Source organism: Bacillus cereus group sp. Bce041 (genome assembly GCF_052646455.1).
On sequence record NZ_JBQXON010000003.1, the window covers coordinates 115343 to 346028 of the forward strand.

Consider the following 230686-nt stretch of genomic DNA (forward strand, 5'->3'; position numbering starts at 1 on the left):
TGTATTGTAGGAGCAAACGTATATGTTGTTGTCCGGCATAGCGCATAAAATATATTGCGAATCATTGGATCTTTTATTTCATTTTCTGCCCATGTAGTTAGACTCATTTTCGGAACTTCTCCTACATCTAAATTTCCTAAACGAATCATAAGACGTGAGAATTGTACTTTTGCAGACCAAGAAAGTAGTGGTGTTGATAAAATTGAGCGAAAATCTGTTGGGATGGTGAATATATCCCCTTTCCATATTCCATGTGCTTTTGTAGATGGTATTCCACCTGGAAGAGTCATACCGAGCTCATTAAAAGTTATAAACGCTGCCCCGCCTCTATATAAAGCATGTGCACCAAGATTCATGCAGATTCCATTTTTATTTGTAGTCATCCCTCGGCCACCGAATTGACTGGACTTTTCTAATACAATCACTTTCCTTCCAACTTTCGCTAAATATATAGATGCTGTTAATCCAGCAAGCCCACCGCCAACAATTGCTATATCAAATGTATTCATAATAAAATCCCTCCTTAATCGTTCTACATACAAGACGAACGATTAAGGAGGGATGTGACATAAAAATAAATCTTTATTATCCTACTTTGTTTCTTTACTTTTTAATTCGATCATATTGCATACGAAATAACTCAATTGCAAATGGAATATCCTCTTCACTCTTTAAATAATAACTGATCCATCCTGATTCAGGTAATACGTGATGTGGTTTTACCAATCCTTGCTTCACTAATTCATCTCGCTTTAACTTCGGAAATGGTAAATCAGCTAATCTATCACCATGAAGATGCCCAAGTTCTTTCTTACCATAATTTATTTCAATACCACCAAATCGATGCGGTTTTTCAGAAACACCCGCCCAGCTGAGTACTTCATTTCTAATCATTTCACTAAATGACATGAACATTCACTCCTTATAAATGATTGATGTAATTTTAAATTAACATTTTCATTACTTTTTTCCATCAATCCAAAGTATGAATGGGAATACGAATATAGTTTGGTATTAACACCTTATTCTTTATGGAATAAGTGAATTTATTAAGCTACCGATAACAGCACAAAACAAAGACTAGACACATATCCTAATTTTGTAACCTAACTTACCTATAGAAAGGCGGGTAATACAATTGACTGCCAACATCGACTATACTTCCCCCTCAACCAATTTTACTTATGATGTAAATAAAAGTAATTTTTTTCGGAAAGATGCCCAAAATTATATAAATGTACTTGGTATTAAACAATTAAATACTTTAGAAAATACTTCTTTATTAGATATTTATTTAAGTACAGGAAATGTTGTAGAACCACATATTCATCAAAATGCAGCTGAACTTGTTTATTGTATTTCAGGGTCTGCTGTTGTTTCTTTACTTAATCCATTTACGAATCAAATATTAAACTTACCGATAAAACCCGGGCAAGTTGCCAACATTCCACAAGCGTGGTGGCATTATGAAATTGCTACAGCAGATAATACTCATTTATTAGCTATTTTCAATGCTCCAACTCCAGAAGTTATTTTCGGTTCTGACATTTTAAGGTTAACTCCAGCTCATATGATGGCCCATACTTATTGTCTCAATGAACAACAATGGAAACAAGCGGTTTCCCCTATCCAATCAACTACCGTAATTGGTCCTCCGGCAAACTGCAATCAAAACCGTGAAATGAAAAATTATCCAACCCACCCCCTCGCTCAACAACAGAATCCGTATCACCAAGATTCTTATTACTTTCCTCTTTACTGGGGCTATTAATTTGTAAATTTTCAAAAGAATCATCATTTATCTCCTAGGAAAATACCAAGGAGATTTTTTTATTGTATCTTCTCTTCCTATTAAAAATAGTAACAATTAATAGTGTACATACATATAATATTTATATATTAAATTGGAGGTGATAGTACTATGAGTAATTATAACTATCGAAAAAACTACTCTTATAATAAAAATAGTAGCTCTTCAGCATCCTCTCAATCTTCCAATTCTCAATCTTCCAATTCCCAATCGCAAAGAGACTTAGCCGAGCAAGGCTATGTAAAGAAAAAAGGATGTAACTGTAATAAAAATAAATAGTTTATTTTATGGATGAATTCTTTTAAAAGAATTCATCTTTTTTTGCTGATCAGAAACTTTTAAAGTTACATAACTTATTCCTTAAATGAGAAAGGGTAAATTATACTTTTTTATACGAACTTAACAAAGAGTAATTGTTCAATGGATTTATTACTTATTTCTCAAAAAAATATAGTCCTTCCTAAATTTATTAGGAAGGACTATATACAAACCCCTGTTTAATTTCCTACTAAATGTAACAAATTAAACGATATTAATACCTGCACTTACAAATCCAGCAACTGCAGCTATTGGACTTGCTGCTGTTAATGAAACATATAACAGTATTTTGTCCCCAGCCGCTACTGGAATAGCTTCAGGTATGATTCCTGATGCTGTAGAACCAATTGCTATTAAAGCAAATGCTGGTGTTAATAATAGAGGTGCGCCTTGTACTGTAAACGTATTGCTTGCTGCAGGTGCAGTTAATATTTGTATTTGCACTTGAACAGGTGATAATGGAGCTAATGCAGCTGTTGCACTAAAGAAACCTGCTAATGACGTAATAACCCCTGCTCGTGGTGCTACAAATGCATAATCACCTACACCTAATGCTAATGTGATACTTGTTCCACCCGTTAATGCTATACCAGGCTGACTAAATCCAAATCCAAGAAGAGTTCCTGTATTAGCTACTAACGCATTAACTAACGCTGCTGGTGTTGTACCTGAAGCAAACGGAATAATAGCTCCGCCACCAGTTGCACCCGTTGCTCCTGTTAAGCCTGTTGCTCCTGTTAAACCTGTTGCTCCCGTTGGGCCTGTTGCTCCTGTTGGACCTGTCGCTCCTGTTAAGCCTGTTGCTCCTGTTAAACCTGTTGCTCCTGTTAAACCTGTTGCTCCCGTTGGGCCTGTTGCTCCTGTTAAACCTGTTGCTCCACCAGTACCTGCTGGACCTGTCGCTCCTGTTGGGCCTGTTGCTCCTGTTGCTCCTGTTGCTCCTGTTGGACCTGTCGCTCCGCCTCCTGGACCTGTTGGACCTGTTGGACCTGTTGCTCCGCCTCCTGGAGTAGCACCAATTAATTGAGTTAATAAGTTTAATAAAAGTTGTAAACTTGCAGGGTCAATAATTAAAGAGAAGAAGAATGGTGCAAGAGCACTGTAGAATTGTTGTAATAAAGAAAGTAATTGACTTAGATTTGGGTTAGGAGATTGTAGTAAATTAATAATACTTTGAATTAATTGTTTTAAGAAATTCCCTTCTGGAGAAGGTGCTAATTCATTTAGTAAGTTCAATAGTTGAGTAAACAAATTGAGTAAAGCTAATCTGTTTGCATCACTTGGATTTGCAAAAAACGCTGCAATAGCCGAAATTAAAGAGTTTAGTAAAGTAATTAATCTACCTAATTGCTCACTAGTAATCGGAACTGTTTGTGGATTGTTACAACAATCTGGAGTGAAAACAATCGGATTATTGCAGTGGTTATGACCGAAACAATTATTACTTGTCATTTATGTCCTCCTTACTTGTTTTATATTTGAGTTTTTCCTATTATAAGGATCATAAAGTTGTAAAAGAGTATGTGTTATATATTGACTTAAAATAGGAAACATGAAATATAATTAAACTTAAAAACGTTATTTAATTATGTTCATGACTCACATATTAATTATATGTTTTTAATAATTGACTGCTTAGATTAAATACCTAAACTTACGGGTTTATTTTATTTTTCCACGTTTATCTCTTAGGTTTAAATACACATATTAATTTGAATATACTCAACAATTAACAGTGCCATTTTTTCATATAAATATACATTATTTCTTTACTAAGATTGTGTTCTCTTTTTTAACATGAAGCCCTTTGTATTATAGAGAACTCTCATATACTATATTGAAAAATTCATTTTATATTTTATTCCAATACACTATGAAAAGAATTGAAGTTAAAATTCCTATCATTCAACCATTTATGACAGCTAGAAATTGAATGTACCTTCACTTAATTTTAACTATTTAAATATAAAACAAAAAGGACAGATTCCTTTTCATTAAGGATCTGTCCTTTTAATTAATAATAATAAATTGTAATATAATTGAAGATCCTTGCGATGGTGGTTGCGTATCCAATAAAGTTAATTTACCAGTACTCACTTCATATAATGGTTGTGGCTGCAGTATTCCATTAACAAACAAATTAATATAAGAAACTTCACTAGGAGACAAAATATTCGTTGTACCATATTGAGGTATCCCGTCAGCATCTGTATATATAAGCTTCTCTCCATCCGCAAAAGTGTAATATAACAAATTGGTGGTTGTTATAGGGCCAATCCCCCCGGTAGGACCTGTTGCTCCGGTTGGTCCCGTTATTCCAATTGGTCCCGTTTCTCCGGTTAGCCCGGTTACTCCGGTTAGTCCCGTTATTCCAGTCGGGCCTGTTGCTCCGGTTGGGCCTGTTATTCCAGTCGGGCCTGTTACTCCGGTCGGGCCCGTTTCTCCGGTTGGTCCCGTTATTCCAGTCGGGCCCGTTTCTCCAGTTGGACCTGTTGCTCCGGTCGGGCCCGTTATTCCGGTTGGGCCTGTTGCTCCGGTCGGGCCCGTTATTCCAGTCGAGCCTGTTGCTCCGGTTGGGCCTGTTATTCCAGTCGGGCCTGTTACTCCGGTCGGCCCCGTTTCTCCGGTTGGTCCCGTTTCTCCAGTTGGACCTGTTGCTCCGGTCGGGCCCGCTATTCCGGTTGGGCCTGTTGCTCCGGTTGGTCCCGTTATTCCAGTCGGGCCCGTTTCTCCAGTTGGACCTGTTGCTCCGGTCGGGCCCGTTATTCCGGTTGGGCCTGTTACTCCGGTTGGGCCTGTTATTCCGGTCGGCCCCGTTTCTCCGGTCGGCCCCGTTATTCCAGTCGGGCCAGTTGCTCCGGTTGGAATATAAATTGGTGGAAGAATCGGAAATGTAGGTCCAATATTTTCTGGGCCTATCATCCCCTTATTCAATGATAAATTGTCATTGCGTTTCAATTTAATACCTCATTCCACATGTTTTTTAATTCATACACATCATTATGACCCTATCATTAAAGAATAACTTTATAACTATTCTCTTTTTTCTTCCCAAAGAATTATTACATATATTAAACATTTTACCGTTGCTATAACCGCTTTAATTAATATAATAAATTAATCATTCTATTTAAAAAGTACTAAATCTATTACATTCTTATTTAAAAAGATGAGGTGATTTATATTCAAGATAATAATGAAATTAGAAAAAAAGAAATAATGTCAATGGCCCTTGACATTATTTTCCCTTACAGGCTTACTGGACCTACGGGGCCTACTGGAAGTACTGGGCTTACCGGGAGTACTGGATCTACCGGAAGTACTGGGCCTACCGGAAGTACTGGGCCTACCGGAAGTACTGGGTCTATCGTTACAACAAACTCTATGTTCGCTAATAATACATCAGGTGGTCCTGTTTCAGTCATATTAGGAGGAACAAACATTCCACTTTCAAATAACCAAAGTCTTGGTAATTTTACAGTTAACGCTTCAAATGACGTATTTACAATTCCTGTAACTGGAAGATATCATTTAACCTATCAAGTTAATACGACAACCGCTCTACTTGCTGGAACTAGACTACTATTAAACGCTTCTACGCCAATTCCTGGCTCTATTTTTTCTCCCGCTTTATCAACTTCAAATTATAGTAATAATTTAATTACTAATTTAAATGCTGGTAATACAATTTCACTACAATTATTTGGTATATTATCTGTCGTGAATTTAGTTGGAGGTGGATCAACAGGTGCCTCTCTTACAATTATACGAATTGATTAAAAAATGATTCATTCTTTTTATAATAAACAATCTAAATACTCAATTGGTAAATATTACGAGAGTGATGACGTAATAAAAATAAATTGTACTATATCCATAGTAGAAAACATCTATACTAAATTTTCCGTATATATATTATCAATTTACACTTCCCCCATGTCGGTGTTACATTAAAGATGAAGATCGTTTCTTCTTTACAGACCATCTCAATATGTATTTGAGGAACATCTCCAATCCTATACGCGAGAGCAATACTATATTGACACTCAATTGAGTGTCTTTTTTTATATTCAAAAAATAAAACCATCTCTTATAGATGGTTTTAACAATACACATTTACTCTTTATATTATTGCCAGCTTATAAAGCTGGATAATAAATAGTCATACTTAACCGCGTTAATGTTCTTCCTGAATTAGTATAAGTATGCGGTCTATCCGCCTTAAAGCGAATTGAGTCTCCATTATTTAACGTATATTGACAATCGTTTATGTCAATTGTCAATTTCCCTTCAAATACCGTTATAAACTCTTCTGTTCCTTCTTTATGCGCTTCTGAACTTAATTTCCCTTCTGTATCAATTTCAACCATATAGATTTCAAAATTCCTATTATCTTGGAAAGGAAATGAGGGATACACCTTATATCTCCCATAGTCTTCAGACAATACTTGAACATCATTTCGTAAAACTACTTTCGTATCAGGCTGTGGATTATTAATTAAAGAGGTAAATGATACTTTCAAACCATTAGCAATTTTCCATATTGTTGTTAGTGTCGGGCTTGAATCTCCTCTTTCTATCTGTCCAATCATTGTTTTACTTACACCTGTTAATTGAGAGACCTTTTCTAAACTTAATTTTTCTTTTTCACGTATTGATTTTAAATTTTTTGCCAGAATAAGTTGAATTTCTTCCATAAAAAACACTCCTACACTGTATACAATATAACGACCGTTATGTATAATAAAAAGCGCACGTTATATTGTTCTTTTCGGTCATTATAACACACAAAAAATAGGGGGTTTTGAAATGCCTATATTTTCTTTTTTGTTATTTGTATTTATAAGTAGCTTCACACCTGGTCCCAACAATTTCTTAGCTATGACATACGCAAATCAACATGGATTAAAGAGAAGCATAAACTTTTGCTTTGGAGTGGCATTCGGTTTTTTCATCCTCACTTCTTTATGCAGTTTCTTTAATATTGTATTAATTAATATTATCCCTATAATTGAATTTCCTTTAAAAATTTTAGGTGTCGCGTATATGCTATATTTAGCCTTTAAAATAATTACTAGTAAAGGCGGTGCCGGTCACAATGAAAAAAATAATAAAAACTTATTTACAGTGGGTATTTTCCTTCAATTTATTAACCCTAAAGGAATATTATTCGGACTCACAGTAGTCTCTACTTTTATACTCCCTTACTACAATTCATATTCAAGTTTTCTACTTTTCTCATTATTTCTAGGTATAGTCGGTTTACTGAGTACATTTAGTTGGAGCCTTTTTGGTTCCATGTTCCAAAAACTTTTATTAAAACATAATCAATTATTTAACATCATTATGGCTGTTTTATTAGTTTTCAGTGCCGTTTCAATCGTTATACACTAATTCGATGCTCATTTTAGATTTTGTACTTTTTAATACCACTCTTTATCATTCAGACTACTTTACATACTAATCCATCCACATACCCTATGTGGTTTAAAACTTTTAAGAGGAAACCTTCTAACAATAGGTTTCCTTCCATATTATATTAAATAAGAAGCAGGTTAAATACGGAGGTGATTTTGATTAAGACTACTTTAATTTCTCATTTTTACAATGAAGAATATTTACTTCCGTGGTGGTTAATGCACCATACAAAGCTATTTGATCATGGCATTCTTATTAACCGTGGATCCACTGATCGTTCAGTTGAAATCTGTAAAACATTCGCTCCTAATTGGGAAATACGAAACTCAAAATCATTCGAATTTGATGCTTATTTAGTTGATCAAGAAGTTATGGAAATTGAAAGAGAAATTACAGGATGGAAAATGGTATTGAATACGACAGAATTCCTGTGCTGTTATAATAAAGAACAATTTTTCAAATCACTTAACACTATGGGCGGCAATATGTTTTCAATAAGAATGATTATGATGATTGATGAACCGACTCATGGCTACACTAATCCAAGATATAGCTCTCCGCTTGTTAAACAACGTTATCACGGCATAATAATTCAACCTAATCCAAACCAACTATATCTTAACGGTAGATTAATTCACAATAATTCGCACGGGAACTATAGAGTCGGGAGACATGGTTCGCATTATCCTTATAGCATTTACATGGAACCTGCTTTTATTTTTAAATTTTTTTATAGTCCATGGAACGATGCAATGAAAAAACGAAAATTACAAATCGGGCCTACTCTTTCTCAACATAGTGTACGACGCGGATTAGGTTCTCATCACTTAACAACAATTGAAAAATTAGAAAAAAAATACAAATACTATGCAACCTTAACTACGGATCTCCGGTTATTCCCAGAATACCAAATTATATTTCCTGATCTTTGTCCTTAATGTCATGAATATTTAGTTTCGACATCCATCCGTTTTTTATTAACATACCAACTCCAACTAAATACTTTTCTCTAGTAGAAATCTGAGCTAGAACTCTTGCTGCACGGAAATTCCTCTTATTTAATCTCGTATCACTAGCCTATAATCTTTCATACCATTTCATTAAGCACTTGATGTTGGATCAGAAATAAAAAATGGTAGTTCATTTGGAAAATTTTCAATTTCAGATTTTATACCTTCTAAAACAAAGAATTCAAACAATAGAACCTAAACTAAGATTTTAAGTTATGGCTTTATTTTTTTCTTATTATTCACTTTAAAATCTTTTTATAATAATATTGAAAAATACGATATAATATAAATTACTGTTCTTTAGGAGGATCACAATGGCTGATAAGTATAAATTTTTTATTCTCATTGTTACCGCATTTTTTTCATTCTTTTCTTTAATAAAAGATTTCCGCAACACTTCAAAAAGTTTCTTTTGGGGTAGTTTTATCATTCTTACAAGCTTCATGATACTATTAATACATGCTCTAGATTTAACTCAAATACTTTTTTATCCAAAGCAAATTGCACTTGAATTTATTACAATACCACGTAAATTATTTCTACCATCTGTCACTGAGGCCGCCAGTTCCCTCCAACACTAAGATAATAATTTGATTAAGAGCTCTTTCTAAAAGAGCTCTCTTTTTTAACATAAACATACGATATACAAAATCCAACCTTAACCACTTAATTACTTATAAGAACCTAACTTATAAAACGCATAATAATTATATTTATTTACTAGTATACAAGCCGTATCTCTTAGTAGAAGCACAGCATAATATACGATACAGGACAAAACTTTCAAAAAACTTGTCTAAGTTAATTCTCAAAAAGGGGTGAATATAAATGCCTATCGTTAAACCTTTTATAGCAGGAAGACGATTTGTAAGTACAGCAGCAACAGGAACTGCTGCTGGAGCAGATTTAACTTTTGCTAACACAGACTTCACTGATGACACTGGTGCTGTAACAACATTCCCTGCTTCTTATGCCTTTTTAACACTTTATATTAATGGTGTTATTCAAACAGGTGATACTATTACTGGTGTGACTACTACAGCTGCTACTATTGTAGGAGGAGCAGTCCTAGATGGAGGCACTCCTATCGCAATTGAATTTACTATAACGTAAATTTAGTTGTCTTTTTAGAGGTTTCATTGAAAGAAACCTCTAATTTTAAAAATTCACATCAATTTTAGTAGCAACTACATAATACAGTGCACATACTAGATAGAATGATAGAATTTTATACTCACTCTCAAAAAGAGCACTTATCTATAGCGATCTTTTATATAGCGCAATAATTTTTCGCCTATTTGCTCTTGGAGAACCGACTAAGCAGTTAGTTAAATTAGCTAACTGCTTTTTCCATATAGTATTTATTATTATTCATAGCTTTATCCGTAATAGTAATGCTTGTGCACTATCTACTATAAATTTTCATATATTGTATTATGCTTGTCCAAAATGTGAAGTTAATACTCACGAAATCTAAATACAAGAAAGGAGTGAAAATATGCGCTCATCCATTCGTAAATTCGCTAATTTTAATTGTGAAGCACAAGCACCTAGTTCACTACCTGCCCTAGGTTTTGCCTTCAATGCTACTTCACCTCAATTTGCAACATTATTTACACCACTACTATTACCTAGTACAGGCCCAAATCCTAACATTACTGTCCCTGTAATTAATGATACAATTAGTACTGGAACTGGTATTAAAATTCAGGTAGCTGGTATTTATCAAATTAGCTATACATTAACGATTAGCCTTGATAACGTCCCATTAGCCCCGGAAGCAGCTCGCTTTTTCTTGACATTAAATTCATCGACTAATATTATTGCAGGATCCGGATCCGCAGTCCGTTCTAATATTATCGGAACTGGTGAAGTCGATGTATCAAGTGGGGTCATTCTAATTAACTTAAACCCTGGTGATTTAATTCAAATTGTCCCCGTTGAAGTAATAGGTACAGTAGATATTCGTTCTGCAGCGTTAACAGTTGTGCAAATTCGTTAATAAAGTGAAACTTTAATCAGCCCTCACCAATGGGCTTTTATGGGCAGTCCAGCCCCCACCTAACTTCTTTGCTTCCGCTAAATTTTAAGGTGGGGGTCTTACTGTCCGGCAAATAGCAGGATAAAAACAAAAGACTTAGCTAATTAATATTTATTGTTCCTTATACACAATATCTTTTTATAGATTTGACACACATTTATATTAAACAAGCATATTTTATTGTATGACTATATAGTCATACAAATCTAAAGCGTTCATAAAAGCACACTTATATGTGTGCTTTATTTTTAATTAAAACCTACAACATCCTCACACAATATCCATATATTATCTTGATTCCTCTCTAAATGTATGGTTTGTCTCAGAGCGCTTTTAACAGCGCTCTTTTTATTTAAACTCCGATTTTTAAAGTTCGATTTTATGATTTACGTTATTATACACATGCTACGCTACTTTTGAAACAAGGTATACATCCAAAGACTGTAAGTGAACACTTCAGTTATAAAGATATGTTCATAACATTAAATCGCTATTCACATGTTTTGCCTGGAATGCAGGTGGATGCTGTTAAAATATGTAGTGAAAGACCATTTGGATAGTAATATTTGCAAATATAAAAAATGCGGTTTCTCCTCTCAAGAGAAACCGCAACATATCAATGCTTTTACTATATTTTAAACTGACTCGTATACAAATCAAAATAAAACCCTCTATCTTCCATGAGAGATTCATGATTCCCTCTTTCTAAAATATTTCCATCTTTTATAACAAGAATTTGATCTGCTTTTTCAATTGTTTTAAGTCGATGAGCGATCACAAAACTTGTGCGACCTCTCATTAAATTATTTAGTCCTGCTTGTATTTGTAATTCTGTTCTTGTATCAATATTTGATGTCGCTTCATCGAGAATTAATATATCTGCATCTGCTAAAATTGCTCGTGCAATCGCTAGAAGTTGTTTTTGTCCTTGACTTAAATTCGATCCTTCTGAAGTAATTTCTGTTTCATATTGATTTGGCAAATGCTTAATAAAAGAATGTGCAGATGCTGCCTTAGCTGCAGTGATAACTTCTTCATCAGTAGCATCTAAGCGTCCATAACGGATATTATCCATAATCGAACCAGCAAATAAATACGTATCCTGTAAAACTACTCCTATTTTACTTCGTAAAGAATTAATATCATAATCTTTTATATCTTTTCCATCAATATGAATTTGTCCTTGCTGTATATCGTAAAAGCGAGTTAATAAATTAATGATTGTTGTTTTCCCTGATCCAGTCGGACCAACTAAAGCAATTGTCTCTCCTGGCTGCGCTTTAAGACTCACTTCTTTTAAAATCGTTTTATTTTCTGCGTAGCCAAATGAAACATTCTCAAGTACAACATGCCCTTGTAAATTTTGTACAACGAATGCGTCTTTTTTATTTTGAATTTCTGGTACCTCATCCATAATTTCAAAAACACGTTCTCCACCAGCAACTGCCGCTTGAATTGTATTCATTAAAGTCGCAAATTGACTTAGCGGTCTTGAGAATTGACGAGAATAATTAATAAAAGCCGCAATAACTCCTACTGTTGTCATTCCGTTTAAGACCATAACTGATCCAGTCCCAATGACAAGGCCCATACCTAAATTATTAATAAAGTTCATACTTGGAAAAATAAAAGCTGAAAATGTATCAGCCTTCGTAGCTGAAACTCTTAGCTGTTCATTAATTTTATTGAAATTTTGTACAGTTTCTTTTTCTTTTCCGTACAACGTTGTAACATCCGCACCTGTAATTGCTTCCTCAATAAATCCATTTAATTCACCTAAATCTTTTTGACGCTTCGCAAAGTTTTTACCACTATATGCAACTAGTTTTTTTGTAACGTAAAACATAATAGGTACTGTAATTAAAGTTACAATTGCTAAAATCCAATTTAAAGCGAACATCGCAATCGTTACACCTATAAAAGTTAACGCTGATGAAATAATTTGTACAACACTTTGTGTCAAAGCTTGATTCAAATTATCTATATCATTTGTCACACGGCTCATTAAATCACCTTGGGAACGCACATCAAAGAACCGTAAAGAAAGCGTTTGGATTTTCTCAAAAATATCTTGTCGTATTTTTTGAATTGTTTTTAATGCAACGTTAATCATGACAAATGTTTGTAACCATGTTAAAAGTACAGTTACACCGTAAATTGCGATAAGTAACATACACATTCTTGCTGTACCACTTAAATCTTTCGGTACAATATATTGATCAATAATGACCCCCATAAAATAGGGACCTAATAATCCAAGTAAAGTAGTAACAACGACTAGAAATATAACAAACATAAGAGCAGCTTTTTGGTAGCCCATATAGTTCCATATCCGCATTACAGTTCCTTGAGCATTTTTAGCTTTCCCCATCTTTGGCGTGTTTCGTCCACCTTTATTAGCAAATTGCCCTTGAAAATTACGCATGTTCTTCCCCACCTTCTTTATGCAAATTACCACCTTGGGAAAGATAAATTTCCTGATAAACCTCACTTCGTTCTAACAATTGTTCATGTGTACCATTGCCAACTAATTCACCATTATCTAATACAAGTATTTTATCCGCATCCATTATGGAAGAAATTTTGGACGCGATTAATAAAGTCGTTGTGCCTTTATATTTTGTTTTTAAAGCTGTTTGAATAGTAGCCTCTGATTTTGCATCAACTGCTGATGTAGAATCATCTAATATGAGAATCGGTGGTTTTCTCACAAGTGCCCTTGCAATTGATACACGTTGTTTTTGTCCACCTGATAGATTTGTCGCACCTTGTGTTAAATTATATTGATAAGATTCTTCCAGCTTATTGATAAACTCAGTCGCACAAGCTGATGCAGCTGCTACTTCCAGCTCATCATGTGTTGCATTTTCTTTACCATAACGTAAATTCTCTTCTATACTACCTGAGAACAACAAAGCCTTCTGAGGTACAAACCCTATTGAAGCACGGAGTTTTTGCAAATCATATGTTTTAACATCTATTCCATCTATACATATTTCACCTTGATCCACATCATATAGACGTGGTAACAGTTTCGCTAAGGTAGATTTACCACTTCCAGTTGATCCAATAATCCCTACTTTTTCACCTTTTTGTATGTTAAACGAAATATCTTTTAAAACGTATTCATTATTTTTCGTATAGCTATAACTAACATTTTTAAATTCGATATTCCCCTCGATTTTCTCAGGTTCGATTGCATTCGCTTCGCTTATTATATCAACCTCGGTATTTAACACTTGCTGTACACGATCCGCAGATGGAAAAGCTCTCGCAATTTGAATAAATACCATGCTAATCGACATAAGTGACATTAAAATGATATTCAAGTAATTAATAAATGCCAAAATCGCTCCTACTTGAAGCGTTCCATTGAATACTTTTTCTCCACCAATCCATAATGTTGCGACAATCCCGCCACTTACAACTAGCATAATGATTGGCATCATTAAAGAAATAAGCTGCACAGCTCGAATATTTATCTTCGTTAAATTTGTATTTACACTTCCAAATTGAGCGATTTCATATTTTTGTCTTACATACGCTTTTATAACACGTACACCAGATAAATTTTCTTGTAACTTTGTATTCACTTTGTCCAATGCCTCTTGCACCTTTTTAAATGTACCACTTGCTTTACTTGCAATTAAAATAATCGCAAGTAATAAAATCGGAACAACTACAAGTAATATTGGAAATAACTCTCTTGCTGTTACAAAAACAATAATTATACTTCCGATAAATAACAGCGGACCACGAACGAGAACACGTAATGTCATCGTCATTGCTGATTGAATGGAAGTGATATCATTCGTCACGATCGTTAATAATTTACCTGTTCCAAATGAATCACGATTATTACTAGAAAATGTTTCTATTTTCGCAAACACATCTTTTCGTATGTCAGTAGCGAAATTAACAGCTGCTTTTGTAGAATACATCATACACCCAAGCCCTCCAACTAAACCGAGTGCTGCTGCTCCTATCATAAGAAGCCCCATTTTTATTACATAATTTAAATCCCGATTTGCAATCCCAACATCAATGATATGTTGCATAATAGTCGGTTGAATTAAGTCCATCGCAACCTCAAGTACCATAAATAGCGGTCCAATAATAGCGAAGAACATGTATGGTTTTAAATACTGTAATAACTTACGAAATGATTTCATACATAGTCTCCTTTTCCCATGAAATTACCACTGAATAATTCATATCCCTCCTTATTTAAGCGATATTTTTTGTAATTTCTTCATTACTTCTATTATATTATGTAAATTAATATTTAACATTATTAAATGATAAGTATTAATGACTTTCTGGTCAATACATATGCTTTATATTATGTAAATACAAAAACCGCATTCTTAATGAAAAGAATACGGTTTTTCATCTATAATTCTTCAATTGTAAAATGTAAAAACTCAGTCTCAAATCCCTTATTTTTAGAAGGACTACACGTGTAAAAACCTATTTTAATAGGCTCATTTCCTATATCCTCCATTAAATGAGCGATTCTTATTTGTTCCCATTGATGTCTCTTTTTCACATATATTGTATAATCACCGCGTTTTCGAATAATTCGAAAACGAAGTTGTTGCTTAGCTGCTTCAGTTGGATAATCTTGCGTTGACCAATCAGAATATCCATTATTCGTTACGACAGCACCTAAGTGAGATGGCCCTTCGGGGATATATTCTAAAGATGTTTTTAGCCAACAGTTCTCCGAAATCATAACAAAAAGACCTGCTTGATCGAATTTTGAATTTGGATTCATACGTAACTGAACTTCAGCTTGAAAGTCTGTCATCATCTCATTATAAAATACATGACCATTCATTACTTCAAAACCATAATGTGTTTTAAGCCAAAAATCAGTTTCTGCTTTCGAACGGACAATAAACGCATGATTATCATTAATTTTATAGTATTCAGGTACATTCATTATAGTGAGTTGCTCAATATGTTCTGGTATATACGATATATTCATAGCTCCTCCATAATAAAGCATTTATATAGACATTTAAAACTCCGCTAATACTGGGAATTTATAACCTTTAAAATCTAACTCTTTATCACTTCGAACCATTAAATACTTGCTAGACTGTACTTCTGTAAACTGTACTTCCTCAACCCCTAATTGATCCGGAGAAAAATAAAATTCGATTTCCGTAAACCTTTCATTGATTTCTCCACATAATTCATCTAAAACCGGAAGTACTGGCGCAAATACTCCAAATAATTTCAACTTTTCATTTTCTACTTCATAAACGATTAGAGCATCTAGTTTCTCTGAATAATACAATTTCTCATTCCATTCCGAATCATACATATTCAAATAAAATGAAGGATGGAAGTTTAAAGTTGAAAAACTATTTGAAAGTCTTTGGCTACTATCAATAGTTTCATGTATTAACTGTCTATTCTCTATATTATAGTAATCTAACTTTTTAAGTAGTGAATCGTTATTATTAATATTTTTATCATATGGTATAGTCATCAAATATTCCTGCACAACTTTAAATCCAAATGCTGTATATAGTTCAGGGTTTTCCGTAAACAATAATGCACATTCACATTTCTTATCGATTTCTTCTATCATTTTACCCATTAATTGTGTCATTAACCCTTGTCTACGAAAATTAGGGTGTGTCATTACTGATTGAATACCCGCTGCATTTATTTTTTCACCATTAATTAATAATGGGAGTGAAAATGCCGCAACATTTGCAATCACTTTATCTTCTTGTAAAAATGATAAAGCTTTATATGTATCATCCCAATATCCTTTATCCGAAAAATCATTCAATGTTTGAGTTGTAATTCCAAACACTTCTTCAAATAAAGGAAATAACTGCTCTCTTTTCGGTTCTTCTATTAGAAGACTTGCCAATTTTTCAACATTCCCCATGTTGTACCTCCAAATGTTAAATTCCATTAAATTAGATATACTTATATGACCTACTCTTAAAAATAGAGGTCTTACCAATCAATATACTATCACAAAACATAAAAAAAAAGTCTAATTAATTTTATGTTTTGACTATTTGAAAATAAGTCGAATAAAACGATATTAAGATTTTTGGATATTAATTAGTTTATTATACAAAAATAGCGCTTTCTAATTAGCTTTTACTAATAGAAATACACTATTTATAATAAAATATTTTTAGTCTTTTATTCCTTCAAGTCTTTCCTTCGTATTAATTTCTTCTCCACTTATACGCTTTTCAAAAGACTTTCTCCAACTACATGAAAGTGCATTTACTTCTAATATCCTTTTTACCCCTTCAATATTTTGTTTTTCCTTATGCATGATACGATTAGCAAACGCTACTGAAACACCTTTTGGATCAGACTGTAGTTTTTTTAAGGTATCGACTGATGATACCCATCCTTCTTTTAATACACGAAAATAAAATCCTGTATATCCTGTTTCTTGAAAATATAGTGGTAACTTTGGAATATTATATTTTTTTGCTAATTTAAAACAAGGTTGCCTTGGTTGTGTTACCTGTACGATTGCCTGTCCTAGCTCAAACGTATCACCAATACAAACATCCTCTTCGCGCATACCACTAACTGTTATATTTTCTCCGAAAGCCCCATATACAAAATCTTGATTCAATTCTTTTTCCCAATATGGATAGTGATCACCAGTATAAACACAAACTGCTTTATCTACTCCTCCATGATGAACTAAGTCAGCTTGTCCATCCCCATTAAATTTTACAAAGGATAAATATACCGGTTCCTTTACTTGTTTCTTATTTATGCCTGTATGAATTACTTTTCCGCCGTATGTAACCTCTTTTGGTAATCCTATATTTAAAGATAATAATTGATATTCATTAGCCATTCTATTTCCTCCTTTAAAGGTGTTACATGTATTTTCTCTCGATTAATTTTTACAAACCTCTCTGTTATATAAAGATGATTATAAAACCTCTAAAATCATTGTTCAATTCAATTGTTTATATAATAATGATAGGTATAACCTATTATTATTCTTGAGGTGATTCCAATCGAATTACGACAACTTGAATACTTTTTAGCTGTTTCAAAAGAATTACATTTCACAAAAGCAGCTGAGAAATTAAATATTTCACAGCCTTCACTAAGTCAACAAATACGTGCATTAGAGCATGAAGTAGGAATGCCACTTTTCGATCGAATTGGTAAAAAAATATCTTTAACTGAAGCAGGGAAGGTTTTATTATCACATAGTAAAACCATTTTTCATGAAGTCGAACAAGCTCGTTCAGCTATTCAAGACCTAAACGGATTACAGCAAGGTTCCTTAACAATAGGGGCTTTGTTAACCGTCGTAAATTATTTACTACCACCAGCTATTTTAAATTTTAATAATTTATATCCTAATATAGAGCTTTCTGTATTAGGGCTTCGTACAGGAGATATTCGTGAAAAATTATTACAAAACGAACTAGATATTGGAATTACATTTCTCCCGGTGCAAGATAAAGAGATTATCTCCATCCCTCTATACAAAAGCGATCTTACATTGGTCGTGCCCACTGGTCATCGATTAGCTGAACGTAATCATGTATCTATTGCTGAATTACAGAACTACCCTTTAATTCTTTTACCTAAAAATTTCTTTTTAACCGAACTAATTACATCTCATTGTCAAAAGTTAAACTTTAAACCAAGGCCAATTTTAGAAATTAGTACGATGGAATCTTTAATCCAAATGGTTTCCAAAGGAATGGGAATTACAGTGTTACCCAAACCATATATAGACTTTTTACAAAATAAAAACATTCAAGCTATTAAAATAGAAAACCCTACTCCAATAATTGAAATAGGGCTAATTTATAGAAAAGATAAATATATGTGTGCTGCAACTCGAGAATTTATTGAGCAACTAAAAATCACAGTACGTTCTTTCCAAAACTAAACAAAAGAGATTATCCTATGAAACCGTTTCACAACAATTTAGTAGAATAATCTCTTTTCAAAACAAAGTAAACATTATATTTAACTCTTATAAACTTTAATGTACCTTTTTAGATATTGGAATATATTTAGTAAAATATGCACCAACTAGCAATAATACAATTGAAAATAACCAAGTAAAAGCACCGCCAAAATGAAACCAATATGCAAACATATTTAAGATTGCAAGTGAAAAGAAGCAAATAGAAGTTACCGCACTTTTCAATCCTTTTATCCCAGACTTTTTTCTCTTTTGATAAGCAATATACATCGCAATGACAAGAAAAAAGATAAGAACAAATGGTAACATAACCTTTAGTATTGATAATCCCTCCAGTATAAATGCACTCTTTACATCACCATCTTATCCCATTTATCTTTTAGGTATCAATTCATTCTTATCTTCCTTCCAAAAGTCAGTATAAGTTTTATTTTTAAAGTTCACGTTCACCTCAGAAAACGGCATACTTCCTCCAACTTTCAATGAATACCAGTCGTTTAAAAGTGGTGATCCGAAACAAATCTTCATTGTACGATCATGTAAATCGAATAATACAGAATGTAAAGTTCCAAACCATTCTTCATAGTTATGCACAGTAAGTCCAGCAGGATATTCTTCTTCTACTAACTTTTTTAAAGACTCTATGCTTACTTGTTCACATCTATTTAAATGCTCATGTAAAAGGTAATATCTCTTTGTTGATTGTTCTAATTTCCTATTATTTAATTTCTGAATTGATGAACTAACTGCATGGTTTGTTGATACAATAAAAGCTTGTTTTTCATCATCAATCATTATTGTGGATTTATGACCGTCAAATATTTCAATATATGCTGCATTTAAAGGATCAGCTATTATTAAATTAATATTACTAGCAATTGGGATTTCTTCTATTAGTAACTTAGCTTCCTGCACATTTTTACATTTCTCCAACAACAATCGAATTACCGCAAAACATTGTAAACCACTCACCATTGGCTTTCTTAAACCTGCAATATTTCCTACTGGTTGACCACATGCTGAAAATGTAACAGCTAATCCATGCTCGTTTATCCCTTCCGTTCGGCCAAAATATTGAGTAGAAAAGCCACTATGTGCATACGCACCTTCAACATGAGTTGAACAAAAACGCATATCATCTATTACTGGTGACAAATCATAATTCCTTAATACATATGTGTGCTCTAAATCGGTCTTTTTAGGTAATACTGCACAATGACTACAACCTGCTTTCAATAGTGTTTGATAGTAATACATCATATTTTTTGAAGGAATTTTTAACACTTCACAAAACCCCTCAATTTCTTCATTTATGCCTGGACAATGTTTGTTTAGTATATTTCTCGATTCTGTCCAATGGTTATTAGATATTACATTTTCTTCGTGTATAAATTGCGGGATGAGATACGGATTTTGTTTCACGAATTCCCCTTGTTGCTTTCCAATCTCATAATAACTTCCTTTTAATGATGAAAAATACCCCTTTACTTGATACATCAAACTCCCCCTCACATTGGATATATCCATATCGTACCAAATGGATTTCATTCATCCTTGATGTTTTTTACTATCTTTCTTTAACACCATCCCATTTTAATATCTCCACTAATAATTATTTACTAGACAATTAAAGTTTTGTTAATATTGCTGTAATAGCTTTATTTCAAAATAAAGTAGTTTGGATATCAAATGAGCAAAATACTTTGTTAAACCCACTTATAAGCAATCATCTAATTCATGAAATCAAAAAACTTATTTATCAAAATAAAAGGAGAATTTATGTATGAGTAGTTGCAAACCAATTGATAAATTAACTATTGAGGACCTAAAACAAAACCCCATTTGGGAATGGGCAATAGATGAAGAGGAAAACGAAGAACATGACGAAACATGGGTAAAACCAGCGGCAACTACTAATTTTACAGAAGAATTAAACGGTTCAATCGTACTAGGCGAATTATTCTTACATAATGGTGAAAAATTCCCTATGATGTGTGAAATTGATATTGAAGGTGACGAGGCCGTAATTCGTTCTGTTGTTTATTATAAGGAAGCAAAAAATGAGTATATTGCTATAGAAGATATTGTGAAAACGGTCGAAATGCCGTTATCGATTATTATTAATCTTACAATTCATGCAGAATCAAAAACCTTACGCTTCACTGCACATAAAGTAGACATTTATAAAAATTCAATAACGACTAATTTTAATTAAAGTCGGCCGAAATAAAGAAAACAATTATGAAATACAAACTGGGGAGTCATTAACGATTCCCCAGTTTTTTAAACTATATTAAAGTATCCCCTTTTCCACTAAAGTCTCTGCAATTTGAACTGAATTCCAAGCCGCACCTTTTAATAGGTTATCGGAAACAATCCAGAGGTGGAATCCGTTTGGCGTATCAGGATCTTTACGTATTCTTCCGACAAATGTATCTATTTTCCCTTCTGCATATAATGGCATTGGATACAGCTGTTCACTAGGGTTATCCTGCAAAATAACACCTGGTGCATCCATTAGTATTCCCTTGATTTCCGCAACGCTTGCTTCTTTTTCCAGTTCTATATAAACCGATTCTGAATGCCCCGATACAACTGGAACACGTACACAAGTAGCTGCCATTTTCAAGTTTTCATCTTCTAATATTTTCTTCGTTTCTTGAATCATTTTGACTTCTTCAAAAGTAAAATCATTGTCTGTAAATATATCTACTTGAGGCAGTACATTAAATGCTATTGGATAATGTTTTTTATCTTTTTTCACCGGTAATATATCACTCTTCACTTCTTCACCTGCAAGTATAGACTTAGCCTGCTCTCGTAATTCATGAATCGCATGAATGCCAGAACCCGATACAGCTTGATATGTTGAAACGATAATTCTTTCTAAACCAAATGATTTTCGAATCGGCTGAAGTGCTGTTACCATCTGTAGTGCTGAACAATTTGGAACTGCAATGATACCTTTATGCTGTTTTAAAGTGTACGCATTCACTTCCGGAACAACGAGCGGTACACCTTGTGCCATTCGGTACTCACTTGTGTTATCAATTACAATCGCACCACTAGAAACTGCATGAGTTACAAATTGTCTAGATACTTCTCCCCCAGCGCTAAAAAAGGCAATATCTACACCTTCAAAGCTAGTTGTTTTTGCCTCTTGTATAATTATCTCTCGTCCTTTGAATCTTACTTTCTTACCAGCGGATCGTTTTGACGAAAGCAATGTAACTTCAACTATATTAAACTTCATTTCATTCTCTAACAGTTCAATAATTTTTTGCCCTACCGCACCTGTAGCCCCAACAACAGCTACATGATAGCCCTTTTTGATCATCTTTTCTCCTCCAATATCACCTGAATGAATATTTCTACAATTTCATTTTATACAGAATTTAATCATTTGGAAAATTAAAATACATGATATAATCATTCACAAATCATGATAATAAAAGAGGGATCGCTTATGGAAATGAGACATGTTAAAACATTTTGCGCCATTGTGAAGTATGGTAATTTTTCTAAAGCTGCGCACGCGCTAGGTTATGCGCAATCTACTGTTACAGCACATATGAAAGCTTTAGAGAACGATTTACATATTCCTCTTTTCGATCGGTTAGGGAAAAAAGTGCTACTTACAAAAGCCGGTCATCAATTTCATCCTTATGCATTAGAATTACTTTCAATATATGAAAAAGCGCAAGAAATCCCCCAAAATACAGATTATTTAGAAGGTACATTAAGTATTACATCTAATGAATCATTAGCGGTATACCGATTACCACAATTATTACGTACTTACAAACAGAAAAATCCGAAAGTAAATATCGTACTTGAAACGAACACAAATGAACAAGCATTACAAAAATTACGTGAAGGAGAAACAGACGTTGTCTTCATAATTGGAGAAAGTATAGAACATAATGATTTTATTACGCGTACTTTTAGTAATGAAACATTTGGATGGATTTTACCAGCTTATTCCGCTGCACATACAAATCCATTCCAGTTATTACAGGAAACCCAGTTCATTTTTACAGAACAAAGCTGCGGCTATAGGACAATGGTAGATCGTTTTTTACGTCAAAGCGGAAATATTCCAGCTAAAACATTTGAAACTTCCAATGTTGAAGTCATTAAACAATCCGTTATGTGTGAGTTAGGCATTTCAATTCTTCCTTATATCGTTGTACAAGAAAGTTGTCAAAAAGAACAACTATGTTTTCAGCCTATCGAAACTCCAACAGTTATTCAAAGTCATGTAATCTATCATAAATCTAGATGGATTTCCCCGGTGTTACAGTCGTTTCTTTCCTTACTTGAACGAGACTAAAATATTAAGACGTACATATAAAAAGAGTAATTGCCTAATAAGCAATTACTCTCTTTCATTAATTAGTATACTATTTATTAGTCTGTCCCCCACCTGCAATTAATTTACTACCTGAATATGTACCTTTGTTCATAAACAATTGATTAATTAATTCTTTTTGCTCAGCTTCCGACATTACTCCTTTTCCTTCTCCTAAATTCCCACTTTGTAATTTCCAAATCTTATTGTGATCCCCATCAACCTTTTCATATTTCCCTTGTTTCCATCGTTCTAAAATTTCTACATATGTACTTCCCTGCACAAGATCATTACTCTTTACAATATCAATTAAGCTTTCAATCCGCTCTTGTGTAATAAAAATATAGCCCCACTTTTGATCAGCTTTCGCTTTTTGATGTGCCATTTCATGTAATGCTGTCTGTATGTTCTCATCTGTCCATTTAAAATTTTTATTAAAACCACTATTTGGCAATGAATAATTGCCATTTTCTAAAAGCTTTGCATCTTCTGCTTTTACGTTACTATCAGCTAATACTTCTACTGCTGGAGCAGCTGGTGATGCCTTTTTCGCAGCTGGTTTACTATTATTTAAATAATGCAGCATACCATATGTTAAACCTACTCCGATTACCGCCATACCAGCTATAACACCTATTATTTTCAAAAATGTTTTCATCTCGCTTGTTTCCTCCCAAATATCTCTGTTCTGACTACCTAATTATTTCTTATATAAAAACTGTTACTTCATTCAAAATATCGCATCGCATCCCCTATCATATTATTTATATATACTTCCTCATATTGTATTTCTTTTTCTTTAAAATTGAAAGATTATTCTGTTAAATAATGAAAATATTCTACAAATTTTTCCTTTATATTTATAAAGAAACAAAAAAACAACGAGCGCGTTCTACAACACTCGTTGTTTTTACTTTATGCACGATTTTCTTTTAACCACTTCGTAATAGCATCTAACCTCGAAACATCAAAACGTCTTTCTTCACACACATTCAAATTTTTTGAGTTTCTCACTATTTCTAATTCATTATTTCTTACACTTTTCGCCTCAATTAATTTACAATACCCATCTGTAACAGTATTTAAATTTTCATAATAACGTTGAAACGATTTTGATATATGTAAATGTTTTTCAAAGTTTCTTCTTCTTTTCGTCTCATCAGATACTTTCCGCTTTCTAAGTTCTTCATCGTTCGTATATAAATAAAAATATTGATCCGGAAAACCAATTTCCCTATTTATCATCTTTTCTTTATAAAAATTTTCTATTAAAGATAATGGCTGATTAAATATATCAAAATGAAAGCACCAATTATAACTAAGTGGTTGATATATATCCCCATCGAATATTACTAATTCATATTGCTCTGACTTCTGAACAGCTATATTCCAGCGCTCAACTTGTTTTTCAAAATACCATGTTCTATGTTCATTTTTTGGCCTTTCAAATAAAGAATTCACTTCAGGTATTATATAAGCACCATAATTCTTTTCTAATTCACGGCACGTGGTACTTTTACCAACAGCGCTTGCTCCCTCAAATGCTATTATCCCCATAGTTTCCCCCTCTTTCATTAACTAAAATTTCGTTGTTTCGCTTTTCTTCCCCATAACTTTCTCCATAAAACAATTGAAGCGATAGTGAGCATGATTGTTGTAATGATACTACCTTCAATTCCGAACGAGCCTCCATGAAGGAATTCAGGGCCATTTGTTGCAGGTTTAAATAGCGGAGTTGAATATATGGTCATCCCGCTAACTGCAAAACCGTAGACGTTATATTGTGCCCAATTCCAAATGGAATGCCATGCGCAAATCCCCCACAGACTACTGTCTTTTAAAACGTAAAAAGCTGCAAATACACCAACTAATATTATATTCGATATTGAAAGAATTGTAATACCTGGATTAAGTAAATGAAGAAAACCAAATAAGAAAGACGTCACAACAATCCCAACCCATATACGACTTCTAACAGAAAGAACCGGGAATAACCAACCTCGTACAATAATTTCTTCCGTTGCCCCTTGTATTAAAAATGCAACTAGAGATCCTACTATTCCTACTATTACTGTTGAGGTAATATGTTGTACTTGCAATTTCACACTCCCCATTAATAATAGTAGAATAACTGGCGTTGAAATAAATACAAACCCTATTAACGCACCTTTTAAATACTTTCTCATCCATTTCTCTTTCCAAAAGCCAATGGATGAAAAAGGTCTTTTTTCTACAAAACGAACCCATATAAATAAAATAAATATAGCTCCGCCAAACGTTAACACTATTCTAACATTGTCATAAATACCTTTCATGAATATCGTTTCAGCTTTTGGTAAAAATAACATAAATAACATAAAAAGTTCGCCTAAAGTCAAAAATATAATGGCTAATATTACAGCAAAGACTGGATGCACCTTTTTTCTCCCTGCTTTTGCTGCTTCAATTATTATAAATGAATTATTTTTCACTTTCTTTTCTCCTTTTATAATATTTAACTACTACCAGTCAACAACCATATTTTACCATAAAAAATGCAATATTAATATTTACTCTAAGTTTTTCTTACATGATTTTGCATAAATCCAAATTAGGAATAATATATAAATAAAAGAGGTGCCTTTGTGCCTTTACTATTATCACCCAGATTACTCAGTGGTATTACCAGCACTTGCTATTTCCAACCATTTGTTGTAAGATAGTAATTAAGGTCAATTTAACACTATATTTTCTTTGCATATTATCAAGTATCAATCAGGGACATTTTGTACTCCTTATGGATTTTTGATAATATGTGAACTTTTATTTTCATTCAAATAAGGCCGATCATATTGTAATTTTTCTACTTTTAGGAGGCATTACCATGACATTAACAGGTAAAGTAAAATGGTTTAACAGCGAAAAAGGTTTCGGTTTCATCGAAGTTGCAGACGGTAACGACGTATTCGTTCACTTCTCAGCTATCACTGGCGACGGCTTCAAGTCTCTTGACGAAGGTCAAGAAGTTAGCTTCGAAGTTGAAGAAGGTAACCGCGGACCTCAAGCTAAAAACGTTGTAAAGCTATAATTCAAACAATAAAAAGGTTGTTACCAGCAAGGTTAACAACCTTTTTAATATATAACTAAAATTTTTTACATAAAAGGAGTGGTTACATGTATCGCAATCGAAAGAACGATGTAGCAGAAGTACCACCAGAACAAACCCCTGTTTGGGAATGTGAATCAGAGGATTGTTTAGGATGGATGAGAAAGAACTTTTCATTTGAAGAAGAGCCTAAATGCCCTTTATGTAAAAGTAGCATGAAAAGCGGAGAACGTTTATTACCTAAATTAGGTTAATTTATAATAAAAAAAACCTCTTTTAATTAAGAGGTTTTTTTTATTATAAATTTATGTTCTCAATATCAGTTCGTACTATAGAATACAATAATGCATCGTGTTGCTTATTTCCTTGATGAATATATCCACGCAATAGACCTTCCTTTTGGAAGCCATTTTTAGATAACATTCTACAAGAAGTATCATTTTCAGGATATGTAATAGCTCCAATTCTAAACAAACCTAAATCTTTAAATCCATAATCAATAATTTCTCGAGCTGCTTCCGAAGCGTAACCATTTCCCCAATAACGAGGATGCAGATCATATCCAATCTCAGATCGTTTACTCCATAATTGTAAATTGTTTAGTCCAATTGTTCCTATTAAAACGTTCGTTTCTTTTAACACAATTCCCCATCGTATTGCCTTTTTCTCAAAGTAATTTTTTGAAAAAGATTCGATCATACGTGAAGCTTGTCCAAACTCCGTAAAAGAATTCATACCGTAATAACACGTCACTTCATCCAATGAAAAGATTTCATATATTTTTTGACAATAAGATTGTTCTATTTCAACTAAACGTAAGCGTTCTGTTTCTAATATAGGAAATGCCATAGGATCACTCCTTTCTCTCTACTCATTCATTATATCAGAAAAAATATGTATAATTAGTAAAGTCCTTATTGTTCCATAAGTCAAACATTTCTAATGGCGCATTCCCTCTTTATTCTATATACACGAATTGGATACCTTCTGATTGGGACTCAAACATGACGCTATAATTTCCATAAATCAAATTTTAAATTATCAAGAACTGTAAAGAATTTGTTTCTTCATTTTTCCCTTCTAAACAACCACCCTAACCCATACATTTATGGTAAAATATAGTTAATCCATTTTACGCTATGGAGGTGTAAAAATCTATGTATATATTCATCGGCTTATCCCTCTTACTCATATTACTTATTTTTTTATTCGCAAAAAAATTTACACCAAACTCATTCATGATGACTAGCTTTAAAGGCAATAGCTTTAAGACATTTTCAATCGGTATTTTAATCGCTGCCATACTCTCACTTTCATATGGAACTTATCATGCAGTAACATATCAACCTAGTTATTTAGATATTAAATTAAAAAATCAAAACTATACTGTTTTCGGTAATGTAGGCGAATTCGGTTATTTCTCCGAAGAATTATTAAAAAAAGATACAGAAGTACAACTATATTTCGTCTCGTGGAAAACAATAAAGTTAAAAAATCCGGTAATACTTATAGAATAACCTTCAGGAAAACAAGAAACATGGAAGCCAAATATCGTATCAATACCGGTAAATAAATTACAAGAAAAACTTGATATAAAAGATATTTATCAACTATCACCGTATTCATTTAAAGAGTCTGGAGAAATAATATTAACAATAAAAGAAAACAATGTAAAAAACAATACAATTTCCATTCAAATAAAATAAATAAAAACTGTTCCTCCATTTTGCTGAAGGGACAGTTTTTATTTATTCTACAGTATTATTTATTTAATGTATCCATTATTTCATTGGCTATATTCTTTCCATTTCCAATACACGCACCAATTCCAACACCATAATATGAGGCACCAGCTAAATATACATTTGGATAAAGATTCGTCATTTTTTCTTGTAATGCTTGAACCGCTTGATTATGTTCTAAATGATATTTCGGCATTAAATCTTTCCAATTTGTAACTTCAACTACTTCTGGTTCACCTTTAATTCCGAGACTCTTTTCAATATCATATAAAGCGACTCGTACTAATTCTTCTTCACTGTAATTCTTGATTGTTTCATATACCGGATTGGTACTCTTATAAAACATTCTAACTAATAATTTTTGTTTACCCGATGTATGTTTCCACTTTCGACTTGTCCATGTACAAGCATCACAATGTAAATCACTGTTTTCCGTTACAATAAACCCCGTACCATCAGCTGGTAGTTGTTCATCTAGTATGTCAAATCCTAAATAAATACTTATAAGAGATGAGTTTTTAAATGTATTAAACTGCTCATTTAACTCATTAGACTGTAATAAAGTTTGTGCAATATCATGTGGAGCTGCTAAAACAACATAATCAGCTTGTATTGTTTCATGATTTGCAAAAGAAATCTCATATCGATCTTTTTGTTTACTTACAGCCGTCGTTATAGCACCTTTTTTTACGACAGTTTCAGTCAGCACTTCTTCTAAGCGATTAATTATCGTAGATAGTCCACCTTTAAATGATACGAATTTTTTATTTCCTGCTGATTGAAATTGTTTTTTATTCTCTTCAAAACCTTTAATAATACTTCCATACTTATTTTTATAATCCAGTAAATACGGTAATGTAGATGCCATTGTAAGCTCATTCAATTTACCAGAATATACACCTGAAAGCACAGGAGCAATTTGTCTTTCCACTAACTCTTTCCCTAAAAAGCTTTCTAAAAATAAAGCAAGTGATGTATCTTTCGTAAACTCTTTATTTTTCGTTATGAAATCTTTTAAAGCTACGATTTTCCCCTTCGTTGAGACTAGCGTACTGCTAAACAACGACTGGGCGCTCATCGGTATCCCAAATATAGTATCAGAAGGAATCGGATGTAACATGTTTTCAGAATATATGTAAGAAATACCCGTTTCATTATATACCATTTCATTTTCTAAATTTAAATCTTTTACAAGTGGCATAACGTGTTCATTACGAGCAACGATTGAATCCGCTCCTGACTCCATAATGAAATCCTTTTCTTCCACACTATGGATTTTACCACCTAAATACTCTTCTTTCTCAATAAGAATTAAATTTAAATCGATATTATAATCCTTTTTTAATTTTTCTAAATAAAACATAGTAGAAAGTCCCGTTATACCTCCACCGATAACAACAACTGTTTTCATATGTGCTGCGCTCCTAACCGATACAATTAATAATTCCTTTTTATTATAACCAAAAGTCCTTATATTCGACTAGCAAGTTGCGCATTCTGTAAGAAATTAGACAATATATTTTAATATATTTTCAAATTACCTAATAAAAAAGAACTATAACATTTACAAACCCCGTCATAGTTCTCTTTATTTTAAAAACATAAAGTAATTGATTAATTTGTCTAGTTCTTGACTCAATGCCAATACTTTTTCATGTTGAATTCCATAATCCGATACTAAATATAAAAGTTCTTCTTTTTTTATTTCAATTACTTTTTCCAATTTCGCTAGTTCCATGTCGTTTTACATCTCTCCAAAAATAAAATGTATGTATTTCAGTATAGCCTACTTACATAATTAGTAAAAGTAAAATACGCATGTAAAATCTTACATATTTGAAAAAATAATATACTACTAACAAAAAAAGAAACTAGATTAAACATCCTTTTACAGATCATTAGCGTTCATTAAGAATGAATAACATAACGGAATTTTTCTAATGTGATATCTTTATAATTTGGAGCTCTCTGTATATGATTAAAATAACTATATGAGAATTTAAATACATGACCAAAATCCCAATCGAATTCACTATAGTCTTTTATCCAAAATATATTTTCAGTTGGTAAAATATTTGCACGTTTAGATTGAATTAAAGGTAATCGATCTATAGGTGAGTGTAAAGTTACTTCCGTATTCAGCTTGAGCTTTTGGCTAGCTCTTAGTACGTATACTAGTTTTAACAGCGGACGTATCCCTCGTTGAAATATATCTATATGTCCTAAATCGTACATTATATTAATTGCGTGGGAGTATGTAAGCAAATGCCCAATTAAATCATGATGTGATTCCGCTCGATAAATACTATTAAATTTCGATAACTCATTTAAAATGAACTGAGATACTTGTGTTGGATTACTCAATTCACTTTGTATCTCCTCTTCAAAACTTAATTGTTTTACTTCTTTCGTCGTATAACCAATCCACGATCTACCTGGAATTGTTTTTCGAAATGATAAAATAAGAGTAGTAATCCCTTCAATTGCTTGATTATCACCCCATTTTTGTAGCTCTTTCATAGCTAATAAACTTAATGACGCATAAATGACGTTATGCCCCACCCAATGAAGCTCATCAATCGTTTGTTCTAAAGATTTTATAATCATATTTTCCGCAATTTTAAAATCTATTTCTTTTTTATCATCAATCATCTCACCAATTTTTTTCTTGTTCAGCATCATCCTTGTTTGCGAATACATATTACGAGCTGTTTCTTCATCAATATTATTATCTTTCATAAAAAAATAACTAGCAATTGCAGCTGCTCCAAAATGTGCATGCCAAATATCATTTGTTTCTTTTTTACATTGAGAAATAATTGAAAGACCGCCTTTCAAAATACTTTTTTCCATTTTCTTTCTCCCCTATTAAAAATCACTATATTTTCATCCTAAAGATGGTGTCAGTACAAATAAAATGTGATTCGATTCATCACTTTTATTCAAAAATCGATGCTTCACATTCGGTGGAATACGTACAACATCGCCTTCTTCTAAATAATATTCTTTTCCCTCCAATTCCACATACACTTCCCCTTTCATAATAACAGCAATCTCTTCCTTATCTTCATGGGAATAATGGCTTTCTGTTGTGTTTGCTCGTTTATTTAAATCCATCATTAACATTTCAATACGTGCTTTCATAAAATCAGGTGTTAATACATCATATACAATGTGATCATTGTTTTCCCGATATACTTTTTTTCGATCTTTTTTCTTAGAAATGAGCGAATCTGTATCGATATCATTAATAAAAAGTGTAAACAGCGGTACATTTAATGCTTTTGCAATTAACTCCAAAACATTTAAAGAAGGATTAGCATGTCCTCTTTCAATTTGGCTAATTAGTGATGTACTAATTCCTGCATAATCAGCGAATTCACGAATTGTCATATTATTTTTCTTACGATAACTTAATACTGTTTGTCCAAGCCTATCATGTATCATAGTAAAACTTCCTTTCATCCATCATAATGCATATTTCATTGTCTTTGTGCTGACATACTAAACAAAGGCAAATAATCCTTTCCTATTATCTCCGGGACTTATATACTTACCTTTGTACATTATATCGTATTAAGTTTATTATAATAAACATTCTATAGGAGGGACAAACTTTGAAATCACCTATTCTTTCATATTTCATCTTATTTTTTGGTGTATTCGCCTTATCAACTTCAGCAATTTTTGTAAAATTGGCAGATGCTCCTGCGACAATCATTGCTTTTTACCGATTATTCTTTGCCACACTGATCCTGTTACCGTTATTACTATTTAATAAAAATAGTCGAAATGAGCTAAAAACTTTAACGAAAAAACAATGGACATTCGGATTCATATCTGGGCTATTTTTAGCTGCACATTATGTACTATGGTTTGAATCATTACAATATACTTCTGTAGCAAGCTCTACAGTTATCGTAACGTTACAACCTTTGTTCTCAATGATTGGTGGTTATTTTTTATTTAAGGAAAGATTTACGAAAGGAGCGGTTATTGGTTGCCTCATCGCTATTTCAGGTAGTATCATCATTGGCTGGCAAGATTTCCAAATTAGTGGAGAAGCTTTATATGGAGATATTTTAGCATTTATTGCTGCCGGTATCATTACTGCTTATTTTTTCATTAGCCAACACGTTCGTAAAGATTTGTCACTTATACCCTATTCAGTAATTAGTTATGGAAGTAGTGCTGGCTTTCTTGGCATATTTGCTTTCACGCAACAAGAATCTTTCATCCATTACTCTACACAAACTTGGTTGTGCTTTATTGGATTAGCTTTCATTGCTACAATTTTAGGACAAACCATTTTTAATTGGTTATTAAAATGGATGAGTGCTACTGTAATTTCAATGAGTATTTTAGGTGAAACAATTGGCACTTGTATACTAGCGTACTTTATATTACATGAGACCATTTCTTTACAACAAGGACTAGGAATTACCGTTATTTTTATTGGTTTAGTATTATTTTTATTGCAGCCAAGTTCTAATAAAAAAGCATGACAGTATACTGTCATGCTTTTAACTATTCATTATGTACAATTAAACCATTCGGTCTAAAACGACTCATCATAATTTCATTAATAAACTTTCCATGAGCTTTCAAATTCCCTATCTTTACTCCCTCTTCTACAAATCCAAATTTTTCATATAAAGCTTTTGCTTTTGGATTCGTTTCTAATACACCTAGTTCTACTCTCTCTAACATTAACCAATTATCAGCCAAATCAAGCATCTTCGTAAGAAGTGCTCTCCCAATTCCTTTATTATGATATTCACTGTCTACCCCAATGAATAAATCGCCTGAATGAGATCTTCGGCCCGGACTTTGTGTTAAACCTACAAACCCAACAACTTCTCCATCATATTCTGCAACAAATTCAAATTGATTTGGTGCTAAATTTCGAATTCTATTTTCCATAGCCTCTACACGCATGCTAGGTAAGAAAACCATATACGGTAAAACGTCATCCTGTATACATATACGATGAATTGCTCTAGCATCTTGTATTTCTACTGCTCTAACGTTGATTCCCATCTTTCTCTCCTCCATATAAATAACAATATATTTGTGTGTTATTCTAGAAACGTTCACGAATGACCTTCTCGCCCGGATTTCTTTATGTCATTTTTACATAATTATTTCGATATAATACTTAATTTCCAAAAAGATTAAAGACTATATGGATATGGATTTGGTTAACTTTTCACCTTGTTATATAAATCAAGCAAATTTTCAATCAAAATACCATTTAGTTTCATGCCGACTATATCACAATTTTCTATTTCAATATTTTTCAGATTACTATTACTTATAGTGCTACATTCCAAATCACATTTATCGAATACAATAGGTTCCTTCTCATCTCCAAGACTTGTATTTTTAAATTGCACTCCACCTAAAGTCACCAAATTAAATTTACTACCAGAAAGATTTAAATCTGCATATGATGACCATCTAAAATTTATATTTCTAAACTTGGATTGACTTACATTACAATTACTCATATTCATATTCATTATATTGCTACCAACAAATGAACTGTTTTTTAAATTCACTTGATAATACTCTGTATTTGCTAAATTACAGTTTTCGTATTGACTATTTTTCATATCTTTATTTGTAACTACACTCGCTTTGTTTGAGCTTGTTTTTATTCTTTTCACGTAACAATACTCATCTTCCGATTCAAAAATCATTTGGTAACCCATCTTTTTATAAAAGTGATGATTGTTAATTTGTCTACTAGATGTTTCGAGATCCCAAATCTTTATGTTCGGATATTCCTTTTCTATTAATTTCATAACATGTGATCCAATTCCTTTTCCTTGATAAACAGGATCTACAAAAATACGATCAATTCGACCGTACGACTTACCAGAAATCGTAACTATTATCCCTCCGATTATTTCTTTATCCATTACAACTTTGAAAGAATCCAATTCTTCAATGGAATATTCCATCATTTCAACTGAAGAATATCCTGGCGGTTGAATGTTATAATCAATGACATCATCTTGGCCATATAGCCATTGTTTTGCTTCTGCATCAAATGTTCTTTTCATTATTTCTGTTAATTTCTCAGCATCTAAAATTGTAGCTTTTTCTATAGATATTTTCGTCATTTTCGTTTTCCCCTTCATTATTACAAACCAACCATTTTTGTGAATGGCATAATTATCAATTCACTTTTGTTTTTAATGCTTTTCCCATTATTACATATGGAACATCATTTTTACTTGGATGAAATGGTTCTAATACATTTACCCAATCTATTCTTTCATATAACGAACGTGCTTTTTCATTGTTTATTTGTGTTGTTAAAACACTCGTTCTATTTGGAATCCCTTCTAGTAATTCATTATGTAATTTCGTTCCAAGACCTTCATTTTGATATTCTGGGTGGACTGCTAACTCTACAAATTCAAAACAATCTTGTAACCATTCGTATACTTGCTCTAGATGTAACGCTTCTCTCATTAATTGATTATAGTACTGTCCCTCCATTGAGCGATAACCATAAGTAAAACCAACTACTTCATTTTCATCATTTATTGCTACTATACCTTTAAAACCTGTATATTCTATATGCCTATTCATTCGCTCGATCATTTCATTGAAATTTGTTTTCTCAAATACTTTACAATACAAATTTGCCATATTCCCAATTAGGATCTCATCTTTTTCAATGCTTATGAATTTCACTTTATTACCCCCTATTAAAACATTTATATCCTTAAATTTTTAAAAACAAAGAAAATTAACACTAATCACCCTCTTTACTATTAAACTACAAATCACCCTATATTTTCCACGATTACTTAGTATTAATGAATAATAAAAAGAGACCATGTAATATAAACATGTTCTCTTCTTTTATTCATTTTCAATTTTATCCCGCTATTTGCCGGGCAGTAAGACCCCCACCTCAAAATTCAGCGAAAGCAAAGAAGTTAGGTGGGGTTCGGGCTAATAATCAGCGGGGGCTGACACCCCACTGATTAAAGTTTCACTTTATATAATTAAAAATTAGATATTACTTAAGCCACTCGTTGCAAGTATTACTTAACTGCTGTAAATCTTCTATAAATTGACTCGCATCATATCCATCACAAACCGAATGATGTACTTGTAATGAAACTGGTAGCATAACCTTGTTTCCTTCGTTAAAATATTTCCCACAAGTTATAATTGGCAATAGAAAATTTTCATCATTATTAATATTAAGATTAAATCCAGTAAAACTAGTCCAAGGTATGCTAGAAATTGGAAATACATTAGGCGGAATATTTTCTTTCGTGAAAAAACCATGAACACTAGCATAGCATCTCATATCGTCTTCATAATTTTTATAGAAAGTGCGGAAATCACCTGAATAATCCGTCCATATACTTGAAAAAGACTTATCATCTTTATGAAAGATTGTATAACTCGGTATCATTTCCTCCCAATAGCCTAAAACTCCTTCATCGTTAAAACATGTTCGAAATTTTTTATGATTATTTACTACTCTAGAAATTAAATATATAAAAACGGGATAAAATTTTATTCCCTTTTGATATACTTCCTCTAATAACATCGTGATATCAACATTCACAGTCATACTAAATGTACATTTCAACTTAAAATAATGCTCAAAATACCGCTCTCTATTCCAATCTTCTCTATCAATTACATGAAACTTCATTCTAATAGCCTCCTAAAATTTTCTTTTTATTTTAGAAGGCTAATTCCCTTGCTCTTACCATACTTGTTCACTCCTAACAGTTTACAACTCACCCTAATTATTCATTTAATTATATAACATATGTAAGAATCAATTCACATATTTCTGGAAATCCATCCACATACTATAGATAAATCAAATGAAATTTGGAGGATACATACATGAATAACAAAAATATGAATAAAAAAGAAAATGTTACTGAAAACACTACATCTATTCAAAATAATAATACTGCAAATCTTACTATCGAAGAACAAGCAATGAACGGCTTATACGGGATGCCCGAAACAACAATTGAAGATGCTGATCACGCTGCAGCTGATGGTTTGACTTCAAAAAATTAATTAACTACATTGAAAAAAGCCAAGGAAAATATCCTTGGCTTTTTTAACTATGCATCCACCTTTTGTATTTCTTCACTCTTTCTTGAAAGTTTACCTGGCCAAAAAGCAAATCGGCCTAAAACTACTGTAATCGCGGGTACAAGTAACGGTCTTACGATAAACGTATCTAGTAATACGCCAATTGCAGTTACAATGCCAAATTGAACTAATACTTGAATTGGAAGTGTACCTAACACTGCAAAAGTTCCTGCTAAAATTAAACCTGCCGATGTAATAACACTACCTGTTTGTATTACACCATTTTTTACTGCATCCAAGTGATTTTGTGTCTTTCTGTTTTTCCATATTTCTGAAACCATAAAAATATTATAATCTTCACCTAAAGCAACTAAAAATACGAATGCGTACAACGGTATCGCACCTTGAATGGCCGGCGCTCCCATACCGTAATGAAGTAATACCCATCCTGCTCCTAACGCTGAGAAGAATGATAAGACAACAGTTACAATTAAATAAACCATTGCAACAACCGATCGTAAATAGACAAGTAATAGTAAAGCGATAATGCTAATCATTACTGGAATAATTACTGATTCATCACGTTCCGTAATTTGCTTTGTATCATATAATGAAGCTGTTTCTCCACCAATCCACAATTGCTCTTCAGCATTACTAATCCCAGCATCTTTTAATACTTTTTCCACACTGTTTTTCAATTTAGGAATTTGATCTAATGCTTCAATTGCGTATGGATTTTCCGCTAAAGAAACTTCATACATTTGTATTTGCTTATTTTCTTTTCCCTCTTTTGGCTCTTTCACTGTATTTACGAAAGAAAATTTCTCTAGTTCTTGTTTAATAGGAAGCTCTTTGCCTTTCGTATCAACAACAACTTTTATTGGTGCTAGTTCACCAGCTGAGAAATGATCACTAATTAACGTAAACCCTTCACGAGAAGGCATATCCTTTGGAAACGACTCTAATAAGTCATATGTGTATTGAATACGTGGTACGAATGAAGCCAATCCGCCTAATACAAATACAGTTAGCATAATTATTGTCCATGGTCTTCGTACTACAATATCTCCAAGTTTTTTACTAAAGGAGCCTTTTGATTTTTTAACTTTTACAGCCCTCTTTTTCTTTCTTGCAAACTCCTCATTCATTGAAGTTGTTCTCGGTATAAACGGGAAAAATGCAATTCTACCGAAAATTAATAATAGTGCTGGTAAAATTGTTAAAGCCGCGATTCCCATTATAAATACAGCAACACTAAATGGTACTGCAAATCGATGAAAGGCACCATAATGAGCAAGTAGTAATGTTCCTAATCCAAGTACAACAGTTAACGCACTCATTATTATTGCACCGCCAGATGCTTTAATCGCAAGTTGCAGCGCTTTATATTTACTTTCTTCTTCTAACAAGTACTCTCTATATCTCGAAATTAAAAATAGACAATAGTCCGTTCCAGCGCCAAACAATAATACTGTCATAATTGATATCGCTTGGGCATCTACTTTAATCCATCCGTGATCAGCTAAAAAACCGAGTGTAGGACTAATAATACCGTATGCAAAGCCAACAACAAGTATAGGTAAAATCGCTAAAATTGGTGAACGATACAGTAAAATTAACAAAACTAACACTAGTAGTACAGTAGCCACTAACAATTTCACATCTGCTTGACTAAATAAACTAACTGCATCTGTTTGAATACCTACAGGTCCTGATAATCGAACATGTAAACCAGATTCACTTATTTTTTGTTTAAATGGATCTTCATCCACCTTACTATTCACTATTTTTCTAAACTCTTCAAGATTTCCTTTTAATATATCCGTACCAGCAGATTTATTAAAAAATACCGGTGTAACAAATGATGTACTATCTTTTGACGCACTTTTTGATAATACTTGTTCCGGGATTGTATCAAATGGTGGTAACGTTGATTGTTCCTTTAAAGGACTAGCTTTTAACTCTTTATAAACGTCTTGTATGAGTTTATAATCCTGCGACTGTAATCCACCATCTCTATACCATACTACTAATAAAGGATTCCCTGCATTATTCGGAAACTCTTTTTTCATAAGTGCTTCCGCTTGCTGCGACATAGCTGTTTCGGGTAAATTTTTCGGGTTCGGTTCTTTCGTACTATTTACTTGTGGTAACGTAAATGAAAGTAATAATGTAATAAGAATCCATACCGATAAAGTGATCCATTGCGTATTTTTACCTGCTACAAGCCTCCCTAACATATGTAACGGGTGCTTTTTCATAAAAAACCCACCTTCCTTTTTTCCTCCACTATTAATTATATATACTGGTCGGTTAATTAATCAAGAATGAATAAAAATTATGTTATAATTATCTAAACAATACATGTCAGGAGCGAATGGATTTGGAACAAAAACAACGCACTCTTGGAAGGCCTCGTCAAAATAAAAATACAAAATCTACAAAAGAAACCATTTTAGAAGTTGCAACTCGGTTATTTCTTACTCAAAATTATCAAGTCGTTTCTATGGAGGAAGTAGCAAAAGTTTGTGGTGTTACGAAAGCAACTGTCTACTATTACTATTCAACAAAAGCCGATTTATTTACCGCTACTATGATCGAAATGATGGTACGTATACGTGAGAATATGTCTCAAATACTCTCTACAAACAAAACTTTAGAAGAAAGATTATTAGACTTCGCTAAAGTTTACTTACACGCAACGATGGATATTGATATGAAAAATTTTATGAAAGATGCAAAACTGTCGTTATCTGAAGAACAATTGAAACAATTAAAAAATGCTGAAGATAATATGTATGAAGTACTAGAAAAAGCACTCGATAATGCTATGCACATCGGAGAAATTCCGAAAGGAAACGCTAAATTTGCGGCTCATGCTTTCGTATCTTTATTATCTATTGGGAATTTTAAAGATGAAAATCACAATCCTATTCTTGCAAATATAGATGAATTAGCACAAGAAATCGTTTCTTTTTATTGGAACGGATTAGGTCATTCATATTAAACAGATTTCCTTTAATAAAAAAGCATGTTTGAATTTTTTTCAAACATGTTTTTTTATAATTTAGCATCCATTATCTAAAAATTATTATCTTCGACTTTTATAAATTTTGAAGTTGAATCTTTATATTCCCCTTACTTAATCCCCCATGGTAACAAACTACAGATTCAATATCTAGATTTAAATACTTCTTCAAAGACTGCTGTGCTTCCTTAATATTTATAGTTGTTGGGGCGTGAATTCCTCCTAACATCCCATTCACACTATACATAGAGTCTCCTGCAACAAGAATTTTACTTTGTTTCAAATATAAACTAATATGACCCGGGGTATGCCCTGGAGTATGAAGAATTAGTATTCCACCGCAATACGGAAGTTCTTGCCCGTCAATCATAGTATCACTCACTTTTCCTTTTGGTCGGTTCTCTACATTTCCGTCCTTCAATAAAGGTAAATCCCCCTCGATATATGGCTTATCTAGTTCGTGCGCATAAACTTTAATATTACTTCGACAGCGCTGCAACAACTCCGGAAGACTACCTATATGATCAATATCCTGATGCGTCAAAATCACGACTTTTAACTTATCAAATGATACCCCAACCTTTTCCATCTCTACTTGTATATCTTCAATTTGTCCTGGGAAACCCGTATCTATTAATACTGCCATTTCATCATCCCATAAAAGAATTGGATGAATAACAAATTCTTGAAATTCAAGTTGTAACATTTCTATCCCTTTAGCAATCTCCATACAGCCATTCTCCTTTATGTTGAAGTTTGAAAATATGTACGAGTAAACTGAAAATATAAAGTGAAACTTTAATCCGTGGGGCTTTTACTACTCGGCAAATAGCGGGATAAAGCACCTCTATCTTATAATATGTTTTGTCATCCCAATAGAGAATGCTTCAAACCCTATAGATTCATAGTAAGATTGCAATTTTTCTACACACATAAGTTGTGGAATAACCTTGTTTTGTTCACAGTGTTGGATTAATCGTTTCACTATTTCTTTTCCGATGCCACTAGACTGATATTTTGGCAATACACCAACTCCACAAATAATGCCTGTTATGACTCCATCTGATATGACACGCCCCATCCCTACTAACCTCTTATCATCAAAAACATAAATTGCATACCAACTTTGCTTACACATTCGTTCTAACTCGTTAACCGTTAATTTAAGAGAATTCCATCCTAAAGATTCGTATAAGGATAATAATCCATTAAAATCTGTAGGATGTTCACTTATGTAGCGTATACTATTTTCCATGTCAATACTCCCTATTCTCTGGCTTGTTTATATTTCATAAAATTCCCTTTACACAAATCTGATTGATGTAAAAATAACTAGAACAAACTTCAATAAGAAAGATAGAATTCCTTCTCAATATAAAGTAAAAAGAAGTTATCTCACTTAAGATAACTTCTTTTATATAAGACTCTCATTATATTATCAACCAAAAAATATACAACTGCATACGATTAGCACAAACAAAACTAATAAACCATTTGAGAAATAACCCATTGAATACTACCCCTTTATTAAATTATGTAAAAGATTTTATCATAAAATGATTTACAACTTAATAACTGAAAAAGACATTGTATTCATTAGTTATATATGTTTAGTAATATTTTATTTTCGGTTATATTCTCGTTCCCTGAAAGTGCTTATCATACTCTTCTACTTCAGTTCATATAAGTTCAAAATATTAAATAATAAGTAAAAAAGACCTCCACCTTACGAGATCTTTTTTACTTATTTTCCAAATACACTAATTGATTCTTCCTCAATTACAAGTAAACAATTAGCATATTACATGATTTAATATCCCAATAGCCAATTCAACTCTATTAATTCGGTTCGACCTTAATATCCCCCTTTTGTTCCAAAAACTCAATAATCGTTTCACAGACTTTATCCATCTCCTCGATATCTGGGAAATGTCCACTATTTTCAAATATAACAAGTTTACCATTTTTCAATTGTCTCGTTATTCTATAACTCATTCCTACACCCGTGTTATAGTCATGCGCTCCAACTATGACACACGTATCAATTTCTAAACCTTTAATACGCTCAATAAGCGGTAAAGATGCTTTTGTTCCAAAAATAACTTTGCTCATCTTCCCTGTATTACTTAACTGACTTTCCTCCCAAAACCTTCTATTTAGCTTTGCAAATTCTTCATTTTTAAACAATAGTCGATCTACATTTTCTGTATCAACTATACTCCAAACTTGATTATATTTTTCTTTTAGCGCAATTTTCGACTTACTTATTTTCAATATTTGTTCTTTCATTTCCCCTTTCGTTACTTGTAGAAAACCTTCTATCTGCACAGTATACATATCATTAAAATCATCTAACGATGGTGCTTGTAATACCATTTGTTCAACATTTTTCGAATATTTCAAAGCATACTCTAAACAAAGTTGTCCACCAAAAGAGTAGCCTAACAAATTTATCTTCTCTACATGTAATTGCTTTCTTAATTCCTCTAAATCTTCGACTAGAGTATTGATTGAGTACTCACCGTCATCTTGTGGTGCCTCACTTCGTCCGCAACCTCTTTGTTCGTAATAAACTACAGTCATATTTCCTTCTAACTTCAAACCAAGCGTTCTTTCGAATACATAATGATTACCACCTGGACCACCATGTACTATAATAAGAGGGACTGTATTATGAGCTGTCCCTGCAACTTTACACCAATGCATAATCCCATTGATTTTCAAATAGTGTATACCATCTTGCAACATTAACTGATTCATTTATCTTCTCTCCTCATCGCTCACTTATTACTATCTAAATATATAAGTTCTGACCATTTACACTTTTTCCCTTTATATTCTTTAGACACTATCCTCATTTATAAGAATAGCTTTCTTATTCAAAAATAGATTTTTAAAAATTCCTACTCCCACAATTAATAAACCTATACCAACTAATTTATTTACTTGTAATGGAACACTCTCCATTCCAAATAATCCGAATGTATCAATGCATAACGCAACGACCAATTGAGTAATAAGACTAATTAGCACCGTATATGCTGGACCTAAACTCTTTATTGCACCCATTATACAAATAATTAACCCGATGCCAAACAGTCCACTTACATAAAACAAATAATTTGCAGTATACACTTTAATGCTAATACTGTTTTCTGTAATGATATAAAATAGAATAGAACTAATGAGACCTATTCCAAGGACACATGTAGTTGTTAACCACTGTCCTACATTTTCATTTACTTTTGCATTAAAAACAGATTGTACGCTAATTAATATTCCTGCTAATATAGCTAAACTAAATCCAATCAAAATCTTCCTCTCCCTTTCATTGCTCATATATATTATCTTTAGCGACTTCCTTCATTCTAGAAAAATCTTTAATTACAATAACTCCATTACTCTTTTCAATTAGTTTTTCATTATAAAATCTTTGTAATACCCGAATTACGTGCCTATAACTTACCCCTATAAAATCTGCAATACTCGTTACTGAAGTTGCATCCAAATCCCCTTTATACATATTCCCGTTACTATCTGTTGAAATTGAAAGCAAATAACTAGCTACACGTACTTCTACAGGATAAAGTAAATTAAGAGCAGTAAAACGAGTCGATATTTTTAACGTGTTGGCAATGTTTTCAAGCAAGAACTTCATAAATATAGGATCATGTAATAACTTGTTTCTAATAACCGTATTAGAAATAGAGATTGCTACAACATCTGAACAAGCCTCAACGACATTATGTGCTTTGCTATTTTGAATTAGTTCAATATCACCAACAATGGCCAATGGATTGATAAAGCGAAGAATTAGTTTCTTCCCTTCAGGTGTAATCGTATAAACTTTTACTTTCCCTTTAACAACAAAATATAAACGATCCATTTCGTCATCTATATTGCAAATAAGCTCGCCTTTTTCAAAGTGATTTAATTGAAAATATGCTGTATCTATTTCTGAAAAAACCTCGAGCGTTTTATTGATTTTCAAATAATGCGTAATTAAACTTGATCTATTCTCCATATTCATTTCCTCCTTTCATTTACATATTAAATACAACAATACCTATAATCATTACTATTGTTCCCACAATATGATATCTCTCCATCTGTATCTTTTTTATATGAAACAGTCCTTTCATTTCAATAACTGTTGCCGTTAACAATTGAGCAACCATTAGTGTGCCAGCTGTCAATGTAACTCCTAGTGAATATATCGCCATAGTTTCTGCGCAAATAATGAATCCACCAAATGCACCCGCTACTAAATATATTTTTTTTACACTCTTTAAATCCGTTACTTTCTCTTCTTTCTTTAACAAAAATACAGTTGTTGCAATAATGAATCCAATTAAATGGGTTATAATACTCGTCGACCATATACCGATATGTGAACTAAGTTTCGCATTAAAGGTTCCTTGAAGTGTTATAAATATCCCCGCAAAAACAGCAAATAGAATACCTTTCAAAAAATCATCTCCTCATCCTTTATTTCTGACTTAATTAAAAACCATCATCCTATAATGACAAAAGGACAAATGTCACATCACTATGAAAATAACTTGGAATGAAAAAAAAACACACCTCAAAAATGCGAGATGTGTTTTTTATTTATATATAGTGTTTTATAAATGAAAATTACGCTACATTAAAAGATTTCTTTTTCATAACAAACTTTGCAAATAAGAAACGTACAAGCGGTCCCATAATAATTAATTGTAATGGATATGCCATTATGAAATTTTTAATAAAAATCGAAAAATAAATTGAAACAAATGAAGCTCCTTGTAGTCCACCATGTAAATGCATCATAGCCATACCGAAAAATGACATAAAGAACACCATTCCGATTACCATAGTTGTCGCCATCGCAACGATAATATTTATTTTCTTAGATTTATCAAATGGCAACATGAATACAATTTTTTTCGCACAAGGTCCAACTATACTTATTTCAATTAATAGCGCAATAATAAAGCCAATTAATAGTTCTAATGCAATCTCTTTAATATAAATTGGTCCTCCTGTTTCATTCATTAGTAAATTGTAAAACGTCATTACGATAACCATTCCAAGGCACATCATCATGCCAAATTGGAGGTTTTCTTTTCTTGTTGTTGGCAAATTTCATCATCCTCTCTCTTTGAGTCTTTGTCATTATATCGACATTGGAACCCCCTTCGTAAGTGAACATTTTGTGAACAAATTTAAAACGTTTTCATGTATTTTCTTTACTTTCAACTCAAATTCTCACTTTTACTTATAAAGGTTTTATATATTTCAATGTTGAATTACTAAATTTAACATTGCATTACATTATTACTAGGAGGATAACCATGAATGAAACAGAATTTTACGCATATCACATCGTAACAAGGAAAAAAATGCATATCGGACAAATGATTCCTTTTAACAAAAATCAACACAATACTCTATATCACTTCTTTTTTGAAAGAGAACATTAAATGCTAATGGTGAAGATGGCATACAAATTTTAAATAATCACTATAAAAATGACGAATTACATATAAATAATGAAAATGCTAAAGTAGTTATAAGTTATATGGATCAAACAATTAGAGCAGCTAGAGAAACCATTGTAGAAATGGTTAGACTACAAGAATTCCCTGAATATCCTTCCAGGTTATCTTGTTTATACGCTGCAAAAAGCTATGAAGATGCTTTAAAATGGAAAGCATTATTTGATTCTTACAATCGAGAAGTTTTACAGATTGTTAAACTACGAGTAATCGGAAGTTCTTTTGAAGGTGACGGGAATCTTTTACCAAAAGAAGATGGTATTCCTTTTTCTCAAAAAATCGAACAAGCTAGAAAGTATTGGAAAGGAAATATTAGAAATGAACTTCCTGAGCTACTGATTAATGGAGAAATTGAAGTGGTGGAAATTATTGATGACTTCTCCTCAATTCATATTTAATTTCTAACTAAATCATATAGGATGGAGATTACAATGAAGAAAAAAGTGTACTTCAATCATGATGGCGGCGTAGATGATTTAATTTCATTATTTTTATTACTTCAAATGGAAAACGTTGAACTTACCGGTGTATCTGTTATCCCAGCAGACTGCTATTTAGAACCCGCAATGTCTGCAAGTCGTAAAATTATTGATCGCTTCGGCAAAGGTAATATTGCAGTAGCCGCTTCAAACTCTCGCGGGCAAAACCCGTTTCCAAAAGACTGGCGGATGCATGCATTTTATGTAGATGCTCTACCAATTTTAAATGAGTCTGGAAAAGTTGTAACACCCGTGGTGGCAAAGCCTGCACATCACCATTTAATAGAAACACTTCTACAAACGGAAGGAAAAACAAGTTTATTATTTACCGGGCCCCTAACTGACCTTGCTCGTGCATTATATGAAACTCCCATCATAGAAGATAAAATTGAACGTCTCGTTTGGATGGGTGGTACATTTCTTACAGCAGGCAATGTACATGAACCAGAGCATGATGGAACAGCTGAGTGGAATTCGTTTTGGGACCCTGAAGCAGTGGCTCGTGTATGGGATGCAAAAATTAAAATCGACTTAGTGACACTAGAAAGTACAAACCAAGTTCCGTTAACTATAGACATACGTGAACAATGGGCAAAAGAACGAAAGTATATTGGTATGGATTTCCTTGGTCAATGCTATGCAATGGTTCCCCCTCTCGTTCACTTCTCAACGAACTCTACCTACTATTTATGGGATGTACTAACTACCGCGCTTGTCGGAAACACTAACCTTGCAAAAACTGAAACAATTAATAGTATCGTTCATACATACGGACCAAGCCAAGGACGTACAGAGGAAACTGCTGATGGACGACCTGTAAATGTCGTTTATGATGTAAAACGTGATGTATTCTTTGAATATATTACTGAATTAGCAAAGAAAGCTTCTACTTGAACCACTATCTATACGAAAAATAAATAGAATAAAATCACTTCAGACGATGAACCCCTATATTTAGAATTTAGTTGAAACTACATATTTAACTATTGAAAAGAGTATTGAATTAAATTTCAATACTCTTTTTGTGCAATTTAATTATATTGGATTAATGTAGTGTCTTATTGATTATTCATTTCATAACCATTGACAAAATAAGTTATTGTTTCTAACTCATCTTCATTTAATTCTCTATCTAGTTCTTGTTTATACGCTGCCTTTATCTTCTCTTCATCGCCCTTATGAGCTTCTGTATAAGTTCCTACTGCTTTTAACATGCGAATCTCTTGTAAAAACTCCTCTCGATTTATCGCTTCCCCATGAGAAAGAATATATGTCTCAGCATCAAATTTTTCTAATTCATCTATTAATGCAAACGTTCTTTTCGTCGTATAGTTCCACTTCGAAGAAAAAATATCTGCATATATACAGTCTCCTAAAAATAATATCTTTTCTTCTTTCACGTAAATAACAACTGAATCATGTGCATGATCTCCGCCCACATGTTTTAACACGCATGTCACTTCACCAAGATCTAATTCCATTTGATTCTGGAACGTTAAGGTCGGAGGAATAATGTTAATATTTCTCGCTTTTTCTTCAAACTCTTTTTTTATGCAATCCGCACAAAATGCAATTTCAGTACCCTCTTTTACGCGTGCGTCCAAAGCTTCATCTGTCCATTCATAAGAAACAAGTGTACGCATCTCTTTTTTCGTTTCAGAATGTGCAATAGACAATGCATCTTGTAGTACAGGCAATCCAAAAATATGATCCCAATGCCAATGGGTTAGTGCTACGAAATCTGGATTCGATACATTTTGTTCTTTTAACATTTCTAAAAATAATTGTGCATGTTCTTCTGAATTCCCTGCATCAATCATTAACGTTTTTTCTTGTCCAACGACCATTCCTAAGATAGGTCTATCTGTTTCAGAAACAGGTGTCATATACCAAAATGAGTTTCCTATTTTTTTAATTTGTTGCATAACCAATTCCCCTTTTCATTTCCTCACTTAAGTTTAATATATAGATTATAACGAATCACTACTTTTTTCTCTATACTCAAACACAATTACTTGGACTATTCTAACTTTCCTTTTCGTAAGCTAAAAATAAGTGGAAGAATCGGAGTGTGATACTATGGAACGATTATGGATTCCAATGATTGTTACGTTTTTTTCATTTGGTGGATTACTATTAGGCGGTGCTGTTGGAGTAGCAACACGCCAACTCATTGAAGAAAAGATGCATCGTTTATACGCATTATGTGGCGGAATTTTACTTGGGCTTTTATCCCTTGAAATTATTCCTGAAACATTTTCAAGCTACGAAATGATTGGGCCTATACTTGGTATAGCCATCGGTATTTTAGTTATGAGCTTATTAGATAACTATTGTCACCATCCAATGATACATAAAAAAGATCAACAAGCATGGCAAACCTTCCTTTTTCTCTCTTTCGCTATATTTATTCATAATATACCTAGTGGATTTGCGTTAGGTACAGCTTTTATAAATCATAATGACTCTGCCATTCCCTTTTTAATAGCAATTGTCGTTCACCATATTCCAGAAGGATTAGCTTTAATTATTCCATTTCTTTTTACAAAACATAAATATATTTCCTTTTTATTAACGACTTTATTACTTTCGCTTATTCTCGGTACTGGCACAGTTTTTGGCATTTTGATGGAAGGAAAAGCTCTTCACCTGCAAGGGCTCATTATGGGAAGTGCTATTGGTTCACTTGGATATGTCACAATTCATGAAATGCTTTGGAAAGCTAAGAAACAGCTCTCTTTCCTTACATTTCTAATGTGGGCGACTAGTGGTTTTTTACTAATAACAGTGTTCACTTTATTCGCTGGTCATCATTAAAGTTGCTAAAGTAAAACTTTTGTTCCTCCCACACTGATTCTTAGATTACAAATAACCAGATAAATTTTCTTATTTGTATATTTTTCCTTTTTATCCAAAACATAATGTTATCTACCTATTATAAGGAGGAACACTTATGTTTGGGAAAACAGCCAGTGAAGCATTAGTTGATTTATTAATTGACTGGGGAGTAGAACACATATACGGTATGCCTGGAGATTCCATCAATTCTATCATTGAAGCTTTAAGAAAAAAACAAGATAAAATTAAATTCATTCAAGTTCGCCATGAAGAAGCTGGTGCATTAGCAGCGGCTGCCTATGCAAAATTAACAGGAAAACTTGGCGTTTGTATGGCAATTGCAGGACCTGGTGCTATTCATTTATTAAATGGTTTATATGATGCGAAACTCGATAAAGCCCCTGTTCTAGCAATTTCAGGTCAAGTAGAAACCGATTTACTTGGAACGGACTTTTTCCAAGAAGTAAATTTAGAAAGAATGTTTGATGATGTTGCGGTTTATAACCAGCGTATTATGTCAGCAGAACAGCTACCTGCTGTCGTGAATCAAGCGATTCGAATGGCTTATACGAAAAAAGGGGTCTCTGTTCTTACAATTCCTGATGATGTTCCGAAATTCGAAGTAAAAAGTGGTGCTCGAGTTACAAATACTTCCTTTACATTACCTGATTTATTTCCTCAAGAAGAAGATTTAGATGCTGCAAAACTCGCAATTAATGAAGCGAAAAAGCCTGTTATTTTAGCTGGAAAAGGTACGAAACATGCGAGAGAATCTTTACTTGCATTGGCAGAACATATTGGTGCTCCAATCGTACTTACATTGCCAGCTAAAGGAATTATTCCTGATGAACACCCTCTTTGTATTGGTGGATTAGGATTGATTGGCACGAAACCTTCTTATGAAGCAATGAAGCATGCAGATACTTTAATTATGGTCGGTACTTCTTATCCGTTCACCGGCTTCTTACCTGAAAAAGCAAAAACAATTCATATCGATACAGATCCTGCCCAAATCGGGAAACGTTATGCGACAGATATTGGTTTAGCTGGTGATGCTGATAAAACATTACGATGGTTAATTGAAAATGTTGAAGAACACACAGACCATTCCTTCTTAGAACATCACCAAGAAATGATGAAAAAGTGGGAAGAAAAATTACACGATCAAGAAGAAGACTCTTCCATTCCAATTAAACCACAACGCGTTATGCATGCTCTGCAGCAAGTAGCACATGATGACGCAATTCTATCAGTCGATGTCGGAAATGTAACAGTATGGACCGCAAGACACTTCCGTATGACAAACCAGCAATTTGTCATTTCTAGCTGGCTCGCAACACTTGGTTGCGGTTTACCTGGTGCTCTTGCTGGAAAAATTGCATTCCCGGATAAACAAGTATTTGCAGTTTGTGGTGATGGCGGATTTGGAATGACGATGAATGACTTCGTAACAGCTGTAAAATATAAATTACCAATCGTTGTCGTCGTATTAAACAATAATAAAATTGCGATGATTAAATTCGAGCAAGAAGTTATGGGTAATATCGAATTCGAAACAGACTTAACGAACCCTGATTTTGCAAAATATGCAGAGGCGTGTGGAGGTATTGGATACCGTGTTGAGAATTTAGATGAACTACTTCCCGCTTTCCAAAATGCAGTAAAACAAAATAAACCATGTATTATTGATGTAGTTGTAGATGCTAACGAAGCACCAATGCCAGCAAAAATCACATTTGGTCAAGCCGCTGGTTATACGAAACATATGATAAAAGAATTATTTGAAGAAGGTAAGATTGATTTACCACCACTTTAAGCGAAAAAAGATAGCTGAAAACAATTTGTCTTCAGCTATCTTTTTTATTTTTGTATCTCTCTATAAAAAGAAAAGTCATCCATAGTTAGTTGTACTTGTTTCTCTACTTGTAATTCTTTACTTTCCCTCTCTAGCTTTCTCACATTTCCTAACTTAATCGCATCTTGCATGCTATTACTAATTAGATTTCCAGCTAAAATTGTCATACTATAAAAAGCAATCGGTATAAGTACAATCCATGTATGAGTAGTTAAATGACGGAAGTTTTGACCAATTAGGCCGGTCCATTCTTTTGTTACACTATCTGCCTCTGTACCAAAGATAATTGTTCCGCCAAAAAATAACTCTAACAAGCCAAGATGCAAGAGAAGTAATAAAGTACTCACAAATTGTTGAGCAACAAGTAAAAAAAATGATGGTAATACGTGTGGCCATACGTGATTTTTCACTCTATGCCATTTACTGCCCCCAAGCACAGTTGCTGCCATCATAAATTCTTCTCTTTTTATCCGACGGACTTCCTGCGCTGTATATAACATAATTGTTGGTACCGCTAAACATGTAAGGATAACCATTTGAAATATTACCCTTAAATGAAACGGCTCTGGTACTGTCCCATTTTCAAACACTAAAACTTCCTTTAACACAAAAAAAGAAATCATAACCATAGGTACAATGCTGAACGGATCAAAAAAAGATGCTATAACTGGAAAAGAACGTTTGCTATACATACCAAGAAGCAAACCAATACCTCCTCCAACTATAACTCGTAGAATCGCTATAATTACGCTCGCACCAACTGTCCATTTCGCTCCTTCTATTATTAGCTGGAAAAGATCGCGTCCTTTCTCATCACTACCGAACCAAAATTTATTCGACGGTGAAAATGGAGCAGCCTCTAGTTCTCCTTTTTCGTTATACATCATCGTAAGTTCACGGATATTCCCATCGAAAAATAAAGTATTTCCAATACTAACAATCATAAGTACGCTTAAAAAAGTAACACCAAACCAAAATCTCACATCTCTTTTTACAACTTGCCACATGCTAAACACGCTCCTTTATTACATTTTGTAAAAACGTATGTAATAAACGAAATAGTATAAAAAGCGGTACGTATAATATAATTAAACTTACTGTAAATATTTCTAATTTCGAATTTTCTTTTACAAAAACAAACATACCGTACGTATTAAATATCCATTCAATAATATATAAATTTGATAACATAAATAAAATATTTGTTTTTGCATAATAGATTGTTGTTAACAAAACATTTCTTGAAATATGATTTGTTAAAATATGTCGTAAACTAAGCCCTTTACTTTTAGCAAATATACTATAATCTTTCTCTAATTCTTCTCTGAAACGTAATAGTAGTAGCTTAATAAATAATAGTGTTGTAGGCAAAGTTAGACATATTATTGGCAATAGGCGAGCCCTTTCCTCCCCAATCCCCGCTAGTTTTACTGGCATAAAGCCTGTCTTTTGAAAGATTATTACGACTAGAAGTTGCGATAATAAAATTATTAAAATATCTGGGATGCTTTCAAGTACGACAAAAATCCCATTCCACATTCGTTGCTTTGATTGAGACCGTTGTAATACCCACACAACGAGAACATACGCAATAAGTAATGACAGTAAAAATGCCGAAATATATACAAACATTGTCTCTAAATAATGAATCCATATTTGCGGAAATAATTTCCTCGAATCTCGAAATCCATATGTAATTTCCCAAGGTTGGAGTAACTTTCCTCCAATAAACACAATCGTGTTCCAAAAACCAATTAAATCAATTTGTAATCCCTTAAATAATCGAGGGAGCGCACCTAAACAGATTATACATAGAATTGTAGCGAATAATTGTAAACAAGTAATCCCACACCACTTAGCAGTTCGCATCAACATAACTATCACCCCTTTAAAAAAGAATATTCAGAAAAAACAAACCTCTTCAACCATACCTTGAATTCGCTTTTTCCCACTTAGTAAAATAGCTTGGAATAAACACGTAACAAAAAATAATCAACCAAACACGATAAATCCCAAAAGTAATTTTTTAAAAGTTTCATTTAGGTATATATACCTAATCCCTTCTTTAAACTCTGTTATTAACATCTTCAAATTAACTTCTTTCCATTTTGTTCTACCATTTGGTAAACAAACTTTTTCTGGAATGGAGATTGTTTGAATCAAAATACCACTCATAATAAAAGTGAGCGTATTTACTAAAATGCTCCCGTAAATTCCAAAAGTTCAGTACACCATCGTTGCAATTCCTACACCAAATAAAGCATACAAACTATTTACCATTTGATTAATACCCGCTGCTGCACCATATTGGTCTGATTCAACTACTCCCTGTATCATCGATTGTTCTGATGGAGAGGAAAATTGTATACATGCATTTTCCAAAAATAAAAATATAAAGACAAGTATAATCATCCCGTAATAAAGCGAAATTAGGATTCCAATATTACAGAGCGAACAACATATGTTACTTACTGTACAAATACGTTGTCTATCAAATCGATCCACTACTGTCCCTACTAATAGAAAAAAGATTAATGCAGGTAATGCAATCATAATTTTTGTCATCGTTGCGTAAACTGGTTGTTTTCCGTATTGATCTAACAAGTAAAACATTAAAGAAATTCCAGCAATCATAGAACCGAGTCGCTCTAAAATATTTGCTAGAAAAAACGTGCATACACTTTGTTGCGAAATAACTGTAGCATTTCTTTCATACTTCGTATCCTTCCTCTCGACAAAATAGTATTATTTTAGTCATTTCTTGGAAGTTACATTATATTTTTCGACCATTATCCAATCTTTTCCTTCTTTATAAAAAACATAAAAAAGAGCCCCTATTTTCAAAACAAGGACTCTTTTCATAAAATAAAACTTTAATCAGCCCTCACCAATCGGGCTGCCTGGCAAATAGCGGGATAAACTATTTAGCTACCTCTTCTTTCGGCATTACCATACCTTTATAAAGTTGAACAGTTATCCAGTAATAGATGAAATAAATGACTAAGAATATCCCAATTGGCACCCACACTTTTACAAACGGGTCAACTAATATAAAGCTGAATAAGTTAAGCCCTACTAAAACGTGAGAAATGCCAATGATTGCTGGGAAGATAAATAAATATGAAATTTCTTTATATATACTTTTCGTTAGCATACTGCGTCTCACACCAATTTTTCGTAACATTTCATAACGGCGTACATCACGAGAAGCACCTGTTAATATTTTGAACATAAGGGAACTCGCCATCATTGCTAAAAAGGCAATTCCGAGGAAAAATCCCATAAACATTGTTCCGCTCATGAAGCTGTTCATAAACTGATAAATTGTCATTTTCGTAAATAAGTCTACCTTTTCACCTGTTGCTTTTTCAATTTGTGCTTTTTGTCTCTTGTCTATTTCGATCAATAACGGTTTATATTTTTTCATATCATCTACTTTTGCTAATGTTACAGTGTGTTCTGTTCCTTGAATTCCTTTATAATGCTCTTCGTCTGCAATTCTTACTGGTTTTCCGCTAAATTGATTATGCGTAATTTGTATCTCTCTTACAACTGCGTCTTCCCAATCCTTTGGCATACGAGGGAATTTTGCTAATTCAGGAGCCTCTAAAGCTGAATATACAGGTTCAGTTAAAGGTTCAGTCACACGTTTACGAACAGGCTCTTTTAACGTTTTTGTATCAAAATGGTCTGAAACAAGTGGTGGTTTCGCAGTTAAGTCGTTACGTAAATAATAAACCGCTTCTCCATCTACTTTATAGTTGTACTTGCTTTCTTCAACAATTTCCATTTCTTTTAAGGCAGCTTTGTCTTGATCATTCGGATCATGAATTACAACATCATATACACGAGAAAAGTCTGTCATAATACCTACATTTTTTTGGAAAGCCATACCTGCCGTCATCGCACCTGCGCCTAATGCAATTAACATCGCTACAGTACCTAATACTCTCGATAAACTATTTACTCGAAAGCGTAGCTGTGCATATGTAAAACTATTTAGACCAGTTTCATTTCGTTTTTTATTCCCCTTAATTTTCATCACAAAAAATGGGAGTAATGAACTAAAGATAAAATATGTTCCAAGTGTTGTAACGATGGTTGCTATAATAAAACCTAATTCAGCATATATTTTTACATTGATCATAAAATAGTACCCTATACTTACTAGTAATACACCAAGTACTGTCATTATAATAATGCGAGTTTTACTTTTCTTTACTTCATCTAGTGTTTCATCTTCACGAATTAACTCTAGTTCAGTTTTACGTAACAATCGGACACTGTTCATTAAGCCAGTAATGAAAAATAGTATTAAGAAGAAAATAGCTGTAACTAAAATTGCTGGTGTGTATACAGATGCATAACTACCTTTTGCTGAAATTTCCATTCCATTCATTAAAAAGTTTCCTGCTACACTTGCAAGTAACATCCCTACTAAAATACCGATAATAATACTGACAATACCCATACCGAATGTTTCAATAAATAATAACTGTGCTACTTTTTTCTTTTTTGCACCAAGCATCATGTACATACCGAGTTCTTTTCTTCTTAACGTGAGTAAGAAAGAGTTGGCATATATAATATAAAATACAGTAATGAAAGATAATAGTATTGCACCTACCCAAAAGACGAGTCTAATACTACTAATTAGGCTATTATCTTTCGTAAATTCGCTATTCATCGCCATCGTTTGGAACATATAGAAAATACTAATACTAATAACGAGGCCAATAAGTAAAACCATATAATCTTTTAACATTTTTTTCATACTATGACGTGATAATTTAAATAACATAGTTTCGCCCCCTACTTAGACTCAGCAGCTGAGCCCATATGAGCGAGCACACCTAAAATGTCTTGATAGAAATTCTCTCTAGTGCCTTGACGATTTAATTCTTTATAAAGAAGACCATCTTGAATAAATAAAATACGCTCACAATAACTTGCACTAAATGCATCATGTGTAACCATCAAAATACTTACATTGTGATTTTCATGTAAATCTTGCATTGCTTCTAATAAACTTTTTGCGTTTTTACTATCAAGCGCACCTGTCGGTTCATCTGCTAATACAATTGCTGGATTATGTACTAAAGCTCTTGCCGCCGCTGTTCTTTGCTTTTGTCCACCAGAAACAGCAGTTGGATATTTTGTTAAAATTTCAGTAATTCCTAATTTCTTCGCAACGTCATTTACCTTTCCAGTAATCTCACTTGATGGTACGCCTTGCAGAGAAAGTGGTAAAGCTATATTTTCATAAATTGATAAGTTTTCTAGTAGATTAAAATCTTGAAAAATGAAACCTAATTTTTGAGAGCGAAAATCAGATAACGCATTGCCCTTCATAGAAGTAATATTTGTACCAGCTATCGTCACACTACCACCTGTCGCTTGGTCAAGTGTACTTATCACATTAAGTAAAGTCGTTTTTCCAGACCCAGAAGGACCCATAATCCCGACAAATTCTCCTTCTTTAATACTTAACGATACACCCCTTAATGCTTTTGACTGATTCTCATTTCTTTTTCCATACGTTTTTTCTACACTTTCTACAGTAACTACATTTGTTGACATCTCTTTCACTCCATCCCTTTTGTATAAAATTAATTTCTCACATATTTCTTATTATTTTGTCATGTAAATCCTTAAGATTTTTTTAATTATTCATTCAATAAGAGTTACACCTGTAACATGAACCTATTTCCTACTTCATATTCTCATTTTTCTACAACTCGTTCCCTCGATTTCGCTTACATTTACCTTACATTTTTGTAAGATAAAAAAGAAAACACACTAATTTCTAATAGTGTGTTTTCTTTACAATCAATATTTTCTATTCTTTATTTCTTCTTCAATAGTTGCCACAAATACATCTAGTGCAATAACTTCTGACTTCTCTTCCCCATATTTACGTACATTTACAGCTCCGTTTTCCATTTCCTTATCTCCAATAACAAGAACATACGGTACTTTTTGCATTTGTGCTTCTCTTATTTTATATCCTAATTTTTCATCTCGTGCATCTTGTTCAACACGAACTCCAGCTTGTGCTAATTTAAGTGCAATCTCATTGGCATATTGTTCATGTACTGCATTTGAAACTGGAATTACTTTCACTTGAACTGGTGCCACCCATGCCGGGAACGCACCTCCAAAGTGCTCAATTAATATTGCTAAGAAGCGATCTAATGACCCTAAAACTGCCCTGTGAATAACAACTGGTCTTTTCTTTTCATTATTTTCATCTATATAATTTAAATCAAATTTCTCTGGCATTTGGAAATCAAGCTGGATTGTTCCGCACTGGTGACTTCTATTTAAAGCATCTTTAATATGAAAATCAATTTTCGGCCCGTAAAATGCACCGTCACCTTCATTTAGTCTATATTTATAATTTAGCGATTGTAATACATTTTCTAATGCTGCTTCTGCTTGCTCCCATAATTTATCATCACCCATTGAGTCTTCTGGACGAGTAGAAAGCTCTACTTCATATTCGAATCCAAAAGTTTTATATACGTAATCAATTTGCGCCATTACTGATTTAATTTCATCTTCAATTTGTTTTGGAGTTACAAATAAATGTGCATCATCTTGGCAGAAAGTACGTACTCTTAATAATCCGTTTAAGGCACCACTAAATTCATGGCGATGTACTTGACCAAATTCACACATACGAATCGGTAATTCACGATAAGAATGCAATTTATTTTTAAACATAAGCATGTGCCCTGGGCAGTTCATCGGTTTTAATGCAAAACTTTTATTATCTACTTCAGAGAAATACATATTATCTTTATAATGTCCCCAGTGCCCTGATCTCTCCCATACTTCTTGGTTCATCATGAACGGAGTGCGTACTTCTTGATAATTGTACTCTTTTTGAATTTCTCTTAAAAATGCTTCCAATTCGTTACGAATCATTTGTCCTTTCGGTAAATAAAATGGCATTCCCGGAGCCTCTTCAGAAAACATAAATAACTCAAGCTCACTGCCTAACTTACGATGATTTCTTTTTGCTGCTTCTTCAACGAAATGTAAATACTCTTCTAATTCTTTTTGAGAAGAGAATGCAACACCATATATGCGCTGAAGCACTTGGTTATTACTATCACCTCGCCAATATGCACCGGAAACGTGAGTTAATTGAAATGCTTTCAAATAACCTGTAAATGGTAAATGTGGTCCTCTACATAAATCTACAAATTCACCTTGTTTATATAGTGTTACACTTTCCCCACTAGGAATTGCTTCTAAAAGTTCTAATTTCAAGCGATCGTTCATTTCTTGAAACAGTTTTGCTGCTTCTTCTCGAGAAACCTCAACTCGTTCTATCTTTATATTTTCATTTATAATCTTTTTCATTTCTTTTTCTATTTTCCGTAAATCTTCTACGTTTACACTACTTGGAAGATCCATATCATAATAAAATCCATTTTCAATAACAGGCCCTACTCCAAGATTTATATCACCATACAATCTTTTTACAGCTTGCGCTAAAATATGTGCCGCAGAGTGTCTTGCAATTTCTACACCTTCATTTGAATCTATAGTAATGATTTCTACTTCCGCATTTTCTTCAATCTTTCGGCGTAAATCATATAATCCATCATTTACTTTCCCCACGACTGCTTTCTTTTTCAAACTACTGCTAATGGATCCCGCAATTTCTTCTAAAGTAACTCCATTTACAAATTCTTTCACGCTACCATCTGGAAATTTAATTTCAATCATTTGTTCTTTCATTTTTCATCTCTCCATTTCATAATAAAAAGCACACTCATCCCTAACATAGGGACGAGCGTGCTTTTACCCGTGGTTCCACCCAGATTCCCATCACAAAATGCAATGGCTTCTTTTACGGTAACGTCGTTTATACGGCACTAGATACTTAATTTCCCCAGTGCAGCTCTAAGGTGGTAAGTTATTTTTCTGCGTTAGGAAGTTCTCAGCTTTCCTTCCTTCTCTGTATAACCGGGTAAAATAACTCGTGTCCTTTTCTTCGCTTATTATGAAATTGAATGCAAAAAAGCATATTCATCCCTAAATATAGGGACGAATATGCTTATATCCGTGGTTCCACCCAGATTCCCATCACAAAAAACATAATGGCTTCTTTTGCGATAACGTCGCATACACGGCACTAGATACTTAATTTCCCTAGTTCAGCTCTAAGGTGGTAAGTTATTTTTCTGCGTTAGGAAGTTCTCAGCTTTCCTTCCTTCTCTGTATAACCGGGTAAAATAACTCGTGTCCTTTTCTTTGCTTTTTGTAAAACATCCATTTATTGTTATTTAATATATCTTATTCATTTTATTTTTGCAAGTGTTTAAAAAAATTATTTATTTAATTAAAAAAGTGAAACCAAATTTTTTTGGTTTCACTTCACAATTTTACCAATCTTGTGGTTCGTAATTTAAGTCTGCAAATAGACGTCTTTTCTCTTTCTTTGTTAAATCTCTCCACTGCCCAACCGGTAAATTATTCAATTCAATATTCATAATTCTCGTACGTTTTAACGTGTATACTTGATAACCTAAAGCTTCACACATACGGCGAATTTGACGATTTAGCCCTTGTGTTAAAATAATTTGGAACTCATATTTTGATAACTGTGTAACCTCACAAGGAAGCGTTTTTGTTCCTAAAATTTTAACACCCGCTGCCATTTTCTCTAAGAAATCAGGTGTAATTGGCTTATCTACTGAAACGATATATTCTTTCTCATGTTTGTTTTCAGCACGTAAAATTTCATTAACAATATCACCATCATTCGTTAACAAAATTAAACCGTCTGAGTCTTTATCAAGACGTCCAATGTGACTAATTCGTAAAGGATGGTTCACTAAATCGATAATATTACCTTTTACTGATTTTTCACTCGTACATGTAATACCTACTGGTTTATTTAAAGCGATATATACGTGATCTCGAGCAATTCGAAGCTGCTCTCCATTTACTCGTACATCATCACCTGGGTTCACTTGGTCACCAATTTTTGCAACCTTACCGTTAATAATTACTCTTCTCTCATTAATTAGTTTATCCGCTCCACGTCGAGACGCTTTTCCAGCTTCACTAATAAATTTATTGATACGCAAATTAGGCACATCCTTTTCTAAAAAAATTTCAAGCTCACACTGCTTCTACCGTACAATACAAAAGGGTAAGCCTCCTATTATAACTTAAATATATTAACATGAAAGGGTATATAACGTCTTCTATTAATTACTTGTTTATAAGAAAATATCTTTATTATACATTCATTTATACACTTTTTCAGCGTTTAATATACAAGCCATTCTTCCTTACATACAGCTTGTTTTCCTTTTATCTCTTCTATATCTTCATGAATATTAGCTAATTTATATAAATCTAGGAAAATCTCTTCCACATAATTTTGATGCGTCTGTTCATCTTTCCAATACGTTAACACTATGTAACGATTTTCATTTTTTAAAGACTTCCCAACTACTCCACCTAACATTCCTTTTGCTTTTTCCATTCCTTTATTCCAAATTGTTTCTTGCTTCTGTAAAAAATACTTTTCCTTTTCCACCTTTACATCACATATAGCAACTCTTACGAATGATCCTTCTGTAACAACGTCTTTCAAATGCGTATCAGTTATATCATACAACGTTTGAAATAATTCAATTTCACACGAAAGAAACGTATCCTCTTGATTACTATTTAAATAAATTGTATCGTGAGCACCATTCATAAATGATTGATATGTACTTCTATCTTCCCATAAAGTAAATACACATGCCTCATCTTCATACCATCCACCAAATTGTCCATGAAAACCATCTAGATGCCGTATATCACTCCATTTTTCTTGCGCATTTGAAAACAATTTCTTTTTCTCTTCTTCCACCTTACAGTAGATTGTTTTTAGTAACATTTTTAATTCCCCCTTTAGCATATAATTTATCTTCTTCTCACAATAATTAGTTCACATAATATTTTTATAATCACCCTAATACTCTTTATAGACATATAGAACTAATCATATTTATCACTACATCTATCAAAACATCTATCGAATTTAATTTCAAATGATTCAGAATAAAAAAAGATGTAACTCTTAATGAATTACATCTTTAGCTAATCTCCCTTATTCATCTTTTTCTCAAATAAATAATACGTAATTTCTCCCGGATAATGTACTACTGCTACCTTCCTTTCCCCTTTTTTAAAACTAACAGTATGCCCGTTTTCCCCTAAGTTCTCCCATCCATTTGCTTTTGTAATAGGCATTACACTTATATATTGATAGTCCTCTTCATTATCATCGTTAATATAGATTGCTGACATTGGCACTGGAAAATCTTTAATTTTAGATTCTTTGTCTACATATATGAGTGCAAATAAACCAACTAATAACATAGCCATTGAAATACTTAAAACCAGTTTTCTTCTATTCATTTTCACTAAAAACCCTCTCTTCTCGCATATAACTTTCATCATTTTACTAAATTTAATTATTCATGTATAGAAAAGACATAATTCAAATTATTTCTAACCTATTTTCTCTACTTTAAACAACATTATTGTTATATATTATAATTATAAGTTTTTAAATTTTGGAGGCGTTACATATTGCAGAAATTACTTTTTACTAAATGGACAGTTGTTATTTCTATTTTCATCATTTTCGGTACGATTTTCTATGTTACTAATGTTAAAAATAACAACGAAAAAGCAACTGTAGAAACAGCGGAGACAAAAACTTTCAAAACGAAATTACAACCTAAAATTCATGAATTGACTACTCATTATAATGACATCATCGAAAAAGATTGGTTACCTGCCTGGGAAGAGATTAACACGAATGGAGATTCAGTAGATCGAAATAAACTATTAGTTACAATGAGTGCTGTTTCCAAACAGTACGAAACAATTATGAACGAAATAGACACGCTTAAAATTGAAGAAAACATAACAGATATAGATATACAAAAACAACTACTTCAATTCACAACTCAGTTTAAATCCGCATCAAATTTCATGAAAAATGCAGCAAATTTGATTATAGACGGAGCAAATAACTCTACTTCAACCAATGAAACTATTGAAAAAACAAAACAAGCTTTAGGACTTGCGGATCAACATATTGTCATCGCTTTATCTACTTTAAATGAAGTTGAAGATAAATTAGGACTTACAAAAAAATAAAACTATTTACTATTTTAAAATAAAAAATGATTGCAATTCACAATTTGTATGTCTATAATGTTTTTATTGATTTACAATCAATGTGTTTATAAATTTTATAATTCGGATGAACCATTCAGGAGAAGGTCTATTGATCTACCGACGGGGCAAAAAGTTGTTATACCAACTTTGAAACTCTCAGGTCTTGGTTACAAGTAGAACTGCATGGGGACGAATCTCTGGAGAGACTCCCTCTCGCTTTCATAGAGCGCGGAGGAAAACGAGCACCGAAGGAGCAAATCCGCTACTTTAGCGGATAATCTCTCAGGTAAAAGGACAGAGACAAGCGAAAGAAAAAGCCGATTGTATCGGTTTATTTTTCTATCCCTTGTTTCTCCAGAGACCATTTCATTTACTTGAAGTGGTTTTTATTTTTTCTAAAAAAGGAGAATAAAGATGGAGACAGTAAGTAAAGTATTAGAACAACTAAATCAATACGTGTGGGGATTACCAACTTTGTTGCTACTCGTTGGAACAGGTATCATTCTCACAGTGCGTTTGAAAGGTTTACAGTTTAGTAAACTATTATACGCTCACAAACTAGCGTTTAAAAAATCAGAAGATACTTCTTCTTCTGGAGATATTAGTCACTTCCAAGCACTCATGACAGCTATGGCCGCAACGATTGGTATGGGTAATATAGCCGGTGTTGCAACAGCGGTTACAATTGGTGGTCCTGGTGCAATATTTTGGATGTGGATTACCGCTTTATTCGGTATGGCAACAAAATATGCAGAGGCAATACTTGCAGTGAAATATCGTGTTAGTAATGAAAATGGTGAATATTCAGGTGGACCAATGTATTATTTAGAGCGTGGTTTAGGTAAGAAATGGCTTGCTATATTATTCGCTATATTTGGTACAACTGCTTCTTTCGGTATTGGTAATATGGTGCAATCTAACTCAGTTGCAGAGGCAATGCGAATTAATTTCTCTTTCCCTCCTGCTTTAACTGGTATAGTAATGTCATTTTTAATCGCAATTGTTATTTTAGGCGGTGTAAAAAAAATCGGGAAAGTGACGGGATATGTCGTTCCTATTAAAGCTTTCTTTTATATAATTGCTGGTCTTATAATTATTTTCTATCACTACGACCAAATTCCAGAAGCATTTTCACTTATTTTTTCTGGTGCATTTAATGGTACAGCAGCTGCTGGTGGTTTTATTGGGGCAACAGTTGCATCAGCTATCCAAATCGGAATGGCGCGTGGTGTATTTGCGAACGAAGCTGGTTTAGGGAGTGCACCAATTGCGGCGGCGGCGGCAAAAACCGATTCGCCTGCAAAGCAAGCTTTAGTTTCAATGACTGGTACTTTTCTAGATACGTTTATTGTATGTACAATTACAGGACTAGTATTAATTACTACAGGCGCTTGGAAATCAGGTAAAACTGGTGTTGAGGCTACAACACTTGCATTCCAATCTGTATTCGGTACTGCTGGTAGTATGATTCTCGGTATCGCAATTATTTTATTTGCCTACTCTACTATTTTAGGCTGGTCGTATTATGGAGAAAAATGTGTAGCTTATTTATTCGGAGAAAGTGCAGTTAAATATTATAAAGCAATCTTTATTTTCATGATTGCAATTGGTGCTAATTTAAAGCTAGGAATCGTATGGACATTTGCTGATATTGCAAATGGACTTATGGCAATTCCAAACTTGATTGGTCTGATTGGATTAAGTAGTATTGTTGTTGCTGAAACGAATCGCTTTTTACAAGCAGAGAAATTGAAAGAAAATAATAAAAAACAGGCAAGTTAATCTATGAAAAAAGGAATGACTCATACATGATGAGCATTCCTTTTTTCATCCCTTCTTTTACTTAATTACTATCATTAAAAATATATTTATATCAATATTTACTCCTTTTTATTCCTCCAAAAGTTTTTCACATAAATGTCATAAATCGTATGGTCTAACTATATAGTTGAAAAGGAATGCGACATTAAAGTGTCGCTGAAAAACTCATCCAAGAAAAGGGAGGAAAAATCTTTTGAAAAACAAAATCATTGTTTTCCTATCTGTTTTATCATTTATTATTGGTGGTTTCTTCTTTAACACGAATACTTCAAGTGCTGAAACATCATCTACTGATTATGTTCCTAACCAATTAATCGTTAAGTTCAAACAAAATGCATCTTTAAGTAATGTGCAATCTTTTCATAAATCTGTCGGAGCTAATGTCTTATCTAAAGATGATAAGTTAGGTTTTGAAGTCGTACAATTTTCAAAAGGTACTGTAAAAGAAAAAATAAAGAGTTATAAAAATAATCCAGATGTGGAATATGCAGAACCAAATTATTACGTTCACGCCTTTTGGACTCCAAACGACCCATATTTTAATAATCAATATGGATTACAAAAGATTCAAGCTCCACAAGCTTGGGATAGCCAACGAAGTGATCCGGGTGTAAAAGTAGCTATTATTGATACAGGAGTTCAAGGCTCACACCCTGATCTGGCTTCGAAAGTAATTTACGGGCATGATTATGTTGATAACGACAATACATCTGATGATGGTAATGGTCATGGTACACATTGCGCTGGAATTACTGGAGCACTTACGAATAACAGCGTCGGAATTGCTGGTGTTGCCCCACAAACTTCAATTTATGCTGTCCGCGTATTAGATAATCAAGGAAGTGGTACTCTTGATGCTGTAGCGCAAGGTATTCGAGAAGCTGCTGATTCGGGTGCAAAAGTAATTAGTTTAAGTTTAGGAGCTCCAAATGGTGGTACAGCATTACAACAAGCCGTTCAATATGCATGGAATAAAGGCTCTGTTATAGTTGCAGCTGCTGGAAATGCTGGAAATACAAAAGCTAATTACCCTGCTTATTACAGCGAAGTAATTGCAGTTGGTTCTACAGATCAATCAGATAGAAAATCTTCATTCTCTACTTATGGTAGCTGGGTAGATGTTGCAGCACCAGGTTCAAATATATATTCAACATATAAAGGAAGCACGTATCAATCATTAAGTGGTACATCTATGGCAACACCTCATGTTGCAGGAGTCGCTGCTCTTTTAGCAAATCAAGGATATAGTAATACACAAATTCGCCAAATTATTGAGTCAACTTCTGATAAAATTAGTGGTACAGGTACGTACTGGAAAAACGGTAGAGTCAATGCATATAAGGCTGTACAATACGCTAAGCAATTACAAGAAAATAAAGCTTCTTAAGAAAACTTTAATCAGTCGATCTACCATGAATGCGGAATAAAATAGAAGGAGAGACTTCTATAATTAAAGCCTCTCCTTCTTACAAACTATATTACTCTCCCTGCTTTTTAACCATATGTAAATACAGTACAAAATCCATCATTGTCGACGAATGACCAAGTTGACGGATCATCGCTGTTATATTTCCTCTATGATATGTACCATGATTTACGACATGTTGCACTAATTCTAAAATCGAAGTTTCTAATTTCCCTACATATGGATTCTCAATAACAAATACAGCATTCACATCTTGTATTGTAATTAAAAAATCTTTATATTGATTTGCCATGTTTTCAAACATTTTTTCTAATTCATGTAACGATTTAGTTTCAATTTGTTTTCGTAAATCTTCTCGGTCTTGTATTGCTTCATTCATACTTTTACCATGCAATATATGTAACCACACTTGATCTGTAATATAAATATGCACAAAAGTATCCTTAATGGATGGGAATACACTCTGTATCTGCTCATTAAAAATCGTCTCATAGTTTGGTAACTCTTTTAATCGATTGAATAATCTTGTATTGGCCCAAGCATGATAATCACACTGTTTTAATATATAATCTTTCAATTTATATTACCTCCTTATTGTATGAAACGAATGGTTTGTTTCTTCATTTCTGATTCTCTATCAGCCTTTGCAATCCCTTTTTCTTTCATTTCATGCTTATTTATCGTTTTATATTTTACATACGTATAAAATTCCGTTTGAAATGGAAATGGTGTAATCCGAATTGTTTCCTCGTCCACCCATTCAGCTTGAATAAGTTTCTCCTCTTCACTATTAAACATTTCTGTTCCTTCAAAACCATCTTTAAATAAATCAATTTCATCTTTCTTTTTGACACCAGGCTTATTCATACATACGTATAAAGAAAGTTCATCACAAAACTTTAATAATTTATAATGTTTATCGAACATCGCAAACTGTTCTTTTGTTAACGTTTTCAAGATTCTTTTTTGTCGTTCTAATTCATGTTTATAAAATGACATCATCTCTTCATCTTCCTCGTTTAGTGGAAATGATAAAAAATGTTTACTACAAAGCAATGCCCCGTATGGATTAGAATTTTCAATTTCATTCAAACCAATCGTATAAAAAACAAAACGTAATGGGCTTGGACAATCCATAAATGTATATGGAATATTTTTAGCATCATTCAAAATTGGTACTTTATCAAGCTCTATCCATCCTCTGTCATGCTCATATATTGCATCAACTGTTTCTTTTAAATATGTTTTACTTTCAAAAAAGTCTTCTTTTATATGTTTTGCAATCTCTCCAGCTAAAAAACCATGGTCATGTTGACGAATTAATATACTTTCCTTCTCATTTTTTTCACGAAAAATCATTCATATACTCCCCCTCATCCTCATACTAAAGCTTTTTATATGCATCGATTCTTAATTAATCCCTAAATAATAGAAGGGATTCAGTCTCTTGCAACGAAATTAACATAATTATATAGTATTCTATCTAATCATAGTGATAGCTTTATCTTTACTATCTATTATACTAAAACATTCATTCCAAAAATTTTTTTATGAGGTGAAAACATGAACAAAACAGAATTAATTAAAAACGTAGCTCAATCAGCTGATATTTCTCAAAAGGACGCTTCTGCAGCTGTACAATCCGTATTTGACACAATTGCTAATGCATTACAATCTGGAGATAAAGTTCAACTAATCGGTTTTGGAACTTTTGAAGTGCGCGAAAGATCTGCTCGTACAGGACGTAATCCGCAAACTGGCGAAGAAATTCAAATCGCCGCTGGTAAAGTTCCTGCATTTAAAGCAGGTAAAGAATTAAAAGAAGCTGTTAAATAAACAAGAAACCAGCCATTTTATAGGCTGGTTTCTTGTTTTTATTTAAGCAATTGCTTTATATTCTCTGCATGATACACTTCACAAATATAAAATACACATTTGCATTTACTTACAATTTGATACTTTCTAGTTGGATACACATTCGCTGTAACAGAACATCCATCAAACAATTCGATAATATTTCCAGATGGCTGATATCCTTCATATAATACATTTCTTCTTACTTCCATCTTTTCTATAAGCTTTTCAACAGGAATATTTCCACTCTCTAATTCACTCTTTATTGCGTCCGGTAAAAACGAAGTGTCTGCAAAAATTAGATTTTCAGATAACACCTTGCCTTTATAACTAACATTAGATACACGGTAAAGAAATGTTCCATCTTTATCAAAGAAATTCTTTGCTTCTTTCGGAATGTACTGTCTACCAAGTGCCTCTTGTTCAAGAACATCAAACTGAACTGTATCATTTAAAAGCTTTTCTAAAGCATGAATAGATGATGTATCTCCAGAAAATAAAATATTTTTAATTGCTTGTACGTTATAAGTGAATTCATTCTTTCTATTTTCCGCTACTAACATGAGGAACACCTCTTCTATAATTTTTTTATTTAAGATTTAAAAGTGCTGCCGCATCTAATTGCGTAATTTCAGTTACTTCCTTACTGAATATTGCAACAGAGGCCCTATAATCTAAACTAGGCTTTACATCTTCCATCATTGTATTATTTAATAACTCTTGTCTATCCTTAAAAACCAACAAGTTTGGAGGATCATTTGGAGCTGATACTGTAATATGTACTGGCGGAATCATTAGTCCTTCACCTGTCGCTTTCAGCACCGCTTCTTTTCGAGTCCAATATGTTAAAAATCCTTCTATTTTCTGTTCATTTGGCAGTTTCATAACTTGCGCTATTTCAATGTCTGTTAATACACCTTCTGCCATTTTCATAACATCTACATTTGGATTCATTTGTTCTACATCTATGCCAACAGGTGCAGATTTTGTAAAAGCAACGACAACCCACTCACCTGAATGCGAAACGGATAATTGCGGCATACCTTCTGGTAATTGTGGTCTTCCATGCTGCACTTTACATACTGAGCACATTCGATCAATTGGTACTTGGACTGGTGACATAGAAAGTATCTTACCGAGAACTAATCTACTTATTACGCAACCTATTATAAAACGAGCTCGATCTGCCGAATGATGATACGAATTTGCTTTCTCTCGCTCTATATCATTTAGTAAATTGTAATGCCATGATTGTAAATCCGAAATTCTTGCCCACCATATTTGACAATCATTCTCATTCAAAGTTGGAATAGAATCTACAACTTTACTTTCTATCATGTAAACTCTCCTTTATTCAACGAATATCAATTTTCATAAGAAAGCATGCGTATATTGTTATTCATTGACAAGTACTTTCTCTTTTTCTGATACAGATAATGTTTTTTCTTTCTTCTTTGACATTACCTCTTTATCGGAAATACGTAAAGAAAATAGTAGTGCTATGAGCAAAAATATTGCTGATCCAATTAATGCTGCTTGATATGGTAAAAAATCGGATTGAGCGTTATTACTTCCAAAACCAGCTAGTATACTAGCTAAAACAGCTACTCCTATTGCTGAACCTAATCGATTTTGCACATTGAATATAGTAGTAGCTCTCCCCATAGAAGGCGGCGTGATATTGTTAAAGGCAGAAAATTGAACCGCACCGACAGATTGACCTAAGAAAATACCGATACCAAACAATAATGCGCGGATTTGCCACGGATTCGTATCGTGATTTACAAAACTTAATAAAACAAAGATAACCACGGTACAAATTAATCCAATAGAAATTACCTTTCGCGCTCCTAATTTTTTATATGACCATGGCACAATTTGTGAAGAAATCATTAATCCAATCGCCTCTGGAAATGTCGTAAGTCCTGATTCCAGCGCGGAAACTCCTATCAAATTTTGATACATAAGTGGAAAAACAAATAACATTCCTAGTAAACCAGCTGATGAAAATAATGATATAAGACTCATCTTTCTAAACACTGGTTCTTTTAATAAACGTAAATCTAACATCGGTTGCTTTACTTTCAGTTCTACGATTATAAACAATGTAATGAATACCCCCCCAGCTATCCCAGTACTCATAATTTCTGGAGAAATCCACCCTTTTGATGGTCCCTGGCTGAGCGCATATATGAGCATCGCAAATCCTGGTGCTGATAAAATAAAGCCGAGCGAATCAAAGCGACCAGCTGATTTTTCAACATGCTCTGCTAAAAATAGAAGTCCAAATAGCAATGCAACGATTCCAAACGGTAGATTAATATAAAATGCCCAACGCCAAGACATTTGATCTACAAAGAAACCACCGATGATAGGACCAATTGCTGGTGCTACAGCAATTGGAAGTATAATGAACCGAGAAATCTTCGGTCTTTCCTCTGGTGAAAATGTTCGAAATAACATTGCCATTCCGACCGGCGTTAAAAGCCCTCCACCAGCACCTTGAATAATACGGAAAATATTCAATGAAGTAATATCGTTAGCCATTCCGCATAAAGCAGAGGCAATTGTAAATACGAAAAGAGCAATTAAAAATACTCTTTTCGTACCAAATCGATCTCCTAACCAACCAGAAATCGGAAGGAAAACAGCTAAACTAACTAAATACCCAACATTAACCGTCCCCATTGCAGATGCAGGTACTTGTAGTTCTCTACTTATCGTTTGCAGTGCTACATTTACAATCGTTGCGTCCATCGCAGCCATAAACATCGCAGTTATATAAACGATACTTACAACTACTTTTGGATTTAGTTTTTCTTTCATTATCGTTTTCCTGCTAATGTTTTTTCGCGAACTTGATTACTTTTTGGATTCAAATCTTTCCAGTTATATTCAACATATTCTAAGCAGCTCTGCCTACTAGCTTCTTCATATACGATATTCCAGCCAATAGGTACATCGAGAAAAGCAGGCCAGAGAGAATACTGGCCCTCCTCATTTATTAATACTTTATATGTGTAATTATCATTTTCAAATGGATTCGTCATACTCTACTTACCCCTTTCTTATTCTGCAAATATTTCGCTAATACTTGTCCAATTTCCGTAAGCGGACCTGGCTGACATAGATCTTTATGTCTACAATCAATATCGTGCTGCACAATTTGCCCGTCTAAATAATTTAGCCACGTATTTGGAGAAATAGGATCAAACCAGTCTGGTATAACAGTAGATCTAAAGAACAGGATATCTCCGTTATAAACTTTCGGTACATATTTCCCTAACAACCCTACTGAATTTACATATGTTTCTTTCAAGTTCAATATAGTCTCTTCTTCAAGACTTGCTAATGCACTTCCATCTTTACGAAGGATTTCAACTGCACTTTCCATTGTAAGTGGTTTACCATCCATGTTATCTGGGTCATATCCGCCTAAAGCAAGTAATGCAATTAACGCTTCCTCTTCAGTAGGCGCTTCCGTATTCGGTAAGAAGTGTCCAGGATAAGAGTCAAGCATAACGAGTAATTCTACTTCTTCCCCTTCATTTTGTAATTGCGCCGCCATTGCATGCACAACATTTCCTCCAAGCGACCAACCTAATAAACGATATGGTCCATGAGGCTGTACTTCACGAACGTGTTTCAAGTAATCCGCCGCCATCTCCTCTAAACTTTTTGGAAGTTCTTCATTTTTAGCAATACCACGTGCTTGCACACCATAAATTGGATAATCTGTTCCTAAAGATTTCATAAGTCCTGCATAGCACCAACTTAATCCACCTGCTGGATGTACACAAAATAGTGGTAATTGATCCCCGCTTGCTCGTAATGGAAGCAACACATCAAGTGCACTTTGACCATTCCCCATCTCAAGTCTTTCAGCTAACCCTGCAACAGTCGGTGCTGCAAATAAAGTACCAATGTTTAGTTCCACTCCAAGCTCCTCTTTCATGCGGCTCATAAGCTGCACTGCAAGGAGTGAATGACCACCAAGATCAAAGAATCCGTCATCAATTCCAATTTGAGATACACTTAGCACTTCTGTAAACAAGTCACATAACATTTCTTCTTGCGGTGTTCTTGGACCACGACTAGAAGATGATGCGATAAATGCTGGAGCTGGCAATGCCTTTCTATCTAATTTACCGTTTGGAGTTAAAGGTAACTCATTTACTACTACAAAAGCGTATGGAACCATATAATCTGGTAAACTACCACTAGCAAACTGACGCATTTCATTCGTATCAATTGCTTCATTATTTGATGCAACGATATAAGAAACTAACCGTTTATCCCCTGGTTGATCTTCACGTACAATAACGGCTACTTGCTCAGCTTTAGGGTGCTTCATTATGACTGCTTCTATTTCTCCTAATTCAATTCGGAATCCACGAATTTTGATTTGATGATCTGCACGTCCTATATAATCTAGCGTCCCATCATTACGCCAGCGAGCTAAGTCTCCTGTACGATACATTCTTGTACCTGGCTTGCCAAATGGATCTGCGATAAAGCGTTCAGCCGTTAATCCTGCTCTTCCTAAATATCCACGCGCAAGTCCTGCACCTGCAACATACATTTCTCCAACTACTCCAGGTGGGACTGGTTGTAAATAGTTGTCTAACACATACACTTTAAGGTCAGGTATACTGCACCCAATTAAACTATTTGCCCGTAAAGAGACGATAGTTTCATCTAATTCAATATAACTAACATGTACTGTCGTCTCTGTAATACCATACATATTAATAAGCTTTGGTGCGTTATGAGGATGTCGACTATACCAATCTTCTAAGCGACTTAGCTCAAGTGCTTCTCCTCCAAAAACAACATATCGTAAAGATAATTTTTGGCCAATCTCTTCATTTTCACGATCTGCTTGCATCAATTGGTAGAACGCTGATGGAGTTTGGTTTAAAACCGTAACCTTTTCTTTAACAAGAAGCTGTAAAAATTCTTTCGGCGAGCGACTTACAGTATGTGGGACTACAACTAAACGCCCTCCGTATAATAAAGGTCCCCAAATTTCCCAAACCGAGAAATCAAAAGCATATGAATGGAACATCGTCCAAACATCGTTTCCGTCAAACTGGAACCAATGATCAGTTGCTCCTAAAAGTCTCACTACATTTTGATGAGGTATCATAACGCCTTTCGGTCTGCCCGTTGACCCTGACGTATAAATAACGTAAGCAATATGTGATGGAGATAATGGCTTAATTCGTTCCACTTCATCAATATTGTCTTCACTATATTTCTCAACCTCTGCTATTACTTTCACATCATCAACTAAAACTTTTAGTGCCTCATTACATTCAATTTCCACTTCTGAATTCGTTAAAACACATGATGGTTTCGCATCGTGTAGCATAAATGAAATACGGTCTGCTGGGTAATCTGGATCTAACGGAAGGTATCCAGCACCAGCTTTAAGAACAGCTAATAAGCTTACAACCATGTTTAATGATCTTGGCATCGCTAAAGCAACGAGTTGATCAGGACCAATCCCTTTTGCTATTAGGAATCGAGCTATTTTATTTGCTTTTCTATTTAACTCTTCATAAGTTAATTTCTTATCTTCAAAGACAACAGCAATAGAATTTGGATTTATATGAGCCTGCTTTTCAAACAATTGTGGCAATGTCATTTCTGGTGCAATTTGAAAACCACCATTCCACTTTTCTAACACTGTATTTTTCTCTGCTAAAGTTAATATTTCTAATCTGCCAATGGATTGATCTGGATTTGTAGTTGCATCATCTAATAACAAAATGAATCGTTCTATTAGTTTTTGAACCGTTTCACGTTTATATAAATCGGTACTAAACTCTAGTAATCCATGTAAACCGTTCGGAGTACCATCAACCCCGTTACTCTCACTAATTTCAAATGTTAAATCAAATTTTGCAGAACCAACGCTTTGAATTTCAAGGCTCGCTTCTAAATCTGGTACATGAAACGTTGCTTCTGGTGTATTTTGAAAAGCTAACATAACTTGAAACAACGGATGGCTGTTTCGAGTACGTACTGGATTTAATACTTCAACAAGCCTTTCAAATGGAACATCTTGATTTTCATAAGCTGCAAGATTTACCTGCTTCACTCTATTTAATAATTCTTTAAAACTTGGATCTCCTGAAGTATTTGTACGTAACACTAATGTATTTACAAATAAACCAACAATATCTGAAAGTACATCATCATTTCTTCCAGCAATCGGACTTCCAATTGGTATATCAGTGCCTGCACCTAATCTTGTAAATAGTGCACTAAGCCCTGCTTGCAATACCATAAACAAACTAACTCCATTTTTACGTGCAAGCTCTACTAACCTACTATGCATACCTTCATCTATATGAAAATGAATTGTTTCCCCGCGGTAACTCGTCTCAATTGGACGCTGGAAATCTGTAGGTAACTCCATTTGGTCTGGTAAACCTTTAAGTTCTTCTTTCCAAAAATCTAATTGTGTTGAAATAAGACTCTCTTGTGTCGTTTCATCACCTAGCAATTGCTGTTGCCAAAGTGCATAATCTGCGTATTGAACTGGTAGTGTCTCCAGCTGAACTCTGTCACCTTGACTTCGCGCTTTATACGCCGCTGTAAAATCTCTCGTTAACGGCTGTAATGACCAGCCATCACCTACAATATGATGTAATAGAATTAATAATACATGTTCGTTTTCACTCATTGTAAAAAGTTGCAAACGAACTGCCGGCTCAAAATCGAGGTTAAAGCTATATCTTACCGCCTCTGAAAGTACACTTTCTAATTCATCTTTACATGTATTAGTTATAACCATTTCTAAATTTAAGTTTTCCATATCTAAAATTTTCTGATAGGAACTACCTAATACGTTAGGGAAAATTGTTCTAAGTGTTTCATGTTTCTCAACTACATCATAAAAAGCACCTTGTAATGCTTCCCGATTCAATATTCCATTCATACGAATGACTAGCGGAATATTATAAGTAGGACTTGGACCTTCTAAACAATTTAAGAACCATAACCTGCGCTGTGCAAATGAAAGTGGAACTTCATTTGGCCTACTTGCTTTCTGAATAGCTGGTCTTGCGCTTTTTGCATGGTTTAATTGTTTCGCCAGTTCGGCAACAGTTGGTGATTCAAATAGTTTCCCAATTCCTAATTCCACACTTAACGTTTCACGAATTCTTGCCATTAAACGAGATGCGAGAAGTGAATGTCCACCCATTTCAAAGAAATTATCATCAATGCCAATTCGAGAAACACCAAGTACTTCTGCAAATAAATCACATAATATTTCTTCTTTCGGATTTCTAGCAACTCTCTCATTGTTCATTCCATTAAAATCAGGAGCAGGTAATTTCTTTCTGTCAACCTTACCATTTGGCGTTAATGGTAATACTTCTAGCACAACAAATGTCGATGGTATCATATAATTCGCTAAACTTTCTGAAACATAAGAACGAATTTCTGAAAGATTAATCGGTTCCTTTTCTTCTGCAACGATATACGCAATGATGCGTTTATCATTTGCACGATCTTCTCGTACCATTACTACCGCTTGTTGAATATTTTCATGTCGTTGTAATACCGTTTCAATTTCAGCTAATTCAATTCGGAATCCACGAATTTTAATTTGATGATCTGCGCGACTAATGTACTCTAACGCACCATCACTACGCCATTTCACAAGATCTCCTGTACGGTACATGCGCTTCCCTGATTCTCCATAAGGATTTGCAACAAACCGTTCAGCTGTTAACTCAGGTTTTCCTAAATATCCGCTTGCAAGTCCTTCCCCTGCAATATATAATTCCCCAATAACTCCAGGTGGCACTGGTTGTAACCCTGCATCCAATACATACACTTCTGTATTGCAAATTGGTTTTCCAATAGGAGGTATGCCCTTTTCACCTTCATCAATGTTCATGAAAGTAGACCAAATCGTCGTTTCAGTTGGTCCATATAAATTAGTTATTGAGCAACCTAATTCTCGTAATTTATTTGCTAAATGCGCTGGAAGAGCTTCACCACCAACAAGTATGCTTAGCCCTTGTAGCTTCTCTGGATAATCAGTTACTAACGCCTGCCAAAGCGTCGGTGTAGCCTGCATAATGGTCACTCTTTCTTCATGTAAAAGTGTCGTTAATGCAGAAGGCTCTTGTATGTCTTCTTTTTGCGCAATTGTTAAACTTGCACCACTAATAAGAGGTAAATAAATTTCTAGTGCAGAAATATCAAATGCAAACGTTGTAACTGCTAATAAATGATCATTTTCATTTAATGAAAACTTTTGTTGCATAGCCATTAAAAAGTTACTTAAACCTCTCATAGGAACAATTACACCTTTTGGGTTTCCTGTTGAGCCTGAAGTATATATTGTATAGGCTGGGTTTAACAGTGATACATCATTCTTACATGCTATATTCATACGAGAATATGTATGTAACGCTAGTTTCGTTTCTTCGTCATCTAATACAATTTTTTTCATATCCTTTTCTATAACTAACTTAGATGAAACAGATGAATGTGTTATGATACAAACTGGTTTTGCATCATTTACTATATAAGTAACTCTATCTGCTGGGTATTCTGGATCTATTGGTAAATACGCTGCACCAGCCTTTAAGACTGCTAGCATACTAACTACCATTTCTATTGATCTAGGGAATACTAAAGCTACAAACTGATTTGGTCGTATTCCTTCTTCTACTAAATAATGTGCTAGTTCATTCGCTCGTTCATTTAGCTCTTTATACGTAAGGATTACACCGTCACAAGTAATCGCTAGTTTATTGGGATTTTTTTTCACTTGTTTTTCAAATGATATAGGCAGACTGATTAATTCATCGTCTTCCTTCGTTTCATTCCATTCCAATAAAACTTTATGATTTTCTTCAGGCAGAGTAATGTTTATTTTTCCAATCGACTCGTTTTTCTCATAATTATTTATTACTAATTCAAATAGATTCATAAATCTTTCTTTATGCAATGCTAGCTCCGCGTTATTATATACTTCAGGATTTGCATCAAAATGAATCATTATCTCATTTTGATCAAAACGTTTATATACATTTATCGATAAATCATCGACAGGTCCTGCTGATAAGTTATGCGTAATACCACGATTTCCAGCAAAATTAAGCCCGTAATCAAAAGGCATAACATTCACTAACGGTCCAAACAACCTTTGATTTTCACCTAGTAACTTTAAATCTCTTCTTAATTCCTCATGACGGTATTTATAATGGCGACGTACATCTCGGATTTCTTTAGAAACTTGCTGCAATAATTCCGCAAGAGTTATATTTGGAGTTACTGTAATACGAAGTGGAACTAAATTCATTACCATACTTGGTGTATGAATAGATACAGAACCTAGACGTCCCATCATCGGTAAACCTAAAACAATATCATTTTCACCTGTTAATTTATGCATATAAATACTTGTTACAGCCACAATGAATTCCGGCCAACTTGTTAACGAAATATTGATATCTTCTAGTAAAGTTTTCGTGCTAGAACTAGATAAATAAGCTGTTTCTCGTGAAAATCCATTTGATGTTCTCGGTGCTCGTTCTGCCAAACTTACAACTTCTGGGGCATCTGCAAACTTTTCTAACCAAAAAGTACGATCTTCCTGAAATTGTTTAGACTCACGATACTCAATATCTTCTTGCACGACTTTTGCAAGAGAACCAAATGGTTTTTCATTCTTGTTTGTTTCTTCTATAAGTGATGTATACTCATTCGCTACTTTTTGGCTAAGAAGTGAAAATCCATAGCCATCCATCACAATGTGATGGATGCGCTGATACCAAAAGAAACGATTATTTTCAACTTGAATAAGTGCTTCAGTAAATAAAGTATCTTTTTTCAAATCGACTGGCATAGATAAATCATTTTTCATCCATACTTTAGCAGCTTCTTCAGGATTTTCTTCTTTACGAACGTCAATAAAATGCATATGAAACTGTGATTCTTCAATAACTTGCCATGGGCCAATTTCATCCTCTTCGAAGCGAACATGAAGTGCTTCTGTTTCCATTACAACTTTACGTACAGCTAATTCAAAAATGTCTTGATGAATATTTCCGTTTATTTCTACATATTCCCCAGTATTATAAATTGGATTAAGCGGATCTAATTGTTGCGCAAACCACATACCAGACTGCGCAGATGATAACGAATGACGAATCTTTTGACTGTTAGGCATTCTTTACTACCCCTTTATTATGTAGTCTATTTGTTACAGCACCTGTGCTGTTTGTGAAGATAGTAAACTGTACCAACCTGCAACAGTTGGACGTTCTGCTAAATCTGCAAAAGTGATTTCTTTCCCTTCACGACGCCACTTCTCTACTAAACTCATAATTCTGACCGAATCAAGCCCTCTATTTAATAAGTCCTCATCAATATCAATACTCTCTACTGGCTCACGAAGTAGTTGTGCAACTAGTTCATGCACTTCCTGTATAGTGATTCCTTCACCCTCATCACCTTTTACACTTTGTAAATCTTTTAACAGTAGGTTTGTTGATGTCGTTACTGCACATCTATTAGATGCATACTCCAATGCTTGTTTATGATGCTCTAGTGAAAAATCAGCAACTGCATCTGCTACAAAGAACGGCTCTATACCATCCATAAATGCTTCACAAGCTGTTAAAAGACAGCCAATATGCGCATAAATACCGCAAATAATGAGTTGATCTCTTCCTTGTTCATTTAAAATTTCTAATAGATTTGTCTTTTTAAATGCACTATATCTCCATTTTGTTAGGAATATATCATCTTCATCAGGAGTAAGTTCATCAACAATTTTCTTTTTATCTGGTCCAGCAGGTATACCGTCACCCCAAAAGTCTTGTAATAAACCTCGTTGTTCTAACGTTTGCCCACCAGGTTGTGCTGTATAAACAACTGGTATACCAAGTTCCTTACATTTTTCTCTTATCATTTTAATATTTGAAACAAGTTCTACTTTTGGTGATTCTTTATCGCTATATGCATCAAGAAAATATTCTTGCATGTCATGAATTAAAAGTACTGCACGTTTCGGATCTGGTGTCCAATTCACTTTATTTTTCGGTAGTTCTGATTCAACTGGCATTTTATATACTGAAATAGATGGAATAGCCATCTAATCACTTCCTTCCGGTTTTTATTATTGTTTTACTGTAATAAGTTTTTCAGCAATGACTTTACGTAGTTCTTTTTTGCTGACTTTTCCGACTCCTGTTTGCGGAAATGATTCAATAAATTCAATTCGATCTGGAATTTTATAAGCCGCTATACCACGTTCTCTTAAAAACATTTTTAATTCACTTACTGCCGGAACTTGTCCGCGAGCTATAACAAAAGCACAGGTGCGTTCACCTAAATAATCGTCAGGCATAGATACAATTGCTACGTCATGGACCGCATCGTGTGCTAATAGATGATTTTCAACTTCTTCTGCAGCAACTTTCTCACCACCACGGTTAATTTGATCTTTATCTCTTCCTTCTACAATGATGTATCCTTGTTCATTTACTTTTACAAGATCACCTGTGCGATAAAATCCATCCTTTGTAAATGATCGTGCATTATGCTCTTCGGCTTTATAGTAACCACGAATTGTATATGGACCTCGTGTTAATAAACTACCTACTTCGCCCGGTTGTACATCGTTGTCATTTTCATCAACAACTCGTACTTCATCGAGTGCAGACATTGGTCTACCTTGTGTATGAATAATAATTTCTTCCGGATCGTCTAATCTTGTATAGTTCACTAATCCTTCCGCCATACCGAATACTTGCTGTAACGTACATCCAAATGTAGGGCGTATACGTCTTGCTACCTCAGCACTAAACTTAGCACCACCTACTTGAATAACCTCTAGGCTCGATAAATCGGTATTACGAGAAGATGCAGCATCAAGCCAAATCATTGCTAATGGCGGAACGAGCGCTGTAATTGTAACTTTTTCTTTTTCGATAAGAGCAAATGCCTCATCTGGACTACCACCAGTTGCCAATACCACTTTTCCACCCGCATAGAAAGTTCCAAATGTCCCTGGAGAACTCATTGGGTAATTGTGTGCTACTGGAAGAACTGCCATATAGACGCTTTCTGCATTCAAATTACAAATTTTAGCGCTAACACGTAAACTATAAATATAGTCATCATGTGTTCTAGGAATTAATTTAGAAAGACCTGTTGTGCCTCCTGATAATTGGAGAAACGCAACATCACTTGGCTGAACTTCTGGTAATGAGACGGGATCCATATACAGATCATTTATGTTCACAAACTCTTCTTCTTCTCCCACTACAATTACATGTTGTAAATTTGGCACTTTCTCTTTCACTTCTCTTGCTAGTTTTCGATAATCAAAACCGAGAGCCTTATCTGAAATAACGTAAGCGCTCGCCTCGCCAAAATCACAAAAACAACTAATTTCACTGCTTCGATGTGACGGCAGTGCAAAGACAGGAAGCGCTCCAATTCGAAATAGTGCAAAACATATTTCGAAAAACTCGATAATGTTAGGTAACTGGATTACAACTCTGTCCTCTTTCTTTATTCCTAAATTCAGTAAACCTGCTGCTAAACGATCTACCTTTTTATTAAGTTCACTATATGTTATATGCTTCTTACCACTTACAACCGCGATTTGATCTCCATATTTCTCAGCCCGCTCTCTTAACACTCCTCCAAATGTTTCACCAAGCCAACATCCTTCTTCTCGGTAACGATCGGCAAATTCTTTGGGCCATTCTGTATAACCTACTAGCATTCTTTCTTCCCCCTATTTTTCATTAAGTGAACTATCTCTTAACCCTAAAGCTTTTAGCATTGTTTGGAACTTAGCTGATGTTTCTGCTAACTCATCTTCTGGTTTTGACTCAGCAACAACTCCAGCTCCTGCATATAAACGCAGTGTATTTTCTTGTACTTCAGCACAACGAATTGTAACAATCCATTCTCCATCTCCATTTAAATCGCTCCATCCTAGCATTCCTGTAAAGAACTCGCGGTCAAATGGCTCAATATGCTGTATAGCCTCTCTTGCTTTTTCCATCGGAGTTCCGCAAACTGCTGGCGTAGGATGAAGGGCAATTGCTAATTGTAAAGAAGAAGTATTTGGATCCTTCAGTTCACCTTTCACTTCTGTAGACAAATGCCACATCGCTTCACTATGAATAACTGATGGCTTTTCTGGAACATGTAATGTATGACAATACGGACGAAGTGCAGCGGCAACCGCTTCCACTACTACCGCATGTTCATGTAAATCTTTTGGAGAAGAAAGTAATTCCTCTGCTCTTCTTTTATCTTCTACTGGGTCCTCACTACGTGGCCTTGAACCAGCTAACGGGTTAGAAATAACTTGCATACCATTACGTGAAACAAGTAATTCAGGACTTGCTCCAATTAGCGTCTTACTGTTCTCTTTTTCATCTTTCGGTAAATTCACAGCAAATGTATAACCATGCTTATTATGCTCTGCTAATTCTCGCAGAAGTTTTTGCTTATCAATCTTTTCCGAAGATTTAACATCTAACGATCTAGATAGAACGATTTTCTTTAAATCACCGTCCTGTATTTTTTTAATTCCTTGCTTCACACCATTCATATAAACTTCAGGGTCTGGCATTGGCGTCATTTCAAATGTTACGTTCTCATTTGTTTCAAGCTGATTTGTTGTATCCAATTGTAAACGCTCAGAAATCCTACTATATTCTGGTACGATAAGTTGGACTTCTTTTCTACGATCGAATGGCAAAGCACCCACAACGATAGGATTTGGATTTCCAGCTTGTTTCGCATTACTTAATGTCGCTTGCACAAGCTCTGGGAAATTTTCAATTTCACGATGCTTTACTGTAGTAAACTCTCCTTCTGCTAATATCGTTCGAGTTGGTGAAGCAAAAAAGAATGAAGATTCAGTCTTATAATCTTCTAAAAGTTTTTCTGACAATTCCTTTACAGCTATATGTTCATTCATAATATAATAACCTCCTGAATTTTGATTAAACTCCTAACGTAGCACCGCCATCGACACATAAATTGTGCATTGTAATATGACTTGCTCTATCTGAGGCTAAAAATAACACGGCTTCAGCAACTTCTGAAGGTTGTGCAATTTTTTGTAATGGAATTCCGAGTCTATATGTATTTTGAGAACCAGCAATTATATTTTTAGCTCCATTCTCATCAGCCCATAGTAATCTTTGCATCTCAGTTTCAGTAGAACCTGGAGAAACTAAGTTGCAGCGTATATTGTATGCCGCAAGCTCTAGTCCTAAACATTTCATAAACATCGTCGTTGCAGCCTTTGACGCAGCATACGCAGCCATCTCCATTCTCGGCGTATTTGCCGCATTTGAACCGACTGTAACAATTGCCCCTGATTTTCTTAACATCATATTTTTACTTACCGCTCGGGACATATTGAAAACCCCTGTAGTATTTACAGAGAATGTTTTATTCCAATCTTCATCACTTAACGAATGAATTGGTCCCATACGTAAAACCCCTGCAACATTTATTAAAATATCTATTGGCGCTATTTCATTTGCAATATGATTTACCATGTCTTCAACAGCAGCGCTATTACTCACATCTAAACGAAACGTTTTCATACGTGTTTTATTTAATTCATTTTGATTTAAGAGTACATTTAACCCCTCTTCATTTTGATCAACCGCAATAACTGTGGCTCCTCTTTCTAAAAACATTTTGGCAACAACACTGCCTATGCCTTGTGCTGCACCTGTTACTAAAACTGTTTGCCCATCAAATTCCCCTAAGTTCATTTTCTCTATCCTTTCACATAAACATTAATTTCATTAAGTAACATAAATGATATTGATTTTCATTATCAGTGATGTTGTAAAAAATAATACACTTACTAAACTAATTGGTCAAGTGCGCATTACTTTAAAATCCATTTTATTGATAATGTTTTTCATTTACTATCTTACACCGAAATGATAATGTTTCTCAATAAACTTGTCAATCTTTTTTTATTTTTCAGATAAAGTATTTTAATGCTTCTTAATAAAATCATACCTAAACGCATTAAATGTACTTATATTATAAATAAAATTCAAACTCCTCTTTTTAAAATTGAAGAAGATAAACTAGAGATACGTTCATTTACAATGCTTTATGAAAAACTCAAGTATATATTTTCTCAATATTTTTCTGAAAATATATCTTACAAATACTAATGAATGTCTTCTTTATCATTTAAGATTTAATATATATTTCGAATATGATGTATCAATTTATTATATTCCAAATGGGTATTCCACTCACTTTTACATCTATAAAAATCACAAAAGTAATTTAACCTTGTTAAAATAACTCATAAAAAAGCATCCTAATTAATAGAATAGGATGCTTTTTCGTAATCATAGTGTTATAGAAGATTTGTATACTTATGCTACGCTGCGATACTCTTCTTCTTGTTCTTTTTTCTGTTTAGGTGCTTGAATTAAAATTGCGATAATGAATGACACGACACATAATACACCGATCACCATGAACGTTGGTTTGAATCCACCTAGAAGTGCACCGATAAAGGAACCTGCAAGCGCCCCAAATCCAAATCCTTGATACACAATTCCGTAGTTCTTACTATGGTTTTTCATACCGAAGAAATCACCAACAATAGCTGGGAAAATAGTGATATTTCCACCAAAGCAAAACGCTACACTTGCTACACATACGAAGTAAATACCATAATTTAAATCTACAAAACTTAGAACTAAGACTGAACTCGCCATAACAACAAAAGTACCAGTAACGATTTTTAAACGCCCAATTTTATCCGATAACGGTCCTAAAATGATACGACCTAATGTATTGAAGATTGCAACCATAGCCACCGCATTAGCTGCTGTTGCTGCGCTAAGTCCTACAAGTTGAACACCAATGTCTTTTACCATACCAATTAAGTATAAGCCACTCATACATGATGTAAATAACATGATAAATAATAAGTATACTTGTTTTGTGCCTAACATTTCTTTCGTTGTGTATTCCTTAGTTTTTGTTTCATGAACTGCTCCTTGATCTGCAGCTTGATGGATTAAACAAGCACCAATTACAATCATAGCTGTAACAATTAAACCCCAGTATATAAATGCTTGCGATACACCAACTGATTCAATCAACTGTGCGTTAACGTATTTAAAGATTAAGCTACCTGAACCATATGCAGAGACAGAAATACCAGCAATTAAACCTTTACGCTCTGGAAACCACTTTATTAAATTTGATAGTGAAGTGATATATGCTGTACCATCTGCATAACCTACAACAACTCCCGCTAGTACATAAAGTAATATTAATGAGGACGCTTGTGAGCTAAGTATTAATCCTAGTCCTAATGCTAATCCAGCTATCATAATAAGTTTACGAAGTCCCCATTTTTCTTGCAATTTACTCGCAAATAAAGTTGAAAATGCTAAAGAAAGACTAGTAATTGAGAAAGTTATCGCAACAGCGTTAAGACTCCAACCGTATTTACTAACTAAGGGCTGATTGAATAAACTCCATGTATATATCGTCCCAAGCCCCATTTGTACTATAACTGTGCCAAGGACAACAAACCATGGATTAACAGTTGATTTTTTCATACCTTTCCGCCTCCACTTTCTATTTCAATGCTATTCGCTAAATTTACTTTTTTTATGTTCATTTTGGTCACCTCTTTTGATTTGACACCTTCATTGTATAAGATGTTTTCGTTTATGTAAGCACTTACAAGACAGAGCGTCAAAAACGTAGAATCAGTTACAAAAAACGAAGGATGAAATACAAAAACTACTTATTAAATACGTAACACTTATTTAATAAGTAGTTTTTGTATAAGATCGATTTACATTTATTTTTGAACTCTTTTTTAAAAAGTGAAACAATAAAACCGTCTCTTTACTATTTATTAAAGAGACGGTTTTATTAGCTCAATTCATAAGCCTGACTTTTTTTATACGTTTATAATTGTTTCTTCAAATGTAACAATTGGCTCTACAAATTCCATCATAATGAAAGCATTTTTAATACGTCTTGTTAAAACTTCTTTTAATTCTGCACACATTTCTTCTGTAAGTGATTTTACAAATACAAAGTTGTGATAATAAATCACACTCTTCTCTTTACTTAATGGGTTTAAAAACATCCCCTCTTTTGTAACGAGAGCATTAGAATGCCCCGATAAAGTTGAAAGAAACGTCTCTAAAATTTTTATTTCTCTTTTTGAAAACGATTCTTCACAAACTACTTTAATATTCATTTCTGTTATCATTTATATATTCCCCCAACCATTTTTTCACAAGGGGATACTATAATACTATTAAATTTTCACAAGACTCCCCTTGTCGTTCATAAAATTCACCAGAAAACTAAGTTGACTAACTTGTTTTTTCCCTTTATTCATATAAATCTCTCCTTTCGTATATATTACTTCTCCATTTGTAATTGATTACCTTTTTATATTAAAGTTTTTCTATGTTTTTAATTGGAATTCTACCAATTAGAGATCTTATTAATAAACGTATATTTTTCTTATACTCCTGAAAAAAACTTTACTTATCTACTTTACGTTTTGGGCTACATAGTGTCTGTTTTTTGAATAATTTGCTTCTCTGCAGTATTTACATAGAAATATTGTTTCGCTAATGCTGAAAACAATTTACTTATAATAAAGTGAAACTTTAATCAACCCTCACCAATCGGGCTTTTATGGGCAGCAGGGCCCCCACCTAACTTCTTTGCTTCCACTGAATTTTGAGGTGGGGGTCTTACTGCCCAGCAAATAGCGGGATAAACTTAAATAAAATATAACTTTTAACATAAGAGTACTTTATACTCTTCTATTAGAGAACAAATTTTTTCCCAATAAATAAAACTAAATATTCACTAATATATCTATCCGTGGTTTAATATATATAATAAAAAAATATTTCTGTCTTTAATAAGGAGGTACTATGAAAGCAAACGTAGGGGATACTATACTTTTTCAACGAAATAATTTAAAGATTACAGGATCTGTATTAAAACTTTATACTGAATCGGTCTTAGTTGAAATTACAAATGTAAGCGGTGGTACTTTTGAATTTGATCGAACAATTGTAAATCATAAAAACTATAAAGTTTTAAATACAAATACATAAAACAACACAAAATAGCCTCTGCTCAACAGCAGGGGCTATTTTATATAAAAATATTTCACTAGTTTATATACCCTAAAACATTAACAATCTTACTCGCTTTTAAATTGTTAATATGATAATAAATTTCTAAACCTCTTCTCTCTGCTCGTAACACTTTACCCTTCATTTTTGATAAATGTTGTGAAACAGTAGATTGCGGAATATTCAGTAACTCTGTTAATTGTGTTACATTACAAGTTTTTCTCGTACTTAATTCATTTACAATTTGCAGTCTGATTGGATGCGCCATAATTTTTAAAATATCTACATCTTCTTCTGAAACTAAAGTTTTTCTCATTTCACTCGTATATGTTGTCATAAGACATTCCCCTTTTATATGAATTCCATATTCATAAGATCTATTTCCAAATTTTTTAAAACCCTTGATTAAAACTTTCATATAGAAATAAAAGGATTTTAAATTTTTGAAAACAGAACTTACATTCACTTTATTTATTTATTTGGTACATATACATAATACAATGTTAATATGTGCTCTATGTGAAGTTCACATAAATTTGTGATGAAGATTTACTTAGCCACTCGCATCCTACTCATCTAATTACTCACTGCGTAAAATCATCAGTTATTTTAACACATTTTAGGCGTTTGTATATACTATTTATAAAACAACTTTTATAAAGGAGGATTCATATGCCTACAGCGTTACAAGAAGAAGTCGAAGAAGCACGGGAAACATATGTCAGTCGTATCATCTTAGTTGGAGGATCGACTTTATTTTTAGTAGGCGGGGTTATATCGGCAATTTCAGCTTTTAAAGCTTATAATCGTTTGGAGAATACGCCGCCTTCTACAGATAATTCATAGATATTTTATAAAATAAAACGTCGCCTCTAATATGAAGAGACGACGTTTTATGATTCATACATATGACACTAAAAGTATCGGTAGATTCCCTACTCCATTCTCTAAGCTTACTTCACCACAAACCTAGTCTGACTACACCCATCCTTCTGCTTCGTTACTTCTAATACAGCTGGCATTGCGTTTTTCAGCTCTTGTACGTGTGAAATGACACCGATAAATCGACCTGATTTTTGTAAGTCAATTAAGGCGTCTACTGCTTTCGTTAATGATTCTTCATCTAATGAACCGAACCCTTCATCGATGAACATCGTTTCGATGGAAATACCACCTTCATATGCTTGAATGACATCTGCCATTCCTAGCGCTAAGCAAAGTGATGCATTAAATTTCTCTCCGCCGGATAATGTTTTTACATCGCGCGTTTGGCCAGTGTATGCATCGTACACATCTAAGCCTAATCCACTTTGACGATTTCTCTTTTCAACTCGTTCACTTCGTTTTAAATAAAATTGTCCGTTTGATAATTTACGTAATCGTTCGTTTGCAATTTGAACAATTTGTTCTAAATACTCAATTAAGATGTAACGTTCAAATGATATACGGCTCTCGTTATCACCTTTCATTACTTCATATAAGTCAACAAGTTCTTGGAAGGCTTTTTCTTCCTCATGAATTTGCTCATCAATACGTCTAATGTTTTCATGTAAATCAGAAATATATGTTACCGCATTTTGCGCACGTTGACGTTTTTCTTTAATGATATCGAGATTAATTTGTAATTCTGTTATGTGTTCACCTAACGCTGTAATATCCATATACTCTTTATCTTTTAATTCAGCTTGTAACTCTTCAATTTGTTTTGCAAGCACTTCAAGCGATGAATAATAACCTTGAATTTCTTTTTGTAACATTTCCATCTCGTGATCGCTTAATTTGGCTTCTTTATACGTGAATTCGTCTGTAAACCCGCTTTGTTCTAGCTCTTTCATAAAGCGTGCGAAAGTCTCTTCTTTCTTTAATTTTGCACTTTCAAATTGATTAGAAGCACCTTTTTGTTCTGCTTGAATACGTATATTTTCATTTTGCCAATGCTGATACGCTTCCTGCACTTTCTTCCATTCGTCCTCCATTAACCTAAGTTCCTGCATAGCTTGGTCAAACTGTGCTTTCCAGGCTTGTACTGTTTGTAAGTTTTCTGGAATATTTCGTTTATCATGTTCATATGACGTACGAAGTTGCATACACTCCATTTCTGTACGGTGCTGCATTGTTTCCACTTCTCGTTTTTGTTTCTGAAGTTCTTCTATTTTTTCTTCTACGCTTTTCATGTTCGCAGCAATCTGCTTACGTGTTTCTTCACTTGCTTTTAACGTATTAACGTCTGCAGCTAATTGTTTTCCTTTTTGAACAAGTGCACTATATGTTTCAGCTAATTTTTCCGAGTTGTAGCCGCGCTTCACAACTTCTTCTATCACTTGCTCATATTGTAGTCGATAGAAATTCCATTTCTCCTCTACTTGCACATGTAATTTTTCAGCAATGTTCTTCTTATCTCTTAAATCGTTTAACTCTTTTTCATCGATCGCATTACTTTGTTCTGTAGCTTTTTGCGGATGATTCGTACTACCACATACCGGACAAGATTCACCGTCATGTAAATGAAGAGCTAATATACCAGCTTGTTCACTTAACCAGCGGCGCTCCATGTTTTCATATGCACGAACTGCCACTTGCATTTTATTATTTGCCGCTTCTTTTTCTTGCTCGAATTTTTGTTTTTCTTGCCAAACATCATATGCTTGCTTTAAAACTTTTGCATCTTCTCGCATATTCGTTAGTTCTTCTACTTTAGCTACATATTGCTCAAGTGCTTGTTCTAATTGCTGCAATTCATCAGACATTCTCTGTTTTTTGTTTGTATGCTCTTCTAGTTGTTGATCTAACTTTTGCATACTTTCTTTTAATTTCCCTATTTGGATTTCGGTATTTTGTAAATTCAGCTTTCTCTCAGCTAATGATTCAATAATCGCTTGTAACTCTTCTAATCTTTGAACAAGTTTTTTAGCCTCTTCTCGCTCAGCTTCTTTATTCTTTACTACTTCATACTTCTCCTGAGCAAGTTCAAAGCTATTCATTATCTGTTCTTGTTTGACGCTTATCTGTTTTAACAAACTTTCAGCTTTCTGCTCATTTTCCATCGCTTCTTCATACCATTGTTCAAATGGTAATAAGCGCTTTGCTTGTTCCGCACGTTTAAAGGATTTTTCTTTCCTTTCAATTGCTGCACGGTTCTCTTGTAAAGTGTTATATTTCTCATTCTTTTGTTGTAAATCTATAAATTTCTCATTTACAGATTTTGCTGCATGAAAACGTGTTTCTGCATCCTTTAATTGCTTCGTTTGAACATCTTGTTCTACTTGTAATTGCTCAACCTCTGCCTTATACACGGTTGTTTCTTGTTCTAACGCTTCTACTACTTGATGCGTATTTACATGTTCTTGTGCCACTAATGTCTCTAATAATGCTCCATCACGGATTGGTAATTTAAAAACATTACGGAAATAGAGCTCTCTCTCTTTTTGTTTTTCTTGCAAGACATCTTTCCATTGTTTTCTCTTTTGATCAAGTAACTCACGCATTAATTTATAACGATCCGTTTTAAAAATACGACGTAAAATCTCTTCTTTGTTTTCCGTCTCAGATGTTAATAGTTTTCGGAATTCCCCTTGGGGTAACATAACAATTTGGCTAAATTGATGTTTACTTAACCCAATTAAATCTTCCACTTTTTTGTTTACGTCTGTTACATGAAAACGATCGACGGCTGGAACGTTTTCTCCATCAATAACTTCATATAATTCTACTGCATGTCCTGTAATGGTCTTATTCCCTTGTTTTTTATGTCCAAGTTGTCGTTTTATTTCATAGCGTTTCCCTTTTAACTGAAAGGTTAATTCAACACTTGTATAAACATTATCATCAGCAAATTGACTTCGAAGCATGCTCGTATCACTACGTTCTTCTCCACTAGCCTCACCATATAACACATAACAAATCGCATCAAAAATCGTTGTTTTTCCAGCTCCCGTATTCCCAGAAATAGCGAAAATACGATGTTCTCCAAGATCTTCAAAATCGATTACTTCTTTCTGTTTATATGGCCCGAATGCTGTCATAATAAGCTGAATCGGTCTCATCCTCGTTCACCTTCCCGTTCTTGCACTGTTTGTAATACATCTATAAATAGGCGTTCTTTCTCTTCTGATAAATCTAACCCTTTCATTTCTTTATAGAAAGCCTTTAAAAGAGATAAATCATCCGTTTTATGTCTTGAAACCGTTACTTCATTTGTATCTGTGAGTTCTCGCCTTTGCATCGCTCTTTCAACGTGCATTGCATTTGGATATACAGATCGTATTTTCTCCATTGGCTGTAAGACAGGGTTTTCGTCTAATAATTTTACAAATACGTAATCTTCACTTACTGGGTGCTGTAATAATTCATCTATTTTCGCTTCTACTGTTCGCATTTTACGACGTGGTGAAAGTAACCTTTTTTCAATTGCTACTTCACCAGTTTCATTCAGTTCTACAATGTAATAACCTTTTTTATGTTTCTCTTCAGAAATTGAATAGGCAAGTGGTGAACCTGAATATCTAATGGTCTCATTACGTACGAAATGCGCTTGATGTAAATGTCCAAGCGCTGTGTAATGAAACTTATCAAAATAATGACTATTTACATATTCAGCACCACCAATTGAAAGTGGTCGTTCTGCATCACTTGTATTCTCCTCCGCTTCTCCTGAAGAAGTTACAAATGCATGTCCAACAAATACATGTCTAGCTTCTTTATCCATCGTTTCAGAGAGCTCATTCATAAAAATGCGCATCGCATCATCATGAGAACGTACGTCTTCATTTTTCAACACGTGTCTAACCATGCTTGGGTCTGCATACGGTATTAGATGGAAGTGAACCTCTCCATATTCATCATTTAGTACAACAGGTTCGTACGGGAATTGAAATTGACCTGCAATATGTAATCCTTGTTTTTTCATTAAACTACTTCCAAAATGGATACGATCCGGACTATCATGATTACCAGCTACTGCAATAACTGGTGTTTGTAAATCAATAACTATTTTTTGCAGCACATCATTTAATAAGTCTACTGCTTCTGTAGGTGGAATTGCTCGGTCATATAAATCCCCTGCAATAATTACAGCATCTGGTTTTTCTTCTTCAACAGCCTGTACAAACTGATCTAATACAATCTTTTGGTCTTCAGTCATATACACGCCATGAACAAGCTTTCCTAAATGCCAATCCGCTGTATGAAATAACTTCATATTTTTCTACTCCTTTTAATTTACTGATTTTAGTGAAACGAGTTGATAGTTTATTGTAGTTTTTCCGTTCTCCCACTCTAGTTTCAATATCGTTGCACTTCCAATTCTTTCTTCATTTGATTTATATAAAGGCAATATTTCTTTAATTGTAAATAAGTGGTAACCATCCAATATTAATTGAAATATATTTTCTTCAATATGTAATCTTACTTCTTTTTCATTTGAAATAATTTTTGTGTGCATCTCAAATTTCATGATAGATACAACCCCTTTTTATAATCTCTACATTTTAATAGTATAGTGGCTATGCAAGATTGACAAGTACATACACAGCAAAGTACACACTTTTCTATTGTTATATGCTTTATGTATTTTATATAAAATACGGTATGTGAAATTTTACATTTCCCCCAAAATAAAAATGCCTATTGTGACATCTTTATTTTTGTATAAAGTCTTTCATTACATAATATAAAACGGTAATTAAGACGATTGCGACGAAAAATGAGAACACTGCGACAATGTAGCCATCTTTATTTAATAAAATACAGAATGAAATAGATATTATAAAAATCGGAAATACGAGACGTACTTTATCCTTCACTTCTTCTGTCGTATCTGTATGATGAAAATACTGCGTTATTCCTATCATTAAAAAAGACAAAATAATAACCGACAATAGTAAAGGTCCTGGCATTCCGATTTCTCCTTTCTCTATTTCTAATTCAATGTAAAATTTTTTATTACAATTGTACGATTTATTTTTTCTTCAAACACACTTTTAGAATTGATAATGAACATTTCACACCTATATAATAGCGCTTTTATCATTATAACTTCAAATAATTACACTTACAGTAATGTTGTAATATTCCCCCTCAGTCTCTGAAATCCTGCAAAGATAACTCGTCAAAATATGCAGTGACCAAATTAATATTTACCGTCAACTTTTGACAAAATTTATAAAGGACATTTCAGTACATATCAAGAATTAAGAATAAGAAGATATGTAAGGGAGGATGCATTATGACTGAACAAGTTTTATTTTCTGTTAGTGAAAACGGCGTTGCGACAATTACTTTAAACCGTCCAAAAGCACTTAATTCTTTATCTTATGACATGTTACAACCTATCGGACAAAAACTTAAAGAGTGGGAACACGATGAGCGTATTGCACTTATCGTGTTAAAAGGAGCTGGCACAAAAGGTTTTTGTGCAGGTGGCGACATTAAAACTCTTTATGAAGCGCGTTCCAATGAAGTGGCATTGCAACATGCAGAACGTTTTTTTGAAGAAGAGTATGAAATTGATACATATATTTATCAATATACAAAACCGATTATTGCTTGTTTAGATGGAATTGTAATGGGCGGTGGTGTCGGTCTTACAAATGGTGCGAAGTATCGCATTGTAACTGAGCGTACGAAATGGGCAATGCCAGAGATGAATATCGGCTTCTTCCCAGACGTCGGAGCTGCATATTTCTTAAATAAAGCGCCTGGATATACAGGACGATTCGTTGCTTTAACAGCATCTATTTTAAAAGCTTCTGACGTATTATTTATTAATGCTGCAGATTACTTTATGACATCTGATTCATTACCAGAGTTTCTTACTGAACTTGAAAGTGTAAATTGGCATAAAGAAGATGATGTACATACTAATTTAAAAGAAGTTATTCGTACATTTGCAACTGCTCCAAACTTAGAAAGCGAGCTCGCTCCTTCATTAGAAGTAATCAATTCACATTTTGCTTTCGATACAATTGAAGAAATCATCCATTCATTGGAGAAAGATGAAAGTTCCTTTGCTCTAAAAACGAAAGAAACACTGTTATCAAAATCCCCTATTTCACTAAAAGTAACATTAAAACAGTTTATTGATGGACAAGATAAATCCGTTGAAGAATGTTTCGCTACGGACCTTATACTTGCTAAAAACTTCATGAGACATGAAGATTTCTTCGAAGGAGTACGCTCCGTTGTCGTTGATAAAGATCAAAATCCGAATTATAAATATAAACAGTTAAGTGACGTTTCAGAAGAAGATGTGAATCGTTTCTTTAACTTACTTAATGCATAAAATGAAATTGTCATGAGGGGATATTTTTTTCATCCCCCACCTAACTTCTTTGCTTCAGCTAAATCTTGTGTGGTGAAAATCTTACTACCCGCAAATAGCGGTATAAAATCGAGGCTATATAGTAGTGTAATTACAGCTACTATATAGCCTTTTTTATTTAATTATTTTTAATAAAATTTAATTTTATTAAATCCATTTTTGTGCTACACTGATTTTAATCAAATATTCTAAAAATAAAAAGGAGGGGCGGCTATGATAGAAAATTATCTTCTTTTCATCATTATGTCTATTTGCCTTATCATTTTACCTGGTCCAGATACAGCAATGGCTACGAAAAATACATTGGTTGCTGGTAAAGTCGGTGGAGTGAAAACAGTGTTTGGTACATGTATTGCACTATTAATTCATACTTTAGCTGCTGTAATTGGTCTTTCTGCACTTATTGTAAAGTCAGCTCTTTTATTTTCTATTTTCAAGTACGTTGGGGCTCTCTATTTAATATATATCGGTATTAAAGCCCTTTTAGCAGTAAGAAACAAAGAAAACTTAGATACAAATGATCTATCTTTGAATAATGAAAACGAACATACTTCTTGCTTTCGCCAAGGATTTCTTACAAATTTATTAAATCCTAAAGTAGCAGTCTTCTTTTTAACTTTTTTACCACAATTTTTAAATCCAAATCATAATACATTTATTCAACTTCTTGTAATGGGCCTTACTTACCTCGTTTTAACAGTCATTTGGTTTGCATTTTATATATTTTTAATTGATAAAATTAGTGCTTTTATGAAAAAACCGAAGACGCAACGTTATATTCAAGGGCTAACAGGAGTCGTCCTAATTGGATTTGGTATTAAACTAGCTTTTGAAAAAAATAATTAACAAGACGAAAACCACCACTATTAATAGTGGTGGTTTTCATCTAATAACTGATTTGGTTGTTTACTCTATATTAAAACCAGCGCTCAGTTACAACTTTTTTACGTGTATAGAATTGAACGCCATCTGTACCATTTGTACCTAAATCACCAAAGAATGAAGCTTTATTTCCTGCAAATGCGAAGAATGCCATTGGTGCTGGAACGTTTACGTTTACACCAATCATACCAGCATCGATATTATCACGGAATGTTTGTGCATGTTTACCATTTGACGTATAAATAACCGCACCATTTGCAAATTTAGATTGATTTGTTAGTTTAATACCTTCTTCTAAATCTTTAACACGTACAATACTTAATACTGGAGCAAAAATTTCATCTTGCCAAATTTTCATTTCTTGATTCACGCCATCAAAGATTGTCGCACCTACAAAGTAACCTTCTCCAACTTCTTCATTAATTTTACGGCCATCTACTAATAAAGTTGCCCCATCTGCTACACCGCTATTAATATAGCCTAAAACGCGCTCTTTATGAGATTCACGGATTAATGGTCCAACATAGTTATCTTCGTTAAAGCCATCGCCTACTTTTAATTTTTTCGTTTCTGCTACTAATACATCAATAAATTCATCAGCAATTTCATCCACTACTGCTACTACTGAGCATGCCATGCAGCGCTCTCCACTACTTGCAAATGCAGATCCAATTACACCTTGTACTGTTTTCTCAAGATTGCAATCTGGCATTACAATCGCATGGTTTTTCGCACCTGCTAATGCTTGTACACGTTTTCCGTGTTTCGTACCTGTTTCATATACGTAACGAGCTACCGGCTCAGAGCCAACGAACGAAACAGCCTGAATATCTTTATTTTCTAAAATGCTATTTACAACATCTTTTCCGCCTTGCACTAAATTTAATACGCCTTTTGGGAAACCTGCTTCATAGAATAATTCTACAAGTCGCTCCGCTAAAAGTGGCGTTCTTTCAGATGTTTTTAATACGAATGTATTACCGCAAGCAATTGCAAGTGGGAACATCCATAACGGAATCATCATCGGGAAGTTAAACGGTGTAATACCAGCAACAACTCCGATTGGGTAGCGCCAAATCGATCCATCAATTCCGCTAGCGATATTCGGAAGTGCTTGACCCATCATTAAATTTGGCGTAGATGTTGCAAGTTCTACCGCTTCAATACCACGCTGTACTTCACCTGTTGCATCCGTTAGCGTCTTACCATTTTCTAGCGTAATGATTTTTGCAAGCTCATCTTTGTTTTCTTGTAATAGCTGTAAATATTTATATAAATTTCTTGAACGATTTGGAACTGGTACTTTAGACCATGTTTCGAATGCTGCTTTTGCCGCTTCAACAGCTTTTTCAACATCTTCTTTTGGAGATAGTGGAACGTAAGCGATAATTTTTCCAGTCGCTGGATTTGGAACTGCTTCTACTTCCGTACCTGTCGATTCAACCCACTCACCGTTAATGTGATTTTTTACTCGTTTAATTTCAGTTGTAATCATTGTATTCTCTCCTTTGTATAATTTATTTTTGATTAGAAATTAATTGCTCGCTAACTTTCTTATATAAAGCAGCCATATCGTTTTCACCATATCCAGCTTGACTCGCTTCGTCATATACGTTTAATAACATTTCGCTTACCGGTAAATGGAGTTCGCTTTCCTTAGCTAAGTCAACTGCAAATCCTAAATCTTTCTTCAATAAGTTCACAGTAAATCCTGGCTCGTAGTTTTCAGGTGCTATAAAACTTTTATAATTACGTTCATAAATTCTACTTTGACCGTAACTTACATTTAAAATATCAAACATTTTATCTAAATCCATATTATTCTTTTTCGCTAATGTTAAAGCTTCACTCACACCAGCTGTATAAAAACCAATTAATAAGTTATTAATTAACTTAACAGTTGTACCACTATCAATCTGCTCACTAACGTGGAAAATGTTCGCGCCTAGTACGCCCATGATAGATTCCGTTTTCTCATATACGTCTTTTGATCCACCAACCATAAACGTTAATGTACGGTTTTCGGCTCCTATTACACCACCGCTCACAGGTGCTGCTAAAAAGTCTACTTTCTTTTCCTTTGCAGCTTCCTCTAACTGTTTGTTTAACTGCGGCGATACCGTACTTGTATCAATGAAAACTACATTCGAGTGACCATTTTCAAATAATCCTTCTGCTCCAAAATATACCGCTTCAACAGCGCGAGGTGAAGGTAAACTTGTAAAAACTACATCACATGTTTCTGCTAGTTTTGAGATTGATAGACCGATAATTCCGCCTTCTTTTTCAAAGGACGCTTCCGCCTCTTTATTTAAGTCCACGCCATATACTGTGTAACCTGATTTAACTAGATTTTTTGACATTGGAAGGCCCATGTTACCTAAACCGATAAAACCAATCTTTTTCATATCGCTTTCCTCCTATTTACACAATATATTTCCCGCGATTTATAATAGCTTTCGCAATTTCTCTCTTCTTCGTAAATACGTTCGTGTATAAAGGCACTAATAATTGACGGATTTCAGCTAAAATCACATGTCTATCTTGTTCTTCTGTGACAGCCGCTGAAAGTACAGAAATCGCCGCTTCTTCTACTTTACGGTATCCTTCTTCACAAATAACATCCGTTATTAATTGCTTCGTACGCTCTTTTTCCTCACCATTTTTACTTACCGCTTTTCTCGTACGTAAAAACGCTGATTCCATGACGTACACGTCCGTCAACATATTTGAAATTACACGTGAATATTCTTGTTCTTGGTCAATTTTTAGGCCTGGAGTTTTAGAGAGCGTTTTCAAAGATTGTTTCAACAATTTTTTCGCTAATAAAATGTAACGATGGTTTCTTTCTACATTTGCTACATCACTTTCTACTTCAGTATCTTCTAATTGTTCGATTTGCTTCATTAACATTTTGGCAACTGTTAATCTATTAATTTCGTTCGTTCCTTCAAAAATACGACTAATTCTAGCATCACGATATAATCGTTCTACCTCATACTCTTGCATATAACCGTAACCACCATGAATTTGTACAGCTTCATCTACGATATAAGCAAGTGTTTCAGAAGCATTTACTTTATTCAGTGCACATTCAATTGCAAATTGGGACATTTTCTTCATAAGATCTTCATCGCTCTCATGAATTGCTTCATCGATTACACCTGCCGTACGATAAGCTGCACTTTCGGCTCCATATGTAGCAATGATCATATTTGCAATTTTCTCTTGAATCATCGTAAAGTCTACTAATTCCGTTTGGAACTGTTTTCGCTCTTTTCCATATTGAACCGACAAACCAATTGCTTGTTTTGCTGTTCCAATATTTCCAAAAGCAAGTTTAAGTCTAGCAAAGTTAAGAATATTAAGGGCTACGTGATGCCCTTTCCCAACTTCCCCTAAAACATTTTCAGCAGGGATGACAACATCTTCTAAAATAAGAGTCGCTGTTGAAGAACCTTTAATCCCCATTTTCTTTTCTTCTAATCCAATAGATACACCTTCACATGTTCTTTCGACAATAAACGCTGTCATTCCTTTATTTGTCTTCGCAAAAACAACGTATACATCTGCCATATGAGCATTTGTAATCCATTGCTTCTCACCATTTAACTTCCAAGCTGTTCCCTCTTCATTCAATACGGCGCTTGTTTTTGCACTTAATGCATCCGAACCAGCATTTGGCTCTGTTAAAGCATAAGCCCCAATCCATTCTCCCGATGCGATTTTCGGTAAATATTTTTCTTTTTGCTCTTTCGTTCCATAATATATGTAAGGCAATGTACCGACACCAGCGTGTATATTAAAAGAAACGCTAAACGCACCAGCGTAACCCATTTTCTCTGCTACAAGACCTGAGACAGCCTTTCCTAACTCGAACCCGCCATAATCTTCTGGTACCTCAATGCCTAATAATCCAAGTTCCCCAGCTTTCTCAAATAATTGACGAGAAACTTTATAGTTATGTTGTTCAATATTCTCCATTTGTGGAACAATTTCTTGTTTAACGAATTGTTCTGTCGTTTTTGCGATTAAATCTTCATCACCTGAAAAATCTTCTGGTGTAAAGTAAGTATGATTTATATCTTTATTAAGTGAAAAGAATTCATCCCATGGTAACTTCGTTTTCTCCATATGTATCCCCCTATCATTCGGCTTTCATAGCTTTTTGCTTATGCTCGTCTACGATGAGTGGAATATCTTTTTTGAAAATAGAAGGCGATGATTTTTCACATCAAGCATTTTATTTTGCCAAAGATGTATTTTCATCGCCTTCGCTGCTTTATCTATTGATCTTCTGATAATACTGTTTTTGCAATACCAGTATCTAACTCTTCAAAGTCATGATATGAAATTGTTTCGTATAATTCACTTCTCGTTTGCATATTAGAAAGTGCATCTTTTTGAGAACCTGTTTCTTTAATTAAAGCAAACACATTTTCATACGCTTTCGCTGCAACGCGAAGTGAAGTTACAGGATAAATAACCATTTGGAAACCCATATTCGCAAATTCCTCTGCACTATAATATGGAGTTTTTCCGAATTCAGTCATATTCGCAAGCAAAGGTGCATTTACCTTACTATTAAATAGACGGAATTCTTCCTCTGATTGAAGCGCTTCAGGGAAAATTGCGTCTGCACCTGCTTTTACATATGCATTTGCTCTTTCAATTGCTTCATCTAATCCTTCAACGCCACGAGCATCAGTACGTGCTACAATGTATAAGCTCGGTGCAACTTCTTTAATCGCTTTAATTTTTTGAACCAATTCTTCTGTAGTAACAAGTTTCTTACCATTTAAATGTCCACATTTTTTTGGTAATTGCTGATCTTCAATTTGGACAGCTGCTACTTTCGCTTCCACCATTTCTACAGCTGTTCTCGCCACATTTAGTACACCACCAAATCCTGTATCAATGTCAACAAGAACAGGTAAGTCTGTAGCTCTTACTAAATCTCTTGCTCTCTCAGCCACTTCAGTAGACGTCACGATACCTAAATCTGGTAAACCTTTACTTGCAGTATAAGCAGCTCCTGATAAATAAAGAGCTGAAAAACCTGTATTTTTCGCAACAAGAGCTGCCATTGCATCATGAGCACCTGGAATTTGCAAAATTTCATTTGCTTCTACTAAAGCTCGGAATCGATTCGCAAGCTCCTCTTGTGTTGACTGTTTTTTCACAACCCAAGCCATTCTAAATTCCCCCCTATTATTAAATTAAGAATAGATCTACAAATTCGTTTACATTCATATTTTCTAGTTTTTCTTCATTTAAACAAACTTCATGAATTTGTTCTTGTTGCTTACTAGAATAATGACCTGCCATATTTGCAGTGAATTTTTGAACAACTTTTGGAATTGCTTCGTCTCTACGGAAGCGGTGACCAAGCGGATATTCACATTCCACATTTTCTGTTACTGTGCCATCTTTAAAGTGAACTTGAACAGCGTTGGCGATTGAGCGCTTGTTCGGGTCAAGGTAATCTAAACTGTACTGTTTGTTTTCAACAACAACCATCTTATTACGTAATTCATCTACACGTGGATCGTTTGCTACTGCATCTTCATAATCGTCTGCAACGATATCTCCTTTTAATAAACCAATTGCCGTAATGTATTGTAAGCAATGATCACGATCAGCTGGGTTATTTAATGGACCTTCTTTATCAATAATACGAATTGCTGATTCATGAGTTGTAATTGTAATACGGTCAATTTCATCTAATCTCTCTTTAATTTCCGGATGCAACTTCACTGCACATTCTGCAGCCGTTTGTGCATGGAATTCTGCTGGATATGACACTTTAAATAATACATTTTCCATTACATATGACTCTAGTGGTCTTGCTAATTTTAATTCTTGTTTATTGAATAATACATCTTGGAATCCCCATCCTGGCGCAGATAATGCTGTTGGATAACCCATTTCACCTTTTAGAGCAGTCATTGCAAGATGAACACCGCGGCTCGTTGCGTCACCTGCAGCCCATGATTTACGTGAGCCCGTATTTGGAGCATGACGATATGTACGAAGACTAGAATTATCAATCCACGCATGTGATAATGCATTAAAGATTTCTTCACGTGTTCCGCCAAGCATTTTCGCAACTACTGCAGTTGTTGCTACTTTTACATATAATACATGGTCAAGACCAACTCTGTTTAAGCTGTTTTCTAAAGCAAGCACGCCTTGAATTTCATGTGCTTTAATCATCATTTCTAATACTTCACGTACTTTTAAAGCTTCTTTTCCTTCTGAAATACGAACACGGCTAATATAATCTGCAACTGCTAAAATTCCGCCTAGGTTATCAGATGGATGTCCCCACTCTGCTGCAAGCCAAGTATCGTTATAGTCTAACCAACGGATCATACATCCGATATTAAATGCACCTTTTACTGGATCTAGTACATAAGACGTACCTGGTACACGTGTACCATTTGGCACGATTGTTCCTGGCACAACTGGTCCTAGTAATTTCGTACATTCTGGATATTGCAGTGCTAAAATTCCACATCCAAGTGTATCAAGTAATACGTAACGAGCTGTACTGAATGCTTCTGCACTAGTAACCTCTTTATTTAATACATAATCGGTAATCTCTTCTAATAATGCATCTTTTTGCTTAATTTCATTTGTTTTAATCATGCTATTCTTCCCTTTCTGTCGAAAATTCGTTATTATTAATGATGGGTGTCGGTCAAACACCCATCTGGCGGGCGGCGCTAACAACTCCCCAGTTGTTCTTATTTACTAAGTACATGTCGCTCGCCAATATAATTTACACGTGGACGGAACAAACGATTATTTGCATGTTGCTCAATAACGTGCGCACATAACCCCACTGTTCTAGAGCTAAAGAAGATTGGTGTGTAAAGTTGAATTGGAATACCTAGCATCCAATATACTGGAGCTGCATAATAATCAAGATTTGGATAAATTCCTTTTTCTTTTTCCATAATCTTTTCTCCAGCTTCACACATTTCATATAGTGTATAATCACCTTTTACATCACATAACTGTTTTAAAGCTTCCTTCATCATAAGTGCTCTTGGATCCATCTTCTTCATATAAACACGGTGTCCAAAGCCCATAATTTTTTCTTTGTTATATAGTTTCTTCTGTAATAACTCTTCAAATTTCTCAACATTACCAGCTTCTAAAAGCATGTACATAACCGCTTCATTTGCACCGCCATGTAAACTTCCTTTTAAAGATGCAACTGCACCTGTTAAAGCACCGTATAAATCTGATTGTGTTGATGCAATAACGCGAGCTGTAAATGTAGAGTTTGGCATTTCATGCTCACTATATAAAACAAGGGAACGATCAAAGATCTTTTCCTCAAGTTCAGTTGGTTTTTTACCAGTTAACATATAGAAGAAATTCGCACTATAAGATAATTCTTTAAGAGGTTCAATTGGCTCCTCATTATTTAAAATATGATAGCTATTCGCTACAATGTTTGGCACTTTACTTAACAGCTTGTACCCTCGGCTTTTATTCACTTCTAACGAGCGGTTTTCGATATCATTATCGTAACCAGCTAACGCTGACACACCTGTACGTAATCCATCCATGGGATGCGTCTCTTTAGGCAATGCCTTTAGTACGTTGAATACACCTTCTGGTACTGCATATTCTTCTTTTAATTTCTTTTCAAGTGTTACTTTTTCATCTTCATTCGGTAGGTGTTCCTCCAATAAAAGGTGCACAATGTCTAAATACTCTTTTGTTTTTGAGAGTTCGATTAAGTCATACCCTTGAATTACAATTTCACCTTTTACTGTGTCAAGAAACGAGATTTTCGTCTCCGCTGCCACTATACCATCTAATCCCGGGGAAAATTTCTCTTCAGCTTTCATCATTATTTCCTCCAATCCTAATAGATCTTCGTGCACATAACTGTAAGCCTTTACAATATTGTGAAACTACATTTCTATTTCAATGTATCAGAGTTTTTAGAAGATTTCAATTTATTTTATAATGATAAGTTTCCTACACTTTTCTTACTGTAACAATACAATTTTTTGAAAATAATTCTTATATTTTATAAAGAAAGGATAGACTTCTTTGCGTATTTTCAAAAACAAGATATAAAGATTTTTCATATAACACCGCCAAATATACAATTATTCTAATTTTATTTGAGAAATAGAAAAAACGAGCTGTACATAAATACAGCTCGTTACTATATGATATTTATTTCACTATCTCTTAAATATAATTTTTATATAAAACTTATTCATTTTTAATAAAGTTATTATTTTACATAATTAAATTGAATTTCTTCCATTTCCTCATGATAACTTACAAATAAATCATAGTTTTGAAAATACCAAAGATCATCAGAATCTACAAAAAATATAATACCTTCCTTCTCAACTGACACTATTTCGCCATCGGGTTTCTCAGCAACAACCCCTAAAGAATATCCGGGCTGAATTGAACTATCCCCTCCGTACCTTACAGTAAAACGTACAGATTCACCGTGCTTTATACGTAATTCTTCCTGGAACCATTGCAGAGCTTTACGATCAATTGAAATTCTCATCTTTATTCCTCCAGTTTACGCAAACTCTTTTTTTCCTAATCGTTGTTTTACAAAGAAGACGAAAATAATTAAGGCTATCAATGCTGAAATTGCACTCCCTGAAAATAAAATACGATAACCAAACATTTGTGAAACAACTCCAAGTAAAATAGCACCTAACCCGATTCCTAAATCAAACGCTGTAAAAAATGAAGCATTTGCAACTCCTCTTTTACTCGGATCGACAATTGTAAGCATTGCCGCTTGCAAAGCTGGCTGCGCTGAACCAAATCCAATACCGTATAATGTTGCTGCGATAATTACACCTATCAAACCATTTGAAATAGTTAAAACAACTATAGCTAAAATAGTAATACATAATGCTGGAAGTATAATGAATACTTCTCCATACTTATCTAATAGTTTCCCTGAAATTGGTCTTACAATTGTTAATGCAATTGCATATACAAGAAAGAAAGTTCCCGGGTTTACATGAATTGATGATGCAAATAACGGTAAAAAGGTTGTTATTCCTCCATATGCAAACGATAAAAAGAATACTACAATCGTGATTGTTAATACGGATTTCTCAAATAGCTGAATTTTCCCTTTTTCTTTTTGTGGCGTAAATGGGATCTTCGTTATTAATGATAATACGACTGCCATAAAAGATAACAACGTCGCTAATAAAAATAGACCATCAAATGAATAATTTTGCACAACCCATAATCCAATCATAGGTCCGATCGCCATTGCAATTGTCATCGCCATCCCGTACCAACCCATACCTTCACCGCGGCGTGAATCTGGAATAATATCCGTTATTGCTGTTCCAACAGCTGTTGTAGAAACAGCCCATGTTACTCCGTGAATAACACGTAAAACAGCTAAAAGGACAATAGTCGATGCTATATTATAGGAATACATCGTTAAGCCAAAAAAGATGAGTCCGAAAATAATAAAGGATCTTCTACCATATTGATCTAACATTCCTCCAATAATCGGTCGTATTACAACAGCAGCTATTGTAAACATCCCCATCATAAGTCCAACTTGCGATTCATTGCCACCTATCTCTTTAATAAAGAGCGGGAGCGTTGGAACAAGTAAATAAAATCCTGTAAATAAAAATAACATTGCGAAAGTCATTTGAATAAATGATTTCGTCCATAATCGTTCCATAAAAATACCTCCATACACTCGTAAAATATTACGATTAACACCCTCATTGTATATTTTTTTTATCTCTTTTCCCTCCGCAAATAGACGTATCTTTTCATATTAAATAGTCCACCATCAGCTTACATTAGTCTTAAGACTTTGTACGCATATTTTAAACGAAAGTCCTATATATGTACCTTTATACGTGTGAAAAGAATATACTAATTTATTATCACAACTTAGGAGTGATTATTTTATGTGGGTATTATCATCAAGAGTAACTGTCGCGGTTCCTTCGATACCCGAAATACATGCCCCCGCCGTTCATACAGCAAGTTCCGATGTCGGCATTGAACTTCCAGCAATTTGGCAACAATACCAATCACCAGGTCAAGCTACCCCTTCATTTTGGCATCATGGTGCCCATCCAAGTAGCACTACCTTTTATCATCCTAGCCACGCTCCACTACCTCAGGCTCAAGTCTTTTATCATTTCCCATCAATTTATTTTCAAAATTTCTATGGTACGTTTAACATTTAAAACACATCATTTCATAGCTACTACATTTAAACGAAAAAAGCACTTAAGATTGTAATTTTCACAAATCTTAAGTGCTTTTTAATATTTTTTATAAATTTTTCTTATTGCCCATTATTAGCAGGGGTCTCTCCTGCATTACCGCCAGTCTCTGGTTGTGTGGTCGCTGGTGGAGTTGTATTTCCTTGACCTCCTCCGTTATTTGCTGGAGGTGTCGTATTTCCTTGACCTCCTCCATTATTTGCTGGAGGTGTCGTATTTCCTTGACCTCCTCCATTATTTGCTGGAGGTGTCGTATTTCCTTGACCTCCTCCGTTATTTGCTGGAGGTGTCGTTCCTTGGCCATTTCCATTATTTTGTTCTTCTTGTTTCTTTTGTTCTTCTTGTTTCTTTTGTTCTTCTTGCTTCTTAAGTTCCTCTTGTTTCTTTTGTTCTTCTTGTTTTTTCAGTTCTTCTTGTTTCTTTAATTCTTCTTGCTTTTTCTCTTCTTCAGTTTTTTGCTGTTGATCTTGTTTTGGTTGCTCCGTTGTATCCGGTACGCTAGTATTTGGCGATGAATCACGTTTTTCACCTTTTATACGTAGCTCACTACCTTCTTGAATAACACTACTTGGCATTTTAAAGCGTGATTTATCTGTAGCCATTTCGCTCATCATTTCTTTAAAGATCAACTGTGCAATTTTCGTATTTTTACTACTAATATACTCGTCTTTACCATCTTTCATATACCCAGTCCATACTGCCATCGTATATTGCGGTGTATATCCAGCGAACCAACTATCACGAGTTGCACTTTCTGGAATTTTATATTGAGCTAATTGCTTTGATGAATAGTTTGTCGTACCCGTTTTACCAGCTACATCTAAAGAGCCTACATTTGCCGATGTACCAGTACCTGATGTAACTACAGAACGAAGCATATCAGTAATCATGTATGCTGTAGAATCTGTCATAACTTGTTTTGGTTTTTGTCCAAAACTTTGTGACTTACCGTCTGGATAAACGACTTTCTTAACAAAATGCGGTTTCGTATATTTACCTTCATTACCAAATGCCGCATAAGCACCCGCTATTTCAGTTGGCGATACTTCATTTGTACCAATCGCTGTCGATTCTGTCGGTGCTGTATTAAATGTAATACCTAGTTTCTCAGAGAATTCTTTCGATTTACTAATCCCTACTTCTTTTGCAGTTTTAATTGCAGGAATATTACGCGACATTTTTAATGCTTCACGCATTGTAATTGGACCCATATGACTTCTATCTGCATTTCGTACTTCTTGTCCCGTTGAATACTTAAATGGAGAGTCATCAATTTGATGGTACGTAGCCCATTTTAAATATTCAATTGCAGGAGCGTAGTCGAAAATCGGCTTCATCGTTGAACCAGCTGCACGATCTAATTCAATTGCCATATTATGCCCTTTAAATACAGCTTTATTTTCTCCACGGCCACTACCTATAGCACGAACTTCTCCTGTTTTCGTATCCATAAATGTGAATGCACCTTGGAATTTATCGTTCGGATAATCAATGATATTATTATTTAAAATATTATCTGCAAGTTTCTGTGCTTTCGGATCTAACGTTGTATAAATTTCTAAACCGTCAGAACCGATATTAGCATCTGGTAATTCTTTTTCTACTTCTTTCACAACTGCATCCATAAATGCAGGGTATGGCATTGTTTGTAGTTGAGCTGCAGGCTTAAGCCCCTTTTCTACGTCAACTTTTGATGCTTCTTCCATTTCCTGTTTTGTTATATATCCATGTCGGTTCATTAAACTTAGAACAACATTTCTTCTTTCTGTTGCTTTTTGAACATTTTCTTTTTTCGTTGGATCATAGTTATTCGGTGCTTTCGGTAAACCTGCAAGCATCGCAACTTCTGGTAATGTTAAGTCCTTCAATTCTTTACCATAGTAGTTTTGTGCTGCTGTTGCGATCCCATATGAACGGTTTCCTAAGTTAATTTTATTTAAGTACATCTCTAATATTTCATGTTTTGAATACTGTTGTTCTAGCTTATAAGCTAAATATATTTCTTGCGCCTTACGCTTTGGTGTTTTGTCCATTGATAAGAAGTAGTTTTTTATAACTTGCTGTGTTATCGTACTTCCACCTTGAGAACCATAATCCCCTTTAAGACTTACTAGAACAGCACGGGCAGTACCTTTAAAATCTACTCCGCTATGCTCATAAAAACGTGAATCTTCTGTCGCTAAAAATGCATTTTCTACTAATTTAGGTATTTGCTCATACGTAACATTCGTCCTTTTTTCTTTTCCATATTCATATACCAAATCCCCGTTTTTATCATAAATTTTTGAGGATAACGGATTAACAAGTTTTGCTTTCTCAAGTTTTGGTGCATCCTTAATCATTACGAAAAAGGTAGCAACCCCCGCCACTAAACCAACAATACCAAGTAATAAACAAGTAATTAAAAACTTGCGAAAGAATGATGTTTTACCTTTTGGCTTTTGTGTTTTAGAAGCTGGTTGTTTTTTCTTTTTAACTTGTCGTCGTTCCTCTCGAGAACGATAATTTTCTGACATGTTACTTTCTCCTGCCTTTCAATTCTCCCGTTGATTTACTTAAAAATATTGAGGTCACTTTCTAAAATAAATTTGATTAAGAAAGTATATTGACCTGGAGCATTCAATATTTTCCCAATTCACAGATTATAAATTTTAGAATACTTCTTATACAAACTATTTTCACTTCTATTTTTCCTAATAACGCTGCCCCTTGAAGCATAGAATGTAAAAAGTGAATTTTTAATACCTCGTATAAATAATATACCTTTTTTTCAAATGGTCAATATTTTCTTATTTATAAATCAAAGGTGAAATAAAAATAGCACAACGATATGTACTTCGTGTGAACTTCCTTATAATTACGTATAACAAACATTTAATATATTGCATATAAGTATAATACCTCTTAAATTATAAGGATTTCAACATCACAACCTCAACATCTACAAAAAAGTATTAAAAATAAAAAGTGAGGAGTTGCGTAATGATGAAGCTATCTCCCGTAATTTCAAAAAATATAGTTGCTGTTGGTTATAATCCTTTTTCTATGATTTTGCGAATCCAATTAAAGAATGGTATGTACGATTTCTTTAATGTACCAGAAAGTATTTATACTGGCCTATTACATGCACAATCTAAAAGTTATTATCATAATACTTACATTAAAAATTCTTTCCGCCACACAAAAATCTAAACTTAACACCCACTAAAAAAGAAAGGAGGTTAATCCTCCTTTCTTTTAAAAACATTTTGCAGATGAATTATCTTCGATTCCTCTTATTAATTTCATCATATGCTTGAATTTGTTTTTTCAAACGCCGATCAGCTTTTTTATCATGCACTACAAGAATTGCATGTATAACTCCTGGAACCCAAAATATTAATGTTAATATGAAATTTATGATTGCCTGAATTGGTTTTCCACAAAATAATACAGCAACAGGTGGAAGAAGAATTGCTAAAAAATACATCATCCCTTGAAAACTCCTTATTTTGTATTTTATATATCACTTTTCAAAATATACGCAAAAAAACCTACTACCATTTTAATCTTAACCTACCTCTAAAATCAATGTATCTCCTTCTATTTAAATAAGTATTTCAGACTTTTTATTGTTTTCTAGCCTATTTTCTTCCTCTATTGCAGTTACTCCAATTGCAGAAATTAACGTTCCTATCGCTTGTATCCAAATACCAATGAGTGCAATGATTCTCTCATCCTTCTTATCAAAAATACTATCTTCATTTTCTCTCTCATCTTTCAATACATTTGAAACACCTTGATACGCTTGTAATCCAGCCCCTAAACTTTGCATGGAGTTACCCAGTATAATAATTTTCTGTAATACATTTATATCCAACAAAGCTGCTTCTACTCCTAAAAAAGCACCGATCGATTGTAAACTGTTCCCTGTAATGATAAGATAATCATTTTCTTTCAATTGTTCATTTATATTAAAATATGTTCCTATTACATTTGATATATTGCCTAATGCTAATAACTCAATTCCTATTTGATCAAGTAATTTACTTTGATTCTCTAAGCCTATATTTTGATTTTCTCTTTTTTCTTCCCCATCATCATAATTGCTCGCAATGATTTGTAATATATATCCGAGGGCTTGTAATGAGCTTCCTACAATAACAAGATCCGATTCAACTTTCTCTTCTCCAATAAATCCTCTTGTCGTTCCAATAGCAGCTGTAAGATTCCCTCCCACTTGAAACCATGCCCCTGTCACTTTTAAACTGCTTGGATTCATTTTTATCACCTATTTAAATATTTTCTAAAGCTTTCAAAACAAACAAATCTCACACTTAATCTTTTATTTTATTTTTTAGATGTAATTTTGTGAATGATATAATGTGCTACTAATATAAAAGCACCTTAAAGGTGCTTTTTATATGCATGCTGGGCATGTCAATGAATCTCCATTTTTATCTATTGTTATATTCAATATATATTCAATTGCTTTATGTGACCAAGTTTCAGGTGTAGGCGATTCATTTATATATTGTGGCGCACATGACTTCAGCATTGGAGTACTAATATTCCCTCCAGGATCTAAAGCAACTACAGCCATGCCATGGGGTAATTCCAGGGCCATAGATTTAGTGATACCTTCAATAGCAAATTTCGAGGCACAATATGGCGCAAGCTCAGCCTCACCTTCTCTCCCCCAACTAGAACTCATATTAATGATAATTCCTTCTTTCCTAGCTACCATCGCTGGAACAAATGCTCTTATTACATTTACTACACCATTCACGTTTACATTCATTACATTTTCGAATTCTTGAGCCGTAATTTTCCAAAGTTGTGCATTTTGATTTACAATCGATGCATTATTTATTATCATATCGGGAGCTGTATGTGTATTAAGTATATAATTTGCCCAATTGTTAACTTGCTGAGAATCTGAAACATCAATTACTTGGAAATCATGTATTTTACTGTACTGTTTTTTTAGTTCTTCAATTTTATCTTTTGAACGTCCACAACCATATATGTTCCACCCTAATTCATGAAATCGATCAACCATCGCACGCCCTAACCCTTGTGTCACGCCTGTAATAATTACAGATTTACTAATTTCTTTTCGCTTCATTTCTCTCATCCTCCTTCCCTATATCTTACTCTCTTCATTTTTATTCAGCGATTTACTATAGTATCAACTCAACTCATACTTTAGTAATGGTTTTGATATTGTATACATAAACCAAAAAAGTAACCATCATGGTTACTTTTTGCTATATATCTAAAAATTCATTGTTTATTTCATTATTGTTTTTACATTTCAACTTCTCTTTTCCACATTTCTCACACTGGTAAATATAAACTACACCTAATGTACCTTTTTTAAAATCCTCATTATCCTGCATCTTAATAAAAACATATTTATGTTTACAATGCGATTCACCCAAATAATTTTTAAACCACTTTTTCAACACAACACATTCCACCTTTATGATAGAACCTTTATTTAGCTGCTTTATTACATACTTTTATTTAAATGTTCAATCTCATCTTGCAACTTTTTAAATTGCTCAAAATGCATGGTAATAGATTGGCTACTACCATAATCAACATTTTGTTTCACTAATATAACACCCGTATCATGAAAAAGCGCTTCAAGTTCTTTCCTAATAGACACTTTCGCAATATGAGCTGTTTTAATTGCAGATAAAATTGCAATTTCATTAAACTTTAATTTTATTTCATTTGGACAAAATGCGTCTTCAACTAATATAACTTCATTACTATAAATTAGTGCAACAAGATTACTTGATTTGGCATCTGTTAAATCAACTTTTTTCATAATATCTTTCATTACATTTTGCCTCCTTTATTTTCATATATATCGATTATACAAATTTTTTAAAAAAATTACTCAACTTTATTATATTAATTTTAACACACTTTTATTGAAATCCATGCTCCAAACGTTTTACTATTCCACAATTTTTATTATATGAACCATCTGGACTATAACTCCATATAGTAATGTTAACAACTTATTATAAAGCAGGTGAAAATTATGCCATCAGTTGTAGGAAATTTAGTTGTACAAAATAGTAATGGATCATTTAACTTAGGTGATTTCTACAACGTTTCTCCGAAAGAAAATACGAAAGCTTATAATGGTTCCGGCGCATCAAACGTTGGTTTTGTTGTTAATACTTTTAGCGGTGTTAGCGCGACCAATACATTTGATTCTGACCTTGCAGATCAAAACCAAGTGGGTACAGCCTAATCTTATGTTCAACTTTTTGTATAGAAAATTTTAATTTGTCTATACTATAATCAGGCTGTTTGACAGCTCTTATCGATTTTGGAGTACCCTATCTTTTTCTCCCTTTCCCTGGGGCTCAGCAGCTAGCACAAAGCTAGCTGCTTTTTCTTATATTATTTGTCTCATAAATCAGAAATAAAAAAAGCTGCCATTTAAATATTCAGCTTCTTTTACATTATTTCAATAATATCCATAGCGTTAAATACGTAAGTTTTATAAAAGGCGTCTGTACAAATTACAATTTGTTTTACCGGATTGATATGTACAACAGTCATGTAGCTTGTTAATATGTAACCATCTTCAAAATATGTTACCAATATTTCTTTCTCAGACAGTAATGACGTTAATAATTTATCAGAAATCCTCTCTTTTGCTTCATTTGTTAAAAGCGGTTTTTGTACTTTTAATTTCTCTCCAATAATCTTTCTCATATTTAAAAGTTGTTCGGACATTACTGTAAACGGAACCCACTCTCTTTCTTCTTTTTGTATCTTTACATCGTTCATTTTTTATCTCCTTGATCATTTATACATTTATTTATTCATGCTATCCCTTAGTTATTTTTAATACTTACTAAACTCGAATTTACTTCTAAACTATAATTAGGTTACCTCTCAAAAGAACATTCGTTCTTATTATACACGAACTTACGTTCCTTTGAGAAGAGCTATACTTATTATTTCTTAACAAAAAACATAATTTTATTTATCTCCATATTTTTTCCTTTATCAAATAAACTTTTCATTTCTTATATAAAATGCATATAAAAACTAAAAGGCGACTTCACACAAAGTGAAATCGCCTTTTTCTAAAAAATATTCAAAGCTTATTTTTCTATCCTAACTAATGTTCTTTCTGGAATACATAATTCATCTATATTAAAATGATTTATTTTTAAGTTCAATTCCCCTACTCGTTCCTTATCTTCATCACCAACCCAACAACTAAATAATTCGAAATAGTCTCCATCTTCCAAATAACTTTCCATAATCTTGCATAAAGTTAAAAGTTTTTCTTTCGCTTCTTTTTTTTCCTTTACATTTTGCCACTCGACAAGTTCAATTCCCCAATTAGTTGAAACCTCATATGTGTAATTTGTTTGGAATTGATAATCTTGTACAATTTCAAGCATACTTTCATCTGAAAAACACGGTCCAAAAACAATTACATCATTAGAATCTGGATCCGTTAACGGAATTTCTACATTACAGCCTGTGTAACTTGCTAAACTCATTTTATACTCCTTCAATATTCGTATAAAAAATACTTCATAGTATATTTATTTACTCAAATATAAAATCCCTGGCTAAACGAAAAAGTTTTAAATTTTTATCGTTTATTAACCATCTATAACTGAAAACATATACTATGATGAACGAACTCACAAAGCATAAGAAAAGAGAGCATTTACAACACTCTCTTTTCTTACATACTCTATGGAACTTTACAAAACTGAATCAGTGATTTTTATTATTATATTTTATTACATATACTTAGGTTGTACTATTATATGTAACTCTCTCTCTGTATCCGCTTTTTTCGGATGACGAAAATAATTAAGTTCGTACTTTAACACTTTATACTCAACCATCCCAATTTTAATCCCTTTCGTTTCTTTTAATATAACTAATAAATCACTTATATTTTCATCATATGACTCAAAAATTTTCGCTCCGCCCTCTCCTTGAAAGATTACTTTCATATATTCTCCCCACCTTAATTTATTGATGTGGTAAATGATGCGTTTAAAACGATTCATTCTTTATCCTAAAATTTTCACAACAAAAAGAACATCCTTTCCAATCGAATGCTCAGCTTTTTACTAATTATCCATGTTAAATATTTATTCAAAAACATTATATGTATTATTTTTTAAATTATGTTCGATATTCATTATTAAAGAGTAAATATATGTAATAAACTTGCATAATGAAAACCGTAAAATATCCACTTTCGTTGAAATAATTATAAACCATAATTTCCCATTGTAATTCTTAATATTTAAATGTAATATTGTATTGTCTTACTATCTATTTATAACTCACACACTAATTAGAAAAGGGAACTCTATATGAGTTCCCTTTTCTAATTATGATTACAGTCATTATTTCTTTTCTAGAAATTTAAATGTATCTTTAAATTCTTTATTATTCACTTTAATATCAGCATCTTTCAATAAATCATTGACTACTTGTTGTTTCCATTTACCTGTCGTATCTTGTAGTCTTTGTTGTTCTATATCTTTACGAATTTTATCCTTCACTTCATCAAATGGCTTCAATTCTTTTTTATCCGTCACTTTAATAATATGGTAACCGTAAGTTGTTTTAACCGGATCACTTACTTGGCCTGCATCTAATTTATACGCAGCTTCCTCAAATTCTTTCACTGTTTGCCCAGGAGCAAAACCAGATATTTCCCCGCCCTGTTCCTTTGAACCAGTATCCTCTGAATACTGTTTTGCTAAGGCAGCAAAATCTTCACCATTATTTACTTTCTCCTTTATTTCTTTAGCCGTTTTTTCATCTTTCACTAAAATGTGACTTACTTTCATTTCTGGTTTATAGTTATTTTTCACATCTTTATCTGTAACTGTTGCTTTAATCGCTTTCTCAAATGCAATTTCTGGCTTCATTTTTTCTTTTAATTCATCTTCGTTTTTCAATCCAAGTTGTTCTAAAGTCGATTTAAAGTTCTCACCCATTTTATCTTTTGCTTCTTCTACTTTCTTTTTTGCTTCCTCATCTGAAACTTTATATTTATCTAACAATGCCTTACTTAACATCATTTGATATAAAGTACTTTCTCCATATTGTTGTCGTAATTCTTTACTTAATTCTTTCTCTGTAACATTCCCTACTTTTGATGTTACTACGTTGTCTGAGGAACCACATGCAGATAATGCTAGCATCACGCATGAAATAATTGTTCCAATAAATATTTTTTTCTTTTTCAATTCAAATACCTCACTTTTATCATTATACAAATTAACTATACACAGTCATTGTGAAAACAGTGTGTTTTCTACATGTAATTCATTTCATATGAGTAGACTATGTATCATGTATTTTCATTTTTAAACGTAAAGAGTCTTCTTACTATTATGTATAGTAAGAAGACTCTTTACATACTTCTTAAAAACAATACTGCCGCTATAGTTACTTAATAATTACATGTTTTTCAGGTATCCAACTATTCTGCCCGATATCTACCGCATTTCCCACTCTACCCCACACTCGAAAAGATGTCGATCCATCTATATTCCCTTTATAATTCATACATTCAGGCTCTTCATAATAATTTACTCCGTAACCGACAGGATATTTCGAAGTTGCATAAAACCATTTCACATTAAAATGTTTTAAATATGCCCACTGCTTATCGTTCTCTAAACAAATCATATCTTGCTCACCGCCTCCCCAATAACCTGTTAAGATTAAATATGGAATTTTCTGAGTGAGTGCACCTGTAAATTGAGGGGTCATGGGAGTTTCATATAAATTTATTCCGTATCCATCAGGATATTTCGAAACTGCAATACCAATGCCATTCGATTGCTGTGTATACACTATGTTAGATTGATTTGCTTTGTTGGAATCTATAAACCAAGAAAGTGACTTATTTCCTACTAATCGATTCAGATCACATTTCCCAATCCCAGGAACATTCCCTGAATCCGTATATTGCCACATATCGCATGGATATGCTGGCTTATTCCCTCCATAACGAGGGATCCATACAAAATCAGCTTCAATATTACATGCTCCAAATGATAAATACGTGTGATGCCCTACGTATAATCCTACTTTTTCCGCACCTAAACGGCGTAATTCATCAATAAATGCCTGTATCCCGCCTTGCATATCTGCCATCGTTTGAACTTCTACGTCCGCCACCCAAAACTTAGCTGATTGATCACCACGATTCCAAAAATCTTGTGCCTCTTTCTTTGCATCAGCAATAGATATAAAACGGCAAAAAGCATAATTACCGAATGGGATACTATGCTTTTTCATTTCACTAACATAATTTTGATACATAAAATCCACCGTATTAGAGCCATCTTGAACTCTAGCAATCACTAAATCTAGCTGAGATGCTGCAATATCCCAATTAATAGTTCCATTCCATTTTGAAATATCTACAATATACCCCATACATTCCAGCTCCTTTTGAATGTCTTATTCATAGCTTGTTTTATTGTAAGCCTCCTCTCTCTAAAACTAGCTATCTATAATATAAATAAAAAGAATCTTTACTGTTTTTCAAAATATATTCTCTTTCAGAAATATTTCTATCAACTTTAACATGTATGCCACATAAAACATTCGAAATATACCCTACTATTCATTTATTATGTAATCTCGTCCTATCAATCATTTTTACAGATATTAAAAAAAATCTCCTGTATTATTAAATTATAACTTTCAGTATCGATTTCCTTTCAACTAAAAAATTTCATTCCTCATTTTCTATATATTCTTAAGTCAAAATTACTACCTCTACATGAAATTTGAGATTTAGAAAAATTTTAATTAATTGAAGTTTACTCCTATTAAATTGCAATTTTCCAACCTGAACACTATTGGTGCATAAAAAAGACATTTTCTATTACTGAAAATGTCTTTTTACAGTTTAATAAAACAACTTTGGTGCTAAATCTGTATTTTGTAATTGTGAGTTTTCACTGCTCATAACACAACTTGTGGAAAATAGAATTGGAATACCACAAACCTCATCATTCATTACATCACGAAACACATTGGCCGCAACACCTGTAAACGTTTGACATAAGTTAGAAATATCGTCATTGAAAAACTGAATGACTTCCGCAGCGAAAACCGGAAAAACAACATTCGGTCCGCCAGGGAACTGAGGCTGTACCACAACTTGTTCAAAATAAGGATTATTTTCTAGTGCTAATTGAAATAAATGAGCTATTTCAAATGCATCTAGTGGACAAGGAAATGGATTTACAATTTCCTTCTCATTATTCGTTACAATAACTGTCACACTTACATTCCCAAATTGTACAAAAGATTTTAAAAGCGTTGCTAATGCTCTCGCTTTTTCGTTGCTTAACGCATGCACTAAAATAATATAATTACCATCAACAGGAATAAGCGGCCCAACTGTAACAGTTGGATCAGCACCTATTGAATTTTTTAATTCATTAAAATATGTGATCCACGGTGGCGAAAGCTGAGCTTGTACATTTTCTTCCACTATTTTATACTACCTCCTTATACCATTCTTACTAACATAATATGTAACAAACAAAAAAATGCATTAGTTATATTAACCATGTGCGTATTTATTGATTATATTAATTAAACATTTTATTTCCCATTCTCAATTTCCCCTTTACATCTTTAAGCACTTTTACTACTATAAAATTCTTTATTATAAGCAAATCCACTGAAATTTCATATTATACTAATACGACTCTATATCCATTAAATTATAATACTCAATATTAGGAGCTGATTTCATGGAAAAAAAACCTATCGTGTTCAAAATCCCACCAAATTCAAAGCTAAAAATTACATTTTTCGGTCCTTGTAACGAAGTAATTACAAATGTGTCTATAATTAATCAACTATGCACCCCTAAATGTCAAACTATCACGCAATACCCAGACTTTAAGAAATATGTAACGGAAGTACGATCGCTATCCCGTTGTTAGTCCGCATAATGCACGATTTTCACAACTTTATTACCTAAAATAACCGAGAAAGAAAATAACTGCATTCCTACACTAAAATTACTCATGTTATGATATTCCATTGATAATTCATTGATTTTTTACACGTTTTTATGAAAAGAACATATATTATCGTATGGAGATTATCCACTCATAAAACCTATCTTTCTTTGGAGCGTACTTTTTATGTATGCTCTTTTTTTATGTAACCGTCCCCCTTCTAAATTGACCAACAATATATTAAAATTCTTTATATACTCAAGGAGGTCAAATATGTTCAAGTTGCATCCAATACTACTCATCTTAGGATTGATTTTGTTTTTATATAGTGTAATCGCCTTTATGCTATTCTTTTCAGTGTATTAGCATTCCCTACACAAATCTATGTTCAATATATAATTTCTATATAGTAAAGAAAAAACATAATGATACGATCTTTTATGTATTCCGTCTTTCTTGTTCTATAAGAAAACTAGTAAACTTACTAACAATGTGTTTTTACAAGCATGTTACTTATTATTCTGTTTATTATCTGAAGAAGGTTGAAGCCCCTACAAATTAAACTACGCTTTACCTATTTACTTATATATTTTAGAAAAACAATAATAATCCCCCACCATTTGGTAAGGGGATTAACTAACCCTACTAAAAAACATTTAATAATCAGTTTTATTTAGTTGGAGAAGGAAATCTTGCCGCTTCAAAGTGAACCGTATTTACACCATTAACATTTTGTACAATTACGCCAGCAATACTACTTTCTGCAAAAACTTCAACTAAATCTCCTGCTTCTAATTGAAGAATAGTAGTTACGGAAACATCATTATTAAAAAATACTCCTGTTCCAAAGAAATCATTATCTATCGCTATTGCCGGATTGCCATTTACACGAATTTCTACTCTAGCTCTGTAATTTACATTAAAATCATTTGGAGAAAATGTTATATTTCCTAATACACTATATACCCCTCTAGTTTTCGGAGTAAAAATCGACGTTACTGGATTATATTCATTCGCTAGATCAAATTGTTCATTTTGAAATAATACTTTAACAGGAGTATTTGCTAGAACAGGTTGATTAACTGTATTCACAGCTCTAAATGCCGATGCCCTTACAAGCTCCTCTTTCTTATCATCACAACACTTCACCTTTACATACTTCCTATCACATTTACTACTTTTCCTATAACAATCATGACTTTCCTTTTTGTAATCTTTACAATACTTACAGTAATAATAAGACATAGTGAGTCCCCCTTTACACTTATTTTTACATAGTATGCTATATAGATTAGAATAGCTTGGACGACCTGTTACTATTTTTAATAGATTAAAAAACCCTCACCATTTCGGTGAGGGTTTACCTTTAAGCTTCTGCAAACTCATTGTTTAATGACTTTATTTAATTGGAGAAGGAAATCTTGCTGCTTCAAAATGTGCACCATCTTCTAAAGGACTTAAAACTCCATCTATACTACTTTGTGCATAAATCTCAACTTCATCTCCTGCATTCAATTGAACAATCGTCGAAACACTTACGACATTTCCAAAACTTATTGGACCAAAAAAGTCATTATCTATAGCTATCGCTGCGTTTCCATTCACACGAATTTCTACACGCGCTCTATAATTTAAAGTTGGATCGTTTGGAAAGAAACCAATCGTTCCAATAATAGAATATACACCTTTAGTCTTCGGCATAAAAATAGATGTTGCTGGATTATACTCATTCGCTAAATCAAATTGTTCATTTTGAAATAACACTTTCACAAAAGTATTAGCAGGAACATTTTGATTCACAGTATTTCTAGCTCTAAATGCCGATGCTCTAACAAGATTGTCCTTGTTATCACGGCACTTACAAGTGTTCTTACAACAATCATGATGCTTCTTTTTATACTCTTTACAATACTTACAGTAGTAATAACAAGACATACTAATTCCCCTTTCAAACTTATTACTACATATTATGTAAGATTGATTTATAAGGTTTGGACTAGCTATTTTTATTATTCATAAGGGCGCTATTAACCTGCACCCTTATTTATATACACCACTTCATTCCTTACTAGTTATAAGTTGTATACAGTCCCATATGGAATAGTCAGAAAAGAACTTCCGTACGGTGTAACTTGATGTACTGGGTAAAAATACTCTACGGATGAATAATACGGTTGTACACCTTGCTGCTGCATTTGCAATTGTTGTTGCATTTGCAATGCTTGTTGAATAGCTTGGACTGTACTTTGTGCTCCACTATACGTTATAGATGTACCATACGCTGGTCGCATACCAGTTTCAGAATTAAAATATGAATAAAACATGATTTTCAACTCACTTCCGTATAAGTTATTACAAATTATATTATGATTCTTTATTTCAGTGGGTACTATAAAGCTAGTTCGCTCGCTTATATTCAAATGACAAAATAAAAAAGTAGCTGCTAGACTACTTTGACTCCTTCTTATCACCAAATGAAATGATATACATATTCTCCTGTTACGCGCTCATTAATTCCCGCAACCCTAACGAACCTAAGTAAATCCGCTCCTTGAAGGAAATATACCGAAATCGTAACCGGTACTTGTGACCACATGAATTGATAAAGCTCATTCACTCTCTGATTCGTCGTAACGATTAAATCATTTACAGGTCCATGATTCCATGCAGAGGTTTGAACTGAAGTGAAAGAAAGGTCTTTCCCATTAACCACTATTCTTGATACGCTTTGAGTTATGTCCACAATAATCCCCTCCAACATTACAAAAATTGGACCTTTTTTAGTTCATATTATTATAAATATTCTTGACTGTAATAAATGTTTAAGGCAAATCCCTAATAAAGTGAAACTTTAATCAGCCCTCACCAATCGGGCTTTTACTGGCAGCCCGACCCCACCTAACTTCTTTGCTTCCGCTGAATTTTGAGGTTTGGATCTTACTGCCCGACAAATAGCGGGATAAATTTTTTATCCATATCCCTTAATTCCCATTACAACCATATAATTTCTAACCTTATTCAATTTTTGTAATTAAAATAAAAAATAGCTAATTCACTACTTAAAAAGTAAAAAAAGCATCAGATTGACTAGTATGTAGATGGTTAAATGCATGTAAAATGTTTTTAAATTATCTACTCTTTTTTTAGTTTGGAAGTAACTCTCATCTCGTCCCATCTTTATACACCACTTTCTTAATCACACTGAACGCAATATTCAATTGATGAGTTTGTCATTTCGTTACCTCCAATTAACGCCTTTGTTCAATGTAGTAATTTTCTTGTATAATAAAAGTTAATTAATCTAGAAGGGATTCTGAGAAAGAGCGAAAAATCAGCTGGAAAGCTTATCGATTTAAATATCTATTCGAAATTAATAAGCGATTAATTTTAGTCCCTCTGCCCATACTCAATCAAAGTGTGGGCTTCTTTAATTTCTGTATAAAATTCAAAAGTTTGACACAATCCTGGAAAAAGCTTATAAAGAAAAGTGAGGTTCCATTATTTTCACACTTAGTAGCGCAGTCATGTTACATATAATTTTATAAGTGTGAACGAACTACAAAACTAAAAAACAAATAATAAGTTTGCAACATGTTTGCAAATACGAATTTTGCATATAAATTCGTGTGATATTGAAAGGAGTTTTACTTATGAAAGAAATTAAAACAGAACAAGAATTCAAAGACATCATCGCAAGCGAGGAGCCTGTAGTTGTTAAGTTCTTTACTACATGGTGCCCAGATTGCGTACGTATGGACAACTTTATCGGAGATGTAATGGAAGAGTTCAATAAATTTGAATGGTACTCTATCAATAAAGATGAGTTTCCAAGTATCGCTGAAGAGTATCAAGTAATGGGTATTCCAAGTTTACTTGTATACCAAAACGGTGAGAAGCTAGGCCACTTACATAGTGCTAATGCAAAAACAGAAGAGCAAGTTACTGAGTTTTTAGAAGCATACTAAAATGAAAGCCCTCTGGAAAATATTTTTCAGAGGGTTTTCATCTATTTTCACAATTATCTTTTGAAGTTTTTCATCGTTTAATGAATTACACCTTGTCATGATAAGAATAATACGTAGTAAGAAAAGTATTCGTTTCCTCATCCATCTACCCTCCTATCGCTTTAGTAAATAAACTCCAATTAGGTTCACACCTTGACTTTGTACTTTTCAACATATTTTTCCTTTACGAAACTTTGTTATCCCCTTCTTAAAAAGCTATAAAACGTCAACAATGTTTGTATAGACCCACACGACTTTCGTTTGATACTCTATTTATAGAAAGAAATTCCTTTAAAGAAAGGTGAGTGATTAAAATGGATACTCTTTCTCATAAAGAAGCTGATAAAGGTGCTATTGTCAGCATTATGGCCTACATATTTTTATCCTCTATGAAAATCATCATCAGTTATATTACCCTCTCTAGCGCATTACGCGCTGACGGTTTAAATAACTTAACGGATATTGGTGCTTCTTTAGCGATATTAATTGGTCTAAAAATATCTCGTAAACCTCGTGACCCAGATCATCCGTATGGGCATTCGCGTGCCGAACAAATTGCATCACTTGTTGCGTCCTTCATTATGGCAACAGTCGGATTAGAAGTTGTTATTAGTGCCATTCAATCTTTCTTAAATCCGAAACAAGCAGCGCCTAATGTACTCGCTGCATGGGTTGCTTTATTTTCTGCTATCGTTATGTACTGCGTGTATTTGTATACGAAAAAAATTGCAGCACGAACAAAAAGTAAATCATTAGAAGCCGCTGCAAAGGATAATTTATCAGATGCACTCGTAAGTATTGGTACCGTAGTAGGTATTGTCGGTTCTCAGTTCCAAATGCCTATTTTAGACCCTATTGCCGCTTTAATTGTCGGTTTTATTATTTGTAAAACTGCATGGGAGATTTTCGTAGAATCTTCTCATATGCTAACAGATGGAATTGATCCTGATAAAATGGAAGAATACGCTGATGCTATTGAGCATATTGGCGGTGTGGAAAACATTGTAGATATTCGAGCACGTATGTATGGGAATCAAACGTACGTTGATATTACAATTGAAGTAGATGCTCGCATGGATGTTGGAGAAAGTCACTGTATTACCGACAACATCGAAGCTATGCTGCGCAAAAAATTTGGAATTTACCATGCACACATTCATGTTGAGCCAATGAAAAAAGAACCTATTATGACATAGGTTCTTTTTTTATGAACGTTTTATGGAATATAACACATAAAACGAGCCAGCTACCGCCAGCTGCCCATCCTGCTAATATGTCAGATGGATAGTGCACGCCAAGATATATTCGGCTAACTGAAATAGATAATACAACAAAGCTTGCTATAAGAATAATTAACAATTTTTTATGCAACGAAATACGCTCTTCAGTAATTGTGACGTATGCAATAAATCCTAAAAAAGCAGTAGCATTCATCGTATGACCGCTCGGAAAACTATATCCAGTTGCAGTAACAAGCTGCGTAACATCAGGTCTTGCTCGTTCGTACCATAGTTTAAGCATACTGTTTAAATAACGAGATCCGTAGTAATTAATTGTTAGAAGTAACGCACTAAGCAACTTTTTTCTAACGAGAAAATACATTACAAGAATAATGAGTAATGGAAAATATATTCTTTTGGAACCGATAAAAGACACCCAAGTAAAATAGGTCGTCAAATAATCGTTTCGAAAGCTTTGAATAAAATGTGCGACTATATTGTCAAAGTTCTCAATACAAGCGGTATGATACGAAAGTGATAATACGACAAAACAAATGAGTAACGTAAAACTTAGCAAGTATAAATGTCGATATCGTTTCACATACATAACCTCACTATGCAAAAAAATGGAGCGGTTGTTTTAGTTTTCCTCTCCATTTCTTTTTTATGCATAGTTTATTAAAAAATATAATTATTAATTTTTTGCTTCATCTCAGGGATATCTTCTCTTGTTACGGTAAAACGAATCACCTTCTCATCAAGATCAAGCGCCTCAGCGAATAATCCAGCTAAACCACGGGATTTTCTATCTACTTCCATAATAATTTCTAGTCGGTCGTATGCACGTGGCAAGATTAATAATTCTAATTCATCTAATTTCCCATAATGCTCTCCAGAAACCGGAATAAACTCAAATTCTTGTGCGAATGGAACTTGCTTACGTAATCGATGCGGTAATTCTTCACATTCTATATGACGTGCTTTAAACCCTAATTCATTTACACTATCTAAAACACTACTTAATAATGCATTAGGTAACACTTGAACGTAGTCGCGGTCACTTGGGTCTATACTATGTTTAATATCAAGACCTGTATGAATCCAAACCGTTTTCATACCAAGTGTAAGTGGTGCTTCAATTGGCATTGGAAAAGAAAATGGAATTTCAACTTTTTCATTCGGTTCTACAGAAAAAGGTTCTGTTAAGCGTACTCGCTCTAAATCATATGTTGCTGTTACTTTTTTATCATCCACTTCTCGTACATACGACGTCGATAATGTTAAGTAAATGCTTTCAATTTGTTGGCTAACTGAACCTCCAGTTATATGAACCTTTCCAACTATTTCTTCCCCAACAATATACTCATCTTTTTCAAGAACAGTATCTACCTTTGCACTTCCAATACCAACGCTTGCTAAAAACTTTTGAAACATGGAGTCTCCATCCTTTCTAAAGCAGAAGCTACATCTTGTTTTAAATCTTGTACATTCTCATAGTACGGCGTTTTTATTTGTAACATTCGCATAAGCATTTCACGATTATAATGTTCCAAAGTTAATTCTTCGTACCATGGTTTTTCCTGTTTTTCATTAGATTCATATCCTGCATATAATAAAAATAATGAGAAATGACCGAGCGCATAAAAGTCGCTACGAAAGTGAACTTCTCGCATCAAAGCTTGTTCACCTTCGTAAGTTGTAGCTCGCTCATCATCTTCACCTTTCCATTTAGCCAATCCAAAATCGATAATACTAATTTGATTTTCTTTCATTAGTATGTTTGGAATGCGTAAATCTCGATGAATAATGCCTTCACTATGAAACACCGATACAATTTCTAATATTTCATATAAAATCTCAAAAACTTCACGTTCTGTATATACATACCCATCTATGAAAATATAATCTTCAAAATTTTTACCAGGCATGTACTCCATCACAAAGAAGCTCTTTTTCTCCCATAGGAAATGATCATATAGACTAGGAATTGCATGATGATTTAATGTTTGTAAAATCATTTTCTCTTGTTCAAATGATTTTCTACCAGACTCATATCTTTGTTTACTTTGTCTTAATTGTTTTAAGACTTTATATCTATTTATTTGTAAATCATTAACGACATATGTAACCCCATAACTGCCCATTCCAATTACTGATTCAATTTTATAACGCTCTGCAACAATTGTATTTTTTCGCAGTGGTCTATCAAATAATGCTAGTACACGACGCCATTTCATCAGCTACTTGAAAAGAAGCTACGGCTTTTACGTTTTCTTTTATAATGTTGATGTCCATAACCAGATGAACGTCGTTTATAATCGCTACTTGAATACGAGCGCCCTCTACGACGATAATCACTACTTGAATACGAACGATATTTTTTCTTTCCTAATAAAGAATCAATAATTTTTTTGAACATTCCTTCACCTCTTGAGTAAAATTTCCTTTTCATTATACCAATAATTATTGACTATATTTGTGACAGGTTTGTAAAGAGTAAAAAACGACGAGTTATGCCCGTCGTTACTTTCATTCATCCTCTTCATCAAAAACTTCATCAATCATGCATTTCTCTAATAAATACTCAAATGTAATATCTGCGAGATCTTCAATTTCTTCTCGTTTTGGGACGTACCCTCTTTCAATTAGTTGCTCATAAAAAAACTCCGCAATCTCTTCCGTATCAATCACGACTTCAATTTCCTTCATGAGCATCACTCCTTTATTTCTGTTTTATGAAAAAATCTCAAAATTATGTATATGAGATTAGAAAAATAGATTTTATTTTTTTATAGGTCATAAGCTTTGGACGAGATGCATACGATTGTAGTACAAGCTATTCAAAGGGGGAAATAATAATGGAAAATCAATATGAAGTAGGACAAACAAAAGAAGAGTTCATGCATGAAGATCAATGGGCAGACTCTCTTATAAAGTGGCTTTTTATTTTTTTAATAGTTGTAGGCATACCTTATACTGCATATGTTGTTGTTCAATTTATTCTCTCTTTCTAGTTAACTATTTTTTCTCTGTCAATTTAACTAAATAATTATGAACAACATCCATTACAATTTTATATTCTTCATCTTTAAATGTATCGAACAATAATTGATAATCGTTATAAATATCAAGTAATCCATCAATGATTTCTTGACGATTCGTCTTAACACTCACTTTTTTCGAGTTGTTAATTGACTTTAACTTTCCTAAATCTAATTTATTCATACCGGCTTTATCTTGTTTCATTTTCTTCAAAATTGCATTTGCCGTTTGAGCATTGGCGAGTAACGTTAAATCTGATTCATCCGCTTCTAACCATTCACCATCCGTAATCCGTGACAATTCATAAATTGTATCTTCCCATGCGTCATTCTTATATCTCCATACTTCTGTACGAAAACCAACAATACGGAAAACATCTTTATCATATCCAGTTACTTGCACAAGATCACCAAACGTGAAATTATAATTTAATTCAATCCACTCCGTATCGCCCTTTTTCATATCTTGCTCTGTAACGTGCTGCAATGTTTGCTCTACGTAAAATCCATCGTGATTATTGACTTCGTATACATAAACTCCATCTAAAACCTTCATATTTGTGATTTTCCCAACGGTTCCATATAGCGTAATCACGACTATGTCCCCTACGTTGTATTTAGGTTGTTTTTTTCTTGCCATCTCTATCTCTCCTTTTTTTGACGTCGTGATTTTGATATCAGTATATGCAACCTACATAAAAACGCTTATCACAGAAGCTTATATTCATAAATTTTTTCAATAAAAATTATAATCTTATAAAATTTACATTACACTCAAACAAAAGCTAGTAACTAGACTAGCTTTAAATCAACAAATTTCATAATAAAAAAACATACAGAATACTTCACTTTAAATAAAGTAATGTATTCTGTATGTTTTCAAATAGTTTTTATCTATCTTGTATATATAAATCCCAGGCTTCATCAAATATAGACATACTTTCTAGCATTCCGCTCAACTCTAAGTATGAACTAATTTCATCATAGTCTTCAGATTGCTTCGGAAAACTTAAATCATCATACATCGCCTCTGCTAAATCTGAAATTTCATTTCTAAATAAAGCTGCACGATGCTTCATCATATAATGGTAAAATGTCTTTTTCAAAATTATTCCCTACCTTTCTAACTTGGGTACATTATACAAGGCAAAAAAGAAAAAAACCAGCATAAAAGCTGGTTAAAAGTCGAAATAATTTCTTTTTAATAGACGCGGTCTTCCCATTAATTCTTCATATGTTAGTTGTTTTGGTAAATCTTTCGTGTAAATTAAGAATAATTGATCTTCAATTTCTTTTACTGTATGGTCTGATTGATAGTCCATCCCGCACGAGGAACAAGAAATACATGGTGTCTCTTGGATTTCAATGGCTTTCGTACCATCTGGTAATTCCCAATATACAGTATTCAAGCTTTCTTTCGCTTCTGTACTGTCACACCACATACAATTCATACTGCATCACCCTCAGTTTTTTTGTCGTTTTCTTCTAACTTAGCCATTTGTGCTTGATATTTTTTATCTTTTAATTGATCGCGCTTATCACGTTTATCTTTTAAAGATGCATGAGTATCATTATCTTCGTAGTCTTTACGACGGTTCATACGCTGTAAGTCGTCTGGAACGAGGTTAAATTTCTTATCGCTCATAAGACCTGCGATACCAACATCTGAACGTTTTTCTTCGTAGTTCGGATAAATCTCTTTAAAGTATCCTTCCGCTCTTCCTGGAATATAGCTCTCTGGCTCTGGATACGTCGTAATAACACCTTCAAAGTTACGAAGTACAACTTTATCTGCACTTTGTGAGATTAAATAGTTTGGTTGAAGTGCAATTTTACCGCCTCCGCCTGGCGCATCAACAACGAATGTCGGAACAGCATAACCAGATGTGTGTCCACGTAAACCTTCAATAATTTCAAGACCTTTAGATACTGGTGCACGGAAGTGACCGATACCTTCAGATAAGTCACATTGATAAATGTAGTATGGACGTACACGGATTTTTACTAAGTCATGCATAAGTTTTTTCATAATTGGAACGCTGTCGTTAATACCAGCTAAAATTACTGCTTGGTTTCCGACTGGAACACCAGCATTCGCTAACATTTCACATGCCTTTTTCGATTCTTCAGTAATTTCAATAGATGTATTGAAATGTGTATTTAACCATACTGGATGGTATTTTTTAATAATGTTACATAAGTTTTCTGTAATACGTTGTGGGAATACTACTGGTGCTCTCGTTCCGATACGAATAATCTCAACATGCGGAATCTCTCGTAAATTTTTTAATACATATTCTAAAATTTTATCGTTAATTAGAAGTCCGTCACCACCGGAGATTAATACATCTCGTACTTGTGGCGTTTCACGAATATAAGCAATTGCATCATCTAATTGTTTCTTCGGTACACCCATTCCAATTTGTCCACTAAAACGACGACGTGTACAGTAACGACAATACATAGAACATTGATTTGTTACTAAGAATAGTACACGGTCCGGATAACGATGTGTTAGCCCTGGAACTGGTGAATCTTCGTCTTCGTGAAGTGGGTCTTCTAAATCATATTTTGTTTTATATAACTCTTCCGAAATCGGTACTGATTGCATCCGAATCGGACAGCGTGGATCATCAGGATTCATTAGCCAAGCATAGTACGGTGTAATGTTTAACGGGATCGTTTTCGTTGAAATTTTAACGCCCTCTTCTTCTTCAGGTGTTAAGTTAATTACTTTTCTTAAGTCATCTAACGTTTTGATCGTATTCGTTAATTGCCAAACCCAATCATTCCATTGCTCTTCAGTAACATCTTTCCATAATTCGATATCCTTCCAGTGACGATTTGGTTTGTATACATCATGTAACATTGCTATTCCCCCTTTTTATACGCTCATCCTTTATATAAGCAATAGTTATGCCAACTTTACATTGTTGATAAGTAAATGTGCGGAGAACCCTATTACATAAGCGAAAAAATATTTTTAAGCGTTGTATGAAATCAATACTTAACATCATATTCATTACTTTTTATATATGTAAACGCTCTTTTATTGGTGCAAACACACAAAAACCGCCGATTATTCGGCGGTTTTGTCGTACTTGCTCAGTTTATATTGAAGCGTTTGACGAGGGATACCCAACATTTTTGCGGCTTGTAATATATTCCCTTCCGTTTCAATCAACGCTTGATCTATTAATTCTTTTTCTGTTTGATGAAGTGCTTCTCTAAGTGGCATTATACCCTTCTTCTTCGAAAACTTCTCTTTCCGAAATGTACGTGGTAAACAATTGGCTGTTAATGTATTCCCTTCTGCAATAATAACAGCATGTTCAATCGTATGTTTTAACTCCCGTACATTTCCAGGCCACTGATAAGCTTGCAGTCTATCTTTCGCTTCCTCATCAATTTGAAGTACACCTTTTTTATAACTTTTATTATATTCTTTCAAAAAATAAGATGCTAATAATAGTACATCCTCAGTTCTTTCACGAAGCGGTGGGATATATAATGAAAATACGTTTAAGCGATAATATAAATCAGTGCGAATTTTATTCTCTCGTAAACATATTTCTGGAGGCTGGTTCATCGCGGTAATAACACGAACATCTACTTTTCTCGTCTTATTATCACCAATTCTTCTAATGACTCCATCTTCTAACACTCGTAACATTTTTGCCTGCAAATCAAGAGGCATTGAATTCAGTTCATCTAAAAATAATGTACCACCATCAACAAGTTCAAATAGCCCAGCTCTTTCAATCGCTCCCGTATAGCTTCCTTTTGTCGTTCCAAACAATAAACTTTCTAATAGCGACTCTGGTAAAGCTGCACAGTTTTGTGCAATAAATGGCTTGTTTTTTCTTTTAGAAGCTTCATGAATTGCTTGTACGAACAGTTCTTTTCCTGTTCCTGTTTCACCATATATTAAAACATTCGCGTCTGTTGGTGCTACTTTTTGTGCTAACTCTTTCGTCTGTTTAAACCGTGTATCATTTGTCACTATCGTCTCAAATGCAGCGTGCTTTTTAATCACTTTTTTTCTAGATGATCGCTTTATTTTCGACTGTAAGTCAACAATTGTGTCAGTAAGCTTTTGAATTGTAGAGTAATCCTTTGCAATTTCAACAGCCCCAGCAATATTCCCATCTATAAAAATAGGTAACGTCGTATTTACTGTACAAACATCTTCACCATTTAAATTTTGATAATGTTGTACCTGATGTACGATAGGTTTTTTTGTATCTAGTACTTTCATCAATGTACTCGTTTCCCTTGATAAAGACGGGAACGCTTCTAACAGATGTTTCCCTAACACTTTTTCAATCTTCGATCCATCGTGTTTTGCAGCTACAGAATTATAAAATATTGTAATTCCATTTTCATCTACAGCGTGTATAGCCTCATCAATACTGCCCAAAATCGCTTCAATGACTTCTTGTGTCGAAACTGCTAGCAATGTCATCCCCCCTCTTGCCGAAAATCCAGCAATTACATGCCGAATTTTCGGCACACCTATGTGCGATTGTAAGCATGACGATTCCGTTCTATAATTTTAATCAATTTTATATTTTCATTAGATAACTCGAAACTCTAATTAGTACGGCTTTTTCAAACACCCAGCTCCACCTAACTGTTTTGCTTTACAGCCAAATTTTGAGGCGGAAGTTTTACTGCTTTCGAATAGCTAGATAGATCTTTCACCCATATATTCATATCTTCCAACTTATCGAAAATGTAGCAATTATTCGCCAGTCTTCCTGTATACGTATAGCCTAATTGATGAAAGGCAGCATTCATTCCGAAAGAAAGCGATCGAGCAATTGTATAGGAGCAGAAAATAGATCTTTCTTGAAGTTCTTCCTCTAATTTAATTAGTAAACTTTTCATAAATCCATGTTTACGGTATTCAGGTAAAGTAGCACAATTCGTTAATTCTGCATTCCCTTCCTTTATGTTCATTTCTGCAGATGCTGTACTAATAATTTCCCCCTCAAATTCATACACGTAGTAAATTGTATCGTCTTCTTTCATCGTCTGTAATACATAACTCGCTTCATTTAAAGGTGTCGGATACACTTCAAATACTTTTCCGAATACAGTTGCTAATTCTTCTGCATCTTCTTCAGTCGCTTTTCTCAGCAAAAATTTCTCTGGAACTACTTTTTCTTTTATTTCTTTTCCTTTTACACCGCTTAATATAGTATCTTCCTCAATCCAATGCATACTATTTCGTCTTTCATCATTATTATATTTCACAAAAAAGTATGCATCGTGTCCTTGAAAATAATGAGGTATCGTTGCTTCCAACAAAAAACCGAAAGAGAGCCATGTTGAAACATGCTCTCCCTTTCCTTTAATAATACATTTAGTGAAAGAATGTTTCTCTGCTAGTTCGTCAATTGTCTGTATAATACTTTCAACATTTCCTGTATAGTGATCTACCCGAATACGCTTATTAAAATAATCTAAAACACCTTCTACTGTATAACAATTCGTCTGTTCTCTAAAAGATTCATAGTATTTCATTTTTTCACCTCACACCAATCTAGTAATGTACATGCAATAATTTTTGCGGCAGCTATCATTTTATCAACTTCTATATATTCGTTTGGATAGTGTGCTACTTTCGTCTCTCCTGGACCAAATACTATTGTTGGTACGTTTGCAATTTGTGTAAATAAACCTCCATCAGTCCCCCACGGAGATGCTTCAATAATTGGTTCGTTCCCTTCGATTTCAACAAAGTTGTGATGAAGTGTCGTAATGAGTTCATGATTCTCTTCTAGTTCACCAGGAACCCATCTCGCTCCAAACCATTCTACTTCTACTGGATTTTCAACAAACCAATTGTCCACATCATTTAATTCAGCAATCCAATTCTCAAACTCTTCTTTTGCCGCCTCTATAGTCTCATTCGGCGCAACACCGCATCTTCCTTCTAAAATTAATTCATCGGGAACAGAACTTGGCCAACTCCCTCCTTCAATTTTCCCAATGTTAATTGGAATTGGAATCGGAATTTCTTTAAATAACGGATCTGTAATTCGACTATTTCTTTTCTCCTCTAGCTTTCTTACATGTTCTATAACAAACATACTTTTTTCAATTGCACTAACCCCTTCATAGCGCGTTCCACCGTGTGCAGCTTTCCCTTTTACACGTAGACGAAACCACATGGAACCTTGTTGTTTCGGGAAAAACTTCATATTAGTAGGCTCCGGAATAATGACACCATCTGCCTTATATCCTCGTAATATAGTTGCTAATGTCCCTGCTCCGCCACTTTCCTCTTCTATTACACTTTGAAAATAGATGTCTCCTTTTAATTCAATGTTAGATTCAATAATCGCTTCCATCGCAAGCATAAGTGCGACATTTCCGCCCTTCATATCCGTCGTTCCACGGCCATATATACGATTTCCGATTTTCTCACCGCTATAAGGATGATGTTCCCACTGATTCACATCCCCTTCTGGAACTACATCAATATGCCCATTCAATATCATAGATTTCCCGTCGCCACTTCCTTTTAAAGTTGCTACAATATTTGGGCTATCTGAAAAACTTGTACGGGGTGATACAAAATAAGGATGATCTTTCATTTTAGAAAAAGAAGGCTCCCATATATCGAGCTCTAAACCTAATTCACGTAATTTTTCAATCACAATTGCCTGCGCACCGCTTTCATCACCAGATACGCTCTTTTCTTGAATTAATCGTTTTAAAAATTTCACACTTTCCTCTTCATGGCTCTCAATATAATCACAAACTTGCTTTTTTAATTGCTCCATATATTACATCTCCCTTCATTCAATTACTAGTAAGTTAGAACTAATTTGAAAATCAGCTTCTGTATGTCGTTTTACATCTTCTACTGTGTATGGGCTCATTAATTCTTGTAATATAAGTCCACTCGGAGTTACCTCCATGACTGCCATATCAGTAATAATTAAATCTACACATTTCTTTGAAGTTAATGGCAATGTACACTCTGAAACAATTTTTGCATTTCCGTACTTATCAACATGATTCATCACAACAACGACCCGCTTCGCTTTTTGTGCTAAATCCATTGCTCCACCAATACCTGGAACACGTTTTCCAGGTACAATCCAGTTTGCTAAATCACCATTTTCACTTACTTGTAATGAACCAAGAATCGTTATGTCTAGCAAACCTTTTCGAATCATCCCAAACGCTGTGCAGCTATCGAAATAACTCGCTCCTGTTATAAGAGAAGTTGGTAAACCTGCTGCATTACACAAATTTTCATCTTCATTCCCTTTACTTGGCGTTGGTCCCATGCCGACGATTCCATTTTCCGCATGAAACATAACATTTATATCTTCAGGCAAATGATTTGGTACAAGCGATGGTATGCCAATACCTAAATTTACAATCATACCATTTTGTATTTCTTTCGCCGCACGCCTAGCAATCTTATCCCTCACTTCTACGCCCATACCCATTTCCAGTTCACTCCTTCCGACGGTACAATATAATTTACGAAAACACCTGGAACGACAATTTCCTCTGGATCTAAACTTCCAAGCGGGACTATTTCTTCTGCTTCTACAATTGTTATATCCCCAGCCATAGCTACATGGGGATTCATATTTCGTGCACTTTTGTCAAATACAAGGTTACCAAACGGATCTGCCTTTTTCGCATATACAATTGAAACTTCAGCAGTTAATGCTGTTTCAACTAAGTAGGTCTTACCATTCATTTCAACTGTTCGTTTTCCCTCTTCCACAATCGTATCAACACCAACATCAACTAAAACACCACCAAGACCAACGCCACCAGCGCGAATACGCTCTGCTAATGTTCCCTGCGGAGAAAACTCAATTTGTAACCTTCCCTCGTTTAGTTGCCTTCCTGCATTTGGATTGGAGCCAATGTGAGAAGTAATTATTGATTTAACTCTTTCATTTGTAACAAGACGACCGATACCTACATCAGGAAATCCAGTGTCATTTCCAATTAAATTTAAATTTGTAACGCCTTTTTCTAAAATTGCCTGTATTAAAGATGGAGGGGATCCAATCCCTCCAAATCCCCCAAACATCAATGTCATATCATCATGGAACAAAGAAATTACTTCCTCAATTTCTTTTAATTTACCGAATGTATTTGTAATAGTTGTCATGCGATACTATGCCCTCCTTTTTGCATCATCTCTTCCACACTTTTAGAGAAAATTGAAAGTAATTCATCTAACTCGGAATATGTAGTTGTCATTGGCGGTGCTACAAGCAGTGCACTATCTTCTTTTCCTGCTTGCCCTGAAACTGCTTGGTATAACAGCAGACCATTTTTAGCTGCAACTGAAATAAGCTCTGACGCTTTTGTAAACGGTTGCAATTCTACCCCGATTAGCAACCCTTTTCCGCGCACATCAGCAATGATTGTCGATTGTTGCTGAACTTTCTGTAAGCCTTTTATTAAATACTCTCCCTTTTCTGCTGTTTTTTCAGGAAGATTATGTTTCTCCATATATTCAATAACAGCTAAAGCCGTTGCTGCAGACAATGGATTTGCACTTAACGTATGACCGCTCATTACTGAACGTGATCCACGTAATATTGGTTCCATAACACGATCACTTACAACTGTCGCTGCCATCGGTGTATATCCCGCTCCTAACCCTTTACCAAGTGTCATAATATCCGGCTCTACGCCCCAATGCTCCATCGCAAACCATGCTCCAGTACGACCGAGCCCAGTCATTACTTCATCCGCAATAAATAAAATATCGTAATGGTCGCAAATCTCTTTAATGACTTTATAATAGTCTTTCGGCGGAACAACCGCGCCTCCAGCTGCTCCGATAATCGGCTCAGCAATAAAAGCAGCAATATGCTCTGCACCAATTCTTTCAATTGATCTTTCTAGTTCAGTCGCACATGCCAGCTGACAAGTTGGATATACCTTTTGAACAGGACATCTGAAACAATATGGAGCTGGTATAGTCGGATAATCTTCCAAAATAGATACGAAACGTTGTCTACGTAGTGGATGCCCAGACATCGATAAAGCACCCATCGTAATACCGTGATAACTCATCCATCTTGATAAAATTTTATGTTTCCCTTGAATACCTCGCTCTTGAAAATGCTGAATTGCAATTTTCATAGCTGTTTCATTCGCTTCCGTGCCACTATTTACAAAAAAACTCCAGTTCAAATCTCCTACACTTAAATCACTTAACTTCTTCGCTAATTTTTCAGCTGGTTCACTCGTAAACTGTGATCTATAAACGAAAGCAATCTCCTCAGCTTGCTTTTTAATAACGTCTGCAATCTCCTTTACGCCATGCCCAATACCTGCCGTAATTGCTCCTGACGAACCATCAAAATATTTATTGCCATTTTGATCATACAAATAAACACCTTTTCCATGTGAAATCATTGGATACGGCTGACCAACAAGTGGTTTAATTAAGTAATCGCGCATAGCGCTCCCCCATTTCTCCAATTTGTATATATATATGAAGAAAATTGACGTTTCTTTCATAAAAAAGAATCCTCTGCAAAAGCAGTGAATTTATCAAAAAACTATTATAAAATATACAAATGAGTGCTTAAAAATTTTTATAAAACAGAAAATTCAGAACTAAAAAACCGAAGACCAACCCTTTTCTATACGCCCAAATAACCCTCCTTTTTATATGAAATGACTACATCACCAAATGTTTTTATAGCATAATGCCAACTGTCCTTAAATGCCGACATTCTGTACACTTCGACGGAACTCCCGTTAAACTCCTTCCTATTATCCTACTTTAAATTGCATATTTTAAAACAAATTTCGACACCCACCTTACTAATCAATTCAGATTCCTATTCATTATGTAAACTTTTCAGTTTTAAACTATAAAAAAAGAACCGATTAACCACACTAATCAGTTCGTCATGACGCTCTCTTATGGGTTAATACTGTCAATTGCTAAAATAAATAGAAAAATGAAGTTTACAAATTCATCCTACAGCCTATAACACAAAACCTTTTCATAACTTCATTCACAATTACTATCGGGATATCCCTATCCCGAAGTGGCACTCCTTTCCTCAGATTCAAAGTATCTTTCCTTTATAATTTATGTAGGACAATTATCACTTTGTATGTGTATTTGCCTATAATTAAAAAAATCCCTAGTTTTCTAGCGATTTTTGGACATGTATTCAATATGTTAATTGAAATGCACTTTCAATTTGGCATTTATTTTACTTTCGTACAGTCATATGTACTGCTTTACTCTGCGAAATTCTCGTAAGCACCAGCACCTCTTTATGAAAACATATTTGTTGTCAATTTTTAATTTTCCCTTTATAAAATCATTTTTTTTGCATAACCGCTTTCTTGCTTCGCATATAGTTTTAATGATGACAAAGGAGGAATGTTCATGTCTCAATCTGAAATCGAAAAATATGGACAAGAAGTTACACAATACGAACAACTCGCACGTTACTATCAGTTTCGTAATCCTAAAAAATATATAGAATTATATATGAAATATTACGATGCACTATCAAAACTTGTACAGGCGTATGAAACAAGAGACTCACAAAAAGCTGCTTTACCGTCACATATAAGAATTTTTCATGCCGATCCAAATACACCAGCGGTTGACATTTTAGTAAACGGACAAAAGGTTATTAAAAATATTTCATTTAAGCAATTCAGCCCTTATTTATCATTAGTGCAAGGTAAATACCGTATAGATATTGTTCCTGTCGGAAATGAAACTCCAATCTTTTCAGCGTTGGTACCAATAATGGGAAATCATACTTATACTCTTGCTGCAATAAATAGTGATAATCACCTACAATTACAGCCTATACTTGATAATACACATTTACCAGCTGGTCAAGCCAAAATACGGTTTGCACATTTCTCTCCAGATACCCCTGTTGTAAACGTAGATTTAAAAGATGGGGATCATTTATTTGAAAATGTACTCTTTAAACAAATAACAGATTTTTTGCAAGTTAGCCCTGGTACAGCAGATATTGAAATTTCACTCGCAGATAATAAAAACGTTTTATTGACTATACCAAAATTCAATGTTGAACCAAATGTTATTTATACAATTTCAATAGTAGGTTATTCAACTAAAGATCCTAAATTAGAAGCCGTTATACTCACAAATTAAAACAGTCTACACCATTCATTTGGTGTAGACTGTTTATTTTTGAAATGCAATTTGAAATTCTGTCCAATCGTTATCTGATCGACACATAATGGATCCATTATGTTTTTCCACAATTTGTTTACATACAAATAATCCAATACCAGTTCCTAACTTTTTAGTAGTTACAAATGGTTCAAAAATCGTTTCTACATTTTCAGCTGGAATCATTGGTCCATTATTTTTTATCACAATTCGAATAGCTTGATCTTCTTCAAATACATCAATGATAATTTTTCGTTCTTCTTTCATTGATTCAAGAGCATCAATTGAATTCATTAATATGTTTAAAAATACTTGTCTCACTTCACTCCGATAACCAACAAGCGGAATTGGATACGGTAAATTCTTTTCAATCAAAACATTCGCATTGACCAAACTCGGATATAAGAATTGTATAATGTCTTGAAACAAGTCATTAAGCCAAAACCGTTCCGATTCATTCCACATTTCTTTTTTCGATACGAGTAAAAATTGCGAAATACGAAAATTTAATTGATCTAATTCATGCGAAATAATATCTAAATACGATAAACTCGGATGATCCGCCTTTAATAATTTAACAAACCCCATAATGGAAGTAAGCGGATTACGAAATTCATGTACAAAACTAGCTGACATTTGCCCTAAAATCGTCAGCCTTTCTTTATGTGTTTCGTTAATATATTGCTGTTTTTCCTCTAAATTCTTCGATATAATTTCCGAGTATTTTAAAACGGTATAATAAATTAATTTGTCAAAACAAGTATGTATTTTTGCCATAATTGGTTTCAATTCACGAGCGCTAACATCTAATTCACACATCGCTTCGAAAAGTTCATTTCTTCCCACGTTTGCGTTATAAACAAAATCTCCAATATTCGCATCTGCTCCAGCACGTTCAATAGCAATTTTCTCACATAACGGTTGAAGATAATTTATATCTTTATCTTCCATAGTAAGTTCGATAATTAACTCTAGTAAATCCTCTCCATTTTGAACTACTTCTAGTTTAAATGGATCTTTTTCGGAAATTATCATTTTGTTTTTCCAGTTCTCTACGAATTGGTGCCTATTGTTTTTCAAGTGTGAACAAAATATTTCTTTAATATCCTTATCGATTGGAAAAACCTCCATTCCCTCCATTTCCATACGACGAATACCCTTTATATTTTGAATATTAACACAAAAAATACGATTCGTTAATAGATTTTTGTCACATTTTGTTAATTTCTGTTGATAAAATTATTTTTTCTTTCTTATTTAACTAATTGTATACAAATCCCCTTTTTCCTTCACATATTTTCATTATTTCCGTAGTCAAAACGACTTTTTTTTGCATCATTTTTAATTCTTGCGTACAATAGAAAATGAAAGGTGTGAAAAATATGGTAAATAAAAATGTGGAAGATTATCTCCAAGAAGGCATTTACGGCCAAAAGCAAAACAAACCAGAAGAACGTAATATGTATTTAACTACATTACGTGAGCGTGTGGAAATCGCTTTAACAATCGGTCAAGTAATGCAAAGTAATGTATACTCTGAAGTGGCGGGTAGCATGCGCTCTTCTCAATCATTACAACTCCTCCTAAATGGTGGCATTGCTTACCCACATTTATCAAAATACATTAAATTAGCAAACGAAAAAAATGTTCCTTTTACAATTGTTCAAAATAAAGATACAAAAACACCAATCGGTTTAGTATTAACTCATGCTACTGCTATAGATAAAGAACAAATTTATGTAGAAGATACTATTTTCAAACAAGAAATGAAGTAAAAGTTACACTTAATTAAATAGTTACTAGAAGCGTAAAAAACGAGTATGGAATCGTAAACATTTCCTACTCGTTTTTTAGTGCAAGTTTTAAGTTTTTCCACTTTATTTTTTAATACATACTAATTTCATTTCTGTCATTTCTTCTATTGCATATTTAATTCCTTCGCGTCCCGTGCCACTTTCTTTCACACCACCATAAGGCATATGATCTACTCTGAACGTTGGAATATCATTAATCATGACACCACCAACCTCTAGCTCATCAATTGCACGCATTGCTTTAAATAAATTATTTGTAAATACTCCTGCCTGTAAGCCGTAACGCGAATTATTTACTTGCTCAATCGCTTCATCAAATTCTTTAAATGTATTTACTGTCATGAGTGGACCGAATACTTCTTGGCACTGCACAGATACATGATCTGGAACATTTGTTAATACAGTCGGTTCAAAAATTCTTGCATCCTGCTTCTTACCACCACATAAAACAGTTGCTCCTTCCTTAATTGCTTCTTGAACCCACATATCAATTCGCTCTACATCTTTTTTTGAAATTAAAGCTGATACATCCGTTTCCTCAAGCAATGGATCACCAACAACAACTGATTCCATCGCTTTCTTTAGCTTTGAGAGAAATTCATGTATTTTCGTTTCATGTACAAAAACACGTTGTACTGAAATACAAACTTGCCCATTATTAACAAATGCTCCCCATTTTACACGTTCAATTATTTCATCTGTTAACTCTACATCTTCATCAATAATAACAGCAGCATTTGAGCCTAGTTCTAACGTAACTCGTTTTAGCCCAGCCTTTTGTTTTATTCCGATTCCAACTTTTGGACTTCCGGTAAAAGTAATAGAAGCAACGTAATCATTTTTGACGATTGCCTCACCAACCGTGGGGCCAGGGCCAGAAATGATATTTAAAGCTCCATTTGGCAATCCTGCCTCTTCAAATAACTCAACTAATGCATAAGATGATAATGGCGTTTGATCAGCTGGCTTTAATACAACTGTATTTCCGGCAGCGATTGCTGGTCCAACTTTATGCGCTACTAAATTTAATGGGAAATTAAATGGTGTAATAGCCCCTATAACCCCAATCGGCTTTCGGATTGTATATGCAATACGCCCATCTGCACCAGGTGCGGCGTCTAATGGCAATGTCTCACCATATATACGCTTCGCTTCTTCAGCTGCAAATTTGTACGTTTGAACAGTACGATCTACTTCTCCCCTTGCAGCACGTATTGGTTTTGCAGCTTCTTTTGCAATAATCTCTGCAAATTCTTCTCTTCTTTCATCCATTTTTTGTGCAACTTTCTCTAAAATAGTCGCACGATCATATGCAGATAATTTATTCATTTTTATCATTGCATTTTTTGCAGCAGTAACAGCCTCTTTTACATCTTCTTCCGTTCCTTGTGCAATTTCCGCTAATGTTTCTTCAGAATATGGTGCGTATAATGGTTTATACGTGTTTACAGATTTCCAACTTCCGTTTATATATAAATGCTTTTTCATACTTCTTCTCCTTCCAAATATATGTATACAACAATACTTCACCTAGTGAAAGGTTCAACTTATGTCATTGTATCATAGCCCCTATCCCTCAAAAAACATTATGCTCAAAAAAACTCTGCTATATAGCAGAGTTTACGAGCTAATTTGCTCTTGTAACGAAATTTGTTTTTCATCTTCTAAAATAACAATCGATTCTACTATCTTTGTAACTTCTAATCTTTTTATATAATGTCCATCTAATTCTTTCACACAAAACTTATAATTTTCAATTTCAATGGAATCCTCTTCAGCAATCTCTATATTCTTCGTTAAAATCCAACCACCGATTGTATCAACACCATCATCATCAATCCCTAAACCAAATAACGTATTCACTTCACTAACAAGTACTTTTCCCTCTAGTATCGTCTTCGTTTCACTAACCTTTTGAATTTCTGGCTGCTCATCCGTATCAAACTCATCCTGAATATCTCCAACAATTTCTTCCAAAATATCTTCAACAGTAACAAGTCCAGATGTCCCACCATATTCATCTATCAATATAGCAATATGTGTTCTTTCTTTTTGCATTTTTAAAAACAAATCATGAATTGGAATAGAATCGATAACTAAAATAATTGGTCTCACATATTGCTCTACTGTCTTCTTATTAACAGCTTTATGTTGTACAAACTCAGTAAAAATATCTTTAAAATTCACAAAACCTATTACGTGGTCTTTGTCGCCATCAACAACTGGATACCTTGTATATTTTTCGCGAGACATTTTTTGCAAAGCTTCTTCAGCAGGCATTTCTTTACTTATAATATTCATTTCAGTTCGAGGTACCATTATTTCTTTTGCAATCCGATCATCAAATTCAAAAATTTTATTTACATATTTATATTCAGATTGATTAATCTCACCATTTTTATAACTTTCTGAAACTAACAACCGTAATTCTTCTTCTGAATGAACCTCATCATGCCCCTTCGGCGGTTTCAGCCCTAGCAGCTTCGTAATGATTCGAGCTGAACCATTTAATAGCCAAATGAATGGGAATGCAATACGATAAAAGAAAATTAACGGCTTAGAAACAAGCAAACTCACTTGTTCAGATTTTTGAATTGCAAATGTTTTTGGGGCCAATTCCCCTATTACAACATGTAAAAAAGTAATTAACAAAAATACTAAAGTTACAGCAAAAATGTCTGCTAGTTGAGTAGAGATATTCCAATTTGCAAAAAGCGTATCAAACATTTGCTTTAACGCAGGTTTACCAAACCACCCAATTCCTAAAGCTGTAACAGTAATTCCTAACTGACAAGCAGATAAATATTCGTCTAAGTTTGTAATGACTGTTTTGACCGATGTTGCACGATTATTTCCTTCTGCAATTAAATAGTCAATTCGTGAACTTCTCACTTTAACAATTGCAAATTCTGCTGCAACGAAAAATGCCGTTAAGGCAATTAAAACAATCACTATACTTATACTATATATGTCCAAATACTTTTCCTTACTTACTTTGTAAGCAAGGAAGCCACCTCCTACTTAATTTTATTCAAGTGAAGTAAGCATTTCTAATACTCTAACAAAATTCTACATTAGCAACCACCTTTTTATATATTATATGCATACATAAAAAAGATATTTATCATTATGATAATCTAATTCATTTACACTCGTCAAATTATTCTAAATGTTACGATAAGACATTTTTATTTAAAAGAACTATTCTCCTCAACTCAATTTCGTGAAAAAACACTTTCTTTGCCGATTCCACACTTCTTTTGTCGCACTAGAAGGGAACTTACTTCATAGCTCGAAATCATTCAACAGGATATATATAGGAGGGATTATTTTGGAATATAAAACACCATTTATCGCAAAGAAATTAGGTGTTAGCCCAAAGGCTGTTGTCCGGATCGCGCAACAATTAAATCTTACGATAGAGAAAAACAAATATGGCCACTTTATTTTCACACAAGAGGATGTCGATCAAATGTTAGAACACCATCGATTTCAAATAGAGCAATCTCAAAATTCTCAATCTACTCAAAAGGCTTCCTCAAATGAAGTTGAGGAATTAAAAACTCAAGTTAATACAATTGTTCAAAACATATCATCGAATGATTTTGAGCAATTAGCTAATCAATTAAACACTATTACGAGAAGACTTGATCGAATGGAAGAACAAATGCAAGATAAGGCAAATGATGTCGTCACGTACCAACTTTTACAACACCGTCGTGAAATGGAGGAAATGTTAGAGCGAATTCAAAAGTTAGAAGCTGCCCTAACGAAAGAAGAACCCATTTATATTACTCCGGATTCAAAACCAACATATGAACGAGAAAAGAAACCGAAGCGCCGCAAAATGATTTTTAGTATATTTGGATTATAATTTTTAGACCCTTATTAAAATAATAAGGGTCTTTTTTAATGAAGAGTTATATCCTATACAAATATTATTCTCTTTATTATACATATTCACTTCGCTTTATTTCGTTAACATAATATTTTTACTGTATTCTGTAATTAATGCCTGTGCATGAGCATTCCCTTGAATCACATCACGAAATTCTTTTAAAGAATACAAATGCGTAACCCCTTTTCGAGCATGAATTCTTACTGGTACACCTTGTAAAGTATCATGAAACTGAAAAGGATTATCTATTGGTTCAATTGGAAAACCAAGTGTAAGTAAATACATATACATTCTTTTTGTTACTGCTGCAATGTACCATTCAGCTTTTGTTTCTAACGCATGTATAAATAAAATAGCTGTTAGCCTTTTGAAATGTCCTCTTCCACGAGACGTTTTCGAAATACTTAACTTGCCTATTTCATATACATTCTTCAAATCTTTTACTAAATCATTTTTAGAAAACGGATAGAAAAACTCAGAATTCGATTGTTCAGGTACCGTATACTTAATACATTCTACTGTACCAATAGGATGTTCATCTTCTATTAATAAAAATCGTGATGGATTTAAATTACGTTCTACGAACATTAAGTTTCTTTCTTCACAAAAATCTCCCCATAGTTGCTCGAACCCAAAATGTTCTTCCTTTGTTTGAACACGCTGGAACATATTTAACCGCCTTTCCCATCGCCGCTCTGTTTTTTTGATAACGCTTTCACTATCTATCATATAAGAACAAATCTTCGTATGCAACTAAAAATATTTATGACTTATTATATTCTGCAAAATGAATTAGATTCCAATTTAATCGACTTTTATCCCGCGCTCACATTCCTTTTAATAACACATTTGTAGCACTTTTCAAATCTAAATTACACTACGTTTCTTTCCATACAGCATATAATTCTTCTTAATCTAAAGAAATCCTTTATGAAAAAGGATTTCTTTTACTTCTTAATGCTTTTTAGCCATTTTTCAAAAATTTGTACCATCCCATGTTTTCCAGCTAATTTCTCTTCCCCTTGTTTCGTCTTATATGGATATAACTGCAAGAAAACACCGCATCCAGACTCAATTTTTTTACTATGCATATGGCTTCCTGGATATACACAAATGACTTCATAAATTGACCTTCGATAATAGACTCGCTTTCCATCCTGTTCTTCTACATACTTTATAGACCAGTACTTATACATTTGCTCAGTTGCTTTCGTATTTCCGACGTGCTGAAAAATATTGTACATTGGACTATACTTCACTTCAATAATAATAGAAGATTTATATACGTATTTCCCCTCTTCTTTTACATAACAGTCTAAGCGAATATCTGGCTTCTTCGTATCCTCACCATTGTAAAAATTACTACCTTTACTTAATGCAATAAGAGGATGTGTTTCAATTAAGTCATTAAATGCGACATGCACCTTTATATCATCTCGTTCTAAAACTACTGTCGTTCCATCTTGTAATCCATCTACATAAAAATGTTCTTGTATTTGTTCACGGATGGAGTTTCTAGCCTCAAAACCAATTTGCTCTAAAAGTGAAATAACGATAAAAAAAGCGTAATATTCATACACTAAAAACGTTGGCTTATAAACAAATAATAATGATGGAGATTGATCCGTATATTGCGGGAGTACTTCTAAATGATGTAGTAATTGTTGATGTGGTATCGGTAAATCATATAAGTTCATGTTACTTGTTTCAGTAACTTCCCTCCAAAATGAAGAGTGCATTAACATTTGAAAGTATTGTACATTTTCATGCACAATATGCGCCAATATTTTATATTCTTGTATTTTCATTGAGCTCTTTCGTAAATCGGCTTCTTTTAGTAAATGTATATTTTTATATTTTTGCTTCTCTCTATCGGTTACTGATCCATTACGCTCAATTGTTTGTATAATCGTTTTTACAGCTTGAAACTCTTCTGATTTTTTCTTTTTTTCTCTTTCTAATATTTCAATTGTTTGACGTAAAAAACTTTTAGCTTCAATTAAATAATGATAAAATTGCATCGCTTTATATTTAAGAAATGCATTTTCCTTACTATTTTTTTGTTCCATAAACTTACGATTATAATGTTTGGCATAAGGTTTTCGTTCTGCCACTATAGTTCCTTTTCTTGTTGGCTTTCGCTCTTTTCCTTCCCATTTATATTCATTTATAAATTTTGAGCTTGATTCTATTTTCTTAAAGATTTGCTTTATCATTTTCATTTTTTGCGGTAACTTTCTAAGTAACACTAAATAAGAAGAATCCTCAATATCGCTAAGTGCAGAGAAGGTTTTTTTATAGTAACCTCTATCCAAAATCAACTCATTTAAAATTGACTTCACATAGTCTTGAATCATTTCAAATTGATCATCAAAAAAGTTTTTCGGTACGATTTGAAATGCGCCATAATACGTTGTATCTTCTATACGCACTTCAAAATGGTATAGACCACAGCGCCATGGATAAAAGAATTCTGTTTTCCCGTGTTCATATATTAATACTCTTTGTTTTTTTTCATTTATTTCATATTGAGCCTCTTTTATATTTTTCTGTCCCTCATATACTTTATTCCATATAAAAGTAATATTCATTGGGATTTCATAATTGTACTGCAATCTTATTGGTTTTAATTCTTGTACTTTATAAATACATTGAACTAATGCTGTAGTAGATGTACAAAGACGATTTAATAAAATATAATCTCCTTTCCCCTCATTTCCAATGATTAACTTTAATACAAAAGGGAGCGTTTCATTCGTATCAACGATTTTTGTTTCATAACGCCCTTCATTTTGCATATCCATACAACTCCAGTTCTCTACGTTTTTCTCGTATATATGCTAAAGAGTGTTCAAATGTAGATACTCTGTTTGCAAGTGTAGATTGCAAAAGAGGTACTAAGGTCGCCCCCCTTTTTGCTTCTTCAGAAAGTAAAGGCCCAACCATCATTTCGGTCCCTCTGATTTTCGTCAATACACGCTGCTTTATTTGTAAATCAAACCCCTCTTCTCTACTAATCATATAGGTATGGTTATTTTGAAACGGTATGTTTTGCAAATAAGTCGCAATTGCATTTGCACATCGGAAAGAAATTCCCTTAGACGCGTCATGTGATGACAATACGACATGCAACTTATCTAATAGCTCTAATTCTTCTTCAGAAAACACTTCAATCATCGCTTTATTTCTCATCCAATTTATCCGAAATTCTCCCGCCGTTACTTTCAAAGGTGGATGTAATACGACTTTCCCCTGTTCCATGCCCATCTCACAAAACGGAATTTTCTGTAACGTTATTAGGTTCGTTCGGTCTAATAATCGATCAGAGAGCTCTTTCGTTGTTTCATCAAAATTTACAGTACCTACAAATATAATATTTTCTCCAATTTCAATTGTTGATGGAATTGAATTCTCTATGTCCTGTACACCCTCATACAAGTTTAAAATACGATTTTTTGTTTCAAGTTCAAGAACAGATAGAAACGGAGTAAACCAATGCTCAATATGAGACATGTTCATTTCATCAAAAACGATTATATACAGTTGATTTGGATTTTCTTTCGCCTTCATTAACGTCCTAACTAACTTCGCTTCAGATTCAATAAAAGTACCATTTGGATGAAGGTAACCAAGTAAATCATGTGGTTCTTGATACGATGGCGAAATTGGAATCCAAACCAACTCTTCCCCATACTGCAACCCTAATGCTTCTGCATAAGTTTGCACAAAACGTGATTTCCCAACGCCCGGTATACCACCAAGAATCGTTAACATATTTGTTTTTACACTTATATGGAAATTATAAATATCCGTTTCATCCAAATATAACCCTTTATTATGCACCATACTTTGTACATACTGTAAAAAGGACGATTCACGCTCATCCCATTCCCATTCATCTTTTTGTATTTTTATATCCTCTACTTCAACTAGCTTACCTTCTTCATGCATTCGTTTTTTTAATTGCTCATATACATAATCACTTACAAAATATAATTGATCTTCTACCGCTATTTCTACATACTTCGTCCAGTCACTGCAGTTTATATATTTACATTCACGTTTCTGTTCAAAATAGGCGATTGAGCTAATTGATGACTTTAGGGATATGTTTCCGTACAGTCTTCCATCGTGCCACAATAATTCGGGAGGCTCAAAGTCTTTCGGAAATTTTGGCATAAGAAATGATAAATAACCGTTGCTAAGTTTTCGCTCTAAAGATTCTCTTTTTTTATGATTTGTAACTTTAGGTGCCGGAATCATTTTATAGCTGCTTGCTATTTCTTTCGGTTCTTCTGTACATATTAACTCCACGTATACATTTCCTCTTTCATAATAAAGACGAAACATTACTAATTGCTTTTCTAATTTCCTCTTCTTTAATTCCGAAAAGATTTTTTCATTCTTTTTATTGCTACATAACCCTTCAAATACATATGGTTCATTTGTAAATTGTTCCTGTAAAGTGAATGGTATTGGCGATAAGCAGTGTACAAAGAAATTCTCTCCACTCTTCTCTTTCTCAGCTTTTGTAAATTTCCCTAAAAATCTCATATAGTACATTCGTTTTATAAAACTTGGCTGAAGAGCTTTATGTAATTTCACCTTAGTCACCTTCTTTTTTCATACTATTCTTAGTGTATGAAAGAAACGAAAAACTAGAAATAAAAAACCTGACGTTATCCGCCAGGTTCAAAATAAAAACTTATATTAATGAGAAGGAAATGCTTTTTTCTCTTGTAAAATTGCATTATGAGCAATTTTCATTTTCGCAAGTACGTAACGTAATCGATCTTCAGCGTTTTCATCTTTACTTATTTGTAATTCCGCCAAATTTTCAACAGAACTTGCTAAATTTTCAATGACTCCTCTTAGTTCAGGATGATGATTAAAAAAAGATTCTTGCACTAATACTTTCCTTAACTCACTAGCTAAATCAATTATTCTAGACAACTGTTCTTTTTCTTCCATTCTCATCCCTCCTGAATATCTTATGTAGTAAATATTCTCTAAACAAAGAAAAAAGCCCTTTAAATGAAAAGGACTTTTTACATTTTTATATTTCCAGTTAATAACATATATATTGATGTGATAGCCGCAACAATAATTGCCCACATCACATACTTCTCTGCACCTACAAAGCAACGGTTCCCTTGTTCTTTTCTTGCAAACGTGTAAACAATAATTCCAATTCCATACACAATTGAAACGAGTAGTAAATTCTTTAAACCAGCTGCATAAAGAAGCCATACAGAGTAAATAGAAGCAATTAAAGCTAACGCTCCGTTTTTTAATTTAGCGTCTTTTAGTTCGTTTGTAATGACTAATTTAAATTGGAATAACGCTGATAATAAATATGGTAATAAAATTGATGTTGATGCAATGAAATACATAATTTGATATGTTGATTCCGAAAACAAAACGATGATAAATATAATTTGGGCAACACCATTTGAAATCCATAATGCCATGTGCGGTGTTTGCTTCTTATTTGTTTTCGTAAAGACTTTCGGAAATACGCCATCTTTTCCTGCTACATGAGAAATTTCAGAAACAAGTAAAAACCAGCCAATTAATGTACCGACAAGTGAAGCAACTAATCCGATGTTAATCGCAACTGCACCCCATGGACCAACAACGTGCTCTAATACATGTCCCATGGACGGAGTTTCTAACACAGAAAGTTCGCCTCTTGTCATAGCTCCCATTGACAGGACAGAAATTAAAATATAAATGGACATTACTAAAATAAGTCCCAATACTGTTGCCTTACCAACATCTCGACTATTCTTCGCTCTTCCAGATAATACAACCGCTCCTTCAACTCCAATGAAAACCCAAAGTGTTACAAGCATTGTATTTTTCACTTGACCAAGTATAGCGGAGAGTGAGATCGTTCCTTCTCCCCAAAAATCATGTGTAAATGTGTCCCAGCGAAAGGCTGTTACCATTACAACAATAAATAAAACGATTGGAACTAACTTCCCTATTGTTGCGATCACATTCATAATAGAAGCTTCACGGATTCCAAATAAAATTAAAAAATGAAGTGTCCATAATAAAAGTGATGCCCCAACGATAGACGCAACATTATTTCCTCCTTTGAAAATTGGAAAGAAATAACCTAATGTACTAAACAGTAACATAATTGTTGCGACATTACCTAAGATTCCTGCTAGCCAATATCCCCAAGCACTATTAAATCCAATATATTCACCGAAACCAGCACGTGCATAACTATAAATTCCACCTTCAAGTTCCGGTTTTTGTCTTGCTAACGTTTGATATACGAGCGCAAGTGGAATCATTCCCATCGCTGTAATACACCAGCCAATTATTATTGCACCACTGTTTGCTCCTACTGCTAAATCATGCGGTAAACTAAAAACACCGCCACCAACCATTGTTCCAACTACTAATGCGATTAATGGAAAAAATCCTAACTTCTTTTCTATTTGTACCACCCCATCTGTCATTCTAGGTGTTATGTTCGTTCAACTATTAAAGTCACCTTTTTCTCTAATAGACGTTTCTCTTATATTTTTTCAGGAAAACATTACTTATTCTAAAAGAAAATGAGCAAAAATGGAATACTTTTTTGAAAAAATGTATAAGTATGCACAAAAAAACCGCTCATTTTGTAATGAACGGTCATTTCAAACATATAAATTTGTATATTTCTTGTAAATTTAACGAAGTAACTTCTCTTTTTGTAAAAATTGTTTTGCGACTTCTTCACTACTTTTACCATTTACGTTAACTTCATAATTCATTTTTCGCATTTCTTCATCTGTAATCTTTCCAGATAATTTATTTAATACCTTTTCAAGTTCGGGATATTTCTGTAACGTTTCTTTTCTTAATAATGGTGCTCCTTGATAAGGTGGGAATAACCCTTTATCATCTTTCAGCACTTTCAGTCCGTATTGCTCCAATTCACTATCTGTTGAATATGCATCAATTACGTTAACATCTCCAGATTCAATTGCGCTATAACGCAGCTTCGGCTCCATCGTTTTAACATTCGAGAACTTATAGTTATATAATTTTTGCATTCCTTTATAACCATCTTCACGATCAGCAAATTCCAATGTAAATCCTACTTTGGCTTCCTGTGCAACATTCCCTAAATCAGAAATTGTATTTATATTCTTTTGATCTGCTATTTTTTTCGGCATAGCTAGTGCATATGTATTGTTATACTCCATTGGCTTCAACATAATCATATTATATTTCTTTTCCATTCCAATGCGAGCCTGCTCATATACTTCATCACGATTTGTACTCTTTGGTTCTTCTTTCACGAAAGTAGATAAAGCTGTTCCTGAAAATTCTGGATATATATCTACTTCCCCTGATTTCAACGCTTCAAATACAAATGCTGTTTTTCCAAGACCTGGTTTTAATTGTACGTGTAAATCTGTATCTTGTTCAATAAGCTGCTTATACATTTGAATTAAAATTTCAGGTTCTGATCCAAGTTTGCCCGCAATAACAATATCTTTCTTTTCTGTACTCCAAAGAAATGGAGAAGCAATCATTATACAAACAATACATATCGTCAATATAACACGCTTAGAAGAGCGTTTCGGTCGTTCAAGTATGCGAAGTACTATATCAAAGAATAAAGCGAGTAACGCGGCTGGTACGGCCCCTAAAATGATAAGTGCATGATCATTTCGATCTATACCTAATAGTATAAGCTTACCGAGCCCACCAGCACCAATGAGAGCTGCTAATGTAGCCGTTCCAACAATTAATACCATCGCTGTACGAATACCGGCCATAATGATAGGCAATGCAAGAGGAAGTTCTACCTTCCACAATCTTCTCCAACTATTCATCCCCATAGCTTTCGCGGCTTCTATTAGAGATTCATCTAATTCCCTTATTCCTGTATATGTATTTCGTAAAATAGGTAATAGTGCATACACAACTAATGCGATAATCGCTGGAAGTTTTCCGATTCCTACTAATGGAATTAATAGTCCGAGTAATGCAAGTGATGGCACTGTCTGCATTACTGCAGAAGTTCCTATTATAAATTCAGCCATTCGTTCTTTTCTTGTTAATAAGATGCCAAGTGGCACCGCTATAATTACTGCAAAAAATAATGAAATAAGCGATATTTGTAAATGCTCACTTAATGCAGTTAGTAATTCTATTTTTCGTTCTTGGAACGTTTGTATAAAATTAGTCACTGTTTAACCTCTTTCCTTCATTTGTTCAACAATGTAATTGACAATATGACGACTTGTTAACGCTCCAATATATTGACCGTTTTTTTCAACTGGAACGACCTCCTCATCACGCACACGAACTAACGCTTCTTGTAAAGAAGAATGTAATGATAGGGCCTGCCCTTCTAATTGCACACTTTGATCAAGCGGCAATACATCTGCTATACTTTTCCCCTGATACCAAGTTCGTCCGCGATTTCCAATAAACTCCTCTACAAATTCATTTTTCGGATTATGTATAATTCCTTCTGGTGTATCTAGTTGAACAACTTTTCCTTCTTTCATAATACAAATGCGATCTCCAAGTGATAATGCTTCTTGCATATCATGTGTTACAAATACGATTGTTTTTTGAATCTTTTTTTGCAACTGTACAATATCCTTCTGAAGCTGTTCCCTACTTAATGGATCTAACGCACTAAATGGTTCATCCATAAGAACGATTTTCGGGTTTGCAGCTAATGCTCGCACGACACCAACACGTTGTTTTTGTCCTCCTGACAATTCATCAGGCATACGATTTCGATAAATATCCGGATCTAATCCAACCATATGTAACAATTCATCGACGCGTGCTTTAATTTCTTTTTTGCTCCATTGCCTCATTTCAGGAACAATTGCAATATTTTCAGCAATTGTCATATGAGGAAACAAAGCAATCTGTTGCAACACGTATCCTATATCCCAACGTAATTCGTTTATATTATATTGTTGAATATCTTTTCCATCGATTAAAAGCGATCCTTCAGTCGTTTCGATTAAACGATTAATCATCTTCATTGTCGTTGTTTTACCGCATCCACTCGGACCGATGAGAACAAAAAATTCTCCCTTTTTAATTTCTAAATGCAATGAATCCACTGCTTTCGTGCCATCTTCATACGATTTTGACACATGATTAAATTGAATCACAAATACAACTCCTTTAATGTTGTTTCCTTTATTTTGATGGAATATGGCATTCATTTCAAATGATACGCTTTTAAATTAAAAAAGAGCTCACATTTGAGCTCTAACGGTCGAACAATATTGTTTTCATAATAGCAGCATATTCGCGAACATACATTTTTCTCTTAGAACGAATTGGTGTTTCAGCAGCTAGTGCCTCCATCTTCATGCCTAAACGCTTTGCAATTATTTTCGTTCGATATAAATGATACGTATTACTTACAACTACTGCATGTTTCACATTATATAAATCCATACTAAACTTTAAGTTTTCATACGTATTTGTAGATTGATCTTCTATTAAAATACGACTCTCATCTATACCGTGTACCATTAAATAGTTTCTCATGCTGTGAGCTTCCGGTATATCTTCATCTTCTCCTTGACCACCTGAAACAATTACTTTCGCTTCAGGATGGGAAAATAAATACTCCACCGCTACATCCAAACGATTTTGAAGAGATAAAGACGGTCTATCTCCAAATAACTTTGCACCCAGTATAAGAACGTACGGAGAGTGATAGCTCAACTTTTCACGAGCAACTTTGTTCATTCTAAACGTCATATAAATGATGTATAGTGGCGGTAATAATAAAATGATAAGAAAGATCCATTTGTTCATAAATAAGTTTGCACTCCCTTTCTTTTTATTATACAGAAAAAGAAAGGGCGGCAGAAGTGTTTTTTAAACGATTGATTTATTAGAAACATTCGCCGCTACTTTACGTTGTGATAGTACATAATAAATAGCGATTCCTAATGAGAAGATCAATATGCAGCTTAATACGTAAAACGGAAGCATTACTCCGGCTTTAGATACACCCGCTGTAAACAGCATTAATAATACAATTCGTATTCCAGTACCAATTAGGCGAAATAAGCTGTCTACACGTCCCATTACTTCGTTTGGAATTTCCTCCATCATCAATACATTTCTCGCCACTCTTGTACCCGCATTTCCAACTGCATGAAAAATTGCAAGTCCATATAAGAAAATTACGGAAGGTTCAATATTCATTGCGGTAATTGAAATTACATAAATGAACATCGTCATAACGATTGAAACTTCTGTTTTTACATATTTCATTATGAGTGGAATACAGATTCCTGCAACAACCGCTCCGACACCGTACATCGTGCCCTCTATTGCGTATACAGAGGCATTGGCTTTAAGTATATCCGAAATATAAACTGGTATTAAATAATTTGCCATCATAACACCTATAAACGGCATATAAGTGGCCAGTAAGAACCAAAAGAGCTTAGGACGTTTTTTCATAAAGTGAATTCCTTCAAACAATTGCTTCTTAAATGTTATTTTTCTTTTCACTTCTTTTTTCTTTACGTACGGTATACATAAGAAAAGAAAAAATGCTCCAGCAAAAGTTAACATGTCTACTAACAAAATCCACTTCAAAGATACAATTTCAATTAAGAAGCTCGCAGCCGCTCCAGAAATAACTTGTGTTAACTGTCCTTGTATTTCCATCGTTCCACTTAAACTTTTATAATGTTCTGCTTGAAATATCTCTTGGTTGAACGCAAATATTGTAGGATAAAACAATAAATAGTAGAATGATCCGGCTATATAAATAAGAATATAGTGAATAGAATGATAAGGTTGCCCAGCAAATCCCCATATAACCATTATTCCGATTACGGCTATTCCGATTCCTTCGTTACATAGCAATAAAGATTTTCTTGAAAAACGATCAATACTTTGCCCAATGAATGGTGTTAATAAAAACATAATGAGGGTTGCAATGATAGAAACATAACCAAATGTTGTCTCTCCTCCACTCTCTTTAATTAACAGCCAAGGAATCGTTATCATAACAATTCCGGAACCAATAGCAGATAGACTATTGGCTCCTAGAATGTAATACAAGCGAGAATCATGATAAAGTGAGGACATATCACTCCACTCCTAGTTGTTTTTTCACCTCTTTATATACGCTCATATATGCTTTTAATTCTTTAACTACATCATGAATTAATGGTTTTGCATCTTCTCCAAGTTCACCATCTTGCACATGTAATCCATCAAGCACAACTTGTTTTGGAATTGCATTTGCATAAACACCTCTAGCGACCGTTCGCATGCTGTTTAATGCATTTATTCCACCTTTACCGCCACCAGCAACCGCTAACAATGCAACTGGTTTATGAATAAATTCACTACTACTTAAGTAATCTAAAGAGTTTTTCAGCGCACCGCTCATCGCATTATGATATTCTGGTGTACATAATACAACCCCATCCGCAGCTTTCACTAACGTTTTTAATTTTTTTACTGCCTCTAAATCACGTTGTGACTCTTCTCCATTGTATAAAGGTAACTCCTCAATTGCTAAATCATATAATTCCCCTTCAAATTGATCCGCAATATATTTTGCCACCACACGAGTTCGACCAAATTTTCTTGGTGTACCGTTAATAACGACTAGTTTCATGATTATTTCTCCCCTTTGTTTTCAAGTTCTACTTATATATTATCAGAAATTTCTATACAAAACACAATATAAAGAGTTAACTTGTTTCATAAAATAGTATGATAAACAAAAAAGAACTCATACTTTCGTATGAGTTTTGTACAATTACTTTGTTTCATCTCTCATGCTCAATGTACCTAAACTTTCATTTGCTTCAAAATGATTATATGCTTTTTCCGCTAATCTTTTCCGTTCTTCTGGTAATTCTATATATTTCATTACGTTTTCAATTATTTTTTCGTACGGAGTAAACACAATTCCTGGCCACTCTACCTCATCTTCTGGATTACTATTTTCGGAAATAATAAATTTCTTATTTGCGACTGCATAAGACACGCGAGGTGTTTCAAGAATTCCTGATAAATAAAAATGAATATTTAATATAATTTTAGCTCTAGCAATCAATTCATTTCTAACAATTCCCCACGCATTATTTTTAAAAACTATATTTAAATTCGGGGCAATCGCTTTTAGATGATCAAAAATAGCTTGTCGCCTCGGATTAAGAGCACCTATAAACAGAATATCAATATCTTCAATAATTTCATCTTCAAACGCATCTTTTTTTATTTCCAAAGTTGGAGCATAGTTCATTTCTACATGTTTTATTTCTTTTCCTACCCCTTTTTGTTTAAGCCATTCTATATTTTGTTTACTATAATCCCAAATCACTCTATCTTTTAATAATATTAAATAAAGGGGGTGCGCATATGGACTTCCTTCGTATAGCTGTTCTAAATTATAAACAATTGCATCTTTCGGAAGAAGGTTCGGGTTATATGCATATGTATGTGCTCCAAAAACAACTGTATTCTTTACATTTTCCAGTATTGTTTCTGATATAATTACTGTATTTCCCTCCTGCTCCAACCTCCACTTTAAAGCTCGCGCAACATCTATGAAACTACCGTATGTCTTTGGGCATATAAAAAGACAATAATCATATTCTTTATTCAAATAAACTTCCATTAATCTTAAATTATTTTTATATAGATCTACATCCGGATGTTTAAGTACCAACTCATTTGCATGTTTTCTTGCTACTTTATATAATCCAGCATAATAAGCAGCGATGCATCTTCTTAATTCGATTCTTTCCCGGTCCTCATCTAATACATCCATGTTTAAAAGAAGATTTGCGATACAATACGCTTTTAAATGATCACGATCATAATAATAGTCTAGTAGTGGCATCAATTCTTCATACGTATTTCCATGCACCGATTCTCCTAGTTCAATCGCCCATCGTATTAATTCCATGATTACTCCACTACTCCTTTAATCGAAAATGTATTTAATAAAATTTCGCATTATTCTCTACTATATTTGCTATATGAAATGGAATCTTTTCTTTTATCGATTCCAAATACTTTTGCGACACCGCCCCTAAATGTTTTTTATGAGGTATATAGAAAGCACTAATAGAAATTTCATAGTCAAATAAGTAATCATACACATGATAATCTACAAATAGTAGATCATCCTTTGGAAAAGGAATTTCCTTCCCTTGCAGAGCATACATCAAAGCAATATTGTTTTGAGATCGTAATCGATACAACCTTGCAAGTTGGTATAATGGTTCAGCCCGGGTTGGTCTATATTCCCAAGCTTTTTGAAAATAAAAAACAGCTAACGCTAAATATTGCTCTTCTTGCCCTTTAACAGTTTCTTTTTCATCAGCATCTGTCACTTCATTTTGTTTATTTGCTGAACGATTTGCTAACTGCTCATAACAAAATCCTATTCGCAATAACGAATAGAATACCTCTTCAACCCATCCTCCTGCTTCCACACGTTTTTTATACCATTTAATTGAATTCTCAAATTGACTTAAATGAAAATAAGTCTGAGCTAAATAAAATAAATATCTTATATGCAAATCTGGCGTTGTTTCTGGGTCGTTTATTCCCTGTAACAACAACCTCTCATCTCTTTCAAATTTATCAGCTTTGCTCCCGCCATCTCCGGGATCATTCACGACAAGAGTCTCTAACCGAGCTACCCTCGTATTGTAATTCGCTCCAACTTTTGAACGATCTATATCCCAATACTCATGAGTAACACCGACAGATTTCCATGGTAAAGAAGCTTTTAAAAGACGTGTAAGCCAATATTTAATATGAACATCATATTGTAATGTAAGATAATGATCTTCCGTTAAGCTCGTTTTATCGAAATTCGGATCAACCTCTAAAATCATATCCGCATCTAATATTAATAAATAATCTGCTTCTGGGTATGTTTTTTGCGCTAACGAAACAGCTAAGCTTCTGTTATAACCAAAGTTTTTAAACGGCTCATGATGAACCGTCCCAGGTATCTCATTTTCCTTACACCAATTTTCAATAATTTCAGGCGTATTATCCGTCGATCCAGTATCACAAATAGAAACAAAGTCTACAATTGATTTTGTTGCATTTAAACATCTTTCCATAATTCTAGACTCATTTTTAACGATCATACAAAGACATAACTTTTTTTCTTCCTTTACAGACTTCACTTGCTCATTTCCCATTTAACCACCTCATATTTTATTAACACGCTCTTCTCATATGTAACAACATTTCTTAGCTATACTGATGACATAAGCATCCTTTTACTATTTATGAAAACTTCATTTTATTTATTCTTACTTTTATGTTGGGACATATTTCATGCTTCGCTTTATATTTGATACAATCAATACAAAAAACATAATACGGGAATCCGTACATTTCAAAGTCTAAGAGGAGGTTATATTTTGTTGGATTACATTTGGCTAGATGACAAATCACCAATTTTAGAACAACTACCAAGAAACTTTAAATCTGCAGCTATATTGCTACATCCGTTTATCCAAATGCCTTTAGGATGGGAAAAGTCTGTGAGAAAAAGACCATATGAGCACATCTATCCTAGCGCTGAAGAAATCATTTATTATGGGAAATCCGTTTCTTGGAAGGAAATGATGTCTTGTAGTGGATTACATTCATACGCAGACCTAGCAATGGCCATGTTGACTTCCATTAGTGTCCTTTCAGAAGAATATAAAAGAGAGGATTTAGCTGAAAAGCTACATTCAAACTTAAAAAAAGATCTTTATTATCCAACAGAAGATTATACGTCTATATTTTTATTACACAAATTACTTAAACTCCTCGGTTCTAAAGGTGCAAAAAATCTATATTTCTCTGAACCAATTCTTGATACAAACGGATTATTACAGGTAAATAATACTACTCCATTAGATATTTGGGACATTAGCAATAATGAGTTAATTATTACTGGCGAAGATAATGAGTATGCGTTTATGAGTATATACGATTCCTTTACAACCTTATTATTAGCTAAAGAAGAAAATATAGAATATATTGTTCATTCAATGAACGTTGAAGCTATCATTTGTGACAAAAAAAACGATGATTGATTGGTATTTTTAAATTAGTAATTTCTTAAACTATAAAAAAGAAACTTGCGCTTATACACAAGTTTCTTTTTAAAAACATCCTTATTTTTTCACAACTTCATGTCCACCGAACTGATTACGTAATGCTGAAACTACTTTTCCATGGAATGTATCATCTTCCTGAGAACGATAGCGCATAAATAATGACATAGCGATAACTGGTGCTGCAGCTTGAAGTTCAAGTGCAGTTTCAACAGTCCATTTTCCTTCTCCTGAAGAGTTCATTACACCTTTAATGCCATCTAGTTTCGGATCTTCTGCAAATGCTTTTTCAGTTAAGTCCATTAACCAACCACGGATAACTGATCCGTTAGCCCATACTTTTGCAACATCTTCATAATTGAAATCAAAGTCACTCTTATCTAGTACTTCAAATCCTTCAGCGATTGCTTGCATCATGCCGTACTCAATACCGTTATGAACCATTTTCAAGAAATGACCACTACCAACACGGCCAGCATAAGAATAGCCATTTTCTACTGCTAAATCTTTAAATAAAGGTTCTAATTGGTCGTAAATTTCTTTTTCTCCACCAACCATTAAGCAAGCACCGTATCTAGCCCCTTCTACACCGCCTGATGTACCGATATCTACATAATGTAATCCGAAGCTTTTTGCTTCTTCAGCACGGCGTAACGTATCTTTATAGAATGAATTTCCGCCTTCAATAACGATATCACCTTCATCTAATAATGGATATACATCTTTTAGTACTGACTCTACAACTTCTCCTGCAGGCACCATTACCCAAATTGTACGAGGAGCTTCTAGTTCAGCAATCATTTCTTTTAATGTATGACGTGCAGTAATTCCTAGTTCTCCTGCCTTTTCAACAAGCTCTTTATTTACATCGTATACAACTACTTCATGCTTGTCTTCATATAAGTGTTCAGCTAATGGAAATCCCATTTTTCCTAATCCAATTAAACCTAGTTTCATATTAATCAATCTCCTATTCTATACAAATATATTTAATATCGAAATTAGCCCAAGTGCTACTACAGATAATATAGTCTCCATTGCAGTCCATGTTAATAATGTTTCTTTCACAGTCATTCCGAAATACTCTTTAATCATCCAAAATCCTGAATCATTCACGTGTGATAAAATTAATGACCCTGCACCAGTTGCAAGTGCTAATAATTCAACATTTACACCTGGTGTGCTTGCTGCAATCGGCGCAACAATACCAGCTGCTGTCATCATAGAAACAGTTGCCGATCCAGTTGCAATTCGGATTAGTGCCGCAATTCCCCACCCTAATAATATCGGTGAAATATGTGATTCTTTCGCCATATCTGCAATTGTCGTTCCAATTCCAGAATCTAATAATACTTTATTAAATGCGCCGCCTGCACCAATCACTAACAATATGTTTGCAATAGGTCCAAGGCAATCATTTGTAAATTGTAACACTTTATCTTTTGAGAAACCTTTTGCATATCCAAGACTAAAGAAAGAGTAAATGGTTGCAATTAATAAAGCCACAATCGGATCTCCAATAAAGTGTAATACTTGTGCTAGTTGACTCGTTTTATTTAATGCAACTTCTGCTATTGATGCACCAAGCATAAGAAATACTGGAAGTAAAATTGTAAACAATGTATTCCAAAAGCTAGGAAGCTCTTTTTTATTATCTTTTTCAACAAATTGCTCCGCTATATCTAATGGTACTTCCTTATGTATACGAGCACCAATCCATTTCCCGTAAAGTGGACCTGAAATAATTGCAGTTGGAAGTCCGACAATTAACGCATATAAAATTGTCTTCCCTACATCTGCTTTAAAAATACCAACTGCCGCCATTGCCGCTGGATGCGGTGGAACAAGTCCGTGTACGACTGACAGTCCTGCTACTAGCGGAATACCAATTGTAATAAGTGATACCCCAGTTTCTAACGCAATTGTAAATACTAACGGAATTAATAGTACAAATCCAACTTGGAAAAATACCGGAATCCCTACTAAAAATGCAACGAACATCATCGCCCAGTGAACTCGTTTCTTCCCAAAACGATTAATTAATGTGTTAGCGATACGTTCAGCACCACCAGATTCGGCCATCATTTTTCCAAGCATCGTTCCTAGTGCTAAAACTATTGCTAAAAACCCTAATGTATTACCAAGCCCTAGTTTAATAGAATCAATAATCCCTGGATCTTTTGGTGAAGTTCCAATTAAAGGCATTCCCATTGCTAATCCTACACCAATTGCTGTTAAAATTAATGCGACAAATGGATGCCATTTTACTACCGTAATAAGTAAAAGTAGTATGACAACTGCCGCTAGTACGATCCCAACTACCATTTCTCCCAATCCCCCTATTGTTTACGTTGGAAAGCAGCTATACAATCAAATTCTTCTTTCAAGCGATTGTAAAGTCGTTCATACATATAAAACATTTCTAAATATATAGCCGTATTTTCTTTATTCGGTACATGGTGATGGACAATATCAATCCAATCCTTTACCTCTTCAAGAGAATCAATTTTTCCTACAGCATATAAAGCAACTGCCGCTGCCCCAAGCGCAGATGCTTCATGACTTTCAGGTACAAGCAATTCTTTTCCCATCATATCGGACAACATTTGTCTCCAAAATGCAGATTTTGCAAACCCTCCTGAAACTCGTATTTCAGTAAGTGGCCCTGTACAATCCCTGATTGCGAGTGCTACTGAATATACACTCATACAAACACCTTCCATCACTGCACGTATAAAATGTTCTCGCTTATGTTGAAGATTGATTCCAAAGAATGTACCACGAGCATTTGCATTCCAGTAAGGTGCGCGTTCTCCAGATAAGAAAGGTAAGAACAATAGCCCATCCGCTCCAGCTGGTACGCTTTCTGCATATTTAATTAATAAATCATAAGGATCAATGCCGAGCTTTCTTGCTACTTCTTGCTCTGGACTACCAAATTCATCACGTAACCATCTCAGTAATATTCCGCCGTTATTCGTTGGACCACCGATTACCCAGTGCTCATCTGTTAATGCGTAACAAAACGTTCTCCCTTTCTCATCTGTATTTATATTTGATGAGATTGTTCGAACCGCACCACTCGTTCCAATCGTAATTGCAGCCGCACCCGGTGATATCGCACCAACTCCTACATTTGCAAGAACCCCATCACTTGCTCCGATGACAATTGGTGTTTCTGCACTTATCCCCATCTTCTGTGCTAACTCTGGCTTCATACCTGATAAAATATATGTAGTTGGTACAGGGGTTGATAATTTTTCTGATGACATATGTAACATAGTTAAAACATCTTCATCCCAGTTTAATGTTTCTAAATTAAATAACCCTGTAGCAGAAGCAATCGAATAATCAACTACGTAGCGTGAAAATAATTGGTAAATCACATACTCTTTAATGGAAATGAATTTATAGGCACTTGTATATAACTCTGGTTCCTCTTCTTTCATCCATAACAATTTAGAAAGTGGTGACATCGGATGAATCGGTGTACCTGTACGTCTATAAATTTCATGCCCATTCATTTGTTGTAATAATTTTTCTGATTGCTTCGTACTTCGATTATCTGCCCAAATGATAGAACGCGTTAATGGCGCACCATTTTCATCTACTGCAATTAATGCGTGCATAGCTGTACTAATACCGATTGAAGAAATATCTTCTGGTAATACATTACCTTTTTCAATGGCAACGCTTACACTTTTGTATACAGCGGCACATATTACATCAGGATCTTGCTCAGCCCATCCTACATTCGGTTGAATAATTGGGTAATCGATTGCATGTGATGCAATGACTTTTCCTTTTTCTGTGAACACAACCGTTTTTGTACTTGTGGTACCGATATCAATCCCGATTACTCTCCCCCTTGTTTCCATGCGAATCTTCCCTTCATTACTAGCAAAATACGATTTAGTAAACCGTTTACATGAATTAGTATATAAAATATTTTTTCATTTATCAAGTTATAAAAAGAAATTTTTTTTCATACCAAAAATAAATCCCCTCATTCCATTTCACTTATATACTAAATTTAGCTTTTCCATGCGGTAAAATTACGTTATATTCGTTACGCAATACACTCTTTCCTCTCATTAACAACACATACATAATCCTCCATACGTTCTACTTATTTGCTTGAAGAAAAAGTTGAAAAGCAATATTCATTTTTAGCGGTCACGTAACATCACCATCAAGCCAAGAAAAGTAACTAACCGCAGAATGAGAATTCTGTGCATTTTACTCATATTTATTGTTTTAGGTTCACTAGTCTTTTATCTTGATAAACATAGAGCGTGGCCCCATACTATCACTTTTTTATCTTGTAAATATATCTTGCATACTATAAAACCGAAAAGTATTTTTATTTTTCAGAAAAATAAAAACAATAACACGAAATTTATTGTATAATGTTGTAAAAAGATGTCGGAGGGATTTAATGTTAAATAAAATATCTCAATTCACAATTAAGCTTTCATCAATTCTTTTATCACTCTTACTATTATTAAATTTACCTTATTTATTTATCACTCAACAAGGATTTACCTTTCAACCAATTTATTTTTTTAATCAGACCGTTACTATGTTAAAACAAGTTTTTTCCCCTGAATCATTAGTGATTATAGGATCAGACCCGAAGTTTGGCCATTTCAAAAAAACACCATTATTTCCAACTGTTTTAGAACCTTACCTATATTCATTTACTATATTATTTTTAGCCTTTTTTCTTGCTCTCTTTTTATCATCTAGCATGGCATTTTTTTATTTTTTAGCAAAAGATTATATAAAAAAATGGATAAACCGAATTGTGTTCATATTAGAAGCTGTCCCTGATATGATGATGATGATCTGTTTGCAAATATTTTTCATATGGGTACTTCAGAAATTTGGGGAATCTCCTGTCACTATTATTTCCTTTAATGAAAATCGAGCTTATTTACTCCCTATTTTATCATTAGCTGTCTTACCTACATTACAAATGTTTCGGATGATGGTGTTATACATAAAAGAAGAGCAAGGAAAACATTACGTAGAGGTTGCATATGGAAAAGGCCTTTCATCAAGTTATATACTATGCATTCATTTATTCAAAAATATATCTATCCACTTCTTCCACCATTTAAAAACGATTTTTGTTTTCTTACTTTCTAATTTATTCATTTTAGAATTTGTTTTTAATATGGAAGGCATTATTCAATTTTTATTTAATAAGGCGTTTGTTTCACCTCCAGCTGCATTTATCATACTTGTTATGATTATTTCACCATTTTATGCTATTTTCCAAATAGTCTCATTCATGATGAATAGATGGAAAAAGCAATTGAAAGGAGTATCATTATGAAATCTATTTGGAAATCAAAACGCTTTTTAATCGGCTTTACTTATCTATTCATACTTATTTCAGCTAGTTTTATTTATAGTTGGTTCTTTAAAGATAACATCCCAAAACCTCCTCAGTTACTTTACAATGACAATAACGAATTACTTGGAAAGGCCCCCTTTCCGCCATCGTTAATTCCACCTTTTGGATCTGATCGTTTTGGAGAGTCTGTTTTCTTACAAATTGTAGAAGGAGCAAAATTCACTATTTTATTAACCATGGCAATTAGCTTCTTTCGAATTTTATGCGGAACATGTATAGGAATCCTCTTAAGTTTATTTGCTCCAAAACTCAAGAGATTTTTCCAGTCATGCTCAGAAGTTTTTTATTACATTCCAACTCTATTTATCGCATTCATACTCATCACGCCCGTTAATATTATAATCACATCAAATGCTGATGGGGTAGATCCAAATATTTCATTTACGTTTTATCAAGTACTCGTACTTATTTTCGTCGCTCTGCCTACACTTTCTTTATACATATCCTCAGAGGTTGATGAATTTATGAAACAAGATTACATCTTAAGTTCACAATTACTGGGGGCTAGTCGTTTTCATATTATAAAAAAACACTTACGAGTCTTATTACTTGACCGCTTATTTGTATTATTTATGGAACATATCGTCCAAACACTCATACTCGTTATCCATTTAGCGTTGCTTAACATTGTAATTGGTGGCATACAAATGCGTGAACTCTATGACGGAGTGCCCAAACCTGTTTCTCTATCTAATGATTGGGCAGGTCTTATTGGATTAAATCGTAATGAAATGAATCTTTCATGGTGGATTATTTTTTATACTCTCGCTTCATTCTTTATTACGATTCTATTTATTAAGCTTATGACCATCGGGATTCAAGATGCACTGAAAGCAAGAGATTCGCAAATTGTAGCAATTCAAAACGTTCCAGATCATAAAAAATTTGTTAAACATAAAGATTCCTTTTCGTTTGCAAATAAAGTAAACCTTTAATCATTTCTCATTAATGAAGTATTAATTGGCATCGATATTAGTAAAAAATAAAGAAGATGATCCCTATTAAATACAGGGATCAACTTCTTATGCTGTCTAACTTTTTTACATGTCCTTTGCTAGACTCATGTTTTTTATATTTAAAGTGAATTATTTGCAATCACAATTATGTTTTTTAAAATCAATTACCATACGCCCTTGAATTCTACCTTGTTCCATTTCTTCGAATACATTTTGTACTTTATCTAGCGAACAAGTTTGAACAACCGGCACTACTTTTCCTTCTGCCCCAAACATAAACGCCTCTTCCAAATCTTTACGAGTACCAACTAGAGAACCAACTACTTCAATTCCATCCAGTACAAGTCGTGGGATGTTTAAGTCCATTGTTTCTACTGGTAGCCCTACTGCAACTACTTTACCGCAAGCACGTACTGCATCAACTGCTGAGTTAAAGGCTACTTTAGAGACTGCTGTTACTACCGCAGCATAAGCGCCACCAAACTTCTCTTGCACAATTTTATCAGCAGGACCTTGAGAAATTGGATTGATAGTCATATCAGCACCAACTTCTTTCGCTAAGGCTAATTTATCGTCATTAATGTCTACTGCGATTACCTTTGCACCAAATACATTTTTAGCATATTGGATAGCTAAGTTACCTAATCCACCGCAGCCATAGATTACAATAGGTTGACTAGGTTTAATATCTGATACTTTAATAGCTTTATATGTAGTTACACCAGCACAAGTAATTGATGATGCTTGAGCAGGATCTAATCCTTCTGGTACTTTTACCGCATAATCAGCTGTAACGATACATTGTTCAGCCATACCACCATCCACTGAATAACCAGCGTTTTTAACTTCACGGCAAAATGTTTCTCTACCAGTTACGCAATATTCACAACGTCCACAAGATTGGAACATCCATGCAATACTTACACGGTCACCTATCTTTAGTGAAGTAACATCATCAGCTATTTTCGTAACAATACCTACACCCTCATGACCAAGAATACGGCCATCAGTGTTACCAAAATCATGATTCGCAACGTGTAAATCAGTGTGGCAAACTCCACAATACTCTACATCTACTAACGCTTCACCTGAGTGTAACGGACGTAATTCTTTTTCAATCACTTCGATGTTTGCTTTGCTGTTTTTATTAACCACTACTGCTTTCATATGTGATCTCCCCTTTAGTGTTTTAGCATTTTAATGAGTTTATCTCACAACTACTTTCTTCACTACTTTGGCTAGTTATTGTACCAAATTTAAGTGTTCAATCATCATTACATCTTCATCATAACATGACACTTCATAAACAATTTGTGAAATTATGAACAATATTTGAATTATTACATAAATCGGTCTTTATTTTAAATTTTTAAAAATGAGAGTTTATCACTGACTATAAGTAAGTCATACATTTCTAAAAGAAAATAAAGTAACAAACTTCTCATCGATAAAAAAGCTCTTCACTCAATATTTTCTATATTTAAACACTTAGTTTCACAGTAATAGCCTTTGCCACCAACATAAACTTTTTCTATTTTATTCTTGCTATTGGTTGCTAATTTAACTAATATTTCGGAAGGCGAGTGTAAAGAATAACCTTGTTCAAATACATAGACTTCTTTTTGCAAATAGTGCTGTTCATAAAGATAGCAAGCTAATGCACCGTTTGAAGTTCCAGTCGCTGCTTCTTCATTAATGTCGTATAGTGGAGCAAAATTTCTGCATATAATTCGATTGTCATTAAAAGTATATAAATGCATCCCGACAACATTATAATACTTGCTGATTTCTTTAATTTTTTCAAAATTAGGTTGCAGTGCATGTAATTGTATTTCGCTTTTTATAGGAATTAAAATATCTTTTAAGCCAGTGGAGACAATTTGAATTGGGTATTTATTGTCTATATCTTTACTATCAAAACAGTCGATGAACTCGTTTGGAGATACAACATCATAGAATCTCGGTTTATTTTGTTCCATGAATATGATGTCATCTTTTATAGTGATAGTAAGAACACCGCTGTTCGTTTCAATCGTATAGCGATTCCTGAAAAGTTTATTTAAATGCATCAGTATCGCGAAAGAGCCAATTGTGGCATGACCACATAAATCAACTTCTTCTTTTGGAGTAAAATACTCAAATTTATAATCAGCAATTTCAGATTCTGATATAAATGCGGTTTCCGCATAACCCAGTTGTTTGGCTATTTCGATTTTTTGAGTAGTGGTCAATGTATTTGTATTCTCAATAAATACCACTCCTGCTTTATTTCCGCCTTTATGCTCCTTGCTAAATGCACTTGCAACATAAACAGATATTTTCATAAGACATCTTCCTCACTTATAGTAACTTATAGTATAGAAAGCACTACATATAAATTCCATTGGATAAATTATCCCTAAAATAAGAAACAAACTATTTTTAGCATTTGAACTCTCCAAAAATAGTTTGTCTACAGTCTGAAAGCTCTTCATTTGAAGAGCTTTTTTTATATTCGCTTCATCGAAATCGTTTCACGTATACTTTGTAAATTTTTTAGAGTTTCCTCTTGTCGCTGCAACGACAACCCTACATACAAAGTATCTAATAAGCTTAACTGTGCTAATCGTGATGAACTTGCTTCTGTGCGGAATTCAGTCTCACGTGTTGATGTATATAACGTTATATCAGCAAGTTGACTTAATGCTGATTTCTTATAGCTCGTAATCGCAATAATTTTGGCTCCTCTTGCTTTCGCTACTTCTAAAGCTTCAAGTAATCCTTTATTGCTACCAGAATGAGAAATACCAATAACAACTGAATTTTCTGAGAGTAAACCTGCTCCCATAATTTGAAAATGCGAATCAGTATGAGCGATACAAGAAATACCCGTTCTCATAAACTTATGATACGCATCCATTGCAATAATACCAGAGCCACCATTTCCATAAAACTCAATTCGACTTGCTTCTTGTAAGGCTCGTACAGCCTGCTCAAGTGCCGTTTCATTAAGCAAATGTAAAGTATCTTGCAGTCCTGTAATATGCGAATGAAAAACTTTTTTAGCAACAGTTACCATACTATCTTCTGCTGATACCTCTTCATGAATATTTTGCATCGGTGTATGTACAATTTCACGAGCTAATGTAATCTTTAAATCTTGAAAACCTTGCAAACCAAGGTGTTTACATAAGCGGAATATCGTAGCTTCGGAACTATTCGTAACTTCAGCTAATTCTGTAATAGATTTATGTACAACATCTTGTGGATGTTTCAAAATATGTTCGGCAATACTTCGCAATTTCGGTGATAAACCATTTAACGAAGCCTGAATCTTTCCAATCCCACTTCTTGTACCAGGCATAGCATATCCTCCCCTTCCATCGTAGCTTTATCCTGTAAAAACCGATTAGTTAAACTAATCATCAGTGGGGATGGTCCCCCACTGATTAGAGTTTCACTTTATTGTACCTAATTATCGAAAGAAGAAAAACCTATATTAGGGATTACTATAAATTTTAATTGCTCCTATGTATTCTGTCATACGATATAACAGAATTATTCATGCTTATGAATAATTCTCTCCATGTTTCACTGCGTATAATGCGGCTTGCGTACGATCATCCACTTCCAATTTAGCTAAAACGTTTGAAACGTGTGTTTTCACAGTTTGTTCTGTAATATGAAGTTCTGCTGCAATCTCCTTGTTGCTTCTTCCTTTCGCAATTTCGCGAAGTACCTCTTGCTCTCTTTTCGTTAACATTGAAAAAGGATTTTCTACTTCCTTCTTTACTGCAGAACGCCCCATTAATGCAGGTGTTACTTTCGGGTGAAAATTCGCATTTCCTTGATGTACTGCAATAATAGAAGCGACAAGTTGCTCAGGTTGTACTTCTTTTAATTGATAACCATCTGCTCCAGCTTCAAGTGCTGGTATAACATAATCTTGCTCTGAAAAACTACTTAATATAAGTACCTTTATTGTCTCATCATATTGCTTTAGACGTTTTGTTGCCTCAATTCCATCCATTTTCGGCATCGATACATCCATTAGTACGACATCTGGTCTTTCTTTTTGCATGAAATGTAATGCCTCTTCGCCATTTTCCGCTTCCCCAATAATTTCAAATTCTTCTCTCGTTTTCAAAAAGAATACAAGTCCTCTTCGAACGATATGATGGTCCTCAACTAGTAGCAGTTTAATCTTCAACCTTATTCTCCCCTTCAAATCGGCAATTGAATTTCTATTTTTGTACCCTTTTTCAGCTCTGTTATAATTTGAAACGATCCCTTCATTAACTGAATACGTTCCTTCATACTTTTCAGGCCAAGTGCTGATTCCCTTACTTGTTCTTGTATAAATCCTATTCCATTGTCTTCTATGTAAAAATGTAACTGGTTATTTTCTATTTTCAAAAGAATATGTACCTTTTCACACGAAGCATGCTTTTTACAATTATGTAGCGCCTCTTGGCTAATACGCCATAAAACTTCTTCTATTTCATCCCCAATTGAAACCATCCCATCAATTCGAACTTCCACTTGAACTCCTAATAACTTCCCGTAATTTTGAATTGCTTCTGCTAATCCTTTCTCCAATCCTTCAGGTCTTAATTGCCAAATTAATAGCGTCATCTCTTGTAATGCTTCTTGTGATAATTCCCCAATATAACTTAACATCTCTTGCAATTCTCTATCTTGCGTCATATTCAGAGTACCTTTCGCTGTTAGCATAATAGAAAATAACAATTGTTTTACTGAATCATGTAAATCACGTGCAAGTCGATTTCTTTCCGCTACCACTACATATTTACGTTCTTTCTCAACTAATTGAATACGTTGTATTGTCGTTCCAATTTGAAATGCAATTGATTCTAATAATGCTAACTCTTCCTCAGAAAAATGAGTCTTATGAGGTGCAGCCACATTTAGTAGACCAAATTTTTCTGATCCAGACCTAAGCGGAATTGTCGCATGATGTGTAACATCTTCTGTCTCTCCCCAATTACATTCAATTGCATCTTCTATTCGCTTACATTCAATAATATTAGTCGCTTTTTCCAATCTCCCATTCACAAAACGTTCTACACACCAACAGTTTCCTTCACACATCGGCTTCTTCTTTTGCCACGTAAGAGCCTCTGGTAAATTTTCGTCTACAAGCATGCTGTGCTTTCCACTTTTATCAATAAAGAATATCCACCCTGTTTGTAAATTCATTACTTGTAACAATGTATGCAACACTTTTTCTAACATATCCTGTAAGTTTGTTGCTTCATTTAATAATTCAGCAATTTCTTTTAATGCTTCTAAACGACGCATCTCTTTTTCTTCAAAGTTCATTCTCATCACCAACTACAATTATAACATTAAAAAATTTCTAAATTCTATAAATAAAAAAAGAACCGAATTCCTTCAGCCCTTTCTTTATATCAATCATTTTATTATTGTTATTCTATCCAATGTTGGAAGCAGAATTTTTGTTAACAAACGATTCTACTTTAGCTGTCCGATAAAGATTGTCCACCATGGATATGCTGTAAACCTTCAGTAGTAACAACCATATTCGCTGCTGGCATTTGCACTTGATTCTTATGGAACATAGACATTAATTCAAATCTTACTTGTCTAGAAGTTTCAAAATAATCTTCTGGCTTTATTAAACCTGTAATACAAAATTCATAGCCAACATATTTCAAGTTAGGATTTAAGTCTGTAACACCGACGTATTTAAATGGTTCAACAGCCTCATCCTCTACTCTATAAAGAGTTTGATTCAATTCTTCATTGCATATAACACATACTTCTTCTAACAATTCCTTCACTCTTGTTGGATCTTCCTGATAACTTACCGTGATGCGTTCAATTACACGCATCCATCCTTTATTAAAATTTTGTATCGTTCTAATCTCTCCGTGCGGGATGGTAAGTAGTTTTCCTGACCATTCACGAATTTGCATAAAACGAATACTAATCTCTTCAATAGTTCCTGAATTTGTTCCGTTAAAAGTTACAAAATCACCAACCCGAAACTCTTTGTCCGCTAATCTTGCAAAGCCTAATATAACATCTTTTAGCATCTGTTGTGCAGCAAAACCGATGACAACTCCAGCTATCCCTGCACCTGCAATAATACTTTTTATATCTACAAATTGGCTAATTAAATATATGATAAGACTGATGATAATGATATATCTAAAAATAGATCGAATTACACTTTGAATCGTCTGCTCTACCTCTTCATCAAAAAAGCTTGATTTCCTAAAAAACCAATCAATAATACGGTTTATTACAAAAGAAATAATGATTAAAACTAAAGCAAATAGTAAAAATCTTAAAAGTAAAAACTCTCTTACATAATTAAAAAATTCTTCAGTATACGTTAATAAGCTCATTTAACCACTTCCTTACTAATTAAAAAATTCATAATCGCCTAAGTTTGTTCCAGAAAAATCTATTATCCTAATCTAAAATGCCACTATCCTTACTATGTATTTTGACTCTATTACTAATTCACCTTAAACAGTATGTCTAGGTGTTCTTTTTCCTTTCCCTTTAAATATACCCTTTTTAATAACCTAAGGGGGAGCGAATCGTGAAATTTTTTTATACGTTAAAACTTTATTCATCTCATTACGATTTCAACTCATTTATTCATTAACTACGTAAAAAAAGAGCTGAATTTATCAGCTCTTTTATTCAATATTAATTGTTGTCTTACTACTTTTTTCTTCTTTCAATTTTGGCAATTCAATTGTCAGTACGCCATCTTTATAATTTGCTTTAACATTTTCTTCCTCAACTTGTTTAAAATTAAAGCGTCGAGTTACAGAACCTATAGAACGTTCTTTACGAATATATGTGCCATTCTCATTTTTTTCATCTACTTCATTATGATTCGTTGCTTGGATCGTTAATATATCTTGTTCAAAATCAACTTGAATGTTTTCTTTTTGAAAACCTGGTAAATCTGCTTTCACAGTATATTTACCAGATTGCTCATGAACATCTACTTTAAAAGTATCCATGTTCAGTGGCTTAAAGAAAGCATCTGTCATCCCTTCTAATAAAGAAGGCCCAAAATCAAAAATGCCATTTTGACGTTTTGTTATCTCTGGAAATAAATTACGCATATTTTTTCCTCCTTATTATTTATGAATGAAAGATTATCTCTTTCTGCCTTTATTATAACATTTGGTCAAAAAAGGTCAAAGTTTTTGTTTGACCTTTTTTGATGTATATTTTACAAAATAAAACAAATAAGTTATATGTCATCTCTCCCCTTATAAAGAGGAATATATTTACATAATAACGAATAGTTTATTTGCTCTTATTTTTTCTTACGGAGGTTACATACAATGGGATATATTGAAGAACTTAGAAAAGTTGTCGGATCAAGACCACTCAATCTAGCAGGAGTTGCTGTAGCTGTTTTCAATGAACATGGACAAATAAAAGAGACCTTTTTTAAAGGCCTCTTTTTTCACTTCACTTCTGCATGTAAGCATGACTTAAAATGTCCAAGTGCATATTCATGCCCTTGTGCATTAAAAGATGCAACCGCCTTTTCATAAACAACAATTTTAAACCCTTTATTATAAGCATCTACTGCTGTATGAAGAACACAAATATCAGTACAAACACCTACAAGATGAACTTCTTCTATTCCTCTTTCTCTTAGCTTCATCTCTAAATCCGTTCCAGCAAACGCACTGTATCGCGTTTTGTCCATATAATATACATTCTCTGCATTTTTATATGTTTCGTACACATCTTGTAATTCACCAAACAAATCTCTTCCACTTGTACCAGCTATATTATGAGGTGGGAATAACTTTGATTCTGGATGATATACATCATTTTCTTCATGTTTATCAATAGCAAAGACAACGTAATCTCCATTTTCAATATATTGCTTCGTTATATGTACAATTTCCTTCTCAATTTCCTGTCCTGGTTTCCCGCAAGTTAAAGCACCCTTTTCCGCTACAAAATCATATGTATAATCAATATTAATAAGAGCTCGTTTCATAACCACTATCTCTCCTTCTTCTGTTTCACAGTAAACAATAGAAAATTTGTTATTACGACATCGTATGTACTATTCGACATTTCAAATGAAATACCTACATTTTTCTTCTGAAACTTACCTTAGTCCGAGTTTATCATATAATAGATAAACAATGGTAAAACAAATAGCTCCTATTAACAAGTCATGAATTTGATAATTGAGCGTTATTTGCATAAACTCTTGTATCGTAAACCAAATTACTGCCATCATTAGGCTAATCAAAATGATACGAATACACCGATTCACGTATTCAACCTCTTTCTCTGTCATAGTAGTAACAAGTGATTACTTCCTATTTAATCGTATTAGAAAATGAAATAAGTTATTCACTCTTGCCCACTTTAGTCCAAACAAAAAAGCACACTACTTTTTGAGTAATGTACTTTTTATTCTTATTAAGACGCAGGTTTTGTCTCAAATGTTGCTTGATTAAAACTAATAACCTTTCCTTTCGGGTCATTGTTTTCATACTGAACTGCAGTAATTGTATGACTACCTGTTTCCAGCGTTTTTTCTTTTAACTGCACTGTTGTCTGCGTTGTACTAGTTACTTGATGTTTATCTGTATATATTTGATCTACAAATACGAATGTTTCTTTATCACTTTGAAAATTAGAAAGTTCTAATTCAACTTGCTGAATTAACGTATCCTTTTTGATGAATACAGTCGGTATATTGCCGTTTTCAGAAGTACCATCTGGAGTAATAACTTTTACTTTCCCTTCTCCAATTGACATTGCTCCTTCAGGAAATACAACCATATTCTCATCACTTGCGTTTACAACTTGTTCTTCCTGTTTTGATTGCGCGTCCTCTTTTTCCTGTGGAGCACCGCAACCAACTAATAACAATACAGACAATCCAGTGATTATGAATTTTTTCAAAATTCATCCCCCCTGTAACTTCATTATAATTTATTATACAAAAATAACTTTTAAATTTTGAGACTACTTTCAACACTTTCATGAACAAATAGAATCTTGCTCACGATTAATGTATCATACTTTCCTTAATAGAACATTAATTTTTTTTATGAAATAAATAGTAATTTCCTCTTATCTATCATTTTAGCCCAACATATGAATTACATACCCTCAAAAATAAAAAGACATTGTTAATTCAATGTCTTTTCTATACAGCAATTAAAAAACAAACGTTGTAATCTCATCTACTTCTTTTCTTGGAAGTTTCTTCGGTTTATCTTTCGGAAATCCGAGTGAAATAACCATATTTATTTGTTTTTCAGGCTCAACTTGTAAATATTGGCGCAGTTCATCTTGAGCTAGCAATACTGGCCCCGTCATTGGACAAGTACCAAGTCCCTTTGCATGTGCAGCTAACATTAAGTTTTGTGCCGCTAAACAGCTACTCTTAATGCCTTCTTCCTCCCAAACTGAATTTGGAACAAAAGCAATTGGATCAAATATCTTTTCACGGAACTTTGATTCATATGGTGTTGCCAAACATACGATTAATACTGGTGCCTCCGAGAAAGCTGTTGCATATGGTCCGAAAGAACGTGTAAGTAATTTCCCTGCTTTCTCTTCTCCATTTTCTGCTGCTTTTGCCGCAAGTTTATGTAATGCATCCCACGTCATTTGTTCAATTTCTTTAATCTTCTCTCGATTCATGATAACTAAGAATTCCCACGTTTGTGAATTCGTATCACTTGGTGCGTAACGAGCACAATCAATTATTTCTTTTATATCATTAGTAGATACTTCTTGATCTGTAAACTTTCTAACACTTCGTCTTCCGTGAATTACTTCTTTAAAATCTTCATAATTCATATATTAAATCCCCTTTTTACAGCGTTTTCAAAACTTGTCCTATGCTTGAATTATATCATGAAAAAAAGCCGGAAGAATACCAGCTTTTTTCTTCATGATTAATTTGTCACTTTAAACAAACGAATACTCTCTTCGTATGCAGCTTGTAGTTTTTTCGTAATTGGTCCTCTTTCACCAGCCCCGAACTGTTCATCACCAATTTGAACGACTGGGAATATTTCAAGTGGCGTCGCTGTAAAGAAGCACTCCTCAGCGTCATATACTTCTTGTAATGAAAACTCTCGTTCCTCTACATCGATATGTAACTCTTTCGCTAATGTAATTACATAGTGACGTGTAATACCATGTAAAATGAAATGATCCGCTGGATGTGTAATCAACTTATTATTCTTCACGATAAAGAAATTGGAATGACACCCTTCAGTCACAATACCATCTCGTACTAATATTGCTTCTTGATACCCTTGTTCATTTATTTTGTTTTTGATCATGATATTAGGAAGCAAATTTAAAGATTTTATATGGCAAAACTTCCACCTGATGTCCTCTTCTACTGTCACCTTAATCCCTGCCTCCATTGAAGCAACTGGTCTTGGGAACGAAACAAGATTTGCAAAATATGTCGGTTGTAAATCTGATTCATATACATGATTGCGCGGTTGTGCACCTCTTGATATTTGTAAATATACATTCCCATCTTCTTGAAATTGATTTTTTTCAATCATTTGATATAACTCTTCTACTAATTCTTCCTTCGTAAATGGTGGAATTAGTTTTATTTCTGCCATAGAGTTAAAGAATCGTTCCAAATGTAAATCTAATAAATGAGGCTTGCCATCGTATAGTCTAAATACTTCATAAATCCCATCACCAAATTGGAAGCCTCTCTCTTCTAATGCTACCATCGGCTGTTCTTCTTTCGTATTAATCATTCTCCCATTAAACAAGATCCAATCTTTATGAGGAGCTTTCATTCTTCCCCACTCCTTTATCACATGATTGATTTTATTGTACAACTTATGACACCCTGAAAGAAGGAATTTTCTGTATTTTCACAAACTAAAAATACATCACTTCGTAAAAGTGATGTATTTTATCATTTATTTAAGGAAATATTTTTCAATATCATCTAACATAAGGTTCGCAGCTTTAATACCGCCTGCTGTATTCCAGATTACCTCATCCACTTGGAATACTTTATTATTTTTAGAAGCCTGTAGTTGCTTAAAGAGTGGATCTTCTGTCCATTCCTTCGCTAACGAATTTCCTTCATTATTCTTATCTGCATCTTTATCAGACGTGAAATAGAATAAGTAGTCTCCGTCCATATTTGGAATCTGCTCTTTTGTAATTCCTTTTATCGCAAAATCATCTTTATCTTGTAATGGTGGTCGTTTAAATCCAATATCATTTAAAACAACGCCCGAGAATGAGTTTTTTTGATAAATACGAACATCACCTGGCACGAAACGAATAATAGAAACTTTAGAATTCAATTTATCGCCTAACTTCTCTTTCATTCCTTCAATGCGTTTTTTATAATCATCAAGAGCTTTTTGCCCTTCTTTTTCTTTATTTACAGCTTTTGTATAAAGTGTAAAGTTTTCTTTCCAATCACCGCGTAATGTTTCTGCATAAACAGTTGGTGCGATTTCTTTTAGCTGATCATATATTTTTTCATGACGCATTTTATTTCCGATAATTAAATCTGGCTTAAGCTTCATTACAGCCTCTAAATTAATATCACGTTCAGTTCCTACAACTTCCGTGTTTTTTAACTCTTTCGCTAAATGAGGATACCATTCATCACCAGCACGTGGTTTCGTAGTCCCCACTGGCGTTACGCCCACAGCTAGGAGAGCCTCTGCGCCTTCATTTGTTAAAACAACAACTTTTTTAGGTGTACCATTTACTGTCGTTTCACCCATTGCATGCTTTACCGTATATGAATCTTTTGCTTTCGCTGATATATTATTTTCTTTTTTCTCTTCTTTACTACATCCTGCAATTACAACCATGAGTATCATAATGCAGAACATAATTAGTTTTTTAGTATGTATCATATGTCCTCCCTAGATGAAATCGATTATCATTAACATTTAAAGATTAATGTATCTTACATACATTGTCAATGTATATCAGAAAACTTTTTTAATATATACTATTTAGATTCTATCCGCTTTTCTAATGTTTCTTTTTAAAACATAGTGCATAAGTATGAAAAAAATGTTGTTATTAAAATGCGTACCCTTGTTATACATAACAAGGATACGCATCCATATTGCACTATCATTTCAATTCCTAATATTGAGTATACTTAATATACGCTGAGTCATTATATACCCACTGATTTCCCCCAAGGTTTAACCAACCATTTTCATTTATATATACTAAATAAGATTCTGGAGAATTTAATTGGCGGATAACTGCAGATGTAGTTGATGGACCACTTCTTAAATTTACATCCATCCCTTGTATATATGCAACCCCAATCGGGCTTCCATCACTATTGCTTGTCTTTACAAAATTAATGTAAGAAGGATCATTATACACCCATTGTCCATTCCCCAAATCTAGCCATCCATTACTTTCTTGATATACAACGTAAGATTCTGGAGAATTTAATTGACGAATAACTGAGGAAGAAGTTGATGGACCATTTCTTAAATTTACATTTTTCCCAAGAACATAAGCGATTCCCTTCGTTTGAGGTGTCGGTTGTGGGTTAGGAGGTTGTGGATTTGGAGTTACTCCAAAAATAGCTGCTATTCCATTTGCATACGCTTGACTTAGATCTTCAATAAATTGTGGATTTTTTAATAAATTTGCATCAAAAGCTGTATCAATAAAAGCAGTCTCAGTTAAAATTGCATCCATTGCGGTTTCTCTTAATACCGCATAATTTTCTTTTTTTGCTCCTCGATCACGAAGACCATATTTTGTTAATACAGGATTGACAGCTGTATGCATTTTTTGTTGCTTTGCATATGCAGTGCTGCTATTGGATAACGCATTATAAATATAACTTTCAAAACCTGTACCCCCGCCGCTATTAATATGAAATGAAATAAAATAATCCGCACTGAAAGCATTAGCAATATTAGCACGTTCAGATAAAGAAATAAACACATCACTATCACGTGTCATTTTAATTGTAATTGGGTAATTTACCGTTAAAATGTCTCGAACGCGTCTAGCAATTTGAAGTGTTAAGTTTTTTTCTACTAAACCATTACCAACAGCACCAGAATCATATCCACCGTGCCCTGCGTCTATAACAAGTTTCATTTTATTGCCCCGCCCCTTTCTTGTAATATGTTTGCATTTCTACTCGTCCTATTTTATGTGAAATGTACAAATTCTGTTACAATTGCAAATAAAAAAACCGCCTTATGTAAGGCGGTTTCTATCATCTTGCTTTAACCAATTTAAAATAAATATATACGATTGATAGTGAACATAACGTATGCAAAATAAAATAAATAAAAGTGCTATTCCAACACCACTATAAAGTAAACCGAACTTTAAAAAAACATTTACAAGTGGTGGAAAGTTTATTAGATTTTGTAATGTACTAAGCATACAAAACATAATGAAAAAGACAGGGACGTATTGTAATTCATACGGCTTTTTTTTCTTAATCATTCTTTTCCGAATGATTATATGACATAATTCTGCTACTATAAAGCACCCTCCAATTAATACAAGACCAGAAGTCATCGTCATACATCCACCTGCCTTATATTTATTGTATCGCATAAATAATCATCGTTATATTTTCTTTACATACTCTTCATCTTCTGAAGTAAAACCAAAACTCTCTATGAAAGACTTCGCCTTTTCTGTTAATTTCTCTTGTAGCACTTTTATTTCTTTCACATTTCTTTGTTTCATCATTTCTTCAAATGTAAAATACGTATTTGTACCATAACCGTAACCTTGGTAATCAAAATGAATAATTAGCTGTGATAAAACAGCCCGTTCCTCTTGTACACTATAATCTATTACACCAATATATGTATCATCAACTTTCACACAGTACTGTACCTTTTTCTCACCTAAACTATGCGATTTAAACATTTCTTTAACAACGCTTTCATTTTCTACAGTAACTTTCTCAAACGTAATCATATGTTGTCCATCCTTTTACTATTATTGTATCAATAATACTTCCTATTTATGAAAAAAACCTTAAGACCGTATGCGATCTTAAGGTTTTTCTAATTAAACTAAGCTATACGCACGTTTTGTTTCTTCATGGAACTTATTCGTATCGTATTTATGCTCAACATAAATTTGGTGCCATACCATAAACGCAAGTACAGTCCAAATTTTACGGCTATAATCGCCTTTATCTGCACAATGTGCTTCCAGTAAGTTTAATACATACTGTTTGTCGATTAAATGCTCTGTCTTACTTTCGTTTATAATATTTATAGCCCAATCATGCATTTCGTCTTTTAACCAGTGACGAATTGGTACTGGGAATCCAAGTTTTTTACGATCTAATACGTGATCTGGAACGATTCCGCGTGCTGCTTCACGTAAAATAGCTTTCGTAGTTCCGTTAGCAATCTTAAATTCAGTTGGAATTTTAGATGCAACATCGAATACTTCTTTATCTAAGAACGGTACACGAAGTTCTAATGAGTTTGCCATTGTCATTTTATCAGCTTTTAATAAAATGTCACCGCGTAACCATGTGAACATGTCAATGTACTGCATTTTACTTACATCATCATAATCTTTAATCTCGTTATACAATGGTTTCGTGATATCCATATAGTTAACACTTTCATTGTAATACTTCATTAATTCAGCTTTTTCTTCTTCACGGAAGATTTTAGCATTTCCATAGTAACGCTCTTCAATTGGTGTACATCCACGCTCTAGGAAGCTCTTACCTTTAAATCCTTCTTTAAGAGCACCACTTAATGCTTTTAGAACGCTCTTACCTGGACTAGGAATGTAAGAGAACATTTTTAGTGAGTTTGGCTCACGGTAAATGTTATAACCACCAAATAGCTCGTCTGCGCCTTCACCAGAAAGAACAACTGTTACATGTTTACGTGCTTCTTTCGCAACGAAGTACAATGGTACAGCTGCTGGATCAGCTAAAGGATCATCCATATGCCAAATGATTTTTGGGAACTCATCCATAAATTCTTTCGCTGAAATGAATACGTTATGGTTTTTAACGCCTAATTTCTCAGCAGTTTCTTTCGCAACATCAACTTCACTGAAACCACGTTGCTCAAAACCAACAGAGAATGTTAAAAGATTTGGATTCATTTCTCTTGCGATAGAAGCGATGATAGATGAATCGATACCACCAGATAAGAATGAACCTACTGGTACATCACTACGCATATGCACTTTTACTGAATCATATAACACATCACGAATTGCTTGGATATGCTCCTCTTTCGTTGCACTTGAAGCGTTGAAATAAGGTTTCCAGTAGCGATGGATTTCCATCTCTTTACCGATTTCTTTTACGAAATAATGACCAGGCTCGATTTTATTAACATCAATTGTTAAAGTTTCTGGCTCTGGACCATATTGGTACGTAAAGTAATGTTGTAGTGACGTTGGATTAACGCCTTTATCTTCCATCACATGCATAATACTTTTCTTCTCAGATGCGAAGAATGTAGTATCACCTTGTTGTGCGATGTATAAAGGTTTAATACCGAAGTGATCACGTGCACCGAAAAGTTTCTTTTCTTCACGATCCCAAATCATAAATGCAAACATACCACGAAGGTAATCTACACATTTTTCTTTCATATGTGCATACAATGCAATGATAACTTCTGTATCAGATTGCGTTGCAAACGTTGCACCTTTTTCAAGTAACATTTCACGTAATTCTACATAGTTGTAAATTTCACCATTAAAAATAATTACATATCGATCATTTTCATAAGTTAGCGGCTGATGTCCTGCCTCTAAGTCAATGATGCTTAAACGGCGGAAGCCAAATTGTACATGTTCATCACGAAAATATCCTTCGTCATCTGGACCACGGTGGAAAATCATCGTGTTCATATTTTCAAATTGATGTTTTTCTGTTTCTGAAAACTCTCTAGGGTTTTCACATAAACATCCTACAAAACCACACATACTTCTTACCCTCTTTCAGTTTTCATTCTGTCTCTATACTACTATATCAACCCTATTTATACTAGCATAATCAACTGAATATGGCGACCAAAAACTATAAAAAAATCACTCCATTTCACATTTTTAACAATTTTTTATGAAAACATGAAAACTAGGCACTCACCTTTCTCCGCTTTTGTCATATGATATTGCAAATTGATTTCTAGGAGGGAATACCATGAGTGAAGAAAAAAAAGATTCTTCTCGCCCACCGGTTCGTAATTACTTAAAGCAAATTGATGATTTCTTCGAGCAAACACCTCTTCGCAATGTAATCGCTGATTTAAATCATTTTTTCCAAAAAGGAAACCGTTTATTAACATTCCCTGTAGATTTATATGAAGTTGGTGAAGAACTCGTTGTTACAGCTGAACTACCAGGTATACAAAAAGAACAAATCCAAATTGAAATACAAAGTGAATACTTAAAAGTCTCTGTAAAAGAAGAGATACTTGAAGAGGAAGAAGAACAAACATCCCATAACTATTATCGCCGAGAACGTTCCATTTCAGAAACATCAAGATTGATTAAATTGCCGTATTCAATTAATAAAAAAGCGGCAAAAGCTTCTTATCAAAACGGAGTATTAGAAATTCGGGCGCCGAAACTTCCCCAGCAACATGACATTTTATCGATAGACTAATGCAAAAAAATAAGGGTGCTATGCACCCTTATTTTCAACCCACTAATCGCTTCATATCACGTATAATGTCTTCGTATGGCGTATTACTAATGCCACTATACTTTTTCATTACTTTTCCGTTTTGATCAATTAAATAAAATGATGTACCATGCATGACCTGACCGTTCTCCGGCTTATCTACAAGTGATTGGAAATTATCTTTTGAAAACTTTGTAATATCTTCTAACGAATACCCCGTTAATAAATTCCAGTTACTAGTATCCTCTGTAAACTTTTGAATAAAAGCTTTCAGATTTTCTGGCTTATCAAGGTCTGGATCTACACTAAATGAAACAAACTGAACGTCTAATTTCTCTTCTTTTGCCATCTTTTGAAGCTTGGCCATATTTGCAGTCATTGGTGGACAAACTGTCTGACAATTTGTGAACATAAAATCTGCAACCCAAACTTTCCCTTTTAAATCTTTTGTACCAAATTGCTTTCCATCTTGATTTGTAAATTGGAAGGTTTCTAAATCCCAATTTAATGGTTTACGAAGCTTTGAACCTGATTCACTACATCCAGCAAGTACAAAGAGACAAAATACAACCATAAGACCAATTATTTTTTGATAACGCTTCATTTATAAACCTCTTTTCTCTATCCTAAATTTAAATAGGTTATGTTTATAATAACAAAAGTTAACACTACGAGAAAATTGTTTACTACATTTGTTCACGAAATCGTACGAATTTACGTATGTTACTTTTTTATTTCAAGCGAATTACTAGACAAAATATATTTTTTTACTATTCTTTCTATAAATAAAAGTGATAAAACTAATTTTTATTGTTACTTTTGTAAATACCTCTCCCTATTTTTTAACAATTCCTTAAACATTAATCCATGTTTTACACTGTATTCCTTAACAACATTTCGGTACAATACAAATACAACGATTTTAAATGAGGTGATGTTCATGGCAAAGCGCTATGAAAATATGGATAATGTTAGTACAAAAAAATCAATTCGCTCTTTTTTACGCTGGCGTAAAGAACGAAAGCAAAACAAAAAAGATTTTTCTTTCTTAGTAGAACAATCACCCGTTAAACAAAGTGCATTTTTGCAAAGTAATGTTGAAAAAACGACTATCACATGGATTGGGCATTCCACTTTTCTTATCCAAACGAATGGACTTAATATATTAACAGATCCAGTATGGGCTAATAAATTAAAGCTAGTTCCAAGACTTACAGAACCTGGACTCTCTATAGAAGCACTACCTAAAATTGATATTGTCCTTATTTCACATGGTCATTATGATCATTTAGATTTTTCAACTCTTCGTCAGTTGAATGATGATGTTCTATATCTTGTACCTATTGGATTAAAAAAATTATTTACTCGTAAGAAATTTAAACATGTAGAAGAGTATAAATGGTGGGAAAGTACGATAATTAACGAAGTTTCTTTTCACTTCGTACCCTCTCAGCACTGGACGAGAAGATTCTTATTTGATATGAATACGTCTCACTGGGGTGGATGGATTATTGATAATGAAACGACTATGGAAACCATATATTTTTGTGGTGACAGTGGCTATTTCCAAGGTTTCAAAGAAATTGGTGAACGCTTTTTAATTGATATTGCTCTTATGCCCATTGGCGCTTATGAACCAGAATGGTTTATGAAAGTATCTCATGTTTCACCTGAAGAGGCCGTGCAAGCTTATTTAGATTTAAACGCTACGCATTTTATACCAATGCATTACGGAGCTTTTGCACTCGCCGATGAAACACCTCGTGAAGCAATAACTAGACTTCGAAATAATTGGAATTTGCGCATGTTACCGTGGGAACAACTGCATGTACTCTTTTTAGGTCAAACTTTTATTTATAGTAACGCAACAAATAATAAGCAAATAAACGAAAAAATTGAAACTTTACATGTGTAACGTAATGACTGATTTTCTATATCCAACATATAATATAGAAAATCCTATAGTGAAACTTTAATTAGTGGGTTTTCTTCATCCCCACTGATTATTTGCCTTCACCAATCAAGCTTTTACGGGCAGCCCGCTACCTAACCTCTTTGCTCCAGCTAAATTTGAGGTAGAGAGTTTTACTGTCCGCAAATAGCGGGATAAAGGGTGTTTTCTATGAATGAATATTTACAGACTCGCTATATCATTAGCGGTAGTGCCTGTGTAGCTCTTCTTATTTCTTACTTTCTATTTACATAAAAAAGCTACTTGAAATATATTTTCAAGTAGCTTTTTTATTACTCTGCTAAATACATAAATCCGATTGCGCCCGGACCTGTATGAGTACTAATAATAGGCGTTGTATAGAAAATTTCTGATTGAGCAAATCCACTCACTTTTTCAACCGCCGCTTTCATACTTTCAGCTAAAGGAATTGCTTTCGCATGCGGAATTGCAACAGCTTTTACGACTTTTCCAGCCGTATCTTGCTCAAATAACTTAGCTAATGTTTTTACAATTTGGCCTTGGCTACGAACTTTCGTTACAGGATTATAAACACCGTCTTCAAGACTAGCAATTGGCTTTATATTAAGTAGCGAACCGATAAACGCTTTTCCTTTACCGATACGTCCACCCTTCACTAAGTTTTCTAATGTATCCACTACTACATATAAACGAGTATTCTTTCTTACTTCATCTACACGTTTTAAAATTTCTTCTAGTGAGCGTCCGTCATTTGCCATTTTTGCAGCTTCAATTACTTGATATGCTAAAGCATGTGTAATAAATTGAGAATCAACAACTGTTACTTTTGTATCAGTCATTGATGCAGCGCTATTTGCAGTTGCTACAGTACCGCTCATTCCACTTGTCATATGGATAGAAAGGACTTCGCTTCCATCTTCCCCTAGCTTGTCATACATTTCTACAAATGTACCCATAGCTGGTTGTGATGTTTTTGGTAATTCCTCTGATTTAATCATTTCTTCAATAAATTCGTCAGGTTGTAAATCAACGCGATCTAAATATGTTTGTCCATTTACAGAGATTGATAATGGTAAAACATGAATGTCATACTTTTCGATTACGTCTTGTGATAAATCTGCCGTTGAATCTGTTACAATTTTAATTTTTTGCATACTATACTTCTTCCCTTTCCAATACGCTCTCCTTGTTATTATACTAGTATTCCCATTGCTTTCAACAATTTGGAACGAAATTTCATCAAATTAATTATATTTTCATATCTAAAAAGAAAAAGACAGAGTTTACTAACCCTGTCCGTACTTCGTATCATGCATTTTTTTCAAGGGTATTTGTTTTATATACATTTAAATAATCATTCCACTTCAAACAATTTTGTAAATATTCACGGAAAGAATACGAAAATCTTGGGTGCTTTTGTTTTTGAATTTTTGCAATAAATAATTGAAGACGAGACTGAATTAGAAACGATAATGGATGCTGTGCCTGTAGGACAGGGATTTCGAATATTTTAATGCAATCCCCTGTTGAATGAGTGAAATAAAAACTTTTCGTAATCACAATATCAATCCTCTTTTTCATTGGATTTTTGAACTTCCTCTACTTTGCGCTGTAACACGTTGTTTAAAGTGGAGTAAAATCAGACTTATATGATTTCTGTAGTCCTTATGGCTAGAAGATTTATACTCTATTCATCTCCACCTAATTCACCTTCCCGTCCTAAATATCTCTGAGACGGGAATCTCATTATCCATCAATTGTTTAATACATTTAGTATAAGCTTATAAAAGCGCAAAGTTTGTCTAAATTTTGGAGATTCTATAATTTTTTTCTTCTATATATTGTATACGTTTATAGCTATAGTATAACAAATAAATAAAAAAGTGCCTTTATAACGAGGCACTTTTCGACTGCATTTCTTCTCTTTTCTTTTTCCTCTTACTAACAACCTTTGATAACGCAATACTTACTTCATAAATACAAATAAGCGGCACTGCAACTAAACTATGAGATAAAAAGTCTGGCGGTGATATACAAGATGCAATGATAATTAATGCTACGTAAGCATACCTTCTTATTTTTATTAAAAATTCCGCCGTAAGTATTCCAATACTAGTTAAAAACATTACAACGACTGGCAATTCAAAAATCACAGCAAATGGAACTGTTAAATTAAGTACAAAATGAAAATACTTTTCTGTCGTAAACATCGTATTAAACATTTCATTACCTATCGTAGTTAAAAAGTGAAATAGAAACGGCATTACAATAAAGTATCCAAAACATAAACCTGCAATAAATAATATAGACAATACCGGTATATACATTATTGTCATCTTTTGTTCATTTGGATGTAAACCCGGTTTTACAAATAACCAAATTTGTATAGCAGCAAAAGGAATTGTACAAACGATAGCAAATACTGTAGCAATCGAGAAAAAAATCCACAATACATCACTTGGACCGAGAACAGTTAATTTCATTGGTAAATCTTTTACAAGCCAAAAATAAATATCCTTTGTAAAAGTAAATCCAATAATTAAAAATAGTACAAAGGATAACACCGTATATATTACTCTTTTTCGAAGCTCAACAATATGTTCTACTACGCTCATTTCCCGATTTTCCATCTCGTTCACCACACTTTATTTATCCATTACAAGGAAAATACACTACATTTTTTCTTTCTTTTCCTTTTCTTGAAATGCGTCATCTGTCAATTCTTTCGTTGATTTTTTAAACTCTTTTAACGTTTCCCCTAAAGCCTTCCCGATTTCCGGCAATTTTTTAGGTCCAAATAAAATGAGTACTGCTACTAAAATTAAAATTAACCCTGGAAAGCCAATATTTGAAAACATTTCCCCATCCCCTTTATTAGTAGTTTCCTTGTCCTACTATTACATAATTTTATTTTGTCAAAAAAGTTTGAAAACGTCAACAAATCCATTGTCTTTTATCAAAAAAATTCAAAAATATAATCAATTATACAAATTTCATTTTCTATTGCTCTTGTGTATGATATGGTAAGGGAAATGACATATTATTTTATGATAGTAGAAAGGATTTGCATTATGACTGAAAAAATGACACGAATGACCCAATTTGTAAAAGAAGAAATTGCAAATGCAATTACACATGGTATCGGTGCCATTTTAAGCATCCCTGCCTTAATCATATTGATTATTCATGCTTCTAAGCACGGTACCGCATCAGCCGTAGTTGCATTTACTGTTTATGGTGTAAGCATGTTCTTACTGTACTTGTTTTCAACATTGCTACATAGCATTCATCATCCTAAAGTAGAAAAAATATTTACTATTTTAGATCATTCAGCCATTTACTTATTGATTGCTGGCACGTATACTCCTTTTCTACTTATTACACTTCGTGGCCCATTAGGATGGACGTTGCTTGCTATAATATGGACACTAGCAATCGGAGGTATCGTCTTCAAAATTTTCTTTGTACGTCGCTTTATAAAGGCTTCAACTTTATGTTACATCATTATGGGATGGCTCATAATCGTTGCTATTAAACCACTTTATGAAAATCTAACTGGACATGGTTTTTCACTACTTTTAGCAGGTGGAATTTTATATTCTGTCGGAGCTATATTCTTCCTTTGGGAAAAGCTACCTTTCAACCATGCCATATGGCACCTGTTCGTTTTAGGTGGTAGTGCGATGATGTTCTTCTGTGTACTCTTTTATGTCTTACCTACAGCATAATAAAAAAGGATTCAGCTTACTATAAGCCGAATCCTTTTTTATTACTTATGTAATTGTGAGGCAATAACTTCCTGTGTATGCTTCGTTAATTCTTTAATATCCATATTCGCATAATCTTCAGGTGTAATCGGCTTAGAAATTGTTACTGTTGCATGAGCTGGCTTCATACGATTTCCATTCGCTTCAAACATCTTATATGTACCATCTAACGTTACAGGTAAAATTGCTACACCTGACTTTACTGCCAGATGAAAACTACCAGCCTTAAACTCTCCAACTTCGCCACCCTTACTTCTCGTTCCTTCAGGGAAAATTACGATAGAATGTCCATTCTTTAATAGTTCAATTCCATCTTTAATCGCTTGAAGAGATTGACGACGATCGCTACGATCCATAAATACACAATTCATCAGTTCCATCCAAGTTGGTACAACTGGGAACTTTTTAATCTCTGCTTTTGAAACGAATCCAATTGGTTTATTTAAGTAACCTAGTAAAACAGGGATATCCATATTACTTTGGTGATTACTTACAACTAGTACTGGCTTGTCTTTCGGAACATTTTCAAGTCCTTTCACTTCTACTGCCCCTCCAGCTACACGTACCATTTTCTTACCAAACCAATTTGTCGTTTTATACACAGCATTGTCTTTTTCTTTTGGCGCCATCGTATTTACTTGTCTTTTAAGACGCCACATTCTCGGTGTAATCGCAATTACGATTAAAATTAAATAAAAGATTTTAAAAAACGTTTGAATCATACAGAACCCCCACCTATTATCATTCCGACCTTCATTATACTAGACAAACGAAGGAAAAAGAAGAAAAAAAGTCCAAACAGCAAGTGTTCGGACTTTTTAAGCATTCTATATTAGAAACGTTTTGCTAATTCACGAGCATTAGCAATTGCTGCTTCTTTAATTTCTTGTGCTTTTTCAGGGTTTGCATTCATACCTTCAACTGCAATATATTCAGTATCATTTACACCGACAAATCCTAATACAGTCTTTAAGTGATTGCGACCGAAGTCTACAGCTGCGTATGCTCCTTCAGAATATACGCCACCTGTTGCTTGAATGTGAAGCGCTTTTTTACCTTCTAATAAGCCGACTGGACCATTTTCAGTATATTTGAATGTTTTACCTGCGATTGCTACGTTATCTAAGTATGCTTTTACTACTGGTGGATAGCTAAAGTTCCACATTGGAGTTACGAATACATAACGATCTGCATTCATAAATGTTTCTAAGTTTGTGTTCATTGCTGCTACTTTTTGTTGTTGAACTTCAGTTAAAGCTTCAAAGCCTTCACCTGCTGCAAATTTACCCCAAGCAGCAAATACATCTGCATCAATTGCTGGTACTGTAGTGTTGAATAAATCAATTGTTACAACTTCGTCTTGTGGATGTTCGTTTTTATAAGCTTCGATGAAAGCTTCCCCTACTGCCATTCCGAAAGAACCTTCTGCTGAATTTGGATTTGCTGTAATAAATAGTACTTTTGTCATTGTATTCTCTCCCTTTTTTATCTTTATCTTTAATTCAAGATTTGTTTTTCAAAAGTTAATAACTTACCTTATGTAAGTATAATATAAAAAGTTTTAATCAATGTCAATAAAAAATAGCTACTTTTTTTTCGTAAGTTAATGATTTACTTTGTTTCCTTAAAATTCAGTATACAGATATTAAGAACTCTTTCATATAAAAAGGCTACCTCTACAACTTATAGAGATAGCCTACTATTACATATTATTTTTGAAATACATGTTTTACTTTTTCAGCTGGAATATTACTTCCACCTCTACCTTTTACATCTTCAATCATCATTGTAATGACCATATCTGGGGAATTTAAATCAAATGCAGCGAACCAACCTAGTTCTTTTCCTTCGGCCTCTTTTGATACTTTTAATTCCGCTGTACCTGTTTTTCCAGCAAGAGTCATGCCATCAATTTTAGCAATTTTCCCTGTACCATCTGGATCATTAATTACTTTCGTCATTGCAGTTTTTAATATATCCTGATTTCCTTTAGAAATTACATTTTCTTTCCAAGCTTTTGGTTGTTTATCTGTTTTAATAATATACGGTGACGGAATCGTTCCATCATTTACAATTGGCGCATACGTTAAAGCTAAATGAAGAGGAGTCATTAATACTTGTCCTTGTCCATATCCCGTATCTGCCATTTGAATATCATTTTTAATGCCGTCATTTGCAATTTTAGAAGCAGGGAATCCATATTCAATTGGTAGTTTCTCATCGAATCCGAATTTTTTTGCTTCACTCATAAACTTGTCTTTTCCGATTTTCAAAGCTTCTTGTGCGAAGTAAATATTATCCGAGTATTTCATCGCCTTATCAAGATCAATCGGATTTGCATCTTTCACACGCGTTACATAGTAATTACCCCAAGAAGAATCTTTTGTCCATTTTAATCCTTCAATTTTCAACTCTTCTTTTGGATCAATCGTTTTCGTTTCAAGACCAATTGCAGCTGTAATAGGTTTAAATACAGAACCTGGTACCGACAATTGTGTAAAGCGATTTGTCATTGGTTTTTTCGGATCATTATTCCAAGCTTCGCGTTGTGCCTTCGATGTCCCTCGTGCAATTATATTAGGATCATATGCTGGACTACTTACTAGTGCAATTGTTTCTCCACTTTTCGGATTAATTGCTGCACTTGAACCAGCTTCGCCCTTCATTTCATTATACGTTTTTTCTTGAACAGCACTATCAATAGTTAAAGTTACATTTTCTCCATCAACAGCATCTGTTTTTGCCAAGTTTTTAATTTCTTTTCCTTGCGCATCTTCTACAAAGACACGGCCACCTTTTTTACCGCGTAACTTTTCCTCTAATACTTGCTCTAAACCAGCTTTACCAACTGGGTCATCAGCTTGATAGCCTTTCTTTTGTAGCGTTTTTAAATCTTCAGCATTTACCTTTCCAATATAACCAGTCAGATGAGCTGCCGCTTCCCCTAACGGATATGTACGAACATTTACAGGTTTTGTTGAAACACCTGGTAAATCAATGTACGTATTTTGTGTTGCCCCTTCAGGCAAAATTCCAATTGGTACGAGATACCCTGGTTTTACCCATTTAGCAGCTAATTTTTGATCAATTTCTTCTACAGACATATTTAATAACTTCGCTACTGTTTCTTTCGTTTGCGGAGCAGTATCGCCTAACTTTTCAGGAATCAATCCGATTTCAGAAGCTTTCCCATTCGTTGCAAGACCTTTTCCATTACGATCGTATATTTCACCACGTTTTGGCTGTGTTGTCTGCATACGCACTTTACTATCTTTCGTCATGCCTGGGAAAATAAAATCAGGAGTCCAATCTATTTTCCAAGATTCTTTATCTCCATCTTTTTCTTTCACCATTTTTGCTTCATGACCAAATGTAATTTTACCACCAACTGTATCCATGCTTACTTTAAAAGGAACAGGACCTTCATCTTTTTTATCTTCTTTTACTTCCCCTGTTTCTACCTTTAAGTCTTTCACTTCGATACCAGAATAAATTTTTTCATATTTCTCAGTAAACTCTTTCTTTGAAATATCTTTTTTTGCATTTTTTGATAGTTGATCATACATATCTGCAAATTTTTGTTTATTCCACGCTTTTACATATGTATCAAACGCTTCTTGTGGTTTTTCTTCTTTACCACATCCAACTAACATGAATGTTAAGCAAAGAAAAAGAATCCCCCATATCTTTCTCAATCGATTCTCCTCCTCTTTCTATATTAGTACTTTTGAAAATTTTAGCATTTTTACATGCTACCTATCATTATAGCACTATCGAATCTCATCTATAAACTTATATTAGTGAATATAAATAAAAAGATTGATGCGAATTCTCACATCAATCTTTTTATTATTGTTGTTTCTCATATACATGGTAATAATACGTATACGGGTTTTTTTCATCCGTTAAACCTTTTTCTACAAAAATCTCTTTCCAATTTGTCATATCTATTTCTGGGAAGAATGTATCTCCTTCAAATGCATGATGGATTTTTGTTATATATAACTTGTCTACATAAGGTAAAAAGAGATCGTAAATTTGCGCTCCACCAAAAATAAAAATCTCTTCTTCATTTTTACATAGTTCGAACACTTCTTCTACAGAATGAACAACTTCACAGCCTTCAACATGATACCCTTCATTACGAGTTACAATAATATTACGTCTTCCAGGCAGTGGTCTACCAATCGCTTCATAGTTCTTTCTTCCCATAATAAGCGGGTGACCCATCGTTGTTTTCTTCACGTATTGTAATTCACTCGGTAAACGCCAAGGTAAATTATTATCTTTACCAATTACTCTATTTTCGTCCATAGCGACCATAAATGAAACAATCATTTTTTCATCTCCTCTACAATTATACTGCAACCGGTGCTTTAATTGCTGGATGCGGATCGTATCCTTCAATCGTTAAATCTTCCATTTCAAAATCGAAAACAGATTTCACATCTGGATTTAATGTAAGTTTCGGGAATGGACGTGGTTCACGTGCCAATTGCTTTTCTACTTGTTCAAAATGATTTGTATAAATGTGTGCATCACCAATTGTATGAACAAATTCTCCCACTTCAAGTCCGCATTCATGTGCAATTAAATGTGTTAGTAATGAGTAACTTGCAATGTTAAATGGAATTCCAAGGAATATGTCACCACTTCTTTGATATAACTGACAAGAAAGCTTTCCATCTGCTACATAAAACTGGAATAGCGTATGACAAGGCGGTAAGGCCATACTTGGTACATCTTCTGGATTCCATGCAGAAACGATTAAACGACGTGAGTCTGGTGTTTTTTTAATCATTTCAATTACATCTTTTAATTGATCAAGTGTCTCACCAGCTGTCGTTTTCCAAGCACGCCACTGTTTACCGTAAACGTCTCCTAAATAACCATATTTATTTGAGAACTCATCATCTTCTAAAACGTTCTTTTTAAACAATTCCATTTGCTCGTCGTACTGTACTTTAAATTCTTCATCTTGTTGTGAGCGAAGACCAAAATCAGTCATGTCAGGACCAGTATACTCATCACTTTCTACCCAGCTCTTAAAAGCCCATTCATTCCAAATGTTATTATTATGCTGCAATAAATAGCGAATATTTGTATCACCTTTCATAAACCAAAGCAGTTCACTTGCTACAAGGCGAAACGGTACTCTCTTTGTTGTTAATAAAGGAAAACCTTTACTTAGATCAAAACGCATTTGATATCCAAATACAGATACAGTGCCTGTCCCTGTACGGTCTTCTTTCTTCGTACCATGTTCCATTACATGGCGGCATAAATTTAAGTATTCATTTTCAGCATGTTTCATATGTAGGAAAACCTTCTTTCAATCGTATATGCAATTTATCATAACATGAAAAATGATAAATTTAATAATCCTAATTAATAAAATTTCTTGCGCTAATTCTTACAAAATTATTAACTTTCCGAATATAAAAAGGTTTTCATTTTCTATCACCGAAAGTATAGTGCGGTAGAACAAAATTTATATTTGGAGGTTAGAAGTATGTCTAAAATTGAAACGCCTGTTATGACTTCTTTACAAACAACGGTTGAAAAAATGATGAAGGATTTAAATGTTCCTGGTGCTGCTGTCGCTGTTATAAAAGACGGTGAAGTTATTATTTCAGAAGGTTTTGGCTATCGTAATATAGAAACAAAAGAGGCTGTTACACCGAATACTCGATTCGCAATCGGTTCCTCAACGAAAGCATTTGGCACACTTTCATTAAGCTTGTTAGCACAGCAAAAAAAGTTTAATTGGGATACCCCTATCCAGTCTTATATACCTAACTTTACTTTATCTGAACTACTTGCTAGCTCACAAGTTACAGGACGGGATTTAGCTTCTCATCGAACTGGAGTGAGTCGTCATGAGGCTCTTTGGTACAGTTCTTCCTTATCTCGAAAAGATCTCGTTGAAAAAATAAAACATTTACCACTTGATGCACCGTTCCGGACTGCATTTCTATATAACAACTTAATGTATGCAACAATTAGCTACATTGTTGAAAACATTACAAATCAAACGTGGGAGCAATACACTACAGAACATATTTTAGAACCTTTAAATATGAGACATACAAACTTCTCTGTTAACGATTCACAAACTACAGATGATTATGCTTTACCTTACATTGAAAATGACGGTGAAATAAAAGCAGTTCCATTCCGTAACATCGATACAGTTGGCGCTGCTGGGTGTATTAATTCCACAATTGAAGATATGGCAAATTGGGTACTTCTCCACTTAAATGAAGGAAAATTTGGAGATCATGAATTAATCTCCTCTGAATTATTACAACAAATGTATACACCACACAATTCAATTCCAGACCAACCGGTTTTATCACTCCCTGAATCTCCATTAAATAGTTACGGTCTTGGTTGGTTTATTAGCGCTTATCGTGGTAAAAAAGTGATTCATCATGGCGGTAATATCGATGGATTTTCAGCGCTTGTTTCATTCATACCAACAGAAAACATAGGCCTTGTCATTTTAACGAATGCTGGAGGAACATTACTTCCTACTTATCTCGCTAATCAAATTTATGACGAACTACTTGAATTAGAATCCATTGATTGGCATAAACGTGCTGTAGAAGATACTAAAAAAATGAAGGAAATGATGAAAGAAGCAACTGAATCCCTCCCTGAACAAATTAAAGGGACTACACCTTCGCACAAGTTAGAGGATTATACTGGTACTTTTGAACATCCTGCATACGGAACATTACAAGTATACAAACGAAATGATTCGTTATATGTACAATTTATGGAAATGGATATTCAATTAGGGCATCATCATTACGACATCTTCTCCGCAAAAGTTGACTTATTCCAAATGAAAATGAGCTTATTATTCGCTTATGAAATGAATGTAAGTGGTGAATTCCCATCCCTTCAGTTACATGTACCAACTACATTAAGTACTCAGCCGCTTACATTTAAGAAAATTAAATAAGTATCTTGATGGTAAAAAATAAAGGTAGGTGCGAATCACACCTACCTTTTCTATTTCATATCAATCTTATCTGGTTGAAACCAAATTGGCTTCGATAACTCAAAGTTATTATGATCCTCTAAAACTATAGTAAGACGCTCTAACATATCCTCTAACATATGCGGTGCTGCTCGTAATGTCCAGACAACTGAGGAGAAAACTGTCATGCCAACGTACACTGTGTATAATTTCCAGAACTCCTCTGGTATTTTCCTATTAAAGTATCCTTCTATTTGTCCGATTGAATACGGAATACTAATGTCCCTTGCAAACAGTGCAATTTTCACAAAATCATGAAGTGGGTCGCCCCAGTCGTAGCCATTAAAATCAACAACACCTACATATTTTCCATCCCGTACAATTATATTTTCTAAATGAAAATCATCGTGTTGAAATCGATTTGGGCGGTTCTTTAAAGATATTTCATTTTCTTCAATAAACTTTATGATTTTATCATCATTTTTTATGTTTATTCCACATGTTTTATATGCCTCTAAATATTTACTATGTTTTTTCATTGCTCTTTCATACCATGGAAGTATATTATTAGGAGCTTCATATGTATGCATTTTTGCTAAATCTTTTCCTGCCTCTATACCAATATCATATTGTTCTTTTGGTGAATACGTAGGCAATAGCTTCTTCGCATCCTCCCCTTCTAAATATGAAAAAATGCCATAGCATAAACCTTCTTCTGCCAACAAACCCATTTCAATTGGTTTTTGTGCTTGCACACTACGATTTTGCATTTCATTTAAAATTTGAAACTCTATTTTCTTTCTTTCATACTCTTTTATATCGCCTGTCCGCAATAAATATTTTTCATTATTCGTACTCGTAATTATATATTTCTTATCAGGCGAAAAACCTTTAGAAATTTCTTTAATATCCACTGCATCTTTTACTATTTGTATATTATTTTGCCATGCTGTAATTATCTTCATATCTATTCCCCTTACATTTCTGCATTTGGTGTATAGGCAACTTCTACAATAAATCCATTCGGATCGTAAAAATCAATCGTATAATAACCTTCCGAATAATGATTCATTTCAATTGGACCACGTATTACCTTCACTTTCGTACTAGAAAGAAAATCTGCTACTTCATCAACTACTTCTCTATGAATAGCTTGATAACAAATATGTCTAGGCCCTAACGTCCTTACAATTTCCTCATCTACTTCTTTAAAGTATATTTCACTTTCTCCTGTGCTATATGCTACTTCATTTAACTTTCTCCACCCAATTATGGAAAACAACTTATTATAAAAAGAAATGGATTCCTCTAAATTTGCTACCCAAAATTCAATATGATGAATGCCTGCTCGCAGTGTATTCATATTAAGAATACGCTCCTTGTACTACTTGCACAATTTCCATCGGCTTATGAACCATGTAATCTGGTGCATCTTTTTTTACTGTTTCAATAACATCATATCCCCAAGATACCCAAATTACGTTCACTCCAGCCTTTTTACACGCTGCTACGTCTCGCTGTTCATCACCGACATATAACATATCTTTCTCTGTTATTTTTTTTGATTTCAAAAATCTTTTTATCATTTTATCTTTACCAAACAAATTTTTAGAACAATACACTTCTTGAATATTTTCGATACCATTCTTGTGTAAAAACGCCCGAATATGCTCTTCTGAGTTCGATGATATGACTGCAATTCCGTAGCCTTTTTTATGTAGTTCATCTAATACTTCTTTCATCCCATGGAACAAAACGAGATTTTTTATAGCAGGCTGATATAATTTATAAAATTCCAACGCTAATATCGGTAGTTTATACAGTGGTACATTAAGTTGTTTACATCTCTCTGGCATCGTTAATTTACGTAAATGTTCAATTTCGTCTTCCTTTACTGCTTTATACCCATGTTTTTCAGCAAGTTGATTATAAATCGGTACAAATATATTTTGTGAATCTACTAATGTGCCATCAAAGTCAAAAACAATATATTTTTGCATTCCCATACTCCCTTTGCTTCTTTTTTCTAAACCTATGTTATTCAACAACATAGTTGTCTGTCCCTTCTATAAAAATAAAAAAGAACAAGATTTTCTCTTGTTCTTTTTAAGACAACCATTTCGGTGGTACATTCGTATTCCAATAAATATTTCCTAACTCATGATGTCCAGAGTATCCATCATCAAAACGGTGGTAATGGAAATTAAAATAATAACCATCTTGCGGTGGATGATCTCTTCTTACATGGAAACGCAATAAATCATTTCCAGATTTCGTATCGTAGACGTGAAAAATCTTCTCATTATTTCCACCAGCTGGTTTTTGAGAAATCGCTAATGATTGTAGTGAATCTTCTGGTACATCACTAGCAAGCTCAGCAATTGCCTCTTCAATTTTCGGTAATATTACATCTTTAAACTCATCTTCAATTACTGGACCAATTTTAGTACCAAACTTTTGCATCGACTGCTTCTCTGCTTCTTGCATTGCATAAGTAATAAAAGTATCGGTGGTTAACCTGTCATTCGTTTCTTCATATGTATAGGACGTGCTCTCCAAACTTTGTTGCCCAGCTGTGCTCGTAGGCTTGTCCGCAGCTTTGGCATTATCAAGTAATATGGAAGGAGGCGTCACTAAACCAAATGTAAACACGGTAATTAATGCGACTAAGGTTTTTCTAAACCAATTTGGCATTTATGTTCCCTCCCCTTTCACTCATTATTTTTTATATAACGGTGGTTTCTTCTATTATACAAAATGATTGTAATTTTTGCACTTTACAATTTTGTTAACGTTCACATATTTTTCACTTGAATATGAAATTGTAAGATTTCATACAATAAAAATACAACAACAATAAGGAGGCGATCAGATGACTTTAGATGTCATGTATTCCGCCGCAAGTATACTCGTTTTAGTATATTTTATTTATCAATGTGTTACAGACTAGAAAAAGAGCCGTCAATGGCTCTTTTTTAATGGTACAAATACAATCCATACAATTAATAAAATAAAAACAACGCTGCCTACCACAGCTGGCAATAAATAAAACTGTGAAAGTATAACTATTCCATATAAAAGTATTGCTGGTAGTAATAAATAACGATCTGCCTTCCATCTTAACAATAGTAATTTCCCTTCATCACAATATAAACGAAGAAACATCTTATTCGTAAATTCATTCCAATAATCACGTGCATAGCGAGAAATTGCAACTACAGCAAATACGAGAACAATAGCTGCAATCCACCTTGGAGTCATAATTATACTTGCAGTACTGATACATACAATTTGAATATAAAATATTCGTGCAGTACTTGTACGGAAAAATTCTTTCAAAAAAGATTCGACAATACGAGAATCAGCTTTTTTCCCTAAAAGTCTTTTAGAGCGCGGAAACATCCACGGTTTTTTATTCGAACTACTCGGTTTAGCCGCATGACCACCAGCTTGCATAATTCCGCTCGTCCAGCGCATGCTTTCCTCCTTTTCTTTCTCGATTTCTTTAAAAAAGAACTTTTTATAATTCATTTTCTCTTTTACTAATACACTACTTAAGAAAATTACTAGACCGATAAATAAAATTGAATACAACGGATTTTTATAAATAAAAAATAAACTAATTCCAAAAAAGGACACGCTCATAGAAAATACTATATTTTTTACAATCCATAAAACCCATCGTTTCCCCACATGTACATGAACAAATCTCGTTAACAACGACAACATAAATCGAAATATAGTAAAGAATACCCAAAATAATAGGACTTGTATTTCTGTTACTTCGATACTTTTCATCAACACCGGTAACATAATAACGACTACTATTATATTCGTTATCGCTATTCGAACAAATGTGTACATCATGCCATACTGGACTAATTTTCGCATATGTGTTGCATACGAAATTAAAAATAAACTATCCGCTTGCTCAAAAAATGAACGAACTCCTCTTGGATATGTTACTAGATAAAATGCGAGTAATCCTAATCCGAAATAAATCGTCTCTTCCGTTGATAATTCATTTATCCATAGCGATCGATAATAGATTCCCATAAATATAAGTGCTGGAATAATAATATATAATGCGACTGTCCAATCTGTTACCGAATATATAGACTTCCATTTCCGCTGGAGTTCATGGCGTAATCTCTTATAAAATTGTTGTTTAATCATGTTGTTCACGCCTTACAATTACATCAAAGCAGTCTAATAATGAACTACCCGGCATTTCCGCTAATATTTGAATAGATTCTAAATGTCCATCTGCGACTAATGTACCTTGTGAAATGAGTAAAAATCTTTCACAAATTTTTTCAGCAGTATCTAATACGTGCGTACAAAGTAAAATTCCTGCCCCGCGCTCTTTTTCTTTATATAAATAATTTAAAAACTCTTTCGTAGCTACTGGATCTAAACCGATAAAAGGTTCGTCAATGATATAAAAATCTGGCTCAGTTAAAAACGCCAATATTAGCATAGATTTTTGTTTCATGCCTTTTGAAAACTTTGATAAATACTCATGTTTATGCTTATTCATTCGAAAAGTATGTAATAATTGTTCCGCTCGTTCTTCTCAACTTCCCATTTCACTTCCACGAGCTGCCATTAATAATTCAATATGTTCCCAGAGCGTCAAGTAATCATAGTATGTTGGATGTTCTGGTACGTATGCATACGGATTTTTCTTTTCACCGAATGATATTTCACCGTCCATATTTACAAGTAATCCGAGTATCGTTTTAATCGTCGTACTTTTCCCAGCACCATTTGCTCCAATAAGAGCAACTAGTTCACCTTTTTCGATAGAAAAAGCTATATCATGAATTGTTTTTTCGCCTATTTCATATCCAGCTGAGCGGATATTTACTTTTAACATGCATTCCCCTTCTTTCCATTTCCAATACAATCAAGGAAAAGAATAACATATAACTATCTGTATATCATTATAAAATATTTATTTTCATAGCAGGAAAAAACATTTTTTAACAGAATATTAAATGTTTGATTACATTTTATTGGAGTTGATAATATGTCTTTTCAAATTCGTGAAGCAACGATAGATGATATAGACGCACTTTGTTCTTTAACGAAAGAATTAAAAGGTTCCTCTATTTCCTATGAAGATATGAACAACCGCCTACAATTCGTACAAATGAGTCCGTTTGATTTTTTATATGTTTACGAGGAAGAAGAAGCTATATTTGGATTACTTGGATTTCGTATACGTGAAAATTTAGAAGATGTAACACGTTATGGAGAGATTTCAATTATTAGCGTTGATTCTAACATACGACGGAAAGGCATTGGACAAGTTTTGATGGATTATGCCGAGCAATTAGCAAAGAAACATAATTGCATTGGCACATGGCTAGTTAGTGGAACAAAAAGAGTAGAAGCTCATCCTTTTTACAAAAAATTAGGTTATGAAGTAAATGGCTACCGATTTGTAAAATATTTTTAAACTACTTTATAAAGTGAAGGGACTATAACTATGACAAACATTAAAGCAATTTTCATTGATCGTGACGGTACAATTGGTGGTGACACTACAATACATTATCCAGGATCCTTTACATTATTTCCATTCACAAAAACATCCTTGCAAAAACTAAAAGCTAAAAATATAAAAATTTTCTCTTTCACAAATCAACCCGGTATCGCAGATGGAATAGCAACTGTAGCCGATTTTGTACAAGAATTAGAAGGCTTCGGTTTTGATGATATTTATGTATGTCCTCATAAACACGGTGATGGTTGTGAATGCCGTAAACCAAGTACAGGCATGCTGCTTAAAGCAGCAAAAAAACATGGACTTAATTTAACACAATGTGCTGTAGTTGGTGATCGTTGGACTGATATTGTTGCAGGAGCAAAAGTAAATGCGACTACGATTCTAGTCCGAACAGGCGCTGGGTATGATGCTTTGCATACGTACCGAGACAAATGGGCACATATTGAACCAAACTACATTGCAGATAACTTTGAAGATGCAACAAACTGGGTTTTAAATCAACTATAATACAAATGAAAATTTTGATTCACCCGAAATAATTTAAAACATAGTTAAAATAGCCTTTTTGGCAAATAATTGTATTCCACAAAACAGATCACCTCAAAAGGTAGCAAGTTCCCTTTTGATACGCAAACATTGCAATTCAAATTATATTTTTTATTAGTAACAGCAATTAACGTAAAGAAGGAATAGCTTAGTGGCTATCCCTTCTTTATTGACTTCTATTATTTACATTTGTTATCTGTTTTTATTGAGTATTCTCATCGTTTTTATACTCCAAAATATCCCCTGGCTGACACTCCAAAGCTTTACATATCGCTTCTAATGTTGAAAAACGAACCGCTTTTGCTTTCCCATTTTTCAAAATAGAAAGATTCGCCATCGTAATTCCAACCTTCTCCGAAAGCTCCGTTACACTCATTTTTCGTTTTGCTAACATGACGTCAATATTAATAATGATTGTCATATCCGCCACCTCAGACCGTCAAATCATTTTCTGATTTTATGTGAATTGCTTCTTGTAGAAGTCGTTGGAGGATAGCAGCAAAAACGGCGATAACGAGCGAAGCAAAAACGATAATGAGTCCCACTAACCCAATAGGAGGGTCCATTTTTTTCGCTATAAAATAAAAAAGTGGCAAACTTAATACATACAAACCACTGATTGTAATTGCACAGCGCTTTATATTCTTTAACGCCTTTACTGATAATTCCGAGAACGCTGTGTTCTCATCAATGTACTGTAAAAGATTGAAAGCCTGATAAAGAGCAACATAAAAAGGCACAGCTGCTCCATACATCACAATGAAAACAAGATATTTCATCGGAGCAATATTAGGATACAAATTTGCTGCGAAATTCGCCATTTCCGGCACTAAAAATATGCATAAAGCAAGTACTGAAATTCCAGCAAGAAAAATAATTACTTTTAAGAACGTTGTTGAACTTCGTTTAAGATTCATTTACAATACCTCACTTATTTAATGGCAACATAATTTTATCACAACGTTTATCGCTTAACAATAAATAAATATCGTTTTCATTAATGTATTTTTTAATTTAGGCAAAAATAAAAAAGAATTTCTCATTACAAAGAAATTCTTTTTCTTGAAAATGCCTCTTTCAACTTAATTTTTTAAAACGTTAATTCGTAATGGAAATAACGATTATCTCTCAAATAGCCATTTTCAGCGTATAATCGTTGTGCTGATAAATTATCAATCTCTGTTTGCAATTTTACACCTTTTGCTCCATTTTCTAATGCGTATTCTTTAGCAGCTTCTAATAATTTTTTACCTGTTCCGGCTCCACGCTTCGCCGCTTGTACAAATAAATCATTTAAAATCCATAATTCTTTCATTGAAATAGAAGAAAATGATGGATATAGTTGCGTGAACCCAATATATTCGTCGTCTTCAACTGCTATGAAAATAACGGACTCTTTTTTCTCAATTCGATTTCGTAAAAATACTTTTGCCCCTTCTAAATCAGAATCTTGCCTATAAAACATGCGATAGTTATTAAAAACTGATGCTAGTCCATCTAAATCTGCAATTGTTGCCTCATATATTCTCATTTTACTCCATTCCCCTTCCAATACTGTCTCATTATATCCGTTGCCCATTTAGGCTGGTGTATTTCTTCTGTCGGCATAAACTCTTTCATTATTGGTTTTATATCCAATATAGGAGTGCCATCAATAGCATCTAATCCCTCAACAATAATTGATTTACCTTCTCTTTTGATCATCTTTACAATTGTTACACCTATGCGATTTGGGCGATTTTTCCCGCGCTGTGCAAAAATACCTACTTCAGGATAATCCTTATTATTTCTAGGATGTCTAGCAAAATACTGAATTTGCTCGTCAGTTACTTTATGAAAATAAAAAACAACTTCAATATGAGAAAAATCTTCAACCCCTTGTATACTCTCTTCTGCATACATTTCAGTTAAAGTTATACGAGATCTTACTTCTCCCCACTCATCATCTTTTATTTCCTTTCTTTCATTATGTACAAATGCGATTGGTTGAACTGAAAACATACGCATTCCCCCTTAAATGTAACCACTTACATTATAAAATATTTTCTGAATGTTTTCCAGATATACGAATAAAGTTTACATAATATAATTATACTCTATCTAGAGCTACCTTGACTGCTTCAATTGCATGTATATGAGTTGTATCAAATATCGGGACAGATACGTTTTCTTGCTTTATTAATAACCCTATTTCTGTACAACCTAATATGATTCCCTGTGCTCCTTTTTGCACTAACTCTTCGATGACTCTTTTATAATATTCTCTAGATTGAGATACTATTTTTCCTAAACATAATTCTGTATATATTACTTTATTTATTTCTTTTCTATTTTTTTCTGATGGTACTATTACTTTTATATTATTTTCTTCTATACGTGACTTATAGAAATCTTGCTCCATTGTATATTTAGTTCCAAGCAGACCAACCTTTTGAATGTCTTTTCTTTTAATTTCTTTTGCAGTTGCATCAGCAATATGTAAGACTGGAATATCAATTTTCGCCTTTATTTTTCCAACTACCTTATGCATTGTATTTGTACAAATGATTATAAAGTCTGCTCCCCCCTTTTGTAATGAATATGCCGCATTCCCTAGAATTTCTCCAGCACCATCCCAATCTCCGCTAGACTGACATCGTTCAATCTCTTCAAAATCCACACTATTAATCAAACATTTTGCTGAATGTAGCCCTCCTAATCTCTCTTTTATTTCTTCATTAATAATTCGATAATATTCAGAAGTTGATTCCCAACTCATACCACCTATAAGACCTATCGTTTTCATATAAAACACCTACCTAAACTATTTTTATAAAACTAATAACAATGTTTTATTATGTATATTATACATAATAAAACAAGACTTTAAGTTTGGAATATAAGGTCTTGTTTTAACGGAATAATAAAGAATAATTCTACTTTCATTTCCAAGGAAATTTTTATAGAATATTCTGAAATTAACAATCTGATGTTTTTATAAATTCTTTATACTTATAATTAAAACACTCTCGATACAACTCTTTGATTTCATCATATGATGGAACACGTGGGTTATTAGCTGGGCTACCACTTTCAATTGCATCTGATGCCATTTTAGAAATAGCATTTTCAAATTCAATTTCATCGATTCCGTATTCTTTTAAATTTGGAATACGAAGATCAAAGCAAAGTTTTTTTATTTCACCAAGTGTGTAGTCTGCTACTTCCTCATCAGAATTCGAATACAAATCCTTATTTAAACTACGTCCAATTTTTGCTAACCTTTTCATTGCACTTGTTTTTGTAAACTCTAACACTGTAGGTAATAGTATGGCATTTGATATTCCATGCGGTACATGAAATAATGCTCCCACTGGCCTTGACATTCCATGAACTAATGTAACTGATGCATTAGAAAATGCAATTCCAGCTTGTAAGGAAGCAATCATCATCGCTTCTCTTGCCTCCATATTACGTCCATCTTCATATGCTATACGTAAATATTTCATAATACTTTCAATAGCTGAAAGAGCAAGTACATCTGTAAGTGGTTGTGAAACTTTAGAAATATACGCTTCAATCGCATGACATAACGCATCTATTCCTGTTGCTGCCGTAATTTGTGGTGGTAACGAACTTGTCAAAACTGGATCTATAATTGCTACTTTCGGTATAAAACTAGGATGCTTCATCATCATTTTTACATCTGTTTTTTTATTCGTAATTACTGCTACACTTGTAACTTCCGATCCAGTACCAGAAGTTGTTGGAATTGCAATAAGTGGTAGTGGATTATTTTCTATTTTAATATCCTTTTGGACATAATCCTCAACTTCTCCACCATTTGTATATAAAACCGCTACCGCTTTCGCAGCATCAATACAACTTCCACCACCAATACCGATAATAAAATCGTACTTTTCCTCTTTACAAAGAGATAACGCTTCTAATACGTGTATATTTGTAGGCTCAGCATCCACTTTATTATATGTACTAACAGTAATACCTTTCTTATTTAATTGTTGCATACACTTTTCAACATATCCTAATTTTTCCATAATTGTATCAGTAACTATAAAAGCTCTTTTCCCTAACTTTTTTGATTGTTCTCCCAGTTTTTCAAGCGAATTCCTTCCATATAATACCGACTTTGGCATACGAAACTCAGAAACCTCTTGCAAGTCCCCCACCCCTTCTTATCCTAATTAATATTTTATAACATAAATTATCGATTTGATGAATCTTTACGATTCAAATTTTTTAATAGAGTCCTGTTAAAGTATAGAATGCGATAACTAAAAATACAGCAACCGTTTTCAAAATTGTAATAGCAAATATATCTTTATATGACTGTTTATGTGTTAATCCTGTTACTGTAAGAATAGTAATAATAGCCCCGTTATGTGGTAGTGTATCCATTCCTCCTGATGCCATTGATACGATACGGTGCATAACTTCTAATGGAATATCAAATTGATTGGCCGCTGCAATAAATTTATCTCCCATTGCACTTAATACTATTCCCATTCCTCCTGATGCCGAGCCTGTAATTCCAGCTAAAATATTCGTCGTTACTGCACCATTCACTAACGGATTTGTGAAAGTAGCAGAGATGCCATCTCTCATAATTGAGAAACCTGGAAGTGCTGCAATGACACCACCGAATCCAAACTCAGCTCCTGTATTCATCGTTGCAAGTAGCGCTCCACCAATACTTGTATTCAATCCAGCTTGGAAACCTGTTACTACTCGCTTCCAATATAATAATAACGTTGTTAAGATCCCTATAATAAGTGCCAATTCTACAGACCAAATTCCTACTACTGCACTTAATTCTACTTTCCCAAATGCTTTCATACCAATTGTAGAAAAATCAAAACCGCTTGGATACCACTTCGGTATCATAATAGTAAACACTTTATTCATTACACCTACTAAAATAAGTGGTATAAATGCAATAAGTTGTTGCGCTCTTGTGATTTCAATGTTATTAATTAATGGCATATTTTTTTGTTCTACTTGCAAAGATGCTGCCATTTCAGTATTTCCATCATTAAAACCAAAGTATCCTTCACCTGCCGCTTTTGCCTTCTTACGTCTACTCTCTAAATATAGTAAACCTAATGTAAGAACAAAAATTGCTCCTACAATCCCAAGTATCGGTGCAGCATAAATATCCGTTTTAAAAAATGTTGTAGGTATTACGTTTTGAATTTGTGGTGATCCAGGTAACGCATCCATTGTAAACGTTACTGCTCCAAGAACAATCGTTCCAGGGATTAAACGCTTTGGAATATTAGCTTGTCGAAACAACTTAGCTGCGAACGGATAAACAGCAAACACTACTACATACACACTAACACCACTATACGTTAAAATAGCCCCCATTAATACAATCGCTAATATAGTACGTTTTTCACCAACTAACTCAATAATCGTTTTTGCGATAGAATCTGCAATTCCTGACATTTCCACTACTTTCCCAAATATTGCTCCTAATAAAAACACAGGAAAATATAATTTTATAAATCCAACCATTTTCTCCATAAAGATATTAGAAAAGAAAGGTAATACATAACTAGGTTCTGTCAAAAATACTGCAAATAATGCAAATATCGGCGCGAATAAAATAACAGAAAAACCTCTGTATGCTACGAACATAAGTAAACTTAGTGCTAATAATATAATAACTAACTCCAATTTTACCCCTCCATTAAACAGAATATTCTAAATTTTATTGATAAATTTCTACTAACCTTTTAATTCTGACATCCCTCCTCTTATTCATACAAATTTTTATGCTAAAAATGTCTAATTATAATTATTCGATTACATATGAAAAATCCCTTTAAACAGAAACGAATTCATCGTCATACGTTATAAAGGGATTGCTAGAATCTATATTTACTGCTTTATTAAATTTTTCTCTACACAAAAATGATACAGTTCTTCAACATCTTTCACTATGTAGGTCGCACTAACTTCAGTCAGTTCTTTTTCACAGCCATAGCCATATAAAACACCAATTGAAGCAATTCCATTCTGATTTGCACCTATTATATCGTGCTTTCTATCACCAATCATTATCATTTCTTCTTTATTTAGTTCTTCATTTGTTTGTAAAATATGAGCAATTATTTCTTCTTTTTTTATTCTCGTACCATCTAAATTACTTCCAATGATGTCTTCGAAATAATTCGTTAATTGAAAATGCCCTATAACTTGTTTCGCAAATACAGTGGGCTTTGAAGTTGCTACGAATATGCGATTCCCTGAACTTTTTAATTGTTGCAAGAGCTTCAGAATCCCCTCGTATACATTATTTTCAAACAATCCACGCTGCTTTAAATACTCACGGAAGTAAAAAACAGCACGTTCAACCTCTCCTTCACTCATATTATATCTCTCTATGAATGATTGCTGAATAGGAGGACCTATAAATGAATCTAACTCACTTATATGTACTTCTTCAATTCCTACTTTTTTTAATGCATATAAAACCGAGTTTACAATCCCTTCTTTCGGATCCGTTAAAGTTCCATCTAAATCAAATAGAAATGTTTTATACATGCTTCATTCCTCCACTTAATTTGCTGTATAAATAAGTGCTAACATCTCTTCCACTTCTCCCTATTATACTATCATTATCTATTTTTTCGAAAAATCAATTTCCATATGTCACATACTTTCAGTTACAAAATACGATAGATATGATACAGTAAAAAAGTTACAATTATTTTAATAGAAACTGGTGAAACAAATGTCAATTACGTTAATTTTTATAATGGCTTTCACAATTGTGATCCACGCAGTTGAAACAAGCTCTTATAGTATTCGATTAGCTGGAGTACGTTTAAAGAAGATTGCAGTTGCCCTGTCTGTTGTAGGAATGGTGTTACTTATTTCAAGAACATCAAACTTACTACAAGCCTTTTTAATCGGTGGTATTGTCGATGAAGCAAAACTAGATTCTTCTATTAATTTAGAGCATATTATACGACTCGTACTATTATCGGCTTCTATCGGTACATTAATCGCGATCATTCTTTATCCAACTTTGACAAAATTATTTGGATATGTCATTCAAAACTTTGAAACAGACGGTTCTTTCATTCGAATGATGAAAACGAATAACATTCAAAAATTAAAGTACACAAAAAAATATGTCCGTTTTCCAAAGTTAGAAATGATTCATAGACTGCGTATCGGTGGTATTCCAAAGCGTATTATGCTTATTAACATGTTTGCTACTGCTATTTATACAGCAGGGGTACTTTCAGCCCTTTACGCTTCTTTTTTAAATCCAGATTATGCAACAAATGCAAGTACAGCTTCTGGCCTTGTAAATGGTTTCGCCACTATTTTATTAACTGTATTACTCGATCCACGCATTGCTCTTTTAACAGAACGTGCTCTACAATCAGAAAGCGGTGCTGAATCTATGAGTAAAATGTATGGTTGGCTAATGATTTCTAGACTTCTCGGCACATTATTAGCACAACTGCTATTTGTACCAGGTGCTTACTGGATTTTATGGATTATTGAACTGATGCATTAATTTACTAGAAAGGTGAATTTATCAGTGAAGATTAAAACAGAGAAAGATATAATTCGCTTAATAGAAAACGACGAATGGATGATGAATGTATTACAAATGGCAAAATCACTAGAGCTACCTGATTGGTGGATTTGTGCCGGATTTGTTCGTTCTAAAATTTGGGATACTTTACATGACTATGAAGCTAAAACGGCTATGCCTGATGTTGATGTGATTTATTATGATAGTCTACATCAAGATGAGATATACGAACAATCATTAGAAACGAAATTAATGAATATTGATGCTACTATCCCTTGGTCTGTAAAAAATCAAGCTCGTATGCATGTAGTGAATAATATGCCACCATATTCTTCTTCTGTTAATGCTATTTCTAAATTCCCTGAAACAGCAACGGCTTTAGGAGTTACACTTGATGAACTAAACAACGTTATCTTAACAGCCCCATGTGGTATTGAAGATGTCCTTTCTTTACAAGTGAGACCAACAGCTCATTTTCTTGAATCAAAAGAACGATTACATATGTACAAAAACAGAGTTATAAAAAAGAATTGGCAAAGTAAGTGGCCTAACATCACAATCACATATCCAGAAATTTAGAAAGGGTGCCTCTCATTTATAGAAGCACCCTTTTCTTCATTTCAAAAAATGTATGACTGTTTCTGCAAATCTATCTGCTTCCTCATAATGAGGTGAATGACCGCTCTCTTCAAATACGATATACTTGCCGTTTCGGGCATCTTTATTAAATGTTTTAATTTGTTCTTCACACGTTACTACATCATGTTTTCCTACTATTAATAACATCAGATTTTGTACATCTTTTATTTTTGATAATAATGATGTATGACATGCTCCCTCTAATTTTAATCTATCAAAGTGAATTTTGGATCGATTTGAAAATATTTCCCACTCTTCATCCCTGTATAAACTCTCATCTGTCCTATCTTCCTTATTATTGTAAATCTCCATTCTTTTTTCTTCTAATTCAGCGCTTAATCTTATATAAGCTTCTAACAACTCTTCTGAACTAGCATCGCTAGATGAATAAGCAAAGCACTCTTTTGCTACTTCTTCTTTTCCATACTTTTTTAATAAATGCTCTGTCTTTTGCAACAAAGCTCTACTTGTTAATGCAAAATCAAAAGTTGGTCCTTCAAATATTATTTTCTCTATTGAACTTGGATATATCGACGCATAAAGCAATGCTACATATCCACCGAAAGAATGTCCAATTATAGACCACTTCTCAATTTGTAATACTTTTTTTAATTCCTCACAGTCTTCAATCAAATCATTTAATCCAAAAGCTTCGTCTTCAGTAATTTCTTCTGAGCGACAAACACCTCTTTGATCTATCATAATTACATATAGAGAACCTTTTAAACGTTCCGCTTGATGAAATGAAAAATCATAACAACTCTCTCCTGGTCCACCATGCAAGTATAAGACTGGCTTATTTTTAGGATTTCCATGTGTTTCAACGTATAGCTTTTTCCCTCTAATATTCATATACTCTCCTGTTTCTATCAAATTCGCCATAAACATCCCCATCTTCTTTTTTACTGAATATTATAACATTTAATATTAAATAATCCCTATTACATTTAAGAAGACGATAATTATTGCAAGTGGTGCTACAAATCGAAGTAAAAATGCCCAACAAGTAAATACTTTCGTTCCATAATTTCCACCTACAAAAAACTCCGCTTCTAGTACCTTCTTCTCCATTTTGAATGAAACGAAAATACTAATAAATAGTGCACCAAGCGGCATTAATATATTACTAGATAAAAAGTCTACTGCATCAAAAATATTCTTTCCGAAAATCGTAATATCACTCCATACTCCAAATGATAACGCTGATGGTATACCTACTAAGAAAATGCCGAAACCGATCAGCCATGATAATTTTGTTCTCCTTTCTTGTTCACCATTTGCTAATGCTGAAACAACAGTTTCTAGTAGAGAAAATGCTGATGTTAATGTCGCAAATGTAAATAGTGCAAGAAATACTGTTAAGAAAAACCCACCAAATGGAATTTGACTAAATACAGATGGTAATACGATAAATAGTAATCCAGGTCCTTCTGTTGGCTCCATTCCTAATGAAAATACGGCTGGAAAAATAGCAAGACCTGCAAATAATGAAACAAATAAATTTAATCCAACAATTGTTATTGCTGATTTTGGTAAACTTTCTTTTTTATTTAAATAGGAACTATACGTAACCATAATTGAAATCCCGATACTAATTGCAAAGAATGATTGCCCCATTGCGAACAAAATACTTTCCGAAGTAATCTTTGAGAAATCTGGTTGTAAGAAAAACTTCACACCTTTCATTGCATCATCAAGTGTTAACGAACGAATAATAAGAGCGACAAATAAAACGAACAATGCTGGCAACATATATTTACTTGCTTTTTCAATTCCGTTTTGTACACCCTTTGATACAACCCATATCGTAATGAACATAAAAGCGAAATGTCCCATAATAGCCCAAGCAGGATTCCCAATTGTTTCAGTAAATAATGTGCCGTAATTTTGTCCTGGCGTAATCAGTTGTCCAGTTATTCCTCTGAATAAATAAATTAATACCCATCCACCTACAACACTATAAAATGAAAGTAGTATAAAACACGTTCCAACACCAAGGCGTCCAATCCAATGCCATCCTGTATTTGGTGCGATGCTTTTAAATGCTCCAACTGCTTGTTTCTGCGTACTGCGTCCAATCATAAATTCAGCTATAAGTAGCGGTAGTCCAATTAAAACAGTAAATAATATAAATATTAAAAAGAACGCTCCTCCCCCACTCTTCCCAGCGATATAAGGGAACTTCCATATCGCACCAAGTCCAATTGCTGATCCGGCTGCCGCCATTATAAAACCTAATTTCGAAGTCCATTGCTCCGTCTGTTTCATCTCATTTTCCTCCTAATTAAATCTTTTTATATAAATAAATAAATTTTATAAACCTATTCAAATAAACCCTCCATTTCTTCTTCCATATAATAAAAAAATGGCCTAGCATCTCTATATAAAGAGACGCTAAGCCATTTACTTAACGCGGTACCACCCTTATTGATTCCATTATGAATCCACCTTAGTAGTAATCGTTTGATTACAAACCTAATATCGAAGGTTAACCGTTAAGATTTACTAAGAATGTGATTCCGTTCCACCTTACTGCTCCTAGGCGAGTTCAGGATGTCATTTGACTATGTCACACCAACCCATAGCTCTCTGTACAAATACATGACCTTACTACTCCTATTCAACACATTGTAATATTTAGAATATATTTTCTTTTGAAATTAATATGAAGTATATCGGTTATATTTGTAACTGTCAAGGGGTATATTGATTTTTTGTCGAAATGGTTCATATTGATAACTCACTTTTACTAAGCTTATTAGCAAAAGAAAGGGTCTATATTTTCATCTTTTCAAACGAACTAAAAAAAATCTTCGCGATAATCGCAAAGATTCTTTTTATGGTATAAGACGAGTACAATCTCTCGGAAAAGCACTAGCCTCTCGTACATTTGTTAATTCTAATAGTTTATATACAATCCTTTCTAACCCAATTCCGAAACCTCCATGTGGTGGACAACCATATCGGAATGTATTTAAATAAGATTGAAATTTCTCTGGATGTAATCCTTTTTCTTTAAACGAAGCGAGTAACAATTCATAATTATGAATTCGCTGTGCCCCTGACGTTATTTCTAGCCCTTTATATAATAAGTCGAATGAATCAGTAATAGCTGGATTCTCTTTATTTTGCATCGTATACATCGGTCTCGCTTCTTTCGGATAATGTGTAATGAAAACAAATTCACTATTATATGTTTCCTTTACATATTTCCCTAGTAACTTTTCACCTTCTGTATCTAAATCCCCTACAGGAGATTCTTTACGATACTTACTTTTCAAAATTTCTTGTGCTTCTAACAATGTAATTTTAGGTATTTCAGTAATAACAGGTACTTCTATTTGTAATAGTTGTAGTTCTATTTCACATTTTTTCGCTACTTGTTGAAACATATATCGTAAAACATCCGTTTCTAGTTGCATCACTTCATAAAAATCATGAATAAAACCAAGTTCTACGTCTAACGATATATATTCATTCAAATGACGGGAAGAATTATGATGTTCCGCTCTATATACAGGTGCAATTTCAAAAACTCGTTCTAACCCACCTGCCACCATCATTTGCTTATAAAACTGTGGTGATTGTGCTAAATAAGCTTCTTTTTGGAAGTATGGAAGCTTAAAAACATTTGCTCCTCCTTCTGCCCCTTGCGAAACAATTTTCGGCGTAAAGATCCGTGTGAAATCGTTCTCTATAAGAAATTCACTAAAGCTCTGAACGAGTGTAGATTTCACTTTAAAAATCGCTGCGGTTCGCTCATGCCTTAATGATATTACTCGCTCATTAAGTAGTTGATCTAAGCCAACTTGTAACTTCTTTTTATTTATTTCAAATGGAAGTGGCTCTGCACCGTTTATTACTTTCACTTCATGAGCAAGTACTTCAACACCCAATTCTGTTTTCGATGTCTCGACTATCTCACCGATTACATGGACAACACTTTCTACATCAACTTTATATCCGGCCAATTCATTTTCTAATACACATTGAATTACTCCTGTTCTGTCCCGTAATAATAAAAAACTAACATTTCCAAGGTGCCGAATTTTTTTTACCCATCCTTGAAGTAATACAACCTTTCCACTTTGCTTTGTACATTCTTTTGTGAGTGAACGCTTCATTATTGAATCCATTATTTTTCCCTCCAGTAATTTTATATTTATTTACGTTATTGTTGTCATCGTCATCATCCACGGTCACTCACCCCCTTTCAAAGAATACAAAAATCCGCCCCTATAAATAGGGACGGATTTTTTCCGCGGTACCACCCAAATTGTCATATTGACCATCTTAGCCCTGATAACGGTAGGTACCGTTTGCTTTTACTAATAATCACGTTCAAAGCAACACTCACAGGTGTCTTTCCATCATGCGGTATCGCAACCTTCCCAGCAATCGGCTGCTCTCTGTAGACCTTTGCACCATGTACTTTTCCTGATCATCACTTTTTATATTTACAGAGTATTCTAACTCCTCACCTTATAAAACGCAAGCTTTTTTTGAAACATTCTGGTTTTATAACTCCTAACTTCTTCTAAAGTGTGAAAAGTTAATTTTGTAATACATATTCTTATGTATCGAATTCGAAATTACACCTCTAACATTTTTCCATTTTTTACATAAAACCCAATTCATTTACGCATATTAATAAAAAATTTTAAAGCGAGGTGTGTATATGCAAAAAGCAATTAGTTTCTTTCTCCTATTGTTTTGCCTAATTGTAGTAAACGAAACATACGCCTATTCACCAAAATCTTTACCAATCTCTCAAAACTCTGATCAATGGCAAGTGAATATTGATAAACCGAAAAAAACAAACAAGAATATGCTTCAAGCTAAAAAAGATGAATTTCAAACATATCATTTTTCAGTAAAGAATGTCGGGAATAGTGAAGTATATAATGTAAACGTCGAAGTATTCCGCAACGAACCAAATAAGAAAACGAAATATGAACTCTTTTCCCTAAAGGAAAGTCGTTTGGCAAGTGGAAAAACTGGATTTGAACACGCTAATTTACCTGTTGCTACAAAAGCGGATGAGGTTGATGTAATTATTACATGGCAAGAACACCCTTTCCGCTCCATGAGAAATGGTCAAAAAGTTGAGTCTAGAAAATTTAAAGAGCATTTTGTTTTTAAAGAAGCTAAAAAATAAATGGGATACGGATATATTCACACTATCATTGATATAGCTTTATTTACTAGTACCAGTTCGTAAGCAAATTAAAAAGTCGTGGCTTATAAACGCCACGACTTTTTATATTAATTCGTACTAATGCCTCTCGCTGCCCAAATGCGATCAATATCAGCAGCATGTTGTCCGCCATATAAAAGAGCATCCGCTTGCTTAATCGCTTTCGCTCCATCACTGAATTTAGAGTTTGGTGTTAATGACCAGTGTGATTGTAAAATGATTTTTGTTGCTACATCACGGCCAAAAGCTTGTGCCATTTCGTATTGGCCTTGAGCCCAAATTTCACCATCATCATGCACTTCATTCGTTATATCTTTCGGATATACTTTATTATTATCTAATCGGCGTAAGCATGTTGGATCTGAACTAGAATAAGCTGTCGCATCCCATTCTCCAACACATGCTTTACCATATCCAGTAGTCGATACTGCATCTTCATATGTAGCACCTAAGAAGTCCCCAAATCCTTCTCCCATCGCTCCACCTTCTGCTGAACTACCAAAGCCAGGAACTTGGTTATCTTGAATCGAATGCCCATATTCATGTGCGATAATACCAGCATCTTCTGCATCATCAACACCGCCAGTACCGAAAGTCAAAGCTTTTGTTGATGGAGAATAGAATGAGTTATCATCAGTTGTACCATTAACATTCACTTTTATCGAACGGTTATTAATATTTTTAAAACCTAGACTTTGAATGTAACGTTGCAATGTGTCGATATGATAGTACGACATAACATCTTCAAAGCTATCATTTGCGCGTGTATAGTTAAATTGTAAATTCGTAGATTTTGTTTTCGCTTTTGAAGAAATCGTTACATATTCTCCAATTAAAAATCCTGTTCCATCTAAACCTTTTAACGTAACAGTTTTCAGTTGGTTCGTTAGAGCTGTTGAATCTGCATCGTTATTATCTTTTAAGCCTACTTTACTACCGCTAGATACGACTGGGTTAGGTAAAAATACTTTTCCTGACCCTTCAGCTTTTCGGTTTATATCAACCTTTTTAATTAACTTTCCATTTTCTGCATCAATAAATGTTTCCCATGCACCAAATGGATTATTAGAATGAACTACAACTTTATATACTGGACGAGCAATTCCTTCTTCAACAATATATCCGAACTCTTTATCTGTAGGAGCCCATAAATTTTGCTCACTTGCTTCTCCAACATACGCCATTGATTTTTGTATTGCATCTTTTTCACTAATTTTTGTCGTTACTTCCTTCACACCTGTAACAGGCTGATAATCAGAAACAGCGAGTACTCCCTTTCCCTCTCCGTTAAGCGTAACTGTTATTTGTTTTGAAAATACAGGTGCACCATTAACAACTTGTTGGAACCTAACATATGAAGCTACTGACGTTTCTGTTGTAGAAATATATTGCAAGTCTGAAAGGTCTGTTTTCAATCCATACTGCGCAGCATTTTCTTTTAAATATTCAGTTGCTTTTTTCTGTGGCGAATAAGCTTCTAACTTTACTTGCTGTTGTTTTTCCAATGCCGAAACCGTAGAAATTGTCCCCATTACTAACGGCACAGTCATTGCCATTGCCACCATTTTTTTATTAAACATAGAACCACTCCCCCTAATAAAGTAGCTCAACCTTATCCCATTACCACTAGGCAATCATTCCCCGCAAAACGGATGGATAAAAATTGAATCTACGAGTAATTCTCTATGAACACTTCTATTACCTTTCCATTTAGGGTAAGTGAAATTTTCTCAATATTTATGTGTAAAATGAACACAATACTTTAGAAATATATTTCTAAAGTATTTCCATAACTCTTAACCTTTTTAAATTACTTTGTAAAAAACAGGATATTTTTTTACCTAACGGTAGGTTGAAAAAAATATTTATGAATGATACGATTTATATAACCTTTTTGTAGGAGGCTTTATTATGAGCAAAAGTGAAGAAACACTCTCTTCAATTATGGAAGCAAGCTATCGACTGTTTGCCGGACATGGCATTACTAAAACGACCTATTCTATGATTGCTGAAGAAGTCGGAATTGCTAAACCGTCCATTTATTATTACTTTAAATCTAAAGATGCATTAATCGAATGTATTTTCACAGAATTATGTGCTGCGATGCAGTTTTCTTCCTTCTTCCATACAGGAGAGTTTACGAAAGAAAATTTTATTGAGAAATGCATTGAAATTGGATTCAAAATAATTGATGAACAGCAGAACGATCCTTATTTTAATCGTGTGTTGCAAGAATATGTATTACTGTCTTCAAGAAATGATATGTACAAAGATCGATTACTAACTGTGCAAACAGAATATTTACAAGGATTTGAATCACTCCTTACAAAAGCAAATGAGCTTCAATTAATTGAAAATAAAAATCTAGTTTCAAAAGCTCATATGTTAGCATTAGTGCTTGATAATGTCGGGAATTTTATGATGTTACATGTGGATATAGATTATAAACAAATATGGATGGAAGCTGTAAACAGCATTTTTGAAAGAAGGGATTGAATTGAATACTAAAAAACGAATTATCGGCTTAGATTTTGCTAGAGCTTTGGCGATGTTTGGTATGCTGCTTGTTAATTTTATGGTTATAACTGGTGCTGAAGGAAATGGCCCCTCATTTTTAATAACTTTTATGTCACTTTTTGAAGGTAGAGCTTCTGCCTTGTTTGTTATACTTGCTGGAATTGGCATATCTTTAATGACTAGATCCTCCGTTGCTAGCAATGAAAAAACAAAAATTTCTAATAGCCGAAAAATCATCTGGAAACGGGCACTATTCTTATTTATTTTAGGATTACTTTTATACTTAATGGAGTGGACTGGGGATATATTACACTACTACGGTGTTTACCTTTTCGCTGCTGCATTACTCATTACAGTACAAAAAAAAACATTGCTCTTGTTATCTATTATTATACTACTCTTGGCACAATCTCTTCAGCTTACTTTCAATGCTTTCGAAGGTTGGGGAGGCCCTACTCCATTTATAAACTATGTAGACTTCTGGACAGTAAACGGTTTTCTTCGCAATCTATTCTTTAATGGTTATCACCCTTTTTTCCCTTGGTTTTCGTTCTTCTTAATCGGTATGATAATTGGCAGATTAGATCTTTATAATAAAAAGATTAGAGATAGGTTGCTCTTGCTCGGTATAACATTCACCGTACTGATAGAACTTTTATCAAAAGGGCTCACGTACTACTTCATTCCACACATTGGCAAAGAAGCTGCTACATTTTTGTTTAATACAGGACCCATTTTACCAAATCTATTATATATTTTATCTGCTACAGGATCCGCTATTACTATATTAATACTTTGCCTCTATATCACTGAAAAATATGAAAAAAATTGGTTTGTTACTTCCATTATACAAACAGGTCAATTAACATTAACTCATTATGTAAGTCATGTATTTATCGGAATTGGGACATTAATTCTATTCAATAGAATGGAACATCAAACACTACTTTTCGTTTTATTATTTGCTACTGCATTTTTCATTTTCAGTATTCTGTTTAGCGTATTATGGAGAAAGAATTTTTCTAGAGGACCTATCGAATGGATTATGAGGAAATTAACTAGTTAATTTCCCTTCATACAAAAAAGGAAGTTGGAATCATTCCAACTTCCTTTTTTCTTTAATTAGCTGCACTTAATTTAATTCTAAGTTTTGTTTCACCTAAAGAAAGTTCATCATCTTCGTTCGTTAAGTGACCAAATGTAAATTGTTTAACGAGTAAGTTTTCTTCCAATAAATCTTTATGGTTCGTTAACGTTCGCTGTAGTTCTTCTTCTGTATCAAGAATAATATCGACTCGTAAATTAACTGGTAAATTCAACTGTTTACGGTATTCTTGAACCGCACGAATGAATTCACGCGCTACTCCTTCTTGTAACAATTCTTTCGTTACATTCGTATCTAACATAACTGTATATTGTCCGTTAGTCGTATTAGAGAATCCTGATTTTGCAACTTTCTCAACTAACACATCTTCAGCAGTTACAACTACTTCTCCTTCTGGTGTTGCTTCGTAAACTGCTCTTCCTGTTGATACAAAGTTTTGTACTTCTTCTTGTGATAATTGTTTTAGCCAACCATTCACTGCATTCACATTTTTACCGAATTTTGGCCCCGCTGTTTTAAAATTAAGCTTCAATTGATATGATGTGTATTTTGTTTCATCGAGTTCAACATGGAACGCTTTTACATTTAACTCATCCATAACGATATCACGATAAGATTCCCAATCCATATCATTCTCGTTATGCTCAAGTAATACAAGCTCTGCTAGCGGCTGTTTTACTTTTAAAGAATGCTGATTACGGTTACTTCTTCCAAGTTCAACAACTTGTAAAACAGCATCCATTTCCGCTTCTAATTTTGGTTGAAGTAGTGATTCATTTACAACTGGATAATCGGCTAAATGAACGCTGCTTCCTTCTAAATTTAGATGAATGTCTTCCGCGACAAACGGTGTAAATGGTGCAATTAATTTACTAATTGTTACAAGCACTTCATGAAGTGTCTCATACGCAGCTGCTTTCTCAGCGTTCATACCAGATTCCCAGAAACGATTACGTGAGCGTCTTACATACCAGTTACTCACTTCATCTACAAGTGCTGCAATTTCACGAGCTGCATTCGTAAATTGATAATCATCAAGTGCAGTTCTCACTTTTTTCGTTGTACTATGCAATCTTGATAATACCCATTCGTCTAATTTCGTAAGCTTTACATCATACGTTTCTTTCGGATTATACTCATCTAAATTTGCATATAAAACGTAGAAGCTATACACATTGACTAATGTATCTACAAATTTAGATTTCGCTTCCAGTACTGTTCTTTCAGAAAAACGCTTCGCATTCCACGGGGCACTATCAACAAGTAAAGCCCATCTTAGCGCATCTGCACCAAATTTATCTACTAAATCAACTGGATCTAGTGCATTTCCTTTGCTTTTAGACATTTTCTGCCCTTCTTCATCTAAAACATGCCCTAGTGATAACACTCGTTTATACGGTACTTTTCCTGTATATAGTGCTGATACTGCTAATAAACTATAAAACCAGCCGCGTGTTTGATCAATTCCTTCTGCAATAACATCCGCTGGAAACTGCTCTTCAAATAACTCTTTATTTTCAAATGGGTAATGATATTGTGCAAATGGCATAGAACCACTATCAAACCAAACATCAATCACTTCTGGTGTACGATTCATTGTGCCTCCGCATTTCCCGCAGCACACTTGCACTTCATCTACATAAGGCTTATGCAATTCCAAATCTTCTGGTGTTTCTTTCGTACTATTCTTTCTTAATTCGGCAATGCTTTTCGGTGCGAACTGATGATCACAACTTTCACATTCCCATACATTCAATGGCGTTCCCCAATATCTATTTCGGCTAATATTCCAATCTACCATATTTTCTAAAAACTTACCAAAACGTCCATGTTTCATATGATCCGGATACCAAGTAACAGAATCATTATTTTGTAAAAATGTATCTTTAATTGCAGTTGTTCGGATTAACCAACTTTCTCCTGCATAATAAAGTAGTGGTGAATCACAACGCCAGCAATGCGGATAGCTATGTTCATATTTTTCTTTATGATACAGTAAACCTTCCTTCGCTAAATAACGAACGATATCCACGTCACAATCTTTTACAAATTTCCCTTTCAAAAATGGTACTGCCTCTGTATACTCACCTTTTTCATCTACAACGTGCAAGAATGACAATCCTTCACTTTGAACAACTCTATAATCGTCCTCTCCATATGCTGGAGCAATATGAACAAGTCCTGTACCACTATCTCCCGTTACAAAATCTGCTGCAATAACGCGGTAACCATTTGTAACTTCTTTCATCGGAAATGGCGCTGTATAAGATGTGTTTAATAATTCTTCGCCTTTATGAACAGATAATACTTCATAATTCTCTTTTAATACTTCTTGTACACGTTCTTTTGCAACAATGTATACATGACTTTCTTGTTTTGCTTTAACGTATTCCATATTTGGATGGACAGCAAGCGCAACGTTTGCTGGAAGTGTCCAAGGTGTTGTGGTCCAACCTAAGAAATACTCATTTTCACTATCTTTCACTTTAAACTTCACAGTTGCACTTAAATCTTTTACTGTTTTATACCCTTGTGCAACCTCATGTGAGCTCAATGAGGTTTGGCAGCTTGGGCAGTATGGTGAAACTCTATGTCCTTTATATAACAATCCTTTTTCATGGATTGTCCCCAAAATATGCCATACACTTTCGATATATGGATTCTTTAAAGTTACATATGGATCATCCATATCTACCCAATAACCAATACTTTCAGTGAATTCGCGCCACTGCTTCTCATATGTGAAAACACTCTCTTTACACTTTTGAATAAATGGTTCAATGCCATATTCTTCGATCTCATGTTTACCAGAAATACCAAGTTGCTTCTCAACGCCTAATTCTACAGGTAAACCATGTGTATCCCATCCTGCTTTTCTTAACACTTTATAACCAGCCATCGTTTTATATCTTGCTACTAAGTCTTTAATTGTTCGTCCAAGTGCATGACCTACATGCGGTAGTCCGTTCGCCGTTGGTGGTCCTTCATAAAATACGAAAGACTGTGCGCCTTCTCGATTCTGAATTGATTGTTCGAAAATATTTTGTTCGTTCCACTGTTTGCGAATTCGCATTTCTCTTCCTACAGCTGATTCTTTTACATCTACTTTTTCCATATACAATCACTCCTTTGAATATTTTAAAGCACACAAAAAACCCGTCCCTATAAAGTAGGGACGGGTTTACCCGCGATACCACCCTAATTCTATTAGCTTTTTCACTAATAGCACTTAGCAACGTACTATCATACGTGTTCTTTGTAACGGTAGACATCCGTCCGGGCTTACTTACTTTCAGCCTCGGCTCCTCGGAGATGATTTTCAAATAACGTCTGCACACCGGCTTTCAGCAATATACCGGCTCTCTGGAGAACAGCTCACTATTTTACTCTTTCTCGTCTTCAGATTTGTATACTTTGTTAAAAGTTATTTTATGCCATTTAGCAACTAATTGTCAACTAATTCAAAATATATCCTTATCTTTTTTCCCTATTCTTATACAATTACTTTTCAAATTCTCGCAATGCTGCTAAATTTTCATCATCCTCAATAAGTTCAGCAAAGAATCCCGATTCATCCTCACGAAGGACAAATTCAAGCTCTTCCTTCGCCTCTTCATTTCTATTTAACTGCGCTAAATAACAAGCACGATCATATCTTGCTAACAAATCACTCGCGTCAATTATTAATACTTCATTTGTTATTTTTTCTGCCTGTATCGTTTGGCCGGCACCATGATATGAAGATGCTAAAGAAAGAAGAATTGCTGTTTCATTTGGATGATGTATAGAAGCATTTTCTAATACATGAATTGCCTCTTCAAACCTTTCTTGACTTTGATATATTTCTCCTAAAGCAAGAAATGCTCTACTTACAAACGGTGTTTGCTCTGTTAATTGTAAGATAATCTTTTCTGCTTTTCTTTCTTCCCCTGCTTTAAAGAATACTTGTGCTTGCAGAAGAAGAGTATCATAATCATCTGGTAGTTCTCGAACCATTTGTTTCGTTAATTCCAAAGCATCTCTTAACATATCTTCTTCCTCGCACTCAACGAAAAGATTTACAAGTTGCTTCGCTACGTCATAATCCCATTTATTTTCTAGTGACGTGTGCAGAATCTCTATTGCTTCTTTATCCATCTCTACATTCTCATAAAATAGCGCAAATCGCTGTGCTGCCATACTATTTTTCGGATTTAACTTTAAAGAGATTTCATATAAATCAATTATCATAGTAACCATTGAAATTTCTTTCGCACGATTTTTCATACGATAAAAAGCTCTCGTAATGATAGATCGTTTTGGCTGTTCATGCAGCTGGCGTTCAATCCATATTTCCGTAACCGCAGCTGCAGCATACATGAATGCTGTACTCCTTTCTGCTTTTTTCACCTTTAACGTATGAAGAAAATCTCGTATGTTAGACAATTTTTTATGTTGCTCTACTGCTTTTACATAAACATCAAATATACGTTCATTATCAAAATCTTTTTGTATTACTTTCATTGCAACTTCAATTGCTTTTACATTTCTTTTTTTCACTAATACTTTTGCATAATGATATAGAACTTCTATATGCTCACCATCTAATTGTAGTGCGTATTCAACCTGTGCTTGTTCTTTATCTATTTCATTCATCGCTCCGTACACATATGCAATCGCATCTAAACGCCATATTTCAGGTACTTCGTCCGCTAATTGTTCTAGTTCAGTCAGCAATTCTTCCTGAAGATTCATATCTACTGAAAGCTGTGCTAAATATTCCATATTAATATGCAACGGCTCTTCTTTCATCGCCTGAACCATATGACTTTGTTCTTTAGAACGGTTTTCTTCTTTTTCGTATATTTCCGCAAGCTGTAAATGTACACCTACGAAATTCCCATCAAGCTCTAAACATGTTTCATACGCTTGTTTTGCTTCCGTCAATTGCCCTAATGCCATAAGTGTTTCACCAATTCGGTAATACGGTAATGCCGTTTCCATTTGTTCTATCGCCTTATTATATCTTTTCATCGCTTGGCCGTACTGTCCAATAGATTCATATAAAATACCTGCATAACAACCGTACTCACTTACTTCATTTCTTTCTTTGTGTAACGTTCTTAAAAATGCTATACCTCGTTGTACAAATTCCGTTCCTTTAATTCGATTCACATATTCATCTAACGCACTTGCTACATTATAATCACTTTTCTTTATACCACTTTCTAACTTAGATAGTGCTACTTTAAACCCTTCTTCATTTCCACCAAGTTCAATTTCAGCATCCCATAAAACCATTCCTGCATTCATGAGGAAATCTTGGCTCTTTTCAATTTGCTTCTCAAGACCAAGTATATATTCTTTTGCTTCCTTATATTGTTCTCTTGCCATATAAACTTGTGTAAGTCCGAAGTGAGAATAAACATCCTCATCATTTTCTTCTAAAGCACGCTTATACAATACTTCTGCTTCTTCCAAGCTATCATTTTGAAAATGATAATCACCTAATTTTACGTAAAGAGGTGCTTTATCATCACAATTCTCAATACCGTTTAATAAAATTTCTTTCGCACTTTCCTCATCCTTCAAATCAGATTCGTATATTTCCGAAAGTTTCGTATAAATGTAAGGTGCATTACTATCCAAATGAATCGCTACTTTAAGCCCTTTTATTGCTAAATATAATTTCCCTAGTTGATGTGCACATCTCGCTCGTTCATACCATACATGCGCTTCATATTTGTACTCTTTTAACAAGTCATTAAAGATTTCATATGCTTCTTCATATCTTTCTAAATCTATTAATATTAAACCGTGATTTGTTAAAGTGTACCTTTCAGGACTACGCTCTAACGCAACTTGAGAGTATTGCAATGCTTTTTCAGATTGATCAATATACATATAGGATAAAGCGAGAAAACTCCAAGCAATAGGCTGATCTGCGTCTAATTGTAACGATAAACGAAAGCTTGAAATCGCTTCTAGATAACTTTCCTGTTCAAACGCATATCTTCCGTTTATTAAATGATATAAAGCACGATTATTTTTCTTCTCAACGCTTGTCAGCATTTGCTCCGCTTTCTCTACTTCTTGAAGACGAATAAAACATTGTGCACCATGCAATTTAACAAAGTCCGAGTTCGGAAACTTTTCCATTAACTTATCGATACAATATAAAATAAATTTTTTATCTACTTCAACATCTAAGTGCTTTATCGTATATAACCACGTATTTGGATTATCACTCGTTTCTTTTAAAAATTGTACTAAGTTACTAATTCCCTCTTTGTCATGTTCATCTAAATGATCCGTAAGAGAAAAAATAGATTTAAAGTAACGATTTTCTTCCTCACTTAGAAACGCTAGTTGCTCCTTCTTTTCTTTCGGAACAAACGTGATTGCTAAACAGCCTGTATAACGATATTTTTCTTGTAATTTACTATATTCCACAAGAACTGGTTCTATAAAGTTTGGATCTTGAACATAGAAAGCTTGCAATGTATCATCATATCCAGATAGAACTTGTACGTGTGAAGCATGCTCAATATCTATACTTAATAAAACAGGAATTCCTTCGTCAATCAGTCTCTTATAATTCTCTTCATTCCCTTTAAAATAACGATATTCATAACCTAATTCTTCTAAATAAGAAACAGTATCTGAAAACTTCGAACCTGTCATATCAAAAATAAACTCTGCTATTTCATCTTGTGTACGTTTCTCTCCCCATATACGCAACATCATCTCTAAACTTGTCGGAACACAATAATTATCCTTTTGTACAATAGGAACTATCGGCAAGTGAACCTTTTTTCCATCCGGATTTTTTTCTAAATTATGATATAAAGATTCTTTTAAACTCTTTTCTTCTTTTAATAGTTTTTGTAAATCTGCAAATTTATTCATTTTGTACAGTGCTTCTGCACGTAAATGTACAAAGTAAGTATTATAGGCATGATACGGCAGCTGAGTATTTATGTTATCTATTACCGCTAACATCTCTTCATATCGCTCTAAATCTAATAAATACTTTATCTTCTCAAAATGAAAATATGGTACTTGTGGGAATTTTACAATTGCATCATCGATTAACTGTATCGCGCGTTTTTGTTCTCCTTTATTCGCATACAATTGTGATAATAAATAGGTAGATAACTCTTCACAATCTTCATGCTGCATGCCAGCAATAAATTGTTCTTCCGCTTTCTCCCATTCACCTGTATGCATATAAACGTAGCCCCATTTATCAAACACTGCGCGTGCACTGTACTCCTCTGCTTTTTGCATATACATTAACGCTTCTTCGTTTCGTTTCATTTCTAAAAGACATCGTACTAACGTAAAATATGTTTTCGCTAAAAAATCTGCATCTATTTCTTCTTTATTACTCTCTTCTAAAGTTTCTTTTAACAGCTGCTCTGCTTCAAGAATTTTCCGCTCATCAATTAACTCATCACAATATAAAGAGAGCGTTCTCATATTTGGGAATTTTTTATAAGCGTAACGAATGAGGAATGAACTGTATTGGTGCATAAGCCCTTCATCAGTAAGACGAATTAATATATCGAACTCCTTATGCGAAGGAATATTGGCAAGCCAATTCTTCACATAGGATAAAGTATTCGTTTCTTTTATATATGCAATTTCATTATTTATTTCCTGTAATCCATCTACAAATCTCTTGTCTTTTAAACAAGTTTCTAACTGCTTAAAATCTAGCATGCATTCACCTCGAATTTATATTTATACTGCTACTTGCTTAGATTTTACACACCATATAGTATGTATTCAACTAAAATCTCTTATAATGGATGGTATTAATTAATATTATTCAAATTTATAACAAAATATAGTAAAAATGATTGTCTTTCTCTGTATTTTGTTTGATTATATAGAATAACGTAACATGTGTATCCTATCTTTTGTTAGTTAAAAACAGTACATGAAATTATATCGGCGATAATTTAAATATATCGGCGATTATACGGTGAATATCGATTTACCAACAAAAAATGACATTTTTCTCATTCATTAAATTTCAACTCTACAAAAACACTGTAATGATCACTAGGAAACACACCAGTTGAAGTTAGTACCGAATCCCCAAATATAGATACGTTTTCAATCGTAGGAAATTCAAATGCGGCATTTTCTTGTATCATGACCCAATCATATCTTTTTTCTTGCTTTACATCACCTTTTAAATTCGGATTCTTTCTATAATCTAAAGTTGGTTGAGCTATCATGTTCTCTTCGATTTCTTTAAACTGAGCTACATCTATCCAATGCTTCCGAATTAAGTATTGATGCACCATTGAATATGGATCATCATTAAAATCACCACATAATAATTCGTAATCACTTACTTTATTTGTAATCCAATTATTCACGGCATTCATTTGTTCTTGTCTTTTTCTATTAGATTTCCAATTTAAATGAACATTCGTAACTCCTAAATTGCAACCTTTATATGTAAACATGATTCGAATAGCACAATAATTTGATTCATCTATATCAGTTTCCCAAATTGCTTCTTCATCTATAATAGGTATTTTACTTAAAAAGGCTAATCCTTCATCTGGAGAATCAGGGTACTCCTTAAATATACAAAACTAAAGTTCTCTATAGAATAGTCGTATTCCTACACTTTTCTTAAAATTTCAAAGCAAAAAGCTAGTGTATTTTTAATAATACACTAGCTTTTTATTTGGAAGAAAAATTTAACAAGTACAATCACAATCAAAACAATCCGTACAGTCTAAATCGTCACAATCTGCTTTTCTCTTTCTTTTGTTTCTTTTAAGATAATAATACAGTAGCCCAAACAATAGTATACAAATAACAAAAGCTATTATTGCTTCTGTATAGTTATTTTGAGTCATAAAACCAATTCCACTTCCGCCTGAAATAAAAATTAGAATTAAGTAAATCCAGAACATCTATGTAAATACCTCCATTACTATATATCTTAAGATAATATCCATATAACACTAGAGGAAATGAATAATCCCATACCATTACCGCTTAATACACCAGTAGTTATTCTTAGCAAATTTGAGCTATTTCTCCATTTCCACTTTTGGGTGAACCCATCGATAAGTAACGGAATTTGAGCGAAAAATGATAGTATGATTGCCAAAAGAAATGAAGGTGTCATATAAAAATAAATTGGAAACATTAAAATACCAATAAGCATGCCTGTACAACGTGCACATAAAGGTATGTACTTTTGTAGTTTAAAAAAACTTCTATCTAATCTTCTATGACAAGGAATTTGTAAAATAAAAGTTCGAATCAATATGAATCACCCTCTCTAAAAAGATTTTAATTGATTTTGCAAAAAAAATATATATCCAATAAAAAAACAAACCAGGTTTATACTAGACCCAGTTTGTCAGTTTACTACTATGTTACATCTCCTCAGGTGCCTCCACCCCAAGTAAACGTAATCCTTCTTTTAATACAACCGTCACAGCATAAACCAATGCGATTCTGCTGTCTTTTTCTTTGCTCTCTTCTAATATACGAACATTACCGTAATATTTATTGAATGATTGTGCTACATCTAATATATATTTCGAAATAATCGATGGCTCATTTTTATTGAAAGCTGCTTCAATTATTTGCGGGAATTTATTTAGTAATTTTACGACACTCCAGCTATGATCGTCTTTTAAAGCAAATGTACATGTTTCAAATTCTACACTTTCTTTTCTTAAAATAGAACAAGCACGTGCATGTGTGTACTGTACGTACGGGCCTGTTTCTCCTTCAAATTTCAGCATGTTTTCTAATGAGAATTCAATATTGTGCATACGCTCATTTTTTAAATCGTGGAAGATGACTGCACCAACACCGACTTGCTTTGCCACTACTTCTTTTTGTTTTAAGTTTGGATTTTTCTCTTCAATATTTTGTTTTGCAAGTTCGATTGCTTCTTCGAGTACTTCTTCAAGTAAAATAACTCTTCCTTTACGTGTCGACATTTTCTTACCATCTTTTAAAATGAAGCCAAACGGTACGTGTTCCATACCATCAACCCAAGTATAGCCAAGTTTTTTTAATACGGTGAAAAATTGATTGAAATGTAAGCTTTGTTCTGGACCAACAACATATAGCGCTTTATCAAACCCATAAGTGTTTTGACGATATAAAGCTGCCGTTAAGTCACGCGTTGCATAAATCGTCGCACCATCTGATTTTCTAATTAAGCAAGGCGGCATTCCTTCTTCTTCTAAATTAACGACTAATGCACCTTCTGATTCTTCAAGCAACTCATGTTCTTCTAAAATCCCAATAAAATCTTCCATTAAATTATTATAAAATGCTTCTCCCTGAAAATTAGTAAATTCTACGCCGAGAAGTTCATAAATGCGAGAAAATTCTTTAAGGGACTCATGACGGAACCAATTCCAAAGTTCTACCGCTTCTTCATCACCTTCTTCTAGTTTCTTAAACCAAGCACGTCCTTCTTCTTCTAGTTCTTCGTCGTCTTTTACCTCTTCATGGAATTGGACATATAACTTAAATAGCTCACGTATTGGATCTTCTTTAACAACTGCTTCATTTCCCCATTTTTTATAAGCCGTAATTAACTTTCCAAACTGTGTTCCCCAATCTCCTATATAATTAATCCCTACAACTTCATAGCCACATTTTTCAGCGATATGTTTCAGCGAATTTCCTATCATTGTAGAACGTAAATGCCCCATCGAAAAAGGTTTCGCGATATTAGGAGAGGAATAATCAATTACTACTGTTTTTTCACAGCCAAAGTGGTTTTGACCGAACTCTTCTTTCTCCGCTAAAACTGTTTTTAATACTGCATCACTTACAGTTTCACGATTGAAAAATACATTTACATAAGGACCAACGGCTTCTACTTTCGTAAAAAACGGATCATTGAATTTCTCAGCAACTTCCTTTGCGATAAGAGCTGGTGCTTTTTTATATTGCTTCGCTAATGAAAAGCATGGGAACGCTGCATCTCCAAATTCATCTTGTTTCGGTGTTTCAATTAAATCTAAAATTTGTTTTTGCGTTAATTCATTCGTGAAAATATTAGATAAACTTTCCGCAAACTGCATTTTATAATCCATGATACAACCTCCTTATTTTTTAAAACACAAAAAACTCGTCTCTAAAAAAGAGACGAGTTTTAACCCGTGGTACCACCCTTGTTGTTCGTTACGAACCACTTTCCCGTTTATAACGAGGACAGGGGGCCTCGGCTTTCTCTACTATTCGTTCAAGAAGCATCTCCGAAGTGCGCTTCATCTTTTTCTTCCGTACTAGGCTCACACCATCCCTAGCTCGCTTTCCTTCTAAAAAAGACTACTCTCTTCATCACAGACAGTATATTTAATTAATTATTGCTTATTATACATCTTTTCAAACAATTAGCAAGGGTCAATTACACCAAAGTGAAACTTAGCACTTTTTCTTTTGTATACATAAAAATTGTGTTTTTCAAATCTAGAACTACGAAAATGATCTTTTAAAACGACACGTTTTCTCGCCACTCGTTTTGCCTCCGCAATTGTTTCGTCAGTAATATCATGATACAAAGCGAAGTGTTTTAATCCTTTAATTCCATCGGATTCTATGACAGTTTCTTCAAACATCGGATCAAGGTAAACGACATCGTAACTATTGTCTTCACATTGCGCTAAAAATGAAAAATGCTCCGTTTGCTTTACTTGGATTCTTTGCATTGCTTCATCAATTTCAGAAACAGATGAAGACCATGTTTTCAAACCATTTTCCATAATATAAGCCATATACTCATTGCCTTCAAGTCCTGTTACTTTTCCGCTTTCCCCAACAACATAACTAGCTACAATACTATCTGATGCCATCCCGAGCGTACAATCTAACACTGTCATTCCGCTCTCTAATTTAGCAGCTTGTACAAACGGATCGTGTTCTCCACGCATTAACCTTTTCACACGAAACATCGCTGAGTTCGGATGAAAGAAAAACGATTCTTCCGTACCTTTTGGATAAATAGCTAATCGGTTCTTCCCTACGACAAGCACATCTTGTTCATACTGCTCATGTAGCTTATGTACCGGTATGTCATTACGTTTAACGAAAGAAGCATTTAATTCTGCTGCTACCTCGTTTGCATAATCTGTCATTTCTTTATTCGTTCTTCCTGCTGTTGTTACGATCATTGTTTCACCTCTATATAAAGAAAAGAGGGAGATTTACTCTCCCCCTTCTTTAGCAATTCTTTTCGAAAGCTTGTTCTAAGTTCGTAATAATTTCGTCCATAGTTGCACCTTCAATTTCATGACGGTGAATGAAGTGAACAACTTCTTTTCCTTTTAATAATGCCATAGATGGTGAAGATGGAGGAATTTCTCCGAAGTATTCACGCATTTTTGCAGTAGCATCTTTATCTTGACCTGCGAATACAGTTACAAGATGATCAGGTTGTTTTTCAGCACGAACAACCGCTTGACCTGCTGATGGACGTGCTAAACCAGCTGCACAACCACAAACAGAGTTTACAACTACTAAAGTTGTACCTGATGTATTTTCCATAAATTCTGTTACAGCTTCTTCTGTAGTTAACTCTTCAAACCCAGAACGCACTAACTCTTGGCGCATTGGGATTACCATTTGGCGCATGTATTCTTCATAGGCATTTGACATCTTGTAATCTCTCCTTCAACTTTCATTCCAAATTCATCATATCACGCTCTATTAATAGGTGCAAAAGAAAGATAACGATGATTTCATTTTTTTGTAGGGATTTCACAAACCCCACCGCGGCAATGTCCCACTGGAACAAGTTTTCTATTATTAGCGATATAATCGTATACTTTACTTCCAAAACCAAGTACGATAGATAGCTTTATAAAAGGAACTGCAAACCAATAAGATGGAACGGCCTTTGCTAATACATCTATGCTCTGAATACCATCATACCACTTATTATTTTTAAAAATATACAGTCTTTGTTCCATCTTACTTTGTAGTTCTTGAGAAAGCTCATACTTCTCAACTACATCTTCATTTCGAAATGAAACAAATTTCATCTTACCCTTTTTATCTAATTTTTTCGTACGTTCTGCAACGGCCGTACACATCGGACACCAACTATCATAGAAAACAATCATACATTATTCCCCTTTACGTGACTCCGTCATTTGTTTCCATACAGAACCTTTTGCTTCTTCTCCGCCTTCAATACGCTCTAATGCTAGACGTGCTTGCATCGCTACTTCAAACTCTGGATCATCTTGCGCTGCTTTTAATGCTGGAATCGCACTTTCATCTCCAAGTTCAAATAAGAACATCGCTGCACGCCAGCGTACTAATTTACTTGGATCTTTCAGAGATTTAATCATAACGAACATCGCTGCCGGATCACCTACATCTGATAAACAATCTCCTGCAGTACGGCGAACACTTACAGAGCGATCTAACAACGCTTTATATAATAACGGTAATACTTCATCACCTTTTACCATACCTAAATACGCTGTTGCTAAGCGGCGTATTGAAACTTTTTCATCATCTAACGCCATCTTCAACACTGGAATATCTTCTTCAGTAGGATCCATTTGTTCTAATGCTGCAAAACGGTTTTTCCAGTCAGAATCTTTCATCATCTCTTCTGTTACTTTATATGGCTCACGCTTTTGAATCGTTACTTCAACAGCACCCGCTTGATTTAATAATTCTTTAACCGTTTCATTTACACGTTCTTCTGAATAAGCAGCAACAATCTCTTCCACTACTTCTTTCCCAATTTCTTCAAAATTACCGTAACGTGTACTTTGTTCTACCCATTTACGCTCTTTTACAACGTTTGGTGCAGACATTTGCACTTTCATAATTGATTCTTTAAAACGATCTGGTAAACCAACACGTTCTTCCGTCGTTCCATCTGTTAACTTTACTTGCATTGGAATTGTAAAGAACATTTGAACAAACACTTTCACTTCTCCAAAATGAGCAAGTTGTTGTTCTTCACTTTCTTCCAATACTTCTTCGCCGAAAACAGCACGAACTTGTTGTAATAAAACTTTCCAGTCATACTTCGCATTTCGCTCCACTGCTAAAAAGTCGGCTACATGATATACACCTTTAATGCCTTCAATTTTCAAAATTTCTTGCACTTGCATTGGTGCTTGTTCTTTATTTTCATTTGTATAATTATTACGTGCTCCTGATGGTAATACTTCATTCAAAATAACTTTCATTGTATTTGGACTTGGCGTCGGTTCAATTGCTTTAATCTTCACGTAAAAAACTCTCCTTTATTGCATGTTCTTAGCTGTATTGTAACATGTTATCACTCTATACTCCTACTCGGATGCTTAATTTTACTACTTTCTTCCCGCTACCATACTATTTCATTCTTTTTATATTTTAAATTAGGAACGGGATTTTAAAAGCTTTCGTTTCCGATGATTTTTATTTTTTATCCATTAAATTTATTAAAATACTTTCCACAATTTTTTCCGAAGCTATTACTTAAAATCACCTTTTATTACAATGCCCCCTCCCGCCTTCTCTCCAAAAAGGTAATACTCTCAATCACAACTTCAGTTCTATATATTCTCTTGCCTTGTTCATCATCGTAATTACTAGTCTGAATACGCCCTGTAATCCCAACGAGCGACCCCTTCTTACAATATTCAGTTACATTCTCAGCCGATTTGCGCCAAACGACACAATTAATAAAATCGACTTGTTGTTCACCTAAACTATTTCGAAATCCTCTATTCACCGCAACACATATTCGTGCATAAGCGACGCCTTGTTTTGTGTAGTATAATTCTGGCTCCTTTGTCAATCTACCGATTAATACAACTCGATTCATCATAAGTTATACCACCTCACATGTTTTTCTTCATTGTAAGGAGAAATGTTTGAATGGTAAAAAGCACAAAATGATATATCCGTAAGTAAAAAGTATTATTTTAGACCTTACAAAACAAAAAAAGAAACCATACATAGTTCAAACATGTATGGTTTCAAAATTTATTACACTTCAGTACAAGATATGTAATATCCTCCGCGAGCCATCTTTATTTCAGCACGGTACATTGCATTTTCTAAGTAGAAAGTAATCGGTTTAACTTTACTCTCAAATTTTAGTCTTTCATTGCATTCAGTTGCATATCCTTCAATCGCTGAAGTAATAACTTTTGATGATGGATACGTTAAAGCTTCATCTAGTTCTATGAAAAAACTTTTAGAAAATAGTTTTTTCATAATCCCCTTCTTCTCTTTCATCATATTCCATCTCCTTCACTTCAAGTTGCTATCATCCATATTATACCATACATTCAATATATCTTTGAAAATAAAAAAATCCTGCATTTTTCATGCAGGATTTTTTTATTAGTCATTTTTCGTAAAGTACGAAACGAAACGAAGAATTTCTAAGTATAACCATACTAATGTAAGCATTAATCCCATCGCAGTATACCACTCCATATATTTCGGAGCTTGACTACGTACACCATTTTCGATTAAATCGAAATCTAGTAATAAGTTTAATGCAGCAACTACAATAACAACTGCACTAATAATAATACCGATTGTACCACCTTGGTGAATGTATGGAACAGTTACACCAAACATATTTAGTAGAAATACGACTAAATACATAACCATAATTCCAAGTGTTGCTGCCATCACGCCTGTACGGAATTTATCCGTTACTTTTACTACGCGTGTTGCATATAACACTAACATTGCAAATAGAATTGAGATTGTTAGTAATACAGCATTTAAAACGATAGAATCGCCAAATTTCATTGTATAAACTGCTGAAATACTTCCTAACACAACCCCTTCTACCGCTGCATAGATTGGTGCACCAAAAGGTGAAATACGCGGGAAGAACATAGACGCAAATGCGATGATTGCCGCAACGATTAAAGCACCAATTAATACTGGCATCTTCATCGTCCCCTGCATCATCTGTATGTATGAATAGACAGACGTTGCAAGTAGCAAGATAAGCATAATGAACGTTTTGCCTACTGTTCCGCCAATCGTCATCGCAGAAGCACTTGCTCCCTCTTTACGGAATGCCTCTTTTTTCAACATTGGATTAGATGTTCTCATTTTTTCCCTCCTAAAATAGGTTCTACCAATAGTGTAAAGTTTTTCTCTTTACTTTTCAATATATGCAGCTTGTTTTTATTTTAATCCTTCAACGATGTCTGATAGTTCACTCCATCTTTCCATCTTTTTTTCTAGCTCTTCTTCTGTTTTCTGCTGTGCTTCAGATAATTCTTGTGCCTTTGTGAAGTCAGATCCAACTTTCGCAAGTTCTTCTCCAATTGACTCAATTTTCTCTTCAAGTTCGGCAATTGTATCTTCAATCGTTTCCCATTCACGCTGTTCATTGTATGAAAGTTTACGTTTACGTTGTTGTTTTGGAGCTTCTTCTACAACTTTTTTCTCTTTTTGAACTTCCGCTTTCTCCATAAGTTCTCTCGTTTTTTCCATTTCTAAATAATCTGTATAACTACCTAGAAACTCACGCACTTCGCCTCCGCCAGTAAAGATGAACAGTTCATCTACTACTTTATCTAAGAAGTAACGGTCATGCGATACAGTTAAAACGACACCTGGGAAATCTTCTAAATAATCTTCTAGTACTGTTAATGTTTGTGTATCTAGATCGTTCGTAGGTTCATCAAGTAAAAGTACGTTTGGTTCTCCCATTAAAATACGTAATAAATATAAACGTCTTCTTTCACCACCAGATAGTTTACCAAGTGGTGTACCATGTGAATGCGTCGGGAATAAGAAACGTTCTAACATTTGAGATGCACCAATTACTTTTCCATCTGTCGTATGAATAACTTCTGCAATCTCTTTAATGTATTCAATCATACGCTGATTTAAATTCATCTCTTCATTTTCTTGCGTATAATAAGCAACTTTTACAGTTTGTCCTACTTCCACTTCACCACTATCAGGAGATAACTTACCTGCAAGCATATTTAATAGGGAAGATTTCCCACTTCCATTCGCCCCAATAATTCCGATACGATCACCCGGTTTCACAATATGATTAAAATTATGTAATACCGTCTTATCGCCAAATTTTTTCGTTACATCTT

The 230686-nt window shown here is 33.8% G+C and carries 224 protein-coding genes, 7 pseudogenes, 1 riboswitch and 6 other annotated features (2 of these 238 cut by a window edge); of the genes and pseudogenes, 53 read left to right on the plus strand and 178 right to left on the minus strand.

The features are described 5' to 3' along the window. Positions 1–509: the start of a phytoene desaturase family protein gene (locus ACUN13_RS12140; RefSeq protein WP_025688146.1), read on the minus strand. It extends 802 nt beyond the left edge of the window; only the first 509 of its 1311 coding nucleotides appear in the window; it begins with the start codon at positions 507–509; its stop codon lies off the left edge, out of view. A 94-nt stretch (positions 510–603) separates the two neighbouring features. Continuing rightward, complete coding sequence (locus ACUN13_RS12145; protein WP_025688144.1) at positions 604–909, minus strand: luciferase domain-containing protein; 306 nt, start codon at positions 907–909, stop codon at positions 604–606. A 229-nt stretch (positions 910–1138) separates the two neighbouring features. Between ACUN13_RS12145 and ACUN13_RS12150 the strand changes: the two genes are divergently transcribed. Next, complete coding sequence (locus tag ACUN13_RS12150) at positions 1139–1771, plus strand: cupin domain-containing protein (RefSeq protein ID WP_025688142.1); 633 nt, start codon at positions 1139–1141, stop codon at positions 1769–1771. A 561-nt stretch (positions 1772–2332) separates the two neighbouring features. Here the strand turns inward: ACUN13_RS12150 and ACUN13_RS12155 are convergent. Together ACUN13_RS12155 and ACUN13_RS12160 are read right to left on the minus strand one after the other, a co-directional pair. Continuing rightward, entirely contained in the window at positions 2333–3580 is a 1248-nt protein-coding gene (locus tag ACUN13_RS12155) for an exosporium glycoprotein BclB-related protein (RefSeq protein ID WP_445423794.1), read from the minus strand. 558 nt (positions 3581–4138) lie between these two features. Further along, a complete protein-coding gene (locus ACUN13_RS12160) occupies positions 4139–5086 on the minus strand; it encodes a DUF4183 domain-containing protein (RefSeq protein ID WP_088345779.1) in 948 nt (315 codons plus the stop codon). Between the two features lie 216 nt (positions 5087–5302). Here ACUN13_RS12160 and ACUN13_RS12165 point away from each other — a divergent pair, with 216 nt between their 5' ends. Further along, positions 5303–5908: a collagen-like triple helix repeat-containing protein gene (locus ACUN13_RS12165; protein WP_000639404.1), complete on the plus strand. Its 606-nt coding sequence runs from the start codon at positions 5303–5305 to the stop codon at positions 5906–5908. A gap of 359 nt (positions 5909–6267) precedes the next feature. Here the strand turns inward: ACUN13_RS12165 and ACUN13_RS12170 are convergent, their stop codons facing one another. Beyond that, positions 6268–6825, minus strand: coding sequence for a helix-turn-helix domain-containing protein (locus tag ACUN13_RS12170; RefSeq protein ID WP_445423795.1), 558 nt, complete (start codon positions 6823–6825; stop codon positions 6268–6270). A 112-nt stretch (positions 6826–6937) separates the two neighbouring features. Here ACUN13_RS12170 and ACUN13_RS12175 point away from each other — a divergent pair, with 112 nt between their 5' ends. From ACUN13_RS12175 to exsF, 5 genes are all read left to right on the plus strand, one after another. Beyond that, positions 6938–7522: a LysE family transporter gene (locus ACUN13_RS12175; protein ID WP_001121273.1), complete on the plus strand. Its 585-nt coding sequence runs from the start codon at positions 6938–6940 to the stop codon at positions 7520–7522. Positions 7523–7701: 179 nt separating this feature from the next. After that, positions 7702–8484, plus strand: a complete 783-nt coding sequence (locus ACUN13_RS12180; RefSeq protein WP_000598280.1) for a glycosyltransferase family 2 protein — start codon at positions 7702–7704, stop codon at positions 8482–8484. Positions 8485–8870: 386 nt separating this feature from the next. Beyond that, the gene (locus tag ACUN13_RS12185) at positions 8871–9137 is read left to right on the plus strand and encodes a hypothetical protein (RefSeq protein WP_000774117.1); all 267 of its coding nucleotides are present in this window, start codon (positions 8871–8873) and stop codon (positions 9135–9137) included. Between the two features lie 247 nt (positions 9138–9384). After that, the gene (locus ACUN13_RS12190) at positions 9385–9669 is read left to right on the plus strand and encodes a DUF4183 domain-containing protein (protein WP_001123247.1); all 285 of its coding nucleotides are present in this window, start codon (positions 9385–9387) and stop codon (positions 9667–9669) included. 385 nt (positions 9670–10054) lie between these two features. Beyond that, positions 10055–10558, plus strand: a complete 504-nt coding sequence (gene exsF, locus ACUN13_RS12195; RefSeq protein WP_001257871.1) for an exosporium protein ExsF — start codon at positions 10055–10057, stop codon at positions 10556–10558. Between the two features lie 667 nt (positions 10559–11225). Here the strand turns inward: exsF and ACUN13_RS12200 are convergent. The 5 genes from ACUN13_RS12200 to ACUN13_RS12220 all read right to left on the minus strand — a co-directional run bounded on the left by ACUN13_RS12200 (position 11226) and on the right by ACUN13_RS12220 (position 17456). Next, positions 11226–13022: an ABC transporter ATP-binding protein gene (locus tag ACUN13_RS12200; protein WP_445423796.1), complete on the minus strand. Its 1797-nt coding sequence runs from the start codon at positions 13020–13022 to the stop codon at positions 11226–11228. Beyond that, on the minus strand, positions 13015–14769 hold the full coding sequence (locus ACUN13_RS12205) for an ABC transporter ATP-binding protein (RefSeq protein ID WP_000834783.1): 1755 nt from the start codon (positions 14767–14769) through the stop codon (positions 13015–13017). The genes ACUN13_RS12200 and ACUN13_RS12205 overlap by 8 nt, the downstream gene beginning before the upstream one ends. 221 nt (positions 14770–14990) lie before the next feature. Further along, on the minus strand, positions 14991–15587 hold the full coding sequence (locus ACUN13_RS12210; RefSeq protein WP_001027672.1) for a DUF1349 domain-containing protein: 597 nt from the start codon (positions 15585–15587) through the stop codon (positions 14991–14993). 33 nt (positions 15588–15620) lie between these two features. Next, complete coding sequence (locus ACUN13_RS12215) at positions 15621–16508, minus strand: GNAT family N-acetyltransferase (RefSeq protein ID WP_000528674.1); 888 nt, start codon at positions 16506–16508, stop codon at positions 15621–15623. 258 nt (positions 16509–16766) lie between these two features. After that, positions 16767–17456, minus strand: a complete 690-nt coding sequence (locus ACUN13_RS12220; RefSeq protein WP_001262990.1) for an MOSC domain-containing protein — start codon at positions 17454–17456, stop codon at positions 16767–16769. Positions 17457–17612: 156 nt separating this feature from the next. Here ACUN13_RS12220 and ACUN13_RS12225 point away from each other — a divergent pair, with 156 nt between their 5' ends. Next, positions 17613–18515 (plus strand): LysR family transcriptional regulator, encoded by a 903-nt coding sequence (locus ACUN13_RS12225; RefSeq protein ID WP_000612248.1) that lies wholly within the window; start codon positions 17613–17615, stop codon positions 18513–18515. Positions 18516–18611: 96 nt separating this feature from the next. On the opposite strand, the gene ACUN13_RS12230 is transcribed toward ACUN13_RS12225, so the two are convergent. Together ACUN13_RS12230 and ACUN13_RS12235 are read right to left on the minus strand one after the other, a co-directional pair. Further along, a complete protein-coding gene (locus ACUN13_RS12230) occupies positions 18612–18863 on the minus strand; it encodes a hypothetical protein (protein WP_000936604.1) in 252 nt (83 codons plus the stop codon). Between the two features lie 63 nt (positions 18864–18926). Next, on the minus strand, positions 18927–20051 hold the full coding sequence (locus ACUN13_RS12235) for a C45 family autoproteolytic acyltransferase/hydolase (protein ID WP_000285228.1): 1125 nt from the start codon (positions 20049–20051) through the stop codon (positions 18927–18929). Positions 20052–20337: 286 nt separating this feature from the next. Here ACUN13_RS12235 and ACUN13_RS12240 point away from each other — a divergent pair, with 286 nt between their 5' ends. Then, entirely contained in the window at positions 20338–20769 is a 432-nt protein-coding gene (locus ACUN13_RS12240; protein ID WP_000093107.1) for a hypothetical protein, read from the plus strand. 78 nt (positions 20770–20847) lie between these two features. On the opposite strand, the gene ACUN13_RS12245 is transcribed toward ACUN13_RS12240, so the two are convergent. Then, positions 20848–21891 (minus strand): aspartate-semialdehyde dehydrogenase, encoded by a 1044-nt coding sequence (locus ACUN13_RS12245; RefSeq protein ID WP_445423797.1) that lies wholly within the window; start codon positions 21889–21891, stop codon positions 20848–20850. A gap of 129 nt (positions 21892–22020) precedes the next feature. Between ACUN13_RS12245 and ACUN13_RS12250 the strand changes: the two genes are divergently transcribed. After that, positions 22021–22887 (plus strand): LysR family transcriptional regulator, encoded by an 867-nt coding sequence (locus ACUN13_RS12250; RefSeq protein ID WP_000425899.1) that lies wholly within the window; start codon positions 22021–22023, stop codon positions 22885–22887. Between the two features lie 70 nt (positions 22888–22957). On the opposite strand, the gene ACUN13_RS12255 is transcribed toward ACUN13_RS12250, so the two are convergent. The 3 genes from ACUN13_RS12255 to ACUN13_RS12265 all read right to left on the minus strand — a co-directional run bounded on the left by ACUN13_RS12255 (position 22958) and on the right by ACUN13_RS12265 (position 25376). Next, positions 22958–23563, minus strand: a complete 606-nt coding sequence (locus ACUN13_RS12255) for a PRK06770 family protein (protein ID WP_000846980.1) — start codon at positions 23561–23563, stop codon at positions 22958–22960. Between the two features lie 257 nt (positions 23564–23820). Continuing rightward, on the minus strand, positions 23821–24480 hold the full coding sequence (locus ACUN13_RS12260) for an AAA family ATPase (RefSeq protein WP_002024134.1): 660 nt from the start codon (positions 24478–24480) through the stop codon (positions 23821–23823). Next, positions 24480–25376 (minus strand): CPBP family intramembrane glutamic endopeptidase, encoded by an 897-nt coding sequence (locus ACUN13_RS12265; RefSeq protein WP_445423798.1) that lies wholly within the window; start codon positions 25374–25376, stop codon positions 24480–24482. The genes ACUN13_RS12260 and ACUN13_RS12265 overlap by 1 nt, the downstream gene beginning before the upstream one ends. A gap of 392 nt (positions 25377–25768) precedes the next feature. On the opposite strand from ACUN13_RS12265, the gene cspD reads away from it, so the two are divergent. Together cspD and ACUN13_RS12275 are read left to right on the plus strand one after the other, a co-directional pair. Beyond that, positions 25769–25972, plus strand: a complete 204-nt coding sequence (cspD, locus tag ACUN13_RS12270) for a cold-shock protein CspD (protein ID WP_000176366.1) — start codon at positions 25769–25771, stop codon at positions 25970–25972. 86 nt (positions 25973–26058) lie between these two features. Next, complete coding sequence (locus tag ACUN13_RS12275; protein WP_000286203.1) at positions 26059–26244, plus strand: cold-shock protein; 186 nt, start codon at positions 26059–26061, stop codon at positions 26242–26244. Between the two features lie 43 nt (positions 26245–26287). Here ACUN13_RS12275 and ACUN13_RS12280 read toward each other — a convergent pair whose 3' ends face one another. Then, positions 26288–26839, minus strand: coding sequence for a GNAT family N-acetyltransferase (locus ACUN13_RS12280; protein ID WP_445423799.1), 552 nt, complete (start codon positions 26837–26839; stop codon positions 26288–26290). 308 nt (positions 26840–27147) lie between these two features. Here ACUN13_RS12280 and ACUN13_RS12285 point away from each other — a divergent pair. Continuing rightward, positions 27148–27696, plus strand: a pseudogene (locus ACUN13_RS12285) (hypothetical protein). 55 nt (positions 27697–27751) lie between these two features. On the opposite strand, the gene ACUN13_RS12290 reads toward ACUN13_RS12285, so the two are convergent. From ACUN13_RS12290 to ACUN13_RS12305, 4 genes are all read right to left on the minus strand, one after another. After that, positions 27752–29143: a protoporphyrinogen oxidase gene (locus tag ACUN13_RS12290; protein WP_000860352.1), complete on the minus strand. Its 1392-nt coding sequence runs from the start codon at positions 29141–29143 to the stop codon at positions 27752–27754. Between the two features lie 177 nt (positions 29144–29320). Continuing rightward, on the minus strand, positions 29321–29470 hold the full coding sequence (locus ACUN13_RS12295) for an aspartyl-phosphate phosphatase Spo0E family protein (protein ID WP_000417698.1): 150 nt from the start codon (positions 29468–29470) through the stop codon (positions 29321–29323). A 170-nt stretch (positions 29471–29640) separates the two neighbouring features. Then, complete coding sequence (locus ACUN13_RS12300) at positions 29641–30585, minus strand: hypothetical protein (RefSeq protein ID WP_000415695.1); 945 nt, start codon at positions 30583–30585, stop codon at positions 29641–29643. Between the two features lie 33 nt (positions 30586–30618). Continuing rightward, a complete protein-coding gene (locus ACUN13_RS12305) occupies positions 30619–31179 on the minus strand; it encodes a helix-turn-helix domain-containing protein (RefSeq protein WP_000581032.1) in 561 nt (186 codons plus the stop codon). A 170-nt stretch (positions 31180–31349) separates the two neighbouring features. On the opposite strand from ACUN13_RS12305, the gene ACUN13_RS12310 reads away from it, so the two are divergent. Continuing rightward, positions 31350–32237 (plus strand): DMT family transporter, encoded by an 888-nt coding sequence (locus ACUN13_RS12310; protein WP_000841810.1) that lies wholly within the window; start codon positions 31350–31352, stop codon positions 32235–32237. A gap of 22 nt (positions 32238–32259) precedes the next feature. On the opposite strand, the gene ACUN13_RS12315 is transcribed toward ACUN13_RS12310, so the two are convergent. The 4 genes from ACUN13_RS12315 to catA all read right to left on the minus strand — a co-directional run bounded on the left by ACUN13_RS12315 (position 32260) and on the right by catA (position 35422). Next, positions 32260–32772 (minus strand): GNAT family N-acetyltransferase, encoded by a 513-nt coding sequence (locus ACUN13_RS12315; RefSeq protein WP_000512619.1) that lies wholly within the window; start codon positions 32770–32772, stop codon positions 32260–32262. Positions 32773–32933: 161 nt separating this feature from the next. After that, positions 32934–33878 carry a GNAT family N-acetyltransferase gene (locus ACUN13_RS12320; RefSeq protein ID WP_002025165.1) on the minus strand — a complete coding sequence of 315 codons (945 nt, stop codon included), beginning with the start codon at positions 33876–33878 and terminating at the stop codon, positions 32934–32936. A 37-nt stretch (positions 33879–33915) separates the two neighbouring features. Further along, the gene (locus ACUN13_RS12325; protein ID WP_445423800.1) at positions 33916–34440 is read right to left on the minus strand and encodes a GNAT family N-acetyltransferase; all 525 of its coding nucleotides are present in this window, start codon (positions 34438–34440) and stop codon (positions 33916–33918) included. A gap of 331 nt (positions 34441–34771) precedes the next feature. Next, positions 34772–35422, minus strand: a complete 651-nt coding sequence (gene catA, locus ACUN13_RS12330) for a type A chloramphenicol O-acetyltransferase (RefSeq protein WP_000668540.1) — start codon at positions 35420–35422, stop codon at positions 34772–34774. Between the two features lie 200 nt (positions 35423–35622). Here catA and ACUN13_RS12335 point away from each other — a divergent pair, with 200 nt between their 5' ends. Beyond that, complete coding sequence (locus ACUN13_RS12335) at positions 35623–35805, plus strand: DUF4021 domain-containing protein (protein WP_001060658.1); 183 nt, start codon at positions 35623–35625, stop codon at positions 35803–35805. Positions 35806–35852: 47 nt separating this feature from the next. Here ACUN13_RS12335 and ACUN13_RS12340 read toward each other — a convergent pair whose 3' ends face one another. After that, positions 35853–38084 (minus strand): MMPL family transporter, encoded by a 2232-nt coding sequence (locus ACUN13_RS12340; protein ID WP_445423801.1) that lies wholly within the window; start codon positions 38082–38084, stop codon positions 35853–35855. Positions 38085–38206: 122 nt separating this feature from the next. Here ACUN13_RS12340 and ACUN13_RS12345 point away from each other — a divergent pair, with 122 nt between their 5' ends. After that, a complete protein-coding gene (locus tag ACUN13_RS12345; protein WP_000436046.1) occupies positions 38207–38830 on the plus strand; it encodes a TetR/AcrR family transcriptional regulator in 624 nt (207 codons plus the stop codon). A gap of 97 nt (positions 38831–38927) precedes the next feature. Here the strand turns inward: ACUN13_RS12345 and ACUN13_RS12350 are convergent, their stop codons facing one another. The 7 genes from ACUN13_RS12350 to ACUN13_RS12380 all read right to left on the minus strand — a co-directional run bounded on the left by ACUN13_RS12350 (position 38928) and on the right by ACUN13_RS12380 (position 43975). Next, complete coding sequence (locus ACUN13_RS12350) at positions 38928–39581, minus strand: MBL fold metallo-hydrolase (RefSeq protein ID WP_000401476.1); 654 nt, start codon at positions 39579–39581, stop codon at positions 38928–38930. 117 nt (positions 39582–39698) lie between these two features. After that, entirely contained in the window at positions 39699–40106 is a 408-nt protein-coding gene (locus tag ACUN13_RS12355) for a GNAT family N-acetyltransferase (protein ID WP_000431726.1), read from the minus strand. Between the two features lie 584 nt (positions 40107–40690). After that, positions 40691–41611 carry an alpha/beta fold hydrolase gene (locus ACUN13_RS12360; protein WP_001072682.1) on the minus strand — a complete coding sequence of 307 codons (921 nt, stop codon included), beginning with the start codon at positions 41609–41611 and terminating at the stop codon, positions 40691–40693. An 81-nt stretch (positions 41612–41692) separates the two neighbouring features. Then, positions 41693–42163, minus strand: coding sequence for a DMT family transporter (locus ACUN13_RS12365; RefSeq protein ID WP_000579028.1), 471 nt, complete (start codon positions 42161–42163; stop codon positions 41693–41695). Positions 42164–42179: 16 nt separating this feature from the next. After that, positions 42180–42875 (minus strand): Crp/Fnr family transcriptional regulator, encoded by a 696-nt coding sequence (locus ACUN13_RS12370; protein ID WP_000431609.1) that lies wholly within the window; start codon positions 42873–42875, stop codon positions 42180–42182. Positions 42876–42894: 19 nt separating this feature from the next. Beyond that, a complete protein-coding gene (locus ACUN13_RS12375; protein WP_000676258.1) occupies positions 42895–43320 on the minus strand; it encodes a DMT family transporter in 426 nt (141 codons plus the stop codon). Between the two features lie 169 nt (positions 43321–43489). After that, entirely contained in the window at positions 43490–43975 is a 486-nt protein-coding gene (locus ACUN13_RS12380) for a hypothetical protein (protein WP_001143404.1), read from the minus strand. Positions 43976–44187: 212 nt separating this feature from the next. On the opposite strand from ACUN13_RS12380, the pseudogene ACUN13_RS12385 reads away from it, so the two are divergent. Next, positions 44188–44789 (plus strand): annotated as a pseudogene (locus ACUN13_RS12385) (DUF2441 domain-containing protein). A 21-nt stretch (positions 44790–44810) separates the two neighbouring features. Then, positions 44811–45764: a nucleoside hydrolase gene (locus ACUN13_RS12390; RefSeq protein WP_445423802.1), complete on the plus strand. Its 954-nt coding sequence runs from the start codon at positions 44811–44813 to the stop codon at positions 45762–45764. A 164-nt stretch (positions 45765–45928) separates the two neighbouring features. On the opposite strand, the gene ACUN13_RS12395 is transcribed toward ACUN13_RS12390, so the two are convergent. Next, on the minus strand, positions 45929–46795 hold the full coding sequence (locus tag ACUN13_RS12395; protein WP_001186119.1) for an MBL fold metallo-hydrolase: 867 nt from the start codon (positions 46793–46795) through the stop codon (positions 45929–45931). Positions 46796–46949: 154 nt separating this feature from the next. Here ACUN13_RS12395 and ACUN13_RS12400 point away from each other — a divergent pair, with 154 nt between their 5' ends. Together ACUN13_RS12400 and ACUN13_RS12405 are read left to right on the plus strand one after the other, a co-directional pair. Next, positions 46950–47687, plus strand: coding sequence for a ZIP family metal transporter (locus ACUN13_RS12400; protein WP_000440626.1), 738 nt, complete (start codon positions 46950–46952; stop codon positions 47685–47687). A gap of 136 nt (positions 47688–47823) precedes the next feature. Then, positions 47824–49524 (plus strand): pyruvate oxidase, encoded by a 1701-nt coding sequence (locus ACUN13_RS12405; protein ID WP_322356397.1) that lies wholly within the window; start codon positions 47824–47826, stop codon positions 49522–49524. 44 nt (positions 49525–49568) lie between these two features. On the opposite strand, the gene ACUN13_RS12410 is transcribed toward ACUN13_RS12405, so the two are convergent. The 9 genes and pseudogenes from ACUN13_RS12410 to ACUN13_RS12450 form a co-directional block, all read right to left on the minus strand. Continuing rightward, positions 49569–50570 carry an ABC transporter permease subunit gene (locus tag ACUN13_RS12410; RefSeq protein WP_000267877.1) on the minus strand — a complete coding sequence of 334 codons (1002 nt, stop codon included), beginning with the start codon at positions 50568–50570 and terminating at the stop codon, positions 49569–49571. 1 nt (position 50571) lies between these two features. Continuing rightward, positions 50572–51438: an ABC transporter permease subunit gene (locus ACUN13_RS12415; RefSeq protein ID WP_445423803.1), complete on the minus strand. Its 867-nt coding sequence runs from the start codon at positions 51436–51438 to the stop codon at positions 50572–50574. Between the two features lie 120 nt (positions 51439–51558). Beyond that, positions 51559–52277 (minus strand): annotated as a pseudogene (locus tag ACUN13_RS12420) (MFS transporter); the annotation flags it as partial. A 206-nt stretch (positions 52278–52483) separates the two neighbouring features. Continuing rightward, positions 52484–54364: an FtsX-like permease family protein gene (locus ACUN13_RS12425; protein ID WP_063245809.1), complete on the minus strand. Its 1881-nt coding sequence runs from the start codon at positions 54362–54364 to the stop codon at positions 52484–52486. 11 nt (positions 54365–54375) lie between these two features. Next, entirely contained in the window at positions 54376–55143 is a 768-nt protein-coding gene (locus tag ACUN13_RS12430; protein WP_000106426.1) for an ABC transporter ATP-binding protein, read from the minus strand. 249 nt (positions 55144–55392) lie between these two features. Further along, positions 55393–57315, minus strand: a complete 1923-nt coding sequence (gene thrS, locus ACUN13_RS12435) for a threonine--tRNA ligase (RefSeq protein WP_098771458.1) — start codon at positions 57313–57315, stop codon at positions 55393–55395. Positions 57316–57359: 44 nt separating this feature from the next. After that, positions 57360–57581, minus strand: a binding site (T-box leader). A 36-nt stretch (positions 57582–57617) separates the two neighbouring features. Beyond that, positions 57618–57841: a binding site (T-box leader), on the minus strand. A 121-nt stretch (positions 57842–57962) separates the two neighbouring features. Beyond that, positions 57963–58670 carry a 23S rRNA pseudouridine(2604) synthase RluF gene (gene rluF, locus ACUN13_RS12440; protein WP_001222171.1) on the minus strand — a complete coding sequence of 236 codons (708 nt, stop codon included), beginning with the start codon at positions 58668–58670 and terminating at the stop codon, positions 57963–57965. Between the two features lie 185 nt (positions 58671–58855). After that, the gene (locus tag ACUN13_RS12445; RefSeq protein WP_137396827.1) at positions 58856–59476 is read right to left on the minus strand and encodes a YdbC family protein; all 621 of its coding nucleotides are present in this window, start codon (positions 59474–59476) and stop codon (positions 58856–58858) included. 203 nt (positions 59477–59679) lie between these two features. After that, positions 59680–60042 (minus strand): hypothetical protein, encoded by a 363-nt coding sequence (locus ACUN13_RS12450; protein WP_127063937.1) that lies wholly within the window; start codon positions 60040–60042, stop codon positions 59680–59682. Positions 60043–60174: 132 nt separating this feature from the next. Here ACUN13_RS12450 and ACUN13_RS12455 point away from each other — a divergent pair, with 132 nt between their 5' ends. From ACUN13_RS12455 to ACUN13_RS12465, 3 genes are all read left to right on the plus strand, one after another. Beyond that, a complete protein-coding gene (locus ACUN13_RS12455; RefSeq protein ID WP_033696325.1) occupies positions 60175–60750 on the plus strand; it encodes a hypothetical protein in 576 nt (191 codons plus the stop codon). Positions 60751–60958: 208 nt separating this feature from the next. After that, positions 60959–61079, plus strand: a riboswitch (glycine riboswitch). A gap of 106 nt (positions 61080–61185) precedes the next feature. Next, positions 61186–62553 (plus strand): alanine/glycine:cation symporter family protein, encoded by a 1368-nt coding sequence (locus tag ACUN13_RS12460; RefSeq protein WP_000451037.1) that lies wholly within the window; start codon positions 61186–61188, stop codon positions 62551–62553. A 232-nt stretch (positions 62554–62785) separates the two neighbouring features. Continuing rightward, positions 62786–63979 (plus strand): S8 family peptidase, encoded by a 1194-nt coding sequence (locus tag ACUN13_RS12465; RefSeq protein WP_000790938.1) that lies wholly within the window; start codon positions 62786–62788, stop codon positions 63977–63979. A 91-nt stretch (positions 63980–64070) separates the two neighbouring features. Here the strand turns inward: ACUN13_RS12465 and ACUN13_RS12470 are convergent, their stop codons facing one another. Continuing rightward, positions 64071–64595, minus strand: coding sequence for a DinB family protein (locus ACUN13_RS12470; protein WP_000656267.1), 525 nt, complete (start codon positions 64593–64595; stop codon positions 64071–64073). Between the two features lie 14 nt (positions 64596–64609). Then, positions 64610–65377, minus strand: coding sequence for a DUF3891 family protein (locus ACUN13_RS12475; RefSeq protein ID WP_000577296.1), 768 nt, complete (start codon positions 65375–65377; stop codon positions 64610–64612). Between the two features lie 204 nt (positions 65378–65581). Between ACUN13_RS12475 and ACUN13_RS12480 the strand changes: the two genes are divergently transcribed. After that, positions 65582–65854 carry an HU family DNA-binding protein gene (locus ACUN13_RS12480; RefSeq protein WP_001043905.1) on the plus strand — a complete coding sequence of 91 codons (273 nt, stop codon included), beginning with the start codon at positions 65582–65584 and terminating at the stop codon, positions 65852–65854. 38 nt (positions 65855–65892) lie between these two features. Here the strand turns inward: ACUN13_RS12480 and ACUN13_RS12485 are convergent, their stop codons facing one another. The 11 genes from ACUN13_RS12485 to ACUN13_RS12535 all read right to left on the minus strand — a co-directional run bounded on the left by ACUN13_RS12485 (position 65893) and on the right by ACUN13_RS12535 (position 83165). Next, entirely contained in the window at positions 65893–66435 is a 543-nt protein-coding gene (locus ACUN13_RS12485; protein ID WP_000959125.1) for a hypothetical protein, read from the minus strand. A gap of 25 nt (positions 66436–66460) precedes the next feature. Beyond that, entirely contained in the window at positions 66461–67210 is a 750-nt protein-coding gene (gene sfp / locus ACUN13_RS12490) for a 4'-phosphopantetheinyl transferase Sfp (RefSeq protein WP_000573004.1), read from the minus strand. Between the two features lie 57 nt (positions 67211–67267). Then, positions 67268–68698 carry an MDR family MFS transporter gene (locus ACUN13_RS12495; protein WP_000660188.1) on the minus strand — a complete coding sequence of 477 codons (1431 nt, stop codon included), beginning with the start codon at positions 68696–68698 and terminating at the stop codon, positions 67268–67270. Further along, a complete protein-coding gene (locus tag ACUN13_RS12500) occupies positions 68698–68922 on the minus strand; it encodes an MbtH family protein (RefSeq protein WP_000184055.1) in 225 nt (74 codons plus the stop codon). The genes ACUN13_RS12495 and ACUN13_RS12500 overlap by 1 nt, the downstream gene beginning before the upstream one ends. After that, positions 68919–76076 carry an amino acid adenylation domain-containing protein gene (locus tag ACUN13_RS12505; RefSeq protein ID WP_445423804.1) on the minus strand — a complete coding sequence of 2386 codons (7158 nt, stop codon included), beginning with the start codon at positions 76074–76076 and terminating at the stop codon, positions 68919–68921. The genes ACUN13_RS12500 and ACUN13_RS12505 overlap by 4 nt, the downstream gene beginning before the upstream one ends. 33 nt (positions 76077–76109) lie before the next feature. Then, positions 76110–77003 carry an isochorismatase family protein gene (locus ACUN13_RS12510; RefSeq protein WP_445423805.1) on the minus strand — a complete coding sequence of 298 codons (894 nt, stop codon included), beginning with the start codon at positions 77001–77003 and terminating at the stop codon, positions 76110–76112. Between the two features lie 24 nt (positions 77004–77027). After that, on the minus strand, positions 77028–78644 hold the full coding sequence (locus tag ACUN13_RS12515) for a (2,3-dihydroxybenzoyl)adenylate synthase (protein ID WP_445423806.1): 1617 nt from the start codon (positions 78642–78644) through the stop codon (positions 77028–77030). A gap of 12 nt (positions 78645–78656) precedes the next feature. After that, positions 78657–79856, minus strand: coding sequence for an isochorismate synthase DhbC (gene dhbC / locus ACUN13_RS12520; RefSeq protein WP_001002068.1), 1200 nt, complete (start codon positions 79854–79856; stop codon positions 78657–78659). Positions 79857–79881: 25 nt separating this feature from the next. Next, on the minus strand, positions 79882–80667 hold the full coding sequence (gene dhbA / locus ACUN13_RS12525) for a 2,3-dihydro-2,3-dihydroxybenzoate dehydrogenase (RefSeq protein WP_001048437.1): 786 nt from the start codon (positions 80665–80667) through the stop codon (positions 79882–79884). A gap of 627 nt (positions 80668–81294) precedes the next feature. Continuing rightward, complete coding sequence (locus tag ACUN13_RS12530) at positions 81295–82497, minus strand: L-lactate MFS transporter (RefSeq protein WP_000750111.1); 1203 nt, start codon at positions 82495–82497, stop codon at positions 81295–81297. Between the two features lie 350 nt (positions 82498–82847). Continuing rightward, on the minus strand, positions 82848–83165 hold the full coding sequence (locus ACUN13_RS12535; RefSeq protein ID WP_000627302.1) for a hypothetical protein: 318 nt from the start codon (positions 83163–83165) through the stop codon (positions 82848–82850). A 682-nt stretch (positions 83166–83847) separates the two neighbouring features. Here ACUN13_RS12535 and ACUN13_RS12540 point away from each other — a divergent pair. Further along, positions 83848–84033, plus strand: coding sequence for a YkvS family protein (locus ACUN13_RS12540; protein ID WP_000646793.1), 186 nt, complete (start codon positions 83848–83850; stop codon positions 84031–84033). A gap of 58 nt (positions 84034–84091) precedes the next feature. Here the strand turns inward: ACUN13_RS12540 and ACUN13_RS12545 are convergent, their stop codons facing one another. Continuing rightward, positions 84092–84391: an ArsR/SmtB family transcription factor gene (locus ACUN13_RS12545; RefSeq protein WP_000214801.1), complete on the minus strand. Its 300-nt coding sequence runs from the start codon at positions 84389–84391 to the stop codon at positions 84092–84094. Between the two features lie 335 nt (positions 84392–84726). Here ACUN13_RS12545 and ACUN13_RS12550 point away from each other — a divergent pair, with 335 nt between their 5' ends. Then, positions 84727–84900 (plus strand): hypothetical protein, encoded by a 174-nt coding sequence (locus ACUN13_RS12550; protein ID WP_001141668.1) that lies wholly within the window; start codon positions 84727–84729, stop codon positions 84898–84900. Between the two features lie 107 nt (positions 84901–85007). On the opposite strand, the gene ACUN13_RS12555 is transcribed toward ACUN13_RS12550, so the two are convergent. The 4 genes from ACUN13_RS12555 to ACUN13_RS12570 all read right to left on the minus strand — a co-directional run bounded on the left by ACUN13_RS12555 (position 85008) and on the right by ACUN13_RS12570 (position 89948). Next, entirely contained in the window at positions 85008–88097 is a 3090-nt protein-coding gene (locus ACUN13_RS12555) for an AAA family ATPase (protein ID WP_001247465.1), read from the minus strand. Continuing rightward, on the minus strand, positions 88094–89251 hold the full coding sequence (locus ACUN13_RS12560; RefSeq protein WP_025709708.1) for an exonuclease SbcCD subunit D: 1158 nt from the start codon (positions 89249–89251) through the stop codon (positions 88094–88096). The genes ACUN13_RS12555 and ACUN13_RS12560 overlap by 4 nt, the downstream gene beginning before the upstream one ends. Before the next feature lie 15 nt (positions 89252–89266). After that, complete coding sequence (locus ACUN13_RS12565) at positions 89267–89506, minus strand: DUF2584 family protein (RefSeq protein ID WP_000667342.1); 240 nt, start codon at positions 89504–89506, stop codon at positions 89267–89269. 184 nt (positions 89507–89690) lie between these two features. Then, positions 89691–89948, minus strand: a complete 258-nt coding sequence (locus ACUN13_RS12570) for a hypothetical protein (RefSeq protein ID WP_001119404.1) — start codon at positions 89946–89948, stop codon at positions 89691–89693. Positions 89949–90277: 329 nt separating this feature from the next. Between ACUN13_RS12570 and ACUN13_RS12575 the strand changes: the two genes are divergently transcribed. Together ACUN13_RS12575 and ACUN13_RS12580 are read left to right on the plus strand one after the other, a co-directional pair. Beyond that, positions 90278–91333 carry an enoyl-CoA hydratase/isomerase family protein gene (locus tag ACUN13_RS12575; RefSeq protein ID WP_000139777.1) on the plus strand — a complete coding sequence of 352 codons (1056 nt, stop codon included), beginning with the start codon at positions 90278–90280 and terminating at the stop codon, positions 91331–91333. A 252-nt stretch (positions 91334–91585) separates the two neighbouring features. Then, on the plus strand, positions 91586–92218 hold the full coding sequence (locus tag ACUN13_RS12580) for a LysE family translocator (protein ID WP_000572360.1): 633 nt from the start codon (positions 91586–91588) through the stop codon (positions 92216–92218). Positions 92219–92288: 70 nt separating this feature from the next. Here the strand turns inward: ACUN13_RS12580 and ACUN13_RS12585 are convergent, their stop codons facing one another. The 8 genes from ACUN13_RS12585 to ACUN13_RS12620 all read right to left on the minus strand — a co-directional run bounded on the left by ACUN13_RS12585 (position 92289) and on the right by ACUN13_RS12620 (position 101972). Continuing rightward, positions 92289–93749: a CoA-acylating methylmalonate-semialdehyde dehydrogenase gene (locus ACUN13_RS12585; protein WP_000633344.1), complete on the minus strand. Its 1461-nt coding sequence runs from the start codon at positions 93747–93749 to the stop codon at positions 92289–92291. A 22-nt stretch (positions 93750–93771) separates the two neighbouring features. Then, positions 93772–94662, minus strand: coding sequence for an NAD(P)-dependent oxidoreductase (locus ACUN13_RS12590; protein ID WP_000719409.1), 891 nt, complete (start codon positions 94660–94662; stop codon positions 93772–93774). Positions 94663–94678: 16 nt separating this feature from the next. Beyond that, a complete protein-coding gene (locus ACUN13_RS12595) occupies positions 94679–96388 on the minus strand; it encodes an acyl-CoA dehydrogenase family protein (RefSeq protein WP_000415995.1) in 1710 nt (569 codons plus the stop codon). A gap of 152 nt (positions 96389–96540) precedes the next feature. Then, a complete protein-coding gene (prpB, locus tag ACUN13_RS12600; protein ID WP_000312639.1) occupies positions 96541–97449 on the minus strand; it encodes a methylisocitrate lyase in 909 nt (302 codons plus the stop codon). 19 nt (positions 97450–97468) lie between these two features. Further along, positions 97469–98905, minus strand: a complete 1437-nt coding sequence (prpD, locus tag ACUN13_RS12605; RefSeq protein WP_000598123.1) for a 2-methylcitrate dehydratase — start codon at positions 98903–98905, stop codon at positions 97469–97471. Positions 98906–99003: 98 nt separating this feature from the next. Continuing rightward, positions 99004–100125 carry a citrate synthase gene (mmgD, locus tag ACUN13_RS12610; RefSeq protein WP_002041090.1) on the minus strand — a complete coding sequence of 374 codons (1122 nt, stop codon included), beginning with the start codon at positions 100123–100125 and terminating at the stop codon, positions 99004–99006. A 395-nt stretch (positions 100126–100520) separates the two neighbouring features. Then, positions 100521–100811, minus strand: coding sequence for a HesB/YadR/YfhF family protein (locus tag ACUN13_RS12615; RefSeq protein ID WP_001222842.1), 291 nt, complete (start codon positions 100809–100811; stop codon positions 100521–100523). Between the two features lie 15 nt (positions 100812–100826). Next, positions 100827–101972, minus strand: coding sequence for an MFS transporter (locus ACUN13_RS12620; RefSeq protein ID WP_000440662.1), 1146 nt, complete (start codon positions 101970–101972; stop codon positions 100827–100829). Between the two features lie 235 nt (positions 101973–102207). Between ACUN13_RS12620 and ACUN13_RS12625 the strand changes: the two genes are divergently transcribed. Further along, positions 102208–102492: a hypothetical protein gene (locus ACUN13_RS12625; RefSeq protein ID WP_000270101.1), complete on the plus strand. Its 285-nt coding sequence runs from the start codon at positions 102208–102210 to the stop codon at positions 102490–102492. Positions 102493–102593: 101 nt separating this feature from the next. On the opposite strand, the gene ACUN13_RS12630 is transcribed toward ACUN13_RS12625, so the two are convergent. After that, positions 102594–105047 (minus strand): PBP1A family penicillin-binding protein, encoded by a 2454-nt coding sequence (locus ACUN13_RS12630; protein WP_445423807.1) that lies wholly within the window; start codon positions 105045–105047, stop codon positions 102594–102596. A 466-nt stretch (positions 105048–105513) separates the two neighbouring features. Between ACUN13_RS12630 and ACUN13_RS12635 the strand changes: the two genes are divergently transcribed. After that, entirely contained in the window at positions 105514–105723 is a 210-nt protein-coding gene (locus tag ACUN13_RS12635) for a KTSC domain-containing protein (protein ID WP_000977081.1), read from the plus strand. Positions 105724–105790: 67 nt separating this feature from the next. Here ACUN13_RS12635 and ACUN13_RS12640 read toward each other — a convergent pair whose 3' ends face one another. The 5 genes from ACUN13_RS12640 to ACUN13_RS12660 form a co-directional block, all read right to left on the minus strand. Continuing rightward, positions 105791–106003 carry a YqaE/Pmp3 family membrane protein gene (locus tag ACUN13_RS12640; RefSeq protein ID WP_445423808.1) on the minus strand — a complete coding sequence of 71 codons (213 nt, stop codon included), beginning with the start codon at positions 106001–106003 and terminating at the stop codon, positions 105791–105793. Between the two features lie 114 nt (positions 106004–106117). Next, positions 106118–106792 (minus strand): DUF6944 family repetitive protein, encoded by a 675-nt coding sequence (locus ACUN13_RS12645; RefSeq protein WP_001070038.1) that lies wholly within the window; start codon positions 106790–106792, stop codon positions 106118–106120. Positions 106793–106930: 138 nt separating this feature from the next. After that, entirely contained in the window at positions 106931–107638 is a 708-nt protein-coding gene (locus tag ACUN13_RS12650) for an SDR family oxidoreductase (protein ID WP_409531878.1), read from the minus strand. A gap of 142 nt (positions 107639–107780) precedes the next feature. Beyond that, on the minus strand, positions 107781–107981 hold the full coding sequence (locus ACUN13_RS12655) for a hypothetical protein (RefSeq protein ID WP_000915148.1): 201 nt from the start codon (positions 107979–107981) through the stop codon (positions 107781–107783). A gap of 44 nt (positions 107982–108025) precedes the next feature. Continuing rightward, a complete protein-coding gene (locus ACUN13_RS12660; protein ID WP_000651907.1) occupies positions 108026–108361 on the minus strand; it encodes a hypothetical protein in 336 nt (111 codons plus the stop codon). A gap of 207 nt (positions 108362–108568) precedes the next feature. Between ACUN13_RS12660 and gerPF the strand changes: the two genes are divergently transcribed. Continuing rightward, positions 108569–108784, plus strand: a complete 216-nt coding sequence (gerPF, locus tag ACUN13_RS12665; RefSeq protein ID WP_001141569.1) for a spore germination protein GerPF — start codon at positions 108569–108571, stop codon at positions 108782–108784. A gap of 209 nt (positions 108785–108993) precedes the next feature. Here gerPF and ACUN13_RS12670 read toward each other — a convergent pair whose 3' ends face one another. The 6 genes from ACUN13_RS12670 to ACUN13_RS12695 all read right to left on the minus strand — a co-directional run bounded on the left by ACUN13_RS12670 (position 108994) and on the right by ACUN13_RS12695 (position 114049). After that, complete coding sequence (locus ACUN13_RS12670; RefSeq protein ID WP_002024004.1) at positions 108994–109329, minus strand: YolD-like family protein; 336 nt, start codon at positions 109327–109329, stop codon at positions 108994–108996. Positions 109330–109649: 320 nt separating this feature from the next. Beyond that, positions 109650–110057 (minus strand): hypothetical protein, encoded by a 408-nt coding sequence (locus ACUN13_RS12675; RefSeq protein ID WP_086411576.1) that lies wholly within the window; start codon positions 110055–110057, stop codon positions 109650–109652. A gap of 249 nt (positions 110058–110306) precedes the next feature. Beyond that, entirely contained in the window at positions 110307–110525 is a 219-nt protein-coding gene (locus ACUN13_RS12680) for a hypothetical protein (RefSeq protein ID WP_000864275.1), read from the minus strand. 402 nt (positions 110526–110927) lie between these two features. Continuing rightward, positions 110928–111779 carry a peptidylprolyl isomerase PrsA gene (locus tag ACUN13_RS12685; protein ID WP_000727348.1) on the minus strand — a complete coding sequence of 284 codons (852 nt, stop codon included), beginning with the start codon at positions 111777–111779 and terminating at the stop codon, positions 110928–110930. A 202-nt stretch (positions 111780–111981) separates the two neighbouring features. Then, a complete protein-coding gene (locus ACUN13_RS12690) occupies positions 111982–112980 on the minus strand; it encodes a glycoside hydrolase family 25 protein (protein ID WP_445423809.1) in 999 nt (332 codons plus the stop codon). Between the two features lie 478 nt (positions 112981–113458). After that, positions 113459–114049 (minus strand): hypothetical protein, encoded by a 591-nt coding sequence (locus ACUN13_RS12695; RefSeq protein WP_445423810.1) that lies wholly within the window; start codon positions 114047–114049, stop codon positions 113459–113461. Positions 114050–114314: 265 nt separating this feature from the next. Between ACUN13_RS12695 and ACUN13_RS12700 the strand changes: the two genes are divergently transcribed. Next, entirely contained in the window at positions 114315–114509 is a 195-nt protein-coding gene (locus ACUN13_RS12700) for a hypothetical protein (RefSeq protein ID WP_000412555.1), read from the plus strand. A gap of 687 nt (positions 114510–115196) precedes the next feature. Here the strand turns inward: ACUN13_RS12700 and ACUN13_RS12705 are convergent. The 5 genes and pseudogenes from ACUN13_RS12705 to ACUN13_RS12725 form a co-directional block, all read right to left on the minus strand. Beyond that, positions 115197–115772, minus strand: a complete 576-nt coding sequence (locus ACUN13_RS12705) for a hypothetical protein (protein WP_000122943.1) — start codon at positions 115770–115772, stop codon at positions 115197–115199. A 153-nt stretch (positions 115773–115925) separates the two neighbouring features. Further along, positions 115926–116462 (minus strand): C1q-like domain-containing protein, encoded by a 537-nt coding sequence (locus tag ACUN13_RS12710; RefSeq protein WP_409531868.1) that lies wholly within the window; start codon positions 116460–116462, stop codon positions 115926–115928. 137 nt (positions 116463–116599) lie between these two features. Continuing rightward, positions 116600–116851 carry a DUF3947 family protein gene (locus tag ACUN13_RS12715; RefSeq protein WP_000500098.1) on the minus strand — a complete coding sequence of 84 codons (252 nt, stop codon included), beginning with the start codon at positions 116849–116851 and terminating at the stop codon, positions 116600–116602. Positions 116852–116994: 143 nt separating this feature from the next. Continuing rightward, the gene (locus ACUN13_RS12720; protein WP_000355695.1) at positions 116995–117270 is read right to left on the minus strand and encodes a hypothetical protein; all 276 of its coding nucleotides are present in this window, start codon (positions 117268–117270) and stop codon (positions 116995–116997) included. Positions 117271–117591: 321 nt separating this feature from the next. Then, a pseudogene (locus ACUN13_RS12725) lies at positions 117592–117702 on the minus strand (2TM domain-containing protein); the annotation flags it as partial. A 475-nt stretch (positions 117703–118177) separates the two neighbouring features. On the opposite strand from ACUN13_RS12725, the gene ACUN13_RS12730 reads away from it, so the two are divergent. Together ACUN13_RS12730 and ACUN13_RS12735 are read left to right on the plus strand one after the other, a co-directional pair. Next, entirely contained in the window at positions 118178–118492 is a 315-nt protein-coding gene (locus ACUN13_RS12730; RefSeq protein ID WP_000658787.1) for a thioredoxin family protein, read from the plus strand. Between the two features lie 353 nt (positions 118493–118845). Continuing rightward, positions 118846–119727 carry a cation diffusion facilitator family transporter gene (locus ACUN13_RS12735; protein ID WP_445423811.1) on the plus strand — a complete coding sequence of 294 codons (882 nt, stop codon included), beginning with the start codon at positions 118846–118848 and terminating at the stop codon, positions 119725–119727. Here ACUN13_RS12735 and ACUN13_RS12740 read toward each other — a convergent pair. The 5 genes from ACUN13_RS12740 to ACUN13_RS12760 form a co-directional block, all read right to left on the minus strand. Beyond that, a complete protein-coding gene (locus ACUN13_RS12740; RefSeq protein WP_000833370.1) occupies positions 119717–120352 on the minus strand; it encodes a phosphatase PAP2 family protein in 636 nt (211 codons plus the stop codon). The two genes, ACUN13_RS12735 and ACUN13_RS12740, sit on opposite strands and share 11 nt — an antisense overlap. A gap of 77 nt (positions 120353–120429) precedes the next feature. Then, on the minus strand, positions 120430–121185 hold the full coding sequence (locus ACUN13_RS12745) for a sporulation protein (RefSeq protein WP_000486622.1): 756 nt from the start codon (positions 121183–121185) through the stop codon (positions 120430–120432). Then, on the minus strand, positions 121167–121988 hold the full coding sequence (locus tag ACUN13_RS12750) for a serine/threonine protein kinase (protein ID WP_000872063.1): 822 nt from the start codon (positions 121986–121988) through the stop codon (positions 121167–121169). Before ACUN13_RS12750 ends, ACUN13_RS12745 begins: the two co-directional genes overlap by 19 nt. Next, positions 121988–122170: a hypothetical protein gene (locus ACUN13_RS12755; RefSeq protein ID WP_000473371.1), complete on the minus strand. Its 183-nt coding sequence runs from the start codon at positions 122168–122170 to the stop codon at positions 121988–121990. Before ACUN13_RS12755 ends, ACUN13_RS12750 begins: the two co-directional genes overlap by 1 nt. A gap of 110 nt (positions 122171–122280) precedes the next feature. Beyond that, positions 122281–122460, minus strand: a complete 180-nt coding sequence (locus tag ACUN13_RS12760; protein ID WP_000658451.1) for a YozD family protein — start codon at positions 122458–122460, stop codon at positions 122281–122283. A gap of 149 nt (positions 122461–122609) precedes the next feature. Here ACUN13_RS12760 and ACUN13_RS12765 point away from each other — a divergent pair, with 149 nt between their 5' ends. After that, on the plus strand, positions 122610–122765 hold the full coding sequence (locus ACUN13_RS12765; protein WP_000431486.1) for a DUF3930 family protein: 156 nt from the start codon (positions 122610–122612) through the stop codon (positions 122763–122765). A 4-nt stretch (positions 122766–122769) separates the two neighbouring features. Here ACUN13_RS12765 and ACUN13_RS12770 read toward each other — a convergent pair whose 3' ends face one another. From ACUN13_RS12770 to ACUN13_RS12815, 10 genes are all read right to left on the minus strand, one after another. Further along, positions 122770–123432: a hypothetical protein gene (locus ACUN13_RS12770; protein WP_000101499.1), complete on the minus strand. Its 663-nt coding sequence runs from the start codon at positions 123430–123432 to the stop codon at positions 122770–122772. A 250-nt stretch (positions 123433–123682) separates the two neighbouring features. After that, positions 123683–123898 carry a YozE family protein gene (locus tag ACUN13_RS12775; protein WP_000750717.1) on the minus strand — a complete coding sequence of 72 codons (216 nt, stop codon included), beginning with the start codon at positions 123896–123898 and terminating at the stop codon, positions 123683–123685. Positions 123899–123970: 72 nt separating this feature from the next. Further along, a complete protein-coding gene (locus ACUN13_RS12780) occupies positions 123971–124243 on the minus strand; it encodes a YokU family protein (RefSeq protein ID WP_000995763.1) in 273 nt (90 codons plus the stop codon). Further along, the gene (ablA, locus tag ACUN13_RS12785) at positions 124240–125661 is read right to left on the minus strand and encodes a lysine 2,3-aminomutase (protein WP_000902142.1); all 1422 of its coding nucleotides are present in this window, start codon (positions 125659–125661) and stop codon (positions 124240–124242) included. Before ablA ends, ACUN13_RS12780 begins: the two co-directional genes overlap by 4 nt. A 210-nt stretch (positions 125662–125871) precedes the next feature. Then, the gene (gene rocR / locus ACUN13_RS12790) at positions 125872–127257 is read right to left on the minus strand and encodes an arginine utilization transcriptional regulator RocR (RefSeq protein ID WP_011110073.1); all 1386 of its coding nucleotides are present in this window, start codon (positions 127255–127257) and stop codon (positions 125872–125874) included. 164 nt (positions 127258–127421) lie between these two features. Next, positions 127422–128321, minus strand: a complete 900-nt coding sequence (gene ablB, locus ACUN13_RS12795) for a putative beta-lysine N-acetyltransferase (protein WP_063536286.1) — start codon at positions 128319–128321, stop codon at positions 127422–127424. Then, positions 128318–129586, minus strand: a complete 1269-nt coding sequence (locus ACUN13_RS12800) for a peptidase (RefSeq protein ID WP_000436698.1) — start codon at positions 129584–129586, stop codon at positions 128318–128320. Before ACUN13_RS12800 ends, ablB begins: the two co-directional genes overlap by 4 nt. Positions 129587–129601: 15 nt before the next feature. After that, on the minus strand, positions 129602–130264 hold the full coding sequence (locus ACUN13_RS12805; protein WP_000525293.1) for a CoA transferase subunit B: 663 nt from the start codon (positions 130262–130264) through the stop codon (positions 129602–129604). After that, positions 130249–130947: an acetate CoA-transferase subunit alpha gene (gene atoD / locus ACUN13_RS12810; protein WP_000208102.1), complete on the minus strand. Its 699-nt coding sequence runs from the start codon at positions 130945–130947 to the stop codon at positions 130249–130251. Before atoD ends, ACUN13_RS12805 begins: the two co-directional genes overlap by 16 nt. Further along, positions 130944–132254, minus strand: coding sequence for an aspartate aminotransferase family protein (locus tag ACUN13_RS12815; RefSeq protein ID WP_001205882.1), 1311 nt, complete (start codon positions 132252–132254; stop codon positions 130944–130946). The genes atoD and ACUN13_RS12815 overlap by 4 nt, the downstream gene beginning before the upstream one ends. 949 nt (positions 132255–133203) lie before the next feature. On the opposite strand from ACUN13_RS12815, the gene ACUN13_RS12820 reads away from it, so the two are divergent. Next, the gene (locus ACUN13_RS12820) at positions 133204–133953 is read left to right on the plus strand and encodes a DUF4397 domain-containing protein (protein ID WP_409531856.1); all 750 of its coding nucleotides are present in this window, start codon (positions 133204–133206) and stop codon (positions 133951–133953) included. A gap of 33 nt (positions 133954–133986) precedes the next feature. Here ACUN13_RS12820 and ACUN13_RS12825 read toward each other — a convergent pair whose 3' ends face one another. Then, the gene (locus ACUN13_RS12825; RefSeq protein WP_000425086.1) at positions 133987–135120 is read right to left on the minus strand and encodes a BA2291 family sporulation histidine kinase; all 1134 of its coding nucleotides are present in this window, start codon (positions 135118–135120) and stop codon (positions 133987–133989) included. Between the two features lie 236 nt (positions 135121–135356). Here ACUN13_RS12825 and ACUN13_RS12830 point away from each other — a divergent pair, with 236 nt between their 5' ends. Next, positions 135357–135749 (plus strand): YueI family protein, encoded by a 393-nt coding sequence (locus ACUN13_RS12830; protein WP_000247558.1) that lies wholly within the window; start codon positions 135357–135359, stop codon positions 135747–135749. Positions 135750–135851: 102 nt separating this feature from the next. Here ACUN13_RS12830 and ACUN13_RS12835 read toward each other — a convergent pair whose 3' ends face one another. Both ACUN13_RS12835 and ACUN13_RS12840 read right to left on the minus strand, forming a co-directional pair. Further along, positions 135852–137276, minus strand: a complete 1425-nt coding sequence (locus ACUN13_RS12835; RefSeq protein WP_033696338.1) for an aldehyde dehydrogenase family protein — start codon at positions 137274–137276, stop codon at positions 135852–135854. A gap of 132 nt (positions 137277–137408) precedes the next feature. Beyond that, positions 137409–138764: a hemolysin family protein gene (locus tag ACUN13_RS12840; protein ID WP_000356254.1), complete on the minus strand. Its 1356-nt coding sequence runs from the start codon at positions 138762–138764 to the stop codon at positions 137409–137411. 355 nt (positions 138765–139119) lie between these two features. On the opposite strand from ACUN13_RS12840, the gene racA reads away from it, so the two are divergent. Further along, the gene (racA, locus tag ACUN13_RS12845) at positions 139120–139662 is read left to right on the plus strand and encodes a chromosome-anchoring protein RacA (protein WP_000456023.1); all 543 of its coding nucleotides are present in this window, start codon (positions 139120–139122) and stop codon (positions 139660–139662) included. Between the two features lie 96 nt (positions 139663–139758). Here the strand turns inward: racA and ACUN13_RS12850 are convergent, their stop codons facing one another. From ACUN13_RS12850 to ACUN13_RS12905, 12 genes are all read right to left on the minus strand, one after another. Further along, positions 139759–140355 (minus strand): hypothetical protein, encoded by a 597-nt coding sequence (locus ACUN13_RS12850; protein ID WP_000487796.1) that lies wholly within the window; start codon positions 140353–140355, stop codon positions 139759–139761. 278 nt (positions 140356–140633) lie between these two features. Then, complete coding sequence (locus tag ACUN13_RS12855) at positions 140634–142484, minus strand: hypothetical protein (RefSeq protein ID WP_409531854.1); 1851 nt, start codon at positions 142482–142484, stop codon at positions 140634–140636. After that, positions 142474–144291 (minus strand): AAA family ATPase, encoded by a 1818-nt coding sequence (locus ACUN13_RS12860; RefSeq protein ID WP_000766187.1) that lies wholly within the window; start codon positions 144289–144291, stop codon positions 142474–142476. The genes ACUN13_RS12855 and ACUN13_RS12860 overlap by 11 nt, the downstream gene beginning before the upstream one ends. A 105-nt stretch (positions 144292–144396) precedes the next feature. Then, positions 144397–144657, minus strand: a complete 261-nt coding sequence (locus ACUN13_RS12865; RefSeq protein WP_000391445.1) for a hypothetical protein — start codon at positions 144655–144657, stop codon at positions 144397–144399. A gap of 77 nt (positions 144658–144734) precedes the next feature. Continuing rightward, the gene (locus ACUN13_RS12870) at positions 144735–146162 is read right to left on the minus strand and encodes a basic amino acid/polyamine antiporter (protein WP_000129444.1); all 1428 of its coding nucleotides are present in this window, start codon (positions 146160–146162) and stop codon (positions 144735–144737) included. A 213-nt stretch (positions 146163–146375) separates the two neighbouring features. After that, complete coding sequence (locus ACUN13_RS12875) at positions 146376–147887, minus strand: ABC transporter permease/substrate-binding protein (RefSeq protein WP_000181014.1); 1512 nt, start codon at positions 147885–147887, stop codon at positions 146376–146378. 3 nt (positions 147888–147890) lie between these two features. Beyond that, entirely contained in the window at positions 147891–148838 is a 948-nt protein-coding gene (locus ACUN13_RS12880) for an ABC transporter ATP-binding protein (RefSeq protein WP_078385998.1), read from the minus strand. A 100-nt stretch (positions 148839–148938) separates the two neighbouring features. After that, positions 148939–149496 (minus strand): YdcF family protein, encoded by a 558-nt coding sequence (locus ACUN13_RS12885; protein WP_001045715.1) that lies wholly within the window; start codon positions 149494–149496, stop codon positions 148939–148941. A 63-nt stretch (positions 149497–149559) separates the two neighbouring features. Beyond that, on the minus strand, positions 149560–150789 hold the full coding sequence (locus tag ACUN13_RS12890; protein ID WP_445423812.1) for an MFS transporter: 1230 nt from the start codon (positions 150787–150789) through the stop codon (positions 149560–149562). Between the two features lies 1 nt (position 150790). Next, on the minus strand, positions 150791–151327 hold the full coding sequence (locus ACUN13_RS12895) for an NADPH-dependent FMN reductase (RefSeq protein WP_000780355.1): 537 nt from the start codon (positions 151325–151327) through the stop codon (positions 150791–150793). A 144-nt stretch (positions 151328–151471) separates the two neighbouring features. Beyond that, positions 151472–152626, minus strand: coding sequence for a hypothetical protein (locus tag ACUN13_RS12900; RefSeq protein ID WP_000420431.1), 1155 nt, complete (start codon positions 152624–152626; stop codon positions 151472–151474). 34 nt (positions 152627–152660) lie between these two features. Next, on the minus strand, positions 152661–153881 hold the full coding sequence (locus ACUN13_RS12905) for a glycosyltransferase (protein ID WP_000526219.1): 1221 nt from the start codon (positions 153879–153881) through the stop codon (positions 152661–152663). Positions 153882–154020: 139 nt separating this feature from the next. Here ACUN13_RS12905 and ACUN13_RS12910 point away from each other — a divergent pair. Further along, a pseudogene (locus ACUN13_RS12910) lies at positions 154021–154785 on the plus strand (DUF2711 domain-containing protein). 68 nt (positions 154786–154853) lie between these two features. Here ACUN13_RS12910 and gnd read toward each other — a convergent pair. From gnd to gntK, 3 genes are read right to left on the minus strand one after another with little or no spacing between them, the layout of a single operon-like run. Continuing rightward, positions 154854–155750, minus strand: coding sequence for a phosphogluconate dehydrogenase (NAD(+)-dependent, decarboxylating) (gnd, locus tag ACUN13_RS12915; RefSeq protein ID WP_409531850.1), 897 nt, complete (start codon positions 155748–155750; stop codon positions 154854–154856). A gap of 18 nt (positions 155751–155768) precedes the next feature. Next, positions 155769–157118: a GntP family permease gene (locus tag ACUN13_RS12920; RefSeq protein ID WP_000260208.1), complete on the minus strand. Its 1350-nt coding sequence runs from the start codon at positions 157116–157118 to the stop codon at positions 155769–155771. A gap of 14 nt (positions 157119–157132) precedes the next feature. Continuing rightward, positions 157133–158671 (minus strand): gluconokinase, encoded by a 1539-nt coding sequence (gene gntK / locus ACUN13_RS12925; RefSeq protein ID WP_000450003.1) that lies wholly within the window; start codon positions 158669–158671, stop codon positions 157133–157135. Between the two features lie 560 nt (positions 158672–159231). On the opposite strand from gntK, the gene ACUN13_RS12930 reads away from it, so the two are divergent. Together ACUN13_RS12930 and ACUN13_RS12935 are read left to right on the plus strand one after the other, a co-directional pair. Next, on the plus strand, positions 159232–160134 hold the full coding sequence (locus tag ACUN13_RS12930) for an ABC transporter permease subunit (RefSeq protein WP_445423813.1): 903 nt from the start codon (positions 159232–159234) through the stop codon (positions 160132–160134). Continuing rightward, positions 160131–161150 (plus strand): ABC transporter permease, encoded by a 1020-nt coding sequence (locus ACUN13_RS12935; RefSeq protein ID WP_409531847.1) that lies wholly within the window; start codon positions 160131–160133, stop codon positions 161148–161150. The genes ACUN13_RS12930 and ACUN13_RS12935 overlap by 4 nt, the downstream gene beginning before the upstream one ends. A 150-nt stretch (positions 161151–161300) precedes the next feature. Here the strand turns inward: ACUN13_RS12935 and adhP are convergent, their stop codons facing one another. The 7 genes from adhP to ACUN13_RS12970 form a co-directional block, all read right to left on the minus strand. Then, the gene (gene adhP, locus ACUN13_RS12940) at positions 161301–162338 is read right to left on the minus strand and encodes an alcohol dehydrogenase AdhP (protein ID WP_000649120.1); all 1038 of its coding nucleotides are present in this window, start codon (positions 162336–162338) and stop codon (positions 161301–161303) included. A gap of 293 nt (positions 162339–162631) precedes the next feature. After that, positions 162632–163495 carry a PhzF family phenazine biosynthesis protein gene (locus ACUN13_RS12945; RefSeq protein ID WP_000704345.1) on the minus strand — a complete coding sequence of 288 codons (864 nt, stop codon included), beginning with the start codon at positions 163493–163495 and terminating at the stop codon, positions 162632–162634. 164 nt (positions 163496–163659) lie between these two features. Beyond that, complete coding sequence (locus ACUN13_RS12950) at positions 163660–164514, minus strand: MurR/RpiR family transcriptional regulator (protein WP_001119642.1); 855 nt, start codon at positions 164512–164514, stop codon at positions 163660–163662. Positions 164515–164718: 204 nt separating this feature from the next. Further along, positions 164719–165360, minus strand: coding sequence for a two-component system response regulator CasR (gene casR / locus ACUN13_RS12955; RefSeq protein ID WP_000694623.1), 642 nt, complete (start codon positions 165358–165360; stop codon positions 164719–164721). A 14-nt stretch (positions 165361–165374) separates the two neighbouring features. After that, positions 165375–166472, minus strand: a complete 1098-nt coding sequence (casK, locus tag ACUN13_RS12960) for a two-component system sensor histidine kinase CasK (protein ID WP_198287529.1) — start codon at positions 166470–166472, stop codon at positions 165375–165377. Positions 166473–166651: 179 nt separating this feature from the next. Further along, entirely contained in the window at positions 166652–167545 is an 894-nt protein-coding gene (locus tag ACUN13_RS12965; RefSeq protein ID WP_000055427.1) for a mechanosensitive ion channel family protein, read from the minus strand. Between the two features lie 300 nt (positions 167546–167845). Beyond that, entirely contained in the window at positions 167846–168283 is a 438-nt protein-coding gene (locus tag ACUN13_RS12970) for an Hsp20/alpha crystallin family protein (protein WP_001245055.1), read from the minus strand. Positions 168284–168508: 225 nt separating this feature from the next. Between ACUN13_RS12970 and ACUN13_RS12975 the strand changes: the two are divergent. Beyond that, positions 168509–168604 (plus strand): annotated as a pseudogene (locus ACUN13_RS12975) (DNA mismatch repair protein MutT); the annotation flags it as partial. A gap of 29 nt (positions 168605–168633) precedes the next feature. Here ACUN13_RS12975 and ACUN13_RS12980 read toward each other — a convergent pair. From ACUN13_RS12980 to asnB, 10 genes are all read right to left on the minus strand, one after another. Further along, positions 168634–169182, minus strand: a complete 549-nt coding sequence (locus tag ACUN13_RS12980; RefSeq protein WP_000816763.1) for a cysteine hydrolase family protein — start codon at positions 169180–169182, stop codon at positions 168634–168636. Positions 169183–169296: 114 nt separating this feature from the next. Further along, positions 169297–169491 (minus strand): hypothetical protein, encoded by a 195-nt coding sequence (locus ACUN13_RS12985; protein ID WP_017674122.1) that lies wholly within the window; start codon positions 169489–169491, stop codon positions 169297–169299. A gap of 125 nt (positions 169492–169616) precedes the next feature. Continuing rightward, positions 169617–170105 (minus strand): hypothetical protein, encoded by a 489-nt coding sequence (locus ACUN13_RS12990; protein WP_409532307.1) that lies wholly within the window; start codon positions 170103–170105, stop codon positions 169617–169619. Positions 170106–170363: 258 nt separating this feature from the next. Continuing rightward, entirely contained in the window at positions 170364–171011 is a 648-nt protein-coding gene (locus ACUN13_RS12995) for a nitroreductase family protein (protein WP_001105288.1), read from the minus strand. 98 nt (positions 171012–171109) lie between these two features. After that, complete coding sequence (dat, locus tag ACUN13_RS13000) at positions 171110–171985, minus strand: D-amino-acid transaminase (RefSeq protein WP_445423814.1); 876 nt, start codon at positions 171983–171985, stop codon at positions 171110–171112. 126 nt (positions 171986–172111) lie between these two features. After that, positions 172112–173074, minus strand: coding sequence for an ABC transporter substrate-binding protein (locus ACUN13_RS13005; RefSeq protein WP_000581989.1), 963 nt, complete (start codon positions 173072–173074; stop codon positions 172112–172114). A gap of 238 nt (positions 173075–173312) precedes the next feature. Beyond that, positions 173313–174299 carry an N-acetylmuramoyl-L-alanine amidase gene (locus ACUN13_RS13010; protein ID WP_409532305.1) on the minus strand — a complete coding sequence of 329 codons (987 nt, stop codon included), beginning with the start codon at positions 174297–174299 and terminating at the stop codon, positions 173313–173315. A gap of 102 nt (positions 174300–174401) precedes the next feature. Next, positions 174402–174731, minus strand: coding sequence for a hypothetical protein (locus tag ACUN13_RS13015; RefSeq protein ID WP_000200455.1), 330 nt, complete (start codon positions 174729–174731; stop codon positions 174402–174404). Between the two features lie 51 nt (positions 174732–174782). Next, positions 174783–175142 carry a GNAT family N-acetyltransferase gene (locus ACUN13_RS13020; RefSeq protein WP_000627523.1) on the minus strand — a complete coding sequence of 120 codons (360 nt, stop codon included), beginning with the start codon at positions 175140–175142 and terminating at the stop codon, positions 174783–174785. 93 nt (positions 175143–175235) lie between these two features. Continuing rightward, positions 175236–177137, minus strand: coding sequence for an asparagine synthase (glutamine-hydrolyzing) (asnB, locus tag ACUN13_RS13025; RefSeq protein WP_000333816.1), 1902 nt, complete (start codon positions 177135–177137; stop codon positions 175236–175238). A 217-nt stretch (positions 177138–177354) separates the two neighbouring features. On the opposite strand from asnB, the gene ACUN13_RS13030 reads away from it, so the two are divergent. After that, positions 177355–177819 (plus strand): Hsp20/alpha crystallin family protein, encoded by a 465-nt coding sequence (locus tag ACUN13_RS13030; RefSeq protein ID WP_409532304.1) that lies wholly within the window; start codon positions 177355–177357, stop codon positions 177817–177819. Between the two features lie 34 nt (positions 177820–177853). On the opposite strand, the gene ACUN13_RS13035 is transcribed toward ACUN13_RS13030, so the two are convergent. After that, positions 177854–178441, minus strand: a complete 588-nt coding sequence (locus tag ACUN13_RS13035) for an SCO family protein (RefSeq protein WP_000833335.1) — start codon at positions 178439–178441, stop codon at positions 177854–177856. 336 nt (positions 178442–178777) lie between these two features. Here ACUN13_RS13035 and ACUN13_RS13040 point away from each other — a divergent pair, with 336 nt between their 5' ends. Then, on the plus strand, positions 178778–179752 hold the full coding sequence (locus ACUN13_RS13040; protein WP_001129633.1) for an MBL fold metallo-hydrolase: 975 nt from the start codon (positions 178778–178780) through the stop codon (positions 179750–179752). A 329-nt stretch (positions 179753–180081) separates the two neighbouring features. On the opposite strand, the gene ACUN13_RS13045 is transcribed toward ACUN13_RS13040, so the two are convergent. The 4 genes from ACUN13_RS13045 to ACUN13_RS13060 form a co-directional block, all read right to left on the minus strand. Further along, the gene (locus ACUN13_RS13045; RefSeq protein ID WP_001169470.1) at positions 180082–180924 is read right to left on the minus strand and encodes a DegV family protein; all 843 of its coding nucleotides are present in this window, start codon (positions 180922–180924) and stop codon (positions 180082–180084) included. 154 nt (positions 180925–181078) lie between these two features. Further along, positions 181079–181330, minus strand: coding sequence for a DUF2535 family protein (locus ACUN13_RS13050; RefSeq protein WP_000629012.1), 252 nt, complete (start codon positions 181328–181330; stop codon positions 181079–181081). Between the two features lie 329 nt (positions 181331–181659). Continuing rightward, a complete protein-coding gene (tatC, locus tag ACUN13_RS13055) occupies positions 181660–182400 on the minus strand; it encodes a twin-arginine translocase subunit TatC (protein ID WP_000431523.1) in 741 nt (246 codons plus the stop codon). 42 nt (positions 182401–182442) lie between these two features. Further along, the gene (locus ACUN13_RS13060; RefSeq protein WP_000492443.1) at positions 182443–182628 is read right to left on the minus strand and encodes a twin-arginine translocase TatA/TatE family subunit; all 186 of its coding nucleotides are present in this window, start codon (positions 182626–182628) and stop codon (positions 182443–182445) included. A 213-nt stretch (positions 182629–182841) separates the two neighbouring features. Here ACUN13_RS13060 and trhA point away from each other — a divergent pair, with 213 nt between their 5' ends. Then, positions 182842–183498: a PAQR family membrane homeostasis protein TrhA gene (trhA, locus tag ACUN13_RS13065; RefSeq protein ID WP_000136889.1), complete on the plus strand. Its 657-nt coding sequence runs from the start codon at positions 182842–182844 to the stop codon at positions 183496–183498. A gap of 41 nt (positions 183499–183539) precedes the next feature. Here the strand turns inward: trhA and ACUN13_RS13070 are convergent, their stop codons facing one another. From ACUN13_RS13070 to ACUN13_RS13090, 5 genes are all read right to left on the minus strand, one after another. Next, a complete protein-coding gene (locus ACUN13_RS13070; protein WP_000616577.1) occupies positions 183540–184259 on the minus strand; it encodes a lysophospholipid acyltransferase family protein in 720 nt (239 codons plus the stop codon). A gap of 110 nt (positions 184260–184369) precedes the next feature. Next, positions 184370–185005 (minus strand): FMN-dependent NADH-azoreductase, encoded by a 636-nt coding sequence (locus ACUN13_RS13075; protein WP_000170025.1) that lies wholly within the window; start codon positions 185003–185005, stop codon positions 184370–184372. Between the two features lie 241 nt (positions 185006–185246). Next, complete coding sequence (gene pbpC / locus ACUN13_RS13080) at positions 185247–187232, minus strand: penicillin-binding protein 3 (protein WP_001227243.1); 1986 nt, start codon at positions 187230–187232, stop codon at positions 185247–185249. Positions 187233–187386: 154 nt separating this feature from the next. After that, a complete protein-coding gene (locus ACUN13_RS13085; RefSeq protein WP_000637205.1) occupies positions 187387–187875 on the minus strand; it encodes a dihydrofolate reductase in 489 nt (162 codons plus the stop codon). Positions 187876–187894: 19 nt separating this feature from the next. Continuing rightward, a complete protein-coding gene (locus tag ACUN13_RS13090; RefSeq protein WP_000679609.1) occupies positions 187895–188851 on the minus strand; it encodes a thymidylate synthase in 957 nt (318 codons plus the stop codon). Positions 188852–189049: 198 nt separating this feature from the next. Here ACUN13_RS13090 and ACUN13_RS13095 point away from each other — a divergent pair, with 198 nt between their 5' ends. After that, positions 189050–190507 carry a serine hydrolase gene (locus ACUN13_RS13095; RefSeq protein WP_445423815.1) on the plus strand — a complete coding sequence of 486 codons (1458 nt, stop codon included), beginning with the start codon at positions 189050–189052 and terminating at the stop codon, positions 190505–190507. A gap of 50 nt (positions 190508–190557) precedes the next feature. Here the strand turns inward: ACUN13_RS13095 and ACUN13_RS13100 are convergent, their stop codons facing one another. The 6 genes and pseudogenes from ACUN13_RS13100 to ACUN13_RS13125 form a co-directional block, all read right to left on the minus strand. Continuing rightward, positions 190558–191490 carry an aminoglycoside phosphotransferase family protein gene (locus ACUN13_RS13100; RefSeq protein ID WP_000692085.1) on the minus strand — a complete coding sequence of 311 codons (933 nt, stop codon included), beginning with the start codon at positions 191488–191490 and terminating at the stop codon, positions 190558–190560. A gap of 11 nt (positions 191491–191501) precedes the next feature. Continuing rightward, entirely contained in the window at positions 191502–191888 is a 387-nt protein-coding gene (locus ACUN13_RS13105) for a VOC family protein (RefSeq protein WP_001094668.1), read from the minus strand. Between the two features lies 1 nt (position 191889). Then, complete coding sequence (locus tag ACUN13_RS13110; RefSeq protein ID WP_025687389.1) at positions 191890–192525, minus strand: HAD family hydrolase; 636 nt, start codon at positions 192523–192525, stop codon at positions 191890–191892. A 106-nt stretch (positions 192526–192631) separates the two neighbouring features. After that, positions 192632–193219 carry a YpjP family protein gene (locus ACUN13_RS13115; RefSeq protein WP_001134421.1) on the minus strand — a complete coding sequence of 196 codons (588 nt, stop codon included), beginning with the start codon at positions 193217–193219 and terminating at the stop codon, positions 192632–192634. A gap of 267 nt (positions 193220–193486) precedes the next feature. Beyond that, entirely contained in the window at positions 193487–194701 is a 1215-nt protein-coding gene (locus ACUN13_RS13120) for an ABC transporter permease (protein ID WP_409532301.1), read from the minus strand. Then, positions 194694–195404, minus strand: a pseudogene (locus ACUN13_RS13125) (ABC transporter ATP-binding protein). The gene ACUN13_RS13120 and the pseudogene ACUN13_RS13125 overlap by 8 nt, the downstream one beginning before the upstream one ends. 153 nt (positions 195405–195557) lie before the next feature. Between ACUN13_RS13125 and ACUN13_RS13130 the strand changes: the two are divergent. Together ACUN13_RS13130 and ACUN13_RS13135 are read left to right on the plus strand one after the other, a co-directional pair. Continuing rightward, positions 195558–195989 (plus strand): GNAT family N-acetyltransferase, encoded by a 432-nt coding sequence (locus tag ACUN13_RS13130; protein WP_000009777.1) that lies wholly within the window; start codon positions 195558–195560, stop codon positions 195987–195989. Between the two features lie 30 nt (positions 195990–196019). Next, a complete protein-coding gene (locus ACUN13_RS13135) occupies positions 196020–196547 on the plus strand; it encodes an HAD-IIIA family hydrolase (RefSeq protein WP_000181785.1) in 528 nt (175 codons plus the stop codon). 241 nt (positions 196548–196788) lie between these two features. Here the strand turns inward: ACUN13_RS13135 and ACUN13_RS13140 are convergent, their stop codons facing one another. From ACUN13_RS13140 to ACUN13_RS13175, 8 genes are all read right to left on the minus strand, one after another. Beyond that, positions 196789–197007 (minus strand): helix-turn-helix domain-containing protein, encoded by a 219-nt coding sequence (locus ACUN13_RS13140; RefSeq protein WP_000152534.1) that lies wholly within the window; start codon positions 197005–197007, stop codon positions 196789–196791. Between the two features lie 10 nt (positions 197008–197017). Further along, a complete protein-coding gene (locus ACUN13_RS13145) occupies positions 197018–197503 on the minus strand; it encodes a DUF2975 domain-containing protein (protein ID WP_016122418.1) in 486 nt (161 codons plus the stop codon). Between the two features lie 173 nt (positions 197504–197676). Beyond that, on the minus strand, positions 197677–198117 hold the full coding sequence (locus tag ACUN13_RS13150; RefSeq protein ID WP_409532299.1) for a GNAT family N-acetyltransferase: 441 nt from the start codon (positions 198115–198117) through the stop codon (positions 197677–197679). After that, positions 198114–198587, minus strand: coding sequence for an SAM-dependent methyltransferase (locus ACUN13_RS13155; protein ID WP_000493254.1), 474 nt, complete (start codon positions 198585–198587; stop codon positions 198114–198116). The genes ACUN13_RS13150 and ACUN13_RS13155 overlap by 4 nt, the downstream gene beginning before the upstream one ends. Before the next feature lie 88 nt (positions 198588–198675). Then, entirely contained in the window at positions 198676–199371 is a 696-nt protein-coding gene (locus ACUN13_RS13160; RefSeq protein WP_000848571.1) for an aspartate/glutamate racemase family protein, read from the minus strand. A gap of 172 nt (positions 199372–199543) precedes the next feature. Continuing rightward, entirely contained in the window at positions 199544–200746 is a 1203-nt protein-coding gene (locus ACUN13_RS13165) for an iron-containing alcohol dehydrogenase (RefSeq protein WP_445423816.1), read from the minus strand. A gap of 79 nt (positions 200747–200825) precedes the next feature. Beyond that, the gene (locus ACUN13_RS13170) at positions 200826–202265 is read right to left on the minus strand and encodes a GntP family permease (RefSeq protein WP_242283799.1); all 1440 of its coding nucleotides are present in this window, start codon (positions 202263–202265) and stop codon (positions 200826–200828) included. A gap of 204 nt (positions 202266–202469) precedes the next feature. Then, entirely contained in the window at positions 202470–203135 is a 666-nt protein-coding gene (locus tag ACUN13_RS13175) for an HAD family hydrolase (protein ID WP_438906206.1), read from the minus strand. A gap of 190 nt (positions 203136–203325) precedes the next feature. Between ACUN13_RS13175 and ACUN13_RS13180 the strand changes: the two genes are divergently transcribed. Together ACUN13_RS13180 and ACUN13_RS13185 are read left to right on the plus strand one after the other, a co-directional pair. Next, positions 203326–204123: a lipid II flippase Amj family protein gene (locus tag ACUN13_RS13180; protein ID WP_000028915.1), complete on the plus strand. Its 798-nt coding sequence runs from the start codon at positions 203326–203328 to the stop codon at positions 204121–204123. A 24-nt stretch (positions 204124–204147) separates the two neighbouring features. Continuing rightward, positions 204148–204723 carry a nucleotidyltransferase family protein gene (locus tag ACUN13_RS13185; protein ID WP_017674130.1) on the plus strand — a complete coding sequence of 192 codons (576 nt, stop codon included), beginning with the start codon at positions 204148–204150 and terminating at the stop codon, positions 204721–204723. A 36-nt stretch (positions 204724–204759) separates the two neighbouring features. On the opposite strand, the gene ACUN13_RS13190 is transcribed toward ACUN13_RS13185, so the two are convergent. The 3 genes from ACUN13_RS13190 to aspS form a co-directional block, all read right to left on the minus strand. Next, positions 204760–205665: an alpha/beta fold hydrolase gene (locus ACUN13_RS13190; RefSeq protein WP_409532296.1), complete on the minus strand. Its 906-nt coding sequence runs from the start codon at positions 205663–205665 to the stop codon at positions 204760–204762. A 45-nt stretch (positions 205666–205710) separates the two neighbouring features. Beyond that, positions 205711–207051, minus strand: a complete 1341-nt coding sequence (locus tag ACUN13_RS13195; RefSeq protein WP_409532295.1) for a sodium-dependent transporter — start codon at positions 207049–207051, stop codon at positions 205711–205713. 116 nt (positions 207052–207167) lie between these two features. Beyond that, positions 207168–207416 (minus strand) — a binding site (T-box leader). 204 nt (positions 207417–207620) lie between these two features. Continuing rightward, positions 207621–208919, minus strand: a complete 1299-nt coding sequence (gene aspS, locus ACUN13_RS13200) for an aspartate--tRNA(Asn) ligase (RefSeq protein WP_000377346.1) — start codon at positions 208917–208919, stop codon at positions 207621–207623. 105 nt (positions 208920–209024) lie between these two features. After that, positions 209025–209237, minus strand: a binding site (T-box leader). A 224-nt stretch (positions 209238–209461) separates the two neighbouring features. Here aspS and ACUN13_RS13205 point away from each other — a divergent pair. After that, positions 209462–209941, plus strand: a complete 480-nt coding sequence (locus ACUN13_RS13205; protein ID WP_001167912.1) for a hypothetical protein — start codon at positions 209462–209464, stop codon at positions 209939–209941. Between the two features lie 107 nt (positions 209942–210048). Here the strand turns inward: ACUN13_RS13205 and ACUN13_RS13210 are convergent, their stop codons facing one another. Next, on the minus strand, positions 210049–211560 hold the full coding sequence (locus ACUN13_RS13210; protein WP_000482273.1) for a M36 family metallopeptidase: 1512 nt from the start codon (positions 211558–211560) through the stop codon (positions 210049–210051). Between the two features lie 331 nt (positions 211561–211891). Here ACUN13_RS13210 and ACUN13_RS13215 point away from each other — a divergent pair, with 331 nt between their 5' ends. After that, the gene (locus ACUN13_RS13215; protein WP_078187079.1) at positions 211892–212476 is read left to right on the plus strand and encodes a TetR/AcrR family transcriptional regulator; all 585 of its coding nucleotides are present in this window, start codon (positions 211892–211894) and stop codon (positions 212474–212476) included. Position 212477: 1 nt separating this feature from the next. Beyond that, positions 212478–213563, plus strand: a complete 1086-nt coding sequence (locus ACUN13_RS13220) for a DUF418 domain-containing protein (RefSeq protein ID WP_142244328.1) — start codon at positions 212478–212480, stop codon at positions 213561–213563. 52 nt (positions 213564–213615) lie between these two features. On the opposite strand, the gene ileS is transcribed toward ACUN13_RS13220, so the two are convergent. The 14 genes from ileS to ACUN13_RS13290 form a co-directional block, all read right to left on the minus strand. Then, complete coding sequence (gene ileS / locus ACUN13_RS13225) at positions 213616–216717, minus strand: isoleucine--tRNA ligase (RefSeq protein ID WP_409532294.1); 3102 nt, start codon at positions 216715–216717, stop codon at positions 213616–213618. A 53-nt stretch (positions 216718–216770) separates the two neighbouring features. Then, positions 216771–217011 (minus strand) — a binding site (T-box leader). A gap of 92 nt (positions 217012–217103) precedes the next feature. Next, entirely contained in the window at positions 217104–221306 is a 4203-nt protein-coding gene (locus tag ACUN13_RS13230; protein ID WP_445423817.1) for a tetratricopeptide repeat protein, read from the minus strand. Between the two features lie 302 nt (positions 221307–221608). After that, positions 221609–222190 (minus strand): hypothetical protein, encoded by a 582-nt coding sequence (locus ACUN13_RS13235; protein ID WP_306299079.1) that lies wholly within the window; start codon positions 222188–222190, stop codon positions 221609–221611. A 114-nt stretch (positions 222191–222304) separates the two neighbouring features. After that, the gene (locus ACUN13_RS13240) at positions 222305–222523 is read right to left on the minus strand and encodes a hypothetical protein (protein ID WP_000498606.1); all 219 of its coding nucleotides are present in this window, start codon (positions 222521–222523) and stop codon (positions 222305–222307) included. A gap of 29 nt (positions 222524–222552) precedes the next feature. Next, positions 222553–222882: a DUF2085 domain-containing protein gene (locus ACUN13_RS13245; protein ID WP_000621474.1), complete on the minus strand. Its 330-nt coding sequence runs from the start codon at positions 222880–222882 to the stop codon at positions 222553–222555. Between the two features lie 112 nt (positions 222883–222994). Next, on the minus strand, positions 222995–224683 hold the full coding sequence (gene argS / locus ACUN13_RS13250; RefSeq protein WP_000384909.1) for an arginine--tRNA ligase: 1689 nt from the start codon (positions 224681–224683) through the stop codon (positions 222995–222997). A 45-nt stretch (positions 224684–224728) separates the two neighbouring features. Further along, positions 224729–224943: a binding site (T-box leader), on the minus strand. Between the two features lie 40 nt (positions 224944–224983). Continuing rightward, the gene (locus ACUN13_RS13255; protein WP_000637455.1) at positions 224984–225760 is read right to left on the minus strand and encodes a class I SAM-dependent methyltransferase; all 777 of its coding nucleotides are present in this window, start codon (positions 225758–225760) and stop codon (positions 224984–224986) included. Positions 225761–225809: 49 nt separating this feature from the next. Continuing rightward, positions 225810–226244 (minus strand): BrxA/BrxB family bacilliredoxin, encoded by a 435-nt coding sequence (locus ACUN13_RS13260; protein ID WP_000063706.1) that lies wholly within the window; start codon positions 226242–226244, stop codon positions 225810–225812. Positions 226245–226327: 83 nt separating this feature from the next. Next, positions 226328–226711, minus strand: coding sequence for a thiol-disulfide oxidoreductase DCC family protein (locus tag ACUN13_RS13265; RefSeq protein ID WP_000634884.1), 384 nt, complete (start codon positions 226709–226711; stop codon positions 226328–226330). A gap of 3 nt (positions 226712–226714) precedes the next feature. Then, positions 226715–227842 (minus strand): conserved virulence factor C family protein, encoded by a 1128-nt coding sequence (locus tag ACUN13_RS13270; RefSeq protein WP_000692564.1) that lies wholly within the window; start codon positions 227840–227842, stop codon positions 226715–226717. Between the two features lie 248 nt (positions 227843–228090). Continuing rightward, complete coding sequence (locus tag ACUN13_RS13275; RefSeq protein ID WP_000982017.1) at positions 228091–228426, minus strand: single-stranded DNA-binding protein; 336 nt, start codon at positions 228424–228426, stop codon at positions 228091–228093. Positions 228427–228587: 161 nt separating this feature from the next. Beyond that, on the minus strand, positions 228588–228842 hold the full coding sequence (locus ACUN13_RS13280; RefSeq protein ID WP_000975138.1) for a DUF4318 domain-containing protein: 255 nt from the start codon (positions 228840–228842) through the stop codon (positions 228588–228590). 105 nt (positions 228843–228947) lie between these two features. Beyond that, on the minus strand, positions 228948–229679 hold the full coding sequence (locus ACUN13_RS13285) for a Bax inhibitor-1/YccA family protein (protein WP_001260655.1): 732 nt from the start codon (positions 229677–229679) through the stop codon (positions 228948–228950). 75 nt (positions 229680–229754) lie between these two features. Further along, a protein-coding gene (locus ACUN13_RS13290; RefSeq protein WP_000783160.1) for an ABC-F family ATP-binding cassette domain-containing protein crosses the window boundary here: on the minus strand, positions 229755–230686 show its 3' portion. It continues 964 nt past the right edge of the window; only the last 932 of its 1896 coding nucleotides appear in the window; its start codon lies off the right edge, out of view; it ends in the stop codon at positions 229755–229757.

Coding starts and splice junctions, on each gene's coding strand:
- ACUN13_RS12145 (WP_025688144.1), bottom strand. CDS start 909: ATGTCATTTAGTGAAATGATTAGAAATGAAGTACTCAGCTGGGCGGGT.
- ACUN13_RS12155 (WP_445423794.1), bottom strand. CDS start 3,580: ATGACAAGTAATAATTGTTTCGGTCATAACCACTGCAATAATCCGATT.
- ACUN13_RS12170 (WP_445423795.1), bottom strand. CDS start 6,825: ATGGAAGAAATTCAACTTATTCTGGCAAAAAATTTAAAATCAATACGT.
- ACUN13_RS12175 (WP_001121273.1), top strand. CDS start 6,938: ATGCCTATATTTTCTTTTTTGTTATTTGTATTTATAAGTAGCTTCACA.
- ACUN13_RS12185 (WP_000774117.1), top strand. CDS start 8,871: ATGGCTGATAAGTATAAATTTTTTATTCTCATTGTTACCGCATTTTTT.
- ACUN13_RS12190 (WP_001123247.1), top strand. CDS start 9,385: ATGCCTATCGTTAAACCTTTTATAGCAGGAAGACGATTTGTAAGTACA.
- exsF (WP_001257871.1), top strand. CDS start 10,055: ATGCGCTCATCCATTCGTAAATTCGCTAATTTTAATTGTGAAGCACAA.
- ACUN13_RS12200 (WP_445423796.1), bottom strand. CDS start 13,022: ATGCGTAATTTTCAAGGGCAATTTGCTAATAAAGGTGGACGAAACACG.
- ACUN13_RS12205 (WP_000834783.1), bottom strand. CDS start 14,769: ATGAAATCATTTCGTAAGTTATTACAGTATTTAAAACCATACATGTTC.
- ACUN13_RS12210 (WP_001027672.1), bottom strand. CDS start 15,587: ATGAATATATCGTATATACCAGAACATATTGAGCAACTCACTATAATG.
- ACUN13_RS12215 (WP_000528674.1), bottom strand. CDS start 16,508: ATGGGGAATGTTGAAAAATTGGCAAGTCTTCTAATAGAAGAACCGAAA.
- ACUN13_RS12220 (WP_001262990.1), bottom strand. CDS start 17,456: ATGGCTAATGAATATCAATTATTATCTTTAAATATAGGATTACCAAAA.
- ACUN13_RS12230 (WP_000936604.1), bottom strand. CDS start 18,863: ATGTTACCATTTGTTCTTATCTTTTTTCTTGTCATTGCGATGTATATT.
- ACUN13_RS12235 (WP_000285228.1), bottom strand. CDS start 20,051: ATGTATCAAGTAAAGGGGTATTTTTCATCATTAAAAGGAAGTTATTAT.
- ACUN13_RS12240 (WP_000093107.1), top strand. CDS start 20,338: ATGAGTAGTTGCAAACCAATTGATAAATTAACTATTGAGGACCTAAAA.
- ACUN13_RS12245 (WP_445423797.1), bottom strand. CDS start 21,891: ATGATCAAAAAGGGCTATCATGTAGCTGTTGTTGGGGCTACAGGTGCG.
- ACUN13_RS12250 (WP_000425899.1), top strand. CDS start 22,021: ATGGAAATGAGACATGTTAAAACATTTTGCGCCATTGTGAAGTATGGT.
- ACUN13_RS12255 (WP_000846980.1), bottom strand. CDS start 23,563: ATGAAAACATTTTTGAAAATAATAGGTGTTATAGCTGGTATGGCGGTA.
- ACUN13_RS12260 (WP_002024134.1), bottom strand. CDS start 24,480: ATGAAAGAGGGGGAAACTATGGGGATAATAGCATTTGAGGGAGCAAGC.
- cspD (WP_000176366.1), top strand. CDS start 25,769: ATGACATTAACAGGTAAAGTAAAATGGTTTAACAGCGAAAAAGGTTTC.
- ACUN13_RS12275 (WP_000286203.1), top strand. CDS start 26,059: ATGTATCGCAATCGAAAGAACGATGTAGCAGAAGTACCACCAGAACAA.
- ACUN13_RS12280 (WP_445423799.1), bottom strand. CDS start 26,839: ATGGCATTTCCTATATTAGAAACAGAACGCTTACGTTTAGTTGAAATA.
- ACUN13_RS12290 (WP_000860352.1), bottom strand. CDS start 29,143: ATGAAAACAGTTGTTGTTATCGGTGGAGGTATAACGGGACTTTCTACT.
- ACUN13_RS12295 (WP_000417698.1), bottom strand. CDS start 29,470: ATGGAACTAGCGAAATTGGAAAAAGTAATTGAAATAAAAAAAGAAGAA.
- ACUN13_RS12300 (WP_000415695.1), bottom strand. CDS start 30,585: ATGGAAAAAAGTATTTTGAAAGGCGGTCTTTCAATTATTTCTCAATGT.
- ACUN13_RS12305 (WP_000581032.1), bottom strand. CDS start 31,179: ATGATACATGATAGGCTTGGACAAACAGTATTAAGTTATCGTAAGAAA.
- ACUN13_RS12315 (WP_000512619.1), bottom strand. CDS start 32,772: ATGGGAATCAACGTTAGAGCAGTAGAAATACAAGATGCTAGAGCAATT.
- ACUN13_RS12320 (WP_002025165.1), bottom strand. CDS start 33,878: ATGAAGGGGAAAACGAAAATGACGAAAATATCTATAGAAAAAGCTACA.
- catA (WP_000668540.1), bottom strand. CDS start 35,422: ATGAAGTTTCATGTAATTGATAGAGAAGATTGGAATAGAGAGCGGTAT.
- ACUN13_RS12335 (WP_001060658.1), top strand. CDS start 35,623: ATGAATAACAAAAATATGAATAAAAAAGAAAATGTTACTGAAAACACT.
- ACUN13_RS12340 (WP_445423801.1), bottom strand. CDS start 38,084: ATGAAAAAGCACCCGTTACATATGTTAGGGAGGCTTGTAGCAGGTAAA.
- ACUN13_RS12350 (WP_000401476.1), bottom strand. CDS start 39,581: ATGGAGATTGCTAAAGGGATAGAAATGTTACAACTTGAATTTCAAGAA.
- ACUN13_RS12355 (WP_000431726.1), bottom strand. CDS start 40,106: ATGGAAAATAGTATACGCTACATAAGTGAACATCCTACAGATTTTAAT.
- ACUN13_RS12360 (WP_001072682.1), bottom strand. CDS start 41,611: ATGAATCAGTTAATGTTGCAAGATGGTATACACTATTTGAAAATCAAT.
- ACUN13_RS12370 (WP_000431609.1), bottom strand. CDS start 42,875: ATGGAGAATAGATCAAGTTTAATTACGCATTATTTGAAAATCAATAAA.
- ACUN13_RS12390 (WP_445423802.1), top strand. CDS start 44,811: ATGGAGATTACAATGAAGAAAAAAGTGTACTTCAATCATGATGGCGGC.
- ACUN13_RS12395 (WP_001186119.1), bottom strand. CDS start 46,795: ATGCAACAAATTAAAAAAATAGGAAACTCATTTTGGTATATGACACCT.
- ACUN13_RS12400 (WP_000440626.1), top strand. CDS start 46,950: ATGGAACGATTATGGATTCCAATGATTGTTACGTTTTTTTCATTTGGT.
- ACUN13_RS12405 (WP_322356397.1), top strand. CDS start 47,824: ATGTTTGGGAAAACAGCCAGTGAAGCATTAGTTGATTTATTAATTGAC.
- ACUN13_RS12410 (WP_000267877.1), bottom strand. CDS start 50,570: ATGTGGCAAGTTGTAAAAAGAGATGTGAGATTTTGGTTTGGTGTTACT.
- ACUN13_RS12415 (WP_445423803.1), bottom strand. CDS start 51,438: ATGTTGATGCGAACTGCTAAGTGGTGTGGGATTACTTGTTTACAATTA.
- ACUN13_RS12425 (WP_063245809.1), bottom strand. CDS start 54,364: ATGTTATTTAAATTATCACGTCATAGTATGAAAAAAATGTTAAAAGAT.
- ACUN13_RS12430 (WP_000106426.1), bottom strand. CDS start 55,143: ATGTCAACAAATGTAGTTACTGTAGAAAGTGTAGAAAAAACGTATGGA.
- thrS (WP_098771458.1), bottom strand. CDS start 57,315: ATGAAAGAACAAATGATTGAAATTAAATTTCCAGATGGTAGCGTGAAA.
- ACUN13_RS12445 (WP_137396827.1), bottom strand. CDS start 59,476: ATGTTACTAAAAACAATCTACTGTAAGGTGGAAGAAGAGAAAAAGAAA.
- ACUN13_RS12450 (WP_127063937.1), bottom strand. CDS start 60,042: ATGATGAAAGTTATATGCGAGAAGAGAGGGTTTTTAGTGAAAATGAAT.
- ACUN13_RS12460 (WP_000451037.1), top strand. CDS start 61,186: ATGGAGACAGTAAGTAAAGTATTAGAACAACTAAATCAATACGTGTGG.
- ACUN13_RS12475 (WP_000577296.1), bottom strand. CDS start 65,377: ATGATTTTTCGTGAAAAAAATGAGAAGGAAAGTATATTAATTCGTCAA.
- ACUN13_RS12480 (WP_001043905.1), top strand. CDS start 65,582: ATGAACAAAACAGAATTAATTAAAAACGTAGCTCAATCAGCTGATATT.
- ACUN13_RS12485 (WP_000959125.1), bottom strand. CDS start 66,435: ATGTTAGTAGCGGAAAATAGAAAGAATGAATTCACTTATAACGTACAA.
- sfp (WP_000573004.1), bottom strand. CDS start 67,210: ATGATAGAAAGTAAAGTTGTAGATTCTATTCCAACTTTGAATGAGAAT.
- ACUN13_RS12495 (WP_000660188.1), bottom strand. CDS start 68,698: ATGAAAGAAAAACTAAATCCAAAAGTAGTTGTAAGTATCGTTTATATA.
- ACUN13_RS12500 (WP_000184055.1), bottom strand. CDS start 68,922: ATGACGAATCCATTTGAAAATGATAATTACACATATAAAGTATTAATA.
- ACUN13_RS12505 (WP_445423804.1), bottom strand. CDS start 76,076: ATGCCTAACAGTCAAAAGATTCGTCATTCGTTATCATCTGCGCAGTCT.
- ACUN13_RS12510 (WP_445423805.1), bottom strand. CDS start 77,003: ATGGCTATTCCATCTATTTCAGTATATAAAATGCCAGTTGAATCAGAA.
- ACUN13_RS12515 (WP_445423806.1), bottom strand. CDS start 78,644: ATGCTAGTAGGTTATACAGAATGGCCCAAAGAATTTGCCGATCGTTAC.
- dhbC (WP_001002068.1), bottom strand. CDS start 79,856: ATGAATGAACATATAGCTGTAAAGGAATTGTCAGAAAAACTTTTAGAA.
- dhbA (WP_001048437.1), bottom strand. CDS start 80,667: ATGAACTTAGGGGAATTTGATGGGCAAACAGTTTTAGTAACAGGTGCA.
- ACUN13_RS12530 (WP_000750111.1), bottom strand. CDS start 82,497: ATGAAAAAATCAACTGTTAATCCATGGTTTGTTGTCCTTGGCACAGTT.
- ACUN13_RS12535 (WP_000627302.1), bottom strand. CDS start 83,165: ATGATAACAGAAATGAATATTAAAGTAGTTTGTGAAGAATCGTTTTCA.
- ACUN13_RS12540 (WP_000646793.1), top strand. CDS start 83,848: ATGAAAGCAAACGTAGGGGATACTATACTTTTTCAACGAAATAATTTA.
- ACUN13_RS12545 (WP_000214801.1), bottom strand. CDS start 84,391: ATGACAACATATACGAGTGAAATGAGAAAAACTTTAGTTTCAGAAGAA.
- ACUN13_RS12550 (WP_001141668.1), top strand. CDS start 84,727: ATGCCTACAGCGTTACAAGAAGAAGTCGAAGAAGCACGGGAAACATAT.
- ACUN13_RS12555 (WP_001247465.1), bottom strand. CDS start 88,097: ATGAGACCGATTCAGCTTATTATGACAGCATTCGGGCCATATAAACAG.
- ACUN13_RS12560 (WP_025709708.1), bottom strand. CDS start 89,251: ATGAAGTTATTTCATACAGCGGATTGGCATTTAGGAAAGCTTGTTCAT.
- ACUN13_RS12565 (WP_000667342.1), bottom strand. CDS start 89,506: ATGAAATTTGAGATGCACACAAAAATTATTTCAAATGAAAAAGAAGTA.
- ACUN13_RS12570 (WP_001119404.1), bottom strand. CDS start 89,948: ATGCCAGGACCTTTACTATTGTCGGTTATTATTTTGTCTTTTTTAATG.
- ACUN13_RS12575 (WP_000139777.1), top strand. CDS start 90,278: ATGACTGAACAAGTTTTATTTTCTGTTAGTGAAAACGGCGTTGCGACA.
- ACUN13_RS12580 (WP_000572360.1), top strand. CDS start 91,586: ATGATAGAAAATTATCTTCTTTTCATCATTATGTCTATTTGCCTTATC.
- ACUN13_RS12585 (WP_000633344.1), bottom strand. CDS start 93,749: ATGATTACAACTGAAATTAAACGAGTAAAAAATCACATTAACGGTGAG.
- ACUN13_RS12590 (WP_000719409.1), bottom strand. CDS start 94,662: ATGAAAAAGATTGGTTTTATCGGTTTAGGTAACATGGGCCTTCCAATG.
- ACUN13_RS12595 (WP_000415995.1), bottom strand. CDS start 96,388: ATGGAGAAAACGAAGTTACCATGGGATGAATTCTTTTCACTTAATAAA.
- prpB (WP_000312639.1), bottom strand. CDS start 97,449: ATGGCTTGGGTTGTGAAAAAACAGTCAACACAAGAGGAGCTTGCGAAT.
- prpD (WP_000598123.1), bottom strand. CDS start 98,905: ATGATTAAAACAAATGAAATTAAGCAAAAAGATGCATTATTAGAAGAG.
- mmgD (WP_002041090.1), bottom strand. CDS start 100,125: ATGATGAAAGCTGAAGAGAAATTTTCCCCGGGATTAGATGGTATAGTG.
- ACUN13_RS12615 (WP_001222842.1), bottom strand. CDS start 100,811: ATGAGAATTTCAATTGATCGTAAAGCTCTGCAATGGTTCCAGGAAGAA.
- ACUN13_RS12620 (WP_000440662.1), bottom strand. CDS start 101,972: ATGGAACGATTATGGACGAAATCATTTATTCAAATGACTTTCGCAATG.
- ACUN13_RS12625 (WP_000270101.1), top strand. CDS start 102,208: ATGTGGGTATTATCATCAAGAGTAACTGTCGCGGTTCCTTCGATACCC.
- ACUN13_RS12630 (WP_445423807.1), bottom strand. CDS start 105,047: ATGTCAGAAAATTATCGTTCTCGAGAGGAACGACGACAAGTTAAAAAG.
- ACUN13_RS12635 (WP_000977081.1), top strand. CDS start 105,514: ATGATGAAGCTATCTCCCGTAATTTCAAAAAATATAGTTGCTGTTGGT.
- ACUN13_RS12640 (WP_445423808.1), bottom strand. CDS start 106,003: ATGATGTATTTTTTAGCAATTCTTCTTCCACCTGTTGCTGTATTATTT.
- ACUN13_RS12645 (WP_001070038.1), bottom strand. CDS start 106,792: ATGAATCCAAGCAGTTTAAAAGTGACAGGGGCATGGTTTCAAGTGGGA.
- ACUN13_RS12650 (WP_409531878.1), bottom strand. CDS start 107,638: ATGAAGCGAAAAGAAATTAGTAAATCTGTAATTATTACAGGCGTGACA.
- ACUN13_RS12660 (WP_000651907.1), bottom strand. CDS start 108,361: ATGAAAGATATTATGAAAAAAGTTGATTTAACAGATGCCAAATCAAGT.
- gerPF (WP_001141569.1), top strand. CDS start 108,569: ATGCCATCAGTTGTAGGAAATTTAGTTGTACAAAATAGTAATGGATCA.
- ACUN13_RS12670 (WP_002024004.1), bottom strand. CDS start 109,329: ATGAACGATGTAAAGATACAAAAAGAAGAAAGAGAGTGGGTTCCGTTT.
- ACUN13_RS12675 (WP_086411576.1), bottom strand. CDS start 110,057: ATGAGTTTAGCAAGTTACACAGGCTGTAATGTAGAAATTCCGTTAACG.
- ACUN13_RS12680 (WP_000864275.1), bottom strand. CDS start 110,525: ATGAAAGTAATCTTTCAAGGAGAGGGCGGAGCGAAAATTTTTGAGTCA.
- ACUN13_RS12690 (WP_445423809.1), bottom strand. CDS start 112,980: ATGGGGTATATTGTAGATATTTCAAAATGGAATGGAACTATTAATTGG.
- ACUN13_RS12700 (WP_000412555.1), top strand. CDS start 114,315: ATGGAAAAAAAACCTATCGTGTTCAAAATCCCACCAAATTCAAAGCTA.
- ACUN13_RS12705 (WP_000122943.1), bottom strand. CDS start 115,772: ATGTCTTATTATTACTGTAAGTATTGTAAAGATTACAAAAAGGAAAGT.
- ACUN13_RS12710 (WP_409531868.1), bottom strand. CDS start 116,462: ATGTCTTGTTATTACTACTGTAAGTATTGTAAAGAGTATAAAAAGAAG.
- ACUN13_RS12715 (WP_000500098.1), bottom strand. CDS start 116,851: ATGTTTTATTCATATTTTAATTCTGAAACTGGTATGCGACCAGCGTAT.
- ACUN13_RS12730 (WP_000658787.1), top strand. CDS start 118,178: ATGAAAGAAATTAAAACAGAACAAGAATTCAAAGACATCATCGCAAGC.
- ACUN13_RS12735 (WP_445423811.1), top strand. CDS start 118,846: ATGGATACTCTTTCTCATAAAGAAGCTGATAAAGGTGCTATTGTCAGC.
- ACUN13_RS12745 (WP_000486622.1), bottom strand. CDS start 121,185: ATGTTTCAAAAGTTTTTAGCAAGCGTTGGTATTGGAAGTGCAAAGGTA.
- ACUN13_RS12750 (WP_000872063.1), bottom strand. CDS start 121,988: ATGAAATGGCGTCGTGTACTAGCATTATTTGATAGACCACTGCGAAAA.
- ACUN13_RS12755 (WP_000473371.1), bottom strand. CDS start 122,170: ATGTTCAAAAAAATTATTGATTCTTTATTAGGAAAGAAAAAATATCGT.
- ACUN13_RS12760 (WP_000658451.1), bottom strand. CDS start 122,460: ATGAAGGAAATTGAAGTCGTGATTGATACGGAAGAGATTGCGGAGTTT.
- ACUN13_RS12765 (WP_000431486.1), top strand. CDS start 122,610: ATGGAAAATCAATATGAAGTAGGACAAACAAAAGAAGAGTTCATGCAT.
- ACUN13_RS12770 (WP_000101499.1), bottom strand. CDS start 123,432: ATGGCAAGAAAAAAACAACCTAAATACAACGTAGGGGACATAGTCGTG.
- ACUN13_RS12780 (WP_000995763.1), bottom strand. CDS start 124,243: ATGAATTGTATGTGGTGTGACAGTACAGAAGCGAAAGAAAGCTTGAAT.
- ablA (WP_000902142.1), bottom strand. CDS start 125,661: ATGTTACATGATGTATACAAACCAAATCGTCACTGGAAGGATATCGAA.
- rocR (WP_011110073.1), bottom strand. CDS start 127,257: ATGACATTGCTAGCAGTTTCGACACAAGAAGTCATTGAAGCGATTTTG.
- ablB (WP_063536286.1), bottom strand. CDS start 128,321: ATGAAATACTATGAATCTTTTAGAGAACAGACGAATTGTTATACAGTA.
- ACUN13_RS12800 (WP_000436698.1), bottom strand. CDS start 129,586: ATGGAGCAATTAAAAAAGCAAGTTTGTGATTATATTGAGAGCCATGAA.
- ACUN13_RS12805 (WP_000525293.1), bottom strand. CDS start 130,264: ATGGGTATGGGCGTAGAAGTGAGGGATAAGATTGCTAGGCGTGCGGCG.
- atoD (WP_000208102.1), bottom strand. CDS start 130,947: ATGACAACTATTACAAATACATTCGGTAAATTAAAAGAAATTGAGGAA.
- ACUN13_RS12815 (WP_001205882.1), bottom strand. CDS start 132,254: ATGCGCGATTACTTAATTAAACCACTTGTTGGTCAGCCGTATCCAATG.
- ACUN13_RS12820 (WP_409531856.1), top strand. CDS start 133,204: ATGTCTCAATCTGAAATCGAAAAATATGGACAAGAAGTTACACAATAC.
- ACUN13_RS12825 (WP_000425086.1), bottom strand. CDS start 135,120: ATGGAAATGGAGGGAATGGAGGTTTTTCCAATCGATAAGGATATTAAA.
- ACUN13_RS12830 (WP_000247558.1), top strand. CDS start 135,357: ATGGTAAATAAAAATGTGGAAGATTATCTCCAAGAAGGCATTTACGGC.
- ACUN13_RS12835 (WP_033696338.1), bottom strand. CDS start 137,276: ATGAAAAAGCATTTATATATAAACGGAAGTTGGAAATCTGTAAACACG.
- ACUN13_RS12850 (WP_000487796.1), bottom strand. CDS start 140,355: ATGTTCCAGCGTGTTCAAACAAAGGAAGAACATTTTGGGTTCGAGCAA.
- ACUN13_RS12855 (WP_409531854.1), bottom strand. CDS start 142,484: ATGCAAAATGAAGGGCGTTATGAAACAAAAATCGTTGATACGAATGAA.
- ACUN13_RS12865 (WP_000391445.1), bottom strand. CDS start 144,657: ATGGAAGAAAAAGAACAGTTGTCTAGAATAATTGATTTAGCTAGTGAG.
- ACUN13_RS12870 (WP_000129444.1), bottom strand. CDS start 146,162: ATGACAGATGGGGTGGTACAAATAGAAAAGAAGTTAGGATTTTTTCCA.
- ACUN13_RS12885 (WP_001045715.1), bottom strand. CDS start 149,496: ATGAACAAATGGATCTTTCTTATCATTTTATTATTACCGCCACTATAC.
- ACUN13_RS12890 (WP_445423812.1), bottom strand. CDS start 150,789: ATGTCCTCACTTTATCATGATTCTCGCTTGTATTACATTCTAGGAGCC.
- ACUN13_RS12895 (WP_000780355.1), bottom strand. CDS start 151,327: ATGAAACTAGTCGTTATTAACGGTACACCAAGAAAATTTGGTCGAACT.
- ACUN13_RS12900 (WP_000420431.1), bottom strand. CDS start 152,626: ATGGAATTAATACGATGGGCGATTGAACTAGGAGAATCGGTGCATGGA.
- ACUN13_RS12905 (WP_000526219.1), bottom strand. CDS start 153,881: ATGGGAAATGAGCAAGTGAAGTCTGTAAAGGAAGAAAAAAAGTTATGT.
- gnd (WP_409531850.1), bottom strand. CDS start 155,750: ATGAAACTAGGTTTAATTGGATTAGGAAAAATGGGATTTCCATTAGCT.
- ACUN13_RS12920 (WP_000260208.1), bottom strand. CDS start 157,118: ATGGTAGTTGGGATCGTACTAGCGGCAGTTGTCATACTACTTTTACTT.
- gntK (WP_000450003.1), bottom strand. CDS start 158,671: ATGGAAACAAGGGGGAGAGTAATCGGGATTGATATCGGTACCACAAGT.
- ACUN13_RS12930 (WP_445423813.1), top strand. CDS start 159,232: ATGTTAAATAAAATATCTCAATTCACAATTAAGCTTTCATCAATTCTT.
- ACUN13_RS12935 (WP_409531847.1), top strand. CDS start 160,131: ATGAAATCTATTTGGAAATCAAAACGCTTTTTAATCGGCTTTACTTAT.
- adhP (WP_000649120.1), bottom strand. CDS start 162,338: ATGAAAGCAGTAGTGGTTAATAAAAACAGCAAAGCAAACATCGAAGTG.
- ACUN13_RS12945 (WP_000704345.1), bottom strand. CDS start 163,495: ATGAAAATATCTGTTTATGTTGCAAGTGCATTTAGCAAGGAGCATAAA.
- ACUN13_RS12950 (WP_001119642.1), bottom strand. CDS start 164,514: ATGCCTGGTACAAGAAGTGGGATTGGAAAGATTCAGGCTTCGTTAAAT.
- casK (WP_198287529.1), bottom strand. CDS start 166,472: ATGCGTCGTTTAGAAGCATTAAAAGAAATTGCTGAATTATTAAATGAA.
- ACUN13_RS12965 (WP_000055427.1), bottom strand. CDS start 167,545: ATGAGCTTATTAACGTATACTGAAGAATTTTTTAATTATGTAAGAGAG.
- ACUN13_RS12970 (WP_001245055.1), bottom strand. CDS start 168,283: ATGCGTAATTTATTTCCAGAGATAACAAAACGTCAAAATGGCATTTTT.
- ACUN13_RS12980 (WP_000816763.1), bottom strand. CDS start 169,182: ATGAAACGAGCTCTTATTAATATTGATTATACATATGATTTTGTAGCG.
- ACUN13_RS12985 (WP_017674122.1), bottom strand. CDS start 169,491: ATGACAGAGAAAGAGGTTGAATACGTGAATCGGTGTATTCGTATCATT.
- ACUN13_RS12995 (WP_001105288.1), bottom strand. CDS start 171,011: ATGAATTATGAAGATTTTAAAGAAGTAATTCACGGAAGACGAAGTGTT.
- dat (WP_445423814.1), bottom strand. CDS start 171,985: ATGAAAGCTCCTCATAAAGATTGGATCTTGTTTAATGGGAGAATGATT.
- ACUN13_RS13005 (WP_000581989.1), bottom strand. CDS start 173,074: ATGATACATACTAAAAAACTAATTATGTTCTGCATTATGATACTCATG.
- ACUN13_RS13010 (WP_409532305.1), bottom strand. CDS start 174,299: ATGAAACTTGTTATAGACGCAGGGCACGGTGGATATGATTCTGGTGCT.
- ACUN13_RS13015 (WP_000200455.1), bottom strand. CDS start 174,731: ATGACTTCTGGTCTTGTATTAATTGGAGGGTGCTTTATAGTAGCAGAA.
- ACUN13_RS13020 (WP_000627523.1), bottom strand. CDS start 175,142: ATGATTACGTTTGAGAAAGTTACTGTAGAAAATGAAAGCGTTGTTAAA.
- asnB (WP_000333816.1), bottom strand. CDS start 177,137: ATGTGTGGTTTTGTAGGATGTTTATGTGAAAACCCTAGAGAGTTTTCA.
- ACUN13_RS13030 (WP_409532304.1), top strand. CDS start 177,355: ATGAGTGAAGAAAAAAAAGATTCTTCTCGCCCACCGGTTCGTAATTAC.
- ACUN13_RS13035 (WP_000833335.1), bottom strand. CDS start 178,441: ATGAAGCGTTATCAAAAAATAATTGGTCTTATGGTTGTATTTTGTCTC.
- ACUN13_RS13040 (WP_001129633.1), top strand. CDS start 178,778: ATGGCAAAGCGCTATGAAAATATGGATAATGTTAGTACAAAAAAATCA.
- ACUN13_RS13045 (WP_001169470.1), bottom strand. CDS start 180,924: ATGCAAAAAATTAAAATTGTAACAGATTCAACGGCAGATTTATCACAA.
- tatC (WP_000431523.1), bottom strand. CDS start 182,400: ATGGAAAATCGGGAAATGAGCGTAGTAGAACATATTGTTGAGCTTCGA.
- ACUN13_RS13060 (WP_000492443.1), bottom strand. CDS start 182,628: ATGTTTTCAAATATTGGCTTTCCAGGGTTAATTTTAATTTTAGTAGCA.
- trhA (WP_000136889.1), top strand. CDS start 182,842: ATGACTGAAAAAATGACACGAATGACCCAATTTGTAAAAGAAGAAATT.
- ACUN13_RS13070 (WP_000616577.1), bottom strand. CDS start 184,259: ATGATTCAAACGTTTTTTAAAATCTTTTATTTAATTTTAATCGTAATT.
- ACUN13_RS13075 (WP_000170025.1), bottom strand. CDS start 185,005: ATGACAAAAGTACTATTTATTACAGCAAATCCAAATTCAGCAGAAGGT.
- ACUN13_RS13085 (WP_000637205.1), bottom strand. CDS start 187,875: ATGATTGTTTCATTTATGGTCGCTATGGACGAAAATAGAGTAATTGGT.
- ACUN13_RS13090 (WP_000679609.1), bottom strand. CDS start 188,851: ATGAAACATGCTGAAAATGAATACTTAAATTTATGCCGCCATGTAATG.
- ACUN13_RS13095 (WP_445423815.1), top strand. CDS start 189,050: ATGTCTAAAATTGAAACGCCTGTTATGACTTCTTTACAAACAACGGTT.
- ACUN13_RS13100 (WP_000692085.1), bottom strand. CDS start 191,490: ATGAAGATAATTACAGCATGGCAAAATAATATACAAATAGTAAAAGAT.
- ACUN13_RS13105 (WP_001094668.1), bottom strand. CDS start 191,888: ATGAATACACTGCGAGCAGGCATTCATCATATTGAATTTTGGGTAGCA.
- ACUN13_RS13110 (WP_025687389.1), bottom strand. CDS start 192,525: ATGCAAAAATATATTGTTTTTGACTTTGATGGCACATTAGTAGATTCA.
- ACUN13_RS13115 (WP_001134421.1), bottom strand. CDS start 193,219: ATGCCAAATTGGTTTAGAAAAACCTTAGTCGCATTAATTACCGTGTTT.
- ACUN13_RS13120 (WP_409532301.1), bottom strand. CDS start 194,701: ATGATTAAACAACAATTTTATAAGAGATTACGCCATGAACTCCAGCGG.
- ACUN13_RS13130 (WP_000009777.1), top strand. CDS start 195,558: ATGTCTTTTCAAATTCGTGAAGCAACGATAGATGATATAGACGCACTT.
- ACUN13_RS13135 (WP_000181785.1), top strand. CDS start 196,020: ATGACAAACATTAAAGCAATTTTCATTGATCGTGACGGTACAATTGGT.
- ACUN13_RS13140 (WP_000152534.1), bottom strand. CDS start 197,007: ATGACAATCATTATTAATATTGACGTCATGTTAGCAAAACGAAAAATG.
- ACUN13_RS13145 (WP_016122418.1), bottom strand. CDS start 197,503: ATGAATCTTAAACGAAGTTCAACAACGTTCTTAAAAGTAATTATTTTT.
- ACUN13_RS13150 (WP_409532299.1), bottom strand. CDS start 198,117: ATGAGAATATATGAGGCAACAATTGCAGATTTAGATGGACTAGCATCA.
- ACUN13_RS13155 (WP_000493254.1), bottom strand. CDS start 198,587: ATGTTTTCAGTTCAACCAATCGCATTTGTACATAATGAAAGAAAGGAA.
- ACUN13_RS13160 (WP_000848571.1), bottom strand. CDS start 199,371: ATGAAAACGATAGGTCTTATAGGTGGTATGAGTTGGGAATCAACTTCT.
- ACUN13_RS13175 (WP_438906206.1), bottom strand. CDS start 203,135: ATGTATAAAACATTTCTATTTGATTTAGATGGAACTTTAACGGATCCG.
- ACUN13_RS13180 (WP_000028915.1), top strand. CDS start 203,326: ATGTCAATTACGTTAATTTTTATAATGGCTTTCACAATTGTGATCCAC.
- ACUN13_RS13190 (WP_409532296.1), bottom strand. CDS start 205,665: ATGGCGAATTTGATAGAAACAGGAGAGTATATGAATATTAGAGGGAAA.
- ACUN13_RS13195 (WP_409532295.1), bottom strand. CDS start 207,051: ATGAAACAGACGGAGCAATGGACTTCGAAATTAGGTTTTATAATGGCG.
- aspS (WP_000377346.1), bottom strand. CDS start 208,919: ATGGATTCAATAATGAAGCGTTCACTCACAAAAGAATGTACAAAGCAA.
- ACUN13_RS13205 (WP_001167912.1), top strand. CDS start 209,462: ATGCAAAAAGCAATTAGTTTCTTTCTCCTATTGTTTTGCCTAATTGTA.
- ACUN13_RS13210 (WP_000482273.1), bottom strand. CDS start 211,560: ATGTTTAATAAAAAAATGGTGGCAATGGCAATGACTGTGCCGTTAGTA.
- ACUN13_RS13215 (WP_078187079.1), top strand. CDS start 211,892: ATGAGCAAAAGTGAAGAAACACTCTCTTCAATTATGGAAGCAAGCTAT.
- ileS (WP_409532294.1), bottom strand. CDS start 216,717: ATGGAAAAAGTAGATGTAAAAGAATCAGCTGTAGGAAGAGAAATGCGA.
- ACUN13_RS13230 (WP_445423817.1), bottom strand. CDS start 221,306: ATGCTAGATTTTAAGCAGTTAGAAACTTGTTTAAAAGACAAGAGATTT.
- ACUN13_RS13240 (WP_000498606.1), bottom strand. CDS start 222,523: ATGTTCTGGATTTACTTAATTCTAATTTTTATTTCAGGCGGAAGTGGA.
- argS (WP_000384909.1), bottom strand. CDS start 224,683: ATGGATTATAAAATGCAGTTTGCGGAAAGTTTATCTAATATTTTCACG.
- ACUN13_RS13255 (WP_000637455.1), bottom strand. CDS start 225,760: ATGATCGTAACAACAGCAGGAAGAACGAATAAAGAAATGACAGATTAT.
- ACUN13_RS13260 (WP_000063706.1), bottom strand. CDS start 226,244: ATGTCAAATGCCTATGAAGAATACATGCGCCAAATGGTAATCCCAATG.
- ACUN13_RS13265 (WP_000634884.1), bottom strand. CDS start 226,711: ATGATTGTTTTCTATGATAGTTGGTGTCCGATGTGTACGGCCGTTGCA.
- ACUN13_RS13275 (WP_000982017.1), bottom strand. CDS start 228,426: ATGATGAATCGAGTTGTATTAATCGGTAGATTGACAAAGGAGCCAGAA.
- ACUN13_RS13280 (WP_000975138.1), bottom strand. CDS start 228,842: ATGATGAAAGAGAAGAAGGGGATTATGAAAAAACTATTTTCTAAAAGT.
- ACUN13_RS13285 (WP_001260655.1), bottom strand. CDS start 229,679: ATGAGAACATCTAATCCAATGTTGAAAAAAGAGGCATTCCGTAAAGAG.